Source organism: Aciduricibacillus chroicocephali, from assembly GCF_030762805.1.
Taxonomy (GTDB): domain Bacteria; phylum Bacillota; class Bacilli; order Bacillales; family Amphibacillaceae; genus Aciduricibacillus; species Aciduricibacillus chroicocephali.
Window position 1 is genome coordinate 1,166,029 of record NZ_CP129113.1, and the last position, 230,686, is coordinate 1,396,714.

234 protein-coding genes, 1 other RNA gene and 4 pseudogenes (2 of these 239 running past the window's edge) are annotated in these 230,686 nt (G+C 39.9%); 148 read left to right on the forward strand and 91 right to left on the reverse strand.

What is annotated here, in order from left to right; all coding sequences use genetic code 11:
- From fliY to QR721_RS06485, 80 genes and pseudogenes are all read left to right on the forward strand, one after another.
- A protein-coding gene (fliY, locus tag QR721_RS06090; protein ID WP_348029565.1) for a flagellar motor switch phosphatase FliY crosses the window boundary here: on the forward strand, window positions 1-543 show its 3' end. It extends 687 nt beyond the left edge of the window; 543 of the gene's 1,230 nt are visible here — the last part of the coding sequence; the start codon falls outside the window, past its left edge; the stop codon is at window positions 541-543.
- A 54-nt stretch (window positions 544-597) separates the two neighbouring features.
- The gene (locus QR721_RS06095) at window positions 598-960 is read left to right on the forward strand and encodes a response regulator (protein WP_348029566.1); all 363 of its coding nucleotides are present in this window, start codon (window positions 598-600) and stop codon (window positions 958-960) included.
- Between the two features lie 17 nt (window positions 961-977).
- Window positions 978-1,646: a flagellar biosynthetic protein FliO gene (locus QR721_RS06100; protein WP_348029567.1), complete on the forward strand. Its 669-nt coding sequence runs from the start codon at window positions 978-980 to the stop codon at window positions 1,644-1,646.
- The gene (fliP, locus tag QR721_RS06105) at window positions 1,639-2,307 is read left to right on the forward strand and encodes a flagellar type III secretion system pore protein FliP (protein ID WP_348029568.1); all 669 of its coding nucleotides are present in this window, start codon (window positions 1,639-1,641) and stop codon (window positions 2,305-2,307) included. The genes QR721_RS06100 and fliP overlap by 8 nt, the downstream gene beginning before the upstream one ends.
- An 18-nt stretch (window positions 2,308-2,325) precedes the next feature.
- Window positions 2,326-2,595 (forward strand): flagellar biosynthesis protein FliQ, encoded by a 270-nt coding sequence (gene fliQ, locus QR721_RS06110; RefSeq protein WP_348029569.1) that lies wholly within the window; start codon window positions 2,326-2,328, stop codon window positions 2,593-2,595.
- 4 nt (window positions 2,596-2,599) lie between these two features.
- Entirely contained in the window at window positions 2,600-3,379 is a 780-nt protein-coding gene (fliR, locus tag QR721_RS06115; protein WP_348029570.1) for a flagellar biosynthetic protein FliR, read from the forward strand.
- A 3-nt stretch (window positions 3,380-3,382) separates the two neighbouring features.
- Window positions 3,383-4,462: a flagellar biosynthesis protein FlhB gene (gene flhB / locus QR721_RS06120; RefSeq protein WP_348029795.1), complete on the forward strand. Its 1,080-nt coding sequence runs from the start codon at window positions 3,383-3,385 to the stop codon at window positions 4,460-4,462.
- A gap of 18 nt (window positions 4,463-4,480) precedes the next feature.
- The gene (flhA, locus tag QR721_RS06125) at window positions 4,481-6,517 is read left to right on the forward strand and encodes a flagellar biosynthesis protein FlhA (RefSeq protein WP_348029571.1); all 2,037 of its coding nucleotides are present in this window, start codon (window positions 4,481-4,483) and stop codon (window positions 6,515-6,517) included.
- Window positions 6,514-7,635, forward strand: a complete 1,122-nt coding sequence (gene flhF, locus QR721_RS06130; protein ID WP_348029572.1) for a flagellar biosynthesis GTPase FlhF — start codon at window positions 6,514-6,516, stop codon at window positions 7,633-7,635. The genes flhA and flhF overlap by 4 nt, the downstream gene beginning before the upstream one ends.
- Window positions 7,628-8,506: a MinD/ParA family protein gene (locus QR721_RS06135; protein WP_348029573.1), complete on the forward strand. Its 879-nt coding sequence runs from the start codon at window positions 7,628-7,630 to the stop codon at window positions 8,504-8,506. Before flhF ends, QR721_RS06135 begins: the two co-directional genes overlap by 8 nt.
- Window positions 8,481-9,551, forward strand: coding sequence for a protein-glutamate methylesterase/protein-glutamine glutaminase (locus QR721_RS06140; RefSeq protein ID WP_348029574.1), 1,071 nt, complete (start codon window positions 8,481-8,483; stop codon window positions 9,549-9,551). Before QR721_RS06135 ends, QR721_RS06140 begins: the two co-directional genes overlap by 26 nt.
- 1 nt (window position 9,552) lies before the next feature.
- Window positions 9,553-11,637: a chemotaxis protein CheA gene (locus QR721_RS06145; RefSeq protein WP_348029575.1), complete on the forward strand. Its 2,085-nt coding sequence runs from the start codon at window positions 9,553-9,555 to the stop codon at window positions 11,635-11,637.
- Window positions 11,638-11,661: 24 nt separating this feature from the next.
- A complete protein-coding gene (locus QR721_RS06150) occupies window positions 11,662-12,123 on the forward strand; it encodes a chemotaxis protein CheW (RefSeq protein WP_348029576.1) in 462 nt (153 codons plus the stop codon).
- A gap of 1 nt (window position 12,124) precedes the next feature.
- Complete coding sequence (locus QR721_RS06155) at window positions 12,125-12,760, forward strand: chemotaxis protein CheC (protein WP_348029577.1); 636 nt, start codon at window positions 12,125-12,127, stop codon at window positions 12,758-12,760.
- Window positions 12,753-13,250 carry a chemotaxis protein CheD gene (locus QR721_RS06160; protein WP_348029578.1) on the forward strand — a complete coding sequence of 166 codons (498 nt, stop codon included), beginning with the start codon at window positions 12,753-12,755 and terminating at the stop codon, window positions 13,248-13,250. The genes QR721_RS06155 and QR721_RS06160 overlap by 8 nt, the downstream gene beginning before the upstream one ends.
- Window positions 13,251-13,292: 42 nt before the next feature.
- Window positions 13,293-14,072: a FliA/WhiG family RNA polymerase sigma factor gene (locus tag QR721_RS06165; RefSeq protein ID WP_348029579.1), complete on the forward strand. Its 780-nt coding sequence runs from the start codon at window positions 13,293-13,295 to the stop codon at window positions 14,070-14,072.
- A 31-nt stretch (window positions 14,073-14,103) separates the two neighbouring features.
- Window positions 14,104-15,471, forward strand: a complete 1,368-nt coding sequence (locus QR721_RS06170) for a flagellar assembly protein A (RefSeq protein ID WP_348029580.1) — start codon at window positions 14,104-14,106, stop codon at window positions 15,469-15,471.
- Between the two features lie 15 nt (window positions 15,472-15,486).
- Entirely contained in the window at window positions 15,487-16,056 is a 570-nt protein-coding gene (locus QR721_RS06175) for a DUF6115 domain-containing protein (protein WP_348029581.1), read from the forward strand.
- Window positions 16,057-16,230: 174 nt separating this feature from the next.
- Complete coding sequence (rpsB, locus tag QR721_RS06180; RefSeq protein ID WP_348029582.1) at window positions 16,231-16,980, forward strand: 30S ribosomal protein S2; 750 nt, start codon at window positions 16,231-16,233, stop codon at window positions 16,978-16,980.
- A gap of 96 nt (window positions 16,981-17,076) precedes the next feature.
- Entirely contained in the window at window positions 17,077-17,961 is an 885-nt protein-coding gene (tsf, locus tag QR721_RS06185) for a translation elongation factor Ts (RefSeq protein ID WP_348029583.1), read from the forward strand.
- Between the two features lie 104 nt (window positions 17,962-18,065).
- Window positions 18,066-18,788 (forward strand): UMP kinase, encoded by a 723-nt coding sequence (gene pyrH / locus QR721_RS06190; RefSeq protein WP_348029584.1) that lies wholly within the window; start codon window positions 18,066-18,068, stop codon window positions 18,786-18,788.
- 1 nt (window position 18,789) lies between these two features.
- Window positions 18,790-19,347: a ribosome recycling factor gene (frr, locus tag QR721_RS06195; protein ID WP_348029585.1), complete on the forward strand. Its 558-nt coding sequence runs from the start codon at window positions 18,790-18,792 to the stop codon at window positions 19,345-19,347.
- 200 nt (window positions 19,348-19,547) lie between these two features.
- Window positions 19,548-20,309, forward strand: a complete 762-nt coding sequence (gene uppS, locus QR721_RS06200) for an undecaprenyl pyrophosphate synthase (RefSeq protein ID WP_348029586.1) — start codon at window positions 19,548-19,550, stop codon at window positions 20,307-20,309.
- Between the two features lie 13 nt (window positions 20,310-20,322).
- Entirely contained in the window at window positions 20,323-21,111 is a 789-nt protein-coding gene (locus QR721_RS06205; RefSeq protein WP_348029587.1) for a phosphatidate cytidylyltransferase, read from the forward strand.
- A gap of 111 nt (window positions 21,112-21,222) precedes the next feature.
- Window positions 21,223-22,482 (forward strand): RIP metalloprotease RseP, encoded by a 1,260-nt coding sequence (gene rseP, locus QR721_RS06210; protein ID WP_348029588.1) that lies wholly within the window; start codon window positions 21,223-21,225, stop codon window positions 22,480-22,482.
- An 81-nt stretch (window positions 22,483-22,563) separates the two neighbouring features.
- Complete coding sequence (locus QR721_RS06215) at window positions 22,564-26,856, forward strand: PolC-type DNA polymerase III (RefSeq protein ID WP_348029589.1); 4,293 nt, start codon at window positions 22,564-22,566, stop codon at window positions 26,854-26,856.
- A 43-nt stretch (window positions 26,857-26,899) separates the two neighbouring features.
- Window positions 26,900-27,754: an STAS domain-containing protein gene (locus tag QR721_RS06220; RefSeq protein ID WP_348029590.1), complete on the forward strand. Its 855-nt coding sequence runs from the start codon at window positions 26,900-26,902 to the stop codon at window positions 27,752-27,754.
- A gap of 208 nt (window positions 27,755-27,962) precedes the next feature.
- On the forward strand, window positions 27,963-28,433 hold the full coding sequence (gene rimP, locus QR721_RS06225) for a ribosome maturation factor RimP (RefSeq protein WP_348029591.1): 471 nt from the start codon (window positions 27,963-27,965) through the stop codon (window positions 28,431-28,433).
- A 15-nt stretch (window positions 28,434-28,448) separates the two neighbouring features.
- Window positions 28,449-29,573: a transcription termination factor NusA gene (nusA, locus tag QR721_RS06230; RefSeq protein ID WP_348029592.1), complete on the forward strand. Its 1,125-nt coding sequence runs from the start codon at window positions 28,449-28,451 to the stop codon at window positions 29,571-29,573.
- Window positions 29,574-29,636: 63 nt separating this feature from the next.
- Entirely contained in the window at window positions 29,637-29,864 is a 228-nt protein-coding gene (rnpM, locus tag QR721_RS06235; protein ID WP_348029796.1) for an RNase P modulator RnpM, read from the forward strand.
- A complete protein-coding gene (locus QR721_RS06240) occupies window positions 29,857-30,156 on the forward strand; it encodes a YlxQ family RNA-binding protein (RefSeq protein ID WP_348029593.1) in 300 nt (99 codons plus the stop codon). The genes rnpM and QR721_RS06240 overlap by 8 nt, the downstream gene beginning before the upstream one ends.
- A gap of 19 nt (window positions 30,157-30,175) precedes the next feature.
- Window positions 30,176-32,290 (forward strand): translation initiation factor IF-2, encoded by a 2,115-nt coding sequence (infB, locus tag QR721_RS06245; protein WP_348029594.1) that lies wholly within the window; start codon window positions 30,176-30,178, stop codon window positions 32,288-32,290.
- Window positions 32,287-32,565, forward strand: coding sequence for a DUF503 domain-containing protein (locus tag QR721_RS06250; protein ID WP_348029595.1), 279 nt, complete (start codon window positions 32,287-32,289; stop codon window positions 32,563-32,565). Before infB ends, QR721_RS06250 begins: the two co-directional genes overlap by 4 nt.
- Window positions 32,566-32,593: 28 nt before the next feature.
- Window positions 32,594-32,935: a 30S ribosome-binding factor RbfA gene (rbfA, locus tag QR721_RS06255; RefSeq protein ID WP_348029596.1), complete on the forward strand. Its 342-nt coding sequence runs from the start codon at window positions 32,594-32,596 to the stop codon at window positions 32,933-32,935.
- Window positions 32,936-33,008: 73 nt separating this feature from the next.
- The gene (gene truB / locus QR721_RS06260) at window positions 33,009-33,920 is read left to right on the forward strand and encodes a tRNA pseudouridine(55) synthase TruB (RefSeq protein ID WP_348029597.1); all 912 of its coding nucleotides are present in this window, start codon (window positions 33,009-33,011) and stop codon (window positions 33,918-33,920) included.
- 5 nt (window positions 33,921-33,925) lie between these two features.
- Window positions 33,926-34,867 carry a bifunctional riboflavin kinase/FAD synthetase gene (locus QR721_RS06265; RefSeq protein WP_348029598.1) on the forward strand — a complete coding sequence of 314 codons (942 nt, stop codon included), beginning with the start codon at window positions 33,926-33,928 and terminating at the stop codon, window positions 34,865-34,867.
- Between the two features lie 129 nt (window positions 34,868-34,996).
- Window positions 34,997-35,266: a 30S ribosomal protein S15 gene (rpsO, locus tag QR721_RS06270; protein ID WP_348029599.1), complete on the forward strand. Its 270-nt coding sequence runs from the start codon at window positions 34,997-34,999 to the stop codon at window positions 35,264-35,266.
- A gap of 129 nt (window positions 35,267-35,395) precedes the next feature.
- Window positions 35,396-37,519 (forward strand): polyribonucleotide nucleotidyltransferase, encoded by a 2,124-nt coding sequence (gene pnp, locus QR721_RS06275; RefSeq protein WP_348029600.1) that lies wholly within the window; start codon window positions 35,396-35,398, stop codon window positions 37,517-37,519.
- Between the two features lie 115 nt (window positions 37,520-37,634).
- A complete protein-coding gene (locus tag QR721_RS06280; RefSeq protein WP_348029601.1) occupies window positions 37,635-38,594 on the forward strand; it encodes a polysaccharide deacetylase family protein in 960 nt (319 codons plus the stop codon).
- Window positions 38,595-38,651: 57 nt separating this feature from the next.
- Complete coding sequence (locus tag QR721_RS06285; RefSeq protein ID WP_348029602.1) at window positions 38,652-38,882, forward strand: YlmC/YmxH family sporulation protein; 231 nt, start codon at window positions 38,652-38,654, stop codon at window positions 38,880-38,882.
- Window positions 38,883-39,003: 121 nt separating this feature from the next.
- On the forward strand, window positions 39,004-39,888 hold the full coding sequence (gene dpaA, locus QR721_RS06290; protein ID WP_348029603.1) for a dipicolinic acid synthetase subunit A: 885 nt from the start codon (window positions 39,004-39,006) through the stop codon (window positions 39,886-39,888).
- Window positions 39,888-40,478: a dipicolinate synthase subunit B gene (dpaB, locus tag QR721_RS06295; RefSeq protein WP_348029604.1), complete on the forward strand. Its 591-nt coding sequence runs from the start codon at window positions 39,888-39,890 to the stop codon at window positions 40,476-40,478. Before dpaA ends, dpaB begins: the two co-directional genes overlap by 1 nt.
- Window positions 40,479-40,617: 139 nt before the next feature.
- Window positions 40,618-41,670: an aspartate-semialdehyde dehydrogenase gene (asd, locus tag QR721_RS06300; RefSeq protein ID WP_348029605.1), complete on the forward strand. Its 1,053-nt coding sequence runs from the start codon at window positions 40,618-40,620 to the stop codon at window positions 41,668-41,670.
- A 20-nt stretch (window positions 41,671-41,690) separates the two neighbouring features.
- The gene (gene dapG / locus QR721_RS06305) at window positions 41,691-42,908 is read left to right on the forward strand and encodes an aspartate kinase (RefSeq protein ID WP_348029606.1); all 1,218 of its coding nucleotides are present in this window, start codon (window positions 41,691-41,693) and stop codon (window positions 42,906-42,908) included.
- A gap of 29 nt (window positions 42,909-42,937) precedes the next feature.
- Window positions 42,938-43,801 carry a 4-hydroxy-tetrahydrodipicolinate synthase gene (gene dapA / locus QR721_RS06310; RefSeq protein ID WP_348029607.1) on the forward strand — a complete coding sequence of 288 codons (864 nt, stop codon included), beginning with the start codon at window positions 42,938-42,940 and terminating at the stop codon, window positions 43,799-43,801.
- Between the two features lie 166 nt (window positions 43,802-43,967).
- Window positions 43,968-44,705 carry a ClpP family protease gene (locus tag QR721_RS06315; protein ID WP_348029608.1) on the forward strand — a complete coding sequence of 246 codons (738 nt, stop codon included), beginning with the start codon at window positions 43,968-43,970 and terminating at the stop codon, window positions 44,703-44,705.
- Window positions 44,702-44,905, forward strand: coding sequence for a YlzJ-like family protein (locus tag QR721_RS06320; RefSeq protein ID WP_348029609.1), 204 nt, complete (start codon window positions 44,702-44,704; stop codon window positions 44,903-44,905). The genes QR721_RS06315 and QR721_RS06320 overlap by 4 nt, the downstream gene beginning before the upstream one ends.
- A gap of 115 nt (window positions 44,906-45,020) precedes the next feature.
- Entirely contained in the window at window positions 45,021-47,336 is a 2,316-nt protein-coding gene (locus tag QR721_RS06325; protein WP_348029610.1) for an FtsK/SpoIIIE family DNA translocase, read from the forward strand.
- 136 nt (window positions 47,337-47,472) lie between these two features.
- Window positions 47,473-48,774, forward strand: a complete 1,302-nt coding sequence (gene yfmF, locus QR721_RS06330; protein WP_348029611.1) for an EF-P 5-aminopentanol modification-associated protein YfmF — start codon at window positions 47,473-47,475, stop codon at window positions 48,772-48,774.
- On the forward strand, window positions 48,755-50,044 hold the full coding sequence (yfmH, locus tag QR721_RS06335) for an EF-P 5-aminopentanol modification-associated protein YfmH (protein WP_348029612.1): 1,290 nt from the start codon (window positions 48,755-48,757) through the stop codon (window positions 50,042-50,044). Before yfmF ends, yfmH begins: the two co-directional genes overlap by 20 nt.
- Complete coding sequence (gene ymfI, locus QR721_RS06340) at window positions 50,044-50,763, forward strand: elongation factor P 5-aminopentanone reductase (protein ID WP_348029613.1); 720 nt, start codon at window positions 50,044-50,046, stop codon at window positions 50,761-50,763. The genes yfmH and ymfI overlap by 1 nt, the downstream gene beginning before the upstream one ends.
- An 82-nt stretch (window positions 50,764-50,845) precedes the next feature.
- Window positions 50,846-51,094 carry a DUF3243 domain-containing protein gene (locus QR721_RS06345; protein WP_348029614.1) on the forward strand — a complete coding sequence of 83 codons (249 nt, stop codon included), beginning with the start codon at window positions 50,846-50,848 and terminating at the stop codon, window positions 51,092-51,094.
- A gap of 165 nt (window positions 51,095-51,259) precedes the next feature.
- Window positions 51,260-52,048 (forward strand): DUF3388 domain-containing protein, encoded by a 789-nt coding sequence (locus tag QR721_RS06350; protein WP_348029615.1) that lies wholly within the window; start codon window positions 51,260-51,262, stop codon window positions 52,046-52,048.
- Window positions 52,049-52,067: 19 nt separating this feature from the next.
- Window positions 52,068-53,015, forward strand: coding sequence for a helix-turn-helix domain-containing protein (locus QR721_RS06355; RefSeq protein ID WP_348029616.1), 948 nt, complete (start codon window positions 52,068-52,070; stop codon window positions 53,013-53,015).
- Between the two features lie 74 nt (window positions 53,016-53,089).
- On the forward strand, window positions 53,090-53,671 hold the full coding sequence (gene pgsA / locus QR721_RS06360; protein ID WP_348029617.1) for a CDP-diacylglycerol--glycerol-3-phosphate 3-phosphatidyltransferase: 582 nt from the start codon (window positions 53,090-53,092) through the stop codon (window positions 53,669-53,671).
- Complete coding sequence (locus QR721_RS06365; RefSeq protein WP_348029618.1) at window positions 53,668-54,915, forward strand: competence/damage-inducible protein A; 1,248 nt, start codon at window positions 53,668-53,670, stop codon at window positions 54,913-54,915. The genes pgsA and QR721_RS06365 overlap by 4 nt, the downstream gene beginning before the upstream one ends.
- Window positions 54,916-55,088: 173 nt before the next feature.
- A complete protein-coding gene (recA, locus tag QR721_RS06370) occupies window positions 55,089-56,135 on the forward strand; it encodes a recombinase RecA (RefSeq protein WP_348029619.1) in 1,047 nt (348 codons plus the stop codon).
- A 198-nt stretch (window positions 56,136-56,333) separates the two neighbouring features.
- On the forward strand, window positions 56,334-57,899 hold the full coding sequence (gene rny, locus QR721_RS06375) for a ribonuclease Y (RefSeq protein ID WP_348029620.1): 1,566 nt from the start codon (window positions 56,334-56,336) through the stop codon (window positions 57,897-57,899).
- 170 nt (window positions 57,900-58,069) lie between these two features.
- Complete coding sequence (locus tag QR721_RS06380; RefSeq protein WP_348029797.1) at window positions 58,070-58,867, forward strand: TIGR00282 family metallophosphoesterase; 798 nt, start codon at window positions 58,070-58,072, stop codon at window positions 58,865-58,867.
- Window positions 58,868-58,972: 105 nt separating this feature from the next.
- On the forward strand, window positions 58,973-59,233 hold the full coding sequence (locus tag QR721_RS06385) for a stage V sporulation protein S (RefSeq protein ID WP_348029621.1): 261 nt from the start codon (window positions 58,973-58,975) through the stop codon (window positions 59,231-59,233).
- A gap of 163 nt (window positions 59,234-59,396) precedes the next feature.
- Window positions 59,397-59,828, forward strand: coding sequence for a YlbF/YmcA family competence regulator (locus QR721_RS06390; RefSeq protein ID WP_348029622.1), 432 nt, complete (start codon window positions 59,397-59,399; stop codon window positions 59,826-59,828).
- Window positions 59,829-59,909: 81 nt separating this feature from the next.
- Entirely contained in the window at window positions 59,910-60,476 is a 567-nt protein-coding gene (gene cotE, locus QR721_RS06395) for an outer spore coat protein CotE (RefSeq protein ID WP_348029623.1), read from the forward strand.
- Window positions 60,477-60,594: 118 nt separating this feature from the next.
- The gene (gene mutS / locus QR721_RS06400; RefSeq protein ID WP_348029624.1) at window positions 60,595-63,192 is read left to right on the forward strand and encodes a DNA mismatch repair protein MutS; all 2,598 of its coding nucleotides are present in this window, start codon (window positions 60,595-60,597) and stop codon (window positions 63,190-63,192) included.
- A 15-nt stretch (window positions 63,193-63,207) separates the two neighbouring features.
- Window positions 63,208-65,058 carry a DNA mismatch repair endonuclease MutL gene (gene mutL / locus QR721_RS06405; protein ID WP_348029625.1) on the forward strand — a complete coding sequence of 617 codons (1,851 nt, stop codon included), beginning with the start codon at window positions 63,208-63,210 and terminating at the stop codon, window positions 65,056-65,058.
- 54 nt (window positions 65,059-65,112) lie between these two features.
- A complete protein-coding gene (locus QR721_RS06410) occupies window positions 65,113-65,655 on the forward strand; it encodes a Dps family protein (protein ID WP_348029626.1) in 543 nt (180 codons plus the stop codon).
- Window positions 65,591-66,541 (forward strand): tRNA (adenosine(37)-N6)-dimethylallyltransferase MiaA, encoded by a 951-nt coding sequence (miaA, locus tag QR721_RS06415; protein WP_348029627.1) that lies wholly within the window; start codon window positions 65,591-65,593, stop codon window positions 66,539-66,541. Before QR721_RS06410 ends, miaA begins: the two co-directional genes overlap by 65 nt.
- A gap of 22 nt (window positions 66,542-66,563) precedes the next feature.
- Window positions 66,564-66,794: an RNA chaperone Hfq gene (hfq, locus tag QR721_RS06420; RefSeq protein ID WP_348029628.1), complete on the forward strand. Its 231-nt coding sequence runs from the start codon at window positions 66,564-66,566 to the stop codon at window positions 66,792-66,794.
- Between the two features lie 107 nt (window positions 66,795-66,901).
- Window positions 66,902-67,813: an AAA family ATPase gene (locus QR721_RS06425; RefSeq protein ID WP_431189522.1), complete on the forward strand. Its 912-nt coding sequence runs from the start codon at window positions 66,902-66,904 to the stop codon at window positions 67,811-67,813.
- 64 nt (window positions 67,814-67,877) lie between these two features.
- Complete coding sequence (gene hflX / locus QR721_RS06430; RefSeq protein ID WP_348029630.1) at window positions 67,878-69,122, forward strand: GTPase HflX; 1,245 nt, start codon at window positions 67,878-67,880, stop codon at window positions 69,120-69,122.
- A 9-nt stretch (window positions 69,123-69,131) separates the two neighbouring features.
- The gene (locus QR721_RS06435; protein ID WP_348029631.1) at window positions 69,132-70,373 is read left to right on the forward strand and encodes a methionine gamma-lyase family protein; all 1,242 of its coding nucleotides are present in this window, start codon (window positions 69,132-69,134) and stop codon (window positions 70,371-70,373) included.
- Between the two features lie 98 nt (window positions 70,374-70,471).
- Window positions 70,472-71,809: a type I glutamate--ammonia ligase gene (gene glnA, locus QR721_RS06440; RefSeq protein WP_348029632.1), complete on the forward strand. Its 1,338-nt coding sequence runs from the start codon at window positions 70,472-70,474 to the stop codon at window positions 71,807-71,809.
- Window positions 71,810-73,419: 1,610 nt separating this feature from the next.
- Complete coding sequence (locus QR721_RS06445) at window positions 73,420-74,805, forward strand: aminotransferase-like domain-containing protein (protein WP_348029633.1); 1,386 nt, start codon at window positions 73,420-73,422, stop codon at window positions 74,803-74,805.
- 109 nt (window positions 74,806-74,914) lie between these two features.
- Complete coding sequence (locus QR721_RS06450; RefSeq protein ID WP_348029634.1) at window positions 74,915-76,213, forward strand: MFS transporter; 1,299 nt, start codon at window positions 74,915-74,917, stop codon at window positions 76,211-76,213.
- Window positions 76,214-76,534: 321 nt separating this feature from the next.
- Window positions 76,535-77,089, forward strand: coding sequence for a 2-oxo-4-hydroxy-4-carboxy-5-ureidoimidazoline decarboxylase (uraD, locus tag QR721_RS06455; protein WP_348029635.1), 555 nt, complete (start codon window positions 76,535-76,537; stop codon window positions 77,087-77,089).
- A 75-nt stretch (window positions 77,090-77,164) separates the two neighbouring features.
- A complete protein-coding gene (locus QR721_RS06460; RefSeq protein WP_348029636.1) occupies window positions 77,165-77,296 on the forward strand; it encodes a terminase small subunit in 132 nt (43 codons plus the stop codon).
- Window positions 77,297-77,413: 117 nt separating this feature from the next.
- On the forward strand, window positions 77,414-77,605 hold the full coding sequence (locus tag QR721_RS06465) for a hypothetical protein (RefSeq protein WP_348029637.1): 192 nt from the start codon (window positions 77,414-77,416) through the stop codon (window positions 77,603-77,605).
- A pseudogene (locus QR721_RS06470) lies at window positions 77,589-78,095 on the forward strand (phage terminase large subunit); the annotation flags it as partial. The gene QR721_RS06465 and the pseudogene QR721_RS06470, both read left to right, overlap by 17 nt.
- A 96-nt stretch (window positions 78,096-78,191) precedes the next feature.
- Window positions 78,192-78,572, forward strand: a complete 381-nt coding sequence (locus QR721_RS06475; RefSeq protein WP_431189523.1) for a hypothetical protein — start codon at window positions 78,192-78,194, stop codon at window positions 78,570-78,572.
- A 182-nt stretch (window positions 78,573-78,754) separates the two neighbouring features.
- Window positions 78,755-78,934 (forward strand): hypothetical protein, encoded by a 180-nt coding sequence (locus QR721_RS06480; protein ID WP_348029638.1) that lies wholly within the window; start codon window positions 78,755-78,757, stop codon window positions 78,932-78,934.
- A 164-nt stretch (window positions 78,935-79,098) separates the two neighbouring features.
- A pseudogene (locus QR721_RS06485) lies at window positions 79,099-79,390 on the forward strand (glycoside hydrolase family 25 domain-containing protein); the annotation flags it as partial.
- A gap of 372 nt (window positions 79,391-79,762) precedes the next feature.
- Here QR721_RS06485 and QR721_RS06495 read toward each other — a convergent pair.
- Together QR721_RS06495 and QR721_RS06500 are read right to left on the reverse strand one after the other, a co-directional pair.
- Window positions 79,763-80,245, reverse strand: a complete 483-nt coding sequence (locus tag QR721_RS06495) for a hypothetical protein (protein WP_348029639.1) — start codon at window positions 80,243-80,245, stop codon at window positions 79,763-79,765.
- Window positions 80,246-81,291: 1,046 nt separating this feature from the next.
- On the reverse strand, window positions 81,292-81,525 hold the full coding sequence (locus QR721_RS06500) for a hypothetical protein (RefSeq protein ID WP_348029640.1): 234 nt from the start codon (window positions 81,523-81,525) through the stop codon (window positions 81,292-81,294).
- Between the two features lie 143 nt (window positions 81,526-81,668).
- Between QR721_RS06500 and QR721_RS06505 the strand changes: the two genes are divergently transcribed.
- The 3 genes from QR721_RS06505 to QR721_RS06515 all read left to right on the forward strand — a co-directional run bounded on the left by QR721_RS06505 (window position 81,669) and on the right by QR721_RS06515 (window position 86,528).
- Window positions 81,669-81,896, forward strand: coding sequence for a helix-turn-helix domain-containing protein (locus QR721_RS06505; RefSeq protein WP_348027793.1), 228 nt, complete (start codon window positions 81,669-81,671; stop codon window positions 81,894-81,896).
- A gap of 113 nt (window positions 81,897-82,009) precedes the next feature.
- The gene (locus QR721_RS06510; protein WP_348027791.1) at window positions 82,010-83,929 is read left to right on the forward strand and encodes a site-specific DNA-methyltransferase; all 1,920 of its coding nucleotides are present in this window, start codon (window positions 82,010-82,012) and stop codon (window positions 83,927-83,929) included.
- 7 nt (window positions 83,930-83,936) lie between these two features.
- Window positions 83,937-86,528, forward strand: a complete 2,592-nt coding sequence (locus tag QR721_RS06515) for a DEAD/DEAH box helicase family protein (protein WP_348029641.1) — start codon at window positions 83,937-83,939, stop codon at window positions 86,526-86,528.
- A 60-nt stretch (window positions 86,529-86,588) separates the two neighbouring features.
- On the opposite strand, the gene QR721_RS06520 is transcribed toward QR721_RS06515, so the two are convergent.
- From QR721_RS06520 to QR721_RS06540, 6 genes are all read right to left on the reverse strand, one after another.
- Entirely contained in the window at window positions 86,589-86,846 is a 258-nt protein-coding gene (locus QR721_RS06520; RefSeq protein WP_348029642.1) for a hypothetical protein, read from the reverse strand.
- Window positions 86,847-87,054: 208 nt separating this feature from the next.
- Complete coding sequence (locus QR721_RS06525; RefSeq protein ID WP_348029643.1) at window positions 87,055-87,798, reverse strand: hypothetical protein; 744 nt, start codon at window positions 87,796-87,798, stop codon at window positions 87,055-87,057.
- A gap of 30 nt (window positions 87,799-87,828) precedes the next feature.
- Entirely contained in the window at window positions 87,829-88,212 is a 384-nt protein-coding gene (locus QR721_RS06530) for a DUF6262 family protein (protein ID WP_348027785.1), read from the reverse strand.
- Complete coding sequence (locus QR721_RS06535) at window positions 88,202-90,229, reverse strand: tyrosine-type recombinase/integrase (protein WP_348027783.1); 2,028 nt, start codon at window positions 90,227-90,229, stop codon at window positions 88,202-88,204. Before QR721_RS06535 ends, QR721_RS06530 begins: the two co-directional genes overlap by 11 nt.
- Window positions 90,226-90,408 carry a tyrosine-type recombinase/integrase gene (locus QR721_RS13900; RefSeq protein ID WP_431189505.1) on the reverse strand — a complete coding sequence of 61 codons (183 nt, stop codon included), beginning with the start codon at window positions 90,406-90,408 and terminating at the stop codon, window positions 90,226-90,228. The genes QR721_RS06535 and QR721_RS13900 overlap by 4 nt, the downstream gene beginning before the upstream one ends.
- A 20-nt stretch (window positions 90,409-90,428) precedes the next feature.
- Entirely contained in the window at window positions 90,429-91,292 is an 864-nt protein-coding gene (locus tag QR721_RS06540) for a tyrosine-type recombinase/integrase (protein ID WP_348027781.1), read from the reverse strand.
- Between the two features lie 516 nt (window positions 91,293-91,808).
- On the opposite strand from QR721_RS06540, the gene QR721_RS06545 reads away from it, so the two are divergent.
- Window positions 91,809-92,378, forward strand: a complete 570-nt coding sequence (locus QR721_RS06545) for a dihydrofolate reductase family protein (RefSeq protein WP_348029644.1) — start codon at window positions 91,809-91,811, stop codon at window positions 92,376-92,378.
- A 74-nt stretch (window positions 92,379-92,452) separates the two neighbouring features.
- Here the strand turns inward: QR721_RS06545 and QR721_RS06550 are convergent, their stop codons facing one another.
- Window positions 92,453-92,725: a hypothetical protein gene (locus QR721_RS06550; RefSeq protein WP_348029645.1), complete on the reverse strand. Its 273-nt coding sequence runs from the start codon at window positions 92,723-92,725 to the stop codon at window positions 92,453-92,455.
- An 895-nt stretch (window positions 92,726-93,620) separates the two neighbouring features.
- On the opposite strand from QR721_RS06550, the gene QR721_RS06555 reads away from it, so the two are divergent.
- Both QR721_RS06555 and QR721_RS06560 read left to right on the forward strand, forming a co-directional pair.
- Complete coding sequence (locus tag QR721_RS06555; RefSeq protein ID WP_348029646.1) at window positions 93,621-93,986, forward strand: hypothetical protein; 366 nt, start codon at window positions 93,621-93,623, stop codon at window positions 93,984-93,986.
- A 190-nt stretch (window positions 93,987-94,176) separates the two neighbouring features.
- Window positions 94,177-94,725: a hypothetical protein gene (locus QR721_RS06560; RefSeq protein ID WP_348029647.1), complete on the forward strand. Its 549-nt coding sequence runs from the start codon at window positions 94,177-94,179 to the stop codon at window positions 94,723-94,725.
- Window positions 94,726-94,917: 192 nt separating this feature from the next.
- Here QR721_RS06560 and QR721_RS06565 read toward each other — a convergent pair whose 3' ends face one another.
- Window positions 94,918-95,313, reverse strand: a complete 396-nt coding sequence (locus tag QR721_RS06565; protein WP_348029648.1) for a DUF1259 domain-containing protein — start codon at window positions 95,311-95,313, stop codon at window positions 94,918-94,920.
- A gap of 271 nt (window positions 95,314-95,584) precedes the next feature.
- Here QR721_RS06565 and QR721_RS06570 point away from each other — a divergent pair, with 271 nt between their 5' ends.
- From QR721_RS06570 to QR721_RS06585, 4 genes are all read left to right on the forward strand, one after another.
- A complete protein-coding gene (locus QR721_RS06570; RefSeq protein ID WP_348029649.1) occupies window positions 95,585-95,767 on the forward strand; it encodes a twin-arginine translocase TatA/TatE family subunit in 183 nt (60 codons plus the stop codon).
- Window positions 95,768-95,780: 13 nt separating this feature from the next.
- Entirely contained in the window at window positions 95,781-95,921 is a 141-nt protein-coding gene (locus QR721_RS06575; protein ID WP_348029650.1) for a hypothetical protein, read from the forward strand.
- A gap of 173 nt (window positions 95,922-96,094) precedes the next feature.
- Complete coding sequence (locus tag QR721_RS06580) at window positions 96,095-96,361, forward strand: excalibur calcium-binding domain-containing protein (RefSeq protein ID WP_348029651.1); 267 nt, start codon at window positions 96,095-96,097, stop codon at window positions 96,359-96,361.
- 182 nt (window positions 96,362-96,543) lie between these two features.
- A complete protein-coding gene (locus QR721_RS06585; RefSeq protein ID WP_348029800.1) occupies window positions 96,544-97,260 on the forward strand; it encodes a YqcI/YcgG family protein in 717 nt (238 codons plus the stop codon).
- A 35-nt stretch (window positions 97,261-97,295) separates the two neighbouring features.
- Here QR721_RS06585 and QR721_RS06590 read toward each other — a convergent pair whose 3' ends face one another.
- Both QR721_RS06590 and lexA read right to left on the reverse strand, forming a co-directional pair.
- Window positions 97,296-97,556 (reverse strand): YnfE family protein, encoded by a 261-nt coding sequence (locus QR721_RS06590; RefSeq protein ID WP_348029652.1) that lies wholly within the window; start codon window positions 97,554-97,556, stop codon window positions 97,296-97,298.
- Between the two features lie 23 nt (window positions 97,557-97,579).
- On the reverse strand, window positions 97,580-98,203 hold the full coding sequence (gene lexA / locus QR721_RS06595; protein ID WP_348029653.1) for a transcriptional repressor LexA: 624 nt from the start codon (window positions 98,201-98,203) through the stop codon (window positions 97,580-97,582).
- Between the two features lie 279 nt (window positions 98,204-98,482).
- Here lexA and QR721_RS06600 point away from each other — a divergent pair, with 279 nt between their 5' ends.
- The 9 genes from QR721_RS06600 (at window position 98,483) to QR721_RS06640 (ending at window position 109,152) form a co-directional block, all read left to right on the forward strand.
- Window positions 98,483-99,142, forward strand: a complete 660-nt coding sequence (locus QR721_RS06600; RefSeq protein WP_348029654.1) for a YneB family resolvase-like protein — start codon at window positions 98,483-98,485, stop codon at window positions 99,140-99,142.
- A 63-nt stretch (window positions 99,143-99,205) separates the two neighbouring features.
- Window positions 99,206-99,439, forward strand: coding sequence for a DUF896 domain-containing protein (locus tag QR721_RS06605; RefSeq protein ID WP_348029655.1), 234 nt, complete (start codon window positions 99,206-99,208; stop codon window positions 99,437-99,439).
- Between the two features lie 81 nt (window positions 99,440-99,520).
- Window positions 99,521-101,524 (forward strand): transketolase, encoded by a 2,004-nt coding sequence (tkt, locus tag QR721_RS06610; RefSeq protein ID WP_348029656.1) that lies wholly within the window; start codon window positions 99,521-99,523, stop codon window positions 101,522-101,524.
- Between the two features lie 248 nt (window positions 101,525-101,772).
- On the forward strand, window positions 101,773-101,997 hold the full coding sequence (locus tag QR721_RS06615; protein WP_348029657.1) for a YneF family protein: 225 nt from the start codon (window positions 101,773-101,775) through the stop codon (window positions 101,995-101,997).
- A 144-nt stretch (window positions 101,998-102,141) separates the two neighbouring features.
- Window positions 102,142-103,050: a tyrosine-type recombinase/integrase gene (locus tag QR721_RS06620; protein ID WP_348029658.1), complete on the forward strand. Its 909-nt coding sequence runs from the start codon at window positions 102,142-102,144 to the stop codon at window positions 103,048-103,050.
- Window positions 103,051-104,127: 1,077 nt separating this feature from the next.
- Complete coding sequence (locus QR721_RS06625) at window positions 104,128-104,415, forward strand: hypothetical protein (protein ID WP_348029659.1); 288 nt, start codon at window positions 104,128-104,130, stop codon at window positions 104,413-104,415.
- A 932-nt stretch (window positions 104,416-105,347) separates the two neighbouring features.
- The gene (locus tag QR721_RS06630; protein WP_348029660.1) at window positions 105,348-106,154 is read left to right on the forward strand and encodes a helix-turn-helix domain-containing protein; all 807 of its coding nucleotides are present in this window, start codon (window positions 105,348-105,350) and stop codon (window positions 106,152-106,154) included.
- Between the two features lie 276 nt (window positions 106,155-106,430).
- Entirely contained in the window at window positions 106,431-108,029 is a 1,599-nt protein-coding gene (locus QR721_RS06635; protein WP_348029661.1) for an HNH endonuclease, read from the forward strand.
- Window positions 108,019-109,152, forward strand: coding sequence for a hypothetical protein (locus tag QR721_RS06640; protein WP_348029662.1), 1,134 nt, complete (start codon window positions 108,019-108,021; stop codon window positions 109,150-109,152). Before QR721_RS06635 ends, QR721_RS06640 begins: the two co-directional genes overlap by 11 nt.
- A gap of 223 nt (window positions 109,153-109,375) precedes the next feature.
- On the opposite strand, the gene QR721_RS06645 is transcribed toward QR721_RS06640, so the two are convergent.
- Window positions 109,376-109,648 carry a hypothetical protein gene (locus tag QR721_RS06645; protein WP_348029663.1) on the reverse strand — a complete coding sequence of 91 codons (273 nt, stop codon included), beginning with the start codon at window positions 109,646-109,648 and terminating at the stop codon, window positions 109,376-109,378.
- Between the two features lie 1,207 nt (window positions 109,649-110,855).
- Between QR721_RS06645 and QR721_RS06655 the strand changes: the two genes are divergently transcribed.
- From QR721_RS06655 to QR721_RS06695, 9 genes and pseudogenes are all read left to right on the forward strand, one after another.
- Window positions 110,856-111,218 (forward strand): type II toxin-antitoxin system PemK/MazF family toxin, encoded by a 363-nt coding sequence (locus tag QR721_RS06655; protein ID WP_431189536.1) that lies wholly within the window; start codon window positions 110,856-110,858, stop codon window positions 111,216-111,218.
- Between the two features lie 300 nt (window positions 111,219-111,518).
- Complete coding sequence (locus tag QR721_RS06660) at window positions 111,519-112,619, forward strand: DUF4236 domain-containing protein (protein ID WP_348029664.1); 1,101 nt, start codon at window positions 111,519-111,521, stop codon at window positions 112,617-112,619.
- Window positions 112,620-112,852: 233 nt separating this feature from the next.
- Window positions 112,853-112,948, forward strand: a pseudogene (locus tag QR721_RS06665) (GMP synthase (glutamine-hydrolyzing)); the annotation flags it as partial.
- A 376-nt stretch (window positions 112,949-113,324) separates the two neighbouring features.
- Window positions 113,325-113,474, forward strand: coding sequence for a hypothetical protein (locus tag QR721_RS06670; protein WP_348029665.1), 150 nt, complete (start codon window positions 113,325-113,327; stop codon window positions 113,472-113,474).
- A gap of 245 nt (window positions 113,475-113,719) precedes the next feature.
- Window positions 113,720-113,830, forward strand: a pseudogene (locus QR721_RS06675) (YneF family protein); the annotation flags it as partial.
- A 365-nt stretch (window positions 113,831-114,195) separates the two neighbouring features.
- Window positions 114,196-115,746, forward strand: coding sequence for a glycosyltransferase (locus tag QR721_RS06680; protein ID WP_348029666.1), 1,551 nt, complete (start codon window positions 114,196-114,198; stop codon window positions 115,744-115,746).
- 628 nt (window positions 115,747-116,374) lie between these two features.
- A complete protein-coding gene (locus tag QR721_RS06685; protein WP_348029667.1) occupies window positions 116,375-117,079 on the forward strand; it encodes a cytochrome c biogenesis CcdA family protein in 705 nt (234 codons plus the stop codon).
- 60 nt (window positions 117,080-117,139) lie between these two features.
- Complete coding sequence (locus QR721_RS06690) at window positions 117,140-117,565, forward strand: Na(+)/H(+) antiporter subunit B (RefSeq protein ID WP_348029668.1); 426 nt, start codon at window positions 117,140-117,142, stop codon at window positions 117,563-117,565.
- Between the two features lie 29 nt (window positions 117,566-117,594).
- The gene (locus QR721_RS06695; RefSeq protein WP_348029669.1) at window positions 117,595-118,068 is read left to right on the forward strand and encodes a CcdC family protein; all 474 of its coding nucleotides are present in this window, start codon (window positions 117,595-117,597) and stop codon (window positions 118,066-118,068) included.
- Window positions 118,069-118,098: 30 nt separating this feature from the next.
- Here the strand turns inward: QR721_RS06695 and QR721_RS06700 are convergent, their stop codons facing one another.
- Window positions 118,099-118,527: a DUF2621 family protein gene (locus QR721_RS06700; RefSeq protein WP_348029670.1), complete on the reverse strand. Its 429-nt coding sequence runs from the start codon at window positions 118,525-118,527 to the stop codon at window positions 118,099-118,101.
- Between the two features lie 175 nt (window positions 118,528-118,702).
- Here QR721_RS06700 and QR721_RS06705 point away from each other — a divergent pair, with 175 nt between their 5' ends.
- From QR721_RS06705 to QR721_RS06720, 4 genes are all read left to right on the forward strand, one after another.
- On the forward strand, window positions 118,703-119,851 hold the full coding sequence (locus QR721_RS06705) for a sensor histidine kinase (RefSeq protein WP_348029671.1): 1,149 nt from the start codon (window positions 118,703-118,705) through the stop codon (window positions 119,849-119,851).
- Between the two features lie 245 nt (window positions 119,852-120,096).
- The gene (gene acnA, locus QR721_RS06710) at window positions 120,097-122,802 is read left to right on the forward strand and encodes an aconitate hydratase AcnA (RefSeq protein ID WP_348029672.1); all 2,706 of its coding nucleotides are present in this window, start codon (window positions 120,097-120,099) and stop codon (window positions 122,800-122,802) included.
- 178 nt (window positions 122,803-122,980) lie between these two features.
- Window positions 122,981-123,214: a small acid-soluble spore protein Tlp gene (locus tag QR721_RS06715; RefSeq protein ID WP_348029673.1), complete on the forward strand. Its 234-nt coding sequence runs from the start codon at window positions 122,981-122,983 to the stop codon at window positions 123,212-123,214.
- Window positions 123,215-123,346: 132 nt separating this feature from the next.
- The gene (locus tag QR721_RS06720) at window positions 123,347-123,763 is read left to right on the forward strand and encodes an acyl-CoA thioesterase (RefSeq protein WP_348029674.1); all 417 of its coding nucleotides are present in this window, start codon (window positions 123,347-123,349) and stop codon (window positions 123,761-123,763) included.
- Window positions 123,764-123,832: 69 nt separating this feature from the next.
- Here the strand turns inward: QR721_RS06720 and QR721_RS06725 are convergent, their stop codons facing one another.
- The 4 genes from QR721_RS06725 to plsY all read right to left on the reverse strand — a co-directional run bounded on the left by QR721_RS06725 (window position 123,833) and on the right by plsY (window position 125,980).
- On the reverse strand, window positions 123,833-124,117 hold the full coding sequence (locus QR721_RS06725) for a HesB/YadR/YfhF family protein (protein WP_348029675.1): 285 nt from the start codon (window positions 124,115-124,117) through the stop codon (window positions 123,833-123,835).
- A 23-nt stretch (window positions 124,118-124,140) separates the two neighbouring features.
- Entirely contained in the window at window positions 124,141-124,365 is a 225-nt protein-coding gene (gene yidD, locus QR721_RS06730) for a membrane protein insertion efficiency factor YidD (RefSeq protein WP_348029676.1), read from the reverse strand.
- 4 nt (window positions 124,366-124,369) lie between these two features.
- Window positions 124,370-125,308 (reverse strand): GTP cyclohydrolase FolE2, encoded by a 939-nt coding sequence (gene folE2, locus QR721_RS06735; RefSeq protein WP_348029677.1) that lies wholly within the window; start codon window positions 125,306-125,308, stop codon window positions 124,370-124,372.
- A 90-nt stretch (window positions 125,309-125,398) separates the two neighbouring features.
- A complete protein-coding gene (gene plsY / locus QR721_RS06740; protein ID WP_348029678.1) occupies window positions 125,399-125,980 on the reverse strand; it encodes a glycerol-3-phosphate 1-O-acyltransferase PlsY in 582 nt (193 codons plus the stop codon).
- 151 nt (window positions 125,981-126,131) lie between these two features.
- On the opposite strand from plsY, the gene QR721_RS06745 reads away from it, so the two are divergent.
- The 14 genes from QR721_RS06745 to QR721_RS06810 all read left to right on the forward strand — a co-directional run bounded on the left by QR721_RS06745 (window position 126,132) and on the right by QR721_RS06810 (window position 144,096).
- Entirely contained in the window at window positions 126,132-127,190 is a 1,059-nt protein-coding gene (locus QR721_RS06745) for an ABC transporter ATP-binding protein (protein ID WP_348029679.1), read from the forward strand.
- Entirely contained in the window at window positions 127,187-128,713 is a 1,527-nt protein-coding gene (locus QR721_RS06750) for an ABC transporter permease/substrate-binding protein (protein ID WP_348029680.1), read from the forward strand. Before QR721_RS06745 ends, QR721_RS06750 begins: the two co-directional genes overlap by 4 nt.
- 184 nt (window positions 128,714-128,897) lie before the next feature.
- Window positions 128,898-130,850, forward strand: coding sequence for a DNA topoisomerase IV subunit B (parE, locus tag QR721_RS06755; RefSeq protein ID WP_348029681.1), 1,953 nt, complete (start codon window positions 128,898-128,900; stop codon window positions 130,848-130,850).
- 18 nt (window positions 130,851-130,868) lie between these two features.
- On the forward strand, window positions 130,869-133,325 hold the full coding sequence (gene parC, locus QR721_RS06760; protein WP_348029682.1) for a DNA topoisomerase IV subunit A: 2,457 nt from the start codon (window positions 130,869-130,871) through the stop codon (window positions 133,323-133,325).
- 17 nt (window positions 133,326-133,342) lie between these two features.
- Complete coding sequence (locus QR721_RS06765) at window positions 133,343-134,485, forward strand: acyl-CoA dehydrogenase family protein (RefSeq protein ID WP_348029683.1); 1,143 nt, start codon at window positions 133,343-133,345, stop codon at window positions 134,483-134,485.
- Between the two features lie 22 nt (window positions 134,486-134,507).
- Window positions 134,508-135,857, forward strand: coding sequence for an acetyl-CoA carboxylase biotin carboxylase subunit (locus QR721_RS06770; protein ID WP_348029684.1), 1,350 nt, complete (start codon window positions 134,508-134,510; stop codon window positions 135,855-135,857).
- A gap of 61 nt (window positions 135,858-135,918) precedes the next feature.
- On the forward strand, window positions 135,919-136,134 hold the full coding sequence (locus QR721_RS06775) for an acetyl-CoA carboxylase biotin carboxyl carrier protein subunit (protein WP_348029685.1): 216 nt from the start codon (window positions 135,919-135,921) through the stop codon (window positions 136,132-136,134).
- A 24-nt stretch (window positions 136,135-136,158) separates the two neighbouring features.
- A complete protein-coding gene (locus tag QR721_RS06780; RefSeq protein WP_348029686.1) occupies window positions 136,159-136,941 on the forward strand; it encodes an enoyl-CoA hydratase-related protein in 783 nt (260 codons plus the stop codon).
- A gap of 17 nt (window positions 136,942-136,958) precedes the next feature.
- Window positions 136,959-138,488 carry an acyl-CoA carboxylase subunit beta gene (locus QR721_RS06785; protein ID WP_348029687.1) on the forward strand — a complete coding sequence of 510 codons (1,530 nt, stop codon included), beginning with the start codon at window positions 136,959-136,961 and terminating at the stop codon, window positions 138,486-138,488.
- Between the two features lie 91 nt (window positions 138,489-138,579).
- Window positions 138,580-139,425, forward strand: coding sequence for a 5'-3' exonuclease (locus QR721_RS06790; protein WP_348029803.1), 846 nt, complete (start codon window positions 138,580-138,582; stop codon window positions 139,423-139,425).
- 296 nt (window positions 139,426-139,721) lie between these two features.
- Entirely contained in the window at window positions 139,722-141,209 is a 1,488-nt protein-coding gene (locus QR721_RS06795) for an FAD-dependent oxidoreductase (RefSeq protein ID WP_348029688.1), read from the forward strand.
- A 36-nt stretch (window positions 141,210-141,245) separates the two neighbouring features.
- Window positions 141,246-142,553 carry a D-serine ammonia-lyase gene (gene dsdA, locus QR721_RS06800; protein WP_348029689.1) on the forward strand — a complete coding sequence of 436 codons (1,308 nt, stop codon included), beginning with the start codon at window positions 141,246-141,248 and terminating at the stop codon, window positions 142,551-142,553.
- A 138-nt stretch (window positions 142,554-142,691) separates the two neighbouring features.
- Window positions 142,692-143,615, forward strand: coding sequence for a cysteine synthase A (gene cysK, locus QR721_RS06805; RefSeq protein WP_348029690.1), 924 nt, complete (start codon window positions 142,692-142,694; stop codon window positions 143,613-143,615).
- A 16-nt stretch (window positions 143,616-143,631) separates the two neighbouring features.
- Window positions 143,632-144,096 (forward strand): antibiotic biosynthesis monooxygenase family protein, encoded by a 465-nt coding sequence (locus QR721_RS06810; RefSeq protein ID WP_348029691.1) that lies wholly within the window; start codon window positions 143,632-143,634, stop codon window positions 144,094-144,096.
- Window positions 144,097-144,422: 326 nt separating this feature from the next.
- On the opposite strand, the gene QR721_RS06815 is transcribed toward QR721_RS06810, so the two are convergent.
- Together QR721_RS06815 and QR721_RS06820 are read right to left on the reverse strand one after the other, a co-directional pair.
- Window positions 144,423-144,665, reverse strand: a complete 243-nt coding sequence (locus QR721_RS06815; protein WP_348029692.1) for a hypothetical protein — start codon at window positions 144,663-144,665, stop codon at window positions 144,423-144,425.
- A gap of 181 nt (window positions 144,666-144,846) precedes the next feature.
- On the reverse strand, window positions 144,847-145,272 hold the full coding sequence (locus QR721_RS06820) for a ferritin-like domain-containing protein (RefSeq protein WP_348029693.1): 426 nt from the start codon (window positions 145,270-145,272) through the stop codon (window positions 144,847-144,849).
- 284 nt (window positions 145,273-145,556) lie between these two features.
- Between QR721_RS06820 and QR721_RS06825 the strand changes: the two genes are divergently transcribed.
- The 11 genes from QR721_RS06825 (at window position 145,557) to QR721_RS06875 (ending at window position 157,606) form a co-directional block, all read left to right on the forward strand.
- Window positions 145,557-145,859, forward strand: a complete 303-nt coding sequence (locus QR721_RS06825) for a metal-sensing transcriptional repressor (RefSeq protein WP_348029694.1) — start codon at window positions 145,557-145,559, stop codon at window positions 145,857-145,859.
- Between the two features lie 202 nt (window positions 145,860-146,061).
- Window positions 146,062-146,670 carry a TetR/AcrR family transcriptional regulator gene (locus QR721_RS06830; protein ID WP_348029695.1) on the forward strand — a complete coding sequence of 203 codons (609 nt, stop codon included), beginning with the start codon at window positions 146,062-146,064 and terminating at the stop codon, window positions 146,668-146,670.
- Window positions 146,671-146,802: 132 nt separating this feature from the next.
- Window positions 146,803-148,326, forward strand: coding sequence for a phytoene desaturase family protein (locus tag QR721_RS06835; RefSeq protein ID WP_348029696.1), 1,524 nt, complete (start codon window positions 146,803-146,805; stop codon window positions 148,324-148,326).
- A 27-nt stretch (window positions 148,327-148,353) separates the two neighbouring features.
- Complete coding sequence (locus QR721_RS06840; RefSeq protein ID WP_348029697.1) at window positions 148,354-149,241, forward strand: phytoene/squalene synthase family protein; 888 nt, start codon at window positions 148,354-148,356, stop codon at window positions 149,239-149,241.
- Window positions 149,242-149,261: 20 nt separating this feature from the next.
- Entirely contained in the window at window positions 149,262-150,764 is a 1,503-nt protein-coding gene (locus QR721_RS06845) for a phytoene desaturase family protein (RefSeq protein WP_348029698.1), read from the forward strand.
- Complete coding sequence (locus QR721_RS06850; RefSeq protein WP_348029699.1) at window positions 150,754-152,136, forward strand: aldehyde dehydrogenase family protein; 1,383 nt, start codon at window positions 150,754-150,756, stop codon at window positions 152,134-152,136. Before QR721_RS06845 ends, QR721_RS06850 begins: the two co-directional genes overlap by 11 nt.
- Window positions 152,137-152,159: 23 nt before the next feature.
- Window positions 152,160-153,281: a glycosyltransferase family 2 protein gene (locus QR721_RS06855; protein WP_348029804.1), complete on the forward strand. Its 1,122-nt coding sequence runs from the start codon at window positions 152,160-152,162 to the stop codon at window positions 153,279-153,281.
- Window positions 153,282-153,402: 121 nt separating this feature from the next.
- Window positions 153,403-153,714: a hypothetical protein gene (locus tag QR721_RS06860; protein WP_348029700.1), complete on the forward strand. Its 312-nt coding sequence runs from the start codon at window positions 153,403-153,405 to the stop codon at window positions 153,712-153,714.
- A gap of 645 nt (window positions 153,715-154,359) precedes the next feature.
- On the forward strand, window positions 154,360-155,244 hold the full coding sequence (locus tag QR721_RS06865; protein WP_348029701.1) for a CPBP family intramembrane glutamic endopeptidase: 885 nt from the start codon (window positions 154,360-154,362) through the stop codon (window positions 155,242-155,244).
- A gap of 225 nt (window positions 155,245-155,469) precedes the next feature.
- Complete coding sequence (locus QR721_RS06870) at window positions 155,470-156,369, forward strand: ABC transporter ATP-binding protein (protein ID WP_348029702.1); 900 nt, start codon at window positions 155,470-155,472, stop codon at window positions 156,367-156,369.
- Window positions 156,362-157,606, forward strand: coding sequence for an ABC transporter permease (locus QR721_RS06875; protein ID WP_348029703.1), 1,245 nt, complete (start codon window positions 156,362-156,364; stop codon window positions 157,604-157,606). Before QR721_RS06870 ends, QR721_RS06875 begins: the two co-directional genes overlap by 8 nt.
- Window positions 157,607-157,695: 89 nt before the next feature.
- Here the strand turns inward: QR721_RS06875 and QR721_RS06880 are convergent, their stop codons facing one another.
- On the reverse strand, window positions 157,696-158,091 hold the full coding sequence (locus QR721_RS06880; protein ID WP_348029704.1) for a MerR family transcriptional regulator: 396 nt from the start codon (window positions 158,089-158,091) through the stop codon (window positions 157,696-157,698).
- Window positions 158,092-158,309: 218 nt separating this feature from the next.
- On the opposite strand from QR721_RS06880, the gene QR721_RS06885 reads away from it, so the two are divergent.
- Window positions 158,310-159,350, forward strand: a complete 1,041-nt coding sequence (locus QR721_RS06885; protein ID WP_348029705.1) for an NAD(P)-dependent alcohol dehydrogenase — start codon at window positions 158,310-158,312, stop codon at window positions 159,348-159,350.
- A 60-nt stretch (window positions 159,351-159,410) separates the two neighbouring features.
- On the opposite strand, the gene QR721_RS06890 is transcribed toward QR721_RS06885, so the two are convergent.
- Window positions 159,411-160,316 (reverse strand): DMT family transporter, encoded by a 906-nt coding sequence (locus QR721_RS06890; protein WP_348029706.1) that lies wholly within the window; start codon window positions 160,314-160,316, stop codon window positions 159,411-159,413.
- A gap of 105 nt (window positions 160,317-160,421) precedes the next feature.
- Between QR721_RS06890 and QR721_RS06895 the strand changes: the two genes are divergently transcribed.
- On the forward strand, window positions 160,422-161,345 hold the full coding sequence (locus QR721_RS06895) for an AraC family transcriptional regulator (RefSeq protein ID WP_348029707.1): 924 nt from the start codon (window positions 160,422-160,424) through the stop codon (window positions 161,343-161,345).
- 78 nt (window positions 161,346-161,423) lie between these two features.
- Entirely contained in the window at window positions 161,424-161,852 is a 429-nt protein-coding gene (locus QR721_RS06900; protein ID WP_431189524.1) for a cupin domain-containing protein, read from the forward strand.
- A 101-nt stretch (window positions 161,853-161,953) separates the two neighbouring features.
- On the opposite strand, the gene QR721_RS06905 is transcribed toward QR721_RS06900, so the two are convergent.
- Window positions 161,954-162,391, reverse strand: coding sequence for a universal stress protein (locus tag QR721_RS06905; protein ID WP_348029709.1), 438 nt, complete (start codon window positions 162,389-162,391; stop codon window positions 161,954-161,956).
- A 286-nt stretch (window positions 162,392-162,677) separates the two neighbouring features.
- On the opposite strand from QR721_RS06905, the gene QR721_RS06910 reads away from it, so the two are divergent.
- The 3 genes from QR721_RS06910 (at window position 162,678) to QR721_RS06920 (ending at window position 165,258) form a co-directional block, all read left to right on the forward strand.
- Window positions 162,678-163,361, forward strand: a complete 684-nt coding sequence (locus QR721_RS06910; RefSeq protein WP_348029710.1) for a serine/threonine protein kinase — start codon at window positions 162,678-162,680, stop codon at window positions 163,359-163,361.
- A gap of 217 nt (window positions 163,362-163,578) precedes the next feature.
- On the forward strand, window positions 163,579-164,370 hold the full coding sequence (locus QR721_RS06915) for a C40 family peptidase (RefSeq protein ID WP_348029711.1): 792 nt from the start codon (window positions 163,579-163,581) through the stop codon (window positions 164,368-164,370).
- A 585-nt stretch (window positions 164,371-164,955) separates the two neighbouring features.
- Window positions 164,956-165,258, forward strand: coding sequence for a hypothetical protein (locus QR721_RS06920; RefSeq protein WP_348029712.1), 303 nt, complete (start codon window positions 164,956-164,958; stop codon window positions 165,256-165,258).
- A 1,298-nt stretch (window positions 165,259-166,556) separates the two neighbouring features.
- On the opposite strand, the gene QR721_RS06925 is transcribed toward QR721_RS06920, so the two are convergent.
- Together QR721_RS06925 and QR721_RS06930 are read right to left on the reverse strand one after the other, a co-directional pair.
- Window positions 166,557-168,089: an FAD-dependent oxidoreductase gene (locus QR721_RS06925; RefSeq protein WP_348029713.1), complete on the reverse strand. Its 1,533-nt coding sequence runs from the start codon at window positions 168,087-168,089 to the stop codon at window positions 166,557-166,559.
- 113 nt (window positions 168,090-168,202) lie between these two features.
- The gene (locus QR721_RS06930) at window positions 168,203-168,442 is read right to left on the reverse strand and encodes a ferredoxin family protein (RefSeq protein ID WP_348029714.1); all 240 of its coding nucleotides are present in this window, start codon (window positions 168,440-168,442) and stop codon (window positions 168,203-168,205) included.
- A 134-nt stretch (window positions 168,443-168,576) separates the two neighbouring features.
- Here QR721_RS06930 and QR721_RS06935 point away from each other — a divergent pair, with 134 nt between their 5' ends.
- The gene (locus QR721_RS06935; protein WP_348029715.1) at window positions 168,577-169,452 is read left to right on the forward strand and encodes a M14 family metallopeptidase; all 876 of its coding nucleotides are present in this window, start codon (window positions 168,577-168,579) and stop codon (window positions 169,450-169,452) included.
- A 29-nt stretch (window positions 169,453-169,481) separates the two neighbouring features.
- On the opposite strand, the gene QR721_RS06940 is transcribed toward QR721_RS06935, so the two are convergent.
- From QR721_RS06940 to QR721_RS07020, 17 genes are all read right to left on the reverse strand, one after another.
- Window positions 169,482-169,688 carry a DUF6501 family protein gene (locus QR721_RS06940; protein ID WP_348029716.1) on the reverse strand — a complete coding sequence of 69 codons (207 nt, stop codon included), beginning with the start codon at window positions 169,686-169,688 and terminating at the stop codon, window positions 169,482-169,484.
- A gap of 16 nt (window positions 169,689-169,704) precedes the next feature.
- Complete coding sequence (gene msrB / locus QR721_RS06945) at window positions 169,705-170,616, reverse strand: peptide-methionine (R)-S-oxide reductase MsrB (RefSeq protein ID WP_431189537.1); 912 nt, start codon at window positions 170,614-170,616, stop codon at window positions 169,705-169,707.
- Between the two features lie 132 nt (window positions 170,617-170,748).
- The gene (gene vrrA / locus QR721_RS06950; protein ID WP_348029718.1) at window positions 170,749-171,141 is read right to left on the reverse strand and encodes a VrrA/YqfQ family protein; all 393 of its coding nucleotides are present in this window, start codon (window positions 171,139-171,141) and stop codon (window positions 170,749-170,751) included.
- Between the two features lie 237 nt (window positions 171,142-171,378).
- Window positions 171,379-171,594 (reverse strand): YozE family protein, encoded by a 216-nt coding sequence (locus QR721_RS06955; RefSeq protein ID WP_348029719.1) that lies wholly within the window; start codon window positions 171,592-171,594, stop codon window positions 171,379-171,381.
- Between the two features lie 18 nt (window positions 171,595-171,612).
- Entirely contained in the window at window positions 171,613-172,356 is a 744-nt protein-coding gene (gene tatC, locus QR721_RS06960) for a twin-arginine translocase subunit TatC (RefSeq protein WP_348029720.1), read from the reverse strand.
- Between the two features lie 74 nt (window positions 172,357-172,430).
- Window positions 172,431-172,616 (reverse strand): twin-arginine translocase TatA/TatE family subunit, encoded by a 186-nt coding sequence (locus QR721_RS06965; protein ID WP_348029805.1) that lies wholly within the window; start codon window positions 172,614-172,616, stop codon window positions 172,431-172,433.
- A 116-nt stretch (window positions 172,617-172,732) separates the two neighbouring features.
- Entirely contained in the window at window positions 172,733-173,317 is a 585-nt protein-coding gene (mobA, locus tag QR721_RS06970) for a molybdenum cofactor guanylyltransferase (protein WP_348029721.1), read from the reverse strand.
- A gap of 16 nt (window positions 173,318-173,333) precedes the next feature.
- Window positions 173,334-173,822, reverse strand: a complete 489-nt coding sequence (locus QR721_RS06975) for a dihydrofolate reductase (RefSeq protein ID WP_348029722.1) — start codon at window positions 173,820-173,822, stop codon at window positions 173,334-173,336.
- 76 nt (window positions 173,823-173,898) lie between these two features.
- Window positions 173,899-174,855: a thymidylate synthase gene (locus tag QR721_RS06980; RefSeq protein ID WP_348029723.1), complete on the reverse strand. Its 957-nt coding sequence runs from the start codon at window positions 174,853-174,855 to the stop codon at window positions 173,899-173,901.
- A gap of 157 nt (window positions 174,856-175,012) precedes the next feature.
- Window positions 175,013-176,683: a formate--tetrahydrofolate ligase gene (locus QR721_RS06985; protein ID WP_348029724.1), complete on the reverse strand. Its 1,671-nt coding sequence runs from the start codon at window positions 176,681-176,683 to the stop codon at window positions 175,013-175,015.
- 181 nt (window positions 176,684-176,864) lie between these two features.
- A complete protein-coding gene (locus QR721_RS06990; RefSeq protein WP_348029725.1) occupies window positions 176,865-177,368 on the reverse strand; it encodes an isoprenylcysteine carboxylmethyltransferase family protein in 504 nt (167 codons plus the stop codon).
- Window positions 177,369-177,574: 206 nt separating this feature from the next.
- Window positions 177,575-178,705, reverse strand: a complete 1,131-nt coding sequence (locus QR721_RS06995; RefSeq protein WP_348029726.1) for a THUMP domain-containing class I SAM-dependent RNA methyltransferase — start codon at window positions 178,703-178,705, stop codon at window positions 177,575-177,577.
- A gap of 165 nt (window positions 178,706-178,870) precedes the next feature.
- Window positions 178,871-179,250: RNase P RNA component class B (rnpB, locus tag QR721_RS07000), an RNA gene on the reverse strand.
- A 61-nt stretch (window positions 179,251-179,311) separates the two neighbouring features.
- Window positions 179,312-179,650 (reverse strand): cell division regulator GpsB, encoded by a 339-nt coding sequence (gene gpsB, locus QR721_RS07005; protein ID WP_348029727.1) that lies wholly within the window; start codon window positions 179,648-179,650, stop codon window positions 179,312-179,314.
- A 125-nt stretch (window positions 179,651-179,775) separates the two neighbouring features.
- The gene (locus tag QR721_RS07010; protein ID WP_348029728.1) at window positions 179,776-180,180 is read right to left on the reverse strand and encodes a cytidine deaminase; all 405 of its coding nucleotides are present in this window, start codon (window positions 180,178-180,180) and stop codon (window positions 179,776-179,778) included.
- Window positions 180,177-180,557, reverse strand: coding sequence for a DUF1798 family protein (locus QR721_RS07015; protein WP_348029729.1), 381 nt, complete (start codon window positions 180,555-180,557; stop codon window positions 180,177-180,179). The genes QR721_RS07010 and QR721_RS07015 overlap by 4 nt, the downstream gene beginning before the upstream one ends.
- A 25-nt stretch (window positions 180,558-180,582) precedes the next feature.
- A complete protein-coding gene (locus tag QR721_RS07020; RefSeq protein WP_348029730.1) occupies window positions 180,583-180,831 on the reverse strand; it encodes a hypothetical protein in 249 nt (82 codons plus the stop codon).
- 260 nt (window positions 180,832-181,091) lie between these two features.
- Here QR721_RS07020 and recU point away from each other — a divergent pair, with 260 nt between their 5' ends.
- Entirely contained in the window at window positions 181,092-181,685 is a 594-nt protein-coding gene (recU, locus tag QR721_RS07025; protein WP_348029731.1) for a Holliday junction resolvase RecU, read from the forward strand.
- Between the two features lie 18 nt (window positions 181,686-181,703).
- Window positions 181,704-184,526 (forward strand): PBP1A family penicillin-binding protein, encoded by a 2,823-nt coding sequence (locus QR721_RS07030; protein WP_348029732.1) that lies wholly within the window; start codon window positions 181,704-181,706, stop codon window positions 184,524-184,526.
- 34 nt (window positions 184,527-184,560) lie between these two features.
- On the opposite strand, the gene nth is transcribed toward QR721_RS07030, so the two are convergent.
- The 13 genes from nth to dapB all read right to left on the reverse strand — a co-directional run bounded on the left by nth (window position 184,561) and on the right by dapB (window position 197,398).
- Complete coding sequence (nth, locus tag QR721_RS07035) at window positions 184,561-185,226, reverse strand: endonuclease III (RefSeq protein ID WP_348029733.1); 666 nt, start codon at window positions 185,224-185,226, stop codon at window positions 184,561-184,563.
- 6 nt (window positions 185,227-185,232) lie between these two features.
- The gene (locus QR721_RS07040) at window positions 185,233-185,916 is read right to left on the reverse strand and encodes a DnaD domain-containing protein (RefSeq protein ID WP_348029734.1); all 684 of its coding nucleotides are present in this window, start codon (window positions 185,914-185,916) and stop codon (window positions 185,233-185,235) included.
- 77 nt (window positions 185,917-185,993) lie between these two features.
- On the reverse strand, window positions 185,994-187,175 hold the full coding sequence (locus QR721_RS07045) for a pyridoxal phosphate-dependent aminotransferase (RefSeq protein WP_348029735.1): 1,182 nt from the start codon (window positions 187,173-187,175) through the stop codon (window positions 185,994-185,996).
- A 50-nt stretch (window positions 187,176-187,225) separates the two neighbouring features.
- Entirely contained in the window at window positions 187,226-187,738 is a 513-nt protein-coding gene (locus QR721_RS07050; protein WP_348029736.1) for a cell wall elongation regulator TseB-like domain-containing protein, read from the reverse strand.
- Between the two features lie 200 nt (window positions 187,739-187,938).
- On the reverse strand, window positions 187,939-190,692 hold the full coding sequence (dinG, locus tag QR721_RS07055; protein WP_348029737.1) for an ATP-dependent DNA helicase DinG: 2,754 nt from the start codon (window positions 190,690-190,692) through the stop codon (window positions 187,939-187,941).
- A gap of 87 nt (window positions 190,693-190,779) precedes the next feature.
- Window positions 190,780-191,163, reverse strand: a complete 384-nt coding sequence (gene panD / locus QR721_RS07060) for an aspartate 1-decarboxylase (protein ID WP_348029738.1) — start codon at window positions 191,161-191,163, stop codon at window positions 190,780-190,782.
- Between the two features lie 26 nt (window positions 191,164-191,189).
- The gene (gene panC / locus QR721_RS07065; RefSeq protein ID WP_348029739.1) at window positions 191,190-192,029 is read right to left on the reverse strand and encodes a pantoate--beta-alanine ligase; all 840 of its coding nucleotides are present in this window, start codon (window positions 192,027-192,029) and stop codon (window positions 191,190-191,192) included.
- Between the two features lie 25 nt (window positions 192,030-192,054).
- Window positions 192,055-192,855, reverse strand: a complete 801-nt coding sequence (gene panB / locus QR721_RS07070) for a 3-methyl-2-oxobutanoate hydroxymethyltransferase (RefSeq protein ID WP_348029740.1) — start codon at window positions 192,853-192,855, stop codon at window positions 192,055-192,057.
- Window positions 192,839-193,846 carry a biotin--[acetyl-CoA-carboxylase] ligase gene (locus tag QR721_RS07075; protein ID WP_348029741.1) on the reverse strand — a complete coding sequence of 336 codons (1,008 nt, stop codon included), beginning with the start codon at window positions 193,844-193,846 and terminating at the stop codon, window positions 192,839-192,841. The genes panB and QR721_RS07075 overlap by 17 nt, the downstream gene beginning before the upstream one ends.
- Window positions 193,822-195,024 carry a CCA tRNA nucleotidyltransferase gene (locus QR721_RS07080; RefSeq protein WP_348029742.1) on the reverse strand — a complete coding sequence of 401 codons (1,203 nt, stop codon included), beginning with the start codon at window positions 195,022-195,024 and terminating at the stop codon, window positions 193,822-193,824. The genes QR721_RS07075 and QR721_RS07080 overlap by 25 nt, the downstream gene beginning before the upstream one ends.
- Window positions 195,025-195,040: 16 nt before the next feature.
- Window positions 195,041-196,156: an N-acetyl-alpha-D-glucosaminyl L-malate synthase BshA gene (gene bshA / locus QR721_RS07085; protein WP_348029743.1), complete on the reverse strand. Its 1,116-nt coding sequence runs from the start codon at window positions 196,154-196,156 to the stop codon at window positions 195,041-195,043.
- The gene (locus tag QR721_RS07090) at window positions 196,153-196,575 is read right to left on the reverse strand and encodes a methylglyoxal synthase (protein ID WP_348029744.1); all 423 of its coding nucleotides are present in this window, start codon (window positions 196,573-196,575) and stop codon (window positions 196,153-196,155) included. Before QR721_RS07090 ends, bshA begins: the two co-directional genes overlap by 4 nt.
- Before the next feature lie 37 nt (window positions 196,576-196,612).
- Window positions 196,613-197,398 carry a 4-hydroxy-tetrahydrodipicolinate reductase gene (gene dapB / locus QR721_RS07095; protein WP_348029745.1) on the reverse strand — a complete coding sequence of 262 codons (786 nt, stop codon included), beginning with the start codon at window positions 197,396-197,398 and terminating at the stop codon, window positions 196,613-196,615.
- Between the two features lie 249 nt (window positions 197,399-197,647).
- Here dapB and QR721_RS07100 point away from each other — a divergent pair, with 249 nt between their 5' ends.
- On the forward strand, window positions 197,648-198,520 hold the full coding sequence (locus QR721_RS07100) for a YitT family protein (protein WP_348029746.1): 873 nt from the start codon (window positions 197,648-197,650) through the stop codon (window positions 198,518-198,520).
- A gap of 46 nt (window positions 198,521-198,566) precedes the next feature.
- On the opposite strand, the gene QR721_RS07105 is transcribed toward QR721_RS07100, so the two are convergent.
- The 33 genes from QR721_RS07105 to sleB all read right to left on the reverse strand — a co-directional run bounded on the left by QR721_RS07105 (window position 198,567) and on the right by sleB (window position 226,600).
- Window positions 198,567-199,253 (reverse strand): zinc metallopeptidase, encoded by a 687-nt coding sequence (locus QR721_RS07105; protein WP_348029747.1) that lies wholly within the window; start codon window positions 199,251-199,253, stop codon window positions 198,567-198,569.
- A gap of 64 nt (window positions 199,254-199,317) precedes the next feature.
- Window positions 199,318-199,569: a sporulation protein YpjB gene (locus QR721_RS07110; RefSeq protein ID WP_348025494.1), complete on the reverse strand. Its 252-nt coding sequence runs from the start codon at window positions 199,567-199,569 to the stop codon at window positions 199,318-199,320.
- Between the two features lie 58 nt (window positions 199,570-199,627).
- Entirely contained in the window at window positions 199,628-200,218 is a 591-nt protein-coding gene (lhaT, locus tag QR721_RS07115; protein ID WP_348025495.1) for a lipoprotein heptaprenylglyceryl N-acetyltransferase LhaT, read from the reverse strand.
- A 65-nt stretch (window positions 200,219-200,283) separates the two neighbouring features.
- A complete protein-coding gene (locus QR721_RS07120; protein WP_348025496.1) occupies window positions 200,284-201,063 on the reverse strand; it encodes a menaquinol-cytochrome c reductase cytochrome b/c subunit in 780 nt (259 codons plus the stop codon).
- A 36-nt stretch (window positions 201,064-201,099) separates the two neighbouring features.
- Window positions 201,100-201,774 carry a menaquinol-cytochrome c reductase cytochrome b subunit gene (qcrB, locus tag QR721_RS07125; RefSeq protein ID WP_348025497.1) on the reverse strand — a complete coding sequence of 225 codons (675 nt, stop codon included), beginning with the start codon at window positions 201,772-201,774 and terminating at the stop codon, window positions 201,100-201,102.
- Window positions 201,775-201,785: 11 nt separating this feature from the next.
- Complete coding sequence (locus QR721_RS07130) at window positions 201,786-202,289, reverse strand: QcrA and Rieske domain-containing protein (protein ID WP_348025498.1); 504 nt, start codon at window positions 202,287-202,289, stop codon at window positions 201,786-201,788.
- 140 nt (window positions 202,290-202,429) lie between these two features.
- On the reverse strand, window positions 202,430-202,885 hold the full coding sequence (locus tag QR721_RS07135; protein ID WP_348025499.1) for a DUF2487 family protein: 456 nt from the start codon (window positions 202,883-202,885) through the stop codon (window positions 202,430-202,432).
- A 101-nt stretch (window positions 202,886-202,986) separates the two neighbouring features.
- The gene (locus tag QR721_RS07140; RefSeq protein WP_348025500.1) at window positions 202,987-203,529 is read right to left on the reverse strand and encodes a ReoY family proteolytic degradation factor; all 543 of its coding nucleotides are present in this window, start codon (window positions 203,527-203,529) and stop codon (window positions 202,987-202,989) included.
- 29 nt (window positions 203,530-203,558) lie between these two features.
- Window positions 203,559-204,860, reverse strand: coding sequence for a tetratricopeptide repeat protein (locus tag QR721_RS07145; RefSeq protein ID WP_348025501.1), 1,302 nt, complete (start codon window positions 204,858-204,860; stop codon window positions 203,559-203,561).
- 97 nt (window positions 204,861-204,957) lie between these two features.
- Entirely contained in the window at window positions 204,958-206,247 is a 1,290-nt protein-coding gene (gene aroA / locus QR721_RS07150) for a 3-phosphoshikimate 1-carboxyvinyltransferase (RefSeq protein ID WP_348025502.1), read from the reverse strand.
- A gap of 26 nt (window positions 206,248-206,273) precedes the next feature.
- Window positions 206,274-207,377 (reverse strand): prephenate dehydrogenase, encoded by a 1,104-nt coding sequence (locus QR721_RS07155; protein ID WP_348025503.1) that lies wholly within the window; start codon window positions 207,375-207,377, stop codon window positions 206,274-206,276.
- Complete coding sequence (gene hisC / locus QR721_RS07160; protein WP_348025504.1) at window positions 207,374-208,480, reverse strand: histidinol-phosphate transaminase; 1,107 nt, start codon at window positions 208,478-208,480, stop codon at window positions 207,374-207,376. Before hisC ends, QR721_RS07155 begins: the two co-directional genes overlap by 4 nt.
- A gap of 6 nt (window positions 208,481-208,486) precedes the next feature.
- Complete coding sequence (gene aroH, locus QR721_RS07165) at window positions 208,487-208,855, reverse strand: chorismate mutase (RefSeq protein ID WP_348025505.1); 369 nt, start codon at window positions 208,853-208,855, stop codon at window positions 208,487-208,489.
- A complete protein-coding gene (gene aroB, locus QR721_RS07170; protein WP_348025506.1) occupies window positions 208,852-209,925 on the reverse strand; it encodes a 3-dehydroquinate synthase in 1,074 nt (357 codons plus the stop codon). The genes aroH and aroB overlap by 4 nt, the downstream gene beginning before the upstream one ends.
- A gap of 1 nt (window position 209,926) precedes the next feature.
- Window positions 209,927-211,093: a chorismate synthase gene (gene aroC, locus QR721_RS07175; RefSeq protein ID WP_348025507.1), complete on the reverse strand. Its 1,167-nt coding sequence runs from the start codon at window positions 211,091-211,093 to the stop codon at window positions 209,927-209,929.
- 70 nt (window positions 211,094-211,163) lie between these two features.
- Window positions 211,164-211,937: a CheR family methyltransferase gene (locus QR721_RS07180; protein WP_348025508.1), complete on the reverse strand. Its 774-nt coding sequence runs from the start codon at window positions 211,935-211,937 to the stop codon at window positions 211,164-211,166.
- Between the two features lie 68 nt (window positions 211,938-212,005).
- A complete protein-coding gene (gene ndk, locus QR721_RS07185; protein ID WP_348025509.1) occupies window positions 212,006-212,452 on the reverse strand; it encodes a nucleoside-diphosphate kinase in 447 nt (148 codons plus the stop codon).
- A gap of 152 nt (window positions 212,453-212,604) precedes the next feature.
- Complete coding sequence (locus tag QR721_RS07190) at window positions 212,605-213,573, reverse strand: polyprenyl synthetase family protein (protein ID WP_348025510.1); 969 nt, start codon at window positions 213,571-213,573, stop codon at window positions 212,605-212,607.
- A gap of 11 nt (window positions 213,574-213,584) precedes the next feature.
- Window positions 213,585-214,310 (reverse strand): demethylmenaquinone methyltransferase, encoded by a 726-nt coding sequence (locus QR721_RS07195; RefSeq protein WP_348025511.1) that lies wholly within the window; start codon window positions 214,308-214,310, stop codon window positions 213,585-213,587.
- Between the two features lie 3 nt (window positions 214,311-214,313).
- Window positions 214,314-215,087, reverse strand: a complete 774-nt coding sequence (locus QR721_RS07200; protein WP_348025512.1) for a heptaprenyl diphosphate synthase component 1 — start codon at window positions 215,085-215,087, stop codon at window positions 214,314-214,316.
- A gap of 74 nt (window positions 215,088-215,161) precedes the next feature.
- Window positions 215,162-215,398 (reverse strand): trp RNA-binding attenuation protein MtrB, encoded by a 237-nt coding sequence (gene mtrB / locus QR721_RS07205; RefSeq protein WP_348025513.1) that lies wholly within the window; start codon window positions 215,396-215,398, stop codon window positions 215,162-215,164.
- Window positions 215,399-215,664: 266 nt separating this feature from the next.
- Entirely contained in the window at window positions 215,665-215,937 is a 273-nt protein-coding gene (locus tag QR721_RS07210) for an HU family DNA-binding protein (protein WP_348025514.1), read from the reverse strand.
- Between the two features lie 297 nt (window positions 215,938-216,234).
- Complete coding sequence (spoIVA, locus tag QR721_RS07215) at window positions 216,235-217,713, reverse strand: stage IV sporulation protein A (RefSeq protein ID WP_348025515.1); 1,479 nt, start codon at window positions 217,711-217,713, stop codon at window positions 216,235-216,237.
- 172 nt (window positions 217,714-217,885) lie between these two features.
- Entirely contained in the window at window positions 217,886-218,608 is a 723-nt protein-coding gene (locus QR721_RS07220) for a hypothetical protein (protein ID WP_348025516.1), read from the reverse strand.
- Window positions 218,609-218,625: 17 nt separating this feature from the next.
- Window positions 218,626-218,826: a DUF2768 domain-containing protein gene (locus QR721_RS07225; RefSeq protein ID WP_348025517.1), complete on the reverse strand. Its 201-nt coding sequence runs from the start codon at window positions 218,824-218,826 to the stop codon at window positions 218,626-218,628.
- A 205-nt stretch (window positions 218,827-219,031) separates the two neighbouring features.
- Window positions 219,032-219,283 (reverse strand): stage VI sporulation protein F, encoded by a 252-nt coding sequence (locus tag QR721_RS07230; protein WP_348025518.1) that lies wholly within the window; start codon window positions 219,281-219,283, stop codon window positions 219,032-219,034.
- A gap of 57 nt (window positions 219,284-219,340) precedes the next feature.
- Window positions 219,341-220,378, reverse strand: a complete 1,038-nt coding sequence (locus tag QR721_RS07235) for an NAD(P)H-dependent glycerol-3-phosphate dehydrogenase (protein WP_348025519.1) — start codon at window positions 220,376-220,378, stop codon at window positions 219,341-219,343.
- Window positions 220,379-220,389: 11 nt separating this feature from the next.
- A complete protein-coding gene (gene der, locus QR721_RS07240) occupies window positions 220,390-221,700 on the reverse strand; it encodes a ribosome biogenesis GTPase Der (RefSeq protein WP_348025520.1) in 1,311 nt (436 codons plus the stop codon).
- A 183-nt stretch (window positions 221,701-221,883) separates the two neighbouring features.
- Window positions 221,884-223,014, reverse strand: a complete 1,131-nt coding sequence (gene rpsA, locus QR721_RS07245) for a 30S ribosomal protein S1 (protein WP_348025521.1) — start codon at window positions 223,012-223,014, stop codon at window positions 221,884-221,886.
- Between the two features lie 76 nt (window positions 223,015-223,090).
- Window positions 223,091-223,675, reverse strand: a complete 585-nt coding sequence (locus QR721_RS07250; RefSeq protein WP_348025522.1) for a lysophospholipid acyltransferase family protein — start codon at window positions 223,673-223,675, stop codon at window positions 223,091-223,093.
- Between the two features lie 12 nt (window positions 223,676-223,687).
- A complete protein-coding gene (gene cmk, locus QR721_RS07255) occupies window positions 223,688-224,386 on the reverse strand; it encodes a (d)CMP kinase (protein WP_348025523.1) in 699 nt (232 codons plus the stop codon).
- A 135-nt stretch (window positions 224,387-224,521) separates the two neighbouring features.
- The gene (gene ypeB, locus QR721_RS07260) at window positions 224,522-225,853 is read right to left on the reverse strand and encodes a germination protein YpeB (RefSeq protein WP_348025524.1); all 1,332 of its coding nucleotides are present in this window, start codon (window positions 225,851-225,853) and stop codon (window positions 224,522-224,524) included.
- 15 nt (window positions 225,854-225,868) lie between these two features.
- Window positions 225,869-226,600, reverse strand: coding sequence for a spore cortex-lytic enzyme (gene sleB, locus QR721_RS07265; protein ID WP_431189492.1), 732 nt, complete (start codon window positions 226,598-226,600; stop codon window positions 225,869-225,871).
- A 101-nt stretch (window positions 226,601-226,701) separates the two neighbouring features.
- Here sleB and QR721_RS07270 point away from each other — a divergent pair, with 101 nt between their 5' ends.
- Window positions 226,702-227,655, forward strand: a complete 954-nt coding sequence (locus QR721_RS07270; RefSeq protein ID WP_348025525.1) for an asparaginase — start codon at window positions 226,702-226,704, stop codon at window positions 227,653-227,655.
- Window positions 227,656-227,698: 43 nt separating this feature from the next.
- Here QR721_RS07270 and QR721_RS07275 read toward each other — a convergent pair whose 3' ends face one another.
- The 3 genes from QR721_RS07275 to QR721_RS07285 form a co-directional block, all read right to left on the reverse strand.
- Complete coding sequence (locus QR721_RS07275) at window positions 227,699-228,673, reverse strand: YpdA family putative bacillithiol disulfide reductase (protein ID WP_348025526.1); 975 nt, start codon at window positions 228,671-228,673, stop codon at window positions 227,699-227,701.
- Between the two features lie 90 nt (window positions 228,674-228,763).
- Entirely contained in the window at window positions 228,764-230,044 is a 1,281-nt protein-coding gene (locus tag QR721_RS07280; protein WP_348025527.1) for a Glu/Leu/Phe/Val family dehydrogenase, read from the reverse strand.
- Window positions 230,045-230,130: 86 nt separating this feature from the next.
- Window positions 230,131-230,686: the 3' portion of a D-alanine--D-alanine ligase gene (locus QR721_RS07285; protein ID WP_348025528.1), read on the reverse strand. 371 nt of this gene lie beyond the right edge of the window; only the last 556 of its 927 coding nucleotides appear in the window; its start codon lies off the right edge, out of view; its stop codon occupies window positions 230,131-230,133.

Genomic DNA, 230,686 nt, shown 5'->3' on the forward strand with positions numbered 1-230,686 from the left:
CTACTTAATCCAAAAGACAGCAATTATGGGGAAGATCAAGCTGTTGACGAAATTGAGAAAGCCATAGCTGAAGAAGGACCGGCACCAGTGAACAATCAGGCTCAACTAGCCCCAACTAGTCCGGAAACCGCCCAACAGCCAGCAACACCAATGCAGCCGCAGCGCCCGGTTCAACAGCAGGCTGATCCGCAATTTCTTGGTGCTGTATCTTCGAATGATGCGCCAGTACAGCAAGCTGCTTTTGCGGAATTCCAGCAGGTCCCACAGATTCAGCCTCATGAACAGCGTAATCTCGGCATGCTGTTGGACATTCCTTTGAAAGTTACAGTAGAACTTGGTCGGACAGAACGAAGTATTAAAGATATACTTGATCTGTCTGCAGGCTCTATCATTGAATTGGATAAACTCGCTGGTGAACCAGTCGATGTTTTTGTCAATGAAAAGCTGATTGCTAAAGGCGAAGTAGTCGTTATCGAAGAGAACTTTGGAGTCCGTGTGACGGATATTCTTAGTACGACTGATCGAATCATGAAATTAAAATAACTTAAAAAAGAGAAAAAATACTAAAACGAGAAAGCAATCCTAGGAGGCGTTTTTATGTCAAACAATATTCTAGTAGTCGACGATGCAGCATTCATGCGCATGATGATCAAGGACATCCTTACGAAAAATGGTTATAACGTTGTAGGAGAAGCAGAAAATGGCCAACAAGCTGTTGAAAAATATGCTGAGCTAAATCCTGATCTTGTCACAATGGATATTACTATGCCGGAGATGGATGGCATTACAGCACTTAAAACAATTAAACAGACAAATCCTGATGCAAAAATTCTTATGTGTTCAGCGATGGGACAGCAGGCAATGGTTATTGATGCTATTCAAGCAGGTGCAAAAGACTTTATCGTAAAACCGTTTCAGGCTGATCGTGTACTTGAAGCAATTCAGAAAGCACTGAGCTAATTAAAGGATTGAGGATCATGAAGAAAAGAATGTGCTTTGGTATCCTAATGGCACTTCTTTTTCTTCTTTGCCTTCCATTACATCCAACTCTAGCAAAAGATGCGAATGTGAAAGACTGCTTTGAAGGAAAAGGAGACTGCTCTCAATTAGGCGGTAAAGTTCCGTCTGAGAAAGGAAAACCAGAAAAGAACTCGGATGAAACAGGAAATCAGCAGGCTAAAAAAGATGTTGATTCTATTTCCCCTGGTACAAGTCTTGTGAAAATGTTCTTGGCTCTCATAGTTATACTTGTTCTTATATACGGAACTTTAAAGTTTTTAAGCAGTCGTACCCGTTCATTTCAACAAAATAGAACAATGCAGAATCTTGGGGGCATTTCAGTTGGTCAGAATAAATCTGTACAGCTTGTCCGAATTGGCAATAAACTGTATATGATTGGAGTAGGAGATAACGTTGAACTACTTCAGGAAATAGAGGATGAAGATGTAAGGCAAGAAATGTTGCGAGAAGTGAATGATTCAATAAGTGGTGGAGCAAGCGAAATGTTCTCAAATCTTTTCGCAAAAAGTCCAACTTCAAGCAAGAATAAACTGAAAATAAATTTCATAACTGAGCTCGATCGGCTGAAAGCAAATCGAAATAAGCTAATCAGAAAAAGGGAAGAAGAGGAAGAGCGCCATGAATGATGTGATGAATATGTTTTCCAATACTGATCCATCTTCTGTCTCGACTTCTGTTAAACTTCTGCTGTTGCTTACAGTTCTTTCACTTGCTCCAAGCATTTTAATTTTAATGACTTGCTTTACAAGAATTATTGTCGTTCTCTCATTTGTAAGAACTTCCTTAGCAACACAGCAGATGCCACCTAATCAGGTTCTCGTTGGAATAGCATTGTTTTTAACTTTTTTCATTATGGCTCCGGTCTTTCATGACGTATATGATGATGCTTTGAAGCCACTGTTTGATGAAAAAATTACATTGGATGAGGCTTACGATAAGGCAAGTGTTCCAATGAAGGATTTCATGGCCAAGCATACAAGACAGAAGGACCTTTCATTGTTCTTGAATTACGCAAAGATAGAAAAGCCTGAATCAGTAAAGGAAATACCGCTTACAGCACTTGTACCAGCCTATGCAATAAGTGAGTTGAAAACGGCCTTTCAAATGGGCTTTATGATATTCATACCATTTTTGATTATTGATATGGCAGTTGCGAGTATCCTTATGTCTATGGGGATGATGATGCTTCCGCCAGTCATGATTTCTTTACCTTTTAAAATTCTATTATTCGTTATGGTAGATGGATGGTATCTCATCACCCACTCCATACTGGATGGATTCCAATAATGAAAGAGGTGTATGCCAATGAGTAGTGAATTTGTTCTATCCTTAGCCCAAAAAGGGGTCATGACAATTTTGCTGATCACGGGGCCGCTACTCATTCTGGCGCTTGCCGTCGGTCTGCTTGTCAGCATATTTCAGGCGACAACCCAGATTCAGGAACAAACACTCGCGTTTGTCCCAAAAATTGTCGCTGTGCTCGCTGGGCTGGTCTTTTTCGGGCCATGGATGCTTTCAAAAATGATTGAATTCACGTCTTCCATTTACCAGAATCTGAATCAGTTTGTAGGTTGAGCCGATGCTTCAAATGCTGAATCTATCAAGTTTACCGCTGTTTATGCTGGTACTGGTGCGGGTTTTGGCTTTTTTTGTAACACTGCCGCTTTTCTCGTACAGAACTTTATCAACACCATTTAAAATTGGTTTTGGATTCTTTCTGGCACTTATTATGGTGTCTACGATGGAAGCCCCAGAACTTGCATTTGATCTCCACTATTTGTTACTGATACTAAAGGAGATCTGCGTAGGACTTTTCACTGGACTTATTGCTTATATTATTTTGTCAGCAATTCAAATAGCAGGCGGTTTTATAGATTTTCAAATGGGCTTCGCTATTGCCAATGTAATTGATCCGCAGACAGGAGCACAAAGCCCGCTGACAGGTCAGTATTTCTATATTATTTCTTTGTTGTTTTTATTATCGGTTGATGCCCATCATTTGTTAATAGATGGAATCTATTATAGTTATCAGCTTATTCCAGCTGATAAACTCATTTCATTTGGACAACAGCCATTTGCAGATTTTGTAATCAATGTTTTTAGTCAAATGTTCTTAATAGCTTTTCAAATGTCATTGCCGATTGTTGGTTGTCTATTTTTAGTAGATTTGGCTCTTGGAATTATAGCAAAGACCGTACCCCAGATGAACGTTTTCGTTGTTGGGATGCCGCTAAAGATCTTTGTAAGTTTTGTCGCCATAGCCCTTTTCCTGACTTTGTACATTGGTTTGGCAAGAAGACTGTTTCATTATATGTTTGCGACACTTCATGGATTCATGCAATTGCTTGGAGGTGCCTGAATGATGCTCTTGCGTCTTGATCTGCAATTCTTTGCAGGAGAAAAAACGGAGAAAGCAACCCCGAAACGAAAACAGGATGAACGTAAAAAAGGTAAAGTGGCGAAAAGTCAGGATGTCAATACTGCCATATTGCTGCTTTTCTCTTTCCTTGGATTATTCGTTTTTGGTACCTTCATGAAAAATGGCATGCTTGATATATACAGACAGAGTTTTACTGAATACATAAAATGGGATTTGACTTCAGGGAATTTGCAAAAGATGTTTCTCACTCAGTTGATTGAAGCAGCAAAGCTAGTTGCTCCTATTATGGGTGTAGCGCTTATTGCAGGAGTAGCATCGAATTTGATGCAAGTAGGTTTTCTGTTTACAACTGAATCTCTAAAGTTCGATCTGAAAAAAATTGACCCCATTTCAGGAGCTAAGCGAATTTTCTCTGTTCGGGCGATTGTTGAGCTGTTTAAATCATTATTCAAAATAGCATTTATCGGCACTATAACTTTTTCAATCATATGGATGAATCGTGATGAAATGATGATGATGTCATTGAAGACAGTTTCATCAGCACTTGGTTTCTTTGGGCATATGGCACTGACTATGGGGTTTGCAGCAACAATCGCACTTTTGTTCCTCGCTCTTCTTGATTATATTTATCAGCGCTTTGATTACGAAAAGAACTTGCGCATGTCCAAACAGGATATTAAAGATGAATATAAGAATATTGAAGGGAATCCGCTCATAAAGCAGAAAATCCGCGAGAAACAGCAACAAATGGCGATGAGACGGATGATGTCGGAAGTACCGAATGCCGATGTCGTCATCACGAACCCGACTCACTTCGCCATTGCCATTAAATATGATGAGGATAAAGCTTCTGCCCCTTATGTTGTTGCGAAGGGAGCGGATGAAGTCGCTCTTAGAATAAAAAATATCGCCAAGGCAAATGGGGTAATGACGGTTGAGAATCGTCCGCTTGCCAGATCACTATTTGCGGCAGTCGATATAGGTGACCTTATACCGGAAGAGTTCTTCCAGGCGGTTGCCGAGGTGCTCGCGTATGTATACCGGGTTGAGAAAAAAGCGTAAGCAAGAAGGAGAATTTTTATGAAAGCACGAGATCTAGCAGTACTTATCGGTGTCATCCTAATAATTGTCATGCTCGTCGTCCCATTGCCGGGATGGCTATTGAGCATTCTGATCTTGTGCAACATTACGCTTGCCCTGATGGTTATTCTTGTGACGATGAACATGCAGGAGGCATTGCAATTCTCCATCTTTCCTTCGTTATTACTCGTTCTAACGCTGTTTCGTCTAGCTTTGAATGTCTCTACTACAAGATCTATCCTTTCAAATGGAGAAGCGGGCGGTGTAGTTGAGACATTTGGTACTTTTGTAATTGGTGGCAACCCGCTCGTCGGTTTTGTAGTCTTCATTATATTGATCATTATTCAATTCATGGTCATTACAAAAGGTTCCGAACGTGTTTCGGAAGTAGCAGCACGTTTTACCCTCGATGCCATGCCGGGAAAACAGATGAGTATCGATGCGGATTTGAATGCAGGGCTTATATCTGAACAGCAGGCAAAGGAACGGCGTGAAAAAGTTGGCAATGAAGCAGACTTTTACGGTGCCATGGATGGTGCAAGTAAATTTGTAAAAGGGGATGCTATTGCCGGCATTATTATTGTAATCATAAATATTATATTTGGTCTAATTATCGGTATGACTCAAATGGGAATGTCCTTTCAGGAAGCGATTGATACATTTATGCGTCTTACTGTAGGTGATGGCCTAGTGAGTCAAGTTCCAGCACTGCTAATTTCTACGGCAACGGGTATTATGGTAACACGTGTTGCGGCTACTGGAGGCAACTTGAGTGCAGATGTTATCGACCAACTTTTCCAGTATCCCAAAATGTTATTTATCGCAGCAGGTACAATTTTCTTGCTGGGCCTTACACCAATTAACTTCTTCCTGACAACTTCTATTGCTGGAGTACTAGCGTTTGCTGGATATATATTGCTGCAACGCTCCAAAGTGGTCGAAGAGCCGGATGAAGAATTGGAAGAGGAGGTCGAATCTTCAGCAATGAAGTCTCCAGAAAATGTAATTAGCCTTCTGAATATGGATCCAATCGAATTTGAATTCGGCTATGCACTTATCCCGCTCGTTGATGCTGATCAAGGCGGAGATCTTCTGGACCGTGTCATTATGATAAGAAGGCAGCTTGCGATTGAACTCGGTATTGTCATCCCTGTCGTAAGGATTCGCGACAATATTCAGCTGAATCCAAACGAGTATAGGTTGAAGATCAAAGGGAATGAAGTCGCCGCCGGAGAACTTCTACTCGATCATTATTTAGCAATTACCCCAGGAGGGGAAGATGATTTTATTGAAGGAATTGATACGAAAGAACCAGCGTTCGGTTTACCTGCAAAGTGGATCACTGAGGAAGTGAAGGATGAGGCAGAGTTGTCGGGGTACACCGTTGTGGATCCGCCATCTGTCGTTTCCACTCATCTTACCGAAACGATCAAACAACAGGCAGATGAATTGCTTGGACGCCAAGAAACTAAACAGCTTATCGATCACCTTCAAGAAAGCTATCCGATCCTTGTGGAGGAAGTTACACCAGACCCGCTTTCAGTGGGTGAAATTCAAAAAGTGTTGGCAAAATTGCTTAAAGAAGGTTTATCCATCCGAAACTTGCCGGTCATATTTGAAACACTTGCCGACTTTTCAAAAATGACAAATGACACAGACTTGTTGGCAGAATATGTTCGTCAATCTTTATCAGCTCAAATTACGAAGCAATATGCAAATAATGAGCATGCACTTAGTGTTGTTACGGTATCTGGAAAAGTGGAAAAGACGATTGCTGAGGGCATACAGCAGACCGAACACGGCAACTATCTCTCACTTGATCCTGAAGTGCAACAGTCCATTTTGAAGTCTATCTCCGAAGAAACCGAAAAGCTAGCAATACGGGAAGAGAATGCTGTGCTACTTTGTTCTCCGGCAGTTAGAATGTACATTAGACAACTAATTGAGAGATTCCTGCCAAATGTAGCAGTACTTTCCTACAATGAACTTGAACCAGATGTACAGGTTCAAAGCGTTGGAGTGGTGAATATCGAATGAAAATAAAAAAATATACAGCACCAACAATGCCGGAAGCGATGCAGCAGATTCGAAAAGATCTCGGCAAAGATGCAGTCATTTTGAATTCAAGAGAAATCCGAAAAGGAGGTTTTCTGGGCTTGTTCAGCAAAAAACAGCTCGAAGTAGTTGCAGCTCTTGATCCTGATGCGATTGGGCCATCGGCTAAGTCGATAAAAAAATCAGAAGGTCAAAAAGTTGTTGAACAAATGAAGTTAAGACCAGAAAATGAAGAGCTTCTTGAAGAAATTCGGCAATTAAAAAAACTTGTTAAGAATGGCTACGTATCAAATAAAGAAGAGAAGCCGATTGAAGTTATAACGGCTTTAGATTTTTTGGTTGCTCAAAATATAAATAAAGATTTTGCTGAAGAAATCGTGCAGTATGCATTAAATAATTTGGATAAAAATGAAATAAAAGATCCTAATATGATTTCCCGGGCAATCATTAGTCAAATCGAAAGTATGCTTCGACCAATTCAATCAAAGCTTCAGAAAAAAAAGTATGGTCGAATAAATTATCTTGTCGGTCCAACTGGAGCTGGGAAGACAACAACTATTGCAAAACTCGCAGCAAAGGCAATGCTTGAGCAAAAGAAGAAAGTCGCATTTATTACAGGGGATACGTACAGAATCGCTGCAATTGATCAGCTCAAAACATATGCCAAGATCTTGGAAGCTCCAGTAAAGGTAGCTTATGAGCCTTCGGAATTCACAAAAGCAGCTATCGAACTGAAAGACTACGATATTATTTTTACAGATACGGCAGGCCGTAACTTTAAGGAAAATAAGTATATTACTGAAATCAAAAAAATAATTGAATATAATCCTTCAGCAAACATCACGCTTGTCCTGCCTCTTACTGGGAAAAGTGAAGATCTTGACAATATTGCGAAGCAGTTCATGGATATACCGATAAACAGTATTTTGTTCACAAAGCTTGATGAAACAGCATCTTGTGGTTCTATATTTAATATTGTTTATGAATATGGCTGGCCTGTATCTCACATTGCAAATGGGCAGGATGTACCAGATGACCTTTTTGAACCAACCGTTTCAGAAATCAGCAAACTTATAGCAGGTGGAATGAATAATGCATGACCAGGCAGAGAATCTGCGAAAAAGAATTAAATCAAAAGAGGGAAATACTCGAACCATTTCCATTGTGAGCGGCAAGGGAGGCGTTGGCAAATCAAATTTTGCTTTGAATTTTGCTCTCGCCCTCATTCGACAAGGAAGGAAAGTCCTTGTGATCGATCTTGATATTGGAATGGGAAACATAGATGTCCTGCTTGGAAAACATTCTAATAGAAGCATTAATGATTTATTCGAAGCCGATACAACAATTGATAAATTGGTTGAAGAGGGCCCTGAAGGGCTTCAGTATATTTCGGGTGGTTCCGGTCTTGGCAATTTATTTGAATTTAACGAACAGAGGCGCAATAAATTCTTCACCGAATTTGAGCAGCTTTCCGGTCATTATGATTTTGTTATATTTGACATGGGAGCAGGTGCTACGAAAGAGAGCATAGCCTTTATTTTAGCCTCTGATGACTGTATTCTTATCTTAACACCTGAGCCTACAGCACTAACAGATGCATATGGAATGATTAAGCATATCATAAACAATTATGGAAATATGCCGATAAATATAGTGATGAATCGATCCGTTTCCGATAAAATTGGGTATAAAGCTCTAAAAGGTTTGCAGGAAGTAGCTAAACAGTTTCTCGGTAGAGACCTTTTTGGGCTTGGTATCATGCCTGAGGATTCAACTGTTCAGAAGGCGGTTATGAAGCAAATGCCCTATCTGATTTATAAGGAAAATGCAGCGGTTTCCAATGCTGTCATTAAGATAGCCGCAACTTTTCTCGGTAAACCGTCAGAGGATAGCGGTTCCTTCTTGTCAAGATTGATGCAGCTTGTGAAACAGAGAGGTGGCGGATATGGAAATCAGAGTAGTCGTAATTGATGATTCAGCTTTTATGCGCAAGATGATTTCCGAAATGCTAGAAAGTGATTCTAGAATTAAAGTTGTAGCAACTGCCAGAAGTGGAAGAGACGGAATTGAGAAGATTAAGAAGTACCAGCCTCATGTTGCTACACTTGATGTTGAAATGCCAGTAATGGATGGCATTGAGGCTCTCGAGGAGATTATGGATTCAAACCCTCTGCCGATCATCATGCTATCAAGTGTTACAACTGCTGGGGCTGCAATGACAATGCGGGCAGTTCAACTTGGTGCCATTGACTTTATCGCAAAACCTTCTGGTCCAATCTCATTGGATATTGACGAAATTAAAGATGAGCTGATAAAGAAAGTGATAGCCGCATCAAATGCTCTTGTAATGAAAAAAGAAGCAAATGTGAAAGAAATTGAAAAACAAGAAAAGCCACTAAGAGCAGCACATTTTCACCAGCCTCATGCTAGGTCTGTCGTGGCTATAGGAACATCGACGGGTGGACCAAAGGCCCTGCTTCATGTCTTGAAGGGCATTCCTGCTGATTTTCCGGCACCTATTGTAATTGTTCAACATATGCCACCTGGATTTACTAAATCTCTAGCTGAACGGCTAGATCACAGTACATCCATACATGTTAAAGAAGCTGAACACGGAGAAATTTTACAAAATGGTCATGCGTATATTGCTCCGGGTGACTATCATTTGGAAATAAAACAAGTCGGAACAGCACTTGTTAATAATCTTAATCATGACAATAAGATAAATGGCCATAGACCTTCAGTCGATGTACTGTTTGAATCCCTTGTAAATATAGGGAATGTGAACAAGCTTGCGGTTATTCTGACAGGAATGGGCAACGATGGGTCAAAAGGTATACGCAGCATGAAAAGAACAGATCCTAAAACAATTGTAATTGCTGAAGATAAAGAAACTTCTGTTGTATACGGAATGCCTAAGGCAGCAGTTTTAACGAACTGTGTTGACCATGTGGCAAAGTTACAGCAGATCAGCGAGATCATTTCAGGAGTGCTCAGGAAAAAAAGGGGGATTTAACATGGATACTGCTCAATATTTGGATATATTCATTGACGAAAGTAGAGAACATCTGGAAACAGTTTCTGAAAAATTGCTTGAATTGGAAAAAAGCCCTGACGAAAAAGGAATCATTGAAGAAATTTTCAGGGCAGCTCATACGCTGAAAGGTATGTCAGCGACAATGGGATTCACTGACCTTGCTAATTTAACTCATAAACTAGAAAACGTTTTTGATGGGATTCGTTATGACAAGATTAAAGTTGTACCTAATATGATCGATGTGTTATTCGAAGCACTTGATGATATGACGGCTATGATTGAGGACGTAGCAGAAGGTGGCGAAGGGAAGCGTGACGTCACAAACGTTGTGAATGATCTTCTTGCAATTGAAAAAGGCGAGGTGCCTGGGGAGAGAAATGAGACAGAAGATTCCTCAGTTCCCAATTCCTCTAATTCAGAGTCTCCAGTAAAGGGCAATCGACTGGACGAGTTTGAAATTACAATTCTTGGAGAATCAAAGGAGCGAGGATTCGAGAATTTCGAAATTACAGTGGAGCTTAGCGAAACTTGCTTGCTTAAAGGTGCTCGTGTCTTCATGATTTTTGAAATTCTTGAGAAGCTTGGTGAAGTTATCAAATCAAATCCTTCAGTAAGTGAATTGGAAGAAGAGAACTTTGAACAGTCATTTAATGTACTCTTTGTTACAAAACACGATAAAATTGAAATAGAAGAAAAAATAAAAAAGGTATCAGAAGTAAAAGATGTTTCCGTAAAGCTGTTTTCTCTCGAGGAATATAAGGCAGAAGCAGAAAAAATAGAGCAGGAGAAAGACAGTCAGGTTGCGGAAGCTGCTTCAAATACTGATTTATCATCAATTCAAGCGCCATCTGTACCAAAGGAAAACCTTGAACAAAAGCAGGATAAGAAAGATTCAAAGTCAGCAAAGGCAAGCCAAAGTAAAACTATCCGTGTAAATATTGAACGTCTGGATATTTTAATGAATTTATTTGAAGAGTTGCTGATTGACCGTGGACGTCTAGAACAAATTTCAGTAGATCTGAATCATGGCGATTTACAGGAGACAGTAGAAAGAATGGCACGTGTCTCTGGAGATTTGCAAAATATTATTCTCACAATGCGTATGGTACCTGTTGACCAGGTATTCAGCCGTTTCCCACGGATGATTCGTCAACTTGCACGTGATCTCAATAAAAATGTTGAGGTTCAGATCACAGGAGCTGAAACAGAGCTTGATCGCACAGTCATAGATGAAATCGGTGACCCTCTCGTTCACTTAATTCGTAATGCAATCGATCACGGTATCGAGAAGCCTGAAGAACGCCGGGCAAAAGGCAAGCCTGAAAAAGGAATTATGAAGCTGGAAGCCTACCATAGCGGGAATCATGTTTTCATTGATATATCAGATGATGGAGCAGGAATCAACAAGCATAAAGTTTTAGATAAGGCGATTAAGAATGGCGTAGTTACTCCTGAACAAGGTTTGAGCATGACTGATCAGCAAATCTATCAGCTTATTATGTCCAGTGGCTTCTCTACAGCGGAAACAATTTCCGATGTTTCAGGAAGAGGTGTCGGACTTGATGTAGTTAAGAATACAATTGAATCTCTTGGCGGAAGTATTTCGATTGATTCAGAAGAAGACAAGGGCTCAGTTTTCTCAATTCAGCTTCCACTCACCCTGTCAATCATTTCTGCTTTGCTCGTCGAACTAAGAGAAGAAAAGTATGCAATTCCGCTTTCATCAATTATTGAAACTGCAATCATTCATAAAGACCAGATCTTCCATGCGCATAGCAAGAAGGTTATTGATATCCGGGGCAAAGTAATTCCTCTTGTTTACCTTAGCGATATTTTTGAAGTTCCAAAAAATGAAGCAGAAGAAAGTGATTATACTTCTGTTGTCATCGTCAAAAAGGGAGAAAAGATTGCCGGACTTGTCGTTGACTCATTCATTGGTCAACAGGAAGTTGTTCTTAAATCTCTTGGCGACTACTTGTCCAGTACATTTGCTATTTCCGGTGCAACCATACTTGGTGACGGGCAGGTCGCTTTGATTGTCGATACAAATGCTTTGGTTAAATAACTTTTCAGCAAGGGAGGAAGAGAAATGACAACAGTTCAAGAAAGAAAAGTGATTGTTTTTAACCTGAACGGTGAGGAGTATGCTGTTCCGGTACAAAGTGTAGGCTCAATTGAACGAATGATGCAGATTACACGTGTTCCAAAAGCGGAACATTTTATTAAAGGTGTCATAAATCTTAAAGGGGTTGTAACTCCGATAGTTGATTTAAGACTGCGTTTTGGTACAGAAAAACGGGAATATGATGACTCTACCCGAATCATTATCGTTTACTATCGGGACATGGAAATTGGTCTCGTAGTGGACGGAGCTAATGATGTAATTGACATATCTGTAAACGACATTGAACCACCTCCAGAAGTGATCAATACGGTTCATGCTGACTATATTGAAGGTGTAGTCAAGCTAGGTAATCGTCTACTAGTCCTTCTTGATTTGGAGAAAGTTCTTGATAAAAAGGAATTCGACTTTATGAAAATGGATGCATGACATGCAGATTGAAAAATTAACAAGTGTTCAGCTTGATGTTTTGCGTGAAATTGGCAATATTGGGGCAGGTAACGCGGCTACATCCATGTCTCTCTTGACCAACCAGAAGGTGGATATGGATGTTCCAGTCGTGCAGCTTATACCTTTTGGCCAGGTCATGGAGCTGATTGGAGGGGCAGATGAATTAGTAGTTGCAATTTATCTGCGGATACTCGGGGAGGCACCAGGTACCGTCTATTTTATTATGTCACTGGCAGAAGCCGAACAGCTTGTAAGGCAAATTATTCATGATAATTCATTCACTTTGGGAATGGAAGAAGAAATTGATGATTTCGCTATTTCCGCTTTAATGGAAGCAGGCAATATTTTGACCGGTTCTTATCTTTCGGCTTTATCTGATTTCATCAACATTAATATGCAGCCCTCCATTCCAAATCTGGCAATCGATATGGCTGGGGCTATACTCTCAGTCGGTTTGATTGAGCTTTCAAATGTAACGGACTATGCAATAGTAATTGATACAAGAATGAATAACGATGAGGACCGGAACAGATTTAAAGGTCACTTTTTCTTACTGCCGGATACGGAAACTGTGCCCAAAATATTCAATGCGCTTGGTATAGATTATTATGAGTAGTACGAAGCAGGTTGTAAAGGTTGGTATAGCAGACCTGAATATTACAACCGCACCGCATTCAATCCGTACGTCAGGGCTCGGTTCTTGTGTCGGCTGTGTCATTTATGACCCAGTTCGAAAAATTGCAGGGCTCGCTCATATTATGCTGCCGGATTCAAGCCTTTCCAGACAGACGAAAATGAATGATTTTAAATATGCAGATACTGCACTTCCCATTCTTGTAGATCAGTTAGTTTCAGCAGGTGCAAGAAAAACGGCTCTGAAGGCAAAAATAGCGGGCGGTGCTCAGATGTTCAAATTCAATTCTCAGTCTGACATGATGCGGATTGGCCCACGAAACACGGAAGCGGTCATCTGTGAATTAAAAAAAATGGGTATTCCGCTTATTGCCTCAGATACCGGAGGAAATTGCGGACGCACAATCGAATTTTTTGCGGAAACTGGAGATTTGCATATTAGAACAGTAAGTAAAGGGGAATCCATTCTATAGCAGTAAAATTTAACTGCATTTAGCTGGGAGGCGAATCATATCGTGACTGTTAACAATACTTCCAAAGAAGCAAAGCTATGGCAGGACTGGCTGGAACATCGCGACCATGAGGCAGCCAATCAGCTGATAGAGCAATATATGTACTTGGTCAATTATCAGGTGGAGCGGATTTGGAGCACACTGCCAAGCAATGTTTCTAAAGATGACTTGAAAAGCTTTGGACTTCTTGGTTTATTTGATGCTTTAAAAAAATTCGAACCGAATCGAAATCTGAAGTTTGATACGTATGCTTCATTTAGAGTACGGGGAGCGATTATAGATGGTCTGCGTAAAGAAGACTGGCTCCCGCGCTCAATACGTGACAAATCCAAAAAAATTGATCAGGCGATACAGCTGCTTGAACAGAAGCTTCAGCGGGCCCCTTCCTCAGCAGAAATTTCGGCAGAGACAGGACTTGATTCAGATGAGGTTGAGACAATTATTAAGGATTCATTGTTCTCAAACGTCTGGTCACTTGAAGAAAAGCCGAATGAAGGAGAAGAAGCATCCAAAGAAGGTGTCGGCTATTTACTTGAAGACGAAACCGCTGTCTCTCCGGACGAAAGACTTTTAAAGACGGAACTTCAGAAAGAACTTGCCGAGGGAATCGGCAGTTTGAATGAGAATGAACAACTGGTAATTAGCCTGTTTTATCAAGAAGAACTTACTTTTACGGAAGTTGGTCATATTCTTGGTTTAACGACATCCAGAATATCGCAAATACACAAAAAGGCAATATTCAAGTTGCGGACATCCCTAGAGAAAATCCAGGCCATGGCTTAATCAAACCGCTAAATGCAAAAGGGGGAAAGACATGGACTCAATAGAGAAGCAATTGCTGCTCAAAATCTCAGAGGACCAGATGGAAGCGACTTTGCATTGTACAAATGGATGGAGTGGTGAACCTGTCGATGAGACTGCTTTAAAACATTTCATTGTCAAAGAGGGCATTCGAACGGGCATCATTAAAGATGCAATTGATCAAGTGGTCGCTGGGACATCTATAGAGGTTTTTCCACTCCTAATAGCTAAAGGGGAAGCTCCTGTTCATGGTAAAGATGCAGAAATTGAATATTTCTTCGAGACAAGCAGCGAAGGACTTAAGGAAACTGAAGAATACGATTTTCGTGAAGTTATGAAAATTCCTTCTGTGCAAAAAGGGACAAAACTTGCAGTTATTCATCCACCTGACCTTGGAAAACCCGGAGAAGATGTGCTGGGTAACATGGTTCAAGCAGATAATGGTAAAGAGGCAGTCATCAAAGCTGGTAGAAATGTTTATTTCAATATTGAAGAGCAAGCTTTCTATGCATGTGATTCAGGTCAAGCAAGCGTTCATGATGACAAGCTTCATGTTTACTCTGTTTATGAAATTAAAGAGAGTGTTTCCATGAAAACAGGGAATGTTCAATTTGCCGGATCTGTCGTTATTCATGGAGATGTACCATCAGGATTCAGAGTGACTGCAAATGGTGATGTCAAAGTGTTCGGAATGGTAGAAGCTGCGACAATTACAGCGAATGGATCAATTTTTATCGCTGAAGGCCTTTCTGGTATGAAAAAAGGTTTCATTCGAGCTGGTAAAGACGTACATCTTGGATACATAAATCAGGGCACAGTTCTTGCTGGTCGGGATATTACGGTTGTAAACTCGATTTTGCATAGTCATTGTACAGCATCTGGAAAAATTGAAAGTCGAAATGGTAACATTATCGGAGGAAGTGCCTCAGCAGCAAGTCTAATTAAGGCTAAAGAATTTGGTAATCGGCATAATACGAGAACTGACTTACATTTCGGTCTTGATGAAGAAAACGAACGCCGTCTCGAAGAATATGAAAAGAGAGAAAAAGCTTTGCATGAAGAGCGGGAAAAACTATCGGCTCTCGGTAAGCAAATCGAAGAACGAGACTATCAGAATAACATCCGCCTGAGGATTGCGCATTTACGTCAGAGAAATAAATATTTGCAAATTACGAAAGAACTTGAAAGCATAACAATTCAAATCAGGCAGCTTGAAGACCTTGCAGGAAAAGAACATGACGCCAGTTTAATTGCAAGCGAGGCGATTTATTCAAACAGCGTCATCTCATTTGGAAAATATAAGAAGCAAGTTGATAAAGATTATGGACCGATTAGTGTTGTTCTCGATCAGAATGAAATTTATTTCCGGCCGCTTGGATGATAAGCAGGACCGAGTATGCTTGAGGTGAACAGTTTGACTTCAATGTTATTTATGGTCAGTTTTTTGCTGCATATTATCGCTTTATCAGCAATTTATATGCTGTTTAAAGAATTGCAAAAGCTGAAGTCGACTACATATATTGAGGAAATTGATGAGCTAATGACAACGTATCTTGAAGAACTGCGAGAGGAAAATGCCAGGCTTGAGGATAGAATCGTCAAAAGTGAACAAATAAAAGCAGTACAAAAAGCTTTGAAAAATGACCAGAAACATTCTGAGGATGATAATAACGAGAAAGAAGAACTGGAGAATCAAAATGTGAATTCATCTGATAAACAGTCTTCTGTCTTTGCAGAAATGCTCTCAAATGAAGAAAAGCGCCATGAATTAGAGCAGGAACCGTTCGACCTGCAAATTGAGTCAGGCGATGCTATTGAAGACAGTTATACAGCTTCCCTGCAATCCCGCATTTTGTTGCTAGCTGAACAAGGGTTCAGCCAAAACGAAATTGCAAAGAAACTTGATTGTGGAGAAACAGAAGTGAATCTTGTAATAAAAATGCATAAACGTAATGGAAAAGGTTGAATATAATATTTAACTGTGCTATATTTACATATGGTTAAAAGCGCAGTAGTCAAAAGTCTGCTGTCAACCACACACGCCTGGCGATCGGGATGAGTTGGTGCCGTATGATTCATACGGTTCTTGTTCAGAAAGGACCTTGGCGGAGGATTAAAAACCATTTGGAGGGAAATAACCATGTCAGTAATTTCTATGAAGCAACTGCTAGAAGCTGGTGTACATTTCGGTCACCAGACACGCCGTTGGAACCCTAAGATGAAGAAATACATCTTCACTGAGCGTAACGGTATTTACATCATTGATTTGCAAAAAACAGTCAAAAAACTTGACGAAGCGTATAACTTTGTCCGTGATCTAGCTGCTAATGGCGGCTCTGTATTGTTTGTCGGAACAAAGAAGCAAGCTCAAGATTCTGTTCGTGACGAAGCAACTCGCTCAGGCATGTTCTTCGTGAACCAGCGCTGGTTGGGTGGAACTTTGACTAACTTCCAGACAATCCGTAAGCGTGTTCGTCGTCTTAAAGATATCGAACGTATGGAAGAAGATGGAACTTTCGAAGTTCTTCCTAAGAAAGAAGTTGTAGAGCTTAATAAAGAAAAAGATCGTCTTGTTAAATTCCTTGGTGGTATTAAGGATATGGATCGTCTTCCAGATGCCTTGTTCGTAATTGATCCACGTAAAGAACGCATTGCGATTGCAGAAGCACACAAGTTGAATATTCCGATCATCGCCATGGTTGATACAAACTGTGACCCGGATGAAATCGACTATGTAATCCCTGCAAACGATGACGCTATTCGTGCTGTAAAGCTTCTTACTTCTAAGATGGCTGATGCAATCATCGAAGTAAAACAGGGTGAAGAAAACGAAGAAGCTCCAGAGCAGGAAGAAACTGCACCTGAAGCTGAAACTGCTGACCAAGCGTAAACTATTAGCAAGCACAGGTGATAAGGGGAAAACCTTTTATCACCTTTTTTTAAGAAATTTTATCGAAAAAATCTCATAATATTTGGAGGCGTTAACGTGGCTATTACTGCAAAAATGGTTAAAGAATTGCGTGAACAGACTGGCGCAGGCATGATGGATTGCAAAAAAGCATTGACTGAAACTAACGGAGATATGGAAAAAGCAGTAGATTATCTTCGTGAAAACGGTATTGCAAAAGCAGCTAAAAAAGCTGGCCGTATTGCAGCTGAAGGTTCAACATATATTACTACAGAAGGTAATACAGCAGTGTTGATCGAAGTTAACTGTGAAACAGACTTTGTTACTAAAAATGATCAGTTCAAGCAGCTTCTTGAGGATCTTGGTAAGCACCTTGTTTCACAAAAGCCGGCTGATCTTGAAACAGCCCTATCCCAGAAATTGAACGGTAGTGATGAGACTGTTGAAACATACATCAACGCTATCGTCGCGAAAATTGGTGAAAAGATTTCTCTACGTCGTTTTGCAATTGTTGATAAAACAGATAATGATGCATTCGGCGCATACTTGCATATGGGCGGACGTATCGGTGTACTTGCTCTTCTTGAAGGAACAACTGACGAAGCTGTTGCCAAAGATGTCGCAATGCATATCGCTGCAGTAAACCCTCGTTATGTTTCACGTGACGAAGTTTCATCTGAAGAGGTCGATCGTGAGCGTGAAGTATTGAAAGCACAAGCACTAAATGAAGGCAAGCCTGAGAAAATTGTAGAAAAAATGGTTGAAGGCCGCCTTGGCAAATTCTTCGAGGATATTTGCTTGCTTGAGCAGAGCTTCGTTAAGGATCCAGATATGAAAGTTAAGCAGTTTGTTTCTGATAAAGGCGCAACTGTAAAATCATTCGTTCGTTATGAAGTTGGCGAAGGTATGGAAAAACGCGAAGAAAACTTTGCTGAAGAAGTTATGAGCCAAATCAAAAAATAAATAGTTTGACGCCAAATAGGGAACGATAAAGTTCCCTATTTGACTGTCAGCACTTAAATCATAGGTTGTAAAGAGCAAACTGAATCAATTTCATGGAGGTCATTATGGCACAGGCAAGGTACCAGAGAATCGTACTAAAATTAAGCGGTGAAGCGCTAAGTGGTGAGCAAGGATATGGAATTGACCCGAAAGTCATCCAATCCATTGCAGAACAGGTAAAAGAAGTGGCTGAACTAGGTGTTGAAGTCGCAATTGTAGTTGGTGGCGGAAACATTTGGAGAGGTAAAGTCGGCAGCGAAATGGGCATGGATCGCGCGACAGCGGATTACATGGGCATGCTTGCCACAATTATGAATTCTTTGGCACTTCAAGATGCCCTGGAAACAATTGAGATTCCAACAAGGGTCCAGACTTCCATAGAAATGCGCCAGGTTGCCGAGCCATACATAAGAAGAAAGGCAATTCGCCATCTTGAGAAGAAGCGGGTTGTTATCTTCGCTGCAGGAACCGGTAACCCATATTTCTCTACCGATACAACAGCTGCATTGCGTGCTGCTGAAATTGAGGCAGAGGTTATTCTGATGGCGAAGAACAATGTCGATGGGGTTTACTCAGACGATCCAAAGCTGAACAAAAACGCAACGAAATATGATATTCTATCTTATATGGACATGCTGAATGAAGGGCTTGGTGTCATGGATTCGACAGCTTCTTCTCTATGCATGGACAACGATATTCCACTAATTGTATTCTCGATTACTGAAGAAGGCAATATCAAAAAGGTTGTTCTTGGAGAATCAATTGGAACTACAATAAGGGGGAAGTAAAATGACTAATGCGATTATCAAAGACATGGACGGTAAAATGGAAAAAGCAATTCAGGCTTTTTCAAGAAATTTGGCTACAGTCCGAGCTGGTCGTGCCAACCCAAGTATCTTGGACAGCGTATATGTCGATTACTATGGAGCAAACACACCGCTTAACCAGTTGGCTACAGTTGGTGCTCCTGAGGCAAGGTTGCTTGTAATCACCCCGTTCGACAAGACTGCAATTGGTGATATTGAAAAAGCAATCCAGAAAGCAGATTTAGGACTTTCACCTTCAAGTGATGGTAATGTGATTCGTATTAACATTCCAGCACTTACTGAGGATCGTCGTAAAGATCTTGTAAAAGTTGTAGGCAAATTTGCTGAAGAGGCACGTGTACAAGTTCGTAACATTCGTCGTGACGCAAATGATCAGTTAAAGAAAGCTGAAAAAGACGGCGAAATTACAGAAGACGAATTGAGAAATGAGCAGGAGGAAGTCCAAAAAGGGACGGACAAAGCGATCAAGGATGTTGATCGTCTTGCTAAAGAAAAGGAAGAAGAAATTCTAGAAGTTTGAGTCTTTCCTTCTCTTGAAGGTTCTCTAACCTAAAGATTATACATTTTTTTACAAAAACCCTCTTTATCGGAAAGAGGGTTTTTGTTTTAAATTTCATATTGACCATATTTTAATGATATAATGGGGATTCAGTAAGAACCGCCATTTTGCCTTCTGAAAGAGTGGCAATGGAACAGCATATCGACTCGGAGGACCAAACGATGTCAATTAGAATTCCCTTTTTTAATACAAAAAACAAAGCATCTGAGCAGCCGAGCGAGCTGGAAAATGTTCCGCAGCATGTTGCTATAATTATGGATGGTAATGGCCGCTGGGCTAAGAAGAGAGGCTTACCAAGAATAGCAGGACATAGAGAAGGCATGAACACCGTAAAAAAGATTGTTAAAGCGGCTACCCGTTACAATATCAAAGTTTTGACTCTCTATGCTTTCTCCACAGAAAATTGGAAACGCCCAAAATCGGAAGTTGAATTCCTATTAAAGCTTCCAAAAGATTTCATGCAAATTTATTTGCCGGAAATGATCGAGAACAATGTTAGAATCGAAACAATTGGCGAATTTGATTCACTGCCTGTTCATACGAGAGAAGCAATCCAAAATGGAATTGAGCAGACGAAGAATAACGATGGCCTATTGCTCAACTTTGCACTTAACTATGGAAGCAGAAATGAAATTATGCGAGCCGTTAAGGCGTTCGCTGAGGATGCGTGTGAAAGAAATATCCCTTTGGATGAACTTTCAGAGTCTATGTTTTCAGAGTACTTGTATACGAAAAGTACGCCCGATCCTGATCTTGTAATCCGGACAAGTGGGGAGAAGAGACTAAGTAATTTCCTGCTTTGGCAGGCTGCTTATGCAGAATTATGGTTTACAGAAGAATTATGGCCTGATTTTAGCGAAGAAACATTTACACGGGCCTTGCTTGATTATCAACAGAGAAAAAGACGTTATGGAGGCATTTAGGAGGCTTTCTTCAATGAAACAAAGAATTATTACTGCAATAATTGCACTTATCGTTGTCATTCCATTTCTAATATATGGTAGGTGGCCGTTTGTATTATTCGGCTTTCTCTTGGCGACAATTGGACTGTATGAACTGATTGCTATGCGAAAGCTCTCACAATTTGCCATTCCAGGTATTTTTGCGGTCCTTCTATTATGGACAATTCTTGCCAGGTTTGATGGCGATGTAGTGCCGTATATATCTATGAGCAAATTAGAAGGGGCAGGTCTTTTTATCCTTCTTCTTCTGGCTTACACTGTGTTTTCGAAGAACAAATTCACCTTTGAAGACGCTGGGTTCCTAGCAGTGTCTGCTTTTTATGTTGGAATGGGTTTTTATTACTTGATTGAAGCCCGGCTGTATGGTTTGGATTATCTGCTGTTCATATTCTTTATTATATGGGCGACTGACTCGGGAGCATACTTTGTCGGAAGGTCGCTTGGTAAAAGAAAACTTTGGCCGGTGATTAGTCCTAACAAGACGATTGAGGGAGCAATTGGCGGAATTGTTATCGCACTTATTGTTGCGGTTGTATTCCAGCTTGTTCATCCGTTCGATTATTCAATTATAAGTATTATTTTTATCGCCTTGCTTATTTCTGTTGCCGGACAGGTTGGCGATCTTGTCGAATCTGCTTTCAAGCGCCATTATGGTGTTAAAGATTCAGGTAAGCTTCTTCCGGGGCATGGAGGCATTCTTGATAGGCTTGACAGTATGATTTTTGTGTTGCCTTTCTTGCATTTCATCCATTTCATCCATTAAAATGAACATATTTTCCTTAAGAGTTTAATACATTTGGTTCATGATAATCAACAATTGGGCATGAACCGAATGCCGGGCAGCCTCATCATTAAATAAAAGGAAGTGCTTTATTTGACAACTGTCATTGCGTTTATTTTCATGTTTGGGCTGCTCGTGTTTATCCATGAGTTTGGCCATCTCATTTTTGCAAAAAGAGCAGGAATGTTGGCAAGAGAGTTCGCAATTGGTTTCGGACCAAAAATATTCTCATTTGTAAAAAATGAAACTCTGTATACAATCCGGCTCTTGCCTGTCGGAGGTTATGTAAGAGTTGCCGGTGAGGATCCAGAAATTCAGGATTTGAATCCTGGTCAGCATATCGGTCTTGAATTTAACGGTGAAGGCAAAGTCTCTAAAATTATTGTTAACAATAAAGCGAAGCACCCATATGCCCGAGTTATTGAAGTTGAACGTGCAGACTTGGATCATGACTTAGTAATTGAAGGTTATGAACCTGAAGAGCATGGTGAAAGACTTGTCTTCCCGGTCGATCGTAAAGCTGTTTATGTACAGGATGAAAAAGAGACACAGATTGCTCCTTATGACAGACAATTCGCTTCAAAGACAAAGCGTCAGCGGGCGATGCAGCTGTTTGCCGGTCCAATGATGAACTTCCTTCTTGCAATAGTTCTTTTTATTGTGCTTGGCATCATTCAAGGAGTTCCTTCAGACACTGCTAAAATAGCGAATATCCGTGAAGGAAGCCCTGCTGAACAAGCTGGTCTTGTTAACGGAGATCAAATTGTTCAAATTAATAACAAGCACATTAAAAGCTTTGAGCAGATGGCTCTTTATATTCAGGAACACCCAGGTGAAGAGCTGGATCTTACCGTAAAGAGAGACGGCGGTTCCAAGCAATTTACACTTGTTCCGGACAAGGTTAAAGTCGAAGGGCAAGAGATCGGACGTATCGGTGTAAGCCAAGCGATGGAAAAGTCCTTTACTGGCACATTCACATATGGGTTTGAGAAGACGTATTCAACTACCAAACTTATATTGACCAACCTTTTCATGCTTGTTACTGGACAGTATTCCATTGATATGCTCTCAGGGCCTGTTGGAATCTATGATATAACCGATCAGGTCGTACAGACAGGTTTCAATAACTTCCTATTATGGACAGCCATGCTTAGCGTAAATCTTGGTATCGTGAACCTTGTGCCGCTCCCGGCACTTGATGGCGGGCGCCTTCTTTTCATTCTCATTGAAGCAGTGCGCGGCAAACCACTTGATCCACAAAAAGAAGGCATATTCCACTTTGTCGGATTTGCATTGCTAATGCTGCTTATGATTGTTGTAACTTGGAACGATATACAAAGATTATTTATGTAGCTTTCTGTGTAGAGCCCTTGTCGATACCATTTGACAAGGGCTCGAATCGATATGCGAGGATTGTAGAGGGAGGATTTTTTGATGGACTTGTCAAAACGCGAAAAGTTGACTATTTTACTCGATCAACTGCAGCTTGACGCAGCCGCAGTTGATACCTATTTTCAGAATGCTGTCCTCGAGAAACTCGAAGTATATAAAAAATCGAAAGTCTGGCATTTTCATATTAGTCTGGAAAAGCCTCTGCCATTTGCGGTATACCAGGATTTTTTAAATAACATAGGTGAAACTTTCAAGCAAGTTGCCAAAACGGATTTAACCGTTATTTGCGGTGATGACAATTATACAGAAGAACTGTTAATGCCTTATTGGAAACACTTCGCCAATCAGACTGCTTTGGGTTTACCTGCGTATAAAGATCTTTTGTTAAGCAGTAAACCTTGTCTTCACTCCGAGAAATGGGTGCTTTCTGTTCGTAATGAAATGGAAGCAGGCATAATAAAGAAAAAGCTGAATGACCCGTTTCGGGACTATATGAAAAAAGCAGGACTAGGTTCAGTGTTGTTTGATATTGAAGTGATAGAGAATGATAAGTTGATGGTGGAATTCAAAGAAAAAACAGCGCTTGAAGATAAGCAAATTATTATGAAAACCGTACAGGAAAAAGAAAAGCGTGAACAGAACAGACAGGACGCAGCTGATAACAAGCCACTTGTAATCGGCTATAATATTCCTGATGAACCAGTATCAATGGAAACAATTCAAGAAGAGGAACGAAGAATAACGGTTCAAGGATATGTGTTTGATTCTGAAATCCGTAAACTTCGTTCTGGAAGAAGTCTACTGATTGCTAAGGTTACAGACTATACTGACTCTTTGCAGATCAAAATGTTCTCAAAAGATGATGACGATGCAGCAACTTTTGAAAACGTCCGAAAAGGTATGTGGATTAAAGCACGCGGAAGTATTCAGACCGATATGTATACAAATGAGCTCGCAATGATGGCGAATGATATGCAGGAAGTAAAAGTGGATTCAAGACGCGATGAAGCACCTGAAGATGAGAAACGTGTTGAATTGCATGCACATACAACGATGAGCCAGCTTGATGCTGTTACAACTCCTGGCAGGCTAATTGAACAGGCAGCTAAATGGGGGCATCCAGCAGTTGCTATTACAGATCATGGGGGCGTACAAGGTTTTCCTGAAGCATTTGCCACAGGAAAAAAGCATGGAATCAAGGTGCTTTATGGTTTGGAGGCGAATCTTGTCGATGATGGCGTCCCCATAGCATACAATGTACAAGATTTGGAACTTGATACAGCTGTTTACGTTGTATTTGACGTTGAGACGACAGGTCTTTCTGCAGTCTATGATACGATTATTGAATTAGCTGGAGTAAAGATTCAAAATGGCGAAATCATTGACCGTTTTGAGAGCTTTGCTAATCCCCACCACCCGCTCTCTGAAACGACGACTAGACTTACAGGGATTACGGATGAAATGGTACAAGATGCACCTGAAATCGATGATGTTTTAAAGCAATTTCATGCATGGACAGAAGGAACGATACTAGTAGCTCACAACGCAACTTTTGATATCGGTTTTCTGAATGCAGGCTATAAGCGCATTGATTACCCAAAAATCACACAGCCAGGAATGGATACATTGGAGCTGGCTCGCTTTCTCGTACCAGAGCTTCGAAATCATCGATTGAACACTTTGTGTAAACATTTTGACATAGAACTGACACAGCATCACCGAGCGATCTATGATGCTGAGGCTACTGGATATTTAATGGTGAAACTTGTCAAAATGCTCACTGAGAAAGATATTCATAATCATAAGGATTTGAACCGCCATATGGGAGAGGGGAATGCCTACCAGCGTTCGCGTCCTTTCCATTGTGTTTTACTTGCTCAGAACGATATTGGGCTTAAGAATATTTATAAGCTTGTATCCTATTCCAACATTCATTATTTTTATCGAGTACCGCGAATACCGCGATCTGTGCTTGAAAAATACCGCGAAGGAATTATAATCGGAACAGCTTGTGATCAAGGTGAAGTGTTTGAAACGATGATGCAGAAGTCTGCTGAAGAAGCAGAAAACGTCGCAGAATTCTATGATTATATAGAAGTTCAGCCACCGGCGAACTATTCACACCTAATAGAGAAGGACTTAGTACAGAACGAAGCCCAGATTCTAGATATTATCAGGAAGATTGTCGAGCTTGGAAAAAGGATTGGCAAACCAGTTGTTGCTACAGGGAATGTTCATTATATAGAAGATCATGATAAGATTTACCGTCAGATTTTAATTGCGTCCCAAGCGGGCAATCCACTTAATCGCGTCACATTGCCTGACACACCTTTCCGAACAACGAATGAAATGCTTGATGCATTTCAATTTTTGGGAGAAGAAACTGCAAAGGAAATTGTCGTTACCAACTCCAGGCTTGTAGCTGATTGGGTTGAAGATGTTTCGCCAATCAAGGATGAGTTGTTCACACCAAAAATTGAAGGAGCGGAAGAAGAAATCCGCACACTCAGTTATGACAGAGCAAAGAAGATCTATGGGGAAGATATTCCGCAAATTGTCATTGACCGCCTTGAAAAGGAACTCTCGAGTATCATAGATAACGGTTTTGCGGTAATCTATCTCATCTCTCATAAGCTTGTAAAGAAATCACTTGATGATGGATATCTTGTCGGATCACGAGGTTCAGTCGGTTCTTCTCTTGTTGCAACAATGACGGAAATTACTGAGGTAAATCCTTTGCCAGCACATTATATTTGCACGGAATGTCATTATAATGAATTCATTACGGATGGCTCATATGCCAGCGGCTTTGACTTGCCTGATAAAGATTGCCCGAACTGCGGAAACGCCCTGAAGAAAGACGGACAAGACATTCCGTTTGAGACATTCCTTGGATTTAAAGGCGACAAAGTGCCGGATATTGATTTGAACTTCTCAGGGGAATACCAACCGAATGCTCATAACTATACAAAAGAACTATTTGGAGAAGACTATGTCTATCGTGCAGGAACAATTGGTACAATAGCAGAGAAGACAGCTTATGGTTATGTGAAAGGCTATGCGTCAGATAAAAGCCTTATTATGAAAAATGCTGAAGTTGACAGGCTTGTGAAGGGCTGTACTGGAGTAAAAAGAACGACAGGGCAGCATCCTGGTGGAATCATTGTTGTACCAAGCGATAAAGAAATCTATGACTTTACACCAATCCAGTTCCCTGCTGATGACAGGAACAGTGAATGGCGAACGACGCATTTCGACTTTCACTCCATTGACAGTAATTTGCTTAAGCTAGATATACTTGGTCACGATGATCCGACCGTAATTCGCATGCTTCAGGACCTTTCCGGAATGGATCCACAAACGATACCAACTGATGACAAAGAAGTTATGAAGATTTTTTCAGGAACAGAATCTCTTGGTATCACCCCAGACCAGATTGGGTGTAAGACCGGAACGCTAGGTGTACCTGAATTTGGTACTCGATTTGTTCGTCAAATGCTCGAGGAGACAAAACCTTCAACATTTGCTGAACTTGTCATTATTTCTGGACTTTCTCACGGGACCGATGTATGGCTCGGAAACGCACAGGAATTGATCAATAATGGTATTTGCGAAATCGGTGATGTTATCGGTTGCCGGGATGATATTATGGTTTACCTCATGCATAAGGGTCTCGAAGCTTCACTTGCGTTTAAGATCATGGAGTTTGTGCGTAAAGGAAAAGGGCTTCAAGATGAGTGGATTGTGGAAATGAAGAAGCATGGGGTTCCAGACTGGTATATCGATTCATGTCAGAAAATCAAATATATGTTCCCGAAGGCGCATGCTGTAGCCTATGTATTGATGGCAGTTCGAATTGCCTATTTCAAAGTACATCATCCCATTTTATTTTATGCTGCATATTTCACTGTCCGTGCAGCAGACTTTGAATTAGATACAATGTGCAAAGGGGCAGACGCAATTCGCAAAAGGATTAAAGAGATTGAAATGAAAGGCAATGACGCAGCGCCTAAGGAAAAGACCCTTCTAACGGTGCTTGAGATTTCTCTTGAGATGGTTGAAAGAGGGTTCTCATTCCAGAAAGTCGATTTGTACAGATCAAGTGCTTCGGAGTTTATTGTTGAAGGAGATACTTTAATACCGCCTTTTAATGCAATTGATGGATTAGGCACAAATGCGGCGATTAATATCGTAAATGCTCGTGAAAACGGGGAGTTTTTGTCTAAAGAGGATTTGCGAGAGCGAAGCCGTATATCTAAAACAGTACTTGAATATATGGACCAGCATGGCTGTCTTGAGGGAATGGAAGAAAAAAACCAGCTTTCACTGTTTTGACAGGCTGGCAGCTCGCTGATTTATTATGAAAGAAGGGTTCGAATTGGAATTCGACAAGAAACATATTGAAGAATTTAAACAGTTCCTCGTTGATAATAAGGAACACTTTGATGAAGAGCTGCTCAACAAAGCAAAAAATGTACGTGATAAAATTGAAGAAATTCGTTTAATCGGCAACATCCATCTAATCAGCAACGCGCATAAGCTTGTAAATCTCGTCCTTGATGACAAGCGAGAGGAGCTTGTCAGCTTTGCACAGATAGAAGGCGTTGCCTGGGCCGGTTCGGAATTGACACTTGAATTGAAACTTGAGTGGATTCAGTCGATTCGCAGCACATTGTGGAATTTCTTGCATCGTTTTGATGAGCTGAGTGAAGAAGTAATTGATATAAATCAGGTATATGAAATGGGTAATCGGGTAAATGGGATGATTGATCAGTTCCTTCGAGGATTCTTTGTAAGCTACTCGACTTATAAGGATAATCTGATTGCTCATCAGAAAAAGCTTGTGAATCATCTATCAGTCCCAATAATCCCTATTGCCGAGACGGTTAGTGTTATTCCACTGATTGGTACGATTGATTTGGGACGAGCAAGAATCATTGAAGAAAAAATACTTATGGAAATCAGCAAAAAGCGTATTACTCTACTGTTCTTCGACCTCTCTGGAATAGCGGAAGTAGAAGAGGATACGATGCATCATTTGCTGAACATACTCAGGGGTGTTGAGATGATGGGATGCCACCCTGTTATTACAGGTCTGCAGCCTAAAATAGTACAAACTATTTTACGTGAAGGACTTGATTCAGGCCTGCATGCAGAGACTAAGGCATCACTACAACAGGCATTGAAAGATCATCTTACCGTGAACTTATGGGCTGATAACAAGGATAGATAAGCCAATCCGCGTTTCTTGCAAGAGCTGGGAGACTATGTTATAGTTGCTTTGGTAAGCATTGCCGTATCGGCAAAAGAGCGGGTCTCCCCGCACTTTCTTATAAGAATTGAGATTCCCTTGCCTTGTGTTCCGGCAGGGGTTTTATATTGAGTGCATTCAATTAACTGAAAAATGATCATTGAATTGGCATCAGAGGAGGTATCCGATATTGAGTTCCGAAGCAGTCAAAATAACAGAAGAGCTGGCAAGGCCCATCGTCGAATCACTTAGCCTTGAACTTGTTGATGTTGAATACGTAAAGGAAGGAAGCAACTGGTTCCTGCGTGTTTATATTGATAAAGAAGGAGGAGTTGAGATTGACGAATGCGGTCTGGTATCTGAAAAGTTGAGTGCCAAACTTGACGAACTGGATCCAATCAAGGATGCTTATTTCCTTGAAGTCTCCTCTCCAGGGGCCGAACGCCCTTTGAAGACAAAAGCGGATATCGCTAACCATGTCGGCTCTTATGTAAATATTAAACTTTACGAAAAAATTGACGGCGATAAAGAATTCGAAGGTACGATTAAATCGTTTGAAAATGATATTCTGACACTTGAATATAAAGTGAAGACACGTAAAAAGGAACTTAGTGTTCCATATGATAAGATCGCGAAGGCAAGACTTGCCATAGCATTTTAAGGGGGAACAAAGATCGTGAGCAGCCAGCTTTTTGACGCGATTGATTATTTGGAAAAGGAAAAAGGCATTTCAAAAACAGTACTTATAGAGGCACTTGAAGCAGCGTTGATTTCTGCATATAAAAAGAACTTCAAATCCGCTACAAATGTTCGAGTCGACATTGACGAGAAAGCAGGTACAATGCGTCTCTTCTCACGCAAGACGGTTGTCGATGAAATTGAAGATGACCAGAACGAGATTACCGTTGAGGAAGCTCGGAAAGTGGACCCTAATTATGAAGTGGATGACGTGCTTGAAGTGGAAGTAACGCCGAAAGACTTTGGCCGAATTGCTGCTCAGGCTGCCAAGCAAGTAGTGACCCAGCGTGTTCGTGAAGCTGAGCGCGGTGTCATTTTCAGCGAATATGCCGACCGTGAAGACGATGTCATGACAGGTATCGTTTCTCGCAAGGATAATCGTTTCATCTATGTGAATTTGGGCAAGATTGAAGCGAAACTTGCTGAATCAGAACAAATCCCTACTGAAACATATGAAGTACATGATCGTTTGAAGGTCTATGTAACAAAAGTGGAAAACACAAACAAGGGGCCACAAATTTATATTTCCCGCTCACATCCAGGGCTATTGAAACGTCTTTTTGAGATGGAAGTGCCTGAGATTTATGATGGTACTGTAGAGATCAAGTCAATTGCCCGCGAAGCAGGAGACAGATCCAAAATCTCTGTATATGCTGCGGATGCGGAAATTGATCCGGTCGGTTCATGTGTCGGTCAAAAAGGACAGCGTGTCCAAGCGATTGTCAATGAGCTTAAAGGTGAGAAGATAGATATCGTTGAATGGTCGGAAGATCCGATTATTTATGTTTCCAATGCGCTTAGTCCTTCAAAGGTGCTTAAAGTCATCGTCGATGAAGAGGAAAAGGCGACAACTGTCATTGTTCCTGATTTCCAGCTTTCTCTAGCAATCGGAAAACGTGGACAGAACGCTAGACTGGCTGCAAAGCTGACTGGATGGAAAATTGATATCAAGAGTGAGACGGAGGCCCGTGAAGCCGGTCTTTTTGATGATAATGATGTTATTATTGAAGAAAAAACGGCCGAGGAAGACGGAAATCGTCAAGAAGACGACTTTTTGTTCTAAAGGGAGGCGTCCTGATTGAAAACTAGAAAAGTACCACTTCGCAAATGTGTCGCAACAAATGAAATGAAACCTAAGCAGGAATTAATTCGTGTCGTCCGAAATAAAGAAGGCGAGATATCTGTAGATCCAACTGGTAAGAAGAACGGCCGCGGTGCCTATATATCACTTAATGAGACAGCGATAGACAAGGCCGAAAAGGGAGATATTTTGCAGAAGCATCTTAACAATGAAATCCCATCTCATATTTATGAGGAATTGCGGGAACTTGCCAGGAAACATGCCGATGCATAATCGTTACTTGAACATGCTTGGGCTCGCCTTACGAGCGGGGAAAGTTTCGCTCGGCGAAGAGACTATTGTTAAGGATATCCAGCAACGTAAGGCAAAACTCGTCATCATTGCAAATGATACAGGCAGGCAGACAATGAAAAAACTGACTGACAAATGTACTTATTACAACATACCTTGGAAGATTGCCGGGAACCGGGATGAACTTTCGGGAGCAATCGGTAAATCGGGAAGGGTTGCTATAGCCATCCTCGATGATGGGTTTGCCAGGAAGATCGAATCCATGCTGGAGTGAATAATTCGGGGGTGAACGTATGAGCAAGATGAGAATTTACGAATATGCAAAGCAGCATAACAAGACGTCCAAAGAGACGATTGAGAAACTGCGCAACCTAAATTTTGAAATCTCCAACCATATGGCAGTAATCACCGATGACATGATCAACAAGCTTGAAGAAAAACCTTCCGAAAAAGCAACTAAGCAAACCACACCGGAGAGCAAGGAAAAACAAAAAATGGGGAGTTCGAATAATAACGTGAAACAGGATCCTAATAAAGCAAAACCTAACCAAAACAATTCAAAAAAGCCAACTAAAGGCAAGCCACAGCGTAATCAGAATAAAGGAGCAAGAGGAAAGCAGCAACGTCCTCAGCAGCCTGTTGTGAAGAAAGAGACACCGAAAGAAATTACTTACAGCGGCGTGCTCACAGTAGGCGATCTTGCTGAAAAGTTGAATAAAGACGCATCTGAAATCATTAAAAAATTGCTTTTCCTTGGTGTTATGGCGACGAAAAACCAAGATTTGGATGACGATGCAGTTGAACTAATCTGCAGTGAATATGAGGTCGAAGCACATAAAGAAATCATCCTTGAAGATACAGATTTTGATAAGTATATCAAGGAAGATAAGCCAGCTGATCTTGTAGAACGTCCGGCTGTCGTAACAATCATGGGACACGTTGACCACGGAAAAACAACTTTGCTTGATTCTATCCGCAACACGAAAGTAACGGCAGGAGAAGCTGGTGGAATTACACAGCATATCGGTGCCTATCAAGCTGAGCGGAACGGTAAGAAAATCACTTTCCTAGATACCCCGGGACATGCTGCTTTCACAAGCATGCGTTCACGAGGCGCGCAAATCACGGATATCGCAATTCTTGTTGTTGCTGCAGATGATGGTGTTATGCCACAGACGGTTGAAGCGATCAACCACGCAAAAGCGGCAGAAGTTCCAATCATCGTTGCGGTTAACAAAATCGATAAAGAGTCGGCAAATCCTGATCGTGTTATGCAGGAATTGACTGAATATGAACTCGTTCCTGAAGATTGGGGCGGCAGTACGATTTTCGTTAACTTGTCAGCACTTAAAGACGAAGGAATCGATGATTTGCTTGAAATGATCCTACTTGTTGCTGAAGTGGAAGAGTTGAAAGCAAACCCTAACAAGGCAGCATTTGGTACTGTAATTGATGCACAGCTTGATAAGGGTCGTGGCTCCGTTGCGAGCCTTCTCGTTCAGGACGGTACACTTCAAGTAGGTGATTCAATTGTTGTCGGTAACACATTTGGGCGTGTCCGAGCTATGGTCAGCGATATCGGCAAGCGTGTTCAAAAAGCTGGACCTTCTACACCTGTAGAGATTACCGGTCTTAATGACGTACCTCAGGCAGGCGATCAGTTCCTCGTGTTCAAGGATGAGAAAAAAGCCCGCCAAATTGGTGAAGCTAGACAGCAAAATTACATCGTTGAAAACCGCAGTGAACAGACTAAGGTGAGCCTTGATGACTTGTTTGAACATATCAAGCAAGGGGAAATGAAAGAAATCAATATTATCATCAAAGCAGATGTACAGGGTTCTGCTGAGGCATTGGCTGGCTCTCTTCGTAAAATAGATGTGGAAGGCGTTAAAATCAAGATCATCCACTCTGGAGTAGGGGCAATCACTGAATCCGACGTTATTCTAGCTTCAGCTTCAAGCGCTATCATCATTGGTTTTAACGTTCGACCAGATGCCAATGCGAAAAAGGCTGCAGAATCTGAACAAGTTGATATGCGTCTGCATCGTATCATCTACAAGGCGATCGAAGAAATCGAAGCAGCAATGAAAGGCATGCTTGACCCTGAGTATGAAGAGAAGGTAATTGGGCAGGCTGAAGTAAGAGAAACATTTAAAGTTTCCAAAATCGGAACAATTGCCGGATGCTATGTTACAGATGGTAAAATCACACGTTCTTCCAGCATTCGTCTGATTCGAAATGGCATTGTCCAGTATGAAGGTGAAATCGATACTTTGAAGCGCTTCAAGGATGATGTTAAAGAAGTAGCTCAAGGTTATGAATGTGGGATTACAATCGAGAATTACAACGACCTAAAAGAAGGCGATGTCATTGAAGCATTCATCATGGTTGAAATTGAGCGCAAATGATTTTGAGTGCAGAGGTTGAATGTATTCTTTATGATGGTCATTCCCTTAAAGAAAAACGTTCTGTCCTCAAGCCGATGGTGACCAGGCTCCGGCAACGGTATAACATCTCCATTGCCGAGTTGGATCACCATGATGTATGGCAGAGGACAAAGCTTGGTATTGCCGTTGTAGCAAATGAGCAAGTACATGCTGAACAGGTTATGCAGCGAGTGCTTGCTGAAATCGATGAAAATACTGAGCTTGAGCGTACTATCACAAACATTGAATTTGTCTGAAAAAGAGAAAAGCCCGAGGTGTTCTATTATGAGCGAATTGCGGTCACACCGTGTAGCTGAGCAGATGAAAAAGGAACTCGGAGATATTCTTTCGAGAAAAATTAAAGACCCGCGTGTTGGCTTTGTTACTGTGACGGATGTTGAAGTAACAGGCGATCTTCAGCAAGCTAAGGTTTTTATCTCTGTTCTTGGTGATGATAGAAAGAAGCAGGATACGCTGCTTGGTCTTGCTAAAGCAAAAGGATTTATCCGTTCGGAAATTGGGAAGCGGATTCGTTTGCGGAAAACGCCGGAACTCATTTTTGAATTTGATGAGGCGTTTGAATATGGCAATCGGATTGAGGGCATTCTGCGTGATTTAAATAATTGATTGAGTCTGGCCCGTCTAATGGCGGGGCAGGCTTTTCCTTGTTTGCAAGATCTTCTTGATTGGAGGGGAAACGATGGATGGTATTTTGCCGCTTTGGAAACCGGTTGGTATGACATCCCATGATTGTGTTATAAAAATGCGCAAATTGTTTAAGATGAAAAAAGTAGGACATACAGGAACACTTGACCCAGATGCAGAAGGGGTCCTGCCGATTTGTTTTGGACAAGCAACAAAAATCGTACCTTTTTTAACAGATACAAAAAAAACATACATAGCTGCGTTGCGAATTGGACGCTCTACAGAGACTGAAGATGCATCTGGTGCTACTGTTGAAGAAAAAGAAGTTACAAAGTTGCCGGGCAGAGAGGAAATTGAACATGTCCTTAAACGGTTCACTGGTGCTATTGTTCAGATTCCACCAATGTACTCCGCAGTAAAGGTTAATGGAAAGAAACTGTATGAATATGCTCGGGCTGGTTTACCGGTTGAGCGACCAAGCCGTACTGTACATATAGATTCATTGCATATTGTGCCACACCCACTTGAAGGTAAAGACTGCTTTGGACTGGAAATCATGTGTAGCAAGGGCACGTACATACGCACATTATGTGTTGATATTGGGAAAGAGCTCGGCTATCCGGCACATATGGCTGCTTTGGAGCGAACTCAAACAGGCGATTTTGGAAAAACGGATGCAGTGACATTTGCTATGCTTGAGGAAGCTGCCGCTGAAAATCGGCTCGAGGATTTTCTGTTGCCAATGGAGCGAGGAATATCTCATCTCCCGCGAATTGAGGTCAATGATGAGACCTGTATACGTGTGAAGTTTGGCCAAAAGCTTCCGCGGCCTGATAGTGAATTGCCGAAAAGTCCCTTCCTGATGACCCATAATGATCAGGTATTAGCCGTTTATGAAGAGAATCAGAAAAATGAGCGTGAAATTAGACCTGTTCGGGTATTTACAGAAGAGCAGAAAAGCAGGTGATAACAATGCGAACGATACAAATCAGCTATCCGCTTTCAACCGATCATTGTGAATTTCCAGAAGTAGTGGCTGCAATTGGTTTTTTTGACGGAATACATAAAGGGCATCAAAAGGTAATTGGAAAAGCTGTCGACAGAGCAAATGAGCTTGGCTTATTAAGCGCTGTCATTTCCTTTCATCCGCATCCTTCGGCAATTCTCAATGCAAAAAGCAGAGAAGTCCGCTACATTACACCATTTGAAGAGAAAAAGAGAATTCTTGAATCAATGGGTGTTGACAACTTCTACGTCATTGAGTTTACGAAAGAATTGTCAGCTCTTTCCCCTGAACAATTTATAAGCGACTATATTGGCGGCTTGAATGTCCAAGAGCTTATAGCAGGATATGACTTTACATATGGTAAAAAAGGTGCAGGCAATATGAGAGAGCTTACAAAAAGGCAGGACCTTCCTTTTTCAGTCGACATGATTTCAGAACAGCAGGAAGATGGAGAGAAAATCAGTTCAACGAGAATCCGCAAGTTGCTCTCTGAAGGCATGATGGAGAAAGCAAATGACCTTCTTGGAAGGCCTTTTGTTATAAGCGGTACTGTCATTCATGGTTCTAAACGCGGGCGTGAGCTCGGCTGGAGAACAGCAAACATGTTTGTGGAAAATGATGTTTTGTTGCCTCGCAAAGGTGTTTATGCTGTAAAGGTGCTCTATGCGGATAAAACATTTTATGGCATGGCAAGCCTTGGTTACAATCCAACATTCCAATATGACAATCCGGATATCAGGATGGAAGTCCATATTTTTGATTTTCAAAAAGAAATCTACGGAGAGCAAATCACAGTTGAATGGCATCGGTATATTCGCGATGAAATGAAGTTCTCAAATATTGATGAACTGATTGCAAGAATTGCGGAAGATGAAGAAATCATCAGGGCATATTTTGCTAAGAAGTAAAACGGTTTCCGCTTGCAATTTGAACCGAAAAGCGTTAATCTTATTTAGGTGAACCTTCGCTTGGCAAGTCGAGACTCCGACGCTTGCTAGGGGACAGGGGATAATCAAAATTTTCAGGAGGTGGGCCAAATGGCCATCACTAAGGAACGTAAGAATGAAATTATCAACGAATACAAAGTGCACGATACTGATACTGGATCTCCAGAAGTACAGATCGCTGTACTTACAGAAGAAATCACAACTTTGAACGAACACCTTCGTGTTCACAAAAAAGACCACCACTCACGCCGCGGTCTTTTGAAAATGGTCGGTAAGCGCCGCAACTTGCTTAACTACCTTCGTAATAGCGATGTTACACGCTACCGCGAATTGATTAAGCGCCTAGGCCTTCGTCGATAAGTTTTTACCGAAAAAAGCAGGAGTCTATCCTGCTTTTTTCATACTGGATATTAATCACTTACATAAATTTTGCATAATGACGCATTAACTATACAAAGAGAATATGGCTGATTGAAAGGAGACCCGAAAATGGCAGAAGAAGGAAAACGCGTGTTTTCAACTGAGATTGCCGGCAAGTCTTTTATCGTGGAAACGGGCGAACTTGCCAAGCAAGCTAGCGGAGCTGTCATGGTCCGCTACGGAGATACATCTGTACTATCAGTAGCAACAGCATCAAAGGAACCGAAAGATTTGCCGTTTTTCCCGCTTACAGTGAACTATGAAGAAAAGCTGTATGCAGTTGGTAAGATTCCTGGCGGGTTCATCAAGCGTGAAGGCCGTCCAAGTGAAAAAGCAATATTAACATCACGTATGATTGACAGACCAATTCGTCCGCTTTTCCCGGATGGTTTTCGTAATGAAGTCCAGGTGATAAGCACAGTAATGAGCGTTGATCAGGACTGTTCATCTGAGATTGCTGCAATGATTGGTTCTTCTATCGCACTGTCAATTTCTGATATTCCATTTGAACAGCCGATTGCTGGCGTTCATGTTGGACGTGTAGAAGGACAGTTTGTCATTAACCCAACAGTTGAACAACAAGAGAAAACAGATATGGAATTGACTGTTGCTGGTACAAAATCTGCAATTAACATGGTTGAAGCAGAAGCGAATGAAGTACCAGAAGATGTCATGCTCGAAGCAATCATGTTTGGACATGAAGAGATTGCACGTCTTGTCGCGTTCCAGGAAGAAATCGTCGAAGCGGTTGGTGTGACTAAACGTGAGGTAGCGCTATTTGAACTTGATGAAGACCTTCGTACATCGATTGAAGCTTCAGCAAAGGAAAAACTTGTCCAAGCCATTCAAGTAAAAGAGAAGCATGCTCGTGAAGATGCAATTTCAGAAGTGAAGAATGAAGTGCTAGCAACTTACGAAGATGCAGACGAACAAATTATTAAACAGGTAAAATCTATTCTAGACAAGATTGTTAAAGAAGAAGTACGTCGCCTGATTACAGAGGAAAAAGTACGTCCGGATGGCAGAAGTCCTGAAGAGATTCGCCCATTGTCCTCCCGCGTCCGTCTTTTGCCTCGTACCCATGGATCAGGTTTGTTCACACGTGGCCAGACACAGGTTCTTAGTGTCTGTACGTTAGGAGCATTGGGAGATGTACAGATTCTTGATGGTCTTGATCTTGAAGAGTCAAAACGTTTTATGCACCATTATAACTTCCCGCATTTCAGCGTTGGAGAAACAGGTCCAATTCGTGCGCCAGGACGTCGTGAGATTGGTCACGGAGCACTTGGTGAAAAGGCGCTTGAGAAAGTCATCCCTTCAGAAACAGATTTCCCTTATACAATCCGTGTTGTATCTGAAGTTTTAGAATCCAATGGTTCGTCATCTCAGGCGAGCATTTGTGCAAGTACTCTTGCAATGATGGATGCTGGAGTACCGATCAAAGCCCCTGTAGCAGGAATTGCCATGGGTCTTGTCAAAACAGGCAAAGACTATTCCATTCTTACAGATATTCAAGGAATGGAAGATGCACTCGGTGATATGGACTTCAAAGTTGCTGGTACAGCTAAAGGCGTAACTGCATTGCAGATGGATATTAAAATAGAAGGCCTTGACAAAGAAATTTTGGAAGAGGCATTGCAGCAAGCTAAAAAAGGCCGCATGCAAATTCTTGATTCCATGCTCGCTACAATCAGTGAACCTAATAAGGAACTCTCAAAATATGCTCCGAAAATCCTTACAATGAAAATCAATCCGGATAAAATCCGTGATGTTATTGGACCAAGTGGTAAACAAATCAACCAGATTATTGATGCCACTGGTGTTAAGATTGATATTGAACAGGATGGCAGTGTGTTTATCGCTTCTGCTGATTCAGAAATGAATAACAAGGCGAAGAAAATAATTGAAGACATTGTTCGTGAAGTCGAAGTTGGCGAAGTGTACAATGGTACAGTCAAACGCATTGAGAAGTTCGGTGCATTCGTTGAATTGTTCAAAGGAAAAGACGGTCTTGTGCATATTTCTGAACTGCAAGAAGAACGTACAAACAAAGTTGAAGATGTCGTTTCTATTGGTGACAAGATTGAAGTTAAAGTCAAAGAAATCGATAATCATGGCCGTGTCAACCTTTCCCGAAAAGTTCTTCTTAAAGAAGCGCGTGAAAAGGCAGAAAAGGCTGAGTCCAACAACTAATATAGCATGACCAAAAAAGGAGAAGCTGCTTGCAGTTTCTTTTTTTGTTTGTCCAAAAAAATAGCATACTTGTCCGCTATATAAGCATAAGATGCATCGAAGGAGGCGGCCAACGATGTATCATTTAAGAAATTTAGCGACCGTACTAATTTTCGTTACAATGGTTTTGCTTGCTGGTAATCGATTTTATATGCCTTTTGGAAAAGAGAACGGAGATCTTTTAGTAAAAGAAGCAGCACTGCTAGAGGCTGGACAAGAAGATGCTCTATTGAAAAAAATCAAAGAAGAGGCAAAGCTAAGGGAAGAAAAGCCTGAAGATGCCTATATCGATCGTGTTTGGAAGAAAACCCCCGGGAGAAGTGGAATTAAAATTGACATACAGGAGTCTTACAAGCAAATGAAGAAAAAGGGTGAATTTGACCCGAATTTGCTTCTGAAAAAGGAAGTCACTCCAGCTACTGGGCTAAGTGATCTGCCGCCTTCCCCAATCTATAGAGGACATCCCAAAAAAGAGATGGCTGCTCTCCTTATCAATGTTTCCTGGGGAACCGAGTACATTCCATCAATGTTAAAAACATTAAAAGAAGAGAATGCACGTGCTTCCTTTTTTATAGAGGGCAAATGGGCAAAAGAACATCCGGATCTTGTTAAAATGATTGCGGATGAAGGTCATTTGATTGGTAATCATGCATATAGTCACCCTGATATGTCTCGTATTACAGCTGAAGAGATGAAATACCAAATTGCTGAAACGAATAAAATTATAGAGGCGATTATCAAGAAAAAGCCGGTTTGGTTTGCACCGCCTAGCGGTAGCTTTAATGAACAGGTTGTTAAAATTGCAGCTAAAGAAGATATGCATACAATCCTTTGGACAGTCGATACGATTGATTGGAAGAATCCGACTGTCTCAGTCATGCTGAATAGAGTGGAAACAAAATTGCATCCGGGTGCCACAATCCTCATGCATCCGACAAAAGCCACAGCAACGGGGCTCGGACCGATGATCAAGTCAATCAGAGCGAAAGGCCTGAAGCTCGGCACGATTGAAAAATTGACGAGCCCATCCAGGTAGTACCGGAATGAATTACTGCAGAATGAAATATATTTAGCTGAAGGGGTGTGTTGCGTTTTGCGTTACAGAGAGATGAGCAGCAAAGAAATTGTAAATATCAATGAGGGCGCCCGCCTCGGCATACTTGGCCAGACAGATTTGGAAATAGATCGTGAAACTGGAAAAATTAATGCCCTCATTATCCCGAACTATAAGTGGTTTGGCTTAAAAAAAGAAGGCGATGAAGTTAAAGTAGCATGGTCATCCATAGAAAAAATCGGTGAAGATATGATTATGATTAGAGATTAAGCTTGATTCCAAGCCTGCATCCTTAAGATGGATGCAGGCTTTTTGTTTTTTCACGAAAAAAGGGCCTTTGCATAAGCTGTACGGAAAGTCTGCAACTGATTTCAGGAGAGGTGTTGGATGCATGAAGCATAAAATTGCAGTAATCGGTGGCGATGCAAGATATTTGGAAATGATTCGTCAACTGCAAACGAACAAAGATATTGTTCTTATCGGCTACGACCAGCTTGATCAGAGCTATGCAGGGGCAAAGCGCACTGATTTGAAGAATATTGATGTAACTGAATTTGATGCGATTATTCTGCCGGTACGTGGAGTTGGAAAAGAAGGCGAGCTGGAAGCTGTATTTTCAGAGAAGGATATTAAGCTTCCGGCCGAGTGGTTCAAGCAATTAAAATCAGGCACTCTTATCTTTTCAGGTATCGCAGGAAGTACTCTGAAAGAGGCTTGCCAAAGTGCAGGTGTCGATTTAATTACGCTTATGGACCGAGATGATGTTGCGATATACAACTCAATACCGACAGCGGAAGGCGTATTGATCATGGCAATGGAAAACACTGATTTTACCATTCATGGATCCAATGTGACGGTTTCTGGGTATGGCCGTGTCGGAAAAACAGTTGCCCGTATGTTCAAAGCGCTAGGTGCGCACGTTACCGTAGCTGCAAGAACGACAGCAGAGCGAGCAAGAATTAACGAAATGGGATATAGGTCAGTCGATTTTGCAGAACTTCCGGTTGCTGCAAGCAGCGCAGATTTGCTCATTAATACTGTACCTGCCCACGTGATAGACAAAGGAGTCATCTGTGAGCTGCCGGCTCATTCAATCATATTAGATATTGCCTCCAAGCCTGGGGGAACTGATTTTGAATATGCTTCTCAACGTGGAATAAAGGCTATTTTGGCAAAGAGCTTACCAGGAGTTGTTGCACCGAGAACTTCAGGCAAAATCCTTGCAGATGTAATTAAAGAAGTATTGGAAGAGAAGAAGAAAGGAGCAAATATATAGTGACACTTGAAGGAAAACGAATAGGCTTTGGCCTTACAGGATCACATTGCACATACGATCAGGTTTTTCCGCAGATTGAAAAACTTGTTTCTGAAAAAGCGGAAGTAATACCGATCGTCTCCAATACAGTAAAATCGACTGACACAAAATTTGGCGAAGCCGCCGACCATTTGAAAAAGATTATTGAATTGACAGGAAGAGAACCGATTTCTACAATGCCTGGAGCGGAACCGCTTGGACCTAAGGAGCCTTTGGATTGCATGGTCGTTGCGCCACTAACAGGAAACTCCCTAAGTAAGCTGGCAAATGCTTTGACTGATTCACCTGTATTGATGGCTGTGAAAGCAACTCTTCGCAATGGAAGCCCGATTGTGCTTGGCATATCGACAAACGATGCCCTTGGCCTTAATGGAGTCAATCTGATGCGACTGATGGCCGCTAGGAATTTCTATTTCATCCCATACGGTCAGGATAACCCGTACAAAAAACCAACATCACTTGTTGCCAACATGGATCTGCTGCAAAAAACAGTCGAATATGCCCTGGAAGGACGCCAGCTTCAACCAGTTATCATACCGCATGAAGACTAAATATGGTAGAATGATAAATTAGACAGACCATACCGGGCCTGCTGCAATTTGGCAGGCTCCGGCATAAACCTGGCCGACTTCTAAAGGTCAGGATTATCATTTATAAGCAGATGAACTATCGAAAGGGGTATTGAACAATATGGCAGAACAAAAAGCATACAATGTAGCCGTCGTCGGAGCAACTGGAGCAGTCGGCCAGAAAATTATTGGAATTCTTGAACGTGAACCATTTTCAATTGGTGAAGTGAAACTACTATCCTCAAAGCGTTCAGCAGGTAAAGTGCTTCAATTTGCAGGGAAAGATATTACTGTTGAAGAAGCGACAACTGAAAGCTTTAAAGGCATAGACTTCGCTTTCTTCTCTGCTGGAGGATCGGTTTCAATAAAACTCGCTCCAGAAGCAGCTAAGCAAGGTGCGATTGTCATTGACAACACAAGTGCTTTCCGTATGGATGAAGGTACTCCACTTGTTGTCCCTGAAGTTAACTGTGAAGATATCAAAATGCAAAAAGGCATCATCGCAAACCCTAACTGTTCAACGATCCAGATGGTTGCAGCCCTCAAGCCGATTAAAGAAGCTTTCGGACTTACGAGAGTTATCGTATCGACTTATCAGGCAGTTTCCGGTGCTGGAAATGAAGCTGTAAAAGAATTGAAGGAACAGACTCGCAACTATCTTGAAGGTAAAGAAATGACTGCAAACATTCTGCCTGCAGGAAGCGATAAGAAGCATTATCCAATTGCATTTAACGCTTTACCGCAAATTGATGTGTTCCAGGATAATGGCTATACATTTGAAGAAATGAAAATGATTAACGAAACGAAAAAAATCCTTCATGATCCAAATCTCCATGTCGCAGCGACTTGTGTACGTCTACCGTTCATCTCATCACATGCGGAAAGTGTCTATGTGGAAGTGGAAAAAGAAGGGCTTTCTGTTGCCGATTTGCATAAAGTACTTGAAAAAGCAGATGGAGTCATTTTGCAAGACAATCCTTCTGAACAGATCTATCCAACACCACTTGAAGCTATGTCAAAAGATGAAGTATTTGTCGGACGTGTCCGCAAAGACCCTGACAATGCAAAAGGCTTCCATATGTGGATCGTTTCCGATAACCTATTAAAAGGTGCGGCACTCAATTCCGTACAAATTGCAAAAGCGATGATTAAAAACAACTATCTGAATTCATAATATCCGAGGTGTAAAGAAACATGCAGTTGCTCGTTCAAAAATTTGGCGGTACTTCCGTCCAGACGGAAGAAAACAGACAACATGTGATCCGGCATATTAAAACTGCCTTGATGAATGGCTATAAGGTTGTGGCGGTCGTATCAGCACTCGGAAGGAGACCTGACCCGTATGCAACAGATACACTGCTCGATCTTGTCGACTTCCCTGCCCATCAGACATCAAATAGGGAGATAGACATGCTGCTATCATGTGGCGAAACGATTGCCTCGGTCGTCGTCGCAAACGAACTCCAGAACAGTCATATCCGCGCTTGTGCGTTAAGTGGGGCCCAAGCAGGTATCCGAACAAATGACCAGTTCACCCAGGCAAAGATAACAGAAGTGAAGTCACAGCGTATTCTTGAAGAATTGAAAAATCAGGATGTAGTCGTCGTCGCCGGTTTTCAAGGCATGACAGAAAATGGTGATATTACAACCCTTGGCAGAGGGGGCAGTGATACGAGTGCCGCAGCACTTGGAGTTGCTCTTTCTGCAGAGTATATTGATATTTTTACGGATGTGAACGGAATCATGACAGCTGATCCGCGTGTCGTTGAGAAAGCGCGTCCGCTTGATATTGTCACTTATACCGAGATATGCAATATGGCGTATCAGGGGGCCAAGGTGATTCATCCGCGTGCAGTCGAAATTGCGATGCAGGGCAAAATTCCGCTGCGAGTCCGTTCCACCTATTTGGAGGAAGAGGGCACATTGATTACAACTTCGAGAAACATACTGATGGATACAGCAATTCCTGATCAAGTTGTGACTGGAATTGCACATATACCAAAGCTAGTTCAAATCCGAATTGAGACAGAAGAGGTGGACTCAGCACGCCAATCTGAGATTTTCAAAGCGATGGCTGAAGCTGGCATCTCTGTTGATTTCATCAATATTTCACCTAATACTGTGAAGTATACGATTCCAGAAGAAAGAATGAAAAAAGCTGTTCACATTTTGGAGACATTGGGCTTTAATCCTGAAGTGACTGAAGGTTGTGCTAAAGTATCCGCCGTTGGAGCAGGTATGACAGGTGTACCAGGCGTTGCTTCAAAAATCGTGCAGGCACTGACAGAAAAGGGTGTCCGTATACTTCAATCAGCGGATAGTCATACGACAATTTGGATCTTGACGCTAGAGAGCGATATGAAAGCAGCAGTCAATGCACTGCATGATGTATTCGAGCTTGGAGCGGAGTGACATTTTCCATTGACAGAGAGGTGGATACGATGGATTTTGGCAAAGTATTGACAGCAATGGTGACACCTTTTTCGGAAGATGGCAAAGTGAATTATGAAGAAACCGGACGTCTTGTGGAGCACCTCATTTCTACAGGAACAGAAGGCATTGTTGTGTGCGGTACGACAGGGGAATCCCCGACATTGACACATGATGAGAAACTTCAGCTATTTCGAAAGGTTGTCCAGGTTTCCGATGGAAGGGCGAAGGTAATCGCCGGTACAGGCGGGAACAATACCGAGGCTGCGATCACATTGACAAGAGAAGCAGAAGCTTGCGGTGTCGATGCAATCATGCAAGTGACACCTTCGTATAACCGACCGAATCAGCGTGGTCTGCATGCTCATTTTAAGGCAATTGCTAAATCAACGGGTCTTCCAGTCATGCTTTATAACATTCCAGGCCGTTCAGCCTGTAATCTGGAAGCAGAAACAACAATATCACTTAGCAAAATTGATAATATTGTTTCTGTAAAAGAGGCTAGTGGCAATTTCAATCAGGCATCCAAAATCATTCGCGAAACAGAGGATGACTTCTCGGTTTATTCTGGTGACGACAGCTTGACATTGCCGATGCTGTCAATTGGGGCTGCAGGAATTGTTTCTGTGGCGGCTCATGTCATCGGCAAAGAAATAAGTGAAATGGTGTATGCCTTTAAAGCGGGAGAACTCGAACGGGCAGCTCAATTGCACGGTGAACTCCTCCCGATCATGACTGGCATGTTCATTGCACCTTCACCAGCGCCGGTGAAAGAGGCATTACGTCTAAAAGGAATCGAAGCCGGTGGCTTACGGTTGCCGCTTGTTGATTTATCAGATGAAGACGCACAGTTTGTAAGGAATTTGTTTAATTGAGCAGTTTCTCTAAACGGTGGTTAAAGAACCCATGAAGCATTTTATATGCAACATGGGTTCTTTTTTTGTTTCATTTATTTTTTTACCATCCATCATTAAAAAAAGAATGACCTTTGCAGTAAACGCTCATACTACAAACAGCATGCACATATGGGAGGTCGTTTTAATGAAAAAAAATGAAACTAAGCCATCAATCAGTGAAAATGAAACAAAGCCAGAAAGTGAAGCAGCATCGGCAGTTGTCGAGAAGATTCAGCAACTTGGCCAGACGAATATTCCTCAGGCTCCTGATTCCAATATACATGTCCTTTCAATCATTGGACAGATAGAGGGGCATATACAGTTGCCTCCTCAAAACAAAACAACGAAATATGAGCATATACTGCCACAGCTTATTGCAATTGAACAGAATCCGAAAATTGAAGGGCTTGTCATTCTGCTTAATACAGTAGGGGGAGATGTAGAGGCTGGATTGGCTTTATCTGAAATGATCGCTTCTATTTCTAAGCCAACTGTCTCAATTGTTTTAGGAGGCGGCCACAGTATTGGCGTTCCAATTGCAGTTTCAGCTGATTATTCTTTTATCGTTCCGACTGCTACAATGACAATTCATCCTATTCGACTTACTGGACTAGTAATTGGAGTACCGCAGACATTTGAATATCTAGATAAAATGCAAGATCGTGTTATCCAATTCGTTGTGCAACATTCTGGCATCAAGGAGGATAAATTTAAGGACCTAATGATGGCAAAGGGTAATTTGACACGCGATATTGGAACGAATGTCGTTGGGGAGGATGCTGTGAAGTCTGGTCTTATTAATGAAGTTGGTGGTGTCAAACATGCAATGGCAAAAGTTCAGGAATTGATCAACCTTCAAAAAGAGCAGGAGGTCATCCAATGATTCTTTATACGCCATTATCCGCAACAGATATATTCCCTGTAGAACAAGCGAATAGAAGTGAACTCATCAATTGTAACGGCAGACAGATGCTAGCGCGAAATCTTGAGAATGGAAGTTATGAAATAGAGCAGCTTTTGTCTACGGATCCACATGACTTCATGCATGCTGATTATATGCCGGGTAATGTTCTGAAAGGTTGAAATCTCTTTTGTACGTCTAATTTATGCTATAATAAGGAAACACTCAAAAAACCCTTGCCGAGATTTGGCGAGGGTTTCAACATGGGTAAAATTGCTTCAGGCCGGAGGTGACACATTGGCCAAAAAAAGAAAAAAACGCAAGAGCCAATTAAAGGATCAAGTCAGATTCGAATTGATTGGACTACTGCTCATTGCTATTGCTATTTTCGGAAGTGGCGCATCTTTAATTAGTGATGGACTCATCCCGCGAAGTCTTGAATACATATTCCGTTTCGTGTTTGGAATCTGGTATTTTGTTGCATCGATCTATTTGCTGGCGACAGGTTTTTATATTATGGCGAAGCGTAAGCGACCTGACTTTCTTAATAAGAAGCTGATCGGTTTCTATATTAGCTTCGGCGGTATACTAATGCTGACACATATCCAGACGTTTGACAGATTGCTCGTTGCTGGCAACGATGTTTCGATTCTGAAAGCGACTTGGCATTATTTCATGGCCTATGTGCAAGGTGTTGGCACGGCAAGTCAAACAGGCGGAGGTATGGCAGGAGGTCTTCTTTTTGCTTTCTTCAGTTATTTATTTTCCGTTGCTGGAGCAAAAATTCTCTCGATATTGACGATACTGGCAGGAATTGTGTTCATTACAGAATTTTCGATAGGCGATTTCTTTGCGAAAATCATGGATAAGACATTTGAATCTATGAAAACTGCAAAAAAGAATCGAGCAGAGAAACGAGAGAAACGGAGAGCTGAAAAGGAACTGCAGCTTCAACTTGCCGCAGAGCAGGCTGAGGCTGAACTGAATGAGATGGTTTTCGCGGAAGAACCTTCTGAAGACGAGGAAACGAAGGAAGAAGATGTGCATATTAATTATGCCAGCGATGTACTTCCGGTAAAGAATAAGAATCAGAGTGAGCATGTGCAGGTGCCAGATGACAAACAAGCAAAACACCAAGAGGACTCTGCGTTCGATCAGCAGTTGGCTCAAAGCCTCGCTGTTCACGAGAATCATGATTATCGTTTGCCATCGTTTAAGCTATTGAAGGAACCAGTTCCGAATACACAGAACAAAGAAAAATCACACATTCAGGCGACTGTACGGAAGCTTGAAAAGACATTCCAAAGCTTTGGAGTAAAGGCGAAGGTAACTAAAGTACATGTAGGTCCAGCTGTTACTAAATACGAAATTTATCCTGAAGCAGGAGTTAAGGTAAGTAAAATTGTAAGCCTTCATGATGATCTCGCTTTGGCGCTTGCCGCTAAAGATATCCGTATTGAAGCGCCAATACCGGGAAAATCTGCTGTTGGGATAGAGGTTCCGAACCAAGAGATTGCGATGGTTTCATTGCGTGAAGTTCTGGAGAATCAGGCAAACCCTGCTAAGAAACTGCTCTTTGCTTTAGGAAGGGACATATCAGGAGATGCAGTTGCTGGGGAATTGAATAAGATGCCGCATTTACTCATTGCCGGTGCTACAGGTAGCGGTAAAAGTGTATGTGTAAATGGAATTATCGTTTCCATTTTAATGCGTGCCAAGCCGCACGAAGTAAAAATGATGATGATTGATCCGAAAAAGGTTGAGTTAAATGTATATAACGGTATACCTCATTTGCTTGCCCCGGTTGTAACAGACCCGAAGAAAGCGTCACAGGCTCTTAAGAAAGTCGTTGCCGAAATGGAGCGCCGCTATGAACTTTTCTCGGATACGGGTACGCGCAATATTGAAGGTTACAACGACCATGTTCGTCGCCATAATGAAGAACATAATAGCGATCAGCCTCATCTTCCTTATATTGTTGTCTTGGTTGATGAGTTGGCCGATTTAATGATGGTTGCATCAAATGATGTGGAAGACGCAATTACAAGGCTTGCTCAGATGGCACGGGCGGCTGGAATCCATTTAATTATTGCTACCCAGCGCCCTTCTGTAGATGTCATAACAGGAGTCATCAAGGCGAATATTCCTTCGCGAATCGCCTTTAGTGTTTCTTCCCAAACGGATTCAAGAACAATTTTAGACTCAGGAGGCGCCGAAAAATTGCTTGGACGCGGGGATATGCTTTATATGCCTGTAGGCACTTCCAAACCAACCCGGGTCCAAGGAGCCTTCCTGTCCGATGAAGAAGTTGAGAAGATTGTAAACCATTGTGTGGAACAGCAAAAAGCGGTCTACCAGGAGAATATGATTCCTGATGAGACAAACGAGGTCGCTGATGATGTAGATGATGAATTGTATGAAGATGCTGTTAAAATGATTGTTGAAATGCAATCGGCAAGCGTCTCTATGTTGCAGCGTCGCTTCAGGATCGGTTACACGAGAGCAGCAAGGCTGATCGATGCAATGGAGGATAGAGGGATTGTTGGGCCATATGAGGGCAGCAAACCGAGAACTGTGCTCGTTTCAGAAATGATGGATGAAGTGAATTCTTGAAGCAAAAGCGGCATTTTATACGAATGCCGCTTTTTGGCGAGCAGCTTTTGTTGTTAAAACGTGTATATAGGTTATACTATAGTGATAGATTATTTTCCCAATTCGCATATGGCGTGGGAGAATTGGAGGGAACACCTTGAAACAAATTAATGAACATATATATGAGGAAAAAGGGATGCGCCTGCATCTTATTCCAACTACGAAGTTCAAGACTTTGCATATGATTGCCAAGTTTCGTACTAAACTGAACAGAGAAGATATTACAAAACGCGCATTGCTGTCTTACGTATTGCGTCAAGGAACGAAAAATAATCCGACCCGCTCCGAATTAGAAGGAAAATTGGACGAATTGTATGGAGCAGGTCTTGGTATTGATGACGGCAAAAGAGGTGAGAACCATATCATCAGTTTCCGTCTGGAGCTTGCTAATGATAAGTTCATTCCAAATGCACCAAATATGATGCAGCAAGGAATTAATTTACTTCGTGAAGTTGTATTTGATCCAAACGCTTCTAATGGAAAATTTGCAGAAGATGTATTTAACCGCGAGCGGGAAACTCTGCGCCAGCGTATCCGCTCTGTGAAAGAAGATAAAATGAGCTATGCGCAGATGCGTCTAATTGATGAAATGTGTGAAGGAGAATCATATTCACTACACGTGCATGGATATGAATCTGACCTTGAATCCATTTCAGCAAGTGACCTCTATGCTTATTATGAAAAAATGATTGCAAATGATGAACTCGATTTATACATTCTTGGTGATTTTAATTTGGAAACGGCTAAAGAAACTGCAATTAATGCCTTTGGCCGCAATGCAGAGCCAAAGAAGATCAAATTGACACAAGTTCAGAGCAAGCATGTCTCCAAATTACGGGAGCTGGTGGAAAAAGAAAATATCCAGCAGGCGAAGCTTCATATCGGGTATCGCACACATTGTACGTATAGAGACCCGGAATATTATGCACTTCAAGTTTTTAATGGCATTTTTGGAGGTTTTCCGAATTCGAAACTATTCATGAATGTGCGGGAAAAACATAGTCTGGCATATTACGCAGCCTCCAGACTAGAAAGCCATGCAGGTCTTATGTTTGTATTCAGTGGAATTGCTCCGGATGACTACAGCAAAGCGCGTGAAATCATTGAATTGCAGCTCAAAGATATGAAAGCGGGCGATTTCACAGAGGAGATTCTTGAAGAGACAAAAGGTCTGATTATCAATGATATCCTGGAAACGCTGGATCACCCACAAGGAATTATTGAATTGAAATATCAGCAAGTGCTAGCAGGTGAGAATACAACACCTGATGAGTTGATTGAAGGTATCCGGGCTGTAAGTAAAGAGGATGTCTTGGCTGCAGCTGAAAAAATTGAAGAAGATATGGTTTATCTTTTGACCAGTGATGGAGGTGCTTCTGATGAACAAGCAGCTATATGAAACAATCGGTGAAACGCTTTATAAAGAAGAGCTCGGTAATGGGCTAACTGTTTTCCTTTTGCCTAAACAGGAAATGTCCAAAACTTATGCAATCTTTGGCACGAACTATGGCTCAATTGATCAGGATTTTGTACCAATCGGAAGCAAAGAAAGGGTTCACGTACCTGAAGGAATAGCTCATTTCCTTGAACATAAATTGTTCGAAAGCGAAAAGGGGGATGTATTTCAGGACTTTGGCAAGCAGGGTGCTTCTGCCAATGCATTTACATCTTTCACAAGCACAGCTTATTTATTTTCGGCAACAGATAATATAATCGAAAATACAAGGACATTGATTGATTTTGTCCAAGATCCTTATTTCACTGAACAGTCCGTGGAAAAGGAAAAAGGTATTATTGCTCAGGAAATCCGCATGTATGACGATCAGCCTGACTGGCAATCGTTTATGGGAACAATAAAGGCAATGTTCCACAATCATCCAGTCAATATTGATATTGCAGGAACAGTGGAATCGATCCAGGACATTACAAAAGATGACCTTTACACATGTTACAACACTTTTTATCATCCTGAAAATATGACTTTATTTATTGCAGGAAACTTTATCGCAGAAGAAATGCTTGACATGATTCGTGACAATCAGGCGAAAAAGCAGTTTGCTCAAATGGAACAAATTAAACGCTTCTATCCTGAAGAGCCGGAGACCGTTGTTGAAAAGAAGAAGGTCGTCCAAATGCCGGTCTCTATTCCGAAGAGCATTGTTGGTATAAAAGAGAAACATGTGCCTTCTGATCCGCTTGAATTTATTAAAACAGATCTATTCCTTGATATAATTATGGATCATTACTATTCAAAAGGTGGAAAATATTATCAGGAACTGTATCAAAGTGGACTTGTAGACAGCAGTTTTTACTATGATACGTCTCTCGAGAAAAATTTCGGATATTCCATGATTGGCGGCAATACTGAAAAACCTGATGAGTTTGCTGAAAAGGTTAAGGAGCAGCTCCTCTCACTTGCAGATGAAGAAATTAATGAAAACCGCTTCGAAGTTCTTAAACGCAAAAAGATTGGGCAAGTTTTGCGAAGCATGAATTCAATGGAATACATCGCCAATCAGTATATCCATTACAACTCTATCGGCTTTGATTTTCTCCAACTGGTACCAGTTCTGGAAAGTCTAAAAGCTGAGGAGCTTAACGGCTTTATGAACAATTGGATTGCAGAAGATCGCCTCGCTGTATTCCAGATTACTCCGGAAAGTAAATAATGAAAGGCAATGTTCTTCTAGTCGGTGCAAGTGGTGATATCGGAGCGGCAATCGCCCGTCAGCTGGAAGCAGCAGGTTTCGGCCTGCTGCTTCATTATAATCAAAATGCGAAGCGGATGGATGAATTGAGAGAGAAACTCCGTCCTGAATCCATATTGCTTGAGCTAAAAGCGGATTTGCGTGATGAGGAAAATGTGCATGCATTACTTGAACAGCTCGTATTTCCTGTTCATCACGTTGTATTTGCCAGTGGAGCTGCTGATTATGGATTGTTCCAGGATGTTACATATGAAAAAATGGATGAAATGCTCAATCTCCATGTTAAATCTCCGTGGGTGATTACGAAAAACCTTCTACCTTCTATGCTTTCAAACCAGTCTGGAAATATTGTATTCATTACGTCCATATGGGGAGCAGTCGGGGCGAGCAATGAAGTGATCTACTCCTCAGTAAAGGGTGCTCAAAACAGTTTTGTGAAAGCACTCGCAAGGGAAGTGGGCCCTTCTGGTGTTCGGGTAAATGCAGTAAGTCCTGGATATATTCGCACAAAAATGAATGCCCAGCTTAGTGAGGACGATAGCAATTTGCTTGAAGCGGAAATTCCACTTGGAAGAGCAGGGAACCCGCTTGACGTAGCAAATGCTGTAGCTTTTTTGCTTAATGAAAAATCTTCCTATATACATGGTGAAATTATGAACGTTGATGGCGGCTGGAGTTAAAACTTTTTTCAGTGCATAATGATTTCATTTCTTCAAATACTACTTAATGATTCAGAACTGTATTTTGAAGGAGGAAATTCAAATGTCGGTACTAGATAATTTTGATTCCTGGAAATCGTTTCTTGCCAACCGTTTAGAACAGGCGAAAGATCATGGTATGAGCCATGAGACGATCACGAACATCGCCCATGAAGTTGGCGGCTATCTGGCTAACAGAGTTGAACCTGCGAACGGCGAACAGGCCGTACTGGCGGATTTATGGAATGTTGCGTCAGAGGATGAACAGCAGGCAATTGCCAGTACAATGGTGAAGCTTGTTCAAAAGGGTTAATGGAAAAATGCGGAGAATCTTGACGATTCTTCGCATTTTTTGTTTGGGGGACTATTTAACTTCTGCTTTCATCCTTTTACGAAATGCTTTATTATTGTATAGGGATGAATTGCAATTGCAAAGGGTATTGGGTAACATGAATACATACGGAAAGGGGAATGGAGCATGCAAACGGAATGGTATTTTGAGTATGAAATCCGATTGAACAGGCCCGGAATCCTAGGGGATATCTCCTCGCTTCTTGGGATGCTGTCAATCAATATAGTTACCATTAATGGTGTCGAAAATGAACGCCGTGGCATGCTTCTCCGTTCCGAAAAGGAAGATCAGATCAAGCGATTTAAGTCGATTTTGGAAACAATTGATACCATTTCGATTACAAAACTGCGCAAACCTAAATTACGTGACAAGCTTGCAGTAAGACATGGGAAGTATATTCACCGTGATGCCGACGATCGCAAGACAATTCGTTTTGTCCGTGATGAGCTCGGTCTTCTTGTTGATTTTATGGCTGAGCTTTATAAAAAGGAAGGCCATAAACTCATTGGCATCAGGGGGATGCCAAGAGTAGGCAAAACGGAATCTGTTGTAGCTGCAAGCGTATGTGCGAATAAGCGCTGGCTTTTTGTTTCGAGTACTTTGCTTAAGCAGACAGTAAGAAGCCGTCTGATTGAAGGGGAGTACAGCAACGATAATATTTATATTATTGATGGGATTGTTTCCAAAAGAAGAGCCAATGAACAGCATTGGCAACTGATCAGGGAAATCATGCAATTGGAAGCTGTGAAAGTTGTCGAACATCCTGACATATTCGTGCAGGCAACTGAATATGATATGGATGATTTCGATTATATTATTGAACTGCGCAGTGATGAAAATGAGGAGATTACATATGAACCTATTGAGGAACCGCAATTTACAGAGAATGACGGTTTCAACATGTTCGATTTTTAAGTGGGGACGGTGTTGCTAAATGGATATTGGAGCAAGACTGAGGGAAGCGAGGGAACAGAAGAGCCTCTCTCTTGAGCAAGTGCAGGAATCAACAAAAATTCAAAAACGTTATCTTGCAGCGATAGAAGAGAATAAATTCAGCCTTCTTCCAGGAAAGTTTTATGCTAAAGCTTTTATCAAGGAGTATGCAAATGCCGTGGGGCTGGATCCGCAGGAATTGCTTGAAGCGTTTCAGGGTTTGCCGGCAGAGCAAGAAAAACAAAAAGAAGAAACAGAGTATACACAAATTAAACAGCCGGTTCGTGATCGCAGCTCACGTAATACTGGATCTCTTCTTCCTAAGATTACTGTTTTTCTGTTAATTATCGCAATTATTGTTCTTGCCGTCGTGTTTTATAACAAGACAGCTACTAATAGTTCAGATCCGGTCAAAAACGAGGACGGAAATGAAATAATACGAACACCTGAAGATGAAAAGACGGATGAAGAAGTTGCGAAGCAGAAACGAGAAAAAGCTGCTGCTCAGAAACAGGAAGAGAAACAGGCTGAAAAAGAGAATAAAGATAAAAAAGAGAATAAAGATAAAAAAGATGAAAAGCAAAAAGCTGAGGCGACTGACAAAGTTTCCATCGCAGTTGCCGAAGCTGGAACTGGTAATTCACCTGAATCAAAAGTTGATGTGAAGACGGATAGCGACACTGTAAAAGTTACGCTTAAGCCGACTGGAAAAGGAGATTCTTGGCTTGATGCCACTTCTGGAAACGAATCGAAATTTAGCGGCACGTTTTCCAAAGGCCAGTCACCTGTTGAACTGAAGCTGAAACAAGGTGAGGAAGTTTATCTTGTTATAGGAAATGCCCCGGCTGTTGACATTAGTGTAAATGGTAAAAAGATGGATTACCCGGTCAACCAGGATGAGAAGGTTTTCCAAAAAATCCACTTGAATCTGAAGGGTTCCAAGGATTGAAATAAGCCCCTCCATATTGTGTGTGGAGGGGTTTTAATTAACTTAATTTCGCTATGAAGGGATGCTTTAAACGCATGAACATACCTAATAAAATTACTGTTTCACGAATTATTCTAATACCAATATTTATTATTTTACTTGCTGTTCCATGGGATTGGGGGAAAGTTGGTTCTGGGGAATGGACAATCCCGACCGCACACTTGATTGGAGCAATTTTGTTTATTTTTGCATCTGCTACCGATTGGGTTGATGGTTACTATGCACGCAAATACAATCTTGTAACAAATCTTGGAAAATTTCTTGACCCGCTTGCGGACAAGCTGCTCGTCTCAGCAGCATTGATTATGCTTGTACAACTAGGTTTTGCTCCTGCTTGGGTAGTAATTGTGATCATTAGCAGGGAATTCGCTGTTACAGGACTCCGTCTTGTTGCTGCAGGTGAAGGGCTTGTACTTGCTGCAAGTAAACTTGGTAAGTTGAAGACAATGACGCAGCTAATCGGTATTGCTGCTTTGCTTCTTTATAACTTCCCATTCCAATGGCTTGGCGGATTTCGTTTTGATTTGATTATGCTTTATGTATCTCTATTCTTTACTGTCCTCTCTGGTCTTGATTACTTCATTAAAAATTGGAACGTCATGAGGGATTCTAAATGATCAAAAGAGAAAAAGCCGAAATTATTGCAGTCGGAACCGAACTGCTGCTTGGGCAAATTACGAATACGAACGCTTCATGGCTTTCGGAGCGTCTTGCAGAGCTTGGCTTAAACGTTTTTTATCATTCAGTTGTCGGTGACAACCTGCACAGAGTTTGCGAAACCTTTGCTCATGCGCATGAAAGGTCCGATCTTGTTATCGTAACAGGAGGCCTGGGACCGACAGATGATGATTTGACAAGGGAGGCTTTCTCAGAGATGAGTAGCCTTAAAATGTTCCACCATGAGCCTACAATGGTTAAGTTGGAGGATTTTTTCCGCAAACAGAAGTCGATCATGACCGAAAATAATAAGAAACAAGCACTCGTTTTCGAGACAGCAGAAGTACTCGATAATTCAGAAGGTACAGCCCCTGGACTTATTGTTGAATATGAAGGTACAACATGGGTTTTTCTTCCTGGAGTTCCCAGAGAGATGAAAAGCCTTGCTGAAGAGCATGTTTTTTCATATCTCGAACGAACTGGAGGCAGAGACGAACTGATCCGCTCACTAGTCCTGCGATTCTCTGGTGTTGGTGAATCGAAGCTTGAAACGGAGTTGAAGGATTTGATCACCGAACAGTCAAATCCGACTGTGGCCCCGCTCGTTGCAAAGGATGGGGTAACAATTCGCATTACCGCAAAAGCAGAGACAGCAGCTGAGGCTGATGAATTGAATGAAAAAATGAAGAGTAAAGTCCTTTCGCGAGTCGGTCAATATTTTTATGGAATGAATGATGAGACACTAGCAAGTACTATTCTTTCTATGTTAAAAGAAAAGAAGCTTACGATTGCTTCTGCTGAGAGCCTGACCGGTGGTATGTTTGCTGATGAACTTATTTCAATACCTGGTGCTTCCTCTGTATGTCTCGGAGGAGTAGTCAGTTATGCCCGTTCAGCTAAAGAAAGGCTGCTCGGTGTCCCTAAGGAACTGATTGACGAGCATGGCACGGTAAGTGAAGCGTGTGCCACTGCAATGGCAAAGAATGTGAAGGAACTGCTCGGAGGAGATATCGGCATCTCATTTACAGGAGTTGCCGGACCGGGTTCTGCGGAGGGTAAACCTGCGGGAACCGTATTTATTGGTTTGGCTACCTCTGATGAAGTGCATGCACATCAATTCAGTCTTCATGGAGGCAGGCATTCTATCCGTTCGCAGTCAGTAAATAAAGGGCTTGAATTGATTTATAAATTGCTAAAATCGTAATTTTAAGTTCTGATGTCTTTGAAAATAAAATATCCTCTTTCAAATATCAGTTATAACAAGATTTTTTATTAATGAATTGCTGGTAAAACAAAAGAACGTATATTCGCTTTTTGCTTGCCAAAACGTTAAACTGAGAGTATGATATGTATATAGATTCTTAAGGAGGTAACGCTTTGAACGATAGAAAACAGGCTTTGGACAATGCGTTGAGACAAATAGAGAAACAGTTCGGCAAAGGCTCCATTATGAAAATGGGAGAACAGCCGATTACAAAACTTGCAACAATCCCGAGCGGTTCTCTCGCTCTAGATGTTGCTTTGGGTATTGGCGGATATCCTCGAGGACGGGTCATTGAAATCTATGGACCGGAATCATCTGGTAAAACGACGGTTGCGCTTCATGCAATAGCCGAAGCACAGAAAGCTGGCGGACAGGTCGCTTTCATAGATGCTGAGCATGCACTCGATCCGAACTACGCTCAGGCGCTTGGTGTCAATACGGAGGAACTACTTCTTTCCCAGCCGGATACAGGGGAGCAGGCATTGGAAATCTGCGAAGCACTTGTACGAAGTGGTGCTATTGATATTATTGTAGTTGACTCAGTTGCAGCCCTTGTACCTCGTGCTGAAATTGAAGGTGAGATGGGAGATGCCCATGTCGGTCTTCAGGCTCGTTTGATGTCACAGGCTCTTCGCAAACTTTCAGGAGCAATCAACAAGTCGAATACGATTGCAATCTTCATTAACCAGATTCGTGAAAAAGTCGGCGTTATGTTCGGTAACCCTGAGACAACTCCAGGCGGCCGTGCACTCAAGTTCTATTCTTCAGTGCGTTTGGAAGTACGCCGTGCTGAGACTTTGAAACAGGGTAATGAAATTATGGGTAACAAAGCAAGAATCAAAGTTGTTAAAAATAAGGTCGCTCCACCATTCAAGCAGGCCGAGGTAGATATTATGTACGGAGAAGGGATTTCCCGACAAGGCGAAATTCTAGACATGGCATCGGACTTGGATATCGTTCAGAAAAGCGGTGCCTGGTATTCGTATAATGAAGAACGTCTTGGTCAAGGGCGTGAGAACTCAAAGCAGTATTTGATTGAGAACCCGGATGTGACTGAAGAACTTTATCATGCAATTCGCGATCATTACAAACTTGACGAAGATAAAGCTCAGGAATCAGCCTCTGAAAATGAAAGTGAGCAGGAGCTTTTTGACGTATAATGCAGTAGAAAAAGTCTTTGCCGATCGACCGGCAAAGACTTTTTGCTTTCATATAAGCACCTTGACAATGGTCAATTGGAGAATTAAAATTAAATTGTATAATTTTTTTCCAATAACGATTATACAGATTCATTGAATATGGTACATGCCGACAACATGATATCTTAACTAATTTTAATGGCAATAGGAGGTGAAATCATGAATAGTCCTCTCATCATCTCCATTTTGCTTGCCCTGATCTTGATCGTCGGTATTGTTGTTGGCTATCTGATCCGCAAATCAATCGCTGAAGCGAAGATTTCCAGTGCAGAAACATTAGCCAAACAAATCGTTGAGGAAGCTCATCGAAATGCAGAAGCTGCAAAAAAAGAAGCGCTTCTTGAAGCACGCGACGAGAGTCACCGACACCGCCTGCAGGCCGAAGAAGAACTGCGAGAACGGCGTGCGGAAGTGCAAAAGCAGGAAAATCGTCTATTGCAGAAAGAAGAGAGTCTCGACAGAAAAAGCGAAACACTCGACAAACGCGAAATTCTGCTCGAGAAAAAGGAGCAGTCTCTGACAGACAGACAAAACCAAATTGAAGAAATGGAAAGCAAAGTGGAACAAATGGTGCAGCAACAGGAGGCCGAACTTGAACGTATCTCCGGCTACACGATTGACCAGGCACGCAAGGTCATTCTCGACCGTCTGGAAGGCGAGCTTTCCCATGAAACAGCAGTCATGATTAAAGACTCTGAGTACAGAGCGAAAGAAGAGGCAGACAAGAAAGCGAAAAACATCCTTTCTTTGGCCATTCAACGCTGTGCTGCTGATCATGTTGCCGAAACGACTGTTTCTGTCGTAACGCTGCCTAATGATGAAATGAAAGGCCGGATTATCGGACGTGAAGGTCGCAATATTCGAACTCTGGAAACGCTTACCGGAATAGATCTCATTATTGATGATACACCAGAAGCAGTCATCCTTTCCGGATTCGATCCAATTCGCAGGGAGATTGCGAGAATTGCGCTTGAAAAGCTCGTCCAGGATGGCCGAATTCATCCGGCACGCATTGAAGAGATGGTTGATAAGGCTCGTCGTGAAGTTGATGAGCATATTCGTGAAGTTGGTGAAGAGACGACATTTGAAGTCGGTGTTCACGGACTTCATCCGGATCTCATTAAGATTCTCGGACGTCTCAAGTATCGTACAAGCTATGGCCAGAATGTACTGAAGCACTCTATAGAAGTTGCTTATTTGTCCGGATTGCTTGCCGCGGAACTTGGCGAAGACGAGAAACTAGCAAGAAGAGCAGGACTCCTGCATGATATCGGCAAGGCAATAGACCATGAGGTCGAAGGAAGCCACGTCGAGATCGGCAAGGAACTTGCAATTAAGTACAATGAAAATCCTACGGTGGTCAATGCGATTGCCTCGCATCATGGCGATGAAGAAGCTACTTCCGTGATTTCTGTGCTTGTGGCAGCAGCTGATGCTTTATCGGCAGCACGTCCAGGTGCGCGAAGTGAAACATTGGAGAACTATATCAAGCGTCTTGAGAAGCTTGAAGAGATTGCTGAATCATTTACTGGTGTCGAGAAGTCATTTGCAATCCAGGCAGGTCGCGAGGTTCGTATCATGGTCAGACCTGACGAAATTGATGATGCGGAGTCTGCACGTGTTGCAAGAGATATCCGCAAGCGAATCGAAAGTGAACTTGATTATCCTGGACATATCAAAGTGACGGTCATTAGAGAGACAAGATCGGTTGAGTATGCAAAATAAAGCGGACATTTTGTTCGCTTTATTTTTTTTCTGAAATAAACTGGTTTTAAAATATATGTCAGGTTGCAAGACTCATTAATAGTTGGCTTGCACTGTACTTGGAGAGTGAGTTTAGTAAGCTTGACTCTTCTTATTATAATGAGAACCGTAAAATGAATGGAGTGTTCAATGTGAAGATTATGTTTATAGGAGATGTCGTCGGTTCTCCTGGCCGTGACATGGTGAAAAAATACGTTCCAGAGCTTAAAAAGAAACATAAGCCGAATATAACAATTATTAATGGGGAAAATGCAGCTTCAGGAAAAGGAATTACGGAGCGAATTTATAAACAATTTCTTGAATGGGGTGCTCAAGCGGTTACGCTTGGCAACCATGCTTGGGATAAGAAGGAAATATTCGAATTTATTGAGAGTGCCAAATATATGGTACGACCGGCTAATTTCCCGGAAGGAACACCTGGCAAGGGAATTGTCTATCTGAAGTTTAATGATAAAGAAATTGCAATCATTAATTTGCAAGGAAGAACCTTCATGACACCGATTGATGATCCGTTTAAAAAGGTCGATGAGCTGCTGGCAGAAGCGAAGCAGCGTACGAATATTATCTTTATTGATTTCCATGCAGAGACGACGAGCGAAAAGCAAGCAATGGCATGGTATGTGGATGGGCGTGCAAGTTGTGTCGTCGGTACGCATACACATACACAGACGGCAGATGAACGGATTTTGCCTTCTGGTACCGGTTACATTACTGATGTAGGCATGACAGGTCCTTATGATGCAATCCTTGGCGTGGAAAAAGAAGCGGTGATCAAACGTTTTAAGACAGGCCTGCCTGTACGTTTTGAGGTGGACAAAAAAGGGAACACGCAATTGAATGGATTTTTGGTGACTATCAATGAGAAAAATGGAAAAGCCGAGCATGTGGAACGCATCATGATTAATCGTGACCATCCTTTCTTTTCCTGAGCGGGCGATGCAGTGAGCACATGGTGCAGAATAGGGTCATAACGCAACATCTCAGCGAATATACTAGCAATGGAAATCCAATAGCAATTGAAGGAGGTAGCAATAATGGATATATTAAAAGTATCAGCAAAATCAAACCCTAATTCAGTAGCAGGTGCACTTGCAAATGTATTGCGCGAACGAGGTACAGCGGAAATCCAGGCAATCGGTGCAGGTGCCTTGAACCAGTCTGTAAAGGCTGTAGCGATCGCAAGAGGTTTTGTTGCACCAAGCGGAATTGATCTTATCTGCATTCCTGCTTTTACTGACATCAAGATTGACGAAGAAGAACGTACAGCGATTAAACTGATTGTTGAACCACGATGAATACTTAGTCATCAGAAATGCTGTGGCACTGCCGCAGCATTTTTTTGTCGTCTTGGAGAGTATTGTACATTTCAATATTAAAAGCTATACTTGAACATATAAATAGAGCGCTTTCAACCAAAAGCTGTATCATTGGAAAGAAAGTGAAGCAGAGGTGGAACAGATGACGGATACATATTCCCGTAAGGAAGTACTTGACCATGCCAAACAGCTAGCCGACATGCTTTCAAGAACTGAAGAAATTGAGCGATTTAAGCTAGTGGAAGCTAAAATTAACGAAAATACAAAAGTTCAGGAATTGATCAAGAAAATTAAAGCGATGCAGAAGCAAGCTGTCAATTTACGAGCTTATCAGAAAACAGAGGCTCTTAAGAAAGTCGAGGCAGAGATTGACAGAATGCAAGCAGAGATTGATGCAATTCCTGTTGTACAGGAATTTAAGGAAATTCAACTCCTAGTCAATGATGTACTGCAGCTTGTAACCGGAACGATTGCCCGAGAAGTTACAGAGAAGCTGATTGAGTCAACTGGCGGAGATGTGCTTGCTGGAGAGACAGGGTCTGCTCTTAAAAACCGCTCATCTTGCGGTTCATGATTTCGCAAAAATTTTAAGGGCGATGCACCATAGGTATTTGCCTTGCATACACTGCTCATGAGAAAAGAGGAGGTATGCAGGATGTCATTCCTTAAAAAAGATTACCGAGAAATTATTACAAAAGCAGTCTGCGGAAAAGGCAAAAAGTATACTAAAGAAAATCGTATTGTGTCCCCTTCACAGCGAGCTACGAGCATTCTTGGCTGCTGGGTCATCAATCATGCATATAGTGCGAGGAAGAAATCAAAGGATGCTGTAGAAGTAAGCGGAAGCTACGACATCAACATTTGGTACTCGTATGATGATAATACGAAAACAGAAGTGGTCACTGAACGGATTAGTTACAAAGATACCATTCCGCTATCAATCCGTGACGACCAGTGCATTGATGATGAATACGATATTGTAGTTAAGGTCTCACAGCAACCGAATTGCCTTGAATGCGAAATCAGCAATAAAGGTCATAAGTTAAATGCTGAAGTTGAGCGTGAACTCGTTGTTCATGTAATCGGCGAGACGAAAGTATACGTAAAGGTTGAGCCGAATGGAAGTGTCTTCACTGAAGAACATGACTGGGAAGCAGACCTGTCTGATGAAGAGCTATCGGATGTAAACCCGGATTTTCTTGAAAAAGATGTAAAACGTTAAAAGCGAGGGAGCTTATTCTCTCGTTTTTTCTTTTTTCCTATGCGCTCAAATCAAATAAACGATTTATCTGTGATATACTTCTAATACTAGACTCTAAGCACCAATGGAGGCGCTTTTTATGGCAAAACTGACACCGATGATGGAACAATATTTATCTATAAAAGCAGCTTATAAAGATGCTTTTTTATTTTTCCGTCTAGGAGATTTTTACGAAATGTTTTTTGAGGATGCAATCAAGGCGGCGAAGGAATTGGAGATCACACTCACTAAGAGGGATGGGAATAAAGAAAATCCTATACCTATGTGTGGAGTTCCCTATCACTCAGCGCCTGGATATATAAAAATTCTTATTGAAAAAGGATATAAAGTTGCAATTTGCGAACAAGTGGAAGATCCAAAAACGGCTAAAGGTGTCGTCAAGCGCGAAGTCATTCAGCTGATCACACCGGGAACTGTCATGGAAAGCGGAATGCTTCATGACAGGGATCATAACTATATTGCCAGTTTGTCGGAGTTACCTGGAGATAACTTTGGCATTGTTTACAATGATCTATCAACTGGAGAATCAACAGTTGCGATCATTGAAGGCGGACACGAAGCGGTCATTCATGAGCTGTATAGCCAGCCGGTCAAGGAAATTGTTGTTGATCCGGATCTATCTGAAGAAATTAGACTTATGCTCGTGCAGCAGCTGGATATTACACTTTCGACTGAATCATGCACGGACTTCCGGGAAGATTGCAGAGATCTATATGATCATTTACCGGATGAGAAGCATCGAGTAACATTTAGTAGGATGCTGCATTATGTGTATCGCACCCAGAAGCGTTCTCTCGACCATATGCAGCCAGCGGAAGTCATTGACCTGCAGGAACATTTGATTCTTGATAAATATTCCAAACGCAATTTGGAACTGACAGAGACGATTTTAAAGAAGGAGAAGTATGGCAGCCTTTTATGGGTTCTGGATCAGACTGAGACAGCAATGGGGGCCCGGCTTCTGAAAAAATGGATTGAGCGGCCTTTATTACAAGAATTTAAGATTAAAGAGCGTCATGATATTGTTGAAAGCTTCATTGGCGATTTCATGAAACGGGATGAGCTGCGCGAACTTCTGGATTCTGTTTATGATTTGGAACGTCTTGCAGGAAGGGTTGCTTTCGGCAACGCAAATGCGCGTGACTTGTTGCAACTGAAGCAGTCACTGCAAAAACTCCCTGCATTCAGAGATTTACTGATGAGTTTTGAAAACTCCCATATTAATCAGAAGCTCAATCGAATGCCAGACCTTTCTGATCTCGTTTCGTATTTAGAAGCAAGCATTACTGAAGATCCGCCAATCTCTGTCAAGGAAGGCGGAATGATTAAAGACGGATTTAATGAACAGCTGGATACGTATCGGGATGCGAGCAAAAACGGAAAGTCATGGATTGCTTCGCTTGAGAAGGAAGAAAAGGATGCAACGGGGGTACGCTCTCTAAAAATAGGATACAATCGGATATTTGGATACTACATTGAAGTGACAAAGGCGAATTTGCATATGTTGCCAGAAGGGCGCTATGAGCGGAAGCAGACACTTGCCAATGCGGAACGCTTCATTACACCTGAATTAAAGGAAAAAGAGCAGCTTATTCTTGAAGCGGAGGAAAAGAGTACAGAATTGGAATATGAACTGTTCATGAAAATCCGTGATCATGTAAAAAATTCCATACAGTATATTCAGTTCGCGGCACGGACAATTGCGGAAATGGATGTTCTCCAATCATTCGCTGAAGTGAGCGAAAAAAATTCCTATGTGCGACCCGTATTTTCCAGAGGAAAATTGACCATTCGCCAAGGCAGGCATCCAGTAATTGAACAAGTGATGAAAACGAGTGCTTTTGTCCCTAATGATGTTGAGCTTGATGAGGACAGAAGTTTTCTATTAATAACAGGACCAAATATGTCCGGTAAAAGCACATATATGAGACAGCTTGCGTTAACGATTATTATGGGGCAGATTGGTTGCTTCGTGCCTGCAGATCATGCAGAACTTCTGATTTTCGACCAAATTTTCACACGTATTGGAGCGGCTGATGACCTTGTTGCCGGTCAGAGTACATTTATGGTCGAGATGCTTGAAACTAATCATGCAATCTCTTGTGCCACTTCAAACAGTTTAATTCTTCTTGATGAAATCGGAAGAGGGACAAGCACATATGATGGGATGGCTCTCGCTCAGGCAATTGCTGAGTACATTCATAATCATATAGGAGCCAAAACATTGTTTTCTACTCATTACCATGAATTGACATCTCTCGAAAAAACGTTGCCAAACCTAAAAAATATTCATGTACGGGCAGAAGAACACGATGATGAAATTGTATTTCTTCACCAGATATGTGATGGTGCTGCAGATGAAAGCTATGGTATACATGTTGCAAAGCTTGCAAAAATGCCGCCCAAGCTTATAGAACGGTCGAGAGAAATATTGAATGATCTTGAGAATGGAACACCTAAACAGACAAGTGCGGATATAAGCAAAGTATCCGAGCCTTCCACTGATCAGCTCAGCTTCTTTGCGATACAGGAACCAGCTCAAGATAAAAAAGAGCAGATTAAGGACGAAGAGCCCACTGTTGTTGAGCGGGAGCTCGCCAGTATGGATCTGTTCGAGATGACACCACTTGATGCAATGAATGCTCTGTACAAACTGAAAAAACTTGCGAAAAAGTAAAGGAGGTTGTTCTGCATGAAGATTTATCAACTTTCTGATCAGCTCGCAAATAAAATAGCCGCAGGAGAAGTCGTTGAACGGCCAGCTTCTGTCGTTAAAGAGCTTGTTGAAAACAGCATAGATGCAGGCAGCCGGACAATTCATATAGAACTGGATGAAGCAGGTCTTCAACGAATTTTTATTCGTGATGATGGAATTGGCATGGGTGCTGAAGATGCCGAGCGTGCTTTTCTTAGACATGCTACGAGCAAAATCAAAAATGAACATGACCTGTTTCGCGTGAAAACACTTGGCTTTCGGGGAGAAGCGTTGGCAAGTATCGCTTCTGTAAGCAAGTTGAGAATTGCAACTTCAGAAGGTGCTGAAGCTGGAATAGAACTTGAGCTCGAAGGCGGGAATTTGAAGTCAAAAAAGAAGACAGATGCAAGAAAAGGAACCGAAATCTCTGTAGAAAGCTTGTTTTTTAATACACCGGCCCGATTAAAATATATGAAAACTTTGCATACGGAACTTGGGCATATAACAGATTTGCTGAACAGGCTTGCCATGTCGCATCCGGAAGTGCGCTTTAAAGCAATCCATAATGGAAAAATGCTATTTCAAACTTCTGGTGATGGCAACTTGCTACACGTAACTGCGAATATTTATGGGATGAGTGTAGCGCGGCAAATGATAGAGGTGAAAGCCGAATCACTTGATTTCAAAATGCACGGTTTTATAGCCAAGCCCGAAGTAACTCGAGCTTCTAAAACATATATGTCAACAATTGTAAATGGCAGATATATTCGAAGTTATGCATTAAATCAGGCTATATTGCGTGCGTATCATACTCTTCTTCCGATTGGACGGTCACCAATCGCTATACTTTCAATTGAGATGGATCCGCTTTTACTTGATGTGAATGTGCATCCTACAAAACTCGAAGTACGGTTTAGCAAAGAGAAGGACCTTGTGGAGCTTGTTGAGGAAACAATTCGCGGAACGTTCCAAAAGGCTGTACTCATACCAGAAGCTGCTGCTCCAAAGCCCAAATCTCAAGTTCAGCAATCACAGCAAGAAGTGCTGAGTTTTGATACGGAGAGGGAACGACGAATTGTAGCGCCGTCACAAATAGAGAAACAGATTGAACAGAGAGCTTCACAGTTTCAAATGAATACAGTACAGGAACCAAGACCAGATCCGGTGATAATACCTGAACAAGTAGAAGGACAAGTACAGGAAGAAAGCGCAGTATTGAGATCAGAAAATCCAATTTCACTTGAGCGGGATGAGGAGCGAGAGCCTCGTGTTCCGCGCATGTACCCAATCGGACAGCTACAGGGCACATACATTATGGCTCAAAACGAAAACGGGCTTTATATGATCGACCAGCATGCGGCTCAGGAGCGGATAAAGTATGAGTATTTTAAGCGAAAACTTGGTTTACCCAAGAATGAACTCCAAGAGCTACTATTGCCTCTGACATTTGAATTCACCGGCCAGGAAGCGATCTTTATTGAGAATGGAAGAGAAGAATTGGAACGAGTCGGTCTCTTTTTCGAACCATTTGGTGACAAAACATTTATTGTAAGGTCCCATCCAGTCTGGTTTCCTAAAGGTGAAGAAGAAGATGTGATCAGGGAAATCGTTGATTATATTGTAAAAGAAACTTCAATTGATGTTGAGAAAATTCGCGAAGCTGCTGCAACGATGATGTCCTGCAAGGGATCTATTAAGGCTAATCATTATTTGACTCATGAAGATATGACAACATTATTGAATGATTTACGCATGTCGACTGATCCGTTCACCTGCCCGCATGGCAGACCAATCATCGTTCATTTCACAACATATGAATTGGAGAAAATGTTCAAGCGCATCATGTAAAGGTTAATTAGAAGTATATTTGGCGACACTTATAAAAAAGGAGTGTTGTCAAAAATGGAAAACCAACGTTTAGTTAATTTTATGAATCAGGAATTGTCCAATTACTTTGTTATGAATGTTAAGTTGCATCGCTATCATTGGTTTGCAAAGGGGCATCACTTTTTCCATCTTCATGAGAAGTTCCAGGAGCTTTATGAAATGTTTGCTGAAGATCTTGATGAAATTGCCGAGCGAATCCTTATGATCGGCGGCCGTCCGCTTGCTACAATGAAGAAGTATTTGAAAGAGGCAACATTGGAGGAAGCATCGGCGGATGACGAGGAAACAGAAATGGTGAGCCAGCTTCTTGCCGATCTGCGCAAAATTGCAACTGAGATGAATGAAAATGGTATACCGCTTGCTGAAGAATTAAGAGATGCACCAACAGCTGATCTGCTGACAACTCTATGTGGCAAGATTGAGAAATACATCTGGATGTTCGATGCATATTTGAGAGAGGAACAGGAGCACCAGAGGGGAATGAGGGAAATGAATGAAGAAGCCGGTTATCGCCGTAATCGGACCGACCGCGGTGGGGAAAACTTCACTCAGCATTAAACTTGCACAGCAATTCAATGGTGAAGTGATTAGTGGGGATTCGATGCAAGTTTATAAGGGTATGGATATTGGGACTGCAAAAGTGACGCCGGCCGAAATGGCTGGCATCCCTCATCATATGATTGATATTCTTGATCCATGCGACCCCTTTACAGCTGCTGATTTTCAAGTGATGACAAAGGATCTAATTGGGGATTTGCATGATAATGGAAAATTACCGATCATTGCAGGGGGAAGCGGACTGTACATACAATCTGTACTTTATGATTATGATTTTTCCAATGAAGTCCGCGACCCGGCTGTAACAGAACGCCTTAAGAAAGAACTTGAAGAAAAAGGTGCGGGTGAACTGCATGCACGCTTGTGTAAGGTTGATCCCTTCCAAGCAGAGAAGATTCATCCAAACAATCATCGTCGTCTTATTCGAGCATTGGAGGTTTTTGAAACAACAGGAAAACCAATGTCGGAATCCGGAATGAAGCAGATTGCTAATGGAGATACGACTCCTTATGTCATTGGCCTCGAGATGGATCGTACTTTGCTTTATGATAGAATTAATAAGCGTGTCGATAAGATGATGGATGAAGGCTTAATTGATGAAGTAGAGCGGCTCTTGAAGTCGGGGCATGAATTTTGCCGACCGATGCGTGGTATCGGTTATAAAGAATTGGTACCTTACATAAGAGGGGAAATCACACTGCCGGAAGCTGTTGAACAGCTGAAACAGAACTCAAGAAGGTTCGCCAAACGGCAGTACACCTGGTTCCGAAATAAAATGGATGTCAACTGGTTTGAAATAACACCGCAGACTGCTGATGAAACTTTTAAGCAAATCTCTCATACAGTGGCAGGATTTCTTAAAGATGCGGAGAATAGTTCTATATAGATAGAAAGAGGAGGAAAAGATAATGGCACAAACGGTCAATATTCAAGATTTCTACCTGAATCAACTTCGTAAAAACCATGTACCCGTTACGGTTTTTCTGACGAACGGTTTCCAGTTGCGAGGCATCGTGAAGGCATTTGACAACTTCACAGTCCTCATCGAAACAGATGGCAAGCAGCAACTTGTCTTTAAACATGCTATTTCAACATTTGCTCCGGCGAAAAATATTGATTTGAATCAGGAAAGCGAATAATGGGGGAGCGGACATCCAGTTAAGGGTGTCCGCTTCGTTGTAGGTTCGGGCGTTTGTCACATATTTGCTTCACTGGGCGTATACTGCGAACAGTTAGGGGTGATCATTTGGATGCGCAAATGACCAAATATAAAAAAGGGCAAATCAATATAGTACTTCAGGAAAAACGGCAGGATCAGAAAATGCCTGAACCGGTTCCACAAAAGCCCAATCATCGCATATTCGCCCGAATCGACAGCAGATTTTCCTCCTTTGTCGGGCTTGATGAACTGAAAATGATGGCTAAGCAAATATACGCCACTATGATTGTCAATAAAAAACGTGAAGAAATCGGTCTTAAATCATCCGGTCAAGTACTTCATATGATGTTTAAAGGGAATCCAGGCACGGGCAAAACGACAGTTGCAAGGGAACTGGCCAAACTGCTGCATGAGATGGAACTTCTTAGTAAAGGTCATTTCATAGAAGCAGAACGTGCCGATCTAGTTGGCGAATACATTGGCCAGACTGCACAAAAAACGAGGGCGCTTATTCAGAAGGCCATCGGAGGAATCCTTTTTATAGATGAGGCGTATTCATTAGGCCGTGGCGGCGAAAAGGATTTTGGTAAAGAGGCAATAGATACGCTTGTGAAGCATATGGAAGATCATCAGAATGACTTTGTTCTCATACTGGCCGGGTATCCTGATGAAATGGATAATTTTCTTGAATTGAATCCTGGTCTTCATTCAAGATTTCCTTTTATTCTTGAATTTCCCGATTATAATTTGGATCAACTCATGGATATCGCTAGAAGAAAGTTCGCAAAACTTGAATACGAACTGTCTAAAGAAGCAGAATGGCGCCTGCGCAGTGAGATTGAAAAAGAACGCATGTGTCGTAATTTCGCAAACGGCCGATACATCAGAAACATTGTTGAGAAGACGATTCGCTCACACGCAATGCGATTGCTTACAAGAGAACTATACTCAGCCAAAGATCTGATTGAGATTAAGGAAATGGATCTTGACTTTGAATAGATGGGCGATTTTTTTACGTTAGAGGGGTATATTATAAATAATCTTGATTTAAGGAGCCGGTTTAATGGAAGCAGAATTCGCAGAAAAAGTCATTATAATAGGTGTTAAACGACAAACAACAACAGAAGACCAATTCCACTCGAGCCTTGATGAACTTGTTTCATTGACCGATACGGCTGGAGGAACTGTTATCGCAAAGATTACGCAAAACAGAGAAAAAATTCATCCGGCAACATATCTCGGTGAAGGAAAAGTGGAAGAGATTGCGCAACAGGTTGAAGAGTTGGAGGCAGATCTAGTAATTTCCAATGATGAGCTTTCTCCAGGACAGTTGCGTAATCTATCTGCTGAACTTGGTGTGCGGGTTATCGACCGTAGCCAGCTAATCCTAGATATATTTGCTCAGCGTGCAAATACAAAGGAAGGTAAGCTTCAAGTTGAACTTGCCCAACTGGAATATTTGCTTCCTCGCCTGAGAGGTAAAGGTGTGGAATTGTCTCGACTAGGTGCCGGTATTGGAACGAGAGGTCCTGGGGAAACAAAACTTGAAACGGACCAAAGACATATCCGGAACAGAATTCATGAAATTAAGCGACGATTGCAGCTTGCTGTGAAACAACGTGAGCAGTATAGGAAACGAAGAAAGACAAATGAGGCGTTTCAAATTGCTCTTGTAGGCTACACAAATGCTGGGAAATCCACAATTTTTAATAAACTAGCACATAGCGATACACTGGCCGAAAATAAACTATTTGCAACCCTTGATCCACTTACAAGACAGATTGAGTTGCCATCTGGTTTTAAAGCTCTTCTCACAGATACTGTAGGTTTTCTTCAAAAATTGCCAACCGCTCTCATTGCTGCATTCCGTTCTACATTGGAAGAAGCGAAAGAAGCAGACCTTATCGTTCATGTCGTAGATGGCTCGCATCCGGATAAAGACACACATCAAAAGACTGTGCTTGACCTTCTTTCAGAACTTGAAGCCGATGCGATTCCGCGTCTTACAGTGTATAATAAAAAAGACTGTTTCGAGAGCGGCATTTATCCTTCCGAATCTCCTTCTCTTATGATGAGTGCTTACGAAGAAAAAGATATCGAGCTTCTCCGTGAGAAAATCGAGGGAATGCTAAAGGAAGAATGGCTTCCTTACTGTATTGAGATTGAACCGAGTGAAGGCAAGGTCATGGATCAGCTTGAACGTGAAACAATTGTCCAAAAACATGAATTTGCCGAAGAGAGCGGCCGTTTTATCTTTGAAGGTTATATGAGGAGAGGACATCCGCTCAATCGGCTGCTGAAGGAGTAATTGAAGCAAATGATGGAAGAACTTGTACAGAAGGCGGAGGCAGATTGCCAAGAGCAATTTGCAAAAGTAGACAAGATTGCTGAAAAAAATCAGGAACGTCTGCTTCAGGCTTTTCATGAAAAACGAGTAAGTGATGGACATTTTAACTCTACAACGGGTTACGGATACGATGATACGGGTAGAGAAGTTCTTGAGGCTGTTTATGCTAAAGTATTTGGCGGTGAATCTGGCCTTGTAAGACCTCAGATTGTGTCTGGAACACATGCTATTTCTACAGCACTGTTTGGTATCTTACGTCCAGGAGAAGAGCTTCTCTACATTACTGGAACCCCTTATGATACGCTAGAAGAGGTTATTGGAATCAGAGGCGAAAACTCCGGTTCATTAATCGATTTTGGAATTTTATATAATGAAGTTGATCTAAAGGGAGATGGCTTGCCTGATTTCGATCGAATTCGCCAGGCAATCCGCCCAGAAACGAAAGTGATTGGTATTCAGCGCTCAAAGGGATATCGGGACAGGCCTTCCTTTACAATCAAACAAATTGCTGAAATGGTTCGATTTGTTAAGGAAATCAAAGAAGATTTGATTGTTTTCGTTGATAATTGCTATGGGGAGTTCGTAGAAGATCAGGAACCATTGCATGTTGGCGCAGACCTTATCGCAGGTTCTCTTATAAAAAATCCAGGCGGCGGCCTTGTAAGAGCTGGTGGTTATATTGTCGGCAGTGAAAAGCTAGTCAATCAATGTGCAAACCGCCTGACTGCTCCAGGGCTCGGTAAAGAAGCAGGGGCTACATTCAATATGCTACAGGAAATGTTTCAAGGCTTTTTCCTCGCGCCACATGTCGTCAGCCAGGCTCTAAAGGGAGCAATCTTTACCTCCAGGCTGCTTGAATTGGCCGGTTTCGAAACTTCTCCAAAATACAATGCGGAAAGAACGGATCTGATCCAGTCTGTCACTTTTGGCGATAGCGAGCGAATGATTTCGTTCTGTCAGGCGATACAACTGCATTCTCCAGTGAATTCTTACTTCGCTCCTGTGCCGAGTGCAATGCCGGGTTATGAAGATGAAGTAATCATGGCTGCAGGCACATTTATTCAAGGATCAAGCATTGAGCTTTCTGCAGATGGACCACTGCGACCGCCATATATTGCTTTTGTGCAAGGCGGATTAACATATGAGCATGTAAAAATTGCAGTGCGAAATGCGACAGAAAAACTGCTTATTCCGCAAAATGGAACATTTTAATTGCCGCATCGTGCAAAATATTCTATACAAGAAAAGACATATTCATTTATAATGAATACGTTGTACGATGAGACTGAATATTGGGAGGAAAATGAAACATGAGCTCCAAGTTTTCGAAAGAAGAGATTAAAAAACAGATAGAAAAAGAGAACGTAAGATTTATTCGCCTCCAATTCACGGATATGCTTGGAACGATTAAAAACGTGGAAATTCCACTTAGCCAATTGGATAAAGCACTTGATAATAAAATGATGTTTGATGGTTCATCAATCGAAGGATTTGTTCGTATTGAAGAATCTGATATGTATCTGTATCCAGATCTAGATTCATTTGTTGTCTTCCCTTGGACTTCTGAAAAGGGTAAAGTTGCTCGATTCATCTGTGACGTTTACAATCCGGATGGCACTCCATTCAAAGGATGCCCGCGTTACAATCTGAAAAGAAACTTGAAGAAGATGGAAGAACTTGGTTTCACGGATTTCAATATCGGTACAGAGCCAGAATTTTTCCTATTCAAGCTAGATGAAAAAGGTGAACCTTCACTTGAATTGAATGACCGTGGAGGCTATTTTGACCTAGCACCAACAGACCTTGGAGAAAACTGCCGTCGTGACATCGTATTGGAGCTAGAAGAGATGGGCTTCGAAATTGAAGCTTCTCACCACGAGGGAGCTCCAGGACAGCATGAGATTGATTTCAAATATTCAGATGCTGTTAAACACTGTGATGACATCCAGACATTCAAACTAGTTGTCAAAACAATTGCTCGCAAACATAATCTACATGCGACTTTCATGCCAAAACCACTATTCGGTGTATTTGGCTCAGGCATGCATGTTAATATGTCTTTGTTCAAAGATGGTAAAAACGTGTTCTTCGATGAAAATGGCGAGAGAGAATTGAGCGATACTGCTTATAAATTTACAGCGGGTCTTGTGAAGCATGCTACAAATTATACAGCTGTAACAAATCCGACAGTTAACTCTTATAAGCGTCTTGTACCAGGCTACGAAGCTCCTAGCTATGTTGCTTGGTCTGCACAAAACAGAAGTCCGCTAGTACGTATTCCATCTTCACGTGGATTGAGCACACGCCTTGAGCTTCGTAGTGTAGATCCAACAGCAAACCCATACTTGGCAATGGCTGTATTGCTTTCTGCAGGACTTGACGGAATTAAAAACGATTTGACTCCACCTAAGTCAGTTGATTGCAATATCTACGATATGACTCAGGAAGAGCGCGACGAACATAATGTTAAAAGTCTTCCTGCTACATTGATGGATGCTTTGAATGAATTGAAGAAAGATGAAATCATCAAAGAAGCACTTGGTGAACATCTGTATACCAATTTCCTCGAAGCCAAGGTAATTGAGTGGGATATGTTCCGTACAACTGTACATCCATGGGAGCGCGAGCAGTACATGAGCATGTATTAAGCCTTACAGGGCTGGAATTTATTGGGGCGCAGTGGCCTGTTTGTTATGAAAACAGGCCCTGCCCCAATTTTTATTTAGGTGCATTTTTTATGTGGTTATCTTATTTCCTTCTGTTTGCTTATCCCAATTTCTTTGAAATATGAAATAGACATCTGTGGTAATTTGATAGCTGTTATGTCCTAATCTCTTGTAGATATTTTTTATCTGCATCAGCTTCCAACATCAGGACAGCATGTGTGTGCCGAAGTGAATGTATTGGAAGGGGATGAATACCGGTGCGTTTTAGAATACGTGAGAAAAAGCATTAAATAAAGTAGAGGATGTCCATCTTTTCTACGTAGCCTTGATTCAGATCATGACGGTGTAAGTCATTGATCTATATTTTGTTTTGCCATAGCAATTGAAAACGTGAGTCATCGATCATGGCTTCTGTTAACGTAATCACGCGCTCAAATGAGCTAGTATTTACAGAAACAAACATTTCATCATACTTTTTATGGTTAAAATCAGTACCTTCAATAAAGTTGACATCAGACTATTGCAAGGCCTGCTTCACCTTTACGCATGTCGGTCTCAATAAGCAACTTGAAGAAAATCTAATATTCGTATGCATATTCTTAGGCCACACCAAGGAACTTGTCTATCTGATCTGAATCAATATACTTTATTTCCTCTTTTTTTATCTCTCCAGGCAACACTGCATCGTCACAAGGGTTCTCCTCAATGGTTCGGTTGATCTACGCTCGTTTCATAGCTGCATACATGGGCATTATCAATTCTGGGAATTGTATTACGAGACAGATTCTTCTGCCTTTTGTCTGCTGGTACAAAGCAGGCGTGACAGCACGGAGTCCCAAATAGTCTTTAAAGAGAATGCTACGCTGAATTTCTGGGCAGCGTACTTGGCTTCTCAGTCAGAAATTGGGTCGTTTATAGGAGGTGTTTCCGTCTTTTGTATAGCGAAATGGGCTTTAGATAAGACAGTAGTTATGAACTATAGAGAGTTTGTTTATAAATTCAACAATGCTCAAGTAAAATTTAAAGATTTTATTCGTTCTAGTGAAACGTTAGTGGAGTAGCAAGATGTGGAAATTCCCCCTTTAATTAATACAGATTTTCTAGAAATAAGGAATAAACTTATCTCGTTTATAAAGAGTTAAATGAGAATTTTGATGTAGAAAAAAACAAGGACTTGTTAAGTTTATTTATATTAAATGAACAGGCCTCACCTTATTGTACAAAGACTTAAATTCACTTTTCACTTCAATGGCTATTATTAAAAATGAGTTTTATTTACTAAATAAACATTGGCTTGATAATCAGATTGAAGGGTTAAATTTGACAGGTGTCTTTTTAATTACGATTTCTTGCGGGATATACATTTAAAAAGATTGAAGACAAAAATATAAGAATATTAAGCGAAATTGATATATGAGTTCTATCAGCACACTGGAGGACACTGAATGGCGTAAGAAGCGTTGTTTGGTGTCCTTTTATATTTTTGGGGCCAATATGAGAAAGAATAATTATTGTTTACCTTTAGTTTATTTCTAAAAAAGCAATTATAATAGCAACAAGTTAAAAATAAAATAAAGAAAAGGATTTGTGTCATGCCAATTAATTCCTTTGAAAACTACCCAATGAGCTGGAAACCATCATTTAGTAAAGAAGAAAAGCCCATTTATAAAACAATCGCAACGCAATTGGAGAGTGATATTATAGAAGGTGTCTTATTGCCAGGGACTAAACTACCTCCACAACGAGAGCTGGCCGATTACTTGGATTTGAATGTAAGTACGATTTCAAAAGCATTCAAGGTTTGTGAGTTGAAAGGCTTATTAAGTGCTAGAGTGGGCAGTGGCACATTCGTTTCTTATGATGCATTGGCGAATGCCTATTTGCTCGAGGAAACAAAACCTAAACTTATTGAAATGGGAGCGACTTTACCTGATAATGCTTCATTCGAACCGTTGATGCTTCAGTTGAAAAGCATGTTACGGGAAGAAAACTATGAGAAATGGTTTGGTTATGGACGAGCTGGAGAAAGTTTATGGCAAAAAGAAGCTGCTCTGAAGCTGATTGAAAGAGGTGGTTACCAAGCAACCGCAGACCAGATTCTCTTTGCAACTGGCGCACAGAATACCATTGCCGCCGCAATAGCTAGTCTCTGCAGCCCGGGAGATCGCTTGGGGGTGGACCAACATACATATCCAGGTTTAAAAATTGTAGCTGCAATGCTGAGTGTGCAGCTGGTACCTATAAGATCGGTTAACAACCAGATGTGTCCTGAAGCTTTGGAAGATGCATGTAAAAATGAATATATTAAAGGCATTTATGTAATTCCAGATAATCACAATCCGACAGCATGCTCAATGTCCGAAGTTAATAGGAAAGCAATTGCCAAAGTTGCCCAAAAATATAATCTGTTTGTGCTTGAGGATGCGTCCTATCATCTGCTTGCAGAAAGTCCTCCGACAGCACTCGCAGCTTTTGCACCGGAGCAGGTTATTTACATAGCTAGCCTTTCAAAATCTATTGCGCCTGGTCTGCGTATGGCATACGTTGCAGTACCGGAGCAGTTCAAGGAACAGCTTTCGAGGGCCCTTTATAATCTAAATGTTTCTGTTTCTCCACTGCTTTCTGAGTTGGCAGCTCGTACTATTTTATCCAATGAATTCGAGCTCATTATTAAGAACCATCAGAATCAAGCTATCCATAGGAACAGACTAGTCAACCATTATTTAAGTGAATGGACCTGCCTTGGTGCCAACACCAGTATTTTCCGTTGGTTGTTTCTGCCTGGCAATTTGTCTGGAGCAGAATTTGAGAAATTAGCTGCGGACCGAGGTGTTCAAGTATATGCGGCTGAAAGGTTTGCAGTCGGAAATAGTTGCCCGGAGAGAGCTGTAAGGATTGCAGTGTGCGCAATGGATAAACTTGAAGAGCTAGAAGAAGGCTTGAGAATTTTAAATCAATTGATGTGTGAAGTAGTTTGATTTGTTCGCCATACAATTATAATATTGTATGGTTTTTTTGCGTGTGTTATGATAATTCAAATTCATCAGGATATTGTTTGCGCAATTCCTAAAGGGGGAGGTTTGAATCATGACGCATACAGATGACGGGAGTACGGACGCTCAATCTGGTTTGGTGGAAAGCTATGTTAATTCACCAGAAAAACAGCAGAAATTGTACAAAAGAACTTTATTGGTCGTTGTGCTATCTCAAATTTTTGGCGGAGCAGGTCTTGCGGCAGGAATTACAGTGGGAGCTCTTTTGGCTAAGGATATGATGGGTACGGACAGTGTAACGGGAATCCCTACTGCGCTATTTACTTTAGGATCAGCGGGAGCTGCATTCTTTGTAGGACGATTCTCACAAAAATCAGGCCGGCGTATCGGTTTGGCTGCAGGGTTTATTACCGGAGGCCTTGGAGCAGTCGGGGTTGTTCTCGCCGCAATGACTAATAGCATATCGCTCTTATTTGCTTCACTTCTCATTTATGGTGCTGGTGCCGCTACAAACTTACAAGCGCGATACGCAGGAGCAGATCTTGCAAATCCAACCCAACGCGCAAGGGCTGTAAGTATGGCAATGGTATCTACTACTTTCGGAGCGGTTGCAGGTCCAAATCTTGTAGAGGTCATGGGGAGGTTTTCCACCATACTGGGCATTCCTCCGCTGGCTGGGCCATTTATTTTGGCAGCTGCTGCTTATCTACTTGCTGGTATATTTCTCTTTCTGTTCCTTCGCCCAGACCCTTTTATTGTGGCTAAAATGTTAGCTGAGGTTAAGAGAATAAATAGTCATTTGACCTGGGAGGATAAGTCAGAAATCCTCTCTACTAACAGACGAGGTATATTTGCAGGAGCATCAGCAATGATTGTAACCCAATTTGTTATGACGGCAATCATGACGATGACTCCAATACATATGGGGCATAATGGTCATAGTTTGAACGCAGTCGGGCTTGTAATCGGATTTCATATAGGCGCTATGTTCCTACCTTCACTTGTAACGGGATTTCTTGTTGATAAAATCGGCCGAACTGCAATGGTAATTGCTTCAGCTGTAACACTGCTCGGTTCAGGTGTTCTGGCGGCAGCCGGTCCTGGGGAATCAATGACCGTGCTTGTTACTGCATTGATTCTTCTTGGGCTTGGCTGGAATTTCGGACTGATCAGCGGTACTGCGATTCTTGTTGACTCTACTTCAACGGTAGTACGGGCTAAAGTACAGGGTAACGTGGATGTCTTAATTGCATTGTCCGGTGCCTTGGGAGGAGGCTTGTCTGGAGCTGTTGTAGCGGTTTCGAGTTATGCTACATTGTCACTTGTTGGAGGGATTCTATCCTTATCGCTAATCCCAATCATAATCTGGACTCGTATGAAAGGTCGAACATAACAATCCATGTGACTATCATTTTTGACTAGCTTGATATACTTGATACGCTTGACGCCGCTGACGCATTAGTTTCTCTGAAATTTTCTGTGTACCATGGAAGGGAGTAGTGCCCCGGACCGTGCTAGACATGTATACTTCTCCTCTCGGCCCGGCCTTTTTGCGGGCTATTTTATTTGCTGAAAGCGGGTTTAAATCTGAACTTGATGAATATTGATTAGGAGGGAGGGGATTAAAATTAGAAAAATATTTGTTTTATTATTTGCGTTAGTTTTGCTTACTGCTTGTACTGAAAAGCGGGCGACGGATGATTCCATAAAAAAAGTGGATAAGGACGTAGCAAAGCAAGAAGAATTGGAGAAGAAACTTGGGTACACATTGGAAGAACTGAACCAGAAAGATCAGCAAGGTTTCGTAGGTGCAGTCGGCTCTATCTTGGAGCACTCACCATGGGTTGCAGAACAAACATGGGTAAAGCGTCCATTCTCATCTGTAGATGAAATGTTCGCTATTATGGAGAAAACAGTCGATACAGCTTCAATGAAAAAGAAATTGGACCTTCTTAACGCTCACCCGGATTTGGGAGGCAAGGTAAAGATGACAGACGAATCCGTTCAGGAACAAAAGGGTGCAGGACTTGACCAGTTGTCAGAGGAGGAGCATGCCGAGTTTCTCTCTCTAAACAAGCAGTATACAGATAAATTTGGTTTCCCTTTTATTATTGCAGTTAAAGGTCTGGATAAAAATGATATTAAGGCTGCTATGCAGAAACGCATTAATAATGATCGTGATACTGAATTGAATACAGCTCTAAAGGAAGTTTACAAAATAGCTCGTTTCCGTTTAGATGAACTGGTTAAACCTTCTAGCCAAAAGTGAATTGTGTAAGCACCCCTTGAGGTGCTTTTTTATGCCCACAAATACATTAGGGATTACCACAAGGAGTGAACGCCTATGGGAGTGAAGCTGACATTAAAACAGCAGAAATTTGCAGATTATTATATTGAGTTGGGAAATGCAAGTGAAGCAGCAAGGAGAGCTGAGTACAGCAAGAAATACGCTGCTCAGAATACAGACAACTACTAAAAAATACTTTAATGTATCCATATACGTGAAAAAACGCATGGAAGAGCTCCAATCAGCGAAGGTGGCAGATCTGCAGGAAATCATGGAATTCCTAACCGCTGTTTCCGCGGAGAAGTTATGGAACCAGTATCAATTTTAGATGGGAAAAGGCACTCAAAAGTTGTCGAGCTTCAACCAAGTGTACAGACAAGGAAAGCAGCAGTCGTTGATCTAGGCAAGCGTTATGCGGTGTGGACTAAGAAGCAACAGCTTGATGTTAATACTGCAGTCACATTTGTTAATGATATAGATGATGAGGATGAAGGTTAAACCGTCTTCCCTCATTCCGAAAGCATTTCATCCCTTTTGGAGAGCGGCCGTTGATCCGGATATTCTGAATATTGTCTGTAAAGGTGGCCGTGGCTCAGGTAAATCATCAGACATTACTCAAATTCTTATCCAGTTCACGATGCGCTATCCATTGAATGGAGTGGGCATTCGCAAAGTGGAAAATACTATTGAGCTTTCGATATTCGAGCAGATCAAGTGGGCAAAAGCCGAACAAGGTGTAAGCTCTGTTCAAGGTGAACAAATTCCCAATGAGGGTCACTTATATACTGCGTGGTAACTACATGGTGATTCGCGGGGCGCAGGAGCCAGAGCGGATTAAGTCGTTGAAGTCAGCGAATTTCTCGTTTGCCTTTGCATGGATTGAAGAACTTGCTGAATTTAAGATGAAATCACTACCATTACTAACTCTCTCTTACGTGAAGAACTAGGTGATGGTATTTTTTATAAGTTCTTCTATTCGTACAACCCGCAGATCATAAGTATTCTGTTGAACTTACAGTCTTGTGTTAAAAATGGAAAAATAGGCTAATATATAATTATGAAGTAATTAGGAGGAGTTGAATTTATGCTTAATCGAATTAGGAAAAAAATGACTTCCGCACAAGAAACTGAATTTGAAACAGATAATGTTTACACAATCTTACCACCTCCGGGAACCGTCATCGGAGAAGCAACCAAAGAAGAAATGGATAAGGCAGCAGAACTCGAGATTAGACATATGGCATTTTTACGCTTACAAGATATGTATATAGAGTTTGATGGTTCGTCGTACAAAGAACTCTTAAAGGATTTTCAAGAGTTCGAAATCGATTCAAGTAATTTCTGGAGAGATATAGCGAGGCGTTTAGCAATTCCATATGAATGGCCTATCAGAGTGGATCATGCAAACGGTCCTATTTATATTGGAGAAAATGATATTGCCGCTGAAGAAATAGAAGAAGATTGATTTAAGAAAAGCGAAGTTTAACATTTTTATAGAGTGGAATAAGCCAACATGATTATGTTGGCTTATTTGCGGCAAACGGCACATGATGTGTAAAACACCTGAGAAGGTGTATTTTTTATGACTTAAAGGATTTCCTTTCTTTTTGGCGAAAATTGACTAAAGAGGGAAGGGGGCTGTATGAATTGAAGGAATTGTTTTCATCCAAAGACTTTTCATCTGAAATTGAAAGTTCGAAGGAATTAATTACAATAGTACAACCCGATGTGAATTTCACTTTACCAATCTTTATCGGCGTATTAGGAATTGCGGTTGAAATAGCAGGTGTTGCTCGCTCTTTTTATTCTAGCAAAAACATGGGTTAATAGCCGAGTTGATTCAGAAATAGGAATTATTGAAAAGAAAATGAGAGCATTTTTGCAGACAATCTCCCCATGCTCTGGGCACGTGGTAAAGATGTATTAATAAGCTCTAAAAAATTGAAGAGGTAAGTCCCGCTTTGAGACAAGAGTATCAAATTATGGGTTTGATGAGGGACATGCGAGCGGGTGCTCAGGCGTTTATTGACGAGCTTAGGAAGCTTGGTGCTAAGAAGGTTGGTTTGTACGTCGGTCATCATGTGTACTAGCAATCCCAAGCTGACAAAATCAAAGCAGACTTTGTATGGATCCCTCGTTATGAAATCTGCTTACCCATGCGATTTATGGCAGCATACCGAGAGAGAAAGATTGACAGGTGTTGCGGGATACGTGAATCTCAACAAATTAAATAGTAGCAAGCCACTTGAATATTTTATAGGTGAAGAGCCAACAGCGCAGTCTGCAAAGGCAGTTTCTAAACCGAAGCCTGCCGCAGGGCCATGCACCGTGAAAAAAGGAGATACGCTGTCAGTCATTGCAGCGAAATACAACACAAGTGTATCGACACTCTGAAAGCTAAACGGAATTGCAAATCCAATTTCAATTCAAGTTGAAATTGAAACTGTTAGGATCTGCATCTAGATCTGCAACCCAATATCATGCTGTGAAAAGTGGTGAAACGATTTATGGACTAGCTGCTAATTAAGGTAGCACTCAGTCACAGATTAAGTCTTGGAATAAGCTGGTTAACGTTAATAAGATTCACGTGGGGCAGAAACTTCGTGTTAAATAATAAAAGCAACCTTCCCTTTGGATGGGGTGCCATATATAGGTCTATAATTCAACTTCTTCAGGTTCTATCCATTCACCAATTTTTAAATCTAAAACGTATGTTGTATCATCATGGACATTAAAATAAACAGGTAAAGGTAATTGCTCCCCTTGGGCTTTATCAAAGCATTCTTTAACCCAACCTGCTATTTCCGCAATAGACAATTCTTCCAGATCATTTTCTATATAGAATTCGATATCAGCGTCATTTTTATCCCATTCATCAAACAAAAATTCATCCGTTAATTTAATATTTCCCGCAAAACCTTCTTTTACCTCATCCTCATCAACATTATTAAACATATCTTCTCTAGTAATTAAATCTAAAATGATTTTAGGGTCGCCTAAACTACTTTCAATGAACAAAGCTTTTACTTCAGGAGCAAAGGTTATAGATTTTAAATCTGCTAATGTCCCTACAACTTCTTTTGTTTGTTTGTCTAAATTTAATTGAATCATGTGTAAATATTCTTCTACAGTATACAATTTTTTACCTCTTTCAAAAAATACACTTTTTTCCATGAAAATATCAAATTGTACTTAAATATACAGTATTATCTATTAAAAATAAACTAAATATTCTAAAGAGATTAAGCATAAAAAAATTAATATTTGAGATAAAGCAAAACATTTTACTGATTAAATAGAAATTATGAACTGCGTTTGTATCATCAGGCTCAAATGTACTTGATCAAGCAGGGCGTGTTCCATCATAATGCAAGCTCGAATAAATATTATGAGGGCTTTTCTTAGACAAAAATATGCATGCGTGAGAAGAATTAATGTGTTAGTATAAACAATGTTCAGATTCCGCTGTATCACGGATGACAGGCCCCTTGCTGTTTGGCAAGGGGCTTTTTCATTCGCTTGATTAAGAACTAACGTTCTGTTATAGTGAGAACATATATTCTTGGAATGGGCGATAATATGAACGGAATCCTCATCAGAACTATGAAAACCCAACAGCCAAGCGAATTGATCTACATGGGCTTAGATGGCAAGCTGTCTCAGCGCAATATCCGGGTGTTATCTATCACAGACGCGTATGTTAAAGCCTTTTGTTAATCTAAAAGGAAACTGCGTACCTTCCGTAAAGAGAATATTTTATCTAGTCGAGTGAAGATAGGGATTATCGCATAATGCTCTTGATATCAAGTGTAAAAAAAATCGAAATTAGTGCCCATACTATTCTATTCTTTAAAAACATATAGTCAAAGTTAATAACAGGGGGGGATTTTTTTATAAAAGTTTATGTTTCTCAAGGACAAGTTTACCTGCATTTAGTATTTGCTCGTAATTTTGGTTGTTAATTAGAGTAGTTATTAACTCGAGTTTACCTAAGTTTATAAAAGTTTGTGTTAAATTCAGTTTGTCCGTTCTTTTATATACACCATCTATATAAGTGCAGAATTCTAGCACTGCTTGTTCAAATGTTTTGTTTACTATCTCTTTTTGGAGACTAAAGCAATCATCTTTATGACTATATGCTGTATCTCTTGATTTAAAGTCGACATTGCTATCAATCACCTTTTTTAAATAATAATAAAAGTTTCTTTATCTTTACACCTCTTTAAAGAAGTGATTGTAAATGCACTGAATTCTGAGGTGTCAAATAGGTAAAGAGCCTGGTAAAAATTATATAGATCCTCAATTTCCTTTAAAATACCTACTGTTAGTTGTTCTTTAGTTTGTTCACTTGAATTGAGGTACACCTTCAATTGGGTAGGTAAGTTTAGTTCATCTATTATCTGATTTAAATTGTCCATGGATTTTCCTCCATTTCGGCTGTAGTATAGAGGATACAGTATAATCAGTGTAGCATATTGCGCTCTGTTTTGCAGACCATAGTCCGTGGACTGAATAGCACATTTCTTCGATTATGAGGAAAAAGAGCGTGGTGCTATGCTGAATGGAGATAGAGGTAGTATTTGGTAAGGTATTGAAGGAATTTAGAAAGGAAAGGAAGCTCTCGCAAGAAGAGTTAGCCTTTATTTGCGGGCTTGATCGTACATACATCAGTTTGATGGAACGGGGTAAAAGAAAACCTACAATAACAACAATTTTTGTATTAGCTGCTGGCTTAGAAATATTACCAAGCCTATTAGTATCGAAGACTGAGCAAAAATGTGGCCTATAATATTTATTATCTTAATTACTGTAAAGTTTGAGATACCTATACATGTAAGATTTCATACAAAAACGTTTATTAAATTGTGCTGAGGTTTTGAAGATTATTGGAGGAGTTATGTGATGGAAGAGCAACTTATTAAAAAGGTGGGGAGTCTTCTTAAGTTATTTCCACAGTACTGGGAAGGTGAACAGTTACTAAGAAACATGGTCATAGAAGACCTTAGAGCATATAAACCAGAATTGCTTGAAGTACTCTTGAGCGATCAAGAGATACGAGAAATGTACGCTGTGGAGATCGCCGGCAGTCTATTATTTAAGATTGATGAATTTATAGATATGCTAAGATACAAAAATTATTGGGCTAACAGCTATACTAAATATCAAAATAAAATAGGTTTAACATCTGGTGGAAGGTACTTGGACTATAATTCAGATGTTATATTAGATTTCCCATATAAAGATTCAATTTTAGAAGGGGGTATGGAGAAGGAAAACGTAGGAAGAAAAGAAGTTTATTATAATAAGATTATAGCAAAGAAGGAGATAGACCAACTACTTGCACAGAAAGTTTTTGTAAACGTTAGAAAGTATAATGAGAATAAAACTGAAGCAGTCAATTTTATAACAGATGAGGATAATCTTGTTATAAAGGGAAATAATTTATTAGCATTACATAGCCTAAAAGAAAGATATTCAGATAAGGTAAAGTTAATATATGTTGACCCACCATATAATACAGAACAGGATTCTTTTAAATATAACGATCGTTTTAGCCATTCAACTTGGTTAACTTTTATGAAGAACAGGCTAGAAATTGCAAGAGAACTGATGCAGGACAAAGGTCTTATATTTGTGCATATTGGTGATCAAGAGATGCATTATCTTAAAGTAATGATGGACTCCATCTTTGAGAGAGAAAACTTTGTTGCAACAATCCCCAGGAAAACAAGAAGTGGTAAAAGTGATGTTCCTTATAAGTTGTCCCAAGACTATGACTGGATTCTAGTATATACAAAAGGCAGCGCAAAAACAGATAAGCTATTCCAAAGAGAAGTAGAAAGGAAATACTATATTTCTGAGGACTTCCCTAATGATGAATGGAGATTATCAGATTTAACAAAGCAGACCTCAACTAAAGAAAGGCCAAATTCAGATTTCACTTTAGTTAATCCGCGAAATGGTGAGAGTTTTCCTGTTAATCCGAATAGAAGCTGGGCTGTTACTAAAGATACTGTCGACGATTATTTAAAGCGTGGAAAAATTGTTTTCCCCGGTGATTATGAATTTTTGAATATTAAACAGCCCTCTATGAGGGTTTTTAAATCTGAAGAAATAAAGAAATATGGAAAGGGCTTTAATAAAGCTTATGTATCAACCGAATTTATTAATCAGACCATGGATGTTTTGCTAAAGCAGGCAGTTAACAAAAAAGGAACGGACGAAATAGTCGATTTGTTCGGTGAGAAAGTCTTTCCATACCCTAAAAATGAAATACTTTTACAAAAGATTATTGAGTATACAACTAATGAAGGAGACCTTGTTTTAGATTTCTTTATGGGTTCGGCAACCACTCAAGCTGTAGCATTGAAAATGAATCGGAAGTTTATTGGCATAGAACAAATGGATTATATTGAAAGCATTTCTATACCCCGTTTAGAGAAAGTCATTAAAGGAGAACAGGGTGGGATTTCTAAGGATGTTGATTGGCACGGTGGAGGTTCATTTGTATATGTTGAGCTTTACAATTTAAATAATAAATATATAAATGAAATACAAAAAGCTTCAAATCAAAATGATATAGAAAAATTGATTTATGATATGAAAGAGAGTGCTTACTTAGACTTTCAGGTAAAACTTAATCAAGTTACTTTAGACAATGAAGATTTCCTTAAATTATCTATAGATGAACAGAAGAAGTCACTATTGGAAATTTTGGATATGAATCAGCTATATCTAAATTACTCTGAAATAGACGATGAGCAATTCTGTATCTCTGCTAATGACCGACAATTTAACGAATCTTTTTATGGGAAAGGATGAAAAGAATATGAAAAATGAAATATTACATCATCGTATTCAAGAAACTTTCCAAAGTCTATTAACTATGGATTATAGACCCGAGCTTGATGAATACTTAAATGATAATCTTAATCATAATCTTAGACCTTACCAGGAAGAAGCGTTACGTCATTTTATTTATACCCAGCGATTAGACAGTGCTGATTTATCATTTAATCATTTACTATTTCATATGGCGACTGGGTCAGGAAAAACCATGGTACTTGCTTCAACGATATTATATCTATTCTATGAAAAAGGTAAACAAAATTTTATCTTCTTTGTGAATAGTGATGCCATTATAAAGAAAACCATTGATAATTTAACTAATATATCCTCTCCAAAATATCTATTTAATAGAAAGGGCATTGTTATTAAAGGGAGGAGAGTTTCTATTCGTGTGGTTAACAGCTTTCCAGAAAGCCCTGCTGATAATACAATATACCTGAAGTTGACCACTATACAAAAATTACATAAGGATCTAACAAATCCACGTGAAAATGGAATGACATTCGAGACGCTTGAAGGAACAGATATAGTACTTCTAGCTGATGAAGCACATCATATGAATGCTTCAACTAAAGCACAAAAGGAAGACGAGAGAACATGGGAGTACACAATTAACCGATTATTAACATTAAATACAGCAAATCGTCTATTAGAATTTACGGCTACAATTGATCTAACAAAAGATGAGCTATTCTATAAATACCAGAATAAAATTGTGTACCAATATGATTTAAAAAGGTTTATGGAAGATGGCTATTCGAAGAATGTTGTTTTACTGCGTGCAAATGAATCTGATGAAGAAAAGCTTCTATCAGCAATTTTACTAAGTCAGTATCGCAAATATATTGCTAAAGATAATAGTATACAACTTAAACCAATTATTATGTTTAAATCTAATACAATAAAAAAATCTAACGAAGTCAATGGTATATTTAACGATCTTATTGAGGGATTAAATACACCAGAGCTTCATCGACTTATAAAAAAGGGCTCTTTGGTGTATTCGAAGAGCCAAAGTATATATCAAAAAATGTACACATATTATCTGACAAAAGATTTAGAGGAAGTTATAAAAGAAATTAAATGGGATTTTAAGCAAGAAACTGTTTTAAATGTTAACTCTAAAGAATTCTTGTCAGAGGAAAATAGCTTGTTACTAAACACTTTAGAAAGCCCGGATAACCCGGTTAGAGTAATATTTGCAGTAGCTAAGCTTAATGAGGGATGGGATGTCCTCAATTTATTTGATATTGTACGTATCAGTGAAGGTGCTCCAAGGACTAAAGGTATAACGGATAGTGAAGCACAACTTATAGGAAGAGGTGCAAGATACTACCCTTATTGCTTGGAAGGGGAAGTATCTTATCGTCGTCGTCAAGACTATAACGTATCCGATCTTAAGGTAATTGAAACTTTACACTATCATACTATCAACGATAACTCCTATATAAAAAATTTGCAAAAATCACTTGATGCTGCTCAGATACAGATTAAGGAGGATAGTATTCAAGAGTTCAGGGCAACTCTTAAACCGGGATTTAAAAAGAATGACTTCTTTAAGAACGGAAAGATTTATATTAATCGCCTTATAGAAACCTCTGAAGAATATTACCAAACCTTGGAGGATTACAGAGTGAATCTAGCTTTTGAAACGACCTTAGATTCAGTTGTTGAACAAGATTATCGCACGGGAAGAGAAAGATTAGGGAATGTTGAACGCAAAGAGATAGAACTTTTTTTTACGAAGGAAATTTTACAAAAAGGTATTCAAAGGAACCCATTCTTTCATTTTAATCACCTATCACAATACATTCCTCATTTAAAGAGTATAAGAGAGTTTATTGAAAGTGAGAATTTCCTCGGTAACTTAAAAATTTATGTATCTATCCCATCGGCATATGAAATAGAAGATTTGACTCCTAAGGATCAACTAGATATATTCGAGAAATTTCTAAGACATGCAGAGGATAGTATTAAAAATAACTTTATGAAACAGATGGGGACACCTGAATTTGAAGGATACTCTATATCTTCTATGATAAAGGATTATGTAGTGCAAGTTAATCAAGTCTCAGGTAGGACTATGGGAGATATCATTCGTGAAAGGCCAATGAGGCAACATGATTGGTTTATTTACGATAAAGCAATTGTTAATAGCTTAGAGTCAGACATGATAGACTTTATAATAGAGTACGTTGAAAAGCTACAGGAGGAGTATGAAGAGGTTTATTTAATTCGTAACGAGAAACAGGTTAGAGTTACGGAAATTGATGGTGTTAGGGGATTTATGCCGGACTTTCTGCTTTATTTAAAAAATGAGCAGTATACGTACCAAGTATTCATGGAGCCCAAAGGAGCTCACCTACTTGAAAAGGACAAGTGGAAACAAGATTTTTTGGAGCAATTGTCTGAAGACCCAAGAGTAGAGATTCTGAACGAAAATGAAAAGGTTAGGCTCCTAGGAATTAAATTTTATTCCAGGGAAGCAAGGGAGAAGGAGGAATTCAGAAACGACTTTAAAGAGAAGTTACTATCTCAGAAGAGTAATTTAGATGTGGGTAAGAATAATTAACAATAGGTTTGTTGTCAGTAACTTATTAATTTCAAAAGTTTAAAAGAACTTAACCTCGTCCTATGCTAGGACGAGGTTAAAAAGTGTTTTAGAAGCATCAACTTTATCATCATCCTTAGGATTATGGCTTAAAAATTTATCCAAAAATAATTCAACTTCCGTTTCATAATAAGGAATTCTAATAAGTTCTAAATTATTATCCTGACAATACTTATTTTTTATCTCATCCCTTTTTTGTGTTAATTGGTAATTCTCTTCTCCGCCAAAGTGATGTACAGGTTTAAAATGTTGCTCACCATCAAATTCAATAAGGCACATTAATGAACCAACATTATCAAAAATGGCAAAATCAAATCTTAATCGATCAACGTCCTTACAATCTGGGAAAGAGAATTCTTTTTTAAATTTAATTTTTTTGACTCTAAATATTGCTTAATAACACGTTCTCCCTTACTTTCGTTACATAAGGGGCATCTAGTACCCAAAACAAAATGAGAGGGCGTTACTTCGTATTTATATCCGCATGTTACATGCTGAATAAGTACTTTTTTCTTGCTCTTTCATAGGTTCCTAAAACTTTATATTCATCTTTAACCAGTTCATATACTCTTTTTATAAAGTCAGTATGCGTATGGGTCTTTTTTTTGCTTATTTTTTCTCCTTTACAGCTTGGGCATCTCCTGCCACGAAGGAAATTCGAAGGCATTACATCAAAATTATAACCACAATAGTTATGTTTCATTTTCACATGGGTATGAGTCGAAATATAATCTGAAAGAACTGTATACTCATTTCCAACTAGATCATGACATTCTCTAATGAAATCGCTATGTTGTTTTCTTTTTAAACTACTTAATAATTTGCGATTGCATTCTCTGCATCTAGATCCATGTAAAAAGCTAGCTGGATCTACTAAGTATTCATTGTCGCATTTATTATGGCGGATTTTTATTTTTTCATGTGCTTTTGTATACTTTCCCAAAACTGTATATTCATTTCCTACTTTGTTATAAACATCTAGGATAAATTGTTCGTGAGACTTACCATTTATTCCTTTAAAAGCACAAGGTTTGCACCTTGATCCCGAGGAAGTAAAATGGCTTGCTCTTACCCAATACTCATTGCCGCATACATTATGCCTCATTAATACTTTTTCGCGTGAGGAAACATACTCACTCAAAACCGAATACTCTTCACCCACTAAACTGTTAATTTTAGATATAAAATTATTATGCCTTATTTCGTCTTTTTTTAAGTGGCTTTTATTCATTTTCGATTCCTCATCTTTAAATAAATGGGACTAAAGATTATTGTAGAAATTATTATACTTACTTGCTAAAGCTTCTTTTAAACTCTCGTTTTCTTTTATAAGGTTTTCAATTTTCCCTTTTAAGGTTTCTATAATTACATCTTTTGATTTATCAGAGGTGTTTGGCTTGTGGTTCGTTACTTTTTCTAACTTTAACTGTTCTCCTCTAAGCATATCAATTTTTCCTCTTATACTACTGTTTTTATAGAGAAAGGATTTGGAGACATTGCTTTTTATAGAGACACTATTATAATTTATTTTCTCTTTATTTTTTATCATGGCTTTAATAGCATTAAAAACCTTTTTCTCTGTTTCATGTGATTTTAGTCTCGCTAACTCGATAATTTTATTAGTATTAGGACTCTTATTTGCCATTTTTTAACCTTTCCTCCCCTGTATATTCTCGCCTTTCTTTTGAAATTCCACTTATTCCTTCACTTTCTGTAATCTCGTTTAAAATTTTTCTGTAATTAGCTATCTTTTTATGTGCAAACTCTAATGATCTAGCATGGCCATTATTTTCGTAAATTTTTATGTCCTTTTCGAGGAGTGCTATTTGAGACTTATAGTAGTCACTAAAAGTACTATCAACGTGAAAACTTCTACAATTGTTTGCAATACAAGGAGGCTCTATAACTTTTTCAGCAAACTCGCATTTCATCTTTGTGCTTTTGATACACATTCCGTGATCCATTCTAATCGAATCATAATTATGCCTAATCCATTCGAGTTCAAGATCATTTGCCATTGCCTGTTGTTTTAAATCTGACTTAACTAAAGTTCCTTCAATGTCAAAAGCAATGCCTCTATTGTCTTTTGCCTTAAAATAGGCATCCTTTAGAGTTTGATCGTGTATCTTAGCGTAAGCTAATGTCATCTCTGGTGATGCATGTGCCATTAATCTTTGAACATGGACAATATTCATTCCGTTATTAATGAGATTTACACCATAGCGATGTCTGAAGCCATGATTTCTGAATCTATAGATCTCCCCGTTAGCATCTCTTATTTCCGCCTTCTTAGCAAAGTCATTAAGAACTCTAGATAATGTTGCTGTTGTTTGAGGCTTACCTTTTCTTGGACCTCGAAAAGAAACGAATAGAAAATCTTCAGGATTATTATCAGGAGTGGATTTATTCTTGCATATTTCCTGTTGTGACATAATAACTTTTGCTAATTCTTCGGATATAGGTACTTTATGATCTTTATAATTAACTTTTCTTTGATCACCAACTAACCAATAGTCTCCCTGGTTGTCCTTTTCTAGACAGTTTAATTTTAAGCCTAATACATCAGTGCCTCGAAACCCTGAACCTTCCATTATTAGAATAATTGGTACATATCTATCTCCGATCAAATGTATATTTTCTACTACCTGATCCCATATATAATCGGGTATATACTTTGGGTTATTGAAGCTCTCTTTTTTAGTGCGACGTGGATTATCATTTGGTAGGAATAACGATTCAATATGCAGCTTAGGAGCTTCTTCCCATTCAAATATCTTTAAGTCTGTCAGTAGCTTTTTTATTATGGTGAGGTTGCTACTGACATAAACATTGGTTGCTTTTATTTTTTTACGAGTATATTTATGATGAATCTCCTTGTTTGATATATATATAATATACTTTTCAATGTGCTCACGCTTTATATTTTTTAGTTCTAGTTCCTGATAACTATCATTAAGGAAATTTAAAAATAATGAAATTTCATGTACATATCGTATACCAATTGAAAATGTTAGGTTTTTTAACATGACTACTCTAGTATAGATATACTGTTTTAGAAAATTTCTGTCTCTAGGGTTAACTTTTAAAAACTTCATCCTTTTTGTATTTGTATTAGTGTAGTTAAGTTCTATAGGTAATTTTCTGCCATCCCAGATATCTTTATCGTATTCTGGTGTTGAGTCGAATGTGGCAAATATGTAATCATAAAAGGTACTCATTAATGAAACTGGTGGTGTAACAATAAAGCCACCAGTTTTGAGATTTTCCCTTTTCACTTTAATACCAGCATCAATTAAGTGATTTGTATACTTAAACATAATTTCTTCCTTAGGAATCTCTAAAACTGAACGTATATTTGGATAAGATTTATCAAGAAATTGAAGCATTCGCCTTAAGTGATGGGCTTTACCTTCAAATACAGTTATGACCGAATATAAGCTATCTTCCATATTCTTAGAAAAGTAGTATTTGATTTCGTTTTTTAGATGGCTGTTACTACATGATGAGAAGTCTATCCTCTCTCTATAACGAATGACAGGGCGTGAAGCTTCTTTTGCAATACTCAAACTATTAGCTAACCATATATCTGCTTGGTAATAAGGATGTTTTTCTAAAAAATCATTAATAGCTTCACGCTTATCTATAATTTCAGGATTTATCATTTATTCTCCTTCTTCCTTTTGCTTACTACCTTGTTATATTCCTCCCTAATTGATTTATCAGAAGGGTGAATATACATATTCATTGTTGTTTGAATATCTTTATGGCCTAGTAAAGCTCTTATTATAGATATCTCAATACCATTTTCGTGGAGTTCTGTTGCTAATGTGTGTCGAAACATATGAGGAGTAATGTTAAAACCTAACTTGTGGGATAAACTCCTAAAAGGGAGTTTATGGTGATGTAATCACATGGCTCTCCTTTGAAGGATCCACTTAATTTTAAGAACAAAAAGTCACTATCAAAGTTATTTTTCTCATGCACCTCATATATATAATCTTGTAATAGATTAGTTGTTTCAGAAGATACGTAAACCCACCTGTTTTCTCCAGACGGTGTCTTAGATTGGGTAACCTTAATTTTTTTATCTGATAAATCTATGTCCTCTAATTTAATATTCAATGCTTCTGATATCCTTACGCCTGTTTCATAAAGTAACACCAGTAATAATTTATTTCTAATATTCATCTCAGTTTGAAATATTCCCTTTAGCTGTGTAGTCGATAAAGTTTTATATGGTCTCTTAGATTCTTTTACTTTAATTGCGTTTAGTTTGTATTTAATACCCGACTTTGTATGCTCTAAGAATGATTTATAAGCATAAGATTTGCGTGAGCTTTCATAATAAAAATCTAAATCGCTGTCAAGTATGTCGGGGTGGAATCTCTCTAAGTAATTATAAAAGTTAAAGGCAGCCATAATATTATAGTTGATAGTGCTGGGCTGTCTCTGGTGGGAGCTTATATTAAATTGTCCTTGTAACCAGCCTATGAATTTAATGAAATGTTCCATTGTTATCTTCTTGAAATCAATTTGATTTACCTCTATAAAATCCCAGAACAGTTTTAATCTATAGGCATAAGACTTTATTGTGTTTGTTGATTTATTTACGGTTTTTAAAAACTTCAAATATTTATTTGGATATAAATAAGGAAAGCCGTTATTAGATGATATAAGATAAATCGTATTTAAGTTCTCGTCCTTAAAACTAACCACCTTTGCCACAAAAACTCCTCCTAACTTTAAAAACTATAACGTCTATAAATTTCTTATCTAGATATTTTTTATTTTAAGATATTAAAATAAGCATCTACTTTCTTGAGATACTTTAAATACATACTGTTATTATAAACTAGATAACGTTGGAATGGTTTTATCCTGAGTGTAAGAAGCGATGACAGATGAGAAATTGAAAGCAAGTAAGATTGACAGGACTATCCTTGATGAGCAAGCAAAGGAGTCATAAATGCTAAATTGAAGATGTCGCAAATCAGCAATTTAAGAATGTGAAGGTCTGTCTTTAAAAGAGATAGGTTGAATTAAGAAATTAAATACATTTTGGCATTTGTTGTTATTAAGAAACGAAGAAAACACAGAGGTTAGAATAGAAGACATATTCGATGTTTGCATTTTATAGATAGTTAAAAGAGAAATAGTAAAGGAAATCTTACATTTTTCGGGAAATATCTTTAAGGGGAAAATAAACAGTATGGACTAATAATAATAATAGGGGTGAAGATTATGACCAATGAAGTTGAAAATAGAAAAGTTATTTTAGATTTAGCAGTAACTTTAGATGGCTTTATTGAAGGAGAAAATGGGGAAGTTGATTGGTGCATAATGGACTCTGAGATGGGATTCATTAATTTCCTAAATCAGATTGATACTATTTTATACGGGAGAAAAAGTTACGATTTATGGGGTCAATTTGCTCCAGCAAATGATGCTTCAGATGCTGAAAAAGAAATGTGGGAGTTAGTCCACAGTAAAGAAAAATATGTGTTTTCTAGAACACCAAAAGAATATGACAATGAGGCGATATTTATAAATGAAAATATTCCTGAAGAAGTAAATAAATTAAAGAATGCTCCTGGTAAAGACATTTGGTTATATGGAGGAGCAAGCCTTATTACAACGTTTATCGATTTAGGTCTTGTTGATGAATTTAGATTATCTGTTCATCCTGTTATTTTAGGAGAAGGAAGGCCATTGTTTATTGATATAAAACAAAGGTTGAACTTAAGATTAGTTAATACAAAAACGTATTCCTCTGGTGTTGTTCAACTAATCTACCATTTGAATCAAGATTAAATATTTAACTATCTAACAGAAACACGATAAAAACCCCTTGATAATAAGGGGTTTTTTATTTGATAAGGCTTTAATTATTCTCCATTGAATTCCTTTAGTGTTCGCTTCACTAAATAAGCAAGGTGACTCTTTGTATAAATTTCTTTTTTCTCATGGTCCTCAGATTTTATCAGGAAACCATACGCAATACCAACAGTCGATTCATGTTCAATCAGAAGCTTTAATTTCCTCATTCGTTCCGTAACTGACTGATATTCCAACAGCATGTCCGGGGTGCTATCTACCTGAAGGGCGATATCCAGGCATAAGTATCTTTGTGCAAGCTCTCGCTCTTTTATCGTAATCATCCGATTCACTCCTTTACTACTATTATATAGAATAAACTAATTTTATGCCGGATGATTAAGTGAATATTGTTGGTATGTAGCGTTTAACGACTACACCCCCAAAACACCCCCAAATTAGAACCACGATAGAAAGGTATGAAAATATAAAAAACGAAAAGCCTCGTAATGACGGGGCTTTGACTAACTATATAAAAAGGCTAAATACATAGCATAGATTACAACTATACATCCATGGGAGCGCGGGCAGTACATAAGCATATACTAAGACTTTAAGGGGCTTAAATTATTGATTGGGGTACAGGCCTGTGCCCCAATTTTTATTTAGCATGTAGATATCGAATTACTTCTAGTCCATCTATATAAGAATAGACTTTCAGAACGATTTAATATGCACTAAATAATTTTGAAGTTGCTGAATTGAGAAACCAGTGGACCGATACAACGACTTCTTGGGATATAAAGACAATAACTGTAATTGAGTTAAAGTCATGACACTAGCATGGATCACTTCGCCTGGATGATATTAAAATTTGCGCAGATCGTTGTGTCCAAGCTCGCTGATCTAAAGGCAAGGATACATTAAGAAAAATACGGATGTTTGGAGCGGTGTGCGTGGGTAGGGATTTGGACTATTGTAGATGGATGGCAACCCTAAATTCTAATAAAAAATAGAGGGAGAATTGGTCACATGGGTTTAGATTTAATGAAATTGTTCGATGGTTATGTAAGGAATTATCAATCTCTAAATTTAACTATCATCACGGTAGGCATTCGTTCACAATGACTGAGATAGAATAAATTTTCTAGGCTGGGATCCATGTTGGGGTACTATCCTTTTACAGAGGATACTTGTAACGGTAAAAACAGACCTATGGATCTTACATGGTGGGATGACATGGATGGGGATGGTTGGAACACACTTGTTTTACATCTAGAAAGGGAAAATTTATTCCGCAAAGATTATGAAACTCTTGAGAAACTCTTTGTCGAACGTGAAGCTATCATTCCGGAACATGTTATAGGGATTATGAATGTTAAAAGTATTGAAAGAATGCAAGAACTTATATATTTAGCGCAGCAAATGTGTAAAATCGAAAATGTCTTATTGGTGTTTAGAACACCTTCTAGCGGTAAATATAATGGTCTCTGTGACGAAGTGTATGCTTATTTATTAAATAATAAAAATGTAATTGATACAAAAGTTGCTTATATTTCAGAAATTTCCGGACTCCTCTATATGTTTTACGAAGACGAACGATAAAATGATTTATAAACAAGTATATTTTTAAAGAGATATAATAAAATTAAATTATACTCTATATATTTACTTGTAGACCATCCAAAGAAACTGTTACATATGAATGAGTCTTTTTGTTTTAAGATTGGAATTAGGAAATAACGTTTATTACTGTATTGAATAATAGAGAGTCTCTAAAAATGTGGAGGTACATATGTACAAATGGTTTGGATGCCTGATGTTAAGTTGTTTATTCTTCCTTAGCGGATGCATGAGTTCTACGGCTTATAAAGATAAAGATGTTGCTGCAGTTGTTAGGGGAGAAAAAATTACGGTTGGCTATTTGCGTTTTTTGTATCCTGATGATGCATTAACGGATATGGTTGAAGGAGCTGTTAAAGCCAAGTTGGCTGAACAGGAAGTGAAAAAGATGAATATAGATATTTCCAAACAAGTTATAGATATAAAGGAATCCCATGGTACGTATCCTCCAGATGAGTTGAAAAGTGCAGAAGCACAATCCATTCGGACATTTGCAGATCCACAGGCAGCTAAGCTTGGGATTGAACCACAAGAATATTATAAAAAATATACAGAGACATCTGCGAAAATGGTTGCTTATATTAATACCTATACTTCAGAAATATTGGGTGAACTTAAGGATGATGAGTTCGGTATAGAAGAATATGATCATCATGCAAATGAGTTGTTGGACGATTTAGTGGAACAAAATAAAGAAGCAATTGAGATTCGAATTAAATAAATAGGTTTCATATAAGAGAAGTATTACAAAAAATGGAGAGAGAATGACATTATACCTCACCTTTTCCCTATAAATAAAAACAGATCAATGACTTACCGTCATGATCTGTTTTTTATTTTGATCAGAAATCGCTTTAAAGTGAGTTAAAAGCACACTGTGCAAAACAGCTCATGAACAGGGAGCTATTTAAATCTAAAATAATCCTGCATCTTCAGCAGCTTCAATACTATTCCTTGCAAAATCAAATGGATTCCCTACGTTTTCCCAATGCACATACATCAATCTCGGGTTATCAAATAACCAATGGTTGTGGAGTGCTGTAACAATAATCCCTCTCTCTCGGAGTTCAGAAAGAAAAGGATTAATCTCCCTTTGGAGAATAACGGTTTCTCCTAAGTTCAAGGTCTCACCGCATTGACTACTTTCAAATGATAGAGCAAATGGTAGAGCTAAAGGGGATTTTGTTGTTCTGTTTAAAATCTTCGCATCAATCTCTCGTAGTCTTGAAACCGCACATACACCATCAGTGGAAGATAAAATCAATCCTCCAATTATTTCAGCTAATCTTGCGCAATAACATGAATTCATTGTTTCACCTCCTTACACACTTATAAGATATGTAAGGCGTAAATGCTTGTTTAGGTGATAAAGCCAAATTTAAAAGAAATGATTTAATAGTTTATATAAATAGTGAAAAATCCATTGAGAAAATGCGGATTTACAATAGAGAAAGCTTTAAACTAATTTCTTCTATTTTAAATGCCTTTGTAAAATTTATGTAAAAGCCATATTAAACTCGAGTAATTTAATCGGCTTTGATGTATAATCTGAAAAAAATATATTGAGGGTGGGAAGAAGAATGTTTAGCAACATCGGGATGCCTGGAATGATCCTTATTCTCATTACAGGATTGATTGTTTTCGGACCGAGCAAACTACCCGAGATTGGGAAGGCACTTGGAGCTTCATTACACGAATTCAAGAAATCCGCCAACGAAATTATAAATGAAAATGATAATACTAATAAAAATGAACAGGCCTAGAAAAGGTGATTAGATGCAAATTGATAAAAGTAATTCAAGTGATCATAATAATGGCTTTGATAAATGGGATGGTATAATTGCCAGTGCTTTGGTAATTTCATTGGTTATCGGATTGATAGCTGTAGTAATTGCAATTTATGGAATGGCAGGGTGAAAGAGGAAAATCAGCAGAATGTTTTGTTGAATATACTCATAGATACAATAACAGTACATAAGTAAGAAGCAGACCAGCGAAATTTACGGTCTGCTTCTTTGTGAAAAAAAATTGTTGAATTTTGCCAGTTTTTGTATTAATATAAAATCAAATTTTGAGGGGGAAAATTACCTATGTTTAAAAAGATTTGTATGGCTGTCGTATCGTTAGGATTGCTTCTAAGTCTATCGTTTATATCAACAGATGTAGCAACAGCAAAAGCGAAATACTATCAGAATTGTACAGAGTTGAACAAAGATTATGCTGGCGGTGTCGCTAAGTCTTCTACAACTAAAAATAAAGGTGGAAAAACAAGATACAAACCATATGCTTCAAAATCTCTATATGAAACTAATAAAAACAAAGATCGTGATAAAGATGGAATTGCTTGTGAAAGATAATTCCTGTATTGAAAAGCGCATTTTTCTTATGAAAATGCGCTTTTTTATTTTATATAAATGATATTAATGCTCTATGCCATCCTGGGTGATCGTAACAATTTTTAAACGTCTACATAATTTGTGATGAGCGACTTTTAAAGATAATTGTGAGCGATTTAGAGGAGGCATATTAAATTGTGAAGATGGTGGATAGGAAATTCCTGTTAAACCATGAAGAGAAGTTGCCAGGCTGGGTTGTGGAGCAATATGAAGCTTGGAGAGAGATTGTGGAAAACAAGCAGTTTCCGTGTTATTTTGGCACACAGGCTGAAAAGCATGGGCATCTGCGCTATTGTTACGCAGAAAAAGAAGATTTGTCCTCTCTGCCGAAAGTCTTATCAGAATTTCTTATATTATCTAAGTCAAGTGAGAAGCGACATGCCTTGGTACTGTTTATCAAGCCATTGGAAAAGGAAATGTCTTTTGAATTTTATAAAAGGGTATTCTGGAGTATTTTAAATAACTTGCATGCAAGTGACCAAATGGAGTGGCCACATCAGTTCCCAAGAGATCCAGAAGATCCGGATTGGGAATTTGTATACAATGGAGAGCAAATCTTCGTGTCTGGTAATATGCCTGCCTATAAAAACAGAATAACAAGAAACATCGGTAAATGTCAGATAATGATATTTCAGCCGAGAAGAATTTTTAAAGGGATTGAATCACATACAAAAGCTGGTAAAAAAGCGAGCGAGTTTATTCGTAAACGTGCTGCCGCAATAGAAGATATGCCTCCACATCCTGATTTAGGTCAAATTGGAACAGATAAATTGGAATGGAGGCAATATATCATATCAGATGATAATGAAAAAGAAATAGGAAAGTGTCCTTTTCATCCAATTAAAACAGAGAGCAAATAATGTAAAACCCCTTCAAGCCAAAGAGCTCGAGGGGGCTAGTTTTTACATATTCGATTATAGAATGTTACTAAATCATCAAAAGGGTATTCTCCGAGGGCACAGTCGATAGCTAGTTTGATAAAACTTTCAAAGTCCTCGTCCTTATCAATCTCCTTCAGCAACTGTTTCTCAAAAGCCATGACCGTTTTACGTTGGGCAAGCATGGCTTCTTTTCTCTCATCACTTGGCGGGTCCATCGAGCGTATAACATTGTTGCGAATTGCCATGACATAATCCCAAATTTGGTCTCTTTCCACACGCAGCCTCCTTCAAAAACGAATCAGGAAATTGTTCGATATAGGCCGATTACTTTGCCTAGAATTGTAACATTGTTATAGATGAGCGGTTCCATTGTAGCATTCTCCGGCTGCAAACGAATATGCTCTTTTTCTTTGAAGAAGCGCTTTACTGTTGCTTCGTTCTCTTCAGTCATTGCTACAACGATGTCCCCATTATCGGCTGTATGTTGTTGTTTAACAATAACCATATCTCCGTCTAATATTCCGGCTTCAATCATGCTTTCTCCTTGAATGACAAGCACAAAAAGATGATCATCAGGCCCTGCCGTATTCTTTGGAAGAGGAATGAATTCATCTATATTTTCCACAGCCGTAATAGGTATACCAGCTGTTACCTTTCCAATAACAGGAGCATAACGCACTTCTTCTTTCGGTATGCCTGCTGTATCCGATATATCGAGAATCTCTATAGCACGTGGCTTTGTAGGATCACGGCGTATAAACCCCTTGCTCTCGATTCGAGACAGATGACCATGGACAGTTGAACTTGAAGCGAGGCCAACCGCCTGGGCAATTTCCCTTACAGAAGGCGGATAACCTTTCGTCCGTACTTCATCTTTTATGTAATCAAAAATCATTTGCTGTCGTTTAGAAAGCTTTGTCATGTCGCTATCACCTCTTGAATAAGTCTTGTTAGTAACAGTCTATCATTTACACATAACAAAAGCAAACATTCGTTCTAAAAAGACCTTGACAAGACCGTACGTTCTGTTTATTATCGGGTTAGACACAAAGGAACATTCGTTCTAAAAATGGAGGAGATGTTACTCATGTTCAGCAAAATTGACAAGACAGATGCATTCTATCTCGCAACTTTTGGATTTTCTCTTATTCTGCTATACTTGTTCTTAATTATTAGCTGATTCGGTATGAAGGAGAGCATCATGAGAGCAATCATATATTGCAGGGTTAGCACAACGAAAGATACACAGGAAACATCTCTATTAAGACAAAAAGAAGAACTGAAAGTACTTGCTGACAGGCATGGAATGTCTATTGTCTCATTAATTGAAGAGCAGGAAAGTGGCTATGAAATTGAGCGGGAAGGCCTCTTTACGATGCTTGATGCATTTTCAGCAGGGGAGGCAGACTGCCTATTAATACAGGATGAAACTAGGCTTGGACGGGGAAATGCAAAGATTGCTCTGTTTCATCAGTTGAATAAAATGAAAATTCCTGTCTATACTGCAGTTCATGATGGTGAACTGGAATTATCTGAATCAGACTCTATGGTCCTTCAAATCGTTGGGATTGTGGAGGAATATCAACGCAAAATTCACAATATGAAAATTAGACGAGGAATGCGTAAAGCAGTTGAAAACGGTTATGATCCAAGTCGTAATTTAAAAAACCGGGATTTATCCCCTGGTAGGGAGCGAATTGATTTTCCTGTTGAGGAAGTTGCCCGGATGCGTGCAACTAAGATGACATTTGAGGAAATAGCCTCTGTTCTGAATGGCCTGGGGTACAACGTTTCCAAAGCAACAGTGCATAGACGATATCAGGAGTATAAAAGAATTGAAACCGGCCACTTGAAAGAGTAAAATATAACTATAGGCAATAGTAGGCCTATGCTTTCTTATTTTTCTGCAAGGAGGCGGTAAAATTTGATTACAAAACAAAAACTCGCTCGTATAAATGAGCTTTCAAAGAAGGCAAAATCAACTGGTCTAACAGAAGAGGAAAAAGCCGAACAGAAACAACTTCGTCAAGAATATTTAAAAAACGTACGTGAGTCGTTTACGAATCAGCTGAGTACGATGACAGTTATCGATCCAGCGGGCAATGACGTCACTCCTGCAAAGGTTAAAGAATTACAGGAACGCCGAAAAAAACATTAATCGATTAAGAATGCCTGTCGCTCTTGTGAACAGGCATTTTTCATTATAGAATAGGATTATAAGAAAACAGGAGGCAAACACATGTCAGCAACTATTGAGCAATTATCGATTAATACGATTCGCACACTTTCTATTGATGCGATTGAGAAGGCAAATTCAGGCCATCCAGGTCTGCCAATGGGTGCAGCACCGATGGCCTATACACTTTGGACTGACTTCATGAACCACAACCCAAAAAACTCTAAGTGGTTCGATCGTGACCGTTTTATCCTATCAGCGGGTCATGGTTCAATGCTGCTATATTCACTCCTGCATTTGTCCGGATACGGTGTATCTCTTGATGATTTGAAAAACTTCCGTCAGTGGGATTCCAAAACACCTGGGCATCCGGAAGTTCATCATACTGATGGTGTTGAAGCAACTACCGGGCCACTTGGCCAGGGAATTGCTATGGCAGTTGGTATGGCGATGGCTGAAGCGCATCTTGGTGCAAAATATAATAAAGAGAATTTCAATATTGTGGACCACTATACATATGCATTAGTAAGTGACGGAGATCTCATGGAAGGAATCTCTCATGAGACTGCTTCCCTTGCAGGACATCTTGGCCTCGGCAAACTTATCGCATTGTATGACTCAAACGACATTTCACTGGATGGAGACCTTAATCGTTCATTCTCTGATGAAACTGAAGATCGTTTTAAGGCTTATGGATGGCAAGTTATCCGGGTTGAAGACGGGAATGATATCGATGCGATCCGTTCTGCGATTAAAGAAGCAAAAGCAAATACGACACAACCAACTTTGATTGAAATCAAAACGATTATCGGCTATGGTTCGCCTAATAAATCTGCTTCTGCTACAAGTCATGGTGCTCCATTAGGAACTGATGAAGTACTTCTAACAAAAGAATACTACAAATGGTCGCATGGAGAATTTGAAGTGCCGCAAGAGGTTTATGACGATTTTGCAAACAAAATCGCAACACCTGGTGCTAAAGCTGATAATGAGTGGAATGAACTATTTGCTACTTATAAGGAGGCCTTCCCAGAGCTAGCCGAGGAGTTTGAACAGGCTATTAAAGGTGAATTGCCTGAAGGCTACGAAAAGAATATCCCTGTGTATGAAGCAGGAAAAGACAAGCTAGCAACACGGGCTTCTTCAGGTGAAGTTCTAAATGTAATCGCTGAAGCCGTACCTTCATTCTTTGGAGGAAGCGCGGACCTTGCAGGTTCAAATAAAACAACAATTAATAGTGCTTCTGACTTCTCAAGAATTAACTATGCTGGCCGTAATATTTGGTTTGGTGTTCGTGAATTTGCCATGGCTGCTGCACTTAACGGAATGGCTCTTCATGGCGGCTTAAAAGTATTTGCTGGAACATTCTTCGTATTCAGTGATTATCTTCGTCCGGCAGTTCGATTGTCCGCACTTATGAAAATGCCTGTAACATATGTATTTACACATGATTCCATTGCAGTTGGAGAAGATGGACCGACACATGAGCCAATTGAACATCTTGCAGCTTTCCGTGCAATGCCTGGACTTTCGGTTATACGACCAGCAGATGGCAATGAAACAGCTGCAGCTTGGCGTCTTGCTGTTGAGTCGAAGGACAAACCGACTGCTCTTGTTCTTACACGTCAAGGATTACCTACGTTGGAAAACACGAAGGAACATGCTTATGAAGGCGTGAAGAAAGGTGCTTATATTATTAGTGAAAGCACGAAGGAGCAGCCGGATGCAATTCTTATTGCTACTGGTTCAGAAGTTCAGCTGGCAATCAGTGCCCAGAATGCGCTTCGTGAAAAAGACGTTGATGTCCGCGTTGTAAGTATGCCTTCTTGGGATCGCTTTAACGAACAAAGTGAAGAGTACAAAAACACTGTTTTGCCGAAACAGGTGACAAAGCGTGTTGCTATCGAAATGGCATCTACATTTGGATGGGCTCGTTATACAGGAAGTGAAGGTGCAATTATCGGCATTGATACTTTCGGCGCTTCAGCTAACGGCAATAAATTGATAGAGGAATTTGGCTTCACAGTGGAAAATGTAGTAAAGCATGTAGAAGACTTGCTTAAATAATGGCAGTCAAAAAGGATGGCGCCTGAAGGCCCATCCTCTTCTTTTCCTAACTAAATCTTTTGACTGGTGAAAAGAACTAATACTTTACATTCAACTGTAAAACAGATAGAATTTCGTTGTGCAAAAAAAACGCCATTGCAATCATAATGGATTTCAACTGAGCGCATTTTTCAATTTGGATTTTGCGCAGACGAATCGAATGACGGCTCCGCTTAAACGCTTCGTGAGCTATTGAAGGAGGAAATGTTTTGGCAACATTCTGGATAGTAATCATTGCGATTGTTGCATTGCTATTGGGTACTGTACTTGGTTTTTTCCTGGCGAGAAAATACATGCTTACCTATTTGAAAAAGAACCCGCCAATCAATGAACAAATGCTTCGTACGATGATGATGCAAATGGGTCAGAAACCGTCTCAGAAGAAAATCAATCAGATGATGCGGTCGATGAACAATCAGTTCGACAAGAAGTAAGGATTTGAACTGCGTTTTGGACAAGCAAAAACCGTATAGCTTAAGCCTTCTAGAGTTTTTAGCTCTTGTGGGGTTATTCTAATGGTTGATTTTACTCAAAAGCCACTTTTCTGTTGAAAGATTAAGCAGAAGGGTGGTTTTTTTGTGCTTTTAGAAGATGGATTAGGCGAATACGATTATCATTGCATGGCTAGGAATTATACCCCTAAGACAATGAAAAATAAGCGCCAAGAGTACAAGCAATTTTTAAAATTTATAATCGAAAAGCGTGGGGTTAAAGAACTGGAGAACATTACACGCTATGATTTAGAAGCCTATGTACGATTAAAGAGGCAAAAGGGATTAAAGCCACAATCAATTGTTTCAACGGCAAAGCAAATTATTGCATTTTTCAATTGGTGTGTTTCAGAAGAGTATATAGCAGAGAATCCTATGAACAAAGTCGCTTTGCCTAAAGTTCCTCGGAAGAAGCTTGAAGGTTTCACATCTCAAGACGTAAATAGGTTAATTATGTGTTTTAATTACTCTAGTTATCTAGAAGCAAGAAATAAAGCTATTATTGCAATGATGGCGGACTGTGGTCTTAGAGCAATGGAAATTAGAGGGATTAAAGAGAAGAATGTAAAACAACTTGAAATCTTAGTTAATGGCAAAGGCAATAAAGAAAGAGTTGTCTTTATCAGCCCTGCTCTTAAAAAGATTCTAATCAAATATGAACGTATTAAAACACTTCACTTCAAAGATGAAGCTCAAATAAAATATGCCGATAACTACTTTCTTAATTATCGTGGAGAACCGCTATCACACCCGGGGGTTTATAACCTTGTAATTGAAGCTGGGAAGCGAACAAATATTAAAAATGCTCATCCCCATAAATTCAGACATTTCTATGCAGTTAAGGCACTAGAAGAAGGGATTGATTTATATAGCCTTAGCAGGCTTTTGGGACATTCTGATATCTCAACTACCCAAAGATATTTGGAAAGCCTTACAGATACTCAATTGGGATTAAAAGCTAATTCTAGTAGTCCCTTGATGAATTTGAAGAGCTAGAAAAAGAAAGTGGAACGTAGAAACGGATACGACGGTTTTACCCATAATGGATGATGGATTAGAGATATGGATAATGAGAAAAGGGTGCTGTAGATCTTAAGGGAAGTGATGATACGTTTTCTTAATAATGAAGATGTTAAGTAGGAGGGATATATAACCATCTAGGTGTTATATGTGTATTTTTAATTATTAAAATGGTAATATTATAATGAAAACTCCTAGTGCTGTAACACTAAGAGTTTTTCCGTCACAACCACAGGTTATGTGGTGACCAGTTAATTCAATAGAAGTGAAAGTAACCATGCCTCTATCTCATTCCACTGAACAGGGCATGGTTACTTTTTTGTCTTCATAAACCTGTCTATAAGCAATCTGAGTTAGTGTAGATTTTCATGTGTAATTGTTCTTCTGGAACACTTAGAAAAACGGTACCCATCATGGATGAGGATACCTCCATAGGGCTAAGCTCAAAATTAGATGATCCCCAATATAGGGTATCTAAATAGAATGCTTCTTCTTTTCAAACAAGTGAGCAATGAATTGTATAACCTCATTACACGTGTAATAGAGGTATAGGTTAGCACCTCTATCCACGCAAATATATTACTAAATATTTCGATACGAGAAGGATATTTTCTGTTTTTTAACCATTGAAAACACCTAAATAATGAGTGTTTTTAAAGTAATTCTCGAAACGTGTCTGGTATATCATTTTTTATATCAACTGATTATTGATTATATTTCTGATAGAAATATATTATATTTCCAATATTAAAGTGCTATAATTTTCTCAACAAATATCAGAAATTTAATTAATCTTATAAAAGCAAACTATGAAGGAGTTGAATTTACATGCAACCGCCTCTTTAGAGGCACACTATATATTTCTGTAATCCTATGTATTGGCCATAGGATAGGTTAATTATGCCTATATTAGACAGAATTAAGTGTGTTTTCTAATGGGGTGGATCGCATGTAAATTCACTCCTTTTTTGTGTTGTTTTAAGGAATGAATTTAGTCCCAGTCTAGCAGTTGAAAATTAATAGCCATGCGGGCTTATAACGCAGTAGAAAACAATGGAAAAAGTTAACAATTCGTATAAAATCCAATTCAAAACTACTGATATTGAGGGCGCTACTCTTCATCACTTGGTATATGAATTTGAAATGCATTCTGCTGAGGAATTACTCGCACTGAGTCTTACAGAAGGACGTTATACCAAATTTAAGCGTACAACGGATAAACAATGGTATACATTCCGAACATTTGCTAAACGTTTGTCTGAGCGGCAGTTGTCTGAAAAGGCGTTTAATGAATTTAATAAATTTGATCGAATTGAAGAATATGAAACGAGTGTCAAATAATCTAAGGATGATGATGATTGAGCCCTGGTTTCATTAAGCATATCTAGAACAAAACAAGTATTCTAAAACAACACAATTCCAAAATCCAATTTTAGAAAGTGGGGTGATGAAGTTGCTGAAAAACGTAGTGTCGGGCAATGATACATTGTCGAGAGTACAAGCTTCAAACATCAGTGTTTAAACAATGTAGTAAATGAAAGAGTTTGAATATATAGAAAACTTTAGTGAAGGTAGTAATAAAACAGACAAACTTACCAGTGCTTGTAGGGAATGTAATATTAACCGAGAAAAAACGTAGAGCAAATGATGGTGATTTCACTAAGGAGCAAAAGCAAGCAACCTTCGATAAGTACGGTTCATTCTGTCAAATCTGCTACAGTAGTTGTGAATTACAGATAGACCATAAACTACCGTAAAATATCTCTAAGCCTAATGCAGCTAGTATTGAAGATAATGCTTGGGTATTGTGTAAAGGCTTGCAATATTGCTAAAGGGACAAGAATCCTAATAGAAGTTATTGAATCCATATCAAGTAAGATATTAGGACCAATGCTATTACAAGAATATGCTAAACCAATTGCTCAATGTAATTTTATAACAAAAACAGGTATGATTGGTAAAGAGCCGTATACCTTAGTGAAAATCTAGTGCCGATTTCAGACACTAATATAGTGATAGTGCATATTTAGCATTACCCTAATGAAAATATTGCACTAGGGTAGTGCAAAAAATGTAAAATAGTAGTGCGAAATTTGCCCAATATAAGAGAAAGCATTAGAGGATAATATAAGAGCATAAATAAACAGGGTCGCTTGCGCTCTTAGTCGCTCCGCTCCCTTCTATTCTATCTCTCTATTGCAAACAGGGGAATAAGACTAAATAAAGACATTCGTTATGACTCAAATAAAATATAAAGATTTGAGGAAGTTACGATGAAAAATAGTAAAATAGGATTTATTAAATTTAATGTGAATTTAATGGATGATTATGAATTGAAGGTCGGCGAAACGCTTGTATACGGTGCATTGGTTTCGTTTACAAATATGAGTATTCTATCAAATACGAAAGATGAACAAGGCCATGTATACGCTTATCCGCCGATCTCAAAAATTGCAAACATTACAGGGCAATCAGAAAGAAGCGTTAAGAGTCATATTCAAGTATTGGAACGAAAAGGATTAATGACAGTTAAAAGATCGTATAAAGAAGGCGGTAAAGAGAAGAACGTAAACCATTACTATCTTAGAGCTGAGGTGTTAAAGGTTTATTTTCCTGCTGACACTCCTGCTGTATCAGATAAGATAGCTAAACCAAAAAAGAAACATTCAGAGGTAAAGCATAAAGAGTTTAGTCAAAGTGCGTTCATTGCAAATGCTAAAATTGAAAAATGGTTTACTCATTACGAAGGTGAACACAATAATAATTCTGCCAGAAAGCTCAACCAATTAGAGGACAGGTATGGGGCAAAAACGGTTGTCAAAGCAATTCATAATGCCATGAACGGTGTGAATATTGAAAGTTTATCTCAAGGTACAACTGGGTTTATGTTAAGCCGCTTGAAAGATGGTAACCTAGAGGATGCACAGCGTCAATTGAAGAATGAGAAAGAATCACAAGAGAGGTTTATGAATGAATCTATTTCACCTCAATTTGACTATAAAGCAGCATTGAAAAAAGAAAAACGGGATAATAAAACAGTTGCAGATAATATCGAGAAACTATTGGGGGGTGTTTTATAATAACTATGTGTACTATGAGGTAGCTCAGATTTGGGTTATCTCTTTTTTTATAATTTTCGGATGAATGAACATATGTGCAAGATAAAAGTAAGTGTACCTAAATTATTAAAACTCGTCTTTTATTATTTGCTACAACAAGCTATATTGAATGTAGAAGAAAGAGGATTATCTGTAATTTTGTTTCTTCAAGGACAAACATTAGGTGAGTAATTACATTTTTAATCATTAAATACAAAGGAAAATGATGATTTATCAAAATATAGAGGTGCTAATCAAGTGACGATACCGAAAAATATAAAAAGAGAACATATAATACAAGCGATGCAAAAGATTGAGGGAGAAGAAGTACCAGAGCGAAGGAAGTCAACGAGGTTCAATCTTTGTTATGAGGGTAAATATTATCCACCTAAATACGTTATTTCAATAGCTAACATATTCGCTAATGGTGAAGAATATCCTCCTACTAATTTCAGTGGTGGTGATGAAACTAATAGATTCCTCAATAATATAGGCTTTATCATAGTTGAAAATAATTCTAATGAAATAGAAGATGAAAAAGGGGAAATTGATTTTAAATTAGAAGTACCTGCTATTAGACTATTGCCCATGTCAGAAGATGATCCAGAATTTACAGCAAAAACTATAGCAGATTTGCAAGAATGGTTTGTAAATGAATTGCCTTTTAGGAAATATAACTTTAAGAAAGGAATGAAGGCAGATTCTGGTACGCTAGTTTTATTTCAATATAAAAAGCATGTGATTGCTTCTGCAATTCTTGAAGAAAAAATACTGTATGAAAATGAAGGGAAATTTGAGGGAGGATATAGAGGAGCATACTATTTTAATCCTTCATCAATAGCTATTTTTACTCCTATTAATTCTGAGGAAATAAAGAATATTTGGGCTCATTTTAAAGGGTTTAATCAGTCACTTCAAAAGTTGAATGTAAAACAATGTGAATTATTTTATCGACTTCTTTTAAGTAAAAATATTAGATATGTACTTGATGAAGGTACAGAAGATAAAAGAATATTAATTAGAGTGCCACCACTTGAACCCGTCAGCCGTTCAAGGGAATATGATCTTTATTATGACGCTATAAAAGATATAGTTGTTTATGAATCTCTTTTTAATTCTAAAACACACCGTTGGCTTGATGAGCATGTTATAGGTTTGAATTCTGATGAAAGTCGTGGCTATCAAGCAATGGGAATATTACATTACATTGGATTAAAGGATAAACATAAAGGAATCTTTGATAACCTGAGCATAAATGAAGCAATAAAACTGTTAGAACATCAGGTTACTGACTTTAGTTTGGTTATTCAATCTCTTCAAAGGTATGAACAAAAAGAGAATAGAGAACTAGATATAGAGGATAGGTCCTCGACTGACGTATATATTGAAGTAGAATCAATTGTCAAAGCTGCACCAGAGCAAATTGAAATAACCGAGACTGAAAAAGAACGAGTCATTAAGTCTAGAATAGGTCAATCAACGTTTAAGAAATCCCTTATAAATATTGAAAAGAAATGCAGCTTATGTAGCGTTACAGATGAACGATTTTTAATAGCTAGTCATATCAAGCCCTGGAGTCAATCTAATAATCGAGAGCGGTTAGATGCCAATAATGGGTTACTACTTTGTCCTAATCATGATACGTTGTTTGATAAGGGTTATATTAGTTTTGATGAAGATGGGGTAATTTTGGTTTCTAGTAGTTTAGATAAGAGAACCAAAATTTTTCTGAATATTAATGAAAATATAAAAATCAAAATGAATAATAATCAGCAAGACTATATGAAGTGGCATAGAGATAATTTATATTCGGAATTCAAACAATTAAGTACTAAGGGAGAACGTTATGGAAGCTAGTCTACAGGAGAGTATAAAATTATCAGAGGTAATAGGTGAATCAGAATTTGGATCATTAATATCGATATTAGGTTTGATAATTACTATAACAGTATTCATTTATCAAGAGAGAGGTAAACTTCAAGAAAAAACAAAAGAGACTATGAGGCTAACTGAAGAACTAGTGAATTTAATTGTTAGAAACTCACTTAGTAATGGAAACGGTATACCTCTTAGGAGTATCAATCTAACATATTTTTTAGAGGGATATAAACAATTAAAAAACAGTGTTATGAGAGAAGATAACATTCTTTTATCTAAGATGGTATATGCTAAAATCTATGAGAATGAACACATAGCTAATAATGTTAGAGAGCAGATGTTGATTGAAGTTAAAGACATTATAGAAGAATTTGAAGAGAGTGCGAATATTAAGAAGAAAACTTTTGGGATTAGAGGATTAGTAAAGTTGTTCTTTTCTTCAATTTTTGTTACAGCACTAGTTATACTTATATTTGTACTTCCAAGTTGGTTGAAGGTGCTTGTTCAGACTGATACTTTAAGTGGAACATTAAAAGTTATAATCTTTATCACTCTGGTTCTTCTCGCATTAGTGATAATTCCCATAACCATTAATGTTGTAATAAAGCCGTTAGTTACGGAGATTGATAATTTACTAGATTTAGCTGATGATAATTTTTTAAATTGGAAAAGAAAATATGGTAAGAATGTTGGGCGTGAAAAATCTAGTGGAAATGAACCTTTAATTAAACCTACTCAAGAAAAAAGTGATGAAGATAATCTAAATAGATTAAATTTATTAAGGTTTGTTAATGATGAAAAGATTTTAGTCGAGATTTTTAAGCACCGCTTTATGCTAGAAAGGTACATTAGAGAAATATTCACAAGAAAATTTAAAGGTGATACTGATAGATATTATACATTCAGTAAACTACTAAATCAGCTAATTTCTGATCGTATAATTGATAAGGATTTAGGAGGTATGGCTAAGAAGTTATATTCATGGAGTAGCAAAGTGATACATGAAGGAGATCAAGAAATAGATCAGGTTATGTATCAAAACAATATAGCTTCTATGAATAGATTGGTTCAATATTTTGAGGACATACTCTCTAATTGGTAACTAAGTTTGTAGTTGGTATGAAGCTTTGTGTCAAATGATATCTAAACTAACCTTGAAGTAAAGAATGTTAATTAAATGAGCAGAAATTGTATCATTTTACTGCTGGTCACCAAGCACTTGACAAGTTCGATTCCAAGACTCATTTATTATATCAGTTAAATGTTTAATGGTATAATCTGGTTTTAATTGATTATTTACCTATTTTATGTACTGGGTTAACATATTAATCTAGTATTTGAAGTTTAGCATGTCGATTATCAATAATTTCTTGTATGTCGTAAACAGTTCTTAAAAAATCAATCCCTGAATTAATATCTCTATAGCAATCCACGATTTCCATAGTTTTTAAATTAATTAAGATGATGGGGAATTCTTCTTCTTTTTTTAATTTCGAACTCGTATAGGTTGTAAACATAAAGTAACCTTGTTTACATTTTATAATGTCTTTCAAGCCAGCATTATAATGTACTTTTGTGCGAACATCTTCTATAAACAATACGGTACACCACCACTTTATTTAATAATCTTATTATTATATATATTATCTTTAAAGTAAAAGGTATAGCATCAGCAAAGGCACAGGGTAAACATTTAGGAAGACCTAAAACACCTATTACATTGGAATTTGATGAAGCTTATAAGTCATGGAGAGCAGGAGAAATGACCGCAGTTGAAGCAATGAAGAAGTTAAAGATGACTAAGGCTACATCTATCTTAGAGTGAAGGAATATGAAGCTAGCTAAGTAGACTCCACAAAGGGGTCTTTTTTAAGTTGATGAGATGGGGGGAGATTTCCACATTTTCACAAGGTCCTTGGTAGGGAGAAGGGCAAGGTTGCTACATCGACACGTCCCATAAGTTATAGAGTTATCTATAGAGAAAGTTACCAAGAACACTGAATAAAAACATTTTTAAAGGTATGTGATAGTGTTTCACACACTTTGAGCAACTGTACGCTCACTAAACGAATTTTTTCCAAATCTATTAATTGTTATAGTAAGATAAATTTGAACGATTTATAGTTGCAAACTATATTTTTTAAATTTTATGAATGATCAAAACTTAAAGAGGTTAGGGATAAATAAATGACGAGAAAAAATAGTAGTAGGGATACTAGATATACATTAGTGGAATGGATTGGATCTCAAGAAGAAGAAGAAAGGCTTTCTGGTAGTATATTAAGCTCTGAAGGATATGAATCGGTTGACCCTATGCATCCTTTAGGTGGAAGAGATGGTACAAAGGACCTCAAATGCACCAAAGGAGGAATTACATTTATTGGCGCATGCTATTTTTCGAGAGGACAACAAACGTTTGCTAAAATAAGAAAGAAATTTTCTGAAGATCTAGAAGGGGTTGATAAAAATAATGCTGAGGGCTTTATTTTTATTACGAATCAAGAAATATCGGTTACAGAAAGAAAAAAACTTGAACAACTAACTGATCATCGTGTCGATATATTCCATTTAGAGAGAATAATTCACGTATTAAATAGTCCTGCGAACTTTGGAATTAGATTGCAGTTTCTTGATATTGAAATGACAAAAGAAGAAATGATATCGTTTATGGCTTGGACGCAAAACAAACATACTGAATCCCTAACTACCTTTATGAAATCTATAGAGCAGCTTTCAAAGGGCTATGGGAAAAGTAAGGAACACAAAGTTGATACCGTAATAGAAATGGAAAAAGAACCAAAACAAATGTCTTCAGATATTAATGTAAATAAGGGAGATGTATATTTAGCAAATTTAGGTAATGGCATTGAATCTGAGCAAGGTGGGATTAGACCTGTAGTGATAGTGTCTAATCATATAAATAATAGATTTTCTCCTATGGTGACGATTGTACCTGTTACAAGTCAAATTACAAAAGCTAAACTGCCAACACATGTTGAACTTGGTTTTTTACTTAACAAAGAAAGAGCGAGTGTGGTTTTGGTCGAGCAAATTAAAACCATTAGTAAAAAAAGATTAATGCAATTAATTACAACCTTAGATGCAGAATTAATAAATGCTATTAATGATGCTATAATTATTCAAATGCAACTAGTTGATTTTAGGTAGGTTAAAACACAATCAAAATTTGCCGAGTTACTGTCTTTATTAAGAGCATCACCAAAAGGTAAGATGCTTTTTTTGGGGATTACAACAATTAATGAAATATTGGTTTTAGTACTATTTACCGCACTTTTTTTAATGATTACATATCGGTCAGATAATTTAATGTGCCAGTTAAATGATGGATACTCTCCTTACTCTTGCAATGTAGTATATAACATTAGAAACACTGAATGGTTTATGGGTAAATTTTACAATTTATGCTGTATGCATGTTATAATTTAATACTGCGAGGGGGGAAATAAATTGGGATTAGGATTTAGAAAGAGTTTTAAGGTTGCACCTGGTGTAAGAATTAATGTCTCGAATAAGAGTGTTGGAATAAGTGGAGGCGTTAAGGGATTAAGGTATTCTGTAAATTCAAGAGGACAACGTAGAACCACTGCGGCTATCTCTGGAACAGGTATTTCTTATACCAGTACATCAAGTTCTGGAAGAAGATATAAAAGTGCTGCGCAGCATAATAGACAGCAATTAATTCGTCAGCAAAAAGAAATTGCAAAACAAGAGGAGATACAGAGAGCAAAATATGAGGTTGAAGCGTATGAAAATAAAATTGAACTAATACATTCAATTCATAAAGAATGTGACGATGCTTTCGACTGGTTAGATATAAGTCGTTCTAGACATCCGCATCATAATAATCAAATGGGTAAATATGAAATAGAAGCGCAGCATAAGCTAGATTCTTTTAAGCCTAGTTTAATGCAGAAAATTATGAAATCTAGTAATAAAGCTGAACAGAAGCTACGTGAAGAGTTAACAACTGCTAAAGAAGAAGATCACAAAGAATTTCAAGAGTTGCAAAGAACTATAGACATTGCTAACAGAATATTAGATAAAGATGTTGAAACCTACCTTAGAGTTATTGAAGAGCTTTCACCGTTGGAAGATCTTTTAGAATTTGGTAGTGGTTTTGAATTCTTCATTGATGACCCTGCGATGCTAGAGGTTGAATTTAATGTCCATTCGAAAAATGTAGTACCAACACAAGTTAAATCTTTAACTAAAACTGGTAAACTTTCAGTGAAAGATATGACTAAATCAAAGTATTATGATATTTATCAAGATTATGTTTGTAGTTGTGCAATTCGTATTGCTAGAGATATGTTCTCTGTTCTACCTTTTGAAACTGTTGTTGTCCATGCCGTGGATGAACGACTTGATACATCTACAGGTAAAGAATCAATAATTACAATTCTTTCTGTGAAATTTATTAGAGAAACACTTAATACTCTTAATTTTGAAGCGATCGATTGCTCAGATTCAATGGTAAACTTTGTTCATAATATGGATTTTAAGAAAACAAAGGGCTTTTTACCTGTAGATAAGTTAAGTGTCATTTAAGTCTTCCTTTAATTGAGGAGGCTTTTTCTTACTTCATTAAATAACTATCTGGTTTAACAAAAATGATTTACTGCTTCTAGTATTCTCCCTACTTATCTTACTTATGTTTTATTATCCAATACTTAGGTTGAATAATGTTGAAAAACTACCCTTCACCTGCTACAATTGAATGAACAAATAATGTGGAAAATTGATTCGGCTATAATTTTAAATAAACTGTTAAATGTTGATATATCAATGACGTTGCACATGTTAACCGCATTGTGTATGACATTACGTCTAAGCCACCTGCTACTATTGAGTGGGAATATGACTGTTCAGTAATATAAACTAAACAGGTTATAAACGCAGTAAATGTCTAACGTAGTTTCTTGAGAACTAAATTAATGGTTAACGTACAACTATTTATATTTCAAAAATTAAACTCTCTTTTAGTTATTTATAGCAAATAACTAAAAGAGGTTTTTTGTTATAGTTAAAATAAGTGACTTGAATGATGACTTTAGAATGAATCAGCAAATTTATGGTCGTAAAGATGATTATAATGAATACTATTTGGCTATGAATTATTTCACTAATTTTTTACTGACACATGCAAGGGTAGACAGTACACTAATAAAGTAAAAAGATTTAATTCAATAAAATAAGGTACATTATATTTGTTGAATAAATTCTATTTTAAGATAAGAAAAGTAGGTGATCAACGTGGGGAAATATCAATTGGATACCAAAAGTCAGATGGCAGCGGCAAAATATCAAGAAAAACAAACACATGCTAAATTTGATAAAAAACAGCAACTTGAAAAGATACGTGCTGGATATTTGAAGAAAAAGCAAAACCAAACAGAAAAATAATTTGAATGAGAACATAGGATGACTAAAATCTACCTATGTTTTTCTTATTTAAAGTTCTTTTTTTAATTGATAAATGGTTTGTTATTGTGATTTACAGAAGAGCAATGGGGGCTTAGTAGCTTTGTTTTTTAATTGATGAAGGATTTACCATATATCTTCTGTAATTATGAAAAAGGTAGACTTCATATGGAGATTATGCTAAATTTATCTCAACAGAAAAGTAGCAGATGTTGCTTTTCCAAAACGTTGATTTATCAATGCTTCGTACGATGATGATGCAAATGGGTCAGAAACCGTCCCAGAAGAAAATCAATCAGATGATGCGGGCGATGAACAATCAGTACGACAAGAAATAAGAATTCAACCTTTCGTATCAAGGGTTTGAGACTTTTCTTAGCGTAACAGCTAAAGCTTACCAAAGAGACCACTTTTCCTGTGAAAACTAAAGCAGGAAGGGTGGTTTTCTTTGTGCTTTTAACAGATGCAATTGAAGAATATGATGTATATAGCTACTCAATGCTTCTAGGCCAATGAATCAAATATATCTTAAGAGCCTTACAGAGGAAGAATTAAGCTTAAGGGCTAAAATAGTAGTCTTTTAGAGAGTAACACCTTTACTAGTAGAGCTTAAACAGACAGTTAAAATTATTAATTTTTATTCTTTACTTAAATGGTATAATATAATTAATGATGAAAATAATTACAAAATAAGAGGTATTATATGGATATAAAAGAGCAATCTGTATTTTTCTTAACTAATTCTTTAGACGTAAACCGTGGAGGACTATCAAAAGCTGTTCTCGCCCAAACTAAGACATTTGTTGAGAATGGGTACAACACGCATCTCTTAACCTTTAATTTTAATACGCGCTATAACATAATAAGAGAAGAACTAATTGCACTTGGCCAACTGGATTCTAATGTTAAGCTTTATAATATGTACGATTTACTCTGCGGCATAGAAGAGGATTCAATCACACCGTTGAATTTAAAGGAAACAGGATACCTAGACAAACGTGATGGTTATAACGCTTATCGTGTATATGAAAATGGTATGTATGTCAGATATAGAAGCTACCATCAAGATGACTCTTTAGATTTTATCGATCATTTTGATGAACATAGATATAGAACAAAGAGAGAAATATATGATAACTATGGGCATATAAGAAAAGTATCTTTTATGGATTTTGCTCTCAATAAGCCAAGACAAATGATCTTTTACAACAATAAGGGAACAGCCTATTTATCTAAATGGGTTAATCCAGAAACAGGAAAGGCAATTCGCGTAAACTGGTTCGACGACGATGGGAAGATAAAAGCTACTTATAAAAATGATGATGAACTTAAGGTTAAATGGATTGAAAGAATGATATCATCATCTGATAATCCTGTTATCATTTCAGACTCAAGAATGACTGATGCTTTGATGCTCAAGATCAGTAATAAGGATGCAGTTAAAATATGGAGATTACATAGCAATCACTTGACAGTGCCATTTGAAAACGACTCAGATATAGCTCCAACCGTACAATTAGGAATGGACAACTTAGCCAAGATTGACGCGGCAGTAGTTCTCACTAATCACCAGAAGCGAGAAATTGAGGAGAGATTTGGAAAGTTAGATAATTTATACGCAATTCCTCATGCTTTTGAGTCTAATTTGAAGAAGAATTTCTTTGGCAAACTTAATGTAAAGAAAGATGAGAACAAGGCAGTTGTAGTCTCTAGGTTGTCAAAAATAAAGAATATACATCATATGATAAAAGCTTTTGAGATAGTAGTTAAATCGTTGCCAGAGGCTAAGCTTGATATTTGGGGCAACGGCAATGAAAAAGAAAGTATCCAAACGTTGATTAATGAACTTGAACTTGAAAACAATGTATTTCTTAAAGGATATACCAATGATCCATCGGGGAAATATCAGAGCGCATTGTTTGGGCTCTTAACATCTAAAACAGAAGGCTTTGCACTCTCTATTTTAGAAAGTATGGCTAATGCTACTCCTGTAATAAGCTATGATATCAGATATGGTGCTAGAGAAATGATTGAAAATGGCAAGAACGGTGTGCTTATAGAGAAGAATGATATTGATCAGCTTGCAAAGGAAATGATCAAGATGTTTTGCAATCCAGACAAGGCAATAAATATGGGAGAAGCCGCATACGATACGATTAAGAATCAGTTCAACAACAAAGTATATGCTGATAATTGGAACAAGGTAGTTTTCGGTGCAATAGCCAATCGTAAAAAGAAGAACAGTAAAAATTAACAAAGAGACTGGATAAATGTAATCCAGCTTCTTTGAATTATCACAGCCGCATTGTTGCTCTTTTTGTTTGCCTTATAGAGTAAGAAGAGAGTCGATCAAGATTGAAAATGTTAAGCTTTTGTCCCTTTTAATAGTGACACCGATCAGTTATATTTTGGTGATTGGACTGTATATACGCGTTATTATTCCCAAAAGATATTACAACCGCGAGCTTGGATTGCGTAAACTATCTACGGGGTTGAACGAAAGCGTATGATTATCGTGATAATTTAGTGGTCAATATGTTTGATGTTGCATTGCTCCAAGGTGTGCCAGTGGTAAAAAACTGCAAGCGTTATCATGTTGGAACTATGTTCATGTTTACTTAACAGTTAAATGTCTTGTATGGTATGTATAAAAGCTATTTAAATTCTCATCACATTAAGGTTTTGATGCAATTGGCTTAGAAACCGTTTCAGATGAAAAATAAGGATTCAACATAGCATCTCATTGTCCCATAAATTTGGGCATTGGGATGTTTGCTTTTTAAGAAGGTTGTCACGGCTTCGCCAAAAGTACATGTTCATACCCTCGCTGTTTCTGATAAGATGGTAAGGAATGACTTGTTTGCTTAGGAGGGAAATATGATATGTCCGAGATAAATATTTTTCTTGCTTTTGGTGCTGGTTTTCTCTCTTTTATCTCACCATGTGTGCTGCCACTTTTCCCAGCTTTTGTATCCTATATTACTGGGATGAGCGTAAGTGAGCTAAGCGCTGATAACAAGCGTCTGAATCGGCGCAGTCTGTTACATACGATATTGTTCCTGCTTGGTTTCTCTACAATATTCCTAGTGCTTGGCTTTAGTTCCTCCTTCATGGCAGAATTTCTAACAAAGTACGAAGATTTAATCAGGCAACTTGGTGCACTGCTCATCGTATTCTTTGGTCTTATTCTTATAGGAGCACTTAATTTTGAATTTTTGATGAAAAATCGCAAGGTTCATTTTAAGAATAGACCTGCCGGATATTTCGGATCATTTATTATTGGAATGGCCTTTTCAGCCGGATGGACACCATGCACAGGGCCAATTCTCTTTATTGTAATCTCGATGGCGGCAACGAACCCTGAACTTGGCATGATATTGATGATCAGTTACACGCTAGGCTTTGCGATACCATTTCTCATCCTTTCTTTCTTCATTGGAAAACTGGGATGGATTCGCCGAAACAGTATGCGCATTGTAAAAATTGGTGGTTACGTCATGATTGCCTTTGGCGTTGCTCTGTTCTTTGATTGGATGACAAAGCTTACATCATTCCTGTCCTCGTGGCTTGGTTTTACTGGTTTTTGATGGCTTTTGTTAATTCACTGTATTAAAATGAATTGAAGAAGCATGAAAAGGGGTTAACTCATGTTTAAAACGAACGATTTGATTTTAAGGACGACGGCTTCACTTATTGCATTCGTCCTGCTTGGATTTGCTGTTTATCTTCTTTTTGCTGGGCATAATATGCCTGGTGGGGGATTTGTCGGTGGACTTGTAACGTCAGGTGCATTTATCTTACTTTATATGGCTTATGGAGAAGCAATGGCAAGGCGGATTTTCCCTATAAATTTCCGTACGCTCATTCCAATTGGCCTTGCACTCGCAGCCTTGACAAGTGCAGGCGGCATTTTCTTCGGCCAACCATTTTTGTCACATACTTTTGGGCATTTTCATGTTCCGCTGCTTGGTGACATAGAGCTTGCGACGGCAATGCTTTTTGACATGGGGGTTTATTTGACAGTGCTTGGAGTTACAATCACGATCATCTTAAATGTAAATGAGAGAGAGTAAGGTAACCGGAAGAAAAGAGTGGTTTAAATATGTTGATAGTTGCAAGTACAATTGTTGCCGTATTTATGGCCATCACGATGATTTTTGTTCGTCTGAAGGCTTCCAAACGGCCAGCTTCTGTTAAAAAAATTATTTTGCCGCCTGTATTTATGAGTACAGGAGCGTTTATGTTTCTGGTGCCGGAATTTCGAGTTCCTTGGCTTCAAGTAGCAGAAGCAGTGATCGTCGGTGCATTTTTCTCTTTATTTCTAATCCGTACATCAAAATTCGAAATAAAAGGTGAGCACATCTATCTCATTCCTTCTAAAGCCTTTGTTTTTATACTATTTGGCTTGCTTATCGTCAGAACAGTCATCAAACTTATTGTTGGAAGTCATATTTCTGTAGGAGAGACTAGCGGTATATTCTTCCTCCTTGCTTTCGGAATGATTGTTTGCTGGAGACTTGCCATGCTTTATAAATATAAAAAGCTTGAAAAGCGTTTACATGGAATTTCATCATAAAAGACCGGATCCTTATACGGGTCCGGTCTTTTATATATGAAATAAATATTCATATGGAGTTAGGTCAATCTGTTTTTGAGCCATTTTTTTACGAAGGAATTTGTGATCTCTTTTTGGTGTAGCGACGATATAGCCTTCAATCAAAATATCCTGAGTAATTTCTGTAGCTTTCTTTTTTATTGCCACTTCTCCAATTTTTCCGGCGATTTTGCGACGAGCAACGTCTCTGAACAATTCCGGTACAGGGGATACAAGTTCGTCAAGTAATGAAAGCAATTCGGCACTCCAAAGATGCCTCGTTTTGTCTATGTAGTATGTTTCCCAGTCCATCTGGGAAAAACCATCGGCCTTGGGCAGTTGTTTCAGGAATTTACGGAACATGAAGAAGCCCCCGATTCCCATTAGGGCAATTAGGAGAAAACCCCATAAAACTAAAAAGTAGTCTGTTGCGGCACCCATCCCGTTCACCACCTAAACACGAATGTTATTTATTTTTATGTCATATTATAGTAACATATGGTTGTCATTATTTGTAATACTCTCATAATCTCTGTTATTAATTATAAACGATAAGCATATGTATTACAATGCTAGTCCAATGAATGAAATATGCCTGGACGGAAGGGGGAAAACCGTGAAGGTGGATGGTATTACAGAAATGAACAACAAAGAAAGCAAGAGTAATTCCAAAACGCATAGCAAGCCTGCTTTTAAGGCTACCATGACACTTCCAAAAGAGCTGTATCAATGGATTGAAGGGAACAGTCCTCAAGCGATATTAATATGGAATTCATCTAATGAATTAATATTTACCACTTCCTCAGTAGAACGGCATTTAGGGTACAAATATGAGGAAATGAAAGGTTTAAAGTGGACCGAACTGATGAAGAGGAATGACATTAAGTACTTTGAGAGAAAGGTATTGTCTCTTTCATCAGGTGAGACTACTTCCAGCACAATCAAGCTTCCACATAGAGATGGGAGGAACAAATGGTTCCTCTGGACAATATCCAAGCAAATCAGCGAAGGAGAAATCTATTACATTTCTCTGTTGCAAATATTGCATGATAAAGAAGATATTGATGATTTATACATAAAGAATGAAAAGCTGGCGGTAGTTAGCCAGCTGGCGGCGAGTGTAGTACATGAAATACGCAATCCGCTCACTTCATTAAAAGGTTTCATCCAATTACTGGAGTCTGGAATAGGTAATAAAGAAGAATACTTTCGCATCATGAATGAAGAAATCGAAAAAATGGAAGCTATGACCTCGGAATTGCTGTTTATTTCGAAACCCCCAGTTAATGAAAAAGCATGGGAATCTGTGCAAAGTATGCTTAATGATGTTACTATGCTTCTCAATCCTGAAGCGAGGAAGAAAAAAGCCTCCATTGTATGGAAACAAAGTCAAGATGAAATAAAAGTGTATTGTAACCGCTCTCAAATAAAACAAGTGTTTTTAAATTTAATTAAAAACGCTATAGAAGCGATCGATCATGATCATGGTATTATTGAAATCAAGCTGGAAGTTTTAAGTAAGCATGTTGTGATCTCTTTTATTGACAACGGTCCTGGTGTGCCAGAAAATATTATAGATCGTCTCGGAGAGCCTTTCCTCACTACAAAAGAAAATGGTACGGGTCTTGGCCTTATGGTGACCAAACAGTTAATGAGCCAGCATGGCGGGGAAATGAAAGTTGTGCCAAATGAGAAAGAAGGAACTACTTTTAAATTACGAATTCCCATTGTTCCTCATGAAAAGAATACGAAACAGTTTGAATGATTCCGACCGTCTTTATGGAACTTTTTAGACACATATACAGCAAAAAAAGCTTTGTAAGCGTGTAGCCGGTTATGAAACAATTGTTTTATGACCGGGTTTCATTTATTATATAATGATGTAGGAATCATTTTTCTATTTAAATAGCAAATTCCGACATCTTGCCGATTTTGACTATTCGGCTGATTGCATGACAATGAGCAACATTTAAAGAGAGAAGCAACACTTAGGGGAAGGAGAAATGATGAATGACCGAAACGATTATCAACTCAAGGGACAAGTTTGAATTGAATGGAAAGACATATGATTATTACCGTCTGCAAAGCGTAGAAGAAGCGGGCAAGGGCAATGTCGCACGTCTCCCATTTTCAATTCGTGTCCTGCTTGAATCTGTATTAAGACAATATGACGGACACGTAATTAAAAAAGAGCATGTAGAAGGGCTTGCGAACTGGGGTAAAGGTGAAAAAGGCGATGTTCCTTTCAAGCCGTCACGTGTAATTCTTCAGGATTTCACTGGGGTGCCAGTTGTTGTTGACCTTGCGTCTCTTAGAAAGGCAATGCTTGATCTTGGTGGGGATCCGAATAAGATTAATCCGGAAGTTCCGGTGGATCTTGTAATTGACCACTCTGTTCAAGTTGACCAGTATGGTTCTGATTTGGCACTTAAAGTGAATATGGAACTGGAGTTTGAAAGAAATGCAGAGCGCTATGAATTCATGCATTGGGCTCAGAAAGCATTCGAAAACTACCGCGCTGTTCCCCCGGCTACAGGGATCGTCCACCAGGTAAACCTCGAATACCTTGCAAATGTTGTCCATGCTAATGAAGATAAAGATGGCAATATTGTCGCTTTCCCGGATACACTTGTTGGTACTGACTCCCATACAACAATGATAAATGGTATTGGTGTGCTTGGTTGGGGTGTTGGTGGTATTGAAGCAGAAGCAGGTATGCTTGGACAGCCATCATATTTCCCATCTCCTGATGTTATTGGGGTTAAATTCACAGGAAGTTTCCCAAATGGAACAACTGCGACAGACCTTGCACTGAAGGTAACGAAGGTACTTCGTGATAAAAATGTCGTAGGTAAATTTGTTGAGTATTTTGGTCCGGGACTTGCTGACATGCCACTAGCCGATAGAGCTACAATTTCCAACATGGCTCCTGAGTACGGAGCGACTTGCGGATTCTTCCCAGTTGATGAAGAGGCGTTACGCTACATGCGTTTGACAGGTCGAAACGAAGAACAGGTCCAGCTTGTTGAGAAATATTGTAAAGAAAACAATCTATGGTATTCACCGGATCAGCCAGATCCTGAATATACAGAAGTTGTTGAAATCAACCTATCTGAACTTGAGCCGAATCTTTCTGGTCCTAAGCGTCCACAGGATTTGATTGCACTTTCAAATATGAAAGAAGAGTTCAATAAAGCTGTGACAGCTCCGTCTGGAAACCAAGGTTTCGGACTTGATAAAGCTGAATTCGAAAAAGAAGTGACTGTTGAACATCCGAATGGCGAAGCATCAATCCTGAAAACTGGATCACTTGCTATTGCGGCGATCACTTCATGCACAAATACATCGAATCCATATGTCATGCTTGGTGCTGGTTTGCTTGCGAAGAAAGCTGTAGAAAAAGGCCTTGATGTTCCGGCTTATGTAAAGACATCGCTCGCGCCAGGTTCTAAAGTTGTTACACGTTATCTGGAAGATTCAGGACTGATGTCTTATCTTGACCAGCTTGGCTTCAACCTAGTCGGTTACGGCTGTACAACTTGTATCGGGAACTCCGGGCCGCTTCGTGAAGAGATTGAAGAAGCAATAATTGAGAATGATTTGCTTGTATCTTCGGTTCTTTCCGGTAACCGTAACTTTGAAGGTCGTATACATCCGCTTGTCAAAGCGAATTATCTTGCTTCTCCGCCGCTTGTTGTCGCTTATGCGCTTGCAGGAACAGTTGACATTGATTTGACAACGGAACCGCTTGGAAAAGACAAGGATGGTCAGCCAGTCTACATGAAAGACATTTGGCCTAGCTTGCAGGAGATCACTGAACAGGTTGAAAAAGTTGTTCAGCCGGAGATTTTCCGTAAAGAGTACGAAAGTGTCTTCAGCTCCAATGAGAAGTGGAATGAAATTGACACAACTGATGAGCCGCTTTTCGAATGGGATAGAAATTCAACTTATATCCAGAACCCTCCATTCTTTGAAGGGCTGTCTAAAGAAGCAGGAACGATCAATACATTGGAAGGCTTGCGTGCAGTTGGTTTGTTCGGAGACTCTGTAACAACTGACCATATTTCACCAGCAGGAGCCATTGGTAAGGACGTTCCAGCAGGAAAGTACTTGCAGGAAAAAGGAGTATCCCCGCGTAATTTCAACTCCTATGGTTCACGCCGAGGAAACCACGAAGTAATGATGCGTGGTACATTTGCGAATATCCGTATCCGCAATTTGCTTGCACCGGGAACAGAAGGCGGCTATACGACTTACTGGCCAACAGAAGAAGTTATGCCAATTTATGATGCTTGCATGAAGTATCAGCAGGATGAGACTGGACTTGTCGTAATGGCAGGAAAAGATTACGGCATGGGTTCTTCACGTGACTGGGCAGCCAAAGGTACAAACCTTCTTGGTATTAAGACAGTCATCGCAGAGAGCTATGAGCGTATCCACCGTTCTAATCTTGTCATGATGGGTGTACTTCCTTTGCAGTTTGTCAAGGGAGAAAATGCTGAAAAGCTCGGTCTAACTGGAAGAGAAACATTCAAGGTAAATGTGGATGAGAGCGTAAAACCGCATGATCTTGTAACTGTTGAAGCTGTATCTGAAGACGGCAAGAAAACTGAATTCCAGGTAATTGCCCGATTTGACAGTGATGTTGAGCTCGATTATTACCGTCATGGCGGTATTCTTCAAATGGTATTGCGTGACAAACTCGCTAAGGCTTAATATTGAGTTCTTTAAAAATAATGGAAAGCACTCCAAAGTGCTTTCCATTTTTTATTTCGTGAAATTTTAGTGCTAATACAATATAATCTCTGCTGCCAACAATTTAAATAATAAAGGATACATAAATCGGGCTCTATAGGAGAATCTAATCCAGACCAGACAGGAAAGGATGTTATAAATGAAAGATTACAATAAGCCAAAGCCCGATGACCGTTCGGATAATGCAGAAAAGCTTGCTTCCATGATCGAGGACACAGAAGCAAATATCCGCAAAGCTGAACAGACGATGGAGAATGGAAATGGCACACAAGAGAGTCAAATTGCCGATAAAAATGAACGTCGACGTGAAGCACTTAAAGGTATGCGCGCTGAGTTGCTTGATGAGGCTGAAAACGCCAATAAATATCAATAATATGGAAAAGGACTGCACCGATTACTAATCGGTGCAGTCCTTTTTCTTTCAGGCAGGGCATCAACATACTCTCTTTTATTTATGCTAAACTATTTAAAGTATACTTTGCGCAAGTTGAAAGGGAGATCGGCAATGCATGTAGTAAAAACACCAATAGAAGTCAGGTATCAGGAAACAGATCAGATGGGCGTCGTTTACCATGCAAATTATCTTGTATGGTTTGAAATAGCTAGAACGAAATTCATTGAGTCACTTGGTTTTAGCTATGCGGATATGGAAAAAGAAGGTATTGTTTCTCCGGTAACAGATATTCAGGTTAGCTATCTGAAACCGGTAAAATATGGAGACATTGCTACCGTTGAAACATGGCTTGCAAGTTATGATGGAATCCGTTCTGTCTATGCTTATAATGTAAAAGTAAACGATGAAAAGTTTGTAACGGGTTCATCAGAGCATGTCATCGTAAAAAAGGACGGTTTCCGCCCTGTTTCTCTACGTAAAAAGTTTCCTGATTGGCACGAAGCATATCAAGCAAATGTTATGGAATAGCATAAAAAAAGCGGCAAAGAAATACTATGAGAAAAAAATCATAGGTTTCTTTGCCGTTTATTAGTTCTACTAATTATAGTGGAACACAGGTTCATTCATCTTACTCTCCATGCTAATATGCAAATCTTTTCCCTCAAAATACCATGCATCATCTGTTTCGATGAAAAATAGTATATTGTCGGCTAGCGAATGAACGAGAGGATTTTTAGGAGGGGCTGCTTTAACCCCGAGAGAAAAGCCAGAGATCAGACCGCATCCGCCGTATCTTACATAGAAACGAAGATGATCGCCATCGTTAAGCTCAAGCTCTTCTTTATACCAAGTAGCTGCATGATCAGAAACAGTCAATTTCATCCGAAAACCACCTGCTTTCCTGTTTATTTATCTACTTTTTCGGGTACCAGATCTATGCCGCCCGGATGGAAAGGGTGGCACTTTAATATGCGCTTGATAGTCAAATACATACCTTTGAAAACACCGAATCTTTGAAAAGCGGTAATACTGTATGAGGAACAGGTAGGATAAAACCGGCAACTTGGAGGTTTAAGCGGACTGATCGCTTTTTGATAGAATCTGACCAGTCCAATGAAAATTAATTTCACGTGATTATTCGCCTGCTTCCTCAAGCGCTTTGTCATAAGTCAAGCTGGCAATCGCATCATGCATATGAATAGATTCTTCATTTCGGCAAATGACTTCAAACTTGCGTACAAAGTCCATTTCATACAAGTCTGCTGCAACGAGTCGAACCATATCTTCAACGAAGCGAGGATTCTCATATGCTGTTTCTGTAACGACTTTTTCATCTGGACGTTTCAAAACTGGATGGAGCCTTGCACTTGCATTGCTTTCAGCTGCTTCTAGAAGGGCTTCTTTCCAATCGAAGAATTCATCGTCAAAATTCTCGTCGAAATCGATATTTATTGTTACATTTCCTCGTTGGTTATGAGCACTATATTCACTAATTTCCTTTGAGCATGGGCATAATGTCGTAATAAGGACAGAAAGACTGCCACTGAACTTGTAACCTTTTCTTTCGTCATACACAGCTCTTAAAGTGACGTTTGCGTGATTCATTCCGGCTAGGTCGGACTGGGGGCCGCGTCTCTCATAAAACCATGGGAACGAAACTTCAATTTCAGCATCTGGTTTCTCAAGCCGCTCTGCAAGCTCTTTAGTAAAAAGTCGCATTGTTGCAAAGTCAGCCGTAAAGCCCACTTCATGATATTTATTGAGCTGTTCCATGAAACGACTCATATTGGTTCCCTTACTCGTCTTCTCAATTGTTGAAGAGAAGCGGAATGTACCGATTGTTGTCTGTACCTCCGGCTTTAGGATGCTTTTGACTGAGATAGGGTATTTAATATTGGAAACTCCGCAGACATCAAGATCAAAAAGGAAATCTTTCTTTATATTTTGTAAATCGGGCATTTTGCTCTTTTCTGTCGGTTTTGACTTCGGTCCTGGAGCGACTGACCCGAATAATTGGTGACGTTCTTTTTTATTTGGCAATTGCAATCGAGCAATCGTTTGTGTTTTGTCCATGACAGGGACCCCTTTCTCGTAAAAAAAGCTTAATCAAAGTATACTTAAGAGACTGGTAATATTCAATCTTTTCGGGTTTGTTAAGAAGTGTTACATCCAGGTAATCTTCGGTTCTGTTTTGTTAATAATTCTTTTTATATTTGCTATGTGACGATAGATAACAAACAACGTTAAGATGACAAGTACGACCGTAAGACTTGTTTCCTGCATAATAATGGCTGTAATAGTTGCAACGACGCCAGTCAGAATTGAGGAAAGTGATACATATTTCGACAGATACAGAACTAAAAGGAAAGTAACTATCGTAATCAAGAAAAGTAGCGGGCTAACTCCAAGTATAATCCCAGCAGATGTCGCAACTGCCTTTCCACCGCGGAATTTGGCGAATAGTGGATACGTATGACCGATTACTGCAAAAATCCCAATAACGAGTCGGTTTACGTCTGTATCGAAAAGAAGAGGAATGCATGTGGCGAGTGTCCCCTTTAAAATATCTCCGATTGTTACAATCGTGCCAGCTTTGAAGCCAAGGACTCTGAATGAATTCGTAGCGCCCATATTGCCACTGCCATGTTCGCGTATGTCAATGTTATAGCCGACTTTGCCGACAATAAGGGCGGTAGGAACAGAGCCGATCAAGTAGGCGATCAGTCCAAATAACGCATAATCCATATTCATTCCTGCTTTCAAATTAAGTTATATAGTACAATTGCTGCTTGTCCATTTTATCATGTTTGGGCCCTGGAAAGAACCGAATTTATAGTTATCATGCTGTTGAATGTGAAATTCTCACATACTTAATCAAAGAAGAAGGAGAGATGGCATGATTGAATTTAAGAATGTTAGCAAAAGTTATAATAGAAACGACTATGCTGTCAAAAAAATGAATTTGACTATTGAAAGAGGTGAACTTGTTACGCTGATCGGACCGAGTGGCTGTGGCAAGACGACTTCTCTTAAAATGATTAACCGGCTTATACAACCGACAGACGGAGATATCCTGATCGATAATAAAAATATAAAAGAATATGATATCCATGAATTGCGCTGGAATATCGGATATGTGCTGCAGCAAATAGCACTTTTCCCTCATATGACGATTGAGCAAAACATTAACATAGTTCCTGATTTGAAGAAATGGGATTTTAGTCGTAAAAGCGATAGAACTCGAGAATTAATGGATATGATTGGTTTGAATCCTGATGAATATCTAAAGCGTTATCCTGATGAACTGTCAGGTGGACAACAGCAAAGGGTCGGAGTAATAAGGGCTCTTGCGGCAGATCCAGATATTATACTTATGGATGAGCCTTTTAGCGCATTGGATCCAATAAGTCGCAAGCAGTTACAGGAAGATGTGCGACGTCTGCAGCAGGAGATTAAGAAAACGATCGTTTTTGTCACTCATGATATTAAAGAAGCGGTCACATTAGGTGATCGGATTTGTCTCATGAGAAATGGCATAGTTGAACAATGTGATACACCGGAAAAAATGATGGCACTTCCCACAAATGATTTTGTTGCGAACTTCATTAACGACGCCAATTCAATTTGGAATAGAAAAATCGGTGATCTGGCCGACAATTCTGTGGCAAGACCATACATTGTTTATATGGAAGATATGGTCGACAGTCATGATCAGGATTTTCGAATTGTCATAAATACAGAGGAAAAATACGAATATCTCATTTATAAAGGTAAGAAAGTGGATTTTAGACCGATTTGTGTGAATACTTCCATTGAAGAATCAGTCGGACGTATTCAAGAAATAGAGTTACCGCTTTATCCAGTTGTGCGCCAGGGAGTACTGGTAGGGGCTATTAATGAGCGTAACATACTTGACTATCTTAAGAATCAAGGGGAAGCAGGTGCCTTGCAATGAACAGTTTCCTTCATGTACTCCAAACTCGTAAAGATGTATTGTTGGAAAAAATTCTGGAACATATCCAGATGTCGCTCATCGCACTTGTAATTGCCATGATAATCGCTGTGCCGCTAGGTCTTCTGCTAACACGTTATAAGAGAGTAGCAGAACCGGTAATCGGGGTGACAGCTATATTACAAACGATACCAAGTCTTGCAATACTCGCTTTCCTGATTCCGCTTTTTGGTATCGGACGGATACCGGCAATTATTGCACTCATTATCTATGGGCTACTGCCAATTTTACGTAATACATATACAGGAATTACAGGTGTTGATCCGGCTCTTGTCGAAGCGGCTACAGGTATGGGGATGAATTCTTTCAGAAGATTAATGAAGATTGAACTGCCTCTCGCTGTTCCGGTTATTATGGCTGGTATCAGGACTTCTATGGTGCTCATCGTTGGAACAGCAACAATTGCAGCTTTGATTGGCGCTGGTGGTCTGGGAGAACTTATTTTGCTGGGATTGGATCGAGGCGCGGACATCAATCTAATTCTGCTCGGTGCGATTCCTGCGGCCATTCTTGCAATTCTACTTGATCTACTATTGCGTGGAATCGAGCGTACAACAAAAAAAGCGGGAATGAAAGCATTTATTTCAATGGTTGTAATCGTTCTTTTGCTCGCCGTCGTTCCGTCCGTGGTGAGTATTAACAAGAAGCCGGACCTAGTAATTGGTGGAAAACTCGGTGCTGAACCAGAAATCTTAATCAACATGTACAAGCTTCTCATTGAAGATAAAACAGATTTGAAAGTGGAGTTGAAGCCAGGTCTCGGAAAGACTTCGCTCGTATTTAAAGCTCTTCAAAATGGTGATATAGATATTTATCCTGAGTTCACCGGTACGGCAATCGTGACGCAGTTAGAACAGAAAGCGAGAAGCAATGATGCTGCTCAAGTATACGAACAGGCCAAAGAAGGCATGAAGAAAAAATATAATATGGCCTATTTGAAGCCAATGCAATTTAATAATACGTATACGGTGGCGTTAAAATCTAAATTGGCAGAGAAATACAACCTCGAATCAATTGGTGACCTTCGCTCGGTAGAAGATAGGTTAAAAGCCGGCTTTACATTAGAATTCAAAGACAGAAAAGATGGCTATAGAGGTATGAAGTCGCTTTATGGCATAGACTTTGCTACAGTTAAGACAATGGACCCGGGTCTTAGGAAAAAGGCCGTCAAAAAAGATGAAGTCGAGGTAATTGACGCCTATGCAACAGATAGCTACGTGAAAGAACTCGGTCTTGTATCTCTAAAAGATCCAAAGCATTTGTTCCCTCCATATCAGGGAGCTCCACTAATGCGTGAGGAAACTCTTGACAAACATCCCGATATAAAAAAAGCGCTTAATAAGATTGCAGGAAAGATTACGGATGAGGAAATGCGTGCAATGAATTATGAGGTTGATTACAAAGATCGACCTGCAGAAGAAGTTGCCCGTGAGTATCTTGTGAAAAATGAAATTATTAACAAATAGCGTTTTTCAGCAATCCTTTGGAATATATCGTTTCAAAGGGTTGTTTTTTTGGCAAAGGCAAATATGACATCAAAAAATATTTTGTAGTATAATGGGGTTCGTGTTTTAAGCAGGACGGACAGCTATCACATTTACTTTTGCAAACGTTTGTTCTATTATTGTTAGTTAAGGAGTTGAGTTTCGTTTGGCAAAAGAACAGATCAATTACTCGGATGATTCGATACAGGTATTGGAAGGTCTTGACGCTGTCAGGAAGCGGCCGGGAATGTATATTGGCAGTACGGACAGCAGAGGACTTCATCATCTTGTCTTTGAAATAGTCGATAATGCAGTTGATGAGGCATTGGCTGGCTATGGTACAGAAATAAAAGTAATAATTCATAAAGATAAGAGTCTGTCAGTTGAGGACAACGGCCGGGGAATTCCGACCGGTATGCATCAGACTGGCAGGCCGACGACTGAAGTCATATTCACTGTGCTTCATGCAGGAGGAAAGTTTGGCCAAGGAGGCTACAAGACGAGCGGCGGTCTGCATGGTGTAGGGGCCTCTGTCGTAAATGCACTCTCTGAATGGATGGAAGTGGAGATTTTCCGTAATGGAAAGAAATATCGCCAGCGATTTGAAAAGGGAGGCAAGGAAATAGGTCCCCTTGAGGAGCTTGGTCCGACGAAGAAACAAGGAACAAAGATCCGTTTCAAACCGGACTCTTCGGTTTTTTCTACAACAATATTTGATAATGAAATCATTTCTGAGCGTTTAAGGGAGTCTGCATTCCTTTTGAAAGGCTTAAAAATCGACTTGAAGGATGAGCGGAAGGATACTGAAGAGGTATTTGAATATCCGAACGGTCTGGAGTCTTTCATTGAATATTTGAATGAGGATAAAGATGTTCTCCATCCGGTTGTTTTCTTCGAAGGTGAACAGAACGGAATTGAAGTCGATTTTGCTTTCCAATTTAACGATGGTTATGCCGAAAGCATGCTGTCTTTCGTTAATAACGTTCGAACGAAGGATGGCGGAACTCATGAATCAGGAGCAAGGAGCGGAATCACCCGTGTGTTCAATGATTATGCACGCAGAAACAATTTGCTTAAGGAAAAAGAAAAAAACCTTGAGGGTACAGACATAAGAGAAGGATTGACTGCAGTCATCTCTGTTCGGATTCCTGAAGAGAAGCTCCAATTTGAAGGGCAGACAAAAGGAAAACTCGGAACCTCTGAAGCTAGGTCAGCTGCAGATTCTATCGTTTCTGAAAACTTATCTTATTTTTTGGAAGAGAACGCAGATACAGCGAGCCTGCTTATTAGAAAAGCGATTAAAGCAAAAGAAGCGAGAGAAGCAGCGAGGAAAGCGCGCGAAGATGCTCGTTCGGGTAAAAAACGCAAAAAACGAGATACATTGTTGAGCGGTAAATTGACTCCTGCTCAATCAAAGAACCCTGATCGTAATGAACTGTACCTGGTTGAGGGTGATTCAGCTGGAGGTTCAGCTAAACAGGGAAGGGACCGAAAGTTCCAAGCTGTTCTGCCTCTGCGGGGAAAAGTCATTAACACAGAAAAAGCAAAACTTGAAGATATTATGAAAAATGAAGAAATATCAACGATTATCCATACAATTGGTGCAGGTGTCGGCGGTGACTTTGATCTGAAAGATGTGCAATATGAAAAAGTCGTCATCATGACAGATGCCGATACGGATGGTGCACATATTCAAGTCCTGCTTCTTACGTTCTTCTATCGATATATGCGTCCACTAATTGAAGCCGGTAAAGTATTTATTGCTCTGCCGCCTCTTTATAAAGTGTCCAAGGGTAAAGGCAAACAAGAGAAAGTTGCGTATGCATGGGAAGAAGATGAACTTCAGAAAGTTCTTAGCGAATTCAAAAATGGATATATGATTCAGCGCTATAAAGGCCTTGGGGAAATGAATGCCGACCAGCTATGGGAAACGACTATGAACCCGGCTACACGCACTTTGATCCGCGTAACGATAGAAGACTTGGCTCGGGCAGAAAAAAGAGTTTCGACGTTGATGGGTGACAAGGTGGAGCCAAGACGAAAATGGATAGAGAACAACGTGGAGTTCGGAATGAATGAAGAAGCAAGTATACTGGAGAACGACCGGATTCATATGTAATTGAGGGAGGAATACGCTTTGGCAAAAACGGAGAAGTATCTGGATCTTCCTCTTGAAGAAGTGATTGGTGACCGATTTGGCAGATACAGTAAGTATATAATTCAGGATCGAGCGTTGCCGGATGTGCGAGATGGCTTGAAACCTGTTCAGAGACGTATTTTATATGCTATGCATGCTGAAAAGAATACGCATGAGAAGAATTTCAGAAAAGCCGCTAAAACTGTCGGTACAGTTATCGGTAACTATCATCCACACGGTGATACATCTGTTTATGAAGCAATGGTGAGAATGAGCCAGGAGTGGAAAATGCGTCATATTCTCGTGGAAATGCACGGTAATAACGGAAGTATTGATGGAGACCCACCAGCTGCCATGCGTTATACGGAAGGAAGACTCTCAAGTATCGCTTCAGAACTATTGAAGGATATTGAGAAGGAAACAGTTGAATTTGTACCGAACTTTGATGATACAACTGCAGAACCGACAGTTTTGCCAGCTAAATTCCCGAATTTACTGGCAAACGGTTCAACAGGCATTTCAGCCGGTTATGCTACAGATATTCCGCCGCATAATCTTGGAGAAGTTATTGATGCAGTCATTCGGAAAATTGACAAACCGAACTTGCCAACGGATGAGTTGCTTAACATTATTAAGGGTCCCGATTTTCCTACAGGGGGCATTGTCCAAGGAAGAGCCGGATTAAAAAAAGCATATGAAACAGGAAAAGGGAAAGTTGTAGTCAGATCTAAAGCTTTAGTTGAGAAATTGCGAAACGGTCGTGAGCAAATTGTAGTTGAAGAACTACCATACGATGTTAACAAGGCTAACCTTGTTAAGAAGATGGATGAATTGCGCGCGGATAAAAAGGTTGAAGGCATCCTAGAAGTTCGAGATGAAACAGATAGAACTGGGCTGCGTATCGTTATTGAGTTGAAAAAAGATGCAAATAGTGACGGTATCCTGAAGTATCTCTATAAGAACACAGATTTGCAGATTGCCTATCATTACAATATGGTCGCAATTCAGGATAAAACGCCATCATTGCTCTCACTTTCAAGTATTATTGAAGCGTATATTGCACATCAAAAAGAAGTTGTAACTAGGCAAACACGCTTTGATTTAAACCGTGCTGAAACGAGAGCTCATATTGTTGAAGGCTTGATTAAAGCCATATCTATCCTGGATGAACTTATTGCACTAATCCGCGCTTCCAAGGATAAACAAGATGCAAAGAACTCGATTATGAAGACTTTCGGCTTTACGGAGCGTCAGGCAGAAGCAATCGTTACACTCCAGTTGTATCGTCTGACGAATACTGATATTACAGCGCTCGAGGGTGAAGCTGAGGAGCTGAGAGAGCAGATTGCCAAGTTGAAAGCAATTTTAGATAGTGAGAAAAAATTGCTTTCAACAATTAAATCGGAGCTTCGTCAACTTAAAAAGCAATATGCTACGCCTAGGAAAACAGTTATTGAAGATGAAATTGAAGAGCTTGACTTTAATATAGATGTAACAGTCGCTAGTGAAGATGTTATCGTTTCAGTAACAAGGGACGGATATATGAAGCGCACAAGCCTGCGTTCATATGGAGCTTCGAATGGTGAAGAACCCGCAATGAAGGAACAAGATCATCTGATTGGTCTCTCTGAAATAAATACGACTGATAATGTGCTGGTCTTCACAAACAAAGGAAAGTATATTTCACTCCCAGTTCATGCAATGCCGGAAATCCGCTGGAAGGATATTGGACAGCATATTTCCAATATCGCTACTGTTGACAGTGATGAACACATCGTAAGGATTATACCAATCCGTAATTTTAAAGAGTCAAAATATCTCGTTTTCCTAACGAAAAATGGTATGATTAAACGAAGCGAACTGAATCTTTATGAGGCACAACGCTATACAAGAATGCTGATCGCTCTTAATTTGAAAAAAGAAGATGAATTGCTTGATGTATTTCTTACAAAAGGAGAGCAAGATATATTTATTGCCTCCAACAAAGGGTATGGCCTGCGTTTCAAGGAATCGGATATTCCAGTCATTGGCCAGCGTGCAGCTGGGGTAAAATCGATGGCATTGCAGGCTGGTGAACATATTGTCGGAGGAGGTACAGTCGCTCATAAAGCGAAAGGGTCTCTTTTGACAGTAACAAAACGCGGTGCACAGAAAAAAATGAAACCTGAAGAATTGAAAATGGCGGAACGGGCACAACGTGGCCAAATCATGTTCCGCGAATTGAAAACTAAGCAAGATAAACTGATTGGCTTTTTCATCACGGAAGTAGAAAAGACTGACATTTTCGTAGAAGCGGAGAATGGACAGACGGCTATTATTCATCCGGAAGAATTGCCATTCAGTGAGCGGACGAGCAACGGAAGCTTCATCTTCCATACAAAAGATAAAGCAGCCGCTGTAAGGACGCACAAAATTATTGCCTGTAGCAAACCATTTGCGCAGAAAAGCAACAATTAGTCGACGGAGGTGCGAGCATGGATTTTGAATTGTCAGAGGAACAGCGCGCAGTGAAAGAAAAAGCAGCACAATTTGCTGAAAAGTATATAAAACCGAGAGCTCTAGAAATTGACAAAACGGGAGAATTCCCAGTCGATATCTTCAAAAAACTTGGCGAGGAAGGATTCATGAAGATTCCTTTCAGTGAAGAATGGGGCGGAGCAGGCGGAGATACACTCTCATATATGCTAGCTGTTGAAGAAATTGCCAAAGCCTGTGCCAGTACGGGATTGAGCTACGCTGCATCCATTTCTCTCGGCATTAGTCCTATCTACAATTTTGGGACAAAAGAACAGAAAGAAAAATGGCTTCCTGATTTGATCAGCGGCAAAAAACTCGCTTCATTCGGTTTGACTGAAGTAATGGCGGGATCAGATGCATCAGGTACAGAAACTACTGCAGTGCTGGAGAACGGTGAGTATGTCATCAACGGCCAAAAACGCTATATTACGAATGCAAGTTATGCAAGTGTCATCCTTGTAACTGCTATTACAGGCGAAACGGCTAATGGAAGAAAGCGGATTTCTGGAATTCTTGTACCGACGGATACACCTGGTGTCACAATTAAGAGCGACTACGACAAAATGGGCGTTCGTGGCTCGGACACTGCTGAAATTAATCTTGAAGATGTACGTGTCCCTGCTGAAAACTTGCTGGGCGGCAAAGAGGACGGATATAAGTTCTTTATGCAGACACTGGATGCTGGGCGTATTTCAATCGGCGCCAATTCCCTAGGAGTTGCATCTGCAGCTTTTGAATCTTCTCTCGATTACTCTAAAAAACGCAACCAGTTCGGTAATTCACTTTCAAAATTCCAGGCAATTCAGTTCAAGCTTGCTGATATGGCGATGGAAATTGAACTTGCGCGCAACATGGTGCATAAGGCAGCATGGCTTAAAGATCAAGGCAAACCTTTTGCGAAAGAAGCAAGTTTTGCTAAGCTATTCGCATCAGAAACAGCAGTAAGAGCGGGGAATGAGGCCATTCAGATTCACGGCGGATATGGTTATATGCGTGAAAATGGTGTAGAACGTCATTTGCGTGATGCGAAATTGCTTGTGATTGGTGAAGGAACTTCAGAAATCCAGCGTATTGTCATTGCGAAACATCTTGGCTGCTGACAGCTCGCAGGAGGAATTGTCAATGAGAAAAATTCTAATTGCAAATCGTGGTGAAATTGCATCAAGAATCATTCGTACATGTAAAGAACTCGGTATTTTGACTGTAGCAATCTATTCTGAGGCCGATAAAGAGGCTCCTTTTGTGTCGCAGGCTGATGAAGCATACTTGCTTGGTGCGCCTCGTGTCGAAGAGAGCTATATGGACATGGATAAGGTTTTTGAAATTGCTAATCAGTCAGGTGCAGAGGCAATCCACCCAGGTTATGGCTTCTTTAGTGAAAATGCAGCTTTTGCCAAACGCTGTAAAGAGGAAGGCATTACATTCATAGGGCCTTCGCCTGAAGTCATTGCAAAAATGGGTAATAAAATTGAAGCAAGATTACTTATGAAACAAGCAGGTATGCCTGTTGTTCCTGGCACTGATCAAGCTGTGGAATCTGCTGAAGAAGCGGTAGAAGCAGCAGAAAAGATTGGATACCCGGTTATGCTGAAAGCTGCCGCTGGCGGTGGAGGAATTGGCATGGTATCTGCTGCTAATCGGGAAGAGTGCGTGAAAGCATTTGCCAGCAACTCCGAGAGGGCCAAAAGATTCTTTGGCGACGGCTCTATGTTCGTAGAGAAAAAAATAGAAAACGCTCGGCATATAGAAGTACAGATTATTGCGGATGATAATGGAAATGTTATACACTTGTTCGATCGTGAGTGTTCCATACAGCGTCGCAACCAGAAGGTAATTGAAGAAGCAGTTTCTCCTTTTCTGTCTGAACAGACAAGAAACGAGATTTGCATGAGTGCAGTAAATGCTGCTAAATCAATTGGCTATGTGAATGCTGGAACTTTTGAATTTATTGCTGACGAACAGGAAAATTTCTATTTCCTTGAAATGAATACAAGAATTCAGGTGGAGCATCCTGTAACAGAAGAAGTTACAGGTATTGATATTGTTCAAGAGCAACTGAATGTGGCAAGAGGAAAAGCGATATTGATTGATCAGTCTGAAGTGAAACGCATAGGTCATGCTATAGAGGCTCGGATTTATGCGGAAGATCCGCACACGTTTTTCCCTTCCCCTGGCAAAATTACAACATTGATTGTGCCGGAAATGGAGAACCTGCGCAATGAAGTTGCCGTTGTTGAAGACTATACGGTGACACCATTTTATGACCCGATGATTGCCAAGGTAATTGCAAGAGGTGAAAATCGTGAAGAAGCTTGTGATGCTTTGATTGCAGGTCTTGAAAAATGGCAGATTGAAGGGATTAAGACGAATAAGCAGATGGTCCTTGATATTCTAAAATCTGCTGAATTCAAAGATGGAAATACGACAACAGATTTTGTAGCAAAGTATTATTTGCCGAATAGCAAAAAATAGAACTAAACGGATTTTACAAAAATTTACATCAAGATTTGCATGTTTATAGGAGGAAGCAATAATGCATGAAATTAAAGCTAGTATGGCAGGGAACGTTTGGAAAATAGTTGTCGAAGCGGGAGAGACTGTCGAAGCTGGTCAAGACGTAGTTATTCTCGAATCAATGAAAATGGAAATTCCGATTAGTACTGAATCTAAAGGTATTGTTAAAGAGATTAAAGTAGAGGAAGGCAGCTTTGTAAATGAGGGCGATGTTCTCATCACGCTTGAAGCTTAATGCTGCTCTTAGAGAGGTGCTTGGATGAGTGAATGGATTGCTGTCGAGCAGATTTCTGAACATACCTTAGTATTTAAATTAAATCGTCCAGAAGCGGCGAATGCTTTATCTCTGGAATTACTTCATCAACTGAATGGATGTCTAGACCGGATACAAGCAGACGATTTACTTAATTGTTTGATTATAACTGGCAGCGGGTCTAAGGCTTTTTGTGCCGGTGCTGACTTGAAAGAACGACGTGAAATGAATGGAGAACAGGTAAAGAGTACGGTTAAGCTTATCGGTGACACCTTCCGTAAAATCGAATCTTTGCCAATGCCTACGATTGCAGCAATTAATGGGGCGGCATTTGGCGGAGGCCTGGAGCTTGCCCTTGCATGTGATCTACGAGTCATTTCTAAAAACGCAAAAGTCGGGCTTACAGAAACTAGCCTAGCGATTATTCCTGGAGGAGGAGGCACTCAAAGACTCCCCCGCTTAATTGGAAAAGGCATGGCTAAGAAAATGATCTTCGAAGCAAAGCCAGTGACTGCAGAGAAAGCTTTTTCTCTAGGGATTGCTGAAGAACTTGTTGAGGCGGAAGAGCTTATGCCGGCGGCTCTTTCAATAGCTGACAATATATCTGGAAACGGACCTATTGCATTGCGTCTCGCTAAGAAGGCAATTGAGGCTGGTCTGGAAACTTCACTTGAATCAGGCTTGCAATTGGAACACGAGCTTTATCTACAAACCTTACATACTGAAGACCGAATTGAAGGTTTGCAAGCTTTCAAAGAAAAGCGCAAACCATGCTACAAAGGAAAATAGCTCCAAGGAGTGGAATTATGTCCTATTTGGATAAACATGAAGAAGTTACTTCGCGAATTAAAAGAGGCGGAAAAGAGAAATACCATGAAAAGAATGAAGAAAAAGGCAAACTTTTCGTACGAAAACGTCTAGAACTTCTTTTTGATGAAGGAACTGAAATAGAGGATGCTATTTTTGCAAATTGTGAAGATCCAACATTGCCGGCCGATGGTGTAGTGACGGCAATTGGGACGATCAATGGGCAAAAGGTATGCGCTATTGCCAATGACTCCACTGTAAAAGCAGGATCATGGGGAAAACGGACAGTTGAAAAAATTATACGCATGCAGGAAACAGCTGAAAAACTGGAAATTCCGCTTATTTACCTTGTTGATTCAGCAGGTGCTCGGATTACAGATCAGATTGAAATGTTCCCTGGCAGGAGAGGTGCCGGGCGGATCTTCCATAATCAGATCAAATTGTCAGGGCGCATCCCTCAAATCTGTTTGCTCTTTGGTCCATCAGCGGCGGGTGGAGCATACATTCCAGCATTTTGTGATATTGTCGTTATGGTTGAAGGGAACGCTTCTATGTATTTGGGCTCTCCACGCATGGCCGAAAAGGTAATTGGCGAAAAGGTCAGCTTGGAAGAGATGGGTGGTGCCCGCATGCATTGTAGTATATCTGGGTGTGGCGATGTGCTTGCGGAAACTGAAGAAGAAGCAATCGAATTTGCTCGTAAATATTTAGGTTACTTCCCAGCAAATTATAGACAGAAGCCTGCTCATTCAGATATCGTAAAGCCAAAAGAATTTGAAAAAGGTATCGCTGATATTTTGCCGGAAAACCAGAATGCTGCTTTCAATATGCATGACTTGATAGCTCGAATCATTGATGAAGACTCTTTCGTGGAAATTAAAAAGCTTTTCGCAGGCGAAATTATTACGGGGCTGGCAAGAATGAATGGTATGCCTCTCGGTATTATCGCGAACCAGCCTCGTGTAAAAGGCGGGGTACTTTTCCCTGACTCAGCTGATAAGGCTGCTAAATTTATTCAACTATGTGATGCATTCCACATTCCGCTCCTATTCCTTGCAGATGTTCCTGGCTTCATGATTGGTACTAGTGTAGAAAAAGCGGGTATTATCCGCCATGGTGCCAAGATGCTTGCATCTATGAGTGAAGCGACTGTACCAAAGATATCTGTCATTGTTAGAAAAGCATATGGTGCTGGGCTTTATGCTATGGCCGGTCCGGCGTTTGAACCAGATGCCTGTCTGGCACTTCCTACAGCTCAAATTGCGGTAATGGGACCAGAGGCTGCAGTAAATGCTGTCTATGCTAATAAAATTGCGGAACTTCCTGAAGAGGAAAGGCCTGCTTTTATTAAAGAGAAGCAAGATGAATTTAAAGCAGAAATTGATATTTATCGACTTGCTTCGGAGCTTGTCATCGATGATATTGTACAGCCCGATCAATTACGCAAGGAACTTTCTCGCCGCTATGAAACATATAGTACAAAAGATATTCAGTTCACAAAGCGTAAGCATGGCGTTTATCCTGTTTGAGTAAAGAAGAGTGCTGGTCATTCGGCACTCTTCTTTACTATGTTATAATATAATTATGTAAACTAAAGGAGTGTTCTTTTTGAAAAATATAATGCTCGTTGATGGTATGGCATTGCTGTTCCGTGGCTTTTTTGCAACTTCATTCAGAGGTAATTTCATGCTTAACAATAGTGGAACTCCAACCAATGGAGTTTACCAATTTACTAGATACTTGCTTGATGCGGCTGAATATTTCCAGCCTTCACATCTAATCTGCTGCTGGGACATGGGAAGTAAAACATTCCGTACAGAACTTTTTACAGATTACAAAGCGAATCGCGGTGCTCCTCCTGAAGAACTAATTCCGCAATTTGAAATGGCAAAAGAGGTCGCTGAGATTCTTGAAATTCCCAATGTTGGTATTGACAATTTTGAAGCGGATGATTGTATCGGAACATTGGCACAGTTGTATGCGGTTGATAATACAGTAACAATCCTAACAGGAGATCAGGATATTCTTCAACTTGTACAGCCGGGCATTGAAGTGGCAATTATGCGAAAAGGAATGGGAAATTATGAAGTGTTTACAGCTGATAATTTCCAAGAAAAGAGAGGACTCCAACCTAGTCAGATTATTGATTTGAAAGGATTGATGGGGGATACTTCTGATAACTATCCAGGAGTTAAAGGGATCGGTGAAAAGACTGCACTTAAACTCCTCCAGGAACATAAGACGATTGACTTGATTCTTGAACAGTTGGATCAGCTTCCTAAAGGAGTAAGAACAAAAATTGAAAATGATTTGGACATGTTGCATGTTTCTAGGGAACTTGCTGCAATCAAATGTGATGTAGAAATAGAGTGTCCACTTGAACGTGCTGAGTGGAAATACGACAGGGAAATCGTCAGGACAACACTTTTAGAAAAAGATTTAGAAAGAATTGCAAAGTTAGTTTGATTCATACGTATAGAAAACCCGGCTGCCAGCGAAATACGGCAGCCGGGTTTTTGTATACCCAATAAAATCTGTCTATACCTCCTGGATAATCTAAATACCCTTGCAATAATCAAAATACTTTATAGGGTATATGTTTAAAGTTCAAGGGTATATATTTTATGCTTATAGGTATATAAGCTGGAACATGAGGTATAACGGGCTTTTTTATGATTTCTGAGAAATGCTCGTGTTTATTAGGAATTCAAAAGGGAACAGCATTTTTAGCAATTACATTCATAAAGGAGTTGACGCATAACATGAGTACAAGACATGAATCGATTTGGAACGGAACGGTGGAGCAGCCCTCTTTTAAACCACTTAAAGAAGATATTGAAGCAGATATCGTAGTCGCTGGTGGAGGAATTGCAGGGATAACAACCGCTTTCCTTCTTTCTCAAGAAGGTAAAAATGTTGTATTACTGGAAGCTCGCACGTTGCTCAGTGGTACGTCAGGTTATACGACAGCGAAATTATCGGCGCAACATTATTTAATTTATGCAAAGCTAATTGAACTATATGGAGAAAACATAGCCAAACTTTATTATGAAGCGAACTGTAATGCGATTAGTTCAATCGAATCTTGGGCGGAAGCAAGAGGAATAGATTGTGACTTTTTAAGGGAAGACAGTTATGTTTTTACGAAACAGCAAGAAATGAAATCCTCGCTTGAAAAAGAAGCTGAAGCTTATAAGAAATTATGTATTGATGGAGATGTGATTGAAGGAAGTCCTGCTTTCAGTGATGCTGTAGCATCGCCTGTCATGCGCAATCAAGCGATGTTCCATCCTGGGAAATGGTTGAAGGGCTTAATTCATGAAATGGAAAATGCGGGTGTACGAATTTTTGAGAACACATCGCTTGAAGATGTAGAGAAGACAGATGACAAGATCGTCTGCAAAACAGGGACAGAGCACAATATAACTTGCAGTGACCTTGTCATTGCTACACATTTCCCTGTATATGCTGAAAATAAATTTTATGTGAATAATATGTCTGCTGAAAGCTCAGTCGCAATGGCGTTCAAGACAGACAAGCAGCTTCCGACAGGAATGTATATTACTGCGGAAATGCCCAAATGGACAATGCGAAACGTGAAAGTCGGAGAAGAATCTTATATACTTGTTGGCGGTGAAAGCCATCCTACAGGTGACGGGATGTCCGAGGAGGAAAGGTACAATCGGACAGCTCTTTACGCAGAGGAGCATTTGGGCTTAACAAAACCGGCATTCCGCTGGTCCACTCGCGATTACTTCTCACCAGATCATATTCCCTTAGTTGGGCATTTGCATGAGGACACCGACCATATATACGTATTGACCGGCTTTAGCAAATGGGGGCTTTCCAATTCAACAGCTGGTGCCCAGATTATAAAGGACTTGATCATGGGAAATGATAACCCATATATCGCTCTCTACTCCCCACAGCGTGAGCGAGAGGAATGGACAGCTTCAAGCGGAGAAAATGAAGCGGTGAAGACATACGGCGCGAATAAAACAATTGAGAATCTAAAAAACAACCAGGCGGCCGTGATCAAGAAAGATGATAAGGATATTGGAGTATTCAAAGATGAAAATGGTGAGCTTCATTACATTGATCTTTCTTGTACTCATATGGGCTGCGGAGTGAAATGGAATGACGGTGACCTCACATGGGATTGCCCATGCCATGCGTCAAGGTTTAGTGCAACAGGTGAAGTCATCGGCGGTCCTGCAACTGAGCCCCTTGAGAAAATAGATCATCTATAATCATTAGCTGCCTGGTCAAAAAAGGATGATGACATTATGACAATGGAGCAGCAAAGATTAAATGAATACAAAAGAAATTTCCCACTTATTCAACAGTTAATGGACCGGGAGCCAGTTAGCTGGATTAATCCGAACAGAAAACCATTTGATGAAATTAAAAACCTCCCTGTAAATATGGAAGATATTTTGGAGGCAGAAGCTCTCTGGCATCGTTTTCAGCCTTTCTTTATGGAAGCTTTTCCAGAAACAGCAGCGAGTAAAGGGATTATTGAATCTCCTTTACAGCATATCGCGGAGATTCAGAAAGAGCTTAAAGTGTCTGGTAATCTTTATTTGAAATGTGATCATGCTTTGTCAATTGCCGGTTCGGTCAAAGCGCGTGGTGGCTTCTATGAAGTGCTCTACTTTGCGGAGCAGATTGCATTAAAAGAAGGCAAAATTAAAAAGACAGATGATTATGCCAAGTTTCTTAATGAAGAGATGAAAGATTTGTTCAGCCAGTATACAATTGGTGTCGGCTCAACTGGCAATCTGGGTCTGAGCATTGGAATTATGAGTGCCAAGCTTGGTTTCCAAGTCGACGTTTACATGTCACGTGACGCAAAACAGTGGAAAAAAGATTTGTTGCGTGAAAAAGGTGCCACTGTTCTTGAATTTGAAGGAGACTTCGGTGAAGCGGTTAAAGCTGGTCGTCATGAAACGAATCAAAATCCAAATGGATATTTTGTTGATGATGAAGATTCAAAAGAGTTATATCTCGGTTACAGTACCGCTGCTCTCCGTCTGAAAGAGCAGTTGGATGAGCAAGGTGTACGAGTAGATGCTGAAAATCCGCTTTTTGTCTACTTGCCTTGCGGTGTCGGCGGAGCACCTGGTGGTATAACATTTGGTCTTAAAGAAGTATTCGGAGACAATGTCCATTGTTTCTTTGCGGAACCGATTGAATCACCTTCTGTCCTTGTAGGAATTTTGACTGGTGAAATGGACAAAGTAAGTGTCCAGGATTTCGGTATAACGAATCGTACAGAAGCGGATGGACTAGCTGTTGGTACACCGTCGATCTTTGCAACGCCAATAAGCAATGTGCTCATCAGCGGAAATTATACAATAAGAGATGAAGAGCTCTTTGAGATGCTTGCCAGACTTGCCGATGCTGAAAACATATACGTTGAGCCTTCAGCTACAGCAGGATTATTCGGACCTCAAAAAGTTGCTGATTATGTAGAGAAGATTGGGGCCGACCCGTCAAAAATTAATCATATCGCATGGTCTACGGGGGGCTTACTCGTTCCTGAGAATGAGATGAAGCAGTGGTATGAGCGTGGAAAGTCGTATCTCAGATAGAATTAATAGGCAGATGCAGGTTATAAAACCTGTATCTGTTTGTTATTTTTAAGATGGAATGATTGTCATGCTAGTCTAAAAATTGATATGATGATTTCATAGAAAGCCACTTGTATTTAAGAAAGCGGGATGGAATCAATGAAGAAGATCGCTAACTCTGTTACAGAACTGATTGGAAATACACCAGTTGTTAAATTGAATCGCCTCGTACCCGAGGGGGCAGCTGATGTGTATGTAAAACTGGAGATGTTTAATCCTTCAAAAAGTGTTAAAGATCGTGCTGCATATAATATGATTCGAAATGCTGAAGATAAAGGCTTGCTTAAGCCGGGAGCTACAATAATTGAACCGACGAGTGGAAATACAGGGATTGGACTTGCTATGGCTGCTGCAGCTAAAGGATACCGAGCAATTCTTGTCATGCCGGACAATTCGACGCAAGAAAGGATAAATGTTCTGAAAGCTTACGGTGCGGAAGTTTATCTGACTCCGAACGATGAAAAGATGCCAGGATCTATCAAAAAAGCACTTGAACTGCAAGAGAAGATTCCAGGAAGCTTCATCCCTCAACAATTTGAGAATGAGGCGAATCCTGATGTCCATAGACATTCAACAGCTTTGGAAATCATCGAGCAAATGGAAGGGGAGCTGGATGTCTTTGTGGCAACAGCAGGGACAGGCGGAACTATTACAGGTACTGGTGAAGTATTGAAAGAAAAAATTCTGGGAATACATATTGCAGTTGTAGAGCCTGAGGGATCACCCGTTCTATCTGGTGGTAAGCCAGGCAAGCACAAACTAGTCGGTACTAGTCCTGGATTCGTCCCTGAAATTTTGAATACAGACGTCTATGATGAGATTATCCAACTTGCCGATGAAGATGCTGTAGCAATGTTCAACGCTTTGCCGAAGAATGAGGGTATTTTTGTAGGACTCTCAGGAGCGGCAGCAATTCATGGAGCGATCGAAGTAGCAAAAAGAATCGGTAAAGGAAAAAAGGTACTTGTAATTGCTCCCGATTCAGGAGAGCGTTATCTGAGTATGGATCTTATTGAAGACTAATAAGGGGAGACAACAATTGAAATATTTTGCGATTATAGATGGAGAGCTAGAGAGTGGACTTCATATAACTGGAGTTGAAGGAGAGGTTCTCACACTACAAGAGCTGAATGAGAAAGCTGATATTCAAGGAAAAGAATATGAAACTATTGATGCAAGTGGTGACTTAAAAGCAGAAGGAACAATTGTCCTAAATAATATTCCGATCTCTTTGGAAGGAAGAAATGCTTTTGAGGAAAGATTCCTGGGAAGAGCTCGCGCCATCGAGGAGACACCCGGATTTATCGCAATACGTGTACTCCGTCCTTTAAATGATGAGGTGTATGTAGTTCTTACTCAATGGGAATCTGAACAGGCTTTTCGCGATTGGCAATCTTCGTCTGCCTACAGTAAGGCACATAAAAGAAGGCATACAGCTGAAGGTCTTGATCAACGGCCTGGTGTCCTATCTAAAAAGCCTTTCCATAAATTATATACAGTATAATTCCATCATGGCAAAAACGATTGATACAGCGGGATTTGTGAGGAAGAGTTAAGAATATCCTCCAAAAGTTACCCCAATAACCTTATTTCGCTAAAAGAATTGACTGTTGCTTGCTCTATACGGCATAAATTTTAATTAGACAGCAACATGCCTAATCTGACACATGAGGATAACTGGCAGGTAAAGGTGACCGGATTGCTGAACGGTGAGAAACCATATCATCACGTTACTTGCGAACAGGTTTCATGAGATCAATAGTTGAAACAGACGAAGAAAACGGACACATGAGCTTAATTGCTTGGTGTCCGTTTTTTGCGTTTAATGGATTAAAGATTAACAGTAATCTCAACATCACTTGAACCATACAGTCTTTCGCAATTTGCTTTAGCATTTGATATTAGCCAATCAACAGCTTCTTGTTCACGATTCTTTCTCTCTTCTAAAGGAAATGTATCTGTATCATCATTGGCAGCGATCATTATATCTTTAGGGGCGCCCACCAAATGTAGTGCAATCAATTTTTCTCCATCTTCTATAACACGTGAAATCTCAAATTTATATTTGCTCAAATCAAATTCCTCCTTGGTTGGTTCTTATATTCGATCATTTCTTTCACCGCTATGAAAGTCATTAAACAACTTTTTTATCAATGTAAATATATCGAATGTAGTTTTGTTGTACACCTTATTATCCGTTTCTTAATTAGATTTATCAAGCAGATCAGGGACAGGAGGTTATTTGAGTTGAAATTCAGCTATGGTTCATAAAATATAGGAACCAAACAGCATGGTTTTGTTCGTCCGCAGAAGCTTCCATAAATGCTTTCCTAACGACATCGACTTCATATTTTCTTGCTATTTCATGATAGAAGTCTACAGTCTTCTGTTCATCCTTGAATGCTGCTAACACTCCACTTTTGTAATTGTCGGGACATGACTCAGTGATTTGCGGCTTAAGTTGATTGCCAGTCAATGATAAATAAATCTGTGAAAAAGTGTGATAGTGTCTTATTTCGTCATTTCTAATTTCAAGAATCTTCTCTTTAATTTCAGAAGATGGAGCTTGATTAGCAAGTATCCCGTAGCAGTAAATTGCTGAGTATTCACCGTGAAGGGCCTTGGTAATATCAGTAATCAAATTGCTGCGTAAAGCATCTGCCGATGTATAAGTGGTCACAGTTCATCCTCTCCTTATATTCAACATATGGAGTGCGCAAAATAAATGAAACATGTCCCAAGAATAGGAGAGATTCAACACAGTCCTTACGTAGGTTTCCAACGAATTAAATGTTGGATTCTGTCTAGGCCTCGAATTATATACAATTGAATAAATAGAAACACCTCTGCAGCTGTTTCGTCAGATGCGGAGGTGTTTCTGCTTATGTATGATTTACTGCTTTTATGATATAATTTAATAAACCCCCGTACCGTATGGATAAGCTGAGAAGGAGAGTGTTACAGATGTCCAAATCCGAAGAGACAAAAACAACGAAGCGGCAGCCACATGATAAAGAAAAGATGATTAACAGATTGAAACGGATCGAAGGACAAGTGCGAGGTATTCAAAATATGATTGAAAACGACAGATACTGTGTCGATATTCTTACTCAGATCTCTGCTATTAATGCAGCAATGAATAATGTCGGTCTTCAATTGCTTGAAAAGCACACCCAACATTGCGTTGCTGATGCGATTAAAGAAGGACAAGGCGATGAGGCAATTGAAGAATTGATGCTTGTCTTCAAAAGGTTTTCCAAAGTGTAAGATGCCGGCAAGCAGCTGGTGTCTTAATACATACATAGTTAAATTACGGTGGAATGGTACCTTCTCGGCAACAATAACTTATTTTAGAAAGTGATATTTTTCTCCTTGGCACATAGGCTGAGGCAATTCATAAGAATAGTTGACAGAGCAATTTTTTAATCATATGATTTTATCAATTGTTAGGCTTGGAGAGGGAATTGTTATGGGTCAAGATTATCAGCATCTAGAGAATTCACATGAAAAAATTTTGCGGGTTGCCCGTGATTTGTTTATGAAACTGGGGTATAAAGCAGTATCTACAAGACAAATAGCCGAAATTTGCGGAATTACCCAACCAACATTGTATCACCATTTCAAGAACAAACAACAACTCTATGTAGAAGTGCTGAAATCCGAACTTGCGGTTGCGAAGTCAGATTTCAAAAGCATTATCTCAGCACACTGTCATTCATTTGAAGAATGCATTTATGAGCTGAGTGCCTATATGCTTATCAATAAGCCTACTTCGCTTGGACAAATGTTCCATGATATTGCGCATCATCTTAGTGATGAACAACAAAATGAAATGCGCGAGAAATGGCTTGATGCATATCTTCAGCCGATTGTATCTGTTTTTGAAAAAGGGATTGAACAAGGTGCATTTAGAAACCCGGCTGATTTTGGTTCTTTTGCTGAACCATCAGCGTATATGCTTATGAATTTGATAGCTTCTCATCAATCGAGGGAGCCGCTTAAAGAAGAAGATGCACGTAAACAAGCAAAATTTTATACAAATGTCATGATGTATGGCCTTTCATCCCGCTCAGATTGAATCGAAGCGGGTTGCTTTTCCGAATCAACCTATCAATTGATTGATAGAGAAAATTGTTTGGAAGCAATACCTTAAGGGAAAGAGCACAGATGAAAAGGTTTGAACGTACTTATACGGGTAGGGAGAAGAGACATGGATAAGAAAAAAGTGATTGTAATTGGAGCAGGTGTGGCGGGTCTTGCAAGTGCGATAAGGCTGCAGCACGCAGGTTATGAAGTGGAAATTTTTGAAAAAGAGAAACTGCCAGGCGGCAAAATGCATCGGATTGAAAAGGATGGTTACAAATTTGACCTCGGCCCTACAATTGTCATGATGCCTGAATTGTACAAAGAATTATTTGAATTATGTGACCGTAATCCCGATGATTATATTCCAATGGAGCGGCTTGATCCGATGTACAGTGTGTTTTTTGGAGATCAGCCTGATGATCAATATGATATATCTTCTGACTTGGTCAAATTAACAGCCACTCTTGAAAAATTCAGTGATGAAGATGCAAAAGGGTTCATGTTCTACCTGCAAGAGATATATAAGCGCTTCCTTGTTGCGAAGAATCATTTTATCCAGCGCCCTTTCCGCAATAAATCTGATTTCTATAACCCATCAACATTGAAGAAGGCATTTGAATTAAAGACACTCGATGCTGCTGATCATTTTATTGGCAAGTACATTGTGAATGAACGCCTACGCCAAATGATCAGTTTTCAGACATTGTATATCGGTGTATCACCATTCACTGGACCTTCCTTGTATACAATGATTCCGATGATTGAATTCCTTTACGGAGTGTGGTTTATCAAAGGCGGCATGTATACAATGGCAGAAGCGATGGAGCGGCTGTTCCTTGAGCTTGGCGGCAGCATTCGTTATGAGGAAAATGTAGAAGAAATTCTAATTGATGGAAAACACGCAAAGGGCATTCGTTCAAATGACAATAATCATTATTCTGATTATGTTGTATGCAATGCAGATTTCCCATTTGCTATGAAACATCTCGTAAAGGATAAAAAAGCAAAGGGAAAATATACAGATAAGAAAATTGACAGTATGAAGTATTCCTGTTCCTGTTTCCTTATGTATCTTGGAATGAATCGAAAATATGATGAAGTCAAACAAGTCCATAACTTTGTGTTCAATGAGGGACTTGAAGACAATCTTAATGGAATTTTTAATGGCAAAAAGCTTGAGAATCCTTCTTTTTATGTGTATATCGGTTCGAAAGTGGATCCGAGTCTTGCTCCTGAAGGAAAGGATGGTCTATATATACTTGTTCCTGTCTCAGAGCTATCTACATCTCAATATGAGTGGGATGAGGAAACAATCCAATATTACCGTAGTTATGTTCTGAACGCTTTAAAAATAATCAAAGGTTTTGAGAATCTAGAAGATGAGATCATATCCGAAACATATATGACCCCTCGTGATTTTGAATCTAAATTCAATGCCTATAATGGAGCTTGCTTCGGATTGCAACCGACCCTTAGTCAGAGCAACCATTTGAGACCTCAGGCAAAGGCGGAAAACTGCGAGAACCTTTATTTCACAGGGAGCAGCACGCATCCGGGAGCTGGTGTTCCAATCGTCCTCCTTTCAGCAAAAATAGCGGTTGCGGAACTGATTTTAGATGATCAGGGTATTTTAATTGACTATACTTAACAATCGATTGATAGGGAGGTAAAAATATTGACTTCTAGCCTAAGTCTGGCGAGCGATTATAAGTACTGTGAGCAAATTATCAAGCGACATTCCCGCAGTTTTTATTATGCATTTTCTAAGCTGCCTGCTGAAAAGGCAAAAGCTGTATATGCGATCTATGCATTTTGCCGAACTGCTGATGACAGCGTAGATGAAAATGGAACGAGAGAAGCGCAACTTGACGCTTTGAGAAAACTGGAAGAAGATCTTATTTTGTTTGAGGTGAGAAAAGAACGTGATGAACCGATGTGGCGGGCGCTTCGTGATGTTTTTAATCGTTTCGATATGGATATAAAACCTTTTTATGATCAAATAAAAGGCCAATATATGGATATTGACTTCTCAATGCCAGAGACAATAGAAGACATTGAACGGTATAGTTATTATGTAGCAGGAACTGTAGGATTGATGCTTCTGCCAATCATTGCGAGTAAAAACTGCAGCGCACTTCAAAAAGATGCGGTTTATCTAGGAATAGCTATGCAGCTTACAAATATACTTCGCGATATTGGTGAAGATTTAACGTTCAAGAATCGTGTATATATACCACGTGAAATAATGGTTCAAGAAAAATACAGTGTTACTGAACTTAAGCAGAGTGTGATTAATGAGGCATTTATGAGTGTTTGGGAGCGAATGGCCAGACATGCTGAGAAACTTTACGCAAAATTCCACAGGACAGTACATCTTTATGATGCAGACAGTTGCTTGCAAGTCTTGATTTCAGCACGTTTCTATGAAGGCATTCTTAATGAAGTCAGAAACAATAATTATGACTGTTTTACAAAAAAGCAGGCAGTTTCCAAGAAGCGTATGCTTGCTATACTTAATAGAGCCTATCTGGATTTAAATATGAAAGTTGAAGAAAGCATTTAAATGATCGGAAGAGGTGTAAAATGCTTGAAGGAAATAGAAATATTATTGTAATCGGTGGAGGAATGGGTGGTTTGTCAGCTGCCATCTCCCTTGCTCAAAAAGGATACAATGTTAAATTATTCGAGAAGAATGAACATCTGGGCGGTAAGCTGAACCGCTTGGAACAAGATGGTTTCGGCTTTGATCTGGGACCTTCGATTTTAACGATGCCTCATGTTTTTGAAAAGCTGTTCAGAAACAGTGGCAAAAATATGAAAGACTATGTTGAGATTTTAAGACTAGACAGAGAGTGGAGCAGTTTCTTTCCAAACGGAACACGAATCGATTTATACGGTGATTTAAAAAAGATGAATGAAATGAATTCTTCCCTTTCTAAGGAAGATATAAATGAATACAGTGATTTTTTGTCATACGCAATGCAGCTGAATGACCTGACTGAAGAGGGTTACTTTGCCCAAGGGCTCGATAATACTATGGAAGTTTTGAGATACCACGGTCCTTTTACAGCATTGCGAGGTTTCGATTTATTCTCAACAATGCATGAAGCGATCGCTAAAAGGATTAGTAATCCTTATTTGCGAGATATGCTTTCCTATTTTATCAAGTATGTTGGTTCGTCGCCTTATAAGGCACCAGCTGTTCTCATTATGATGATTTATATGCAACACGAACAAGGATGCTGGTATGTTCCAGGAGGGATGCATAAGCTTGCTCAAGGAATCGTGATACTTGCTGAGGAAGTCGGTGTTGAATTGCATACAGGGTCAGCAGTTAAAAAGCTGTTTAAGGATAATGGCAGAATTACTGGATTACAACTAGATAATGGGGTCACCTATGAAGCGGATTATTACATTTCCAATATGGAAGTCATTCCGGCGTATGAACAATTATTAGATGAGAAAAGTCACTACATTGATAAAATCAAGAAAAAGTTTGAGCCGGCTTGCTCGGGTCTTGTTATGCATCTAGGTGTTAAGAAGACTTATCCGCATCTGTCGCATCATAATTTCTTTTTCTCTGAAAACCTGCATGAACAAATGGACAAGGTTTTCAACAAGCATGAATTGCCAGAGGACCCCACAATCTATCTTGTTAATGTAAATAAAACGGATCCTTCTCAAGCGCCAGAAGGTCATGAGAATTTGAAAGTGCTGCCCCATATTCCGTATATACAAGACAATCCATTTACTGAGAAAGACTATAAATTATTTGAAGAGCGGGTGCTGGGGAAACTGGAGCGTATGGGGCTTGAAGGTTTGCAGGCCAATATTGTAACTAAAGATGTATGGACTCCTCATGATATCCAAAATACATATTGGTCAGATCGAGGAGCCATTTATGGAACGGTTTCCGACAAGAAGAAAAATCGCGGATTCAAGCACCCGAAACAGAGTGAACTCTATGATAATTTATATTTTGTCGGTGGTACGGTTAACCCAGGAGGCGGATTGCCGATGGTAACTTTAAGTGGCCAACAAGTAAGTGAAAAAATTGCAAAAAGGGATTCTGTCAATGCTAAATGATTGGACCAAAATTCAACTCATGCAAAAAGAAGCAGTTAAGGAAGATCCGAAGAAATCGATAACTCAAGGTAAAGAGCAATTATCAATCATGAGACGCATGCTTACAGTGCATCAGGATGAGTGGTTAGCAGCTTTAAGGCAGGATCTTGGAAAGTGCCAATTTGAAGGTTATGCTACAGAGCTTGCTGTACTGCTAAATGAAATCGATTATCTTGAAAAGAAGATGGATTCATTTTTGAGAACACGCAAATCTTCAAGATGGAAATTTAATTCAATAACAAACAAGACGATTGTACGCCGTCCTTATGGAAGTGTATTGGTCATCAGTCCTTGGAATTATCCGTTGCAATTATCACTAATGCCTGTAATTGGTGCTATTACATGCGGAAATCGCTGCTTTCTCAAGCCTTCTGAGCATGCACCTGCGACTGCCGCTTTACTGGGACGCCTTGTTCCTGAATATTTTTCGGAAGACTGGATTGTTGTAGTGAACGGAGATGCTTCGGTTTCAAAAGCATTACTTGAACTGGATTGGGATTTCATATTTTTTACAGGCAGTGAGACGGTTGGTCGATCTGTTTATATGGAGGCTGCAAAATACCAAACCCCAGTCGTTCTCGAGCTAGGAGGTAAAAATCCATGCATTATAGATCAAAGTGGATTTACTGATGATGCGATTTGGAAAATAGTTTGGGGGAAGTTTTTAAACGCCGGTCAGACTTGTGTGGCTCCAGATACGTTATTTGTAAATGAAGCCATTTATCCAGATGTCCTTAAAAAAATAAAAGATACAATTGAACTCTTTTATGGAGGCAATCCTATAGAAAGTTCAGATTATGGTCGTATCATCCATGAAAATCATTTAAACAGGCTAAATGAATACTTAAAAGATGGAGAAGTGTATTTTGGAGGGGGAATTGATATAGGTGAACGCTACTTCTCCCCAACGGTTCTTACAAAAATCAGAAAAGATACACCTGTGCTGAGAGATGAGATATTCGGACCCATATTGCCAGTTGTTCCGTATGGAAATCTCAATAAGTTACTGGATGAATTGAGGGATTTTGATCCGCTTGCAGCATATATCTTTTCACGAGACAAAGATACAATTGAAGAAGTATCCAAGAGGACTAAAACTCGTGCAATCGGTGTTAATGAAGTCATTCTACATGTCGCTGATCCGCGTATTGCATTTGGTGGTATTGGAAGTAGCGGTCTTGGCAGCTATCATGGCAAGGCAAGTATAGAGACGTTTACGTACGAACAGTTGATTTATGAAAGCCACGACTTTTTTAGACTTAATCAGCAGTTCCCTCCATATGATCCGAAACACTTTTCATTGCTACAAAAACTGCGCCGTTGGCTGATCTGAGACAGGAAGGTGGAATTGAGTTGATGATGATATTATGCAGCATTCTTATACTGGCCGGTCTTGTCTCAGGTTGGGTAATGTTTTGGCGTGTACCTGAACCAGGGAGGAAAAAGATAAATACTTCGATTAAAGAAATATCTTTAACAGTTATCATACCAGCGCGCAATGAAGAGAAAAGGATTTCCTATCTTCTTGAAACGTTGCAACAACAGAAGTTGAAAGTGGATGAAATCATCGTTGTTGATGATGGGTCAACTGATAGAACAAGAGATATTTCTATGGAATTTGGAGTAAAAGTTGTTCAGAACTCGGAATTGAATCCGGGTTGGAGCGGAAAATCACTTGCATGTTGGAATGGCGCAAAAGCTGCAAATGGAGATTTGCTGTTATTCATGGATGCGGATACGGTGCTTTCAGACGAAAAGGCAATTGGGAAAGTAATTGCAGCTTATCAATCTGAAGGGGGAACGGGCATCCTTTCCTTGCAACCATACCATGTTGTCCGCAAGTCTTTTGAAAATATCTCTTCTATTTTTAACATTATCGTTATGACTGGTGTAAATGCCTTTACAGTTTTTAAAAATAAATTTAGAAGTGCTGGTTCATTTGGTCCATTTATCCTTTGTAGAAGAGATGAATACTTCTACGCTGGAGGACATGAACATATTCAGGCTGCCATCATGGACGATTTGGCTCTTGGGGAAGCATTTCAGAACAAGCAGCTCCCAGTAAGATGTTTTGGGGGGAAAGGGATCGTCGGATACAGTATATATTCGGAAAGCCTCCATAGTTTGCTTGGTGGTTGGATTAAGAATTTTGCCACAGCTTCGAAATCTACAAATCCATTTGTAATGACTATGATTAATAGTTGGATTGCTGGTGGTCTCGTTAATCTTTTGTTTATCATATGGTCTTTAATCGCTGTTCATGGAAGCTGGCATAATTATCTACTTCCTGTGATTCTATACACTGTATATGCAGTCCAATTCTATTTCTTGGCTAGGAAAACCGGCACATATAATTGGTGGGTGTATCCCATTTTTCCTTTGCTTATTATCGTATTTACAGGAACTTTTCTCACTTCTGTATACTTCACGAAAGTACGTAAAAGCGTAACCTGGAGAGGACGGAAAATTAAAGTATGATCGTTCATAAAACCATGCGGATAAATGATATCTGTATGGTTTTAAATTTTGCCGACTAGTTTTAAATGGTGAATATTGTATAATATGGGAGTGGTTCAGTATTAAAGAAGGAGGGATCAATATGCTTACAATGATCAGTTTGATTTTAGGATTTGCAGCGTGGATCATTGCTATATTAAATCTACGGAAAAAGCGAAAACATAATAATGAAAAAAGAAGGTTCATACTAACTATTATAAGCTTTTCCTCATGCGTGTGTTCTCTCTGTATTTATATTTTTGATTTAACGAATCTGGTGAAAATTGAGGACTGGACTGCTCTTATGGATATTAGTCCAACTGGTGCCATGGCAGCGTTTATACTATCAATCATGACGATTATATTGAATATATTGAGTTTAATGCTCTTTACTGGCGGAACAGCAACCGATTAAATTAGTAGTTAGAAGGATTAACATTATAGTCGGTATTTTGAACTTTATCTGTAAATAGGTAACAGAAGAGATAGAACAAAATCGGGGCTTTAATTAAGACCAAAAATCTATTCTTTTAAGTAAAAATGAACTAGATAAATGAGCGGCTTGCTCTATAAATTAGGGCAGGATAAGTCGCTTTCTTATAGCACTAATATTTGGTTTACATAACCTCATAATTATTAGGAAGTTCAAAACAATCAACAAGTGATGAAGATGTGGACATTTTTAAGGTAACCAATAGATCAGAGTAGCTAAAAGTTATTAGCAATTGGCTGCTTAATAATAAGGTATAAGACAATCCACTTTTATAGGGCTAAACGGAAAGGAAACTTCTGAGAAACAAGATTAGCACTTGAAATTTAAAAAGAGCTTAAGAAAAGGAAGATTGAAGAAATTAAAATATTTATTGATTTATCAATTTCTCTAAAAGTAGGGAACAGGAAGTGATCAAACAGATGTAGGGCTTTTCAGAGGTAAATTAGATTTGGCAATAATTCTAGAAGTTCCTGCAATAAGAAAGACAAACGACTTTCATCTTGATTTTCGACCAAGAAAGTATGATGTAAGATAAAGACAAACTGATTTAAACGAGGAGGTAGAATTTTGTTCAAAAATTCTAATGGTCAGGTGAGAGCCGGCTGGCTTATATTGTTCGCCTTTATTGCAGTATTCATAGGCCAAGGTATTCTCACAGCAGGTGGTTATTCACTGTTGTATCTTCTTAATGCGCCTGGAACTAACTCTAGTTACGAGGGGGTTCCATTTACAATTGCTGATCTATATCCTTGGAATTCGTTCGTTATATATGGTGGAGCAGAAATAGGAACGATTCTTTTTACTATACTGATATGGTGCTTTGTTAATAAGAAGCCGCTCCATCAGCTTGGAATCAAATGGGTAGGAAAAGATGCTCTTTTTGGTTTCCTGCTTGGTACCTTGTCAATCAGTATGCTTTTCCTAATTCTTTTTGCTACAGGTTTAGTAGAACTAAGAAGTAGTTTGGCCAGCCCATCCTTTTCAATATATACACTAATAACGTTTCTCTTTTATATTTTGGTGGGGGTATCGGAAGAGATATTTTTTAGAGGATACATTATGTCGACTATGCAAGAACGGGGGAATCCAAAATGGTTAATCTATCTCGTCTCGGCAATTATATTCAGCCTAATGCACGGGTTGAATCCTAATATTAGTGTGTTGGGTATTATAAATATCGCCCTTGTCGGTTTATTGTTCGCATACATGTTCAGCGTAACGAAAAACCTTTGGTTGCCAATCGGATATCATATCGCATGGAACTACTTTCAAGGAAGTATATTCGGTTTCGCTGTCAGTGGGACCGAGCCGAGAAGTATATATGATCCTATCGTTTCTAATAACCATGACTGGATTACTGGTGGAACATTCGGGCTTGAAGGTGGCATATTGACAACGCTCATACTCATAATTGGTTATGTCGTGACAAGAATTTATATGAAATTCAGATGAAGTAAAAATCGTAATAAGTTTAAATATTTTCGATAATCTAAATCAGTTGAATGCTAAAGAGGATAAGTAGCAATCTTTCATCGACGATTTAATGGAGCTATGCAAATTTAAAATGAAATTAATAGATTGTTGATTTCCAAATTTATTCATTTTAGTGTTTATTTTGAACTAATTGTATAGTAAGGTTTAACTATTCAGTTTATTCAAATGAAGGGAGAAGAGGTATTGACCTTAATATTGAATCACGTTACAAAACAATTCGGCAGCCATACAGCTGTGAATGATTTGAGTATCGAAATCCCCGAAAGAGAAATGTTTGGATTCCTTGGTGGAAATGGGGCTGGTAAGACTACAACATTCCGAATGATTCTTGGCCTGATTGATAAAACGGCTGGAAAGATTACTTGGAATGGTGAAAGCATTAGCTATAACAAAAGCCATTTAATCGGCTATTTGCCAGAAGAACGTGGCCTTTATCCAAAACTAAAAGTCAGAGATCAGCTGATTTATTTAGGTAAACTTCGAGGCATGAGCAAAGTAGATGCTCTTTTAGAACTTAAAAAGTGGCTTGAACGTTTTAAAATTCCCGAGTATTTGGATAAAAAAGTTGAAGAACTGTCAAAGGGCAACCAACAGAAAATTCAATTCATCTCCGCTGTCATACATAAACCTCAGCTGCTAATTCTGGATGAGCCCTTCAGTGGACTTGACCCAATTAACGTTGAGATGCTTAAGGAAGCCATTGTTGACTTAAAAGACAAAGGCACTTCCATAGTATTTTCCTCTCATCAAATGAGTCATGTAGAAGAGTTGTGCAGACATCTTTGCATTCTGCAAAAAGGCAGACCAGTAGTACAAGGCAACCTTCGGGATATTAAACAATCTTTCGGAAGGAAAAATCTGATTATACATGGCCAAGGTTCTTTTGAATCTCTAAAAAATCATCCTGGTGTAAACAAGTACAGGCCGGTTGCGGAGGGCTGCGAATTGCAGATTACAGATGAAAGTGTGTCACAAGAAATTTTTTCTGCTTTGCGCGATTTTCGTTTTATACGCAAGTTTGAACTTGAAGAGCCTACGTTGAATGATATCTTTATCGAAAAGGTAGGGGCTTCCTATGCATAAATTCTGGATAATTCTTACGCATACGTTCATTAACCGGATTAAGACGAAAACTTTTCTCATAAGTACAGTGCTTACCCTGGTGCTTATCGTTGGATTCGCCAATTTTAATAAAATTGCTGATTTGTTTTCTGGCAAAGAAGAAAAGATAGCTGTCCTCGATGGTACTGAACAGCTTTTCCCGCATTTAAAGAAGATTGCTGAACTGACGAACGACAGAATTAAACTTGTTTCCGCAGAAGGATCTGAAAAGAAATTAAAGAAGGATGTTTTGAACGGCGACTACGAAGCACTTGTAAAAGTTTCCTTTGATCAAAGGAATATGCCAAGAGCAGTCATATATAGTGAGAAAGCCGGAGATTCGAATTACAAAAATGCCATTATTCAAGGTCTGCAGCAAATTAAAGTTGATATGGCAACAGAGAAAACAGGTATAGACCAGGCTGTGATAAATGAGATTCAAACTCCTGTCCATGTTGAAAATATTGCTTTGGATGCAAATGCTAAGACTGAGCAGGAACTGAATCAGACTCGAGGCATTGTATATGCCATGCTATTTTTGCTTTATATGCTTGTAATAAATTACGGTATGATGATTGCTCAAGATGTAGCAAATGAAAAATCCTCACGAGTAATGGAAATTCTTATATCAAGCGTATCTCCCGTAACACATATGTTTGCAAAAATCGTAGGAATTGCACTTCTTGGTCTTACGCAAATTATTATATTTGCAGGTGTAGGGTACGCATTGGTTTCTGCAAAAGCAGGGGAAAAAGGAGGCATGTTCGAAGCCTTTGGTCTCCATGATATTTCTGTATCCATCTATATTTATGCAGTTGTTTTTTTCTTATTGGGATACTTGCTTTATGCAACACTTGCCGCAATGCTGGGATCGCTCGTAAGTCGAGTAGAAGATGTGCAACAGCTTATGACCCCAATGATTTTCCTCATCATGATTGCTTTTTTCATAGCCCTTTTCGGATTGGAGGCACCAGACGCAACATTCGTAACGGTAAGCTCATTCATTCCATTTTTTACCCCTATGATTATGTTCATGCGAATTGGAATGCTTGATATACCGTTATGGGAGACGATTTTGTCGCTTGGAATCCTTTGTGCAACAATTGTTCTCATTGCTGTAGTTGGAGCTCGAGTTTATAGAGGTGGCGTCCTTATGTATGGTAAATCAAGTTCTTTGAAGGATTTTAAAAAGGCAATTGCGTTATCTAAGAAAAATTAAGAAATGGACAATACCAAATTATAATAGCAAGGCTTGCTTTATTAAAAGCAAGCCTTTTTCTATTTGTAAAACCAATACTATTTCAATATCTATTTCCTTTTATGAATATTCTCCGTACCAACAGCATTCAATGCTGCCTCATAGTAAGAGCATTTCTGTTCAATAAGCTTCATAGCTTCTTCAAGTTCATTAAGCTGTGCTTGGACCGTTGCTTTTCTTTCCAGGAACATATCGTATCTTTCTTGCAAAGTGGAGTCACCCTCTGAACACCAGTCAATGAATGTCTTAATTTCCTTGATCGCCATGCCGGTAGATTTTAGACATTCAATTACTTTCAAAGCTTCAATATCCGTTTCCTTGAATACTCTAGTGCCGTTAGGTTTACGCTCTACAAATGGCATAAGCCCTTCCTTGTCATAATAGCGCAATGTATATACAGTAAGATTTAACTTACTAGCAGCTTCACTAATAGAGTAAGTCTTCATAATTATTGTTCCTCTCCAATTTTTACAACTTAATATAATGGATGGGATTTTAACATTAGAGTGTTTACATGTCAAAGTGTTGTATTGATGCATTGTAAATTGGTTATTCCAAGAGTCCAAGCTTGACCTAGAGTGAACTATAGGGTTTAAACTAGATTTTACAAGAGGAAGGAATAGGGGTCCTCTTGCATATTAATGATAGTTGGAGGGTTACATTCATGATAAAAGCTAAAGCAAGGGCAGTAGATGGTCCTGATAAACCTTTCCGAGTTGCAGAAATCAACCGACGTGATCTTGATGAATACGATATCTTGATGGAAATCAAGTATGCAGGTATATGTCATTCTGATATTCATACTGCTCATGGGGAATGGGGTCCTGTGAATTACCCGCTCGTGCCAGGTCATGAGATTGCTGGAATCGTCTCAGCAGTAGGGTCTAAAGTTACGAAATACAAAGTTGGTGACCGGGTAGGAGTAGGCTGCATGGTCGATTCTTGTGGCGAATGTGAGAATTGCCAAAAAGGTGAAGAACAATATTGCCTTAAAGGAAATATACCAACATATGCTGGTGTTGATAGATATGGAGAGCCTACTCAAGGAGGCTATTCTACTCATATTGTAGTAATTGAAGAATTTGTATTAAAAATACCTGATAATATTGAACTTGATAAAGCAGCACCATTGCTCTGTGCAGGAATTACAACATATTCACCATTGAAACATTGGAATGCAGGTCCAGGCAAGAAGGTTGCAATAGTAGGAATGGGCGGCCTAGGTCATATGGCTGTCCAAATCGCCCATGCATTAGGGGCAGAGGTTACTGTTCTATCGCAAACACTGAGTAAAAAGGAAGACGGTCTTCAATTGGGGGCAGATTATTACTATGCCACAAAAGACGAGGATACGTTTGAAAAGCTTACTGGACGCTTTGACTTAATTATCAATACCGTTAGCGCAAGTATTGATCTAAATGCATATTTAAGATTGTTGACTCTTGATGGAACACTAGTTAATGTAGGAGCTCCGTCAGAACCTCTGTCGCTACAAGTAATGAATTTGATTGGTCATCGCCGCTCCTTTGCGGGTTCACTAATTGGAGGCATTCGTGAAACACAAGAAATGCTGGATTTCTGTTCAAAACACACCATTGCTCCCAAAATTGAAGTTATTTCAGCCGACCAAATAGATGAAGCATATGAACGAGTATTGGCTTCTAATGTAAAATATCGTTTCGTTATTGATATTAGTACCATGTAAATATTAACAGCATAAAAGCATCACAGAATTAGCGCTAATTCTGTGATGCTTTATTTTTGATTAAGAAGCTTTTTTACCCAAAGCCAATATTACAATCATACCAATAATGCAAGCCATACCAAACCATTGAAACAGCCCAAAATGCTCCTTTAACCAAAATACCGTTGTCAGAACGGCTGCCAGTGGTTCCAAACTTCCTAAAAGGCTCGTTTCTTGAGGTGAAAGACTTTGAAGGCTTTCTATATAAAACCAGAAAGCAATCATCGTTCCAAATATGATAACAAAAATTATATAAAAATACGCTTTAGCTGGTAAATGCATGAAGTCCATTTGCCAAGGAGAATGAACAAAACTCAAACCAACACTGCCAATGATCATAGCCCAACCAACAATGACAAGGGAATCGTATTTCTTGAGAAGAGAAACGGCATATAACGTGTAAAAAGCTAATGCTATTCCGGATAATACACCACATATAATTGCATGTTTAGGTACTGAGAGTCCAGATATAGAACCGTTCGTTAAAATAAAGAAACAACCAGTTAAAGCAAGCGTAACCGTTAACAACTCATGTCTTGTTATCACGTTTCGCTTACGTAATATCAAGTAAATGATAATTATCACCGGTGAAAGATATTGTAATAGTGTCGCAACGGCTGCATTACCATATTTAATGGACGCCATATACGTATATTGGACTGCAAGCATACCAAAGAGTCCAAAAATAATCAGCTGGACAGCTGAGCATTTATTTTTCCAAACATCAAAAACTTTAGTTGAAATGCCTTTGAAAGATTGAACAAGCAAAAGTAGAATGCCTGCTATTAGCAAGCGCGTTGATACTAGCCAATTAACATCAATTTCGTATTGCTGAAAAAGTTTCTGTGCAACTGTACCACCAACACCCCAGAATGTTGCTCCAGTTATAACGAGAAATAAACCGCTTATTCTAGTACGTTTCTTCATCACTCAGTCTCCATATAAATATAATAATAATGCTATAATAAATGAAATCAGTAACTTAAAATACGTGAATTGAATAAGAAAATATAAGAATATTGAGGTGTTCGTTTGCAGATAAAGAACTTTAAAATTACTAAAGGTTTAAAAGAGCTGACCGAACATCGTACGGTTGAGTTACCTCTTGCATGTTATGAAACAAAAATCAGACATAATTCGATGGGTTATATTCCGCTCCATTGGCATGAAGAAGTTCAATTTGTTTGGATTTTTAGAGGAGAAGCTATATTTCAAATAGACGAAGATAAAGTAGCATTATGTGAAGGTGATGGTCTGTTCATAAATAGTGGCTGCTTGCACATGGCGGAAGAGAAGGAACAAACAGACTGTGTTTATATTTGTTTGAATGTTTCCCCGCGGTTTCTGCTGCCACAAGAACTTTTCAAGAAATATGTAGTGCCTTATATTCAAGCAACAAACTTACCTTATGTTTTTATAGATGCAAATGAAGCTTGGGGTAAGTACTTAATAGAAGCTATTTTAAAAATAAAACAGTTAATAGAGAAAAAGCCGGATTTCTTTGAGATTGGAATAACGATGCAGCTTACGGCAATTTGGAAGAACTTAATTTTCAATGCACTTCCACCTACATATATTCATACAGAAATGCTGAAAAGTCATCGAATGAAGCAAATGTTAAGCTGGATCCATCTTAATTATGCAGAGAAGGTATTATTAGAGGATATTGCAAAAGCAGGCGAACTAAGCAGAGCTGAATGCTGTCGTTACTTTAAAAGGATTTTGAAAACTTCGCCGTTAAATTATGTTAAGGATTACCGGATTCAAAGAAGTCTTGTTTTATTGCAACAGGAAGAGTTTAGTATAACTGATGTTGGATACAAGGTAGGCTTTAACAGTACTAGCTATTTTATAGAAAATTTCCGGAGGTCACTGAAGATGACACCGCTAGCATATAAAAAAAGTCTTGCTGAAAAACTTGCTAAAGAAACTGAACATACGTTTAGGCCGAATTAAATATATTTTTCTTGGTGATGAATTAGTCAACTGGTTTATTTTTTAAGCTACAAGGTAATAATTGTAAAGAATAGGAGGGTGTTTCAGTTGAGTATTGATTATAAAGATCATGGAAAAGAACCTTATGTATTGAATATTGAGGATGCGACAGTTGAAAACAGTAATTTTCGGACAACGATTTGGACAGGCGATAAAATTCAAGTAACATTAATGAGCATCGCTCCAAATGATGAGATTGGTCTGGAAATTCACCATGGCATCGAACAGTTTCTGAGGATTGAACAAGGTGAAGGCCTGTGCCAGATGGGTCCATCGGAAGATAATTTGAACTTTGAGCGAAAAGTATCGGCTGAGGACGTAATTCTTGTACCGGCAGATATGTGGCATAACGTAAAAAATACAGGCGATAAACCACTTAAGCTGTATTCAATTTACGGAGGACCTGATCATGTCAAAGGCACGGTGCATAAAACACATGAAGATGCAGAGAACGACCCGAACGAATAAAAACAAGCCAGACACCAAGGATATTCCGGTGTCTGGCTTTTAACATTTTGAATAAAAAAGGCAATTTTCAATGAATTCTTTTGATTGTTATTCCATCCGTATTAATGAACGATTAATACCGGACAATTTGCCAGTTGGGAGACCTTGTGACTAACACTGCCGAGTAACATTTCTTTTATGCCGCTTAAGCCACGGCTGCCGATAATAATCATCTCCTGATTTTTATCTTTAGCATATTGCAGAATCTGTTTAGCTGGATCACCTTGCAGAAAAACTTCCTCAGCAGTAATACCATTAGATTTTAACTGAGTATTATATTTACCAAGCATCCACATGCCACGCTCTTGCTCCTTTGAATTAAGCTCTTCCAAGTAAGTCTTCGTTACATACACTTCACCTGGTGTTAAAGGAAGAAATTCTCTCCCAACAAATAGAAGGGTAACAGTAGGGAAGCATGACTCAGCAATTCGCAGGGTTGTATTTAGTACAGATTGGCTCATTTCAGATTCATCAATAGCAACAAGAATATTTTTATACATAGTTTTCAACCTCCGTAGTATTTAAGAAACGGGGATTTCTATTTAAATACGTGAAGTACAATTCCCTTGCTAAAGGGTTCTGAAACGACCACCATTCCGGGGTTTAACATAATTTCACCAAGGATAAAAAATTTATAATATGAAGCAGATCTTCCAAAAGCAATTTAATAATTTTACTGATATTAATTTATTAAATGCTGCATATTATAACATTGGATACTTGTAAAGTTAATTAGTTATATTAGACTAGTAAAACGATATGAGATAATAAAAGGAGATGTAACTTTTGGAGGAGGAATCGGTCATTGCCGAGCGTCATTTACCCCCTATTTATATTTCATCGAATCCTAACAATCGAGCTGTTTCAATTCATGGATTTCCCAGTCATCTAAGATGTATCGGTATAGGGACCGATGCGGCTGTTTTTCAATCTATCGACCATCCGTCCCTAGTATATAAAGTTTACGCTAATGATAAAACAGAGAAAGTGGAAATAGAGGCAAAAGTTTATGAGTTATTAGGTGAATCAACCTATTTTTCAAGGTGTTTCGGTTATGAAGATAATTATCTTATTTTAAAATTTGAGGAAGGGATCACTCTGTATGATTGCTTACTTAAAGGTATACCTATCCCAAAACAGGTTATTGAAGATGTTGACCGAGCAAGGGAATATGCGCGTCAGAAAGGCTTAAATCCGCGTGATATCCATTTAAAAAATATACTGTTGCAAAATGGTAGGGCAAAACTCATCGATGTTTCGGAATATATTCAACCAGGTAATGATCTGAGATGGGAGCATTTGAAAAAAGGATATGATATATATTATCCTCTAATTAAGGGGAGACCATTGCCGCATTCAATAATAGAAACAATTCGAAATCGATATTATAATGAAAGTAAACAATCACTCGCTTTTGAAAGAATTATGGAGTATACTGCACGAATTTTAAAACGTTACGGGAATAGTTGAATGCTAAAATCTGCTAGAAAAAGGAATGCAATTACATAATTTGGATAATTAGTGCCAGGTCTAAGACAATTACAAGTTGTTTTTGGACCTGGCACTATTTTCTATGTCATATTTCTACATAATTTGTAGTCACTTTGAAATATGACTGTAAATTAATTATGTTAGGCTAGTAACTGTTGAAATTAATAAGTAGTTTACATAGAGGGAGTAATTTAAAATGAAGAAGACATATACTATAAGAAAAGGTGCTGTTATGGCATTGGTAGCAACTTCAATGATGTTCAGCCCAGTACTTACAGGCAGTGCGTTTGCACATGGTGCTGCACCAAGCGCACCTGTACAAAGCGCAGCTGGCATTGTCATTCCACAGGGTGCGCAGGGACAAGAAGTAGCAGATTTGCAGAAAAAGCTGAAGGATCATGGCTATAATTTGAAAGTTGATGGGATTTATGGCCCGATTACTCAGGAAAAAGTAATTGCTTTCCAATACGCTCAAGGCTGGAATGCCGATGGGATTGTCGATAAACCGACATTGAACGCTTTAAATCGAACTAATGCAAAAAGCTCAGATGTGGTTCAAACAAGTAAACCAGTACAAACGTCTGCGGCTAAGACTACAAATACAGCAGCAGCAAGTGATAATACAAATGATACAGTAGCCATAGCAAAGAGTCTCGTAGGCACTCCTTATGTATTCGGTGGGACAACTCCTGCTGGCTTTGATAGCAGTGGTTTTATAAACTATGTGTTCAGTCAGCAAGGAATCTCACTTGAGCGTACGCATGCTGGCATGTGGGAAAATAACGGAGTACATGTAAGCAAACCATCTGTCGGTGACGTTGTATTCTTTGAAAATACATATAAATCAGGTGTATCACACAGTGGTATCTACATTGGAAATAATCAAATGATTCATGCTGGTACAGAAGATACAGGTGTTGAAGTGACAACTCCAGAGCAATGGAAGTATTACTGGTCTAAACATTATATTGGTGCAAAAAGATTCTAGGTCCTTATTAAAGCCTGGTGTCAGTGCTAAGATCCAAACTTGTATTGGATCTTAGCACTATTTTATTGTGGCCGACCGAATTCGTAATAACCGGGTTTTATAATATATTAGAATTTAAATTACAATGGAAAACTATGAAAAGAAGATAAAGTTTATCTGTTAAAGGCCCTAAAGAAGAATTTTGAAAGGGTGGAGTATATGAAGATTATCTCGTTCGAGTGATTCAAAGTATGGGAAGAAAGTTATCCTTCACCAAAGATCTTTAAGCTAAAGCGAAGAGTAAGTGATTTTAAGAATAAAAAGGATGATAGTAAATGGTTTTGAATTGAGAATTAAAAAAAGACCTCTGCGTCTAGAGGTCTTTTTTTATGTTATAAGCAAAGTGAAAAACGAGTTTTTTCTTATATTGATACATAAAGAAATATCGTCATTCTTTTAGCGATTAATAGTGTACAACGCTAAAATTCGAGGTAAATTTCCTTTCTTTCGTCAGGTGAATTTCTCCTTTGGTAAGGAAACCTTCTCCTTTCGTTCTCAATGTTTACAATTATGTCATAATTTTAATGATGTCAAGGAGTGTTGTTAGTGAAAAGAGCTACAGAACGAATTTTAGAGAAAATGCCTAATCTTAAATGCTGTCTCTCTTCAGACCAAAATATGATTTTACAAAATGAGACCTTGTCGAAGTTAAATGAAATTGAACAAAGTTTTTTAAAGTTAGCTTGGTTCTTTGAGAATCCAACAGAGCAAAATTTCAATTTGGAGAGCATATATAAAAATTTAAAGAATGAATGGTTAAGCTTCTCTTTAGAACTAATTGTTTATTACTTCATGTATGATACACAATTAATGAAGGCGCTTTATATGGTTAAAGAGGATGATTTTTAAAATCAGAGTATCTTAATATTTTAAATGAAAATGACAACCCTGCAATCCTTCCAATATCCTCATATATGAATAAAGAAGGGTAATTACTGAACACAATCTAACATTCTGCCTCAAGATATGTCCAATATTATCGCAAATATATGAAAAAATTATGCAGGAAATCATGGAATCGTTATAATTCTTGGCGGTAACATTGGCATTCTGCTATAAGTTGGCATGATTTGATACAGACGTAACCTTTTATCAGGTGAGTAATTTGAAGCAGAAATAGAAACATTTCACCTTTGAAATAAGAGTTTAATTTATTGTTTTGAAATTTTCTAGCCTAAATTAAAAATGGTATGTTTCCAAAAAAATGTATAGAAATGCTAAGCAATTGGGCCATGAGAGCATTTATGCTTAAAATTCTGGCTAAGTAAAGTTATTTACAAAAGATGTGCGCGTTTATTGCTGTACCTCTTTTGTTAATCAAGAGATCTACGAAAGATAATAAACTAATTCTACGATGTTCATAGTCTGAATGTATTTCATAAGACAGTCAGAAAGAACCAGGTCATCAGGTCTTTTATTACACCAAAGCCGGCCAGCTAATAGTAATTAAGAAAGGCGCTGATAAGTACTGCTATCACTACAATGCGCACTGCAATGTTATCGTCATAAGGTTATACTGGGCTGCCACTATGATATGGAGACTGGCGTGTGCTACCTTGATTACTCTCTATTACAGCCCAGAACAAGACGTCTTCTAGTCGTTTGATCTGAAATCCTAAGTATGAAAGGGAAGTGTTTCATTGTACTTGGTTTAACTTTATCATTAATCAGTATGTATTGAATGAAACGACGGACAATAGGCTTAGTAATACTATTTATTTTAAGGGAACATTTGTTTGTAATTTGGAAGACTTTGAATTACAGATCCAATGCATATTTTTTTTCAGTATTAACTGAGTAGTTTTTGTCAATGTAAAGCAAAAAGTCATCAAGTATTATTTGAAGCTCCATAACGTAACCCCCGAACCATAACTTTTTCGGAGAGGGGAGGTTATCGTTCGTTCAGTTAAATTATGTTTCCTTGGAAATAAAAAAGAGCCTATAAAGTCTAAGTTCTAAATAGCGTTTATTATAGCGACTTAGTGAGAAGTCCCCTAAAGGATCGTTTTTGATTTTAGTTTACATAATATATATTATCGGTATTAAATATAAAAACATCCCATAAGTCAAGTATTCTTTTGATATTGAGATATTCAAGAAAAAATAAACAGCCATCTTAAATGACTGCTTACTTTATAGTATAGTTATTATTCAGTTTCTGGTTTATATCTTTTAAGTGGCTGCACCGCAGGACCTTCGAGAACTTCTCCAGTATATGAGAATCTGGATCCATGGCATGGACAATCCCATGATTTTTCTCCAGAATTCCAATTTACTTCGCATCCTAAATGCGTACAAGTTGTATCTACCAAATATAATTCGCCATTATCATCTTTATATGCACCGACGCGCTGACCATTCATTTGGGTAATTGCAGCTTCATCTGATTCCAATTCATTTACATGCTGATTATGGAAGTCTAATTTGCCCTTAATTAAATGCTTTGCGACATCAAGATTATAACTCATCGTATTTTTTATCGTATTGCCTTTTATAGACCTTCCAGGATTATACAGGTCTTTGTATGGTGACTCTTTTTTTAGGATTAAATTTGTCATTAATTGGGCAGCGATTGTACCTTGTGTCATACCCCATTTTGCATAACCTGTTGCAACCATGATCTGTTGCTTGCCTTCAGTAATCCGACCAATATATGGGATTTTATCAACAGTCACAGGATCTTGCGCAGACCAACGGTATATTGTTTCTCCTGCGTTAAAAGTATCTTCAGCATATTCCTGCAATGTTTCGAAATGTTGAAGCTCAGGATCGCCTTGGCCAGTTTTGTGGCCATCTCCGCCAATAAGCCATAATTCTCCATGCTCATCATCTTTCATATAACGTATCGATCTCGTCGGTTGTTCCGCGCTAATATACATGCCTCCGGGATACTTGTTAGGATTTGTTACTGCGTTGACATATGATCTCTGTGGCTCCATTCTCGCAAAATATAGTCCTTGTTTATCCCAGAAAGGAAAATGTGAAGCGATAATAATAAAATCACATTTGATTTCTTTTTTATTACGTAAAATTACACACGGGCGATCATCAGGTTTAATATCTTCAGCTGGCGAAGCCTCATATATTCTTGCTCCTGAATTTTGTGCTTGCTCAGCTAATGCATGAATATATTTAACAGGATGGAATTGAGCTTGGTCTGACATTTTCAATGCAGAAATCATTGGAATTTCAAGAGGAATTTCATTGACCATTTCACCATTAATACCTAGCTTTTTATATGCATCGGCTTCTTTTTCTAATTGTTCCAGCTGTTTTTTTTCATTTGTGTATACATAAGCATCATGTTTCTCATAATTACAATCGATGTTATGTTCTTTAACGAGTCGTTCAATCAAGCTCATTGCTTCAACATTTGCTTGATAATACAGCTTAGCTTCATTTTCACTTGTATTGTTAATTAAAGTGTCATAGATCAATCCATGCTGGGCACTAATCTTAGCTGTTGTATGTCCTGTAGTTCCACCGCATATTCGATCGGCTTCTACAAGTACTGTATTGACTCCTGATTTAGCAAGGAGATAGGCTGCTGTTACACCAGTAATCCCTCCACCTACAATTGCAACAGTTGCTTCAATCGATTCATTTAATGGAGGATAATTGGTTCCGGCATTTTTAAGCCATGCGGATTTACTTTCTTCAGGTAAATTACTTTTCGTCATATGGGGCACTCTCCTTATGTTGCTAATACAATTTAACTCCTTTACCATCTTCCCCATATACAAAATAATATAGAATAAAAAAGCAAAAAAGCTGCCATAATGGCAGCTTTTCATCATTTATTTTCGAAATATTGACGATTAATTAAAATATACTCTTCTTCTTCTGCAGGTACTTCATCTTCAAAATAGATCGCTTCCACAGGACAAACAGCTTCACATGCGCCACAATCAATGCAGATATCCGGGTCGATAAAGAACATGCCTTCGCCTTTTTCGATACAGTCTACAGGACACACTTCCACACATTCGCCAGCTAATTCCTCTTTACAGGGCGAAGTAATAACAAATGCCACAGCAATCCCTCCTCATTCAAATCTCGATGCTCTCATTACAACTTATTATACAGCAGTATTCCCATATTTTGAAAGACATTAAAAGAAATTGGCTGCATACAATGATATTATTTCCGACTGAGAGGATGACATGCTTGGAAAAGACGGATCGTGTTTTTCAATTTAATAAAGCTCTAACTTATGAAGAATTAGCCAGGAAAGTAGACCAGCTTATCAACGAGTATCCATTTATTCAGAAAAATACAATTGGTCATTCGGTACTTGGAAAAGAAATTTTTGAACTGCGAATCGGTACAGAAACAGAAATCATCCATTATAACGCTTCTTTTCATGCTAATGAGTGGATTACCACACTTATCGCAATGCGTTTTCTAGAAGAATATGCTTCTGAGTACAACAAAAAAGCACCACAAACGAACTATGCACTCTCCATCATTCCAATGGTCAATCCAGATGGAGTTGACCTCGTATTAGGTGGCTATGAACTCGGAGGGCCATTTAAAGACGAAGTTATTAAAATCAATGAAGGGATAACAAGTTTTTCAAACTGGAAAGCAAATATTCGCGGTGTCGATCTGAATAAACAATTTCCTGCTGGATGGGAGATAGAGGCAGAAAGAAAACCGAAATCTCCACATTTTAGAGATTATCCGGGCTATGCACCCTTGACTGAACCCGAATCGATTGCGATGGTTCAGTTTGCCAAAGAAAATAATATAGCTAGATTGCACGCCCTACACACACAAGGAGAAGAAATTTATTGGGGATTTCAAGATTTCGAGCCAAAAGAAAGCGAAGAAATTGTACAGCAATATGCAGAAAAAAGCGGTTATAAAGCGGTAAGAGATATCGATAACTATGCGGGGTTCAAAGACTGGTACTTACAGGAATTTCGAAAACCTGCTTTTACATTGGAGCTTGGTCACGGTGTGAATCCTCTCCCTCTATCCCAATTAGATGAAATCTATAAAAAGAGTTCAGAAATTTTCAAGTTGAGCATGGAATGTTAAAACGGGCCCTTATAAAGGACCCGTTTTAGTTAATTGACTTCGCTGAAGTACTCTTTATGAAAACCGGCAATTCGATCGCTGTTATCAAGAATAAAATAAAATTCTTCTGTTTCATTTTTAACATCGTATATTTTTCCTGGTGTCAATTTTTTATTGACAACAAATTTTTTCGCATTAACATGTTCGCATTTAATCTGTTTGATTGTTGGTCTGTTTTCCCAATTTTTATGAATCATTTTGTTTGTTCTCCTTTTACTTGAAGAGATAATTATATTCTCCGTAACCTTCGCTCTCCAGTTTGTCTTTTGGAATAAATCTAAGTGCTGCTGAATTGATGCAATAACGCAATCCACCAAGTTCTTTCGGCCCATCATCAAAGACATGACCGAGATGCGAATCTGAGTTGCGGCTTCGCACTTCAACACGGCGCATACCGAAGGATTGATCTTCATGCTCTGTTACATCATAAGGATCAACAGGTTTTGAAAAACTCGGCCACCCACACCCTGCATCAAATTGATCTTGCGAAGAGAACAGAGGTTCTCCTGTTACAATATCTACATAAAGGCCTTCTTTTTCATTATTCCAGTACTCATTTTCAAAAGGACGCTCTGTTCCGTTTTCCTGTGTTACTTTATACTGAATCGGTGTCAGTTTTTCCTTTAACACAGCTTTATCCAGTTTTTCAGGCTTCCAGTTATCTTTAATGAAATCTTCACGTCCAGAGCCTTTTTTGTAAAGCCTGTAGTGGAAAGCATTCTTCTTATAATAATCCTGATGCTTGTCCTCAGCAGGATAAAAAGGTTTTGCCGGCAGAATTTTTGTAGCAATTGGTTTTTTGAATCTGCCACTAGCTTCAAGATTGGCTTTTGATTTTTCGGCAATTTCCTTTTGATTTTCATCATGGTAGAAGATTGCTGTCTTGTATGATTCCCCACGATCATGGAATTGCCCGCCCGGATCTGTAGGATCAATTTGTTGCCAGAACGTCTCTACAAGTCGCTCATACGGCATGATATCGGGATTAAATTCTATTTGGACTGCCTCTACATGACCCGTTTCGTTGGAACATACTTGTTCATATGTCGGGTTCTCAACCGTTCCTCCTGTGTAACCGGAGACTACAGACTTAATTCCAGGTCGCTCATCGAACGGCTGAACCATGCACCAGAAACAACCTCCTGCAAACGTAGCCAATTGTGTGTTTTCCGACAAGTTTAATCCCTCCAATATAAAAAGCTGCTATGCCTATTCTTTATCGTTTTCCCGAAAAAAGCAAGTGGCAAAACTCGAGCATTATATAAACAGTCTCGGCTTGGATGTTCCATCCTTGGGGATATTCTGCTCATCTTCCACTGCCTCATGTATCTCTTCCTCACCTTTATTAGTGGTTTCCGCTTTTTGAGATTCCCCATCACTAGCAGATGAATCCTGTTCTTCTGTTTCAAGTGATTTGAAAGCTTTGATCATCCGATACATTTGCGGAAGGTTTTTTATAAATGGACCGTATTCTTCAATATACGGAGCTGTTCTCTCTACAGCATTTACGAATTGCTGAATTTTATCTAAATGGCCCATAATCCCATCAGAAGAGGGCTTACTAATATTTTGCGTGATTTCAGGCTTTCTTGTAAACCTGTCAGGCCTTCGCATAGATGAATGTTCAGTACGATTACCGAAATCGAACATGAAGCACACTCCTTTCCTTCACTATCTCTAATGTCAGCTTACGCAGAAACATATGAGAGCGTGAGCATGAAGCAAACTATTTCCCGGGCAACCGCAAAATTTTCATGTAACAGACTCGATTATCGTAAAAAAGGCAGAGCTGACAAGGTTTTTTAGCATATCCTATTGTTTTTTGCATTATTTAATCAAACGTTTGTTTAAATATATTTTATAAGATAAGAGGGTATTTAAGCCCCCTTATCTCCTCTCCAAATATTCAGTCCAAAGCTTATCAAATACCGAAGCAGCCCCAGGAAAAGGACTATTCCATTCAATATATTCACTTAGTTCATCATAGTCCGTTGATTGTTTTGGAAAGTCAAAATCATCAACAATCCATTCAGCCAATCGTCCTTCATCGGTGATCTTCAATTCTCCTCGATAGCTTTTTGCATATTGATAAAAGGAACGCATTGGTATTACCTCCGTATTTTATTCAAGCTCGTTCATTTTCTTTAATTTTCTGCGATAAACAGCCATTGAACAATATATACTTGCCTCATAAAGCAGAATTAGCGGAACCGCCACAACGAGTTGTAAGAAGAAATCAGGTGGTGTCAGGGCTGCACCCGCAATTACAAGTACAAAATATGCATATTTACGTATTTTGCGTAAAAAATCAGGAGTGATTACACCAAGACTTGTCAGGAACATAGCAAAAATAGGAATTTCAAAGAAAAGTGCAAATGGCAGTACTAAATGGAACATGAACTTAAAATACTTATCTACTGTAAATAATTCATTAAACATACCATTATTCAAGGAAAGTAGAAAAGGCAATATCAGCTTAGTGAAAATCATGTAACCGAATACAAGTCCTCCTGCGAACAATAAGAAAACAGCAGGAATGTATGGTAGTGAAGCTTTTCTCTCAGCTGGTGTAAGGGCTGGTTTAATAAATAGCCACGCCTGTGCTGCAATAACAGGTAATGTGAAGGCAAGAGCAACAATACCTGCCATCGTGAAATAAACCCATATTATATCTCCAGGGCTTGTAATATTCAGCTGGAAGGATAGATCTTGTACAAAAAATGCGTAGATTTTTTTAACATAAATAAATGCTAATATGAAAAACGTAATAAATATTACTGCGGTCAATATGAGTCTGTTACGCAGTTCGGACAGATGTCCAACTACATTCATTTCTTTTTCATCCGTCATTTGTGGATGGATCATCCCTACCCGCTCCCTCTAAATCTAAAAAGAAGATGCATGGCTGTCCACCTCTGCACCTCCCTTAAAGCAATAATCTATCCTTTGTTCTGTTGCTTTGATGTATCAGAGTCATCTTCCATAATATCCTTCGTTGCATTTTTGAATTCCCTTAAAGAACTTCCAAACGCCTTCCCAATATCGGGGAGTTTAGACGGTCCAAAGACAACAAGAGCTATAATAACAATAAGAACAAGCCCAGGGAAGCCGATGTTGCTAAAAATATTCATATACACCACTCCAAAAGCAATTTTCACGTTGTATAATTGTCCATCATAGAAGTTACATACATTATAAAGGATGCGAACACAATCCGCATCCTAATTTTTCAAAAAGTCAATCAGTTCGTGAAATACTCTTTTGCCTTTTCATATTCATGGGGATGATTCATATTAAAAAAATGCTTAACTAGAACCTTATCAGGAAATGGAAACTCACACTGTTCCTTCGTACGGATCTGTTCAAATAACAATCCGATTTTGAGCTGATTCTCTTCCAGCATCCTTTGAATAACAGGAAATGCCTTATACCCAATAACTGCTGCAAGAGGTTGGCGTTTACCAGCATATACTGGCAGTACAGCATCATATCCTGGTAACTGCTTAACGAGAAACTCGCAAACCTCCTGATTCAGAAAAGGCATATCACATGCTGCAAGTAAATAGGCATCAGCGGGTTTGTGATACATAACTGAATGAAGCCCGGCAAGCGGACCTTTCCCTGGGAAAACATCCTGATAAACAGGTATATTTAAGAAATCATATTGATCGGGCTTATGGGTGATCAACACAAGTTCATTGACCACCTTTTCTAAATTCGTACAAATATGTTTAATTGCCGGGGTACCGCCAATCGAAAGCATTGATTTGTCAGTACCCATTCGTGAAGAAGCGCCACCTGCAAGAACCGCTCCAACAATACGCATTCAATCTCCCCTTAATTTACTTACGTTCGTATTCCATAAAGTAATAATCATAAGGATTTTTTTCATCCTTTATCCCTTTATCTTTCTTAACCAAGTTCCAATCAGACTCTGAGAACTCAGGGAAATAAGTATCTCCTTCAAATTCTTCATCGATGAGTGTAATGTACATTTTATCTGCAAATGGCAAAACTTGCTTGAATATATTACCGCCGCCGATAACAATCAATTCTTCCTCTGGATCTTTAGCATTCCATTTCTTCAATGTGTTCATGTCATGAATGAGCTGAACTTCATCTGGATAGCCGACAATATCTCTCGTAATAACTGTGTTAATGCGATTAGGGAGGGGCTTGCCTATTGAATCATAAGTGCGGCTCCCCATAATAATATGCTTTCCCATTGTTTTCTCTTTGAAAAATTTCAAGTCGCGAGGCAAATGCCACGGCAAGTCATTATTCATTCCGATTACATGGTTTTTGTCCATTGCAACTAGTAAAGATATCATTAGAACTCCTCCTGAATGTATTAACTTGATTAATGGTTATAAGTGAATTTCAACGAATAAGAGGCAATTCGGTCAGTTATACTGCAATAGGTGCCTTGATGGAAGGATGAGGATCATAGCCTCTAATTTCCATATCTTTCAACTCAAAATCAAATAGAGAGCTGATATCAGGATTAAGCACAAGTTGTGGCAATTCTCTAGGAGCTCTTTCAAGCTGAGCTTTAACCTGTTCAACATGATTTGCATATATATGCGCATCACCAAGTGTATGGATGAATTCGCCAGGTTCAAGCCCGCACGTTTGAGCGAGCAGCTGAGTCAACAGTGCATACGAAGCTATATTGAACGGAACACCAAGGAAAATATCGGCCGAGCGCTGGTAAAGCTGACATGAGAGCTTGCCATCAGCTACATAGAATTGAAAAAGTGTGTGGCAAGGCGGTAAAGCCATACTTGGCAAATCCTCTGGATTCCACGCAGACACGATATGTCTTCTTGAATCCGGGTTATTACGGATTGATTGTTCAACCTCTTTAAGCTGATCAATCGTCTCCCCTTTGGAAGTATGCCAATTGCGCCATTGTTTGCCATAGACACTTCCAAGTTCACCGTATATATGAGCAAAATTGCCATCACTCAAAATACGCTTTTTGAACTCTTCCATTTCCTCATCATAAATCTTTGCAAATTCAGAGTCTGTTGCTGCACGCCTTCCGAAATCAGTCATATCTGGACCTTCATACTCATTGCTTTCAACCCAGTTTTTAAACGCCCACTCATTCCAAATATTATTATTGTTTTCAAGCAAGTAGCGGATGTTCGTATCGCCTTTAATAAACCATAGCAATTCACTCGCTACAAGTCGGAAAGGGACTTTCTTTGTAGTCAGCAAAGGGAAGCCTTCTTGAAGATCGAACCGCATTTGTGCTCCAAAAACAGAATAAGTGCCTGTGCCTGTTCGGTCTCCTTTTCTGTACCCGTTTTTCAAGATGTGACTGCATAATTCTAAATAGGCTTTCTCACCTGTTACCATAAAACGTGCTCACTTCTTTCACTATATGTCTAACCTTATTGTAACCAGTAGATTCACTTTTTGCACGTTATGTATGAAATCCATAAAAATCTTAAGTATCTAAAAAGTCCATGAAGCGCAATTTACGCTTCATGGACTTCATGAACAAATGATTTAATTAGAACAAGCCGACAATTTTGCCGTCTTCTTTAACATCCATCTTCAAGGCAGCTGGTTGCTTAGGCAAACCAGGCATTGTCATAACATCCCCTGTAAGGACGACAATGAATCCTGCACCAATGGAAGGTCTAGCCTCTCTTATATTAATTGTAAATCCACTCGGACGGCCAAGCAATGCCGGATTGTCAGAGAGTGAATACTGTGTTTTGGCCATACATACTGGCAATTTGCCCCATCCAAGCTTCTCATAAAGAGCAAGTTGCTTCTTCGCAGGTAGAGAGAAATCTACATCTGCAGCTCCATATACTTTCGTAGCAATCGTACGGATTTTATCTTCAAGAGACATATCTAGATCGTAAAGGCGTTTGAAGTTGCTTTCAGCAGTATCAATTTGTTCAACAACTGCTTTAGCAAGATCAATACCACCCTCGCCGCCTTTAGCGAACACATCAGTAAGTGCTACTTTAATACCGCGTTCTTCACACCAATTTTCAACAAATGAAGTCTCATTTTCTGTATCGGTAGGGAATTTGTTAATCGCCACTACGTACGGGAGACCGAATTCATTGACCGTTTCAATATGCTTCTCAAGGTTTTCCATTCCGGCTTTCAAAGCGTCAACATTTTCTTCTTTCAAGTTGTCTTTTGCTACGCCTCCATGCATTTTAAGCGCACGAACTGTCGCAACAATTACAACAGCAGCAGGCTCAAAATCACCAATTCGCGACTTGATATCAAGGAATTTCTCAGCCCCGAGATCCGCTCCAAAACCTGCTTCAGTAATAACATAGTCTCCAAGCTTCGCTGCTGTCTTAGTAGCAATAAGACTGTTACAGCCATGCGCAATATTCGCAAATGGACCGCCGTGAATGATTGCTGGTGTATTCTCAATCGTTTGTACAAGGTTTGGCTTAATTGCATCCTTAAGAAGTAATGTCAATGCCCCTTCAACTTTCAAATCTCTGACAGTTACAGGTTCATCATCATATGTGTAGCCAAATACGATATTTGAAAGACGTTCTTTGAGATCATCAATGCCTGTGGAAAGACATAGAATCGCCATGATTTCGGATGCTACCGTAATATTAAAACCATCTTGACGTGGAACACCTTTTTTCGGACCACCTAAGCCAATGACGATCTCGCGAAGTGCACGATCATTCATGTCAATAACACGCTTCCAAACGATACGGCGTGGATCAATGTTCAGGTCATTACCTTGTTGGATATGATTATCAATCAAAGCAGCAAGCGCATTATTGGCGCTTGTAATTGCATGAAGGTCACCGGTGAAATGCAAGTTGATATCCTCCATCGGTAACACTTGGGAATAGCCACCGCCTGCAGCGCCGCCTTTAATTCCCATTACTGGACCGAGTGAAGGCTCCCTTAGCGCAATGACAGCATTTTTTCCAATTTTGTGCATTGCCTGGCCAAGACCAACCGTTACAGTTGATTTACCTTCACCAGCAGGAGTTGGGTTGATTGCTGTGACTAGTATGATTTTTCCATCAGGGTCATTCGCTTTCTTCTGGAGAAGCTTGTCTGAGACTTTTGCCTTTGTGTGTCCGTAAGGCTCCCAGTCATCTTTCGTAAGACCCAGTTTTTCTGCAATCACCTCGATGGGTTCTAGTTTGGCTTCCTGTGCGATTTCAATATCGGTTTTCATGCAAAATGCTCCCTTCGCCTGATTTCATGAGAGTGCCTATAATCCAAAGGTCACACTCACAATTTCCTTAAGCGCTTTCATTATAACAAATGAATACGCTATAAGCTAAATATTATGTATGGATAGCGCAAAAAAAGCATAGCACCGAGTCCATCACTCGATCTATGCCCTTTTTATTGTTTTATAAAACCTTTCTTTGTGACTGTTCCGGCATCTGAACGATGAAGAGTGAACAGTGCAACAGTACAAAGAGCGCAAACGTTACATATAACTTAAACATTAGTGGAACAGCAATCAATTCACCTGCCAAAATCCAGTATTCCGGATGTCGGGATAACTTATAAGGCCCGGATTTTAATAGACCAACACGTGCAAGACGCAGACCTTTCAAGTTCCAAAAAGTCCCACGTACTCTCATGCACCAAATTTTTGTGCTAGTCAGTAGCAGTAATACAATTACCCAAAAGAGATCAGGCTGTTCCTCTGCATGGTTAAGTAAAGTGACTTCCAAGAACAACGATAAATAAAACAAAATCTGCAAAACAGTAAAAGTCCGAAATGGAATACTGCTTTCGACTACTCTGCCCTGATTCCTGAGCCAAACTTCATTGGCCCTGCTTATTGAATGTTCCAAAACCCGCATAAATACGAGAATACTAAAAATGATGCTTACACTCCATGACAATTATGACCACTCCAACGGGTTAATCGGTTAACTTCAGTGTGACCATCTTTTATTGAGATTAGACATTAAAATCATCTGTAGCTTAATTTTTTAGAAACGTCAGTGAGGTTGGCAAAGCTACCTCTTAGTCAATCGATGTCATGGAGTACTTTTGCATCTATAAATATTAAGAGCGCAGCGGATCACATTCCGCTGCGCTCAGTCCATTACTCGCTTTCGCCAAAGTATTGGTAATAATTTGTTTCAATAAAGCCGTTAAACAGCTTGCGTTTCTTTGTCGCTTCTTTGCCATAGGCTTCCTCGAACTCTGAAAATGCAGTCAGTATATATACATTCCATGTCGGATGCCCTTTCGTGACATCTCCAAGCTGACGGTAAATCTGCTGGACGCGTTCACTATCAGCAAGCCGCTCTCCATAAGGAGGGTTCCCGATAATATAACCACCCTCACCTTGCAAAGTAAGATCACTTACTTGCATCTGCTTCCAAGTAATGAGATCTCCAAGCCCTGCTTCAATAGCGTTCTCGGAAGCAATATCAACCAACTTATGATCGATATCATAACCGCTGATATGCAATTCTTGATCATAATTCGCCAAGTCTTCTGCTTCGTTAAATGCATCTGTCCAATGTTTGTTGCGAATCCAGTTCCAGTTTTCTGAATCAAATGAGCGATTAAAACCAGGCGCTATGTTTTGACCAATAAGTGCTGCTTCAATTGGTATCGTACCTGAACCACAGAACGGGTCGATAAAAGGTGCTTCCGGCTTCCAATTCGTAAGCATAACAAGTGCTGCAGCCATTGTCTCTTTAAGAGGTGCCTCTCCCTGGCCTATACGGTATCCGCGTTTATGCAAGCCAGCCCCTGATGTATCCATCGTCAAGCTTACCTTATCTTTTAAGATAGACACTTCCACTTTGTGAAGCGCGCCATTTTCAGGCATGCGGTTTGCCATGCCATGCTTTAACTTAAGTTTCTCAACAATCGCTTTCTTAACAATTGCCTGACAATCCGGCACACTATACAATTCGGATTTAACCGATTTTCCTGTTACTGGGAACTTCCCGTCTTCCGGAATGAAACGTTCCCAAGGCAATGCTTTTGTTCCTTCAAATAATTCATCAAATGTTTTTGCTTCAAATTCACCGACTAGGAGTTTTACGCGGTCTGCAACACGAAGCCAGAGGTTACAGCGTGGAATTGCAGAGATTGGTGCTTTGAATGTAACTCTGCCGTTCTCCGTTTCTGGTTCGTATCCAAGTGCTTTCACTTCTCTTGCGACGAGAGATTCAAGGCCCATCGCTGCCGTTGCAACTAAAGTAATCTGTTCTGCCATATATAATTTAGGTCCCTTCCGAATAAGCATTCAATCGTCTACATAGTTTACCACAATCCTGAAGGAAATATAAAGTTTGCAGACAGTTAAAACAATACAAAAAACCTTTCATGCACAGATGCTGCGCACAAAAGGTTCTCTTTAACACCAAAAGACCATTGGATGCTTGATAAGCCATGTTCTGTTCCTTTGTACTGCAGTCGGTGGTCAGCCTCGTACTCCGGTTGCAATCATCTATCTACAGGCATATAGCCTGTCCTTCTATCGGTTCGTTTCCCTACACGAAGGTGCCCCTACCATAATTTGGGTTGCTCGCTCATGGGGTTTACCCGTTCCACCCGGATCGTTTCCGAACCGGCTACGTCTCTGTGGCACTTTCAAGGATTTTTCATATCCGCAAGGGACTTAGAAAAATTACCTGCCGTTAGCCTTATACAAGGCTACCTTGACTTATCGTTTCGTCAAGCATGAACACTACAGACATCGCAGTCTGTGCGAGCATGGACTTTCCTCTGCATGAAGACATGCAGCAATTGCGTAAGCATCCAACTCATTCACTTATTATAACACATTTTACAACTCAGATACAGCAACGTTTTATTGTAATCAGGAATCCAACTCAGGATCGGCGAACTTTTTACCGAAAACGGCTTTTTCCAAATTTGACAGTCTTTTTAGCACATCATAATTTACTTGATGGGGCTGGCTTTGCGCCGGCGACTGCTGTTGGACATTGCTGCGCTGGCGAGGTACCTGATCATTGTTCTTTTTCAAACGTTCGTTTTCCATTTGTAACTTCTCGATTTCTTGCTGAAGGAATTCATAATCCTGAATGATGATGTCGAGAAACTCGTCCACTTCTTCCTGGTTGTAGCCTCGCATTGTGGTTTTGAAATCCTTCTCAAGAATATCTTTAGCACTCAGCTGTACGCGGTTCAGACTCATTTCATGCTCACCTCACAATTTCCCCAAGCTCATTACTATTTTTCCAAACAAATTGTCCAATGTCAATTTAATTTTAAACCAAATTGAACTAAACATGCCTAATGGAAAAATATCCCGAAAACTTATTAACGGTCTTCAGGGAGCTGTTTTAACCCGAAAGACAACGGCAGCAGTTCGCTAACAGAAAACGTAACTGTTTCCCCTTTTAGATTAGCCATTGTAACCGGTGTAGATGCCTGGAAAAACTCTGACATCACTTGCCGGCACGAGCCGCAAGGTGAAACAGGTTTCTCCGTATCCGCAACAACTGCCAAAGCCGTGAAATTCTTTTCCCCATTTGCTATTGCAGAAAAAATTGCCGTTCTCTCAGCACAGCAAGTTACCGGATAAGCAGCATTTTCTATATTACAACCCGTGTAAATTTTCCCGGAATCGGTCAAAACGACAGCCCCGACACTGAAATTGGAATATGGAGCATAAGCCAATTCCCTTGCCTCTATCGCTTTTTGTATAAGTTCTTCTTTATTCATTCTATTGCACCTGCCTTACACAACCGATCAAGATAATCTTCCAGAATACCGAGAACATAATTAACTGATATATTCAGTTCCATATATCTTTTTTCTCTAACATCCGAATAATGACTATGCATAATGATAAGTTCAATATTTTCTCTTGTAGAAACAATCTGATGCGGATGGACAGGTGCATTTGTATTTGCCTTTAAAAATAATAGAGCTTCTTCTTCCCATTCGTTAAGCAACATATGAATTGGATTGGCATCCGCCTTAACCCTTTCAAAGAAAGCTTTATCTTTAAAATCAGCCGGAGGTTTCTCTTCTAAAAAAACATTTTTCAATCTTTGTATATGTTCAAGCAGTGAAGTCGTATCCTGCAGAAGCTTCATGAACTCGCGACCTTTCTATCTGAATTCACTCATATTCTAGCGGATTGTCTTCTTCTATACAACCATTCGCTTTGCGGAATACATCAGACAGCATTTGAATGGAAATCACACTTCGATCAATCTCTCCATGAAAGTTTCTGAACTCCCGTGAAATAAGCAGACCCATTTCATCTTCAATCTTGGAAGTTATGGAAACAAGTTCATCTTCCATTACCGCAAGCATTCCATCCAAACGAGCAAAACTCCCAACTGTCCTGATTGATTCCATATACATTTACACATACCCCGTTTCTAGTTTTCTATATTCGTGTGTATGCTGGTTTCTACCCTCCCTATGAAACCTCCTGCACGTTCGACAAAACTAGAAAAGAAGATGCACAATCCCCTAGAATTTTTTAATTAGCTTCGAATAGATATTTAAGTAGACGCTGCCGAGAATATTTGGCAGAACATGCGCAGTGGGTTGTTTTGTTATATAATAAGTTCAGCTTCCGGGCACAAGTTGGATTTCTCATGATTGGAGGGGGCTGAAAATTGAATTACCCGAACGGGAAGAGACCAGTTGTTGATAAAGCTGTTTCCCCTGCCGGTAGTACGAGCCAGGGCTATGGCAACAGAGGCATGACGCTTGAAGAGGACATCAATGCGACCAATGCATTCTACCGCTCAACCGGACGTGGCCTCATTCATAAAAAGCCGACACCCGTGCAAATAGTTAACGTACATTACCCGAAGCGCACTGCGGCAGTGATTACGGAAGCATATTTCAAACAACCGTCCACCACTGACTACAATGGCGTCTATAAAGGACGGCATATCGATTTTGAAGCAAAGGAAACGAAGAATAAGACATCCTTCCCACTTTCGAATATCCATGAGCATCAAATTGCCCATATGGAAGCTGTCATTAAACAGGAAGGAATCTGTTTTATGATTATCCGTTTTGCCTCTCTCGGAAAAACTTTTTATTTTTCGGCAGAGTCATTACTGGAAAGCTGGGCAAAACATCTTCAAGGAGGCAGAAAATCTATTTCTTACAATTATATAGAAGAAGCCGGTCATCTGATCCCTTTCGGATACCAGGCAAGAATTGATTATCTGTCGATCGTGGACAAGCTTTATTTCTAGAACGGAGGAAATGCAAAAATGGCGGATAACGGCCAATCCCGAATGGGACGAAGAAATCAAAAAAAAGTAGCAAAAGCACGCAAAAGACCGCTCGTTAGAAAAATAGGACTAATTGTGGGAATTGTGTTTCTCACCTGTTTCCTGATTGGCGGCGGGATGCTGCTTTATTTCATAGCAACATCGCCTGATATCGACGAAGCTAAACTTTCAGATCCATTCCCTTCTCAAGTACTGGATATGAATAAGAAAGTAGTAGCTACCGTAGGGAACGAAAAACGTCAAAAAGTAACCTATGATGATTTGCCTCAAGAACTGATTGACGCAGTTACTGCAACAGAGGATTCAAGATTCTTCCAGCACCATGGAATTGACTTACGTCGTATTGCCGGAGCTATAAAAGCTAACTTTACTAATGGATTCGGTTCTGAAGGTGCAAGTACAATTACACAGCAGGTTGTTGAACGAGCTTTCTTGAGCCCTGACAAAAAGATCAGCTTAAAGGTTCAGGAACAATGGCTCGCTCTAAAACTCGAACGCGAATATTCCAAAGAAGAAATTCTTCAAATGTACCTGAACAAAATTTATTACGGCAGCGGTGCCTATGGTGTTGCCGCAGCAGCAGAGACATACTTCGGGAAGAAAGACTTGAAGGATCTAACCTTGCCGGAAGCAGCAATTCTTGCAGGGATGCCACAGCGTCCATCCGCATACAACCCTTTTGAACATCCAGAACTAACAAAGGAACGTATGCAAACAGTGCTTAAATTGATGGTACGTCATGGCAAGATTACTCAAAAGCAGGCAGATGAGGCTCTTAAAACGGATATCCCTTCCCTGCTTACAGATAAAAAGCAGGAAACAAAGACGCCTTATCAAGCATTTCTTCAAGAAGTCCGCAAAGAGATCGATGAAAAACTCGACGGGACGAATATGTATACAGACGGTTTGAAAATCTACACAACACTAGATACAAAAGCTCAGGATCATGTTCAATCACTTCTTACTGATAGTGAAAGCAACCCAATTCCATATCCTGATAAAGAAATGCAAGTCGGTATGACTGTCGTTGATACAAAGACCGGTGAAATCCGTGCAATTGGCGGAAACCGCAACAATGAAAATGTAGACGGCTGGAATAATGCTATTATGGGCGGTCAACAGCCTGGCTCCACAGCGAAACCAATCGTCGCTTATGGCCCGGCCATTGAGTACAATAAATGGTCAACCTACCATCAGATTAATGATGACAAGCCATACAAGGTCGGCAATAGCGAAATTCGCAACTGGAACCGGTCCTATGGTGGCATGATGAGCATCCGCCATGCTCTAGCACAGTCTCTGAACGTACCTGCAGTTAAAACGTTGGAAGAGACCGGTTATGACAAAGCCCAGAAATTCTCTGAGGGCCTTGGTATTAATTTCAAGGATGATAAAATTTCTATTCGCGATGCAATTGGCGGTACCGGTACAGGAGTTACCCCACTCCAGCTTGCTGGAGCTTATAGCGCATTCGGTAATGAAGGTGTCTATAACAAACCACATGCTGTATTGAAAGTGGAATATCCTGATGGCAAAACAGTTGACTTGAAGCCGAAACCTGAAGCAGCTATGTCTGACTACACTGCCTATATGGTCACGGACATGATGAAAACCGTTGTTCAAGAAGGTACTGGTAAAAATGCGCAAGTGTCTGGTGTTCCGATTGCCGGAAAAACTGGTACAACAAGCTTGCCAGACCGTGAAGGCAGTCCCGATGCCTGGTTTGCTGGTTATTCAACAAACTATACAATTTCAGTTTGGGCTGGCGGTTACACTGATGATAATGGGAAGAAAGATGTTATTCCAGGATCAAATAATACGCAAATTCCGCTCTACCTATTCAAAAATACTATGGAAAAACTGTCTGAAGGCAAGCAAAGTCCCGACTTTAGCAAGCCGGATTCAGTTGTAGAATTACCAGTTGTTAGAGGTTCCAATCCAGCAGTCATTGCTTCAGGCTCCTCTGGCAATACGACAAATGAATTATTTGTCAAAGGAAATACGCCTTCACAGCAAGTGCAGAAGCCAAAAGAAGATGGATTCCCACCTGTTAGCAATTTGACAGCCAATTACGATGAAAGTAACAATCGTATTGAAGTAGATTGGGATCATGATTCCGATGAAGATGCAAGCTTCGTTGTTAGTGCAAGTGTGAATGGCGGCGGAATGCAGAATATCGGAACAACTGGAGACGATAGCTTTAATATTGAAAGTGTGCAGCAAGGCGCCAAATATGAAATCCAAGTCGTTGCTGTAAGTACATCTTCATCAGAGAAAAGTGAAGCTCGCTCAGTGAGTGTAAGCACGGGAAGTGAAGACACAGAAGATGAAAAACTTTCTTCCGTTAGCAACCTGCAGGCAAGCTACTCAGAGAGCAGCGGAGCTATAGATGTCTCTTGGGATTATGACGGGTCTGCTACCTTTGAAGTGAGTGTTGATGGTCAAACACAGACCGCGAATTCCAACGGCATTACGATCAATGGTGCACAACCTGGCAAAACTTACACGATAACCGTCACTCCTTTCGCAAATGGAGAACGTGGCGATCCAGCTAGTACACAAGTTTCCGTACCTGATTCGCAGCAAGCCAATGATCCAAATGAAGAACAAAATAATGGACAGGACGAAAACCAGAATAACAATCAGGATAATCAGTCTGATTCGAATGATACCGGTAATTCCGGTAATAACAACAATGGTCAAAATGATAATGAACAAAACGATAATCAAAATCAAAATGACCAACAGAATCAAGAACAGAATCAGAATGATACTCCAGCTGATGAAAATCAGAATGACTAAAAAAGAGCTCATGCCAAATGGCATGGGCTCTCTTTTATACTTGTCTTTCCTTCTCTTCTTTGCGCATCCTCTTCTGTCCTTCCCTGCATATGACGAGTAAAGGACATTCTGGGCACTCTGGATTTCGAGCTTTGCAATGGTAACGTCCGAAGAAAATCATCCGATGATGTGTGTCGCTCCATTCTTCTTCTGGAACTTTCTTCATAAGTGTCTTTTCTACTTCGAGAACAGAATCCTTCCAGCGACAAATTCCAAGACGTTTTGAAACGCGTTCAACATGAGTATCGACTGCGATTGCAGGAACTCCAAAAGCTACAGAGGCTACTACATTGGCCGTCTTTCGTCCAACTCCAGCCAGTTTCTCCAGCTCTTCAATTGTATTCGGCACTTCCCCATCATACTGTTCCAAAAGAACTTGGCATAACTTACGGATATTTTTCGCTTTGGAACGGTACAGACCGATTGATCGGATATCCTGCTCCAACTCTTCCAACGTTACTTCCAGATAATCTTCCGGCTTTTTATATTTAGCAAAAAGTGATTTTGTGACCTTATTCACCAATACATCTGTACATTGGGCAGATAGAAGAACAGCAATAACCAGTTCAAACGGATTTTCATGGACGAGCTCACATTCAGCATCTGGAAACATTCTCTCCATCGTATCGAGACAGAAACGAATCTGTTTTTTGTTCAGCATATTTGATCAATCCTCCTCTTCAAGCCAGTTATAATAAAAGGATGTATCACGCTTAGGTTTGCTCACTGTCGGACTGTTTTGACGGCTTCTGAAAGATTTGCTAGCTTGGCGCGCCTGGTCGACAGTATGAACCCCTTTTTGTTTCCACTCTCGCAGTATTCTATCAATATATTTAAAACTGAGCTTGGACATCAGTACAGACTCTCTAAGACCAGCCTTAATTAAAGCTGGGTCAATCTTATCCTCATCCAACCAGGAATTCATCATGTCAATTTCAAAAGGTGACAATGGTCTGCCGAATTCCTGTTCGAATAGCAAAAAAATAGCCCCATCAACTGACTCTTCTTCTTCTACTTTTTTTGGATTGGAAATGAGTTTTTCCCAAAGTGGTTCCAAGCTATAGACTTCGGTTATCTGACCAGATTCATTTTGTTGCTGTGACATGGCAAGAAGACCTTTTTGGATAAGCTTGCGCAAAGCCATTCCACACTCAGTGCCGCTAATTGTAAGCTTCGTGCTTAACTCATCCGGAGTCGGGAAAAGATTTTCATGACGTAATGATTTCTGGATTTGCAATATAATCGCTAGATCAACTTCATCCATTCCAAGTGAGGTATAACATTCCAACAGCTTTTCAGGTACATTAATTTGGTTTAGAAGAAGTGATTCCATTTTTGGTTTTTCCCGCACATCTATTCTCCTTTCCCTTGATTCGTAAAAGAACATTTTAAAATCCCCTGCAAAAAATCGCAAGGGATTCGAATTTATTATTGGTGGTTGGTAACAAAACGATGAATTCTCTTAGCTGCTTCTTCAAGCAAATCAAGTGAAGTCGCGTAAGAAAGTCTAACATTGTCCGGTGCTCCAAAGCTGGACCCAGGTACTAGAGCAACTTTTTCTTCTTCGAGAAGGGCTTCTACCCATTCATCAACATTTTTAAATCCATTCATCTTCGCTGCCTCGGCAACATTCGGGAAAATATAGAAAGCGCCCTGTGGCTTAACACAGCTAATTCCTGGAATAGCAGTAATCCAATCATATAGCTTGTTCAGACGATCTTTGAATACTTCTTGCATTTCAGCAATTGGCTGATTTTCTTCCGCATAGGCGGCAAGAGCAGCATATTGTGAAATCGAAGTCGGATTAGAAGTTGAATGAGAAGCAAGATTTGTCATTGCCTTTATAATATAAGCAGGACCCGCTGCATAGCCAATACGCCAGCCTGTCATGGAATAAGACTTGGATACACCATTGAATACGACTGTGTTTTCCTTCAATTCAGGAGAAAGTTGAGCTATGGAAATATGCGGTTCATCAGAATAAATCAGTTTTTCATAAATTTCATCGGAAATGATCAGAAGGTCATGTTTCAGACAAACCTCGCCAATCGCTTGAAGCTCATCTTTTGAATAAACAACTCCTGTAGGATTGCTCGGTGAATTAATGATTACAGCCTTTGTTCGGTCTGTTATGACCTTCTCAAGCTGATCTGTTGTAACTTTAAAATCATTCTCTTCCAGTGCATCGACAATGACTGGCACGCCACCAGCAAGTTTAATCTGTTCAGGATAGCTTACCCAATATGGTGATGGAAGTATAACTTCATCACCATCATTCAGCAATACTTGAAACAGATTGTACAGTGCATGCTTCGCTCCAGATGTTACAATGATTTCTTCAGGTTTGTAATCAAGATTGTTGTCGTTCTTGAACTTTCTTGCAATTTCTTCTCTCAGTTCAATAATACCGCCAGCCGGTGTATATTTTGTATACCCTTCGTTCATCGCTTTAATTGCTGCTTCAATAATATATTGTGGTGTATTGAAATCAGGTTCACCTGCACCGAGACCAATGACATCGTGTCCCTGTTTTTTCAATTCTTTCGCCTTTGCAGTAATTGCAAGTGTTTTTGAAGGTGTCAAAGTTTGGACCCGGTTTGCTAGATTCATAATATTAAACCAACTTTCTGAATGTTCTAGGTAAAAAAATAACTTCGGCATCAACGGATTGTATTGGAAAGCCGAAATTGTTCTGTAGCAGTGCCGTCCTTCATGGAGAAGTAGGCAAACCCATAGTGGCCGGAGCCATCTTTATATGTAATCTCCCATAAGGGTTCATTGGCGATCATTGCTGCTGAGGTTTTTACAAAAGTACAAGAAGAACAGCTCTCACGCCAAATCTCCTTAACCTTTCCTTCAGCATAAATGTCTTTATCATCAATTATAGCAGGCTTTTCTTTTTTCGCCATCGGTATAAAGACAAACTTGCCTTTACCCTTTTTATCCTTGCCCTGGACGATATAATAAGACTTCTTGCTATCGAATCGGTCCACTTGGATGACTTCAGACAATCCAGCCTTTCTGATTGCAGTCTTTTCCGCTGCAGCAAAACCTTTTGTTTTGTCATTCAACACCTGATTGTATATGAGTGCTGCCGCAATACACGTAGCAACCAGGAGAACAGCAATTGCAAAAACAATCAGTTTGCCCCAAGTGAGACTATTTCTTCTCATGTGGTACCTGCTCCTGCTCATTTTCTCAACTGCCTCATTTAAAATTTCATAACCGTCTAAGTATAAAAGTGACGGGTCTATCAAAAATGGCCGTAAAGACGGCCGCAGCTTAATGACAATGTCGACTATAAACATCATCATGTATTATATTTTAATGGATTGCCAAAAAAAAATAAAGAAGAAATGATGCTGCGGCAAAATCAGAACCAGCCTCTTGCTTTTTCTATAAGTTCACCAGTCGATCCCGTTACAATTGGTACTTTAGGAACAGAATTCAAAAAATACTTTCCGTAAGAGGATTTTATAATGCGTGTATCACAAATTAATACGAAGCCCCGATCATGGTTGGATCTGATCAATCGGCCAAATCCTTGTCTGAAACGCAGTACTGCATGGGGAAGCGATAGTTCATAAAAAGGATTTCTCCCCTCTGATTCCAATCTCCTAGCTCTTGCTTCATATAAAGGATGATTCGGCGGCTGAAAAGGAAGACGGGCTATGACAAGAGCAGACAGGTCGGCTCCTGGAATATCGATTCCTTCCCAGAAAGAGCTGGTACCTAGCAATATGGCCTTTTCATATGATTGGAAATTCTTTGTGAGCCTCACCCTGCTCCCACTCGTAATCCCTTGGGCGATAAGTGTATAATCCTCATCCTCTAGTATATCACGAAGCAATGCGTGACATTTTTTCAGCATTTCAAAGGATGTAAACAAAATAAGCATTCTGCCCTCTGTAATTTCAGCGAGTGAAAGAACTGCTTCGCACAAAGAATAGATAAATTCTTCTTCTTCATTCCGGACATCAGGGAAATCTTCAGGGATCAGCATTTGAATCTGCTCTTTGAAGCTGAATGGCGATGGGATTACTTTGGAGAAGAAAGAGCCTTCCTGCAAACCAAGCCGCTTTTGTATGAAGTTGAAAGAACCATTCATCGTCAGTGTCGCACTTGTAAGGACAACACATTCTTTACGACTGAAGAACATTTCTTCAAGCGGTTCAGCCACAGTTGCTGGTTCACTATATAGGTAAACTGCATTCTTTGCCCCTTTTGCTTCTATCTCCGCCCATTTTACATTTAGTCCATCTTGTTTGAAGAACAACAGCTTCAAAGCTGAAATAAATTCTGAAAGCTGACTGTAAAGCTGCATAAACTCCGGGTTGCTGTCGGCATCTGATATGCTTTTAAGAGCGGTCTCAAGCATCTTATTCAGTTCTTTCAAGCGGAAAATAAGTCGGTCTGCCATCTCTTTAATACCAAGCCATTTCCGGTCCTGTTGTCCCTTTCCAGGGAAAGCACTTTGCATTCTTCCGATATCTGTATAACCACGGCCTCTTGACGAAACATAGGAAAAGATATGCCTAAATAACGCATCAAGGTCATGTTGCGCATCTTGATATACACGGTTCCATGTTGCTGGACTAATAGATAGCGCGATTTCCGGAGAGGACATTCTCATATCTGTCCAGAAAGAATCATCCCATTCCCCAAGATTGTTTAAAGCGTACTGAATTTGAACGTAATCAAGCTTTAACCCGAATCTGCGTGCAGCCGCACTCTCAAATTGGTGTGCTTCATCGATAATACATCTGGAGTACGAAGGCAGAAGCGCATTATCAGAGAAGAGATCTGTGCAGAGCAGTGCATGATTCGTCAATATGAGATGGGCTTCTTCTGCTTTTTTTCGCGCGTAATTATAATGACTGAAATAGTTGTCTCTATAAGTAACCTGTTCTGCCTCTGCGCATATTTTCTTGTAAAAATGATAACCATTCGAAGGAAGCTGAATTTCGTCAATATCGCCTGTCTCCGTCTCTGTCAACCAAACGAGTAGGATTGCTTTAGAAAGGGCAATATCATAGTTGCCCACTCCCCGTTCCAGTTCTTGTGACAAACGCTGCAGGCTGACATAATGATATTTCCCTTTCAAAATGGCTGCTCTTACTTCAAAAAACAGCAGCTTCCGGAGCATTGGAATATCTTTTTCCATGAGCTGATTTTGCAGCTGGGTCGTATGCGTGCTAATAACAATTTGCTCATTACGCTTCATTGCTTCGTATGCAGCGGGGATTAGATAACCGAATGTTTTTCCTATTCCTGTGCCCGCCTCAATAATAGCATGTTCCTTTGACTCAAAAGCATCATAGATCAGTTCAGCCATTTCCTTCTGTCCCGGACGATCCTCATAAATGCCGAATACTTCATGTAATTTTGCTGTATCGCTGAAAAGATCATCAATAAAGCCCCCGAAAGCGCCTGTTGACTGTTCAGCTGTATTTATTGGTTGGACAGGCTTCTTATAAGCTATGCCATTATATACTGCAATCGAAGAATCATGTTCCGGCTCAGCCGAAGCCTCCTGTTTTCGCTTTTCTAGCAGATAGCTCAGGTTAGATTTTAGTCTCTTTTCAATTTTTTGAAGGCCGGAAGCCGTCTCCCCAGGGAGTGCCATCAGCTTTTCGCGAAGCTTCAAAAACAAGAGTGCAGTTACATAGGCGTCACTAAGAGCTCTGTGCGGTGCATCATGATGAATATCCAAATATGCAGCTATATTGGATAATTTATAACTGTCCGCCTGAGGATAAAGGATTCGGGACATTTCAACCGTATCAATTACAGGACAGGTTAATTTTCCATAACCGCAAGCTGCTAGCTCATCGTTTAAAAAACCAAGATCGAATGGGACATTATGGGCGATGAGAACGGCTTTATCAAACTTCCCTTTTATTTCTTTTGCAACCTCTTCAAAGGGAGGTGCGTTTGCTACATCCTCATCTTTTATGCCTGTTAATGACGAAATAAAATTCGGAATTGGCTTTCCCGGGTTCAGGAAGGTAGAATACTGGTCAGTGATCTGACCATCAACAATTGTTACAATCCCGGCTTCAATAATTTTATCCGTCTTGCCGGAATGTCCGGTTGTTTCTAAATCAACAACGACATATTTCTCCACATTGCATCACCTCCGACCGTTCAACTTATATGTATAACGACAAAAGCTCTTATCAAAGACAGATAAGAGCTTTCATGCAAAGAATGTTTATCTGCAAGTGAGTGGCGGTTCCTGATCAATGAGATCGATGACCTTATTGTTTTCATCCATTATTGCCACTTTCGGACGATGATTCGCCAATTCACTTTCCTCTATCATAGCATAAGTGACGATAATGACAGTATCGCCTTTTTGTACCAGTCTGGCAGCCGCTCCGTTTAAACAAATAATACCAGAGCCTGCTTCTCCTGGTATAACATATGTCTCTAATCTTGCACCATTGTTATTATTTACAACTTGAACTTTTTCATGGGGCAGGATATCAACTTGTTCTAATATTGCAGAATCTATTGTTATGCTTCCGACATAGTTCAAGTCTGCTTCCGTTACACGTGCCCGGTGAATCTTCGCCTTCATCATCGTACGATACATGCGAAATCTCCCTTTCATGTTGTTACTTAAACATCAAAAATGACATTATCAATTAATCGCGCACCGGAAAATTTCACAGCAGTAGCTAGAATCATTTTACCACGAGGTTCTTCTTTGGCAATAAGATCCGGATAGCTTAAGCACTCGACATAATCAATCGTACCCGAAGTATTCTTTGTAATCAATTGCTTTACCTGCTCTGTAACTTCTTTTGTATTAATAGAAGGATCTTTGCTAAGCTGTTCTCCAGCTATCAAAGCTCTATATATGGCAGGTGCCTCTTCTCTTTCTTTCTCTGTCAGGAAAACATTACGGCTGCTCTTTGCCAGTCCATCTGCTTCTCTAACAGTTGGAACACCAATCAGCTCAAGCGGGAAATTCAAATCTTCACAGAACGACTGGACTACAGCGAATTGCTGAGCATCCTTTAATCCCATATATACATGATCCGGTCTCACTATATTGAATAGTTTAGCAAGAACTGTCACTACGCCGTCAAAATGACCTGGTCTTGAAGCACCGCAAAGAATATCCGTCCGCTTATTCATCGAGAGAGAAACCCGCATTTCATGTGGATACATCGATTGAACTGAAGGGATGAACAAATAATCAATGCCAGCTTTTTCAGCCAGTGCCGCATCTCTTTCTTCATCTCGAGGATATTTTTCAAAATCTTCTCCAGGTCCGAACTGGAGCGGATTTACAAAAATGCTCGCTACTGCTATATCGTTTTCAGCAGATGCACGGTCCATTAACGATAGATGCCCCTCATGGAAGTAACCCATTGTAGGAACATAACCGATTGTATTAAGCTTATGCTCGTCTAAAATTTTGCGCAAAGCCTCAGGTGTTCTTAGAATATCCATAATTACCCCCTTCTTTTTCGTTTCACTATTTCAAAAAAACATGTTCATCATCTGGGAACATGCCGGATTTCACTTGCTCTACATAAGTTCCAATAGCTTCTGAAGCAATATTGTTCAAGTCAGCATACCCTTTAGCAAACTTTGCCAGCCGGTCTACTCCATATTTAAGTAAATCATGGTATACAAGAACTTGACCGTCACAGCCTCTACCTGAGCCAATACCAATTGTCGGGATGCTGACTTTCCCGGTAATCTCATTTGCAAGCGGTTCTGGGATGCATTCCAGCAAAAGACCAACGGCACCGGACTTTTCAGCCTCCAATGCCTCACGCAAAATACGGGCAGCTGCTTCCTCACTTCGCCCCTGCACTTTATAGCCTCCGTAAACATTCACTGATTGAGGCATGAGACCCAAATGAATGATGACAGGAATACCGCCGTTTGTAAGCCGCTCAGTCAATTCTAGAATATTCTCCGTACCGCCTTCTATTTTTAGTGCATTGGCTCCAGACTCCCTGAAAAGGCGAGCAGCATTGTTCACGGCCGACTCAAGAGATGCATGACAGGACATGAAAGGCATATCAACGACAATATAAGTATCCTTTGCACCACGCTTCACAGCTTTTGCATGATGAAGCATATCATCCAAGGTCACTTGTACTGTCGATTCATAACCAAGAACGACCATGCCCAATGAATCACCTACAAGAATCATATCAACATCTGCAGCTTCAGCCATTTTGGCGGATGGATAATCATAGGCGGTTACCATTGCAATCGGCTTTCCTTCCTTTTTCATCGTCTGAAAATCATTTATCCTCAGCATTCTCATTACCATCCTCAAACCACTTTATTTCTGCGGAATACAGCTTAGTCTCATGCCCTTCCCGATCTGTCGCGAGCAAAGCTCCATCCTCAGCAATACCAAGAAATTCAGAACGCCACTCATCCTGCATCGTTTTGATGTCAATCATTTCACCAATCTTGAAACCATAGCTTTCCCATTTTTCTTTTACCTCTGGGAAGCCGTTTTCGATATACGATTCATAAGCATGTTCAAAAGTTTGAAGAATCTGCTGAATCAGCTCTTTTATATCCCATTCCTTGCCGCTTTCAGCACGGATTGATGTAGCCTTGTAACTGATGTTTTCAGGCAATTCTACTTCTGCCTGGTTTACATTAATCCCCATGCCAATAACTACATATTGGATTTGATCCTGCTCAGCTTGCATTTCGGTTAAAATGCCTGCTGTCTTCTTGCCATTAATCAGAATATCATTCGGCCATTTGATTTGTGGACGTACACCAATATGTTCATTCACAACATCAGCAAGAACAGTTGCTGCCAATAAAGTAAGCTGGGCTGCAAGATATGGCAACAGTTGAGGGCGAAGAATCATACTGAGCCAAATCCCTTTCCCGGGAGCTGAATGCCATTCCCGGTTCATGCGTCCTTTCCCTTTCGTCTGCTCATCGGCTATGATAACTGTTCCATGTGCCGCTCCATCACGGGCAGTCTGATGGGCAAGGAACTGAGTCGAATCAATGGATTCTCTATGAATGATTGTCTTGCCAAGCCACTTAGTTTTAAGGCCCCACTGTAAAGTGTTCTCACTCAATTTATCCGGAAAACTAATGATTCGGTATCCTTTACGAGACTTGCCTTCAATTTCATAACCGTCTTTCTCTAGTTCTTTCATATGCTTCCATATTGCACTTCGAGAAATGTTCAGCTGCTCTGAAAGTTTCTGGCCCGATATGTACTGGTCCTTATTCTCTTCTAGAAGCGCAATTAATCGGTTGCGGTTGGATTCCATTTTATCCATTCCTTTAAATCTATTTTCGAATTATTTACTTTACCCTCAATCACAGCACGTTCCATTTTGAGTATTAGCTCATGAATCCAGCGGCCTTTCTCTCTCTTTGGATATATAGAAACGATATCTTCACCTTTGAGAACGAGCTCGTTTTTTGATCGGATTGGCAAAAGAGCTCGCTTAGAAGCAAAATCACTTGCAGCAATAGGTTCTTCTTGTTCGAGGTTCCTAATCAAAGCTCTGAAAGACTCATCAAGAGCTTCATCAAGTCTGTATACGAGCCAGCGATCAACGCCATTCTGTTCATATTGCTTCCAAGCCTCAACAAGTGCTAACGCTTCCCGCCTAACCTTGTTGGAAGACTTCCATGCTGTTGTCCAGTCGTTGATTGGAATTTCAGGCTGCAATATATGACAGTATGCAATCAGACAGGAAAAGGCAGGGAAAGCATGAAGCGGCCTATTAAAACGTGAAAGAAGGGTACTATTATTTTTGAAAATCGGTAGCTGCTCTTCTATTCCAAGGGATAGAAGGTAATCAAAACTGAAATCAACATGTTCACCTGCCGCCCATTTCTCCATTTCAGCAGCCATCCGTTCCACGGCAAGGTAAACAATGTCTTCTTTCAGAATTTCCATTGCTTTAAGCGTATCAGGTTCTATTGCAAAGCCAAGCTGGCTTGAAAATCTGAGTGCACGCAAAATACGCAGTGCATCTTCCCTGAAGCGCTCCTCGCCCGCTCCAACTGTGCGAATGAGACGTTTTTCAAGGTCTTTGCGACCGCTGAACAAGTCGATCAGTTTGCCGTTTTTGTCCATTGCCAAAGCATTGATTGTAAAATCCCGACGTTTCAAATCTTCATCGATTTGTCGAACAAACTGAACAGAATCAGGATGGCGCTTATCCGAATAACCACTTTCTGTTCTGAATGTAGTCACCTCATAAGACTCTCCATCATGACGCACAATCACCGTACCATGCTCAATCCCTACCGGAATGACCTTCTCAAAAATATTGCATACCTCTTCCGGTGTCGCTGAAGTTGCAATATCAATATCGTGAAGAGGCCGCCCAAGCTGGTAATCTCGGACACATCCACCGACAAAAAAGGCTTCGAATCCATGTTCTTCGAGTTTTTCCAAAATCGGCAAAGCAGGCAAAAAAAGCCCATTTAGCATTATGCCCACTCCTTTTTTAACACCCATCGTACAGTGACTCATATTGCTTCACAATCTCTGATGAATGGAAGCGGGTAATTACGTCTTCATATCCAGATTCTTGCAATTTGCTGTGAAGCTCTGGATCATCCAGCATCTTGATTGCATAATCAGCCGCCTTTTCCGTGTCCCCAACTTCAACAATATATCCTGTTTCTCCATGTCGAATTACCTCAGGGATGCCACCGACATTTGTGCCGATACATGGCACTTTGCAAGCCATTGCTTCAAGCAGGACAAGACCAAAGCTCTCTTTTTCCGACATGAGCAAATGCAAGTCTGCCATAGATAGGAGCTCACTGACATTTTTCTGTTTGCCGAGGAAAAGAGTTTTATCCTGTAGGTTAAGGTCTTCTACAAGTCGCAGTGCATCCGAATATTCGGGACCATCCCCCACCATTAAAAGCTTAGCCGGCAGCCGTTCTGCAACTTTTGCAAAAGTATGGATAATGTCCGGAATGCGCTTGACCTGACGGAAATTAGAAACATGAATGACGACCTTTTCATGAGGTTCAATTCCATATTTCTCTTTCATATCAGGTAATTCTTTTGGATGGTATTCTTTTTCGTTCACAAAATTGTACACTGTCTTAATTTCTTTGTCAGTACCAAGCATATCGCTTGTTTGACTTGCAAGACTATCGGAAACGGCAGTTACGACGTCTGACTGTTCAATGGCATATTTGATCATCTTCTTAAAAATCTGATCGATGCCAAGAACAGTAATATCGGTACCGTGCAATGTCGTGACAATTTTCACCGAATGTTCTGCTATGTTTTTAGCCAAAATGGCACTGACTGCATGCGGCATAGCATAATGAACATGCAGTACATCAAGTTTCTCCTGGTCAATCACTTCCGCCATCTTGGACGCGAGTGCAAGGTCATAAGGTGGGTACTGGAAAACTGGATAATGACTCATTTCCACTTCATGATAGAAAATGGCTGGATGAACATGGTTTAGCCGAAAAGGCATGCTTGACGTAATGAAGTGGATTTCATGTCCTGCTTCAGCAAGCAGCATGCCCAGCTCGGTTGCGATAATACCGGAACCGCCAACTGTCGGATAACATGTAATGCCGATTTTCTTCATAGACCCATGTCCTTCCTTTTCTGTTCCTTAACAATTTCTCGCCATTTGAAATTGCCTCGTTCCACTCCTGAAAGAAGGATTTCCGCTGCTGCCAGATTGGTTGCGAGCGGAATCATGTGAACATCGGAAAGGCGCATCAGCGCACTGACATCAGGTTCGTGGGGCTGCGCTGTTAGCGGGTCCCTGAAGAAGATGACCATATCAAGTTCATTGCTTGCTATCATTGCGCCAATTTGCTGGTCTCCGCCAAGCGGTCCGGACTGGTAGCAATGAATATCAAGACCAGTCGCTTCACTGATCATTCTTCCAGTTGTCCCGGTTGCAAACAAATGATGTTTATCGAGCACATGTTTGTATGCAATCGCGAAATTGATGATAGATTCTTTTTTCTTGTCATGTGCAATAAGTGCAATATTCATTTAAAGCACCGCCCCTTTGCAGCTTTTTGCTTATTTTCTAGTTGTTCAATTCAAGCAGGTTCTCAAGTCCGTACACAAGATGATCAAGCTTCATCACTTCATCAATTGACATCTTGATGCCCTCCATGAATGATTGACGGTTCATTGAATCGTGTTTAATTGTTAGGAGTTGTCCATTACCGCCGAATAGTACTTCTTCATGTGCAACAAGTCCAGGAAGACGGACACTGTGGATACGAATTCCTTCAGATTCTCCGCCTCTCGCTCCAGCAAGTGTTTCTATCTCGTTCGGATGGCCTTGAGCTTTCGCAGTACGGTTTTCCTTGATAAGTTCAAGAGTTTTCATTGCAGTTCCAGACGGAGCATCAAGCTTCTGATCATGGTGTTTCTCGATGATTTCAACATCTGGGAAATATTTAGCAGCCATCTTTGCGAATTGCATAAGCAAAACAGCTCCAACGGCGAAGTTCGGCGCAATAATACAGCCAATTTTCTTCTCATCCGCAAGCTTCTTCAGTTCATCAATTTCTTCTGGTTTGAATCCTGAAGTACCGACTACTGGGCGTATACCATGTTTTAGAGCGGATTCTGTATGACTGAACCCAACCTCCGGAGTTGTTAAATCTACAAGTACATCTGCTTGAACCTCTGCAAAACACTTGTCTGGATCTTCATACACCGGAATTGCTGATTCATTCGTTCTGCCTTTATTTTTTCGGTCTAGGTAAGCAACAAGCTGAAAATGCTCGGTACTTTCGATCATTTGAATGGCTTCTCGTCCCATTTTTCCTCTTGGTCCCGCGATTATTACTTTGATTGACATATCTCTTCCCCCTAGTATCATCACTATTAATAAAAATATATACAGAGCAAATTGCCCTTTTGCTGCATGAATTACTTGTGCAATCGCCAATATATTTAATGGAGTTGCTTCTTATATTCGTTTCAGTCCCTTATTATGTTATCGAAAAGGGGAGAATTTGACAAACTTTTTATCCGTCAACATTGTCGCAAGAGTGAAAATTGTCTATAATTGTTAGCTGTTACATCTAGATAACTGGAGGCGGATTAATTGGTGCTAGGAATCAGACTCAAAAACACAGTCTTTATCTTGCTTGGAGCTGCCATTTTTGCTTTTGGACTGGTTCACTTCAATATGCAGAATAATTTGAGCGAAGGCGGATTTACCGGGATTACGCTGCTTATGTATTTCCTTTGGGGTTGGGACCCTGCCATAACAAATATCATTCTTAACATTCCTGTGTTCTTTATCGGATGGAAAATACTCGGACGTCAAACATTTCTCTATACACTCATCGGTACGTTCGCTGTATCAATTTTCCTTAAGTTGTTCCAAATTCGCCCGTTTCACACATACATGCAATCCGATATGATTTTGGCAGCACTTTTTGCTGGTGTTTTCATCGGTGTGGGACTCGGTATCATTTTCCGTTATGGTGGAACAACGGGGGGAGTCGACATCATCGCTCGCATTGTTCATAAGTTTTTTGGTTTCAGCATGGGTAAAACAATGTTCATCTTTGACTTTTTTATTATTACATTATCTGTTTTTACAGCCCTTGATCTTGTCAAAGGTATGTACACGCTTGTTGCTGTTTATATCGCAGCCCGCGTCATTGACTTTATTCAAGAAGGCTCCTATTCTGCCCGGGGAGCTACCATTATTACTTCAAATCCGAAAGCGCTCGCTGATAGAATCATGAAGGATATGGATCGGGGCGTTACCCTTTTCCATGCGACTGGAAGTTATACAGGGCAACGCCGTGACGTCCTCTACTGTGTAGTCGGAAAAAATGAAATAATCCGGTTAAAACAGGTCGTTAACAAATTCGACCCTCATGCCTTTGTCGCCGTCACTTCGGTCCATGAAGTAATTGGTGAAGGATTTACTTTGGACGAAAACAAAAATCCAATGCACAATTGAACAAAAAAAGACGACTTTACTCTTAAAGTAAAGTCGTCTTTTTATATTAGTCGTCATTGCTGCCGAGGAACATCAGAACGAAACGGACAAGTTCAAGTACTGCGACAAGTGCTGCTGCAACATACGTTAATGCTGCTGCATTCAGAACTTTCTTCGTTTCTCTTTCTTCGCTATTGCGGATGATCCCTGTTGAAACAAGTTGTGCCATGGCACGGTTAGATGCATCAAATTCAACTGGCAATGTTACGAGTTGGAACAAGACAGCAGCGCCCATGAAAACGATACCAACAAGAGCAAGCTGAGTCAGTTGTAAGATCAAACCGGCAAATATCAACAAATAAGCGAAATTGGAACCAAGATTCGCAACCGGTACTAGGGCATGCCTGAAACGCAAGAATGCATAATCCTGTGCATCCTGAATAGCATGTCCGACCTCATGTGCGGCAATGGCAGATGCAGCCATTGACGCTCCGTGATAGTTGTCAGTAGACAATCTGACTACCTTGCTGCGCGGATCATAGTGATCGGACAGCTGTCCTTGTACTTCTTCAATTGCAACGTCATACAGACCATTATCATCAAGAATCTTTCTCGCTACTTGAGCTCCTGTCAAATCTGAAGAGTTTGCGACTTGCGAATACTTTCTGTACGCATTTTTGACTTTGGATTGAGCCCAAAGTGGGATGATCATAAGGGCGGCGAAATATACTAGATATCCACCAATGCTTCCCATTTCCATTCCTCCATTAGTACGTTATAGGTCAATTTTAGTCAAAAATTGATACGTAGTCAATCTATTAATCTGCTTTTTTTCTTCGCTGTGCCCTGAACTTCTTCCAACTGACATAAGTTAATGTTATTGCGATACAACCGCCGACTATACCAGTAATCCATAATAACGGCATCATTTCAAAGGTTCTTGCTGGCATGTAGGAAGTTTCTTGAACATCCTTCCCCTCATTCGAGGAAAAATTAAATATTACGATTGCCGAAATCCCCAGGATTGCCAAAATGATCGACCAGCGGTGTTTTTTTATCAGCTTGCCCAAGAGATCACCTCACATACATCTTATATAACAATGTATGTGGTACATGGCTTCGTTATCACTAAGATATGGCGTCCAATTTTTCACGTTTGCGGCATAGCTTCCAGCCGACTGCAATGGATAATGTACTTAGCCAGAATGTGAAATAACCGATTTCATTTATATGAATCATAAGTGATCCATAAATGGGCATCATGCCAAATACATAGTCAATGATGTCATTATGCAGTACCCAAATAGCCCCTACAACAAGATGTTTTAGCCGGTATGTATAAAATGCTGCAAATAAAACAGCTTCGACAGCCATAGCGCCATGAGAAATCATTAACATATAACCTTGCCATCCGAGACTTCCCTGTTGAATGAGCATAAGCATGTTCATGACAACAGCCCAAACACCGTATTTAAATAAAGATACGACAGCTAATGCTTCGATATACGGAATGCTTCGCCCATATAAAAAAGCGAGTAAAACTAAAGTAATGAATAAACTCGCGGTTGGACTGTCCGGGACAAAGAGCTGAAAAATAAGGGGCGTTTCTGCCAGTTGATATCGATACCACCAAAAACCATAAAAAGTTCCAGCAAGATTGACCCAGAAAAGCAGCCATATAACAGTACGATGAAATAAAAAATCTTTCAGTAAATTCATAATAAAGGACCTGCTTTCAGGAAAATGAAAAGCATCCTTGCCAAACAGGCAAAGATGCTCGAGAGTTATTTTGCTTCTCCATTTACAGAAGCGATGAAATCAACTAGCTGTTTCAGTTCTTGATCTGAACCTTTAAATACGCCTGGAGGCATACTGCCAATACCATTTTTCGCAATATCCGCAATTTCTTCAGGAGTTTGCTCAATACCAATCAGGCTTGGAGCTGCTCCACCGCCTTCAAGCTCGGCTCCGTGACAAGAAGCACAACTGTTTTTAAATACTTCATATCCCGGATCATCCGTATTGATTTCGACCTTCTCCCCTGGAGGAATTGGTTTATTCGCCTCAGCACGTGCTTCCCAGTCAACATGAGCAACAGACTCATAAGTAAGCCAGCTGCATGCCGCCAGAGCAAGAATCATCATAGCGACTGCAATCGGACGCTGTGGTGGACGGCGTCCAGGTCCTTTGTCAAGGAATGGTGCCAGCAGTAAACCGCCAAAAGCAAGACCAGGTAAAATTAGAATGCCGAATAGAACAAATGGACCACTCGCATAGTTATATTTTAATAACTGATACAAGAATAGGAAATACCAGTCCGGAAGTGGAATATAAGTCGATGATGTCGGGTCGGCAAGTCCTTCAAGCGGTGAAGGGTGCGCAATGGTCAAGCAGAGAAAACCTACAAGGAAAACTGCACCGACGAGCCATTCTTTTAAGAGGAAGTTTGGCCAGAACGCTTCTGTTCTTCCCGGATACTCGGAATAGTCTTTCGGGATAAACGGTTCGCTGTCCGCCTTGATACGGGAATCGCCAACGAATTTCATTCCTTTTCCCTTTTTCATCTTGTTAGCCTCCTTCTCTACATGATTGCCGCAATCTTAAAGCGGCCCGGAAATACCTTGTTTGCGAATCAGGATAAAATGGACTGCCATAAGTGCAAATAGACCTGCAGGCAGGAAGAAAACATGAATTGCAAAGAAACGAGTAAGTGTTGCAGCACCAATGATGTTTGGATCACCGGCTAGCAATGTTTTCAAATATCCTCCGATTAGAGGCACCTGTCCAGCTATGTCAAGTCCAACTTGAGTTGCAAAAAATGCCTTGTTGTCCCACGGCAATAGATAGCCCGTAAAACCAAGTCCCAGCATAATAAAGAACAAAAGCACTCCTACAATCCAGTTGAGTTCTCTAGGCTTTTTGTAGGCACCCTGGAAAAACACTCGCATCGTATGTAATAGAAGCATGACAATGACAACGCTTGCACCCCAATGGTGCATTCCCCTTACAATCTGTCCATGAGCTACTTGTGACTGCAAGTAATAGACTGATTTCCAGGCGTTTTCAATGTCTGGCACATAATACATCATTAGAAACATGCCAGAAAGAATCTGGATGACAACTACAAAAAATGTAAGTCCTCCAAAACAGTACACGAAAGCGGAAAAATGATGCGCTGGGTTTACATGCTCGGGTACTTCATGATCGGCAATATCCCGCCAGATCGGCGCGACATCGACTCGTTCATCGATCCAGTCGTACATCTTCTGGAGCATACTCTCTCCCCCTATCTTTCTATTGTATTGCCAAGGTACAGCATACCGTCTTTGACTTTCTGCTCGTAGTAATCCAGTGGAGCATTAGGCGGCGTATGTGGAACATTCGTTCCATCTTTGTAATATCTTCCGCCATGACAAGGACAATAAAACTCATTTTTAAATTTGTCATCACCTTCCCAAGTAACGACACAGCCAAGGTGTTTACAGATCGGTGAAAGGGCAACGATTTTACCCTTATCATCCTTGAATACCCAAGCCGACTTGCTAACTTCCGATTCATACCAGGCATCTACCTGATCGATTGTCCAGTCAACGCGCTTCGGTGTGGTTGTAATATCATCTACAGCCAATTTAACGTTTGTGAACCCTCCGGAATCAGTCGCCTTCAGCACCGGATCAACAGCCATACGCAACATAGGAACAATCATCCCTGCCGCCATAAAGCCGCCGACACCTGTCAAAGTGTAGTTGAGGAATTGACGTCGGGACACTCTTTGCCTTTCTTCGCTCATCTTCTTCCCCCCTCTTTCTGCTAAATGATGGGCAAATTAGAAACATTTTAACTACTAGGACAATTTAATGATAGCTTAATCTGTTTATTCGGTCAATAACTATCCACCCCAAATTGATAGCGATTACAATTAACTGGAAATTAATTCCATACCTCTCTCATCAGCCTTATTACTTCTCTCGCGAGCCCCTTTGCTGATTGCCCGAATTCCTCTGTTTCCATATCCATTTCAGTCGGACAAGGGAGCCAGACTAGCTCACCACTCATGTTCTTTGCATGCTTCCTCCATGACGAATCGAATGTCGTTAGAAAGACATGCTTAAACCCATTCTCCTGGGCGCTGTCCACCCATCTTTGCAAGCGAACGGAATCAGTTTCTTCGTTCGGCAAATAAACATAGGCTGGAAAAAGCATAACCCTTCCTGCTAACTCCTTTTCCAGTTCACTTGTGAAAATCTGAGTCGTTTCCTGATAGAGAGCTGTTTTAGAAATTCCGTCTTCATGCGAAATATCAAGCGGAATTAATGGAATTACAGCCGTATCGATAAACTCCTTTGCTTCTAGGTAACGTTTTGCATCTTGTCTTACCCACTTCATTGTTGTCCCTCCTTACTTGGCATAAGATGCCATTTAATTCACCATCAAGCTTATGGAAAAGCAAATGAAAAAGCAACCCTAAGCACATGGCTGGGGCTGCTTCAGTTGTTGATGTTCAGTTTTTCAAGCCGATCTGCCCAAATACGGAAAGCCTCTTTATCATGTCTGTCGAGCGCGTCATCTATCATTTTCAAACATTCATTCTTCTCATATTCGCGCAAAGTATGTTCGAGAATTCCTTCGGCTATTTTGCTGTCTTCTTCTGGAATCAGCTCATCTTTAAATGGGTTTTCCTCTAATACAGCTGCGTACAAAGCATTCTGCCGAGCATTTTTGAAGTTCAGCTGAATATATAAAGACTCATGCTTGTTCAAACGGATATCATGGAATGTTTTCTCAGCATCGACTGTCTCTAAATGATTTTTATAGAAACAGAACGGTTTGTCTTCTGTACATTGGCTGCTCATTACAATACCACGTGGACAGAGATTGGCATCATGGACAAAATGAACATTCTCAAGTATTTCCTGATGATTAAGCAGATATTTTAAAATCCATGTGCTTTCACGCTTCTTCAACCGGAATTCACCAAGAAACCAGCTAATAAAACTCTTTTTATCTTGAATTGTCACCGAACTCTCCAACTCCCATTCGTCCTCCTTTAAAACGGAAATCAACTAAGGAATTGACCATCTCCTGTACCATTGATGCGCGCAAGATAACCTGCCGTGTCGGCATCCAGCGGTTCAAGAGCCATATACTTGCCAAGAACTTCTGCTGCGTCAGCCATAAGTCCTTCCTCAACTAGAAAATACCCGAATTCCTTCAGAAAATCACTATCTTCTTGTAAAGATATATATGCTTCACGATATTGCTTTAATGCTTGTTTATAATTTTCCATTTCTGCGTATGCTTTAGCAGCAATCCAATTATAAAGCGCATCTTCAGCACCGATGTCTGAAATAGAGTCGATGAGTTCTATAGTTTCTTCATGCCTTTCTTGTTCCTCAAGCATTCGAGCAAGATATACGACTGCTTCCTTATAATCAGGATCAAGCGCTACTGCTTCTCGTATTAATCCTTCACCCTTTTTAAAAGACCCGAGTTGACATGCAAATGTACCAGCTTCAAAATAGAGTTCTTTATTAAAGGAATCTTTAGCTAGTCCTTTATTTGCTGTTTCTAATGCTTCCTCAAGCAGATTTTCATTCTCGTATGCTCTTGCCAGCCAACTATATACAGAGAGGTAATCAGGATCCTTCTCAATTAATTCTTCCCATGCTTTAATAGCGATGTCCATCCGATCTGCCTGGAATGCAGTGAAACCGTATTTGAACAAATGCTCAGGTTCTTCAGATGCATTCTCCTTATATAAATCAAGCGCTCGTTCTTCTTTGCCAAGAAGAGCCATGCATTCCGCAAGCCTTTCACTTACGGATACACCCGCAATTTCTTTCATTTCTTCCTGAACCTGCTCATAAAAATGCGCTGCACGTCCGTAATCACCTATTGAAAACAGCAATTCACCTAGTGCAAAATCAATAACAATTTCATTCGGGGCATGCTGTTTCGCCTGGAGCAGCTTCTGTTCTGCCACTTCAAAAAGCCCCTGTGCCTGATAAAGATCCGCTTGTTGCAAGGCTATTTCCAAATATTGAGGGTCCTCTGGATCAATTGTACCTTCTCCGATGAGTTGCAAAGCTTTTTCGTCTTCACCAAGTTCTATATATATATCCGCAAGCATTGCCGATAGTTCACTTTCTTCAGGAAATGAGGCGATAAGCTCCTCAAGAACCGGAACAGCTTTCTCGTAATAGCCAAGCTGTCTATAGAGTTCAGCCATTTCAAAAGCATCTTCCGGAGCAGCTTTCGCAACATGTTCATCCAGTAATTCAACGGCTTGCTCAATTTTATCTTCATTTATATAATGTAACGCCTGATCAAGAACATTCATTCCAGCTACAGCACCTTTCATCGTACACTTCATCCTTGAATAGTAACATATGAAGCGCATTATTTCTTCTTACTGAGCTTGAACAGATAAAAAAAGAATGAGAGCAGCAAAATGGCTCTCATTCCTGTATAGAATGGAAATGTTCAAAAAATGTCGGATATGATATTTGTATTGAAGAGATGTCATCAATAACGACTGCCCCTTCCGAAACAAATGAAGCAATTGCCGCCATCATGGCAATTCGGTGATCGTGGTAACTTCTCACTAAGCCACCTTTAAGTGGTGTCTCCCCTTTTATAGCCATTCCATCTTCAGTTGGGGAAATCGATGCACCTAGTGTACCGAGAACATCCTCAACAGCTGCAATCCGGTCTGTTTCCTTGACACGGAGCTCTTCTGCATCACGGACGATAGTCTCACCTTCAGCCTGGCTTGCAATCAGTGCTATAATCGGTATCTCATCAATAAGTCGAGGAATCATATCCCCTTCTATAACAATGCCCTTCAATTTACTGTAGCGCACTGTAATGTCACCGAACTTTTCACCGCCAGTTTCATTTACGTTGTCAATTGAAAGGTCTGCTCCCATCTGTTCCAGGACGTCCAGAATTCCGGTTCTAGTCTTATTAAGACCTACTCTTTTAAGCGTAAGTTCACTTCCCGGCACAATTGCAGCAGCAGCTAAATAAAAGGCGGCCGAGGAAATATCCCCAGGGACGACTACGTCAGTAGCTACAAGACGATATTTATTTGTAATCCGGATTTCTTCTCCAGCAACAGTCAAATCTGCCCCAAAAGCCCGAAGCATATTCTCAGTATGATCTCTTGTCGGTGTTTTCTCGATGACAGTTGTCTCTCCATCTGCCAATAATCCTGCCAAAAGTACAGCGGATTTTACTTGAGCACTTTTCAGAGGCATTTCATATGTAATCGAGTGAAGTTGTTTTCCTCTTATTGAGATTGGCAAATATGAGCCGCCTTCTCGGCCATCGAATTGCGCTCCCATCTGACGTAGCGGATTGACGACACGGTCCATTGGACGTTTTGTCAGATAAGGATCACCATATGCCATTGAGAAGAAAGGCAGTCCAGCAAGAACGCCTAGCATAAGCCGGGCAGTAGTGCCCGAATTTCCAAAATAAAGAGGTACGAGCGGTTCATTCAGACCGTCAATCCCTTTACTATTTACTACAACGTTCGTGCCATCAACCTCTATTTCCACACCCATTGCCTGAAAAGCATGAATGGTGCGCAGACAGTCTTCACCGTCAAGGAAATTTTCTATTTTTGTCGTGCCTTTAGCGAGTGAACCGAAAATGACAGATCTATGAGATATGGATTTGTCTCCGGGAATTTCAATATTGCCTTTAAGAGGTCTTTTGGCAGGCGCCAATGACAATTCTCCCATTGCCAACATCCTTTCTTATAAACAGCTTAGATTTCAACCATGATGTCGTAATCATTAGACTTTAATATTTCACATGCTTTGCTGTGGTCTTCCCACGAACCAAGACTTATACGCAATGCACCCATGATGCCTTCACGAATCTCAAGTATTCTGAAGTTGCGCAAGCTGATGTCATGTTCAGCAAGCAACTGGACAACTTTCGCAATGGCTCCCGTCTGGTCTCTGATATCTACATATATATCGAAGAAAGAAGGCAGAGCACCTTTTTTCTTGGTTCCAAGTCCATCACGGTAATCCTTCGCTTCCTGTAAATACGAAATCATCTCTTCTTTCCTGTTCTCGACGATTAATTGCTTTAAATGATTCATTTCCTCAATTGAATTATCGAGCATAAGCAACAGTTTTTCCTGGTTATGGTGGAATATGTCCTGCCATAAGTAAGGATTACTTGATGCAATACGCGTAATATCACGAAAACCACCGGCGGCAAGATCACGCAAATATGGGTGCTTTCTTTGCCATTTGCTAGCCTGCTGAACGAGCGAAGATGCAAGCAAATGAGGGAAATGCGAAATTATTCCAGTCATCTCATCATGTTCATCTGAATTCAGAGTCAGGAAGTGGCTTTGTGTGTTGACAAGCGCTGACTTGATTTCTTCAATATGCTCCTCTTTGCAGCGCGGCCCTGGAGTAAGAACGTAAATCGCATTTTCGAATAAATGCGTTTTAGCTGCTTGAACACCTTTTTTATGAGAGCCTGCCATTGGATGACCGCCGACAAAAATTAGATGTTCATTTTCCAAATTGTTTGCTGTGTCTAATATAGCGCCTTTGACAGAACTCGCATCAGATACGATAACATCATGATCGAATGTGATTCGGTCAAGTTCATGCAGAAGAGAAATGGTTGCTGAGATAGGAGATGCAAGAAATATCATCTCAGCTCTTTGTGCAGCTTCGACAAAATTTGATGTAATTTCATGAATAATCCCGTTTTCCAATGCGAACTCTAAAGTCTGCTCATCAATATCGTAACCGATGACATGGTGTTCATTGACAAGCGCCATTCCTTTGGCAAGTGAACCACCAATCAGTCCAAGACCTGCTACAAGTATGACCTTTTTGCTCATTCTTCCACCTTGGCGAATACAGCATCTATTTCTCTAATCGCCTGCTTCATCAGTTCCATGTCATCTGCTTTACCGATTGTTACACGTATTGTCTGAGGCCAGCCCACTTTGGAACCTGGACGGATAATGAAACCCCGTTCGAGAAGCTTTTGGAAGACTTCTATATCATCAGTCGGTGTCTTCACCAATAGAAAATTCGTTTCGGAAATAAAACATTCCCAGCCAATACTGTTCAGAAATTCAGCAAAGTCTTCACGAATTTCAATATTTTTTACTGTAACTTCGTTAATAAACGATTGATCCCCAAGGGCAGCAACTGCAGCCTTTTGAGCAATACTTGATGTGTTGAAAGGTCCCCTCGCAACATTTAATTTGCCAATAATGCTGGAATTGCCGATGGCATAGCCAATACGCAATCCGGCAAGACCGTATGCTTTGGAAAATGTTCGCAAAATGAGCAAATTAGGATACTTGCGGAATTTGTCCAAGGCATGCAAGTCAGATTCCTTTCTTGCAAACTCATAATAAGCTTCATCTAGCACAACGAGTACATTATTAGGACACTGATCCATGAAACGGTTCAGTTGCTCTTCTGTAATTGGACAGCCTGTTGGATTATTTGGAGAGCAAATCCAGACAATTGCTGTATCTTCATCAATTTGTGCAAGCATTTCATCCAGGTCATGATCACCAGTTTCCTTTAGGGGTACTTCACGCGCTTCGGCACCTTCGATTCTTGCCTGATGTTTATATTGCGGGAATGTCGGTACCGCCATTACAGTATTCTTGCCTTTCTCGAGGAAACAGCGTGAAATGATTAAAATCATTTCATCAAGCCCTGAGCTGAATGCAATCTCATCTTCTTCAATTGAGAGATGAATTGCAAGAGCTGAGCTTAACTCTGTTGCGTGACCGTCGGGATAAATATTGAAATCAATGTCAGCATCTTTCAAAACAGATTTCACCTTAGGAGAAAATCCAAAAGGGTTCTCATTTGACGCTAGTTTTACGATATGATCCAGATTATATTTTCTTTTCACTTCTTCTGTCTGCATCCCCTGTTCGTAAGGGCGCAACTCTTTCAGTATATCTTTTCCTTCCATTTCTCCTCACTCACCTTGCACGAGATCGGGACGCAATTTTATTGCTTCATTAAGAAACACATGTTGTACGTCCTGTTGTTTTGCTGTCGTTTCAGCTACCATCATTATGCGAATGCACTTCTCCAGTGCACCTGGAACATCAATCTCCTGCATACACATAACAGGCACATGTGTACAGCCAGGGAGACTGCGTAATGCCTTTGCTGGGAAAGCAGTATCCAAATCCTTCGTAGCTGATACAAGAACATGGGAAATGGATTCAGGCTCTATATTATTCCTGGAAAGAATCTCTTGAAAAAGACGTGTCGTCTCTTCCAGGATGATTCCACTTTCATTTACCTCTACTGTTGTGGCTCCTCTGATGCCTCGCATCATGCTTTCACCATCTTTCCAAGAAATGAGCTCAGCTCTTCAAGAAGCTCTTCTTTTGTAAATTCCACCGTCTCCGGCTTGCCAATCTCCTTGAGCAAGACCATTGGGATACGATCATTCAATACTTTCTTATCGGAAGCCATTTTCGCTAGCAGATCATTTGGGTTCAATTGTGGCAGACTTGATGGATATGCATTAGCCTTCATCCAGCTAGTCAATTCTTCAAGCGGCAAGTTGACTCCATAATATTTCTGACTTAATCCTAGTGCGAAAAGCATGCCGATTGCAATTGCCTCGCCATGCGTCATTTTTCCATATCCGAGTTCTGCTTCTATCGCATGACCGAGAGTATGTCCGAAGTTAAGGAATTTGCGCACGCCCGATTCTTTTTCATCTTCCTCGACGATTCGTGCCTTTACTTCAATACCTTGCTGTAGATGAGAGATGAGACGCTCATTGTTCATTTCATCAAGTGAAGCAGCCATAATATCTTCGAAAAATGCTACATCGGATATTAATGCCTCTTTGACAAGTTCAGCATATCCGGAGCGAATTTCTGCTTTAGAAAGTGTATGGACAGTCTCAACATCATATATGACTGCACGAGGAGGATAGAAATTGCCAATCATATTTTTTCCTAGAGCATGGTTGATCGCCACTTTACCACCAACGCTGCTGTCATGTGCAAGAATTGTCGTAGGTACTTGTATGTAATCAATTCCACGCATATAAGTTGCGGCAACAAAGCCGGCGAGGTCACCTACAACCCCGCCGCCAAGGGCGATGATCAGGGAATTGCGATTCAAACCATTTTCAATGGCTTTCGTATGCAACTCGTAAAACTGTTCAATACTCTTGGACTGTTCGCCAGCAGGAATAACAGCAGTGAACACTTTTTCATTCGCAAGGCTATTCTGCACATCTTTCAGATAAAGTTTACTAACATGGCTGTCAGTTATAATCAGGACGGAGGCATATTTTTTACTAAGAACCTCAGACAAGTTGAATCGTAACTTCTCGCCAATCATAATTTTATATGGATGTGTACTAGTTTGAACTTTGATTTCTTTCAAATCAGAAACACCTTATTTCTTCCCGGTAATCATCAAGCGCTTTTTTCAATTGTGGGAACTGATCACTTGTGAACTGCTCTGTAAGTGCGTTAGCAAGCTCGAAAGCAACAATGTGCTCCATTACGACTGCAGCGGCAGGTACAGCACATGAGTCGGATCTTTCAACACCTGCGTTGAATGGCTCCTTCGTTTCAATGTCAACGCTTTTCAATGGCTTATATAAAGTAGGAATTGGCTTCATGACTCCTTTTACGACAATTGGCATTCCTGTCGTCATCCCACCTTCAAAACCTCCAAGTCGATTTGTTCTGCGGGAATAGCCGTTCTCTTCACTCCAGATGATTTCATCATGTACTTCACTTCCATTGCGTCGTGCAGCCTCAAATCCTATTCCAAATTCAACACCTTTGAAAGCATTGATGCTCATCACAGCGCCTGCTACCTTACCGTCTAATTTACGGTCATAGTGCACATAGGAGCCGATTCCAGCAGGCATGCCTTCAACATAGACTTCACATACGCCCCCAATGGAATCTCCGTCTTTTTTTGCTTGATCAATTGCGTCCATCATCTTTTGCTCGACTTCAGAATCCAGAACACGAACAGGAGATTCTTCAGAAATTTCCTGCTTCTGCTTAATCGAAAGACCTTCGATTTCCTTCGCCTGGATTCCAGCTATTTCTTTTACATAGCCACAAATCTCAATACCAAGATGACGTAGCATTGTCTTAGCTACCGCACCAGCCGCAACACGTGCCGCTGTTTCACGAGCAGAAGAACGTTCCAATACATTTCGCATGTCGCGATGTCCATATTTAAGGGCACCATTCAAATCTGCATGACCTGGACGTGGACGTGATAGAATTCGGCGGATCTCTTCATCATCTTCAATCGGGTTTTCACCCATGATATCTGTCCAATGCTTAAAATCATCATTATTGACTACTAAAGCAATTGGCGAGCCAAGGGTATAGCCATGACGCACTCCACTCTTGATATCAATAAGATCCTTCTCGATTTTCATGCGTCTTCCGCGGCCGTGTCCTTTCTGGCGGCGAAGTGTAGATTCATTTATGTCATCGGGCAGTAGCGGCATGTTAGCCGGTACGCCTTCAATAATAGTTGTAAGCTGTTTTCCATGTGATTCTCCAGCTGTCAAGTAGCGCATATGCCGTCTCCTTTTGATAGTATAATAGATTTAAAAGAATAAAATTTTTCAAATAATTTACTATATAGAATTACGCCTTTTGATAAAAAAACGTATCAAAAAGCGAAAAGCCATACTGTTCTGCACTGAAAATTTGTTCAGTGCTTCCTACGAACAGAATACCGTTCTGTTTAAGTGAATTGCTGAAATTCTGATAGATTACAGACTTTGCTTCATCTGTAAAATAGATTAGGACATTTCTGCATACAATCAGATCAAGATCTCGGGGATACCTGTCAGCAAGCAGATTATGCTTCTTGAACTCGATTAACTGACGTACATCGCGATTGACCTCAAAAAGACCATTCTTTTCAACAAAGTACTTTTTCTCAAGACCTGAAGGCAGCTCTTTTAGTGACTGCTTCTGGTAAATACCTTGCTTTGCCCTTGCCAGAATATTCTCATCTATATCAGTAGCGAGGATATTCACTTTTAATGCTGGGAAATATTCCTTCATCAAGATGGAGAGACTATAAGGCTCCTCACCAGTGGAACATGCAGCACTCCATATGTTCAAACGTGTCTTTCCTTTACTGACAGAGGGAATAACCTTGTTCTTCAAGACTTCCCAACGCTGAGGATTCCGAAAGAACTCGGAAACGTTAATCGTCAGGCGATCTGTAAATTCTGAGAGAAGCTCGCTGTCTTTATTTAGCGCTTCATAATATGTATTGAAATCCTTATAGCCTCGTTTGTTGCGGAGAGAAATGATGCGGCGCTTCATCTGTGCTTCCTTATAAAGAGAAAGGTCGATACCGAGCTTTCTTTTGATCCTGCCTATAAATTCAGGATAGTTTTCACTCATTCGCATACGCCTCTTTCAGGTGAATCATTGGACAACCTCCGTCAGAAACGGAGGTTGTCCAATGATTCTTAGTAGATCCAATCGCGATCTTGCTTATCGTAAGAAACGAGCTCGCTTTCGTTGAAGAAAAGACCAATTTCTCTTTCTGCGCTTTCTGCAGAATCAGAACCGTGAATAATGTTCTTGCCAACTGTAACAGCAAAGTCACCACGGATAGTTCCTGGAGCAGCTTCAGCAGGATTTGTCTTACCCATCATTTCACGAGCAGTAAGGATAACGCCTTCGCCTTCCCATACCATTGCAAAAACAGGACCAGAAGTGATGAAATCAACAAGTTCGCCGAAGAATGGGCGTTCTTTGTGCTCACCATAATGCTGTTCAGCAAGTTCGTTAGAAATCTGCATCAATTTTGCACCAACAAGTTTGAAACCCTTTTTTTCAAAACGCTGTACAATTTCACCAGTCAGATTACGCTGTACACCGTCTGGTTTTACCATCAAGAAAGTTTTTTCCATTTTGAATGACACCTCTTATGTATATGTTTATTATTCTGGGTTATTGCCATGGATCTTCAATAGCTTTTCCACTTGCAAAAATTCCATGCACTCATTTTATCATAATGATATAGGAATTGAACAGCGACAATAGACATTTTCACTCAATTCGGTTAAAAACTTCGCTTTCCCATATAGGCCGCTATATCAACAAGTGTTCTTTTTTCCTTTGAATCTTCAAACCCGTCCAAAGAATCCAGTGCCTTTTGCAAGTAGCGATTACTCATCGCATATGACCTTTCAATAGCCCCAAGCTGCTTCATAGAATCCACGAGACGTCTAACATCCTTCGTCGACGCTCCACGTTCAATTGTTTCTTTAACAAGCTTTGCAAAATCAGCATCCTTCATCGCTTCCAGTACAGGCAACGTAATGTTCCCCTGCAAAAGATCATTTCCAGAAGGCTTGCCTAGCTGCTTTGCAGAAGCAGTGAAATCAAGTATATCGTCAATAATCTGGTAGGACATGCCTAAATAATATCCATATTTGAACAGCTTTACAGCAGATTTTTCTGGCAGTCCGGAAATCAATGCTCCCATTTTGCAGCAGGTCGCAATAAGAATTGCCGTTTTACGGCGAATACGACGTAAATAAATGCGTAAATTCTGCTCCCAGTCAAATTTGTAGCGAATTTGTTCAATCTCACCCTTGCATACTTCCACAATTGTATTTGAGAGTAATCTGTGGATTTCAGCGCTCTCGATATTAGTAATGCTCTCCAGTGCACATGCAAGGATGTAGTCACCTGTATACATAGAGGTCCGGTTATCATAGTGCACTCTGATTGTAGGTTTGCCACGCCTTAGCCAAGCATTGTCTATTACATCATCATGTACAAGGGTTGCCATATGAATCAGCTCAATTGAGACAGCGGCGTCAATAAGAGGCGTTTTTCCCTTGTCTGGCCCAAGTGCTCCAGAGAGCAGCACAAATAAAGGACGTATCCTCTTGCCTCCTGCTTTTAGTAATTGCTCTGAAGTCTGACGCAGTATCGGCTGATTCGCCTGCACGGAATTTCGTAGCGTTTCTTCAATCAGGTCCAAATCTTTTTTTAAATATCCGTAAGTCTTCGCTAATTTCATGCTTGTCACCTTTATCGTGATTTCGGTTTTAGAATCTTGAACCCGATATGCGCCGCTGCCACGCCTCCCGTGTAACTCTTCACGACTACCTGGTCAAAACCGGCATTCAGGAACATCTTTTCAAGCTCTTTCTTGCCGGGAAAATCTTTAGCCGATTCGTAAAGCCACTCATACTCCTCGTAGCTTTTAACTAGAAGCTTGCCAAACATTGGCATAATGTATTTGAAATACAAATAGTAACCTTGACGGAATACTGGCAAGGTTGGCTGGGAAGTTTCCAAACAAACCGCCATCCCGCCCGGTTTCAAAACTCTGTACATCTCATGAAGTACTCTATCGTAATTAGGTACGTTTCTCAGACCAAATCCGATTGTTACATAGTCGAATGTGCTATCGGCAAATGGCAGATCCATCGCGTCGCCTTGAATAAATTCAATATCGTTTGGCGGAAGTTTCTTTTTTCTTTTTTCAGCAACAGAAAGCATATTGGCACTGAAATCAAGACCTGTCACTTTGCCATTTGCGCCAGCTGCTTTCGCTAAAGCAAATGTCCAGTCTCCTGTCCCACAGCAAAGATCTAGACATCGAGCACCGGGCTGCACGTTCATTCGTTCCATTACATCTTTACGCCATGCTTTATGACGCTGGAAAGAAATTACGGAATTCATAAAATCATAATTTCCATAAATTGATTCAAAAACATCATGTACGCGTTCTGACTTCGACTGTTCTCTCAATCTTTACCCTTCTTTCCATGCTTGCCTCTTTTCTTCCATCTTCTGCCAGCGTTTAGCAGCCTCTTCATACAAATCAGCCAGTAAACAGCCATCTCGCCAATCCCCAAGCAAGTCTTCAAGGCGTGCTTCTCTACCTTTCCTGTAAGAAGCAATTGAGACATCCGAACGTCCAGAAAGCCATAGTTTGTAAAGTGCTTCTTCACCACTATCAGAAGACCCGGCTATTTCATCCAAATAGGAGGTCGCCTCCAAATAGTGTTCAATTTGCCTGCAATGTTGTTCATCCATACCTATGAAAGCTGCGACACGAATGACGATACGACTGGCAATTTTGCCATAGTAAGAAGCGAATTCAGTAAACGAGGCAACTTGCCGATGATATAGCTCCATCTTTAGTTCGTTAATCTCCTTGATGGCATCTGCAAGAAGACGGATAAATAAAATATCACCGGAATGAGAGAGGAGCAGGTAATAAAGCCCGCTGTAATAGTCTCCGGCAAGAACTGTAAGCTGTGTGCTTCTCGCGGCTTGTTCTCCTTTTTTTTCTACATTATGAACAGTAATAGAATCGTGTGTATCCAAAGCTGTCTGAACAAGCATTGCTGGGATGATGTATGCGATCTTTTCCTCTTTATATGCAGGTGCGCTGTCAAAAACCTTAGACAGCACACGAAGCCCCTCTTCAAAAAGAAGTGGTTGATCAAGATGAAGATCGAGGTAATAGTTCTCCATATGTTTTTTTATTGTATGTTTTAAAATGCCAATTTCCTGAGACACTTTCTGATCACCTGCATTTCACTCTGGACATTATTATCCGTCTAGACCTTGTCAGCCATATTGCCATTCAGCCTTTAATTTTCGGTACTGTCGCTCTCAATCGTACCGTTTGCCGTCTGTATTAAAGCTTTCCCCCTGATCTTCACCGCTGAAGTATGCTCAGTGAACTGAGCAACCATTACCTCGCCGCAATCAAGTTTTTCCGCATGATGAAATTTTGTATCCGTGCCTCTCGTCAAACCAATTACCTTCACACCGTCTTCCAGTGCCTTGATTACGATAAAATCAGTTTTGCCAACTGGCTGCTCCATATTCTCGCCTCCTTGCACAAATATGTCCCGTTCCAATGATTGAGGATTTCTCTACAAGGTATGTTGCAAGCAACGTCCACAACTTCAGCAGAGATACTTGCAACTCACAATCCTAATTCATCTTTAATTCATCTTTATTTAATATCCACTATAGCACTTGGCGTGTCAAACAATTCGCAGGATATAGCAAATAGATATATGTAATAAATGGAAAAGGAGGACGCTCATGCGCCCTCCTGGATTTTCAGTGAAGCCCTATGTATGAATTAGTTAACAGCATCTTTAAGGGCTTTACCTGGTTTGAATGCAGGAACCTTGCTTGCAGGGATATCAATCTCAGCACCAGTTTGCGGATTGCGGCCTTTGCGTGCAGAACGTTCGCGCACTTCAAAGTTACCGAAGCCGATCAACTGGACTTTATCGCCATCCTTCAAAGCTTCAGCTACTGTATCAAATACAGCATCAACTGCCTTTGTCGCATCCTTTTTAGAAAGTTCGCTCTTTTCGGCAACAGCATTGATCAAATCTGTTTTATTCATGACTTCACCTCCTCACAAATGAATCATATTAGAACAAGTTTTTCTTGCTCGTATTTGTTCATCATTTCCGAAAAAATTATGCACAAAATCATCTGTATCAAGGGATGACAACGATTATACTAACCGACTTCAAACAAAAATTCAATCATTATCCCCGGAAAATAGGCATTTTTATTATAAAAGTTATATCAAACAAGGATGTTTCTTAGTATGACTTGAATTTTTGTAAATATTTTCATGCAAGTAGCTGACTATTTTGAAATTACGCAAAAAAATAATAGCAGCTTGGATAAGCTGCTATAAAATGATGGCGATCAGACCGCCTGAACCTTCATTAATAATTCTCTCTAAAGTGTCTTTCAACTTGTAGCGTGCATTTTCTGGCATAAGAGAGATTTTTGCCTGGATGCCTTCACGTACAATTGAACTGAGTGAGCGGCCAAAGATATCAGACTCCCAAATTGATAGAGGATCTTCTTCAAAGTCCTGCATCAAATAACGCACAAGCTCTTCACTCTGTTTCTCAGTCCCAATGATTGGAGAAAATTCGGACTCTACTTCAACTTTAATCATATGAATTGAAGGAGCGACCGCTTTTAATCTGACCCCGAACCTAGAGCCTTGGCGTATAATTTCAGGTTCATCGAGCTGCATATCGTGAACTGCTGGAGCAGCAATACCATAGCCTGTCTGCTTTACCATCTGCAAGGCACCTGAAATCTGGTCATACTCTCTCTTTGCATGTGAGAAGTCCTGCATCAGTTCAAGAAGATGCTCCTTGCCCCTTACTTCTTCTCCCACAATCTCTTTCAAGATTTGATCATATAGCTGGTCCGGGGCATGCAAATCGATTTCTGCAATCCCTTCACCCATTTCCATACCGGCAATATTCGCTCTCTCAATGTATTCGAATTCCGTGAACTCACCGACAATCTGATCAACATCTCGCAGACGCTTGATGTTTTGCACAGTTGATTGGATTGCTTCCTCATAACTTCCACGCAACCAGTGTCTCTCATCAAGTACCATTACCCAGCTTGGCAAATTAACATTTACCTCAAGTACAGGGAATTCGTATAGTGCCTCTCTCAATACACTATAAATATCGTGTTCTGTCATCGATTCTACGCTCATAGCAAGTACAGGGATGTTATATTCCTCTGCCAATTCCCGTTTCATTGCCTCTGTTTCAGGACTGCTAGGTCTTGTTGTATTGATGACCATGATAAATGGCTTTCCTACTTCTTTAAGCTCCTCAACGATACGTGCTTCTGCTTCTACATAGTCAGCTCGATCAATCTCCCCAATTGTTCCATCTGTCGTTACGACGACACCAATTGTAGAATGTTCTTGGATTACTTTTCTCGTGCCGATCTCTGCAGCATCGTGGAAAGGAATCGGCTCCTCATACCATGGTGTATGAATCATTCTAGGTCCATTTTCATCTTCGAAGCCCTTAGCGCCTTTAACTGCGTAACCAACACAATCGACGAGCCTTACATTGACATCAAGCCCTTCTTCCACATTCAATGAAACGGCCTGATTTGGTACGAATTTAGGTTCTGTCGTCATAATTGTTTTGCCTGCAGCACTCTGTGGCAGTTCATCATGTGCTCTTGAGCGTTCTCCCTCATCTTCCATATTCGGAAGAACTACAAGCTCCATAAATCTCTTAATAAATGTCGACTTTCCTGTCCTCACTGCACCAACGATACCAAGGTAGATGTCACCATTCGTCCGTTTCGAAATATCTTTGAAAATATCAACTTTCTCCATAACCGATCCCTCCTGATTTTGCTGCCAATTATGATGTAGAAACTGCAATGTCTGTATCTGGACAATCCCATTCTATGATTGCTTGAAACAGTCTATTCCAAAAAAATATGAAGCCATAAAAATAACCCTTGCAGTATCATATGGCTGCAAGGGTAAGAAATATGCTCTATTTCTATTTATCTGTCTTGTATTCAGGTTCGCCGTCGACATCAATTGCTCGAACAGAGTATGCAGGCAATACAGGAGAATGCGCTGTAAGCAACTCTCTCAGGTCAGTTGCATCTTTTGATTTTTCCGGTTTTTCCTTTATTAATTCATAAAAATCAATTCGATAATCCACATATAAATTACCATCAATATCCATAATGATTGGCAATTTTTTATGAGAATAAGGGCTTTCCACTGTAGGCATCTGTTTTAATTTCAACTTCTTATAGTCCAGTTCATATAATGTTCCTGATATTGGCTTACCGAATGGCGGATATGTATGAATCTGTCTGTACGTTTGCAGACGCGCCTGAACTGTTCTCAGCTTTTCTGCCATCCGTAAATCTATAACCTTCACAGTAGGATTCTCGTCAGGATCCAGAATGGCATATTGATAAAAGCCACCATTCTCGAAAGCGCTTCCGGGAATCTGGTCGATGAGACCTCTCTCCTTAAGCGGCTGAAAGTCGATAAGATGCTGCTCGTAGATCGGAGTATCAGCAGGCTTTGTTTTAATCGGCAAAAGCCCCTTTGTCTCCTCCCTGTATGCGTTCACAGCGTTCTGTACGTTCTCAAGCTGCACTTTGGGTGGTATTTTGTTTTTGGCCAATTCCTTGTCAGGATACAGGCAACCTGTCAATAAGAGCGGAATGAGGCAAATGGTTAACAAACGAATGATTTTCTTCATGATATGTCTCCTTGCTGCTAAGAACCCGTAGGTCCGCTAAAAACAATATAGAGAATGATAAGTCCACCGGCAAAAAAGGAGAAATAGGCAATAAGTGCTGTCAGTATAGAAAAGATTCCTTTCAATTTCCTGCGGCTTAACTCAATCAGTACGGCAGCAACGATAAGCAGTGCCATTCCTCCAAAAGATATGTACATATTCAGCATGGACTGGGACAATCGCTCTCCCTCCAATCAACAGTAATGGTTAAGCACCATTATAGCATAAAGAAATATACAAAAAAGTCACAACAATAAGAAAACCGCATGGATTGGGCTTCTCCATGCGGTTTGACTAAATAATCCCCAGCTGCAGTACCTGATATAGTGTACAGTCCATACTATGTCGCATACGGACCTGGCGTATATGCTATCGCCCGGCAGTCTATTTCTTGAACAATGAATTAAAATCGGCTGGCATTTTATTCGTAATGATTGTACGCACAAGCTGGTCTTCCTTCTCTTTTGAAAGTGGCTTGTTGGCGAGAGTCGCAAGTCTTCTCACGAGATTACGTACAGTCGCTTCATCGGAAAAATCGGCGTTTTTAACAGAATTGGCAACTTGAAAAACTTCATTCGGGTCAATATTTGCCTTCTTCTGAATCTTATCGAACATGCCTTTCTGAAATTCATTCATGCGGCTTCCCCCCTGCATATTGATTCAACTTAATGTATGCAAGGGATCGCCCGTATGTTACTTGCCTTGGTCTTTTCTTAGTATAGATGCAAAGTCATCCATTTCTTCACGTTTTGTCCGTGTCATGAGCTGCTGAACGATTTCTGCAGCATCTCGTTTTTCGAATAGGAGCTGATGAATGGCATCTACAATGGGCATCTCAATATTTTGCCTGCGTGCAAGTTCATAAGCAGCTTCTGTCGTCCGTACACCTTCTACGACCATGCCCATCTGTTCTAGCACTGCTTCGAGTTTGTCCCCCTTGCCAAGCAAATTGCCCGCTCGCCAATTTCTACTATGTACACTTGTACATGTAACAATCAAATCTCCCACACCGGGCAATCCAAGGAAGGTGAGCGGGTTGGCACCCAATGAAGTCCCAAGACGGGCGATTTCAGCAAGACCGCGCGTAATAAGAGCCGCCTTTGCGTTATCTCCATAGCCAAGGCCATCCGAAACTCCTGCTCCAAGTGCAATAATATTTTTAAGTGCACCACCAAGCTCAATGCCAACGATATCGTTACTCGTATAAACACGGAACGATTCATTGAAGAAGAGATTTTGAGCGCGAACAGCATGTTCAATCTGCAAGGAAGAAACTGTTACGGTTGTCGGCTGCCGTTGTGCCACTTCTTCTGCATGGCTTGGTCCGGAAAGAACAATAATTTCTTTATATTCATAGTTCTCAAGCTCTTCATTAAGCATTTCCGATACACGCTTCATCGTTTTCGGTTCAATACCTTTTGTTGCATGAATGACAATTGCCTCTTTTTCGAGGAATGGATCCACTTTTTTTGCCACTTCGCGGATTGCTTTCGTCGGTACGACAAAGACGACTGCCTCACTACCTTTAACAGAAGCTTCTAAATCAGAAGAAGCCTTAATGCCTTCTGGAAGGTCAGCATCAAGATATTTGTTATTACGGTGAGTTTCATTAATTTCTTCTGCCTGCTCGGCCCGATGCGTCCAGAGACGCACGTCATGTCCATTGTCAGCAAGCACGATAGAGAGGGCTGTGCCCCAGCTGCCTGCTCCCAAAACAGCTACTTTTGCCATGATCTGTCCTCCTACTGCCTCTTACGGGCGAAGATTTTGATTGGCGTACCTGTAAAACTGAACGCTTCCCTAATGCGGTTCTCCAGGAAACGTTGGTATGAGAAGTGCATAAGTTCAGGATCATTGACAAAAACAGCGAAACTCGGTGGTTTGATTGCCACTTGAGCCGCATAGAAAACTTTAAGCCTTTTCCCTTTTACGGTTGGAGTCGGATTGACTGCCAATGCATCCATGATTACATCATTTAGCACGCTTGTCTGAATACGTTTTGCATGATTCTCACTTGCCGTTCGAATTGCAGGAAGAAGTGTATGCAATCTTTTCTTCGTTTTCGCAGAGAGAAAGACAATCGGCGCATAATCGAGATACTGGAAATGTGCCCGTACTTTTTCTTCAAACTCTTTCATTGTCTTCTCATCACGCTCAACGGCATCCCATTTGTTCACAACAATAATGACTGCCCGCCCAGCTTCATGAGCATAGCCAGCAATCTTCTTATCCTGTTCACGGATGCCGGTCTCTGCATCAAGCAAAACAAGGACAACATCGGATCGATCAATCGCTTTTAAAGCTCGCATAACACTGTATTTTTCTGTTGTTTCATAGACTTTACCACGCTTACGCATACCAGCAGTGTCCGTAATGACGTATTCCTGACCATCTCTAATAAGACGCGTATCAATCGCGTCGCGGGTTGTACCTTCAATATCACTCACAATGACTCGCTCTTCATTAAGAAGCGCATTGACTAGAGATGATTTGCCAACGTTCGGTCTGCCAATTAAGCTGAAATAGATCGTCTCCTCGTCATCATCCCTTGTTTCAAAAACAGGGAAATGGCCGACAACCTCGTCCAGCATATCGCCAAGACCAAGACCGTGTGAACCCGAAATTGGAAACGGCTCGCCGAATCCAAGTGAATAGTATTCATATACTTCATTTCTCATTTCAGGATTATCCATTTTATTTACAGCAAGGACAATTGGCTTACTGGACTTGAAAAGCATTTTTGCGACTTCTTCATCCGCAGCCGTTACACCTTCCCGGCCATTGATCATAAATATGATTACGTCCGCTTCATCGATTGCAACTTCGGCCTGTTGACGCATTTGATTTAGAAGTGGCTCATCACCAATCTCGATTCCACCTGTATCAATCAGGTCGAATTGGTGGGCAAGCCACTCGGCCTGAGCATAAATCCGGTCTCTCGTTACTCCCGGAATATCTTCTACTATAGAAATTCTTTCTCCAACAAGTCTGTTGAAAATGGTTGATTTGCCGACGTTCGGTCTGCCGACAATAGCTACTACCGGTTTCCTCATCAAGGAACATCCTCTCTCTAAGTCCTTACAGCTCACTTTAGAAACTAAACTTAAGCAAAGCATTTAGGACTTGTACAACTTTAATCATTCTAGCAAACCTTATATCGCTTCACAATCATTTTTACATAGCTTGCCCGTTACACGAAAAAAAGCCCCCGTTTCCGAAGGCTTTTCAGGAAAAACTTATTTGTATTTATCAAGCTTGTCGCCAATGAAGTCTCCGAGTGAGAAACTGCCTTGATCAGAGTCATCCTCATAATCACTATAATCATGATCAGTCGCCGTCGGCTCTTCCAATTCCTTAATACTCAAGGAAATGCGACCTTCTGCTTCATTGACATCGAGTACTTTCACATCGACTTTCTGTCCAGTTGAAAGAACTTCACTTGGCTTAGCAATGTGACGGTTGGCAATTTCAGAAATATGTACCAAACCTTCAACACCAGGGAATACTTCAACAAATGCACCAAAATCGGCAAGTCTTTTCACAGTACCTTCGACTACGTCACCTTTTTTGATTTTGTCACCAATGTTCTCCCATGGTCCTGGAAGAACTGCTTTACGTGAAAGTGAGATACGCTCGTTATCAAGGTCTACAGAAAGGACTTCCACCTTTACTTTGTCACCTTCTTTGACGACATCGCTCGCTTTATCAACATGCTCATGAGCGAGTTGAGAAATGTGAACGAGACCATCTACGCCACCGATATCTACAAAGGCACCAAAGTTCGTAAGACGCTGAACTGTACCTTCAATTACTTGACCTGGCTCAAGCGACTGAAGCACTTCGCCCTTTTTGTGTTCATTTTCTTCCTCTACAACAGCACGATGTGAAAGAATAATACGATTCTTCTCACGATCAAGCTCGATCACTTTTACGGAAAGCGTTTTCCCTTTATAATCTGAGAAATCATCAACGAAGTGTGTTTCAACCATAGAAGCCGGAATAAAGCCCCGCAAGCCTACATCTGCAACGAGACCGCCTTTAACGATTTCCTTAACAGTTGTTTCAAATACTACATTGTTGTCAAATTTCTCTTGAATGTCGTCCCAGGCTTTTTCGGCATCCATCGCTTTTTTAGAAAGAATTACCTCTTCGTCTGCTACCTTTTTCACCTTAAGTGTCAAAGAGTCGCCCTCATTCACAAGTTCATGTGCATTTTCCACTTGAACATTAGATAGTTCGATAAGTGGCACAATTCCTTCTGTTTTGTAGCTGATGTCAACAAGCACTTGCTTGTCTTCCACCTTAACTACTGTACCGGTTACAATATCACCCGGCTTGATTTCTTCAAAATTGGCAAATTCAGTCATTTGATGGACCTCCTCAAAAACTTATACTGCTTTTAATAACTTCTAATACTCACAGCGAATTGTCAAGCAAAGCACATTATACAGAATGCTGAAGATCGCGCAATTTGCGGATTTCTTCCATGATGGCATCGGCAGCTTCTTGAGCCGAAAGTTTTTCTTCACGGATGGTTCCCATGTCCAGTGGTTCTCCGTATATGACAAAAACCCTTTTGAATGGCTTATACTCACCGACAATAGCACATGGAATTACAACAGCATCTGATTTAAGCGCAAAAAATCCAGCACCAGCCAATGCTTTTCCTAGTTCGCCATTTTTACTTCTTGTTCCCTCTGGAAACAGTCCCAAAACCTTATTTTCCTTTAAGATTGTTAGCGCTGTTCTTAAGGCATTTCTATCACTGAGACCCCGTTTGACAGCAAATACATTCACTCTCTTCAGTATAGCTCCCAAGAAAGGGGCTTCAAGAAGTTCGCTTTTCGCCATGTAATGTACTGGTCTCTTCATTGTCATACCAACGACAGGTGGGTCAAAGTTGGAAATATGGTTTGCGCAGACGATGACCGGCCCACTTTTCGGTACATTGTGAAGCCCAATGACTTTTACTCTGAAAAGCGGTGTCAAAATTATTTTTACTAGGAGGCGTCCAAAAGCATACAGCATATGTATGTCACCTCAATCCTGACGAGAGCCGGAACGCTCCAGTGCTTTACTGCACTCAGCCAGTATGGATTCGGCAACTTGGTGGATTGTACATGATGTCGTATCAATCTCTACTGCATCGGGTGCTTTGACAAGCGGTGACGTTTCACGTTCCATATCCTGTTTGTCTCGCAGCGCAATCTCTTCTTGAAGTTTTTCAAGATCTGACTCAAAACCTTTGAGTAAATTCTCTTCATGTCTGCGACGCGCCCGTTCCTCGACTGTTGCTATAAGAAAAATCTTAACCTCAGCGTCAGGGATAACACGAGTGCCAATATCTCTTCCATCCATTACGACACCGCGTTTTTCAGCGAATTTCTGCTGTCTCTTGACCATTTCTTCACGGATAAGAGGATATTTCGCAATCTTAGATACGTTATTCGTCACTTCTTCTGTACGAATCTCCCATGTTGTATCAATGCCATCCAAGTAGACGCGCTGCCCAGTTTCACCCTGCTCCAACGTGATCTCTGTCTTGTCCAGCAGTTCAGCGAGCTGTTTTTCATCATCGAGGTCAAGACGGTATTCAAGTGCCTTGCTCGTAAGTGCTCTATACATAGCTCCAGTATCAATATAAATATAGCCTAGTTTATGTGCGACAATCTTTGCGACCGTACTTTTTCCCGCTGCAGCCGGTCCGTCTATTGCAATCGCTATTTTATGCTCTGTCATCTTTATTTATTCCTTCCCCTCATATAAAATCCCTATTTACTATACCATATGAGCATTGCAAATGCTTTTACGTTTTACTGATTTTCACTGCTCGTTAAATGAAAAAAAGGAGAGGTAAATCCCCCTCCTTCTTCATTAGCGAAAGTCGATGCCAGTACCTTCTAGGCGTTCCACTTTCTCTTCCTTGCCGCTATTGGCGTTGATATAAATTCTGTAAGTGATGTTTTTGTGGACACCAATGAATTCATGGCAGAGTACTTCATTTCCAAGTTCATTGGTTATCAGGGATAAGTAGTTTTCCTGAATATCCAGATTTGGGTTTACTTTGTCCCTTGCCTCATTGACACTAATCTTCGGTTTTTCAAGCTTGCGATCACGATGGTTCTTGAAATAGTTACGACCGGATAGACCGAGCAGATTACCATTATCTAGAGCTACCTTTACTTCTGCTGAGTCAGGATACAACCTTATGCCATCCTGGACTGGAAGGAAAGAATATGAACCAGCATTGTCATGTTCAGTTGAAGAAACAACTTCCATATTTTTAAAACCAAGATTCTTCAAGTACTGTGCGGCTTTTTCCCCACCTGTATACAGGCTTATTTTTTTGTTTGGAACAGGCCTGTTTACGAGGAGATTGAGAGGATGCCCGCCTTTTACAGATAGATCAAGCATGCCATTCCGATTCCCTTTTTCATAGACGATATTATAGGCAGCTACATTTGCCCCTTTACCACTTTTTTGGATTGTAAATGCCTTGTCATCAGTATCGCCCATGATTTGTTTTGCTTTGCGGAGAGCTTGGTCTTTTGAGTAGGCTTCACCTTGAATGTAATTTTTGTGATCCTTGTCTGCATTGCCTGCAAGTGAATTTCCTGCATTTGCTTCATCATATCCCGACACTTTTTTCTCTACAGTATGAAAACCGTCCATAATTGTATTGTCCATTTTCTCATTACGCTGTGCCAACGATTTTTCTGCATCGAGCCAACTCAAATTATTATTGAGAACGTCGCCCTGCAGCTTCCTCATATGGCTGTTAAGCTCACCGGACTGCTTATATAATGATGCCAGTGTTTTCGTTTCTTTATTTGTCAAAGGCTTGGCAGAAAGGTCACGAGCGGCTGTCTTATAAGAGAAATCCCCGATTTGTGATAAGAATTCCTCTGTCTTATTAAACGGCAGCATTGCGAGTGGCAACTGTCCAAGATTGCTTTGAGCATTGGATGTGATCCGCCAAATATCGAGCATTTGCGGAGAAAGTCTCTCTTTGGAATTCATTGCAAGTGTCGTACCAATTTTTTCATGTAAAATATCCATATTGTAGGTCAATTCATGAAAAGCTCGTTGATAATGGTTTTCTGCCTGCAAAGACACCATTGATTTTTCATTATTTGAGCGTGCAGCCCAGAAACTCGTACCAGCGATTCCTGCGGCAAGTAAAGCTATCGCAATCCATCTGTACATGCTAGATCCACCTTTCTACATGCAGAAAATATGTTTTCCTATCGTTTTGATTTGAGGTCTTGACCAAATCCATTTTGAAGTAGCCGTTTCTGGATTGAAATAATAAATAGCCTCACCCGTCGGATCCCAGCCATTGATTGCATCCATTACAGCTCGTCTTGCTTTATCATTTGGAGTCAGCCAAATTTGTCCGTCAGCAACCGCCGTAAAGGCACCCGGTTCAAATATGACACCTGAAATGGTATTCGGAAAAGAAGGACTTTCAATCCGATTCAAAATAACTGCGGCCACTGCTACTTGTCCCACATATGGCTCACCTCGTGATTCTCCATAAACGGCATTTGCCAAAAGACGAATATCATTTTCAGAAAATCCCGGTGGAACTGCGCTAGTCCCTCCGCTCACTTGTGTATTTGAAGCACCTTTTGTCGGCATGTTTTTTGTAGCTTTTACAAGTTTAGCCTTAGTTGAACCTCCTGCTAGACCATCGGGTTTCATGCCAAATGCTTCTTGGAAGTTCCTTAGTGACCAGTAAGTCCCCCATCCAAAAACACCATCAATCTTTCCTTTAAAGTAACCGAGAAATTTCAGTCTCGATTGCAGTTCAATAACATCGTCTCCTTTTGCTCCGCGTTGGATCACCTGCGGACTAAAGGCATGGACTTCACTTGATGGCAGCGCAGCCTGTACCCCACCGATTAAAAAATATAGTATAATAATTGAAAAGCATATCTTTCTTTTAATCATTTGTGAGCCTCCTGTGAATAATGTTCATTGGCTCTATTTTTAGGATTAATGGTTTTTTTATGCATCATCTGAATTTGAAAGTTGGAAAGTGAGTGCCTTTTATGAAAAAAATACTGTTGCTGCATACTGGCGGCACCATTTCGATGGCAGAGAATGAAGAAGGAACCGTAGGCCAACAGGATGATCATCCTTTGGCGGATTTCGCTTCACATATTGGTGCTGAAGCTGATATTGAAGAAAGAGTCGTTTTCAATCTTCCTTCTCCCCATATTGAACCTGATCATGTTTTGAAGCTTGCTGAAATTATTAATAATTCCGACGCGGATGGCTATGTCATTACACACGGTACAGACACGATGGAGGAAACAGCTTATTTGCTCGATTTGCTAACCGACAATCAAAAAACAATCATCATGACCGGGGCTATGAAATCAAGCAATGAACTCGGATCTGATGCGGCATCGAATTTGGCTGGGGCACTTATGACAGCAGTTTCGGACGAAGCGAACGGTTACGGAGTCCTCGTCGCCATGAATGGGGAACTTCATGCCTCTCGTGAAGTGTATAAAGCGTCCAGTATCAACCTGGCTGCTTTCAAAAGCATCAGTGGGCCGGTTGGAATATTGACCAAAACAGGACCTAGCTTTACTCACAAGCTGAGCCCGCTCAGTACCATTGACGCTAAAACGCTTGATGCTGATGTATATTTAATAAAGGCCTATGAAGGGATGAACGGTGAATTAATTGATGCTATTCGCAGCTTAAAGCCAGATGGACTTGTTATCGAGGCATTTGGGCAGGGCAACCTTCCGAAAACTTGTATGCCTGCATTGAAAAACGTCTTGCAGGATCGTTTGCCAATTGTTATTGTATCGCGATCAAATGAATCAATTGTTCAGCCAACATACAGTTATGAAGGCGGTGGCAGTGAACTCAAATCTCTAGGTGCAATTCAAGTATCAGGCCTAAGTGGCCAAAAGGCACGGCTGAAAATGCTGGCAGTCCTTTCAAAAACGAAAGATCTTGAAGAAATCAAAAAAATGATGCAAGCATAATAAAAAGCAGTCCGGTTGTCTTTAAAGACACCGGACTGCTTTTTTATTTTAGATTCCTCGCAATATGTTTCGCTATCTTTTCTCCGTGGAAGCGTCCATTTTCTATAAAAATTGAATTATTGTTATAACCTGCCGCCACAACTCCTGCGATATAAAGTCCGGGGACATTTGTTTCGTATGTCTCTTCACTATGGACAGGGCTTCCTGTAACCTTATCAATCTCTACACCAGCACTCTTAAGCAAGTTATAATCTGGATGATAACCTGTCATTGCAAAGACAAAGTCATTCGTAATTGTTTTAGTCTGCCCGTTTACTGAAAATGTCAGCTCTTGATCTGATATGGAAGTTGGTTCTGCATTGAAAATAAAGGTAACTTCCCCTTTTTCAACAAGGCTCTCCAGCAATGGCAATATCCACGGTTTAACGCTAGGAGAATATTCACTGCCTCTATAGAGAACTGTTACACGAGCTCCAGCCTTATGAAGCTCAATTGCCGCATCGACAGCCGAGTTCTTGCCCCCTATAACAACAACGTCCTTTTGATAATAAGGATGCGCCTCTTTGAAATAATGAGATACCTTTGGAAGGTCTTCTCCTGGTATGTTCAACATATTCGGTTGGCCATAGTAACCGGTCGCAACAATACAGTTCTCGGTCAAATATGTTCTCTGATCCGTAAGAACTTCAAATAGGTTCTCGTTTTTCTGTATGGTGAGTACTTTTTCATAGTTGCGTACACACAGTTCTTTACGCATTGCGACAGAACGGTAATAAGCCAAAGCATCTAGTCTGACAGGCTTTTGACTAGCAGTTATGAAAGCGACATTTCCGATTTCAAGCTTTTCGCTTGAGGAGAAAAATGTCTGGTGAGTTGGATAGCGGTAGATCGTTTCAGCTATATTCCCTTTTTCGATGATAAGCGGATCAATTCCTTGATTTTGCAACTCAATGGCAGCAGACATGCCACATGGTCCTGCACCGATGATGATTGCTCTTTGTTTGTTAAGTTCGGTCATCGTAACTGCCCTTCTTTCTATATTAAAAACAGGAAAAGCCCTTAGCCGGATTTCGGGCAAGAGCTTTTCGCAAACATATGTGGGAAAAAATTATACCCAACCGCGGAATCTGGAGGCTTCAGCCATTTTGCGCACTCCAATCATATAAGCGGCCAGGCGCATATCTACCTTGCGTGTCTCAGCAACACGATACACATTATTAAATGAATCGACCATTACTTTATGGAGTTTTTTGTTAATTTCTTCTTCCGGCCAGTAATATCCCTGATTGTTCTGTACCCACTCGAAATAGGATACAGTGACCCCTCCTGCAGATGCAAGGACGTCTGGAACAATTAATATGCCTCGTTCGGTCAAAATTTTTGTCGCTGCGTTCGTAGTTGGTCCATTTGCTGCTTCAACGATAATTTTGGCTTTGATATTTTCAGCATTTTCTTTCGTAATTTGATTGCCGACTGCTGCCGGAATGAGAATATCACACTCATTTTCAAGCAACTCTTTATTGGTGATTGTATTCGTAAACAATTTCGTTACTGTTCCGAAACTATCACGTCGATCAAGGAGATAGTCTATATCCAAGCCCTCCGGATCGTAAAGAGCGCCATAGGCATCAGATATACCGACAACAATTGCTCCGGCATCATGAAGGAATTTTGACAGGAAGCTTCCTGCATTTCCAAACCCCTGTACGATGACTTTTGCTCCTTTAACATCAAGGTCCATCTTCTTCGCAGCCTCGTGTATGCAAATCGTTACACCTTTTGCTGTGGCGGATTCACGACCGTGGGAGCCACCGAGAACAATCGGCTTACCAGTAATAAATCCTGGGCTATTATACTCATCAATACGGCTGTATTCGTCCATCATCCAAGCCATAATCTGTGAGTTTGTAAATACGTCTGGGGCTGGAATGTCTTTGGTCGGTCCAACAATTTGACTGATGGCACGGACATAACCCCTGCTCAGTCCTTCCAATTCGCGGAAAGACATTTCACGAGGATCACAAATTATTCCGCCTTTTCCTCCTCCATAAGGAAGGTCAACAATTCCCGCCTTCAGACTCATCCAGATTGACAGAGCTTTTACTTCATTCTCAGTGACATTCGGATGGAATCGGACACCGCCTTTAGTTGGGCCTACAGCGTCATTGTGCTGGGCGCGATAGCCTGTGAAAATCTTCATCGAACCGTCATCCATTCGAACTGGAATTCGAACGGTCATCATTCGGATTGGCTCTTTAAGTAATTCATATACTTCATCCGAATACCCGAGCTTATCCAATGCTCCTTTAATGACTGTTCTTGTAGATTCAAGCACTTCAAGATCTTTATCAGCCCGATTATTGGAAGATGCTGCTTTATCGGTTGCCATGAATGTACCCCCTACAGATCAAATATTAATCTTACTTTAAGTATACAGTTTGCCTTTGCATAAGGAAAACAGCGTAACTGAATAATTTACTCTGCCGTCAATCTGACAAACTGTTCAATCATATCTTCATAGGAAATGCCCTCGGCTCTTGCAGCATCAGGGAAAAGACTCGTTGGTGTCATGCCCGGCAATGTATTTACCTCAAGAATATATGGTTTTCCTTCCGGTGTTAACAAAAAGTCCACTCGGGAGTATGTTTCGCATCCAAGCGCCTGATGTGCCTTTACAGCATAATTCTGAATTTGCTCAAACAATTGCTTTTCAACTTCAGCAGGAACAATATGTTCGCTTCCGCCTGGAGCATATTTTGACTCATAATCATAAAGTTCGTTCTTCGGGATGATCTCGATAACAGGTAATGCCCGCTCTCTACCGCGCTTGCCGAGAACAGGGACTGTCAACTCTCTACCAGCTATGAAATCTTCCGCCAAGATTTCAGTATCACTTGAAGCTGCATATTCAACGGCTTCTTTTAACTGCTCTATATCTTTTATAATAGTTAAGCCAAGTGTTGAACCTTCCCGATTCGGTTTGATGACAAAAGGCGGCTGCCAGTTATCCGTCAGGTTGCTAATCGCTTCC

Bases quoted from the DNA above. Each gene is read 5' to 3' on its own strand.
- QR721_RS06355 (WP_348029616.1), top strand. From the start codon at position 52,068: ATGGATATTGGAGCAAGACTGAGGGAAGCGAGGGAACAGAAGAGCCTC.
- QR721_RS07075 (WP_348029741.1), bottom strand. From the start codon at position 193,846: ATGGAATCCAACCGCAACCGATTAATTGCGCTTCTAGAAGAGAATAAG.
- mobA (WP_348029721.1), bottom strand. From the start codon at position 173,317: ATGCGTATTGTTGGAGCGGTTCTTGCAGGTGGCGCTTCTTCACGAATG.
- QR721_RS06725 (WP_348029675.1), bottom strand. From the start codon at position 124,117: ATGAAATTGACTGTTTCTGATCATGCAGCTACTTGGTATAAAGAAGAG.
- QR721_RS06750 (WP_348029680.1), top strand. From the start codon at position 127,187: ATGAACAGTTTCCTTCATGTACTCCAAACTCGTAAAGATGTATTGTTG.
- QR721_RS07130 (WP_348025498.1), bottom strand. From the start codon at position 202,289: ATGAGCGAAGAAAGGCAAAGAGTGTCCCGACGTCAATTCCTCAACTAC.
- plsY (WP_348029678.1), bottom strand. From the start codon at position 125,980: ATGGATTATGCGTTATTTGGACTGATCGCCTACTTGATCGGCTCTGTT.
- tkt (WP_348029656.1), top strand. From the start codon at position 99,521: ATGTCAGCAACTATTGAGCAATTATCGATTAATACGATTCGCACACTT.
- QR721_RS06835 (WP_348029696.1), top strand. From the start codon at position 146,803: ATGGATAAGAAAAAAGTGATTGTAATTGGAGCAGGTGTGGCGGGTCTT.
- rbfA (WP_348029596.1), top strand. From the start codon at position 32,594: ATGAGCGAATTGCGGTCACACCGTGTAGCTGAGCAGATGAAAAAGGAA.
- truB (WP_348029597.1), top strand. From the start codon at position 33,009: ATGGATGGTATTTTGCCGCTTTGGAAACCGGTTGGTATGACATCCCAT.
- QR721_RS06240 (WP_348029593.1), top strand. From the start codon at position 29,857: ATGCATAATCGTTACTTGAACATGCTTGGGCTCGCCTTACGAGCGGGG.
- QR721_RS07015 (WP_348029729.1), bottom strand. From the start codon at position 180,557: ATGAAGCTTCTGCAGGATACGACTTCACTGCTTGAACATATACAAAGA.
- flhA (WP_348029571.1), top strand. From the start codon at position 4,481: ATGAAAGCACGAGATCTAGCAGTACTTATCGGTGTCATCCTAATAATT.
- infB (WP_348029594.1), top strand. From the start codon at position 30,176: ATGAGCAAGATGAGAATTTACGAATATGCAAAGCAGCATAACAAGACG.
- cysK (WP_348029690.1), top strand. From the start codon at position 142,692: ATGAAGAAGATCGCTAACTCTGTTACAGAACTGATTGGAAATACACCA.
- QR721_RS06475 (WP_431189523.1), top strand. From the start codon at position 78,192: ATGCTTAATCGAATTAGGAAAAAAATGACTTCCGCACAAGAAACTGAA.
- QR721_RS06155 (WP_348029577.1), top strand. From the start codon at position 12,125: ATGCAGATTGAAAAATTAACAAGTGTTCAGCTTGATGTTTTGCGTGAA.
- QR721_RS07045 (WP_348029735.1), bottom strand. From the start codon at position 187,175: ATGAATCTAGCAAACCGGGTCCAAACTTTGACACCTTCAAAAACACTT.
- QR721_RS06560 (WP_348029647.1), top strand. From the start codon at position 94,177: ATGTACAAATGGTTTGGATGCCTGATGTTAAGTTGTTTATTCTTCCTT.
- QR721_RS07010 (WP_348029728.1), bottom strand. From the start codon at position 180,180: ATGAATAAAGAAGAACTTATACAAAAAGCGATAGAGGCAAGGGAATTG.
- QR721_RS06885 (WP_348029705.1), top strand. From the start codon at position 158,310: ATGATAAAAGCTAAAGCAAGGGCAGTAGATGGTCCTGATAAACCTTTC.
- QR721_RS06215 (WP_348029589.1), top strand. From the start codon at position 22,564: ATGGACTTGTCAAAACGCGAAAAGTTGACTATTTTACTCGATCAACTG.
- QR721_RS06655 (WP_431189536.1), top strand. From the start codon at position 110,856: ATGTCTTCAGATATTAATGTAAATAAGGGAGATGTATATTTAGCAAAT.
- QR721_RS06385 (WP_348029621.1), top strand. From the start codon at position 58,973: ATGGATATATTAAAAGTATCAGCAAAATCAAACCCTAATTCAGTAGCA.
- glnA (WP_348029632.1), top strand. From the start codon at position 70,472: ATGAGCTCCAAGTTTTCGAAAGAAGAGATTAAAAAACAGATAGAAAAA.
- QR721_RS07180 (WP_348025508.1), bottom strand. From the start codon at position 211,937: ATGAGTGAAAACTATCCTGAATTTATAGGCAGGATCAAAAGAAAGCTC.
- flhF (WP_348029572.1), top strand. From the start codon at position 6,514: ATGAAAATAAAAAAATATACAGCACCAACAATGCCGGAAGCGATGCAG.
- QR721_RS06565 (WP_348029648.1), bottom strand. From the start codon at position 95,313: ATGAATTCATGTTATTGCGCAAGATTAGCTGAAATAATTGGAGGATTG.
- QR721_RS07050 (WP_348029736.1), bottom strand. From the start codon at position 187,738: ATGAGAAGAAATAGTCTCACTTGGGGCAAACTGATTGTTTTTGCAATT.
- miaA (WP_348029627.1), top strand. From the start codon at position 65,591: ATGAAGAAGCCGGTTATCGCCGTAATCGGACCGACCGCGGTGGGGAAA.
- dapB (WP_348029745.1), bottom strand. From the start codon at position 197,398: ATGTCAATCAAAGTAATAATCGCGGGACCAAGAGGAAAAATGGGACGA.
- folE2 (WP_348029677.1), bottom strand. From the start codon at position 125,308: ATGGACAAAACACAAACGATTGCTCGATTGCAATTGCCAAATAAAAAA.
- QR721_RS06720 (WP_348029674.1), top strand. From the start codon at position 123,347: ATGCATGTAGTAAAAACACCAATAGAAGTCAGGTATCAGGAAACAGAT.
- cotE (WP_348029623.1), top strand. From the start codon at position 59,910: ATGTCATTCCTTAAAAAAGATTACCGAGAAATTATTACAAAAGCAGTC.
- QR721_RS06445 (WP_348029633.1), top strand. From the start codon at position 73,420: ATGCCAATTAATTCCTTTGAAAACTACCCAATGAGCTGGAAACCATCA.
- mtrB (WP_348025513.1), bottom strand. From the start codon at position 215,398: ATGGAGCAGCCAGTTGGCAAAACTGATTTTATCGTAATCAAGGCACTG.
- QR721_RS07230 (WP_348025518.1), bottom strand. From the start codon at position 219,283: ATGAATGAATTTCAGAAAGGCATGTTCGATAAGATTCAGAAGAAGGCA.
- der (WP_348025520.1), bottom strand. From the start codon at position 221,700: ATGAGGAAACCGGTAGTAGCTATTGTCGGCAGACCGAACGTCGGCAAA.
- QR721_RS06150 (WP_348029576.1), top strand. From the start codon at position 11,662: ATGACAACAGTTCAAGAAAGAAAAGTGATTGTTTTTAACCTGAACGGT.
- QR721_RS07275 (WP_348025526.1), bottom strand. From the start codon at position 228,673: ATGACCGAACTTAACAAACAAAGAGCAATCATCATCGGTGCAGGACCA.
- QR721_RS07090 (WP_348029744.1), bottom strand. From the start codon at position 196,575: ATGAATATTGCACTTATTGCACATGACAAGAAAAAAGAATCTATCATC.
- QR721_RS06520 (WP_348029642.1), bottom strand. From the start codon at position 86,846: ATGTGCCTTATTGAATTTGATGGTGAGCAACATTTTAAACCTGTACAT.
- QR721_RS07020 (WP_348029730.1), bottom strand. From the start codon at position 180,831: ATGTATATGGAATCAATCAGGACAGTTGGGAGTTTTGCTCGTTTGGAT.
- dpaA (WP_348029603.1), top strand. From the start codon at position 39,004: ATGAAGCATAAAATTGCAGTAATCGGTGGCGATGCAAGATATTTGGAA.
- QR721_RS06765 (WP_348029683.1), top strand. From the start codon at position 133,343: ATGGATTTTGAATTGTCAGAGGAACAGCGCGCAGTGAAAGAAAAAGCA.
- QR721_RS06685 (WP_348029667.1), top strand. From the start codon at position 116,375: ATGTCCGAGATAAATATTTTTCTTGCTTTTGGTGCTGGTTTTCTCTCT.
- QR721_RS06975 (WP_348029722.1), bottom strand. From the start codon at position 173,822: ATGATATCTTTACTAGTTGCAATGGACAAAAACCATGTAATCGGAATG.
- mutS (WP_348029624.1), top strand. From the start codon at position 60,595: ATGGCAAAACTGACACCGATGATGGAACAATATTTATCTATAAAAGCA.
- QR721_RS06680 (WP_348029666.1), top strand. From the start codon at position 114,196: ATGGATATAAAAGAGCAATCTGTATTTTTCTTAACTAATTCTTTAGAC.
- QR721_RS06250 (WP_348029595.1), top strand. From the start codon at position 32,287: ATGATTTTGAGTGCAGAGGTTGAATGTATTCTTTATGATGGTCATTCC.
- dapA (WP_348029607.1), top strand. From the start codon at position 42,938: ATGGATTTTGGCAAAGTATTGACAGCAATGGTGACACCTTTTTCGGAA.
- flhB (WP_348029795.1), top strand. From the start codon at position 3,383: ATGCTCTTGCGTCTTGATCTGCAATTCTTTGCAGGAGAAAAAACGGAG.
- QR721_RS06890 (WP_348029706.1), bottom strand. From the start codon at position 160,316: ATGAAGAAACGTACTAGAATAAGCGGTTTATTTCTCGTTATAACTGGA.
- QR721_RS06780 (WP_348029686.1), top strand. From the start codon at position 136,159: ATGAGTGAATGGATTGCTGTCGAGCAGATTTCTGAACATACCTTAGTA.
- QR721_RS06160 (WP_348029578.1), top strand. From the start codon at position 12,753: ATGAGTAGTACGAAGCAGGTTGTAAAGGTTGGTATAGCAGACCTGAAT.
- spoIVA (WP_348025515.1), bottom strand. From the start codon at position 217,713: ATGGAGAAAGTTGATATTTTCAAAGATATTTCGAAACGGACGAATGGT.
- QR721_RS06825 (WP_348029694.1), top strand. From the start codon at position 145,557: ATGTCCAAATCCGAAGAGACAAAAACAACGAAGCGGCAGCCACATGAT.
- QR721_RS06570 (WP_348029649.1), top strand. From the start codon at position 95,585: ATGTTTAGCAACATCGGGATGCCTGGAATGATCCTTATTCTCATTACA.
- panD (WP_348029738.1), bottom strand. From the start codon at position 191,163: ATGTATCGTACGATGATGAAGGCGAAGATTCACCGGGCACGTGTAACG.
- QR721_RS06550 (WP_348029645.1), bottom strand. From the start codon at position 92,725: ATGATTACGATAAAAGAGCGAGAGCTTGCACAAAGATACTTATGCCTG.
- ndk (WP_348025509.1), bottom strand. From the start codon at position 212,452: ATGGAAAAAACTTTCTTGATGGTAAAACCAGACGGTGTACAGCGTAAT.
- lhaT (WP_348025495.1), bottom strand. From the start codon at position 200,218: ATGAATTTACTGAAAGATTTTTTATTTCATCGTACTGTTATATGGCTG.
- QR721_RS07145 (WP_348025501.1), bottom strand. From the start codon at position 204,860: ATGAAAGGTGCTGTAGCTGGAATGAATGTTCTTGATCAGGCGTTACAT.
- rpsO (WP_348029599.1), top strand. From the start codon at position 34,997: ATGGCCATCACTAAGGAACGTAAGAATGAAATTATCAACGAATACAAA.
- hisC (WP_348025504.1), bottom strand. From the start codon at position 208,480: ATGGAAGGAAAAGATATACTGAAAGAGTTGCGCCCTTACGAACAGGGG.
- QR721_RS07030 (WP_348029732.1), top strand. From the start codon at position 181,704: ATGGCGGATAACGGCCAATCCCGAATGGGACGAAGAAATCAAAAAAAA.
- QR721_RS06505 (WP_348027793.1), top strand. From the start codon at position 81,669: ATGGAGATAGAGGTAGTATTTGGTAAGGTATTGAAGGAATTTAGAAAG.
- rpsA (WP_348025521.1), bottom strand. From the start codon at position 223,014: ATGACTGAATTTGCCAATTTTGAAGAAATCAAGCCGGGTGATATTGTA.
- QR721_RS07080 (WP_348029742.1), bottom strand. From the start codon at position 195,024: ATGCTAAATGGGCTTTTTTTGCCTGCTTTGCCGATTTTGGAAAAACTC.
- rny (WP_348029620.1), top strand. From the start codon at position 56,334: ATGAATAGTCCTCTCATCATCTCCATTTTGCTTGCCCTGATCTTGATC.
- QR721_RS06545 (WP_348029644.1), top strand. From the start codon at position 91,809: ATGACCAATGAAGTTGAAAATAGAAAAGTTATTTTAGATTTAGCAGTA.
- QR721_RS06770 (WP_348029684.1), top strand. From the start codon at position 134,508: ATGAGAAAAATTCTAATTGCAAATCGTGGTGAAATTGCATCAAGAATC.
- QR721_RS06690 (WP_348029668.1), top strand. From the start codon at position 117,140: ATGTTTAAAACGAACGATTTGATTTTAAGGACGACGGCTTCACTTATT.
- acnA (WP_348029672.1), top strand. From the start codon at position 120,097: ATGACCGAAACGATTATCAACTCAAGGGACAAGTTTGAATTGAATGGA.
- QR721_RS06580 (WP_348029651.1), top strand. From the start codon at position 96,095: ATGTTTAAAAAGATTTGTATGGCTGTCGTATCGTTAGGATTGCTTCTA.
- QR721_RS06345 (WP_348029614.1), top strand. From the start codon at position 50,846: ATGTCGGTACTAGATAATTTTGATTCCTGGAAATCGTTTCTTGCCAAC.
- pgsA (WP_348029617.1), top strand. From the start codon at position 53,090: ATGAACATACCTAATAAAATTACTGTTTCACGAATTATTCTAATACCA.
- QR721_RS06915 (WP_348029711.1), top strand. From the start codon at position 163,579: ATGAAGAAGACATATACTATAAGAAAAGGTGCTGTTATGGCATTGGTA.
- QR721_RS06745 (WP_348029679.1), top strand. From the start codon at position 126,132: ATGATTGAATTTAAGAATGTTAGCAAAAGTTATAATAGAAACGACTAT.
- pyrH (WP_348029584.1), top strand. From the start codon at position 18,066: ATGGCACAGGCAAGGTACCAGAGAATCGTACTAAAATTAAGCGGTGAA.
- aroC (WP_348025507.1), bottom strand. From the start codon at position 211,093: ATGCGCTACTTGACAGCTGGAGAATCACATGGAAAACAGCTTACAACT.
- QR721_RS07135 (WP_348025499.1), bottom strand. From the start codon at position 202,885: ATGAAGTGGGTAAGACAAGATGCAAAACGTTACCTAGAAGCAAAGGAG.
- QR721_RS06510 (WP_348027791.1), top strand. From the start codon at position 82,010: ATGGAAGAGCAACTTATTAAAAAGGTGGGGAGTCTTCTTAAGTTATTT.
- QR721_RS06320 (WP_348029609.1), top strand. From the start codon at position 44,702: ATGATTCTTTATACGCCATTATCCGCAACAGATATATTCCCTGTAGAA.
- QR721_RS06795 (WP_348029688.1), top strand. From the start codon at position 139,722: ATGAGTACAAGACATGAATCGATTTGGAACGGAACGGTGGAGCAGCCC.
- qcrB (WP_348025497.1), bottom strand. From the start codon at position 201,774: ATGCTCCAGAAGATGTACGACTGGATCGATGAACGAGTCGATGTCGCG.
- aroH (WP_348025505.1), bottom strand. From the start codon at position 208,855: ATGATGCGAGGCATCAGAGGAGCCACAACAGTAGAGGTAAATGAAAGT.
- QR721_RS06850 (WP_348029699.1), top strand. From the start codon at position 150,754: ATGCTAAATGATTGGACCAAAATTCAACTCATGCAAAAAGAAGCAGTT.
- fliR (WP_348029570.1), top strand. From the start codon at position 2,600: ATGCTTCAAATGCTGAATCTATCAAGTTTACCGCTGTTTATGCTGGTA.
- QR721_RS06500 (WP_348029640.1), bottom strand. From the start codon at position 81,525: ATGGACAATTTAAATCAGATAATAGATGAACTAAACTTACCTACCCAA.
- QR721_RS06410 (WP_348029626.1), top strand. From the start codon at position 65,113: ATGGAAAACCAACGTTTAGTTAATTTTATGAATCAGGAATTGTCCAAT.
- QR721_RS06390 (WP_348029622.1), top strand. From the start codon at position 59,397: ATGACGGATACATATTCCCGTAAGGAAGTACTTGACCATGCCAAACAG.
- QR721_RS06700 (WP_348029670.1), bottom strand. From the start codon at position 118,527: ATGGGTGCCGCAACAGACTACTTTTTAGTTTTATGGGGTTTTCTCCTA.
- QR721_RS06170 (WP_348029580.1), top strand. From the start codon at position 14,104: ATGGACTCAATAGAGAAGCAATTGCTGCTCAAAATCTCAGAGGACCAG.
- gpsB (WP_348029727.1), bottom strand. From the start codon at position 179,650: ATGAGTCTGAACCGCGTACAGCTGAGTGCTAAAGATATTCTTGAGAAG.
- sleB (WP_431189492.1), bottom strand. From the start codon at position 226,600: ATGATTAAAAGAAAGATATGCTTTTCAATTATTATACTATATTTTTTA.
- QR721_RS06695 (WP_348029669.1), top strand. From the start codon at position 117,595: ATGTTGATAGTTGCAAGTACAATTGTTGCCGTATTTATGGCCATCACG.
- QR721_RS06205 (WP_348029587.1), top strand. From the start codon at position 20,323: ATGAAACAAAGAATTATTACTGCAATAATTGCACTTATCGTTGTCATT.
- msrB (WP_431189537.1), bottom strand. From the start codon at position 170,616: ATGGTTCAGCCGTTCGATGAGCGACCTGGAATTAAGTCTGTAGTCTCC.
- QR721_RS06925 (WP_348029713.1), bottom strand. From the start codon at position 168,089: ATGACGAAAAGTAATTTACCTGAAGAAAGTAAATCCGCATGGCTTAAA.
- QR721_RS06790 (WP_348029803.1), top strand. From the start codon at position 138,580: ATGCTCGTTGATGGTATGGCATTGCTGTTCCGTGGCTTTTTTGCAACT.
- fliQ (WP_348029569.1), top strand. From the start codon at position 2,326: ATGAGTAGTGAATTTGTTCTATCCTTAGCCCAAAAAGGGGTCATGACA.
- QR721_RS07190 (WP_348025510.1), bottom strand. From the start codon at position 213,573: ATGAAATTAGCGAAGACTTACGGATATTTAAAAAAAGATTTGGACCTG.
- hfq (WP_348029628.1), top strand. From the start codon at position 66,564: ATGGCACAAACGGTCAATATTCAAGATTTCTACCTGAATCAACTTCGT.
- QR721_RS06575 (WP_348029650.1), top strand. From the start codon at position 95,781: ATGCAAATTGATAAAAGTAATTCAAGTGATCATAATAATGGCTTTGAT.
- QR721_RS06775 (WP_348029685.1), top strand. From the start codon at position 135,919: ATGCATGAAATTAAAGCTAGTATGGCAGGGAACGTTTGGAAAATAGTT.
- QR721_RS06785 (WP_348029687.1), top strand. From the start codon at position 136,959: ATGTCCTATTTGGATAAACATGAAGAAGTTACTTCGCGAATTAAAAGA.
- QR721_RS06940 (WP_348029716.1), bottom strand. From the start codon at position 169,688: ATGATTCATAAAAATTGGGAAAACAGACCAACAATCAAACAGATTAAA.
- QR721_RS06845 (WP_348029698.1), top strand. From the start codon at position 149,262: ATGCTTGAAGGAAATAGAAATATTATTGTAATCGGTGGAGGAATGGGT.
- QR721_RS07220 (WP_348025516.1), bottom strand. From the start codon at position 218,608: ATGAAGAAAATCATTCGTTTGTTAACCATTTGCCTCATTCCGCTCTTA.
- uppS (WP_348029586.1), top strand. From the start codon at position 19,548: ATGTCAATTAGAATTCCCTTTTTTAATACAAAAAACAAAGCATCTGAG.
- QR721_RS06715 (WP_348029673.1), top strand. From the start codon at position 122,981: ATGAAAGATTACAATAAGCCAAAGCCCGATGACCGTTCGGATAATGCA.
- frr (WP_348029585.1), top strand. From the start codon at position 18,790: ATGACTAATGCGATTATCAAAGACATGGACGGTAAAATGGAAAAAGCA.
- ymfI (WP_348029613.1), top strand. From the start codon at position 50,044: ATGAAAGGCAATGTTCTTCTAGTCGGTGCAAGTGGTGATATCGGAGCG.
- QR721_RS07210 (WP_348025514.1), bottom strand. From the start codon at position 215,937: ATGAATAAAACAGATTTGATCAATGCTGTTGCCGAAAAGAGCGAACTT.
- QR721_RS06995 (WP_348029726.1), bottom strand. From the start codon at position 178,705: ATGGCAGAACAGATTACTTTAGTTGCAACGGCAGCGATGGGCCTTGAA.
- QR721_RS07235 (WP_348025519.1), bottom strand. From the start codon at position 220,378: ATGGCAAAAGTAGCTGTTTTGGGAGCAGGCAGCTGGGGCACAGCCCTC.
- QR721_RS06145 (WP_348029575.1), top strand. From the start codon at position 9,553: ATGGATACTGCTCAATATTTGGATATATTCATTGACGAAAGTAGAGAA.
- QR721_RS06985 (WP_348029724.1), bottom strand. From the start codon at position 176,683: ATGAAAACCGATATTGAAATCGCACAGGAAGCCAAACTAGAACCCATC.
- QR721_RS06515 (WP_348029641.1), top strand. From the start codon at position 83,937: ATGAAAAATGAAATATTACATCATCGTATTCAAGAAACTTTCCAAAGT.
- QR721_RS06880 (WP_348029704.1), bottom strand. From the start codon at position 158,091: ATGAAGACTTACTCTATTAGTGAAGCTGCTAGTAAGTTAAATCTTACT.
- QR721_RS06535 (WP_348027783.1), bottom strand. From the start codon at position 90,229: ATGATAAATCCTGAAATTATAGATAAGCGTGAAGCTATTAATGATTTT.
- mutL (WP_348029625.1), top strand. From the start codon at position 63,208: ATGAAGATTTATCAACTTTCTGATCAGCTCGCAAATAAAATAGCCGCA.
- QR721_RS06465 (WP_348029637.1), top strand. From the start codon at position 77,414: ATGGAACCAGTATCAATTTTAGATGGGAAAAGGCACTCAAAAGTTGTC.
- QR721_RS06875 (WP_348029703.1), top strand. From the start codon at position 156,362: ATGCATAAATTCTGGATAATTCTTACGCATACGTTCATTAACCGGATT.
- QR721_RS06460 (WP_348029636.1), top strand. From the start codon at position 77,165: ATGGGAGTGAAGCTGACATTAAAACAGCAGAAATTTGCAGATTATTAT.
- QR721_RS06955 (WP_348029719.1), bottom strand. From the start codon at position 171,594: ATGCGTTCCTTTTATCAATATGCAAAAAGCTATCGAGGAGAATTGAAG.
- QR721_RS06280 (WP_348029601.1), top strand. From the start codon at position 37,635: ATGTATCATTTAAGAAATTTAGCGACCGTACTAATTTTCGTTACAATG.
- QR721_RS07105 (WP_348029747.1), bottom strand. From the start codon at position 199,253: ATGGGAAGCATTGGTGGATATCTAGTATATTTCGCCGCCCTTATGATC.
- cmk (WP_348025523.1), bottom strand. From the start codon at position 224,386: ATGACAGAGCATAAAATAGCGATTGCAATAGACGGACCGGCTGCAGCG.
- QR721_RS06365 (WP_348029618.1), top strand. From the start codon at position 53,668: ATGATCAAAAGAGAAAAAGCCGAAATTATTGCAGTCGGAACCGAACTG.
- QR721_RS06135 (WP_348029573.1), top strand. From the start codon at position 7,628: ATGCATGACCAGGCAGAGAATCTGCGAAAAAGAATTAAATCAAAAGAG.
- QR721_RS06525 (WP_348029643.1), bottom strand. From the start codon at position 87,798: ATGAATAAAAGCCACTTAAAAAAAGACGAAATAAGGCATAATAATTTT.
- hflX (WP_348029630.1), top strand. From the start codon at position 67,878: ATGGAAGCAGAATTCGCAGAAAAAGTCATTATAATAGGTGTTAAACGA.
- ypeB (WP_348025524.1), bottom strand. From the start codon at position 225,853: ATGTACAGATGGATTGCGATAGCTTTACTTGCCGCAGGAATCGCTGGT.
- QR721_RS07120 (WP_348025496.1), bottom strand. From the start codon at position 201,063: ATGAAAAAGGGAAAAGGAATGAAATTCGTTGGCGATTCCCGTATCAAG.
- QR721_RS06600 (WP_348029654.1), top strand. From the start codon at position 98,483: ATGAGAGCAATCATATATTGCAGGGTTAGCACAACGAAAGATACACAG.
- QR721_RS06265 (WP_348029598.1), top strand. From the start codon at position 33,926: ATGCGAACGATACAAATCAGCTATCCGCTTTCAACCGATCATTGTGAA.
- QR721_RS06140 (WP_348029574.1), top strand. From the start codon at position 8,481: ATGGAAATCAGAGTAGTCGTAATTGATGATTCAGCTTTTATGCGCAAG.
- QR721_RS07155 (WP_348025503.1), bottom strand. From the start codon at position 207,377: ATGAGCAAAAAGGTCATACTTGTAGCAGGTCTTGGACTGATTGGTGGT.
- QR721_RS06625 (WP_348029659.1), top strand. From the start codon at position 104,128: ATGGAAAAAGTTAACAATTCGTATAAAATCCAATTCAAAACTACTGAT.
- QR721_RS06630 (WP_348029660.1), top strand. From the start codon at position 105,348: ATGAAAAATAGTAAAATAGGATTTATTAAATTTAATGTGAATTTAATG.
- QR721_RS06435 (WP_348029631.1), top strand. From the start codon at position 69,132: ATGATGGAAGAACTTGTACAGAAGGCGGAGGCAGATTGCCAAGAGCAA.
- lexA (WP_348029653.1), bottom strand. From the start codon at position 98,203: ATGACAAAGCTTTCTAAACGACAGCAAATGATTTTTGATTACATAAAA.
- QR721_RS13900 (WP_431189505.1), bottom strand. From the start codon at position 90,408: ATGTTTCGACACACATTAGCAACAGAACTCCACGAAAATGGTATTGAG.
- QR721_RS06855 (WP_348029804.1), top strand. From the start codon at position 152,160: ATGATGATATTATGCAGCATTCTTATACTGGCCGGTCTTGTCTCAGGT.
- bshA (WP_348029743.1), bottom strand. From the start codon at position 196,156: ATGAAGAAAATCGGCATTACATGTTATCCGACAGTTGGCGGTTCCGGT.
- QR721_RS06860 (WP_348029700.1), top strand. From the start codon at position 153,403: ATGCTTACAATGATCAGTTTGATTTTAGGATTTGCAGCGTGGATCATT.
- dsdA (WP_348029689.1), top strand. From the start codon at position 141,246: ATGACAATGGAGCAGCAAAGATTAAATGAATACAAAAGAAATTTCCCA.
- QR721_RS06830 (WP_348029695.1), top strand. From the start codon at position 146,062: ATGGGTCAAGATTATCAGCATCTAGAGAATTCACATGAAAAAATTTTG.
- QR721_RS06585 (WP_348029800.1), top strand. From the start codon at position 96,544: ATGGTGGATAGGAAATTCCTGTTAAACCATGAAGAGAAGTTGCCAGGC.
- fliP (WP_348029568.1), top strand. From the start codon at position 1,639: ATGAATGATGTGATGAATATGTTTTCCAATACTGATCCATCTTCTGTC.
- QR721_RS07280 (WP_348025527.1), bottom strand. From the start codon at position 230,044: ATGGCAACCGATAAAGCAGCATCTTCCAATAATCGGGCTGATAAAGAT.
- vrrA (WP_348029718.1), bottom strand. From the start codon at position 171,141: ATGTTCGATTTCGGTAATCGTACTGAACATTCATCTATGCGAAGGCCT.
- pnp (WP_348029600.1), top strand. From the start codon at position 35,396: ATGGCAGAAGAAGGAAAACGCGTGTTTTCAACTGAGATTGCCGGCAAG.
- QR721_RS06905 (WP_348029709.1), bottom strand. From the start codon at position 162,391: ATGTATAAAAATATTCTTGTTGCTATTGATGAATCTGAAATGAGCCAA.
- asd (WP_348029605.1), top strand. From the start codon at position 40,618: ATGGCAGAACAAAAAGCATACAATGTAGCCGTCGTCGGAGCAACTGGA.
- QR721_RS07270 (WP_348025525.1), top strand. From the start codon at position 226,702: ATGAAAAAAATACTGTTGCTGCATACTGGCGGCACCATTTCGATGGCA.
- nth (WP_348029733.1), bottom strand. From the start codon at position 185,226: ATGCTGAACAAAAAACAGATTCGTTTCTGTCTCGATACGATGGAGAGA.
- QR721_RS06980 (WP_348029723.1), bottom strand. From the start codon at position 174,855: ATGGTAACAGGTGAGAAAGCCTATTTAGAATTATGCAGTCACATCTTG.
- rnpM (WP_348029796.1), top strand. From the start codon at position 29,637: ATGAAACCTAAGCAGGAATTAATTCGTGTCGTCCGAAATAAAGAAGGC.
- QR721_RS06095 (WP_348029566.1), top strand. From the start codon at position 598: ATGTCAAACAATATTCTAGTAGTCGACGATGCAGCATTCATGCGCATG.
- QR721_RS06530 (WP_348027785.1), bottom strand. From the start codon at position 88,212: ATGGCAAATAAGAGTCCTAATACTAATAAAATTATCGAGTTAGCGAGA.
- panB (WP_348029740.1), bottom strand. From the start codon at position 192,855: ATGCTGAGGATAAATGATTTTCAGACGATGAAAAAGGAAGGAAAGCCG.
- QR721_RS06640 (WP_348029662.1), top strand. From the start codon at position 108,019: ATGGAAGCTAGTCTACAGGAGAGTATAAAATTATCAGAGGTAATAGGT.
- QR721_RS06175 (WP_348029581.1), top strand. From the start codon at position 15,487: ATGCTTGAGGTGAACAGTTTGACTTCAATGTTATTTATGGTCAGTTTT.
- QR721_RS06315 (WP_348029608.1), top strand. From the start codon at position 43,968: ATGAAAAAAAATGAAACTAAGCCATCAATCAGTGAAAATGAAACAAAG.
- dapG (WP_348029606.1), top strand. From the start codon at position 41,691: ATGCAGTTGCTCGTTCAAAAATTTGGCGGTACTTCCGTCCAGACGGAA.
- panC (WP_348029739.1), bottom strand. From the start codon at position 192,029: ATGGATATTCTAAGAACACCTGAGGCTTTGCGCAAAATTTTAGACGAG.
- QR721_RS06555 (WP_348029646.1), top strand. From the start codon at position 93,621: ATGGATGGGGATGGTTGGAACACACTTGTTTTACATCTAGAAAGGGAA.
- QR721_RS06350 (WP_348029615.1), top strand. From the start codon at position 51,260: ATGCAAACGGAATGGTATTTTGAGTATGAAATCCGATTGAACAGGCCC.
- yfmH (WP_348029612.1), top strand. From the start codon at position 48,755: ATGAACAAGCAGCTATATGAAACAATCGGTGAAACGCTTTATAAAGAA.
- tatC (WP_348029720.1), bottom strand. From the start codon at position 172,356: ATGATCCATCCACAAATGACGGATGAAAAAGAAATGAATGTAGTTGGA.
- QR721_RS07250 (WP_348025522.1), bottom strand. From the start codon at position 223,675: ATGCTGTATGCTTTTGGACGCCTCCTAGTAAAAATAATTTTGACACCG.
- QR721_RS06100 (WP_348029567.1), top strand. From the start codon at position 978: ATGAAGAAAAGAATGTGCTTTGGTATCCTAATGGCACTTCTTTTTCTT.
- rpsB (WP_348029582.1), top strand. From the start codon at position 16,231: ATGTCAGTAATTTCTATGAAGCAACTGCTAGAAGCTGGTGTACATTTC.
- QR721_RS06450 (WP_348029634.1), top strand. From the start codon at position 74,915: ATGACGCATACAGATGACGGGAGTACGGACGCTCAATCTGGTTTGGTG.
- aroA (WP_348025502.1), bottom strand. From the start codon at position 206,247: ATGGGAGAATTGTCATTGGCGCCTGCCAAAAGACCTCTTAAAGGCAAT.